Annotated in this window: 198 protein-coding genes, 1 tRNA gene, 1 other RNA gene, 6 pseudogenes and 2 riboswitches (2 of these 208 cut by a window edge); of the genes and pseudogenes, 102 read left to right on the top strand and 104 right to left on the bottom strand. The window is 70.3% G+C overall.

Annotated features, from left to right (window positions below):
- From BKE41_RS17455 to BKE41_RS32620, 3 genes and pseudogenes are all read right to left on the bottom strand, one after another.
- A protein-coding gene (locus tag BKE41_RS17455; RefSeq protein WP_024829407.1) for a PAS domain S-box protein crosses the window boundary here: on the bottom strand, positions 1 to 1161 show its 5' portion. The gene continues 393 nt to the left of window position 1, outside the view; only the first 1161 of its 1554 coding nucleotides appear in the window; its start codon is at positions 1159 to 1161; its stop codon lies beyond the left edge, outside the window.
- Between the two features lie 137 nt (positions 1162 to 1298).
- Complete coding sequence (gene hemN, locus BKE41_RS17450; RefSeq protein WP_070999911.1) at positions 1299 to 2645, bottom strand: oxygen-independent coproporphyrinogen III oxidase; 1347 nt, start codon at positions 2643 to 2645, stop codon at positions 1299 to 1301.
- 388 nt (positions 2646 to 3033) lie between these two features.
- Positions 3034 to 6371: pseudogene (locus BKE41_RS32620) on the bottom strand (PAS domain S-box protein).
- Positions 6372 to 6658: 287 nt separating this feature from the next.
- On the opposite strand from BKE41_RS32620, the gene BKE41_RS17440 reads away from it, so the two are divergent.
- The 3 genes from BKE41_RS17440 (at position 6659) to glpT (ending at position 10631) form a co-directional block, all read left to right on the top strand.
- Entirely contained in the window at positions 6659 to 7420 is a 762-nt protein-coding gene (locus tag BKE41_RS17440) for a DeoR/GlpR family DNA-binding transcription regulator (RefSeq protein WP_012320213.1), read from the top strand.
- Positions 7421 to 7517: 97 nt separating this feature from the next.
- On the top strand, positions 7518 to 9020 hold the full coding sequence (gene glpD / locus BKE41_RS17435; protein ID WP_070999910.1) for a glycerol-3-phosphate dehydrogenase: 1503 nt from the start codon (positions 7518 to 7520) through the stop codon (positions 9018 to 9020).
- Positions 9021 to 9290: 270 nt separating this feature from the next.
- A complete protein-coding gene (gene glpT, locus BKE41_RS17430) occupies positions 9291 to 10631 on the top strand; it encodes a glycerol-3-phosphate transporter (RefSeq protein WP_012320211.1) in 1341 nt (446 codons plus the stop codon).
- A 399-nt stretch (positions 10632 to 11030) separates the two neighbouring features.
- Here the strand turns inward: glpT and BKE41_RS32615 are convergent, their stop codons facing one another.
- The 9 genes from BKE41_RS32615 to BKE41_RS17390 all read right to left on the bottom strand — a co-directional run bounded on the left by BKE41_RS32615 (position 11031) and on the right by BKE41_RS17390 (position 19743).
- Positions 11031 to 11207: a hypothetical protein gene (locus BKE41_RS32615; RefSeq protein ID WP_312892750.1), complete on the bottom strand. Its 177-nt coding sequence runs from the start codon at positions 11205 to 11207 to the stop codon at positions 11031 to 11033.
- A gap of 104 nt (positions 11208 to 11311) precedes the next feature.
- Positions 11312 to 12595: a TRAP transporter large permease subunit gene (locus BKE41_RS17425; RefSeq protein ID WP_070999909.1), complete on the bottom strand. Its 1284-nt coding sequence runs from the start codon at positions 12593 to 12595 to the stop codon at positions 11312 to 11314.
- On the bottom strand, positions 12592 to 13179 hold the full coding sequence (locus tag BKE41_RS17420; RefSeq protein ID WP_053621018.1) for a TRAP transporter small permease: 588 nt from the start codon (positions 13177 to 13179) through the stop codon (positions 12592 to 12594). The genes BKE41_RS17425 and BKE41_RS17420 overlap by 4 nt, the downstream gene beginning before the upstream one ends.
- Positions 13180 to 13207: 28 nt before the next feature.
- Positions 13208 to 14209 carry a TRAP transporter substrate-binding protein gene (locus BKE41_RS17415; RefSeq protein ID WP_083374378.1) on the bottom strand — a complete coding sequence of 334 codons (1002 nt, stop codon included), beginning with the start codon at positions 14207 to 14209 and terminating at the stop codon, positions 13208 to 13210.
- 126 nt (positions 14210 to 14335) lie between these two features.
- Positions 14336 to 15139 (bottom strand): enoyl-CoA hydratase-related protein, encoded by an 804-nt coding sequence (locus BKE41_RS17410; RefSeq protein WP_070999908.1) that lies wholly within the window; start codon positions 15137 to 15139, stop codon positions 14336 to 14338.
- Complete coding sequence (locus BKE41_RS17405) at positions 15136 to 16392, bottom strand: CoA transferase (RefSeq protein ID WP_245295803.1); 1257 nt, start codon at positions 16390 to 16392, stop codon at positions 15136 to 15138. Before BKE41_RS17405 ends, BKE41_RS17410 begins: the two co-directional genes overlap by 4 nt.
- A gap of 16 nt (positions 16393 to 16408) precedes the next feature.
- Complete coding sequence (locus BKE41_RS17400) at positions 16409 to 17524, bottom strand: acyl-CoA dehydrogenase family protein (protein WP_070999907.1); 1116 nt, start codon at positions 17522 to 17524, stop codon at positions 16409 to 16411.
- A 5-nt stretch (positions 17525 to 17529) separates the two neighbouring features.
- Positions 17530 to 18681 carry an acyl-CoA dehydrogenase family protein gene (locus BKE41_RS17395; protein ID WP_070999906.1) on the bottom strand — a complete coding sequence of 384 codons (1152 nt, stop codon included), beginning with the start codon at positions 18679 to 18681 and terminating at the stop codon, positions 17530 to 17532.
- Between the two features lie 51 nt (positions 18682 to 18732).
- Positions 18733 to 19743, bottom strand: coding sequence for an ABC transporter substrate-binding protein (locus tag BKE41_RS17390; RefSeq protein ID WP_245295802.1), 1011 nt, complete (start codon positions 19741 to 19743; stop codon positions 18733 to 18735).
- A 323-nt stretch (positions 19744 to 20066) separates the two neighbouring features.
- On the opposite strand from BKE41_RS17390, the gene BKE41_RS17385 reads away from it, so the two are divergent.
- The 21 genes from BKE41_RS17385 (at position 20067) to BKE41_RS17285 (ending at position 42804) form a co-directional block, all read left to right on the top strand.
- Positions 20067 to 20981, top strand: coding sequence for a helix-turn-helix domain-containing protein (locus BKE41_RS17385; protein WP_245295801.1), 915 nt, complete (start codon positions 20067 to 20069; stop codon positions 20979 to 20981).
- A gap of 243 nt (positions 20982 to 21224) precedes the next feature.
- Positions 21225 to 22460: an MFS transporter gene (locus tag BKE41_RS17380; protein WP_070999904.1), complete on the top strand. Its 1236-nt coding sequence runs from the start codon at positions 21225 to 21227 to the stop codon at positions 22458 to 22460.
- 320 nt (positions 22461 to 22780) lie between these two features.
- Positions 22781 to 23590: an N-acyl homoserine lactonase family protein gene (locus BKE41_RS17375; RefSeq protein ID WP_070999903.1), complete on the top strand. Its 810-nt coding sequence runs from the start codon at positions 22781 to 22783 to the stop codon at positions 23588 to 23590.
- A 12-nt stretch (positions 23591 to 23602) separates the two neighbouring features.
- Positions 23603 to 23929, top strand: a complete 327-nt coding sequence (locus tag BKE41_RS17370; RefSeq protein ID WP_012320199.1) for an NIPSNAP family protein — start codon at positions 23603 to 23605, stop codon at positions 23927 to 23929.
- A 55-nt stretch (positions 23930 to 23984) separates the two neighbouring features.
- The gene (locus tag BKE41_RS17365) at positions 23985 to 24857 is read left to right on the top strand and encodes an NAD(P)-dependent oxidoreductase (RefSeq protein WP_070999902.1); all 873 of its coding nucleotides are present in this window, start codon (positions 23985 to 23987) and stop codon (positions 24855 to 24857) included.
- Positions 24858 to 24861: 4 nt separating this feature from the next.
- Entirely contained in the window at positions 24862 to 26298 is a 1437-nt protein-coding gene (locus BKE41_RS17360) for an aldehyde dehydrogenase family protein (protein WP_070999901.1), read from the top strand.
- A gap of 58 nt (positions 26299 to 26356) precedes the next feature.
- The gene (locus BKE41_RS17355; protein ID WP_059408311.1) at positions 26357 to 26758 is read left to right on the top strand and encodes a carboxymuconolactone decarboxylase family protein; all 402 of its coding nucleotides are present in this window, start codon (positions 26357 to 26359) and stop codon (positions 26756 to 26758) included.
- Between the two features lie 92 nt (positions 26759 to 26850).
- Positions 26851 to 28227: an MFS transporter gene (locus BKE41_RS17350; RefSeq protein ID WP_051252238.1), complete on the top strand. Its 1377-nt coding sequence runs from the start codon at positions 26851 to 26853 to the stop codon at positions 28225 to 28227.
- Positions 28228 to 28253: 26 nt separating this feature from the next.
- Positions 28254 to 29159, top strand: a complete 906-nt coding sequence (locus BKE41_RS17345) for an NAD(P)-dependent oxidoreductase (RefSeq protein WP_029358585.1) — start codon at positions 28254 to 28256, stop codon at positions 29157 to 29159.
- A 9-nt stretch (positions 29160 to 29168) separates the two neighbouring features.
- A complete protein-coding gene (locus tag BKE41_RS17340) occupies positions 29169 to 29558 on the top strand; it encodes a cupin domain-containing protein (RefSeq protein WP_070999900.1) in 390 nt (129 codons plus the stop codon).
- Positions 29555 to 30319: a carboxymuconolactone decarboxylase family protein gene (locus BKE41_RS17335; RefSeq protein WP_070999899.1), complete on the top strand. Its 765-nt coding sequence runs from the start codon at positions 29555 to 29557 to the stop codon at positions 30317 to 30319. Before BKE41_RS17340 ends, BKE41_RS17335 begins: the two co-directional genes overlap by 4 nt.
- Positions 30320 to 30404: 85 nt before the next feature.
- Positions 30405 to 31097, top strand: coding sequence for a GntR family transcriptional regulator (locus tag BKE41_RS17330; RefSeq protein WP_024829429.1), 693 nt, complete (start codon positions 30405 to 30407; stop codon positions 31095 to 31097).
- Positions 31098 to 31379: 282 nt separating this feature from the next.
- On the top strand, positions 31380 to 32318 hold the full coding sequence (locus tag BKE41_RS17325; RefSeq protein ID WP_043074080.1) for a MurR/RpiR family transcriptional regulator: 939 nt from the start codon (positions 31380 to 31382) through the stop codon (positions 32316 to 32318).
- Positions 32315 to 33292 (top strand): isoaspartyl peptidase/L-asparaginase, encoded by a 978-nt coding sequence (locus BKE41_RS17320; protein WP_070999898.1) that lies wholly within the window; start codon positions 32315 to 32317, stop codon positions 33290 to 33292. The genes BKE41_RS17325 and BKE41_RS17320 overlap by 4 nt, the downstream gene beginning before the upstream one ends.
- A gap of 8 nt (positions 33293 to 33300) precedes the next feature.
- Positions 33301 to 35214: a dipeptide ABC transporter ATP-binding protein gene (locus tag BKE41_RS17315; RefSeq protein WP_024829432.1), complete on the top strand. Its 1914-nt coding sequence runs from the start codon at positions 33301 to 33303 to the stop codon at positions 35212 to 35214.
- Positions 35215 to 35245: 31 nt separating this feature from the next.
- Entirely contained in the window at positions 35246 to 36793 is a 1548-nt protein-coding gene (gene gsiB, locus BKE41_RS17310; protein WP_245295800.1) for a glutathione ABC transporter substrate-binding protein GsiB, read from the top strand.
- Between the two features lie 106 nt (positions 36794 to 36899).
- Positions 36900 to 37820 carry a glutathione ABC transporter permease GsiC gene (gene gsiC / locus BKE41_RS17305; RefSeq protein ID WP_024829434.1) on the top strand — a complete coding sequence of 307 codons (921 nt, stop codon included), beginning with the start codon at positions 36900 to 36902 and terminating at the stop codon, positions 37818 to 37820.
- Between the two features lie 7 nt (positions 37821 to 37827).
- On the top strand, positions 37828 to 38730 hold the full coding sequence (gene gsiD / locus BKE41_RS17300; RefSeq protein WP_012320185.1) for a glutathione ABC transporter permease GsiD: 903 nt from the start codon (positions 37828 to 37830) through the stop codon (positions 38728 to 38730).
- Complete coding sequence (locus BKE41_RS17295; protein WP_070999896.1) at positions 38727 to 39803, top strand: P1 family peptidase; 1077 nt, start codon at positions 38727 to 38729, stop codon at positions 39801 to 39803. Before gsiD ends, BKE41_RS17295 begins: the two co-directional genes overlap by 4 nt.
- Positions 39804 to 39806: 3 nt before the next feature.
- Positions 39807 to 40622: a M55 family metallopeptidase gene (locus tag BKE41_RS17290; RefSeq protein WP_024829436.1), complete on the top strand. Its 816-nt coding sequence runs from the start codon at positions 39807 to 39809 to the stop codon at positions 40620 to 40622.
- Positions 40623 to 40764: 142 nt separating this feature from the next.
- Positions 40765 to 42804, top strand: coding sequence for a molybdopterin oxidoreductase family protein (locus BKE41_RS17285; protein ID WP_070999895.1), 2040 nt, complete (start codon positions 40765 to 40767; stop codon positions 42802 to 42804).
- A gap of 199 nt (positions 42805 to 43003) precedes the next feature.
- On the opposite strand, the gene BKE41_RS17280 is transcribed toward BKE41_RS17285, so the two are convergent.
- From BKE41_RS17280 to BKE41_RS17270, 3 genes are all read right to left on the bottom strand, one after another.
- A complete protein-coding gene (locus BKE41_RS17280) occupies positions 43004 to 44140 on the bottom strand; it encodes a M48 family metallopeptidase (RefSeq protein WP_070999894.1) in 1137 nt (378 codons plus the stop codon).
- Between the two features lie 3 nt (positions 44141 to 44143).
- The gene (locus BKE41_RS17275; protein WP_070999893.1) at positions 44144 to 45436 is read right to left on the bottom strand and encodes a YjgN family protein; all 1293 of its coding nucleotides are present in this window, start codon (positions 45434 to 45436) and stop codon (positions 44144 to 44146) included.
- A gap of 275 nt (positions 45437 to 45711) precedes the next feature.
- Positions 45712 to 47001, bottom strand: coding sequence for a cystathionine gamma-synthase family protein (locus BKE41_RS17270; RefSeq protein WP_070999892.1), 1290 nt, complete (start codon positions 46999 to 47001; stop codon positions 45712 to 45714).
- A gap of 628 nt (positions 47002 to 47629) precedes the next feature.
- Between BKE41_RS17270 and BKE41_RS31230 the strand changes: the two genes are divergently transcribed.
- From BKE41_RS31230 to BKE41_RS17215, 12 genes are all read left to right on the top strand, one after another.
- Entirely contained in the window at positions 47630 to 48268 is a 639-nt protein-coding gene (locus BKE41_RS31230) for a hypothetical protein (protein WP_139342574.1), read from the top strand.
- A 977-nt stretch (positions 48269 to 49245) separates the two neighbouring features.
- The gene (locus tag BKE41_RS17265; RefSeq protein WP_070999891.1) at positions 49246 to 51462 is read left to right on the top strand and encodes a TonB-dependent siderophore receptor; all 2217 of its coding nucleotides are present in this window, start codon (positions 49246 to 49248) and stop codon (positions 51460 to 51462) included.
- A gap of 821 nt (positions 51463 to 52283) precedes the next feature.
- Positions 52284 to 53315 carry a polyamine ABC transporter substrate-binding protein gene (locus BKE41_RS17260; protein ID WP_012320176.1) on the top strand — a complete coding sequence of 344 codons (1032 nt, stop codon included), beginning with the start codon at positions 52284 to 52286 and terminating at the stop codon, positions 53313 to 53315.
- A gap of 36 nt (positions 53316 to 53351) precedes the next feature.
- Positions 53352 to 54215, top strand: a complete 864-nt coding sequence (locus BKE41_RS17255) for an ABC transporter permease (protein WP_051475870.1) — start codon at positions 53352 to 53354, stop codon at positions 54213 to 54215.
- Positions 54215 to 55033, top strand: a complete 819-nt coding sequence (locus BKE41_RS17250) for an ABC transporter permease (RefSeq protein ID WP_012320174.1) — start codon at positions 54215 to 54217, stop codon at positions 55031 to 55033. The genes BKE41_RS17255 and BKE41_RS17250 overlap by 1 nt, the downstream gene beginning before the upstream one ends.
- A complete protein-coding gene (locus tag BKE41_RS17245; protein ID WP_070999890.1) occupies positions 55014 to 56219 on the top strand; it encodes an ABC transporter ATP-binding protein in 1206 nt (401 codons plus the stop codon). Before BKE41_RS17250 ends, BKE41_RS17245 begins: the two co-directional genes overlap by 20 nt.
- A gap of 17 nt (positions 56220 to 56236) precedes the next feature.
- Entirely contained in the window at positions 56237 to 56845 is a 609-nt protein-coding gene (locus BKE41_RS17240; protein WP_070999889.1) for a glutathione S-transferase N-terminal domain-containing protein, read from the top strand.
- Positions 56846 to 57125: 280 nt separating this feature from the next.
- Positions 57126 to 57548 carry a RidA family protein gene (locus BKE41_RS17235; protein ID WP_024829447.1) on the top strand — a complete coding sequence of 141 codons (423 nt, stop codon included), beginning with the start codon at positions 57126 to 57128 and terminating at the stop codon, positions 57546 to 57548.
- On the top strand, positions 57545 to 58219 hold the full coding sequence (locus BKE41_RS17230) for a DUF1028 domain-containing protein (protein ID WP_012320170.1): 675 nt from the start codon (positions 57545 to 57547) through the stop codon (positions 58217 to 58219). Before BKE41_RS17235 ends, BKE41_RS17230 begins: the two co-directional genes overlap by 4 nt.
- Before the next feature lie 59 nt (positions 58220 to 58278).
- On the top strand, positions 58279 to 59226 hold the full coding sequence (locus BKE41_RS17225; RefSeq protein WP_012320169.1) for a LysR family transcriptional regulator: 948 nt from the start codon (positions 58279 to 58281) through the stop codon (positions 59224 to 59226).
- Positions 59227 to 59288: 62 nt separating this feature from the next.
- Positions 59289 to 59744 carry a type II 3-dehydroquinate dehydratase gene (locus BKE41_RS17220; RefSeq protein WP_058607671.1) on the top strand — a complete coding sequence of 152 codons (456 nt, stop codon included), beginning with the start codon at positions 59289 to 59291 and terminating at the stop codon, positions 59742 to 59744.
- Entirely contained in the window at positions 59741 to 60673 is a 933-nt protein-coding gene (locus BKE41_RS17215; protein ID WP_083374376.1) for a glyoxylate/hydroxypyruvate reductase A, read from the top strand. Before BKE41_RS17220 ends, BKE41_RS17215 begins: the two co-directional genes overlap by 4 nt.
- 69 nt (positions 60674 to 60742) lie before the next feature.
- Here BKE41_RS17215 and BKE41_RS17210 read toward each other — a convergent pair whose 3' ends face one another.
- Positions 60743 to 61993 carry an NAD(P)/FAD-dependent oxidoreductase gene (locus BKE41_RS17210; RefSeq protein ID WP_043074072.1) on the bottom strand — a complete coding sequence of 417 codons (1251 nt, stop codon included), beginning with the start codon at positions 61991 to 61993 and terminating at the stop codon, positions 60743 to 60745.
- Positions 61994 to 63005: 1012 nt separating this feature from the next.
- Here BKE41_RS17210 and BKE41_RS17205 point away from each other — a divergent pair.
- The 10 genes from BKE41_RS17205 to BKE41_RS17160 all read left to right on the top strand — a co-directional run bounded on the left by BKE41_RS17205 (position 63006) and on the right by BKE41_RS17160 (position 75294).
- Positions 63006 to 64559 carry an ABC transporter substrate-binding protein gene (locus BKE41_RS17205; protein ID WP_012320165.1) on the top strand — a complete coding sequence of 518 codons (1554 nt, stop codon included), beginning with the start codon at positions 63006 to 63008 and terminating at the stop codon, positions 64557 to 64559.
- Positions 64560 to 64677: 118 nt separating this feature from the next.
- On the top strand, positions 64678 to 65649 hold the full coding sequence (locus BKE41_RS17200; RefSeq protein WP_024829453.1) for an ABC transporter permease: 972 nt from the start codon (positions 64678 to 64680) through the stop codon (positions 65647 to 65649).
- Positions 65646 to 66485: an ABC transporter permease gene (locus tag BKE41_RS17195; protein ID WP_012320163.1), complete on the top strand. Its 840-nt coding sequence runs from the start codon at positions 65646 to 65648 to the stop codon at positions 66483 to 66485. The genes BKE41_RS17200 and BKE41_RS17195 overlap by 4 nt, the downstream gene beginning before the upstream one ends.
- Before the next feature lie 11 nt (positions 66486 to 66496).
- A complete protein-coding gene (locus BKE41_RS17190; protein ID WP_070999888.1) occupies positions 66497 to 68254 on the top strand; it encodes an ABC transporter ATP-binding protein in 1758 nt (585 codons plus the stop codon).
- Positions 68254 to 69603 (top strand): aspartate aminotransferase family protein, encoded by a 1350-nt coding sequence (locus tag BKE41_RS17185; RefSeq protein ID WP_024829456.1) that lies wholly within the window; start codon positions 68254 to 68256, stop codon positions 69601 to 69603. The genes BKE41_RS17190 and BKE41_RS17185 overlap by 1 nt, the downstream gene beginning before the upstream one ends.
- Positions 69604 to 69608: 5 nt before the next feature.
- On the top strand, positions 69609 to 71045 hold the full coding sequence (locus BKE41_RS17180) for an amidase (protein ID WP_012320160.1): 1437 nt from the start codon (positions 69609 to 69611) through the stop codon (positions 71043 to 71045).
- 44 nt (positions 71046 to 71089) lie between these two features.
- Positions 71090 to 72157: a phosphotransferase gene (locus tag BKE41_RS17175; RefSeq protein WP_070999887.1), complete on the top strand. Its 1068-nt coding sequence runs from the start codon at positions 71090 to 71092 to the stop codon at positions 72155 to 72157.
- 9 nt (positions 72158 to 72166) lie between these two features.
- Entirely contained in the window at positions 72167 to 73468 is a 1302-nt protein-coding gene (locus BKE41_RS17170; protein ID WP_070999886.1) for an aminotransferase class III-fold pyridoxal phosphate-dependent enzyme, read from the top strand.
- Between the two features lie 34 nt (positions 73469 to 73502).
- The gene (locus tag BKE41_RS17165; RefSeq protein WP_063110912.1) at positions 73503 to 74357 is read left to right on the top strand and encodes a GntR family transcriptional regulator; all 855 of its coding nucleotides are present in this window, start codon (positions 73503 to 73505) and stop codon (positions 74355 to 74357) included.
- A gap of 4 nt (positions 74358 to 74361) precedes the next feature.
- Positions 74362 to 75294, top strand: coding sequence for a glyoxylate/hydroxypyruvate reductase A (locus BKE41_RS17160; protein ID WP_070999885.1), 933 nt, complete (start codon positions 74362 to 74364; stop codon positions 75292 to 75294).
- A 516-nt stretch (positions 75295 to 75810) separates the two neighbouring features.
- On the opposite strand, the gene BKE41_RS17155 is transcribed toward BKE41_RS17160, so the two are convergent.
- Together BKE41_RS17155 and BKE41_RS17150 are read right to left on the bottom strand one after the other, a co-directional pair.
- Positions 75811 to 77901 carry a response regulator gene (locus BKE41_RS17155; RefSeq protein WP_070999884.1) on the bottom strand — a complete coding sequence of 697 codons (2091 nt, stop codon included), beginning with the start codon at positions 77899 to 77901 and terminating at the stop codon, positions 75811 to 75813.
- Positions 77898 to 83708 (bottom strand): HAMP domain-containing protein, encoded by a 5811-nt coding sequence (locus BKE41_RS17150; protein WP_070999883.1) that lies wholly within the window; start codon positions 83706 to 83708, stop codon positions 77898 to 77900. The genes BKE41_RS17155 and BKE41_RS17150 overlap by 4 nt, the downstream gene beginning before the upstream one ends.
- Before the next feature lie 874 nt (positions 83709 to 84582).
- Between BKE41_RS17150 and BKE41_RS17145 the strand changes: the two genes are divergently transcribed.
- Positions 84583 to 85962: an HD-GYP domain-containing protein gene (locus tag BKE41_RS17145; RefSeq protein ID WP_063110381.1), complete on the top strand. Its 1380-nt coding sequence runs from the start codon at positions 84583 to 84585 to the stop codon at positions 85960 to 85962.
- A 633-nt stretch (positions 85963 to 86595) separates the two neighbouring features.
- On the opposite strand, the pseudogene BKE41_RS30370 reads toward BKE41_RS17145, so the two are convergent.
- The 4 genes and pseudogenes from BKE41_RS30370 to BKE41_RS17115 all read right to left on the bottom strand — a co-directional run.
- Positions 86596 to 87257 (bottom strand): annotated as a pseudogene (locus tag BKE41_RS30370) (IS5 family transposase); the annotation flags it as partial.
- Positions 87258 to 87419: 162 nt separating this feature from the next.
- On the bottom strand, positions 87420 to 88676 hold the full coding sequence (locus BKE41_RS17125) for a pilus assembly protein TadG-related protein (protein WP_070999881.1): 1257 nt from the start codon (positions 88674 to 88676) through the stop codon (positions 87420 to 87422).
- On the bottom strand, positions 88676 to 89074 hold the full coding sequence (locus BKE41_RS17120; protein ID WP_159392761.1) for a TadE/TadG family type IV pilus assembly protein: 399 nt from the start codon (positions 89072 to 89074) through the stop codon (positions 88676 to 88678). Before BKE41_RS17120 ends, BKE41_RS17125 begins: the two co-directional genes overlap by 1 nt.
- Positions 89075 to 89246: 172 nt before the next feature.
- Positions 89247 to 89465, bottom strand: a complete 219-nt coding sequence (locus tag BKE41_RS17115) for a hypothetical protein (protein WP_070999879.1) — start codon at positions 89463 to 89465, stop codon at positions 89247 to 89249.
- A gap of 160 nt (positions 89466 to 89625) precedes the next feature.
- Between BKE41_RS17115 and BKE41_RS17110 the strand changes: the two genes are divergently transcribed.
- The 5 genes and pseudogenes from BKE41_RS17110 to BKE41_RS30360 all read left to right on the top strand — a co-directional run.
- Positions 89626 to 89820 carry a hypothetical protein gene (locus BKE41_RS17110; protein ID WP_070999878.1) on the top strand — a complete coding sequence of 65 codons (195 nt, stop codon included), beginning with the start codon at positions 89626 to 89628 and terminating at the stop codon, positions 89818 to 89820.
- A gap of 898 nt (positions 89821 to 90718) precedes the next feature.
- Positions 90719 to 92179 (top strand): Tad domain-containing protein, encoded by a 1461-nt coding sequence (locus BKE41_RS17100; RefSeq protein WP_245295799.1) that lies wholly within the window; start codon positions 90719 to 90721, stop codon positions 92177 to 92179.
- A gap of 377 nt (positions 92180 to 92556) precedes the next feature.
- Positions 92557 to 94059, top strand: a pseudogene (locus BKE41_RS17095) (diguanylate cyclase).
- 269 nt (positions 94060 to 94328) lie between these two features.
- Positions 94329 to 94862, top strand: a complete 534-nt coding sequence (locus BKE41_RS30365; protein WP_083374374.1) for a hypothetical protein — start codon at positions 94329 to 94331, stop codon at positions 94860 to 94862.
- Positions 94863 to 95479: 617 nt separating this feature from the next.
- A pseudogene (locus BKE41_RS30360) lies at positions 95480 to 95706 on the top strand (IS5/IS1182 family transposase); the annotation flags it as partial.
- 104 nt (positions 95707 to 95810) lie between these two features.
- Here the strand turns inward: BKE41_RS30360 and BKE41_RS30355 are convergent.
- From BKE41_RS30355 to BKE41_RS17040, 12 genes are all read right to left on the bottom strand, one after another.
- The gene (locus BKE41_RS30355) at positions 95811 to 96365 is read right to left on the bottom strand and encodes a hypothetical protein (protein WP_083374373.1); all 555 of its coding nucleotides are present in this window, start codon (positions 96363 to 96365) and stop codon (positions 95811 to 95813) included.
- Between the two features lie 57 nt (positions 96366 to 96422).
- Entirely contained in the window at positions 96423 to 96662 is a 240-nt protein-coding gene (locus BKE41_RS17090) for a hypothetical protein (RefSeq protein WP_012320151.1), read from the bottom strand.
- Positions 96663 to 96725: 63 nt separating this feature from the next.
- The gene (locus BKE41_RS17085; protein WP_070999876.1) at positions 96726 to 97763 is read right to left on the bottom strand and encodes a formate dehydrogenase subunit gamma; all 1038 of its coding nucleotides are present in this window, start codon (positions 97761 to 97763) and stop codon (positions 96726 to 96728) included.
- 89 nt (positions 97764 to 97852) lie between these two features.
- Positions 97853 to 98449, bottom strand: coding sequence for a formate dehydrogenase FDH3 subunit beta (fdh3B, locus tag BKE41_RS17080; RefSeq protein ID WP_012320149.1), 597 nt, complete (start codon positions 98447 to 98449; stop codon positions 97853 to 97855).
- A 16-nt stretch (positions 98450 to 98465) separates the two neighbouring features.
- Positions 98466 to 101408 (bottom strand): formate dehydrogenase subunit alpha, encoded by a 2943-nt coding sequence (locus BKE41_RS17075; protein WP_070999875.1) that lies wholly within the window; start codon positions 101406 to 101408, stop codon positions 98466 to 98468.
- A gap of 7 nt (positions 101409 to 101415) precedes the next feature.
- Positions 101416 to 101658 carry a formate dehydrogenase gene (locus BKE41_RS17070; protein ID WP_059408429.1) on the bottom strand — a complete coding sequence of 81 codons (243 nt, stop codon included), beginning with the start codon at positions 101656 to 101658 and terminating at the stop codon, positions 101416 to 101418.
- 88 nt (positions 101659 to 101746) lie between these two features.
- Positions 101747 to 102319, bottom strand: a complete 573-nt coding sequence (locus BKE41_RS17065; protein ID WP_245295798.1) for a molecular chaperone TorD family protein — start codon at positions 102317 to 102319, stop codon at positions 101747 to 101749.
- Between the two features lie 139 nt (positions 102320 to 102458).
- Positions 102459 to 103208, bottom strand: a complete 750-nt coding sequence (locus BKE41_RS17060) for a DUF3306 domain-containing protein (protein WP_070999874.1) — start codon at positions 103206 to 103208, stop codon at positions 102459 to 102461.
- Entirely contained in the window at positions 103205 to 103717 is a 513-nt protein-coding gene (locus BKE41_RS17055) for a DUF3305 domain-containing protein (protein WP_053621055.1), read from the bottom strand. The genes BKE41_RS17060 and BKE41_RS17055 overlap by 4 nt, the downstream gene beginning before the upstream one ends.
- Before the next feature lies 1 nt (position 103718).
- Entirely contained in the window at positions 103719 to 104729 is a 1011-nt protein-coding gene (locus BKE41_RS17050) for a DUF6352 family protein (RefSeq protein ID WP_070999873.1), read from the bottom strand.
- A gap of 4 nt (positions 104730 to 104733) precedes the next feature.
- Positions 104734 to 105279, bottom strand: a complete 546-nt coding sequence (locus BKE41_RS17045; protein ID WP_070999872.1) for a DUF6505 family protein — start codon at positions 105277 to 105279, stop codon at positions 104734 to 104736.
- Positions 105276 to 106025: a biotin/lipoate--protein ligase family protein gene (locus BKE41_RS17040; RefSeq protein ID WP_070999871.1), complete on the bottom strand. Its 750-nt coding sequence runs from the start codon at positions 106023 to 106025 to the stop codon at positions 105276 to 105278. The genes BKE41_RS17045 and BKE41_RS17040 overlap by 4 nt, the downstream gene beginning before the upstream one ends.
- A 194-nt stretch (positions 106026 to 106219) precedes the next feature.
- On the opposite strand from BKE41_RS17040, the gene BKE41_RS17035 reads away from it, so the two are divergent.
- Entirely contained in the window at positions 106220 to 108205 is a 1986-nt protein-coding gene (locus BKE41_RS17035) for a 4Fe-4S binding protein (protein WP_071000706.1), read from the top strand.
- Between the two features lie 8 nt (positions 108206 to 108213).
- On the opposite strand, the gene BKE41_RS17030 is transcribed toward BKE41_RS17035, so the two are convergent.
- Positions 108214 to 109500 (bottom strand): c-type cytochrome, encoded by a 1287-nt coding sequence (locus tag BKE41_RS17030; protein ID WP_058607796.1) that lies wholly within the window; start codon positions 109498 to 109500, stop codon positions 108214 to 108216.
- A 501-nt stretch (positions 109501 to 110001) separates the two neighbouring features.
- The gene (locus BKE41_RS17025) at positions 110002 to 110640 is read right to left on the bottom strand and encodes a PRC-barrel domain-containing protein (protein ID WP_059408380.1); all 639 of its coding nucleotides are present in this window, start codon (positions 110638 to 110640) and stop codon (positions 110002 to 110004) included.
- A gap of 646 nt (positions 110641 to 111286) precedes the next feature.
- Between BKE41_RS17025 and BKE41_RS17020 the strand changes: the two genes are divergently transcribed.
- The gene (locus tag BKE41_RS17020; protein WP_024829477.1) at positions 111287 to 111541 is read left to right on the top strand and encodes a hypothetical protein; all 255 of its coding nucleotides are present in this window, start codon (positions 111287 to 111289) and stop codon (positions 111539 to 111541) included.
- 507 nt (positions 111542 to 112048) lie between these two features.
- On the opposite strand, the gene map is transcribed toward BKE41_RS17020, so the two are convergent.
- Positions 112049 to 112801 (bottom strand): type I methionyl aminopeptidase, encoded by a 753-nt coding sequence (gene map / locus BKE41_RS17015; protein WP_029357720.1) that lies wholly within the window; start codon positions 112799 to 112801, stop codon positions 112049 to 112051.
- Between the two features lie 1136 nt (positions 112802 to 113937).
- The gene (locus BKE41_RS17005) at positions 113938 to 114825 is read right to left on the bottom strand and encodes a LysR family transcriptional regulator (protein WP_159392759.1); all 888 of its coding nucleotides are present in this window, start codon (positions 114823 to 114825) and stop codon (positions 113938 to 113940) included.
- A 157-nt stretch (positions 114826 to 114982) separates the two neighbouring features.
- Here BKE41_RS17005 and BKE41_RS17000 point away from each other — a divergent pair, with 157 nt between their 5' ends.
- From BKE41_RS17000 to solA, 7 genes are all read left to right on the top strand, one after another.
- Complete coding sequence (locus BKE41_RS17000; RefSeq protein ID WP_058607807.1) at positions 114983 to 115687, top strand: isochorismatase family protein; 705 nt, start codon at positions 114983 to 114985, stop codon at positions 115685 to 115687.
- A gap of 65 nt (positions 115688 to 115752) precedes the next feature.
- Positions 115753 to 116817 (top strand): extracellular solute-binding protein, encoded by a 1065-nt coding sequence (locus BKE41_RS16995; protein WP_058607806.1) that lies wholly within the window; start codon positions 115753 to 115755, stop codon positions 116815 to 116817.
- A gap of 4 nt (positions 116818 to 116821) precedes the next feature.
- Positions 116822 to 117727: an ABC transporter permease gene (locus BKE41_RS16990; protein ID WP_083374370.1), complete on the top strand. Its 906-nt coding sequence runs from the start codon at positions 116822 to 116824 to the stop codon at positions 117725 to 117727.
- 4 nt (positions 117728 to 117731) lie between these two features.
- The gene (locus tag BKE41_RS16985; protein ID WP_058607805.1) at positions 117732 to 118538 is read left to right on the top strand and encodes an ABC transporter permease; all 807 of its coding nucleotides are present in this window, start codon (positions 117732 to 117734) and stop codon (positions 118536 to 118538) included.
- A 57-nt stretch (positions 118539 to 118595) separates the two neighbouring features.
- Positions 118596 to 119669, top strand: coding sequence for an ABC transporter ATP-binding protein (locus tag BKE41_RS16980; protein WP_058607804.1), 1074 nt, complete (start codon positions 118596 to 118598; stop codon positions 119667 to 119669).
- A gap of 11 nt (positions 119670 to 119680) precedes the next feature.
- On the top strand, positions 119681 to 120652 hold the full coding sequence (locus tag BKE41_RS16975; protein ID WP_063110379.1) for a dipeptidase: 972 nt from the start codon (positions 119681 to 119683) through the stop codon (positions 120650 to 120652).
- Positions 120653 to 120683: 31 nt separating this feature from the next.
- Positions 120684 to 121853 (top strand): N-methyl-L-tryptophan oxidase, encoded by a 1170-nt coding sequence (gene solA, locus BKE41_RS16970; protein WP_063110378.1) that lies wholly within the window; start codon positions 120684 to 120686, stop codon positions 121851 to 121853.
- A gap of 507 nt (positions 121854 to 122360) precedes the next feature.
- On the opposite strand, the gene tehA is transcribed toward solA, so the two are convergent.
- Entirely contained in the window at positions 122361 to 123389 is a 1029-nt protein-coding gene (gene tehA, locus BKE41_RS16965) for a dicarboxylate transporter/tellurite-resistance protein TehA (protein ID WP_083374369.1), read from the bottom strand.
- A gap of 195 nt (positions 123390 to 123584) precedes the next feature.
- Here tehA and BKE41_RS16960 point away from each other — a divergent pair, with 195 nt between their 5' ends.
- Complete coding sequence (locus BKE41_RS16960) at positions 123585 to 124415, top strand: oxidoreductase (protein ID WP_029357874.1); 831 nt, start codon at positions 123585 to 123587, stop codon at positions 124413 to 124415.
- A gap of 127 nt (positions 124416 to 124542) precedes the next feature.
- Here BKE41_RS16960 and BKE41_RS16955 read toward each other — a convergent pair whose 3' ends face one another.
- The 8 genes from BKE41_RS16955 to BKE41_RS16920 form a co-directional block, all read right to left on the bottom strand.
- Positions 124543 to 125508 (bottom strand): alpha/beta hydrolase, encoded by a 966-nt coding sequence (locus BKE41_RS16955; RefSeq protein ID WP_070999870.1) that lies wholly within the window; start codon positions 125506 to 125508, stop codon positions 124543 to 124545.
- Positions 125509 to 125706: 198 nt separating this feature from the next.
- Complete coding sequence (locus tag BKE41_RS16950) at positions 125707 to 126597, bottom strand: LysR family transcriptional regulator (protein ID WP_029357877.1); 891 nt, start codon at positions 126595 to 126597, stop codon at positions 125707 to 125709.
- A 118-nt stretch (positions 126598 to 126715) separates the two neighbouring features.
- The gene (locus BKE41_RS16945) at positions 126716 to 127078 is read right to left on the bottom strand and encodes a hypothetical protein (RefSeq protein ID WP_051252211.1); all 363 of its coding nucleotides are present in this window, start codon (positions 127076 to 127078) and stop codon (positions 126716 to 126718) included.
- A 29-nt stretch (positions 127079 to 127107) separates the two neighbouring features.
- The gene (locus BKE41_RS16940) at positions 127108 to 127572 is read right to left on the bottom strand and encodes a DUF1348 family protein (protein WP_029357881.1); all 465 of its coding nucleotides are present in this window, start codon (positions 127570 to 127572) and stop codon (positions 127108 to 127110) included.
- Positions 127573 to 127660: 88 nt separating this feature from the next.
- Positions 127661 to 129724 (bottom strand): pyridoxamine 5'-phosphate oxidase family protein, encoded by a 2064-nt coding sequence (locus tag BKE41_RS16935; protein ID WP_070999869.1) that lies wholly within the window; start codon positions 129722 to 129724, stop codon positions 127661 to 127663.
- A 58-nt stretch (positions 129725 to 129782) separates the two neighbouring features.
- A complete protein-coding gene (locus tag BKE41_RS16930; RefSeq protein WP_063110925.1) occupies positions 129783 to 130400 on the bottom strand; it encodes a glutathione S-transferase in 618 nt (205 codons plus the stop codon).
- A 174-nt stretch (positions 130401 to 130574) separates the two neighbouring features.
- Positions 130575 to 131198: an isochorismatase family protein gene (locus BKE41_RS16925; protein WP_012321606.1), complete on the bottom strand. Its 624-nt coding sequence runs from the start codon at positions 131196 to 131198 to the stop codon at positions 130575 to 130577.
- A gap of 167 nt (positions 131199 to 131365) precedes the next feature.
- Complete coding sequence (locus tag BKE41_RS16920) at positions 131366 to 132232, bottom strand: LysR family transcriptional regulator (RefSeq protein ID WP_029357887.1); 867 nt, start codon at positions 132230 to 132232, stop codon at positions 131366 to 131368.
- A gap of 109 nt (positions 132233 to 132341) precedes the next feature.
- On the opposite strand from BKE41_RS16920, the gene BKE41_RS16915 reads away from it, so the two are divergent.
- From BKE41_RS16915 to selB, 4 genes and pseudogenes are all read left to right on the top strand, one after another.
- Positions 132342 to 133088, top strand: coding sequence for a pirin family protein (locus BKE41_RS16915; protein WP_029357889.1), 747 nt, complete (start codon positions 132342 to 132344; stop codon positions 133086 to 133088).
- A 613-nt stretch (positions 133089 to 133701) separates the two neighbouring features.
- A complete protein-coding gene (locus tag BKE41_RS16910) occupies positions 133702 to 134172 on the top strand; it encodes a MarR family transcriptional regulator (RefSeq protein ID WP_070999868.1) in 471 nt (156 codons plus the stop codon).
- A gap of 198 nt (positions 134173 to 134370) precedes the next feature.
- Positions 134371 to 135858 (top strand): annotated as a pseudogene (locus BKE41_RS32610) (ABC transporter substrate-binding protein).
- A gap of 82 nt (positions 135859 to 135940) precedes the next feature.
- Positions 135941 to 137926: a selenocysteine-specific translation elongation factor gene (gene selB / locus BKE41_RS16895; RefSeq protein WP_070999865.1), complete on the top strand. Its 1986-nt coding sequence runs from the start codon at positions 135941 to 135943 to the stop codon at positions 137924 to 137926.
- A 503-nt stretch (positions 137927 to 138429) separates the two neighbouring features.
- On the opposite strand, the gene BKE41_RS16890 is transcribed toward selB, so the two are convergent.
- Positions 138430 to 138504, bottom strand: a tRNA-Gly gene (locus tag BKE41_RS16890).
- Between the two features lie 253 nt (positions 138505 to 138757).
- Between BKE41_RS16890 and BKE41_RS16885 the strand changes: the two genes are divergently transcribed.
- Positions 138758 to 140527, top strand: coding sequence for an N-acetylglutaminylglutamine amidotransferase (locus BKE41_RS16885; RefSeq protein WP_053621063.1), 1770 nt, complete (start codon positions 138758 to 138760; stop codon positions 140525 to 140527).
- Between the two features lie 118 nt (positions 140528 to 140645).
- Complete coding sequence (locus BKE41_RS16880; RefSeq protein WP_012320133.1) at positions 140646 to 141470, top strand: class II glutamine amidotransferase; 825 nt, start codon at positions 140646 to 140648, stop codon at positions 141468 to 141470.
- A 10-nt stretch (positions 141471 to 141480) separates the two neighbouring features.
- Here BKE41_RS16880 and BKE41_RS16875 read toward each other — a convergent pair whose 3' ends face one another.
- Positions 141481 to 141819, bottom strand: a complete 339-nt coding sequence (locus BKE41_RS16875) for a flagellar protein FlaG (RefSeq protein ID WP_012320132.1) — start codon at positions 141817 to 141819, stop codon at positions 141481 to 141483.
- A 620-nt stretch (positions 141820 to 142439) separates the two neighbouring features.
- A complete protein-coding gene (gene thiC / locus BKE41_RS16865; protein ID WP_012320131.1) occupies positions 142440 to 144326 on the bottom strand; it encodes a phosphomethylpyrimidine synthase ThiC in 1887 nt (628 codons plus the stop codon).
- A 71-nt stretch (positions 144327 to 144397) separates the two neighbouring features.
- Positions 144398 to 144503, bottom strand: a riboswitch (TPP riboswitch).
- Between the two features lie 102 nt (positions 144504 to 144605).
- On the opposite strand from thiC, the gene BKE41_RS16860 reads away from it, so the two are divergent.
- The 3 genes from BKE41_RS16860 (at position 144606) to BKE41_RS16850 (ending at position 147006) form a co-directional block, all read left to right on the top strand.
- Positions 144606 to 145436 carry an alpha/beta hydrolase gene (locus tag BKE41_RS16860; RefSeq protein ID WP_070999863.1) on the top strand — a complete coding sequence of 277 codons (831 nt, stop codon included), beginning with the start codon at positions 144606 to 144608 and terminating at the stop codon, positions 145434 to 145436.
- A gap of 15 nt (positions 145437 to 145451) precedes the next feature.
- Positions 145452 to 145826: a restriction endonuclease gene (locus BKE41_RS16855; RefSeq protein WP_029357731.1), complete on the top strand. Its 375-nt coding sequence runs from the start codon at positions 145452 to 145454 to the stop codon at positions 145824 to 145826.
- 109 nt (positions 145827 to 145935) lie between these two features.
- The gene (locus BKE41_RS16850; protein ID WP_070999862.1) at positions 145936 to 147006 is read left to right on the top strand and encodes an acyltransferase family protein; all 1071 of its coding nucleotides are present in this window, start codon (positions 145936 to 145938) and stop codon (positions 147004 to 147006) included.
- Between the two features lie 7 nt (positions 147007 to 147013).
- On the opposite strand, the gene BKE41_RS16845 is transcribed toward BKE41_RS16850, so the two are convergent.
- Complete coding sequence (locus BKE41_RS16845) at positions 147014 to 147259, bottom strand: pilus assembly protein PilZ (RefSeq protein ID WP_070999861.1); 246 nt, start codon at positions 147257 to 147259, stop codon at positions 147014 to 147016.
- Between the two features lie 114 nt (positions 147260 to 147373).
- The gene (locus tag BKE41_RS16840) at positions 147374 to 147925 is read right to left on the bottom strand and encodes a hypothetical protein (RefSeq protein ID WP_070999860.1); all 552 of its coding nucleotides are present in this window, start codon (positions 147923 to 147925) and stop codon (positions 147374 to 147376) included.
- A gap of 184 nt (positions 147926 to 148109) precedes the next feature.
- Here BKE41_RS16840 and BKE41_RS16835 point away from each other — a divergent pair, with 184 nt between their 5' ends.
- Positions 148110 to 148493 (top strand): hypothetical protein, encoded by a 384-nt coding sequence (locus BKE41_RS16835; RefSeq protein ID WP_012320125.1) that lies wholly within the window; start codon positions 148110 to 148112, stop codon positions 148491 to 148493.
- Positions 148494 to 148530: 37 nt separating this feature from the next.
- On the opposite strand, the gene BKE41_RS16830 is transcribed toward BKE41_RS16835, so the two are convergent.
- Both BKE41_RS16830 and BKE41_RS16825 read right to left on the bottom strand, forming a co-directional pair.
- Positions 148531 to 149247, bottom strand: coding sequence for a DUF1275 family protein (locus BKE41_RS16830; RefSeq protein WP_070999859.1), 717 nt, complete (start codon positions 149245 to 149247; stop codon positions 148531 to 148533).
- 4 nt (positions 149248 to 149251) lie between these two features.
- Positions 149252 to 149470, bottom strand: a complete 219-nt coding sequence (locus BKE41_RS16825) for a hypothetical protein (RefSeq protein WP_012320123.1) — start codon at positions 149468 to 149470, stop codon at positions 149252 to 149254.
- Positions 149471 to 149566: 96 nt separating this feature from the next.
- Here BKE41_RS16825 and BKE41_RS16820 point away from each other — a divergent pair, with 96 nt between their 5' ends.
- The 3 genes and pseudogenes from BKE41_RS16820 (at position 149567) to BKE41_RS16810 (ending at position 154706) form a co-directional block, all read left to right on the top strand.
- Positions 149567 to 150436, top strand: coding sequence for a LysR substrate-binding domain-containing protein (locus tag BKE41_RS16820; RefSeq protein ID WP_199825796.1), 870 nt, complete (start codon positions 149567 to 149569; stop codon positions 150434 to 150436).
- Between the two features lie 253 nt (positions 150437 to 150689).
- Positions 150690 to 152870, top strand: a pseudogene (locus BKE41_RS16815) (transglycosylase domain-containing protein); the annotation flags it as partial.
- A gap of 243 nt (positions 152871 to 153113) precedes the next feature.
- Positions 153114 to 154706, top strand: coding sequence for a sensor domain-containing diguanylate cyclase (locus BKE41_RS16810; protein WP_245295796.1), 1593 nt, complete (start codon positions 153114 to 153116; stop codon positions 154704 to 154706).
- Positions 154707 to 154718: 12 nt separating this feature from the next.
- Here the strand turns inward: BKE41_RS16810 and BKE41_RS16805 are convergent, their stop codons facing one another.
- Positions 154719 to 155558 carry an aldo/keto reductase gene (locus BKE41_RS16805; RefSeq protein WP_070999858.1) on the bottom strand — a complete coding sequence of 280 codons (840 nt, stop codon included), beginning with the start codon at positions 155556 to 155558 and terminating at the stop codon, positions 154719 to 154721.
- Positions 155559 to 155854: 296 nt separating this feature from the next.
- Here BKE41_RS16805 and BKE41_RS16800 point away from each other — a divergent pair, with 296 nt between their 5' ends.
- From BKE41_RS16800 to BKE41_RS16790, 3 genes are read left to right on the top strand one after another with little or no spacing between them, the layout of a single operon-like run.
- The gene (locus tag BKE41_RS16800; RefSeq protein WP_024829488.1) at positions 155855 to 156928 is read left to right on the top strand and encodes an adenylate/guanylate cyclase domain-containing protein; all 1074 of its coding nucleotides are present in this window, start codon (positions 155855 to 155857) and stop codon (positions 156926 to 156928) included.
- Positions 156928 to 157131, top strand: coding sequence for a hypothetical protein (locus BKE41_RS16795; RefSeq protein ID WP_012320117.1), 204 nt, complete (start codon positions 156928 to 156930; stop codon positions 157129 to 157131). Before BKE41_RS16800 ends, BKE41_RS16795 begins: the two co-directional genes overlap by 1 nt.
- A complete protein-coding gene (locus BKE41_RS16790; RefSeq protein ID WP_012320116.1) occupies positions 157128 to 157607 on the top strand; it encodes a YaiI/YqxD family protein in 480 nt (159 codons plus the stop codon). Before BKE41_RS16795 ends, BKE41_RS16790 begins: the two co-directional genes overlap by 4 nt.
- Before the next feature lie 41 nt (positions 157608 to 157648).
- On the opposite strand, the gene BKE41_RS16785 is transcribed toward BKE41_RS16790, so the two are convergent.
- The 7 genes from BKE41_RS16785 to BKE41_RS16755 form a co-directional block, all read right to left on the bottom strand.
- Positions 157649 to 157909 carry a BrnA antitoxin family protein gene (locus BKE41_RS16785; RefSeq protein ID WP_012320115.1) on the bottom strand — a complete coding sequence of 87 codons (261 nt, stop codon included), beginning with the start codon at positions 157907 to 157909 and terminating at the stop codon, positions 157649 to 157651.
- A 6-nt stretch (positions 157910 to 157915) separates the two neighbouring features.
- On the bottom strand, positions 157916 to 158233 hold the full coding sequence (locus BKE41_RS16780) for a hypothetical protein (RefSeq protein WP_012320114.1): 318 nt from the start codon (positions 158231 to 158233) through the stop codon (positions 157916 to 157918).
- Positions 158234 to 158531: 298 nt separating this feature from the next.
- Entirely contained in the window at positions 158532 to 159524 is a 993-nt protein-coding gene (locus BKE41_RS16775; RefSeq protein ID WP_070999857.1) for an energy transducer TonB, read from the bottom strand.
- Between the two features lie 4 nt (positions 159525 to 159528).
- Positions 159529 to 160005: an ExbD/TolR family protein gene (locus tag BKE41_RS16770; protein WP_012320112.1), complete on the bottom strand. Its 477-nt coding sequence runs from the start codon at positions 160003 to 160005 to the stop codon at positions 159529 to 159531.
- 54 nt (positions 160006 to 160059) lie between these two features.
- Entirely contained in the window at positions 160060 to 160749 is a 690-nt protein-coding gene (locus tag BKE41_RS16765) for a MotA/TolQ/ExbB proton channel family protein (protein WP_012320111.1), read from the bottom strand.
- Positions 160750 to 160881: 132 nt separating this feature from the next.
- Entirely contained in the window at positions 160882 to 161352 is a 471-nt protein-coding gene (locus BKE41_RS16760) for a hypothetical protein (protein WP_029357739.1), read from the bottom strand.
- A 74-nt stretch (positions 161353 to 161426) separates the two neighbouring features.
- Positions 161427 to 161906 (bottom strand): hypothetical protein, encoded by a 480-nt coding sequence (locus tag BKE41_RS16755; RefSeq protein ID WP_012320109.1) that lies wholly within the window; start codon positions 161904 to 161906, stop codon positions 161427 to 161429.
- 419 nt (positions 161907 to 162325) lie between these two features.
- On the opposite strand from BKE41_RS16755, the gene BKE41_RS16750 reads away from it, so the two are divergent.
- Both BKE41_RS16750 and BKE41_RS16745 read left to right on the top strand, forming a co-directional pair.
- On the top strand, positions 162326 to 162754 hold the full coding sequence (locus tag BKE41_RS16750; protein WP_012320108.1) for an Hsp20 family protein: 429 nt from the start codon (positions 162326 to 162328) through the stop codon (positions 162752 to 162754).
- 101 nt (positions 162755 to 162855) lie between these two features.
- The gene (locus BKE41_RS16745) at positions 162856 to 163140 is read left to right on the top strand and encodes a DUF1150 domain-containing protein (RefSeq protein WP_024829492.1); all 285 of its coding nucleotides are present in this window, start codon (positions 162856 to 162858) and stop codon (positions 163138 to 163140) included.
- A gap of 21 nt (positions 163141 to 163161) precedes the next feature.
- On the opposite strand, the gene BKE41_RS16740 is transcribed toward BKE41_RS16745, so the two are convergent.
- Positions 163162 to 163929: an alpha/beta hydrolase gene (locus tag BKE41_RS16740; RefSeq protein WP_029357740.1), complete on the bottom strand. Its 768-nt coding sequence runs from the start codon at positions 163927 to 163929 to the stop codon at positions 163162 to 163164.
- A 107-nt stretch (positions 163930 to 164036) separates the two neighbouring features.
- Between BKE41_RS16740 and BKE41_RS16735 the strand changes: the two genes are divergently transcribed.
- The 3 genes from BKE41_RS16735 (at position 164037) to moeB (ending at position 166943) form a co-directional block, all read left to right on the top strand.
- Entirely contained in the window at positions 164037 to 165323 is a 1287-nt protein-coding gene (locus BKE41_RS16735; protein ID WP_012320105.1) for a glycosyltransferase family 4 protein, read from the top strand.
- 209 nt (positions 165324 to 165532) lie between these two features.
- Positions 165533 to 166054 (top strand): translation initiation factor IF-3, encoded by a 522-nt coding sequence (gene infC / locus BKE41_RS16730; RefSeq protein WP_012320104.1) that lies wholly within the window; start codon positions 165533 to 165535, stop codon positions 166052 to 166054.
- Between the two features lie 103 nt (positions 166055 to 166157).
- Complete coding sequence (moeB, locus tag BKE41_RS16725) at positions 166158 to 166943, top strand: molybdopterin-synthase adenylyltransferase MoeB (RefSeq protein ID WP_012320103.1); 786 nt, start codon at positions 166158 to 166160, stop codon at positions 166941 to 166943.
- Here moeB and BKE41_RS16720 read toward each other — a convergent pair.
- From BKE41_RS16720 to rpmI, 5 genes are all read right to left on the bottom strand, one after another.
- Positions 166932 to 167813 carry a DUF1186 domain-containing protein gene (locus BKE41_RS16720; RefSeq protein WP_070999856.1) on the bottom strand — a complete coding sequence of 294 codons (882 nt, stop codon included), beginning with the start codon at positions 167811 to 167813 and terminating at the stop codon, positions 166932 to 166934. The genes moeB and BKE41_RS16720 overlap by 12 nt on opposite strands.
- Before the next feature lie 9 nt (positions 167814 to 167822).
- Positions 167823 to 170243 (bottom strand): phenylalanine--tRNA ligase subunit beta, encoded by a 2421-nt coding sequence (gene pheT, locus BKE41_RS16715; RefSeq protein ID WP_070999855.1) that lies wholly within the window; start codon positions 170241 to 170243, stop codon positions 167823 to 167825.
- A 98-nt stretch (positions 170244 to 170341) separates the two neighbouring features.
- Positions 170342 to 171424: a phenylalanine--tRNA ligase subunit alpha gene (pheS, locus tag BKE41_RS16710; protein ID WP_043074041.1), complete on the bottom strand. Its 1083-nt coding sequence runs from the start codon at positions 171422 to 171424 to the stop codon at positions 170342 to 170344.
- A gap of 157 nt (positions 171425 to 171581) precedes the next feature.
- Positions 171582 to 171959, bottom strand: coding sequence for a 50S ribosomal protein L20 (rplT, locus tag BKE41_RS16705; RefSeq protein WP_012320099.1), 378 nt, complete (start codon positions 171957 to 171959; stop codon positions 171582 to 171584).
- 51 nt (positions 171960 to 172010) lie between these two features.
- Complete coding sequence (gene rpmI, locus BKE41_RS16700) at positions 172011 to 172214, bottom strand: 50S ribosomal protein L35 (RefSeq protein ID WP_007561407.1); 204 nt, start codon at positions 172212 to 172214, stop codon at positions 172011 to 172013.
- A 466-nt stretch (positions 172215 to 172680) separates the two neighbouring features.
- Here rpmI and BKE41_RS16695 point away from each other — a divergent pair, with 466 nt between their 5' ends.
- From BKE41_RS16695 to dapE, 3 genes are all read left to right on the top strand, one after another.
- A complete protein-coding gene (locus BKE41_RS16695; protein WP_070999854.1) occupies positions 172681 to 173811 on the top strand; it encodes a glycosyltransferase family 4 protein in 1131 nt (376 codons plus the stop codon).
- Positions 173812 to 173959: 148 nt separating this feature from the next.
- Positions 173960 to 176305: an amylo-alpha-1,6-glucosidase gene (locus BKE41_RS16690; RefSeq protein ID WP_070999853.1), complete on the top strand. Its 2346-nt coding sequence runs from the start codon at positions 173960 to 173962 to the stop codon at positions 176303 to 176305.
- An 80-nt stretch (positions 176306 to 176385) separates the two neighbouring features.
- Positions 176386 to 177564 carry a succinyl-diaminopimelate desuccinylase gene (gene dapE, locus BKE41_RS16685; protein WP_012320096.1) on the top strand — a complete coding sequence of 393 codons (1179 nt, stop codon included), beginning with the start codon at positions 176386 to 176388 and terminating at the stop codon, positions 177562 to 177564.
- On the opposite strand, the gene truA is transcribed toward dapE, so the two are convergent.
- The 4 genes from truA to recR form a co-directional block, all read right to left on the bottom strand.
- Positions 177546 to 178307 carry a tRNA pseudouridine(38-40) synthase TruA gene (gene truA, locus BKE41_RS16680; protein WP_024829498.1) on the bottom strand — a complete coding sequence of 254 codons (762 nt, stop codon included), beginning with the start codon at positions 178305 to 178307 and terminating at the stop codon, positions 177546 to 177548. The genes dapE and truA overlap by 19 nt on opposite strands.
- A complete protein-coding gene (fmt, locus tag BKE41_RS16675) occupies positions 178307 to 179248 on the bottom strand; it encodes a methionyl-tRNA formyltransferase (protein WP_053621077.1) in 942 nt (313 codons plus the stop codon). Before fmt ends, truA begins: the two co-directional genes overlap by 1 nt.
- Before the next feature lie 7 nt (positions 179249 to 179255).
- Positions 179256 to 179771 carry a peptide deformylase gene (gene def, locus BKE41_RS16670; RefSeq protein WP_012320093.1) on the bottom strand — a complete coding sequence of 172 codons (516 nt, stop codon included), beginning with the start codon at positions 179769 to 179771 and terminating at the stop codon, positions 179256 to 179258.
- A gap of 104 nt (positions 179772 to 179875) precedes the next feature.
- Positions 179876 to 180481: a recombination mediator RecR gene (gene recR, locus BKE41_RS16665; RefSeq protein WP_012320092.1), complete on the bottom strand. Its 606-nt coding sequence runs from the start codon at positions 180479 to 180481 to the stop codon at positions 179876 to 179878.
- 415 nt (positions 180482 to 180896) lie between these two features.
- Here recR and BKE41_RS16660 point away from each other — a divergent pair, with 415 nt between their 5' ends.
- Entirely contained in the window at positions 180897 to 182516 is a 1620-nt protein-coding gene (locus BKE41_RS16660) for a phosphoenolpyruvate carboxykinase (protein ID WP_012320091.1), read from the top strand.
- Between the two features lie 160 nt (positions 182517 to 182676).
- On the opposite strand, the gene BKE41_RS16655 is transcribed toward BKE41_RS16660, so the two are convergent.
- From BKE41_RS16655 to BKE41_RS16640, 4 genes are all read right to left on the bottom strand, one after another.
- On the bottom strand, positions 182677 to 183000 hold the full coding sequence (locus BKE41_RS16655; RefSeq protein WP_012320090.1) for a YbaB/EbfC family nucleoid-associated protein: 324 nt from the start codon (positions 182998 to 183000) through the stop codon (positions 182677 to 182679).
- Between the two features lie 67 nt (positions 183001 to 183067).
- The gene (locus BKE41_RS16650) at positions 183068 to 184981 is read right to left on the bottom strand and encodes a DNA polymerase III subunit gamma/tau (RefSeq protein ID WP_070999852.1); all 1914 of its coding nucleotides are present in this window, start codon (positions 184979 to 184981) and stop codon (positions 183068 to 183070) included.
- Positions 184982 to 185018: 37 nt separating this feature from the next.
- An RNA gene (ffs, locus tag BKE41_RS16645) (signal recognition particle sRNA small type) lies at positions 185019 to 185117 on the bottom strand.
- A gap of 54 nt (positions 185118 to 185171) precedes the next feature.
- Positions 185172 to 185432: a PepSY domain-containing protein gene (locus tag BKE41_RS16640; RefSeq protein WP_012320088.1), complete on the bottom strand. Its 261-nt coding sequence runs from the start codon at positions 185430 to 185432 to the stop codon at positions 185172 to 185174.
- Positions 185433 to 185575: 143 nt separating this feature from the next.
- Between BKE41_RS16640 and BKE41_RS16635 the strand changes: the two genes are divergently transcribed.
- On the top strand, positions 185576 to 187114 hold the full coding sequence (locus BKE41_RS16635; protein ID WP_070999851.1) for a YifB family Mg chelatase-like AAA ATPase: 1539 nt from the start codon (positions 185576 to 185578) through the stop codon (positions 187112 to 187114).
- The gene (locus BKE41_RS16630) at positions 187111 to 188868 is read left to right on the top strand and encodes a bifunctional protein-serine/threonine kinase/phosphatase (RefSeq protein ID WP_070999850.1); all 1758 of its coding nucleotides are present in this window, start codon (positions 187111 to 187113) and stop codon (positions 188866 to 188868) included. The genes BKE41_RS16635 and BKE41_RS16630 overlap by 4 nt, the downstream gene beginning before the upstream one ends.
- Positions 188869 to 188883: 15 nt before the next feature.
- On the opposite strand, the gene BKE41_RS16625 is transcribed toward BKE41_RS16630, so the two are convergent.
- The 5 genes from BKE41_RS16625 to BKE41_RS16605 all read right to left on the bottom strand — a co-directional run bounded on the left by BKE41_RS16625 (position 188884) and on the right by BKE41_RS16605 (position 193583).
- A complete protein-coding gene (locus tag BKE41_RS16625; protein ID WP_053621081.1) occupies positions 188884 to 189603 on the bottom strand; it encodes a glutathione S-transferase in 720 nt (239 codons plus the stop codon).
- 48 nt (positions 189604 to 189651) lie between these two features.
- Positions 189652 to 190101 (bottom strand): hypothetical protein, encoded by a 450-nt coding sequence (locus tag BKE41_RS16620; RefSeq protein ID WP_012320084.1) that lies wholly within the window; start codon positions 190099 to 190101, stop codon positions 189652 to 189654.
- Positions 190102 to 190236: 135 nt separating this feature from the next.
- Positions 190237 to 190611, bottom strand: a complete 375-nt coding sequence (locus tag BKE41_RS16615; RefSeq protein ID WP_070999849.1) for a large exoprotein involved in heme utilization or adhesion — start codon at positions 190609 to 190611, stop codon at positions 190237 to 190239.
- Between the two features lie 43 nt (positions 190612 to 190654).
- Entirely contained in the window at positions 190655 to 192544 is a 1890-nt protein-coding gene (locus tag BKE41_RS16610; protein ID WP_070999848.1) for a methylmalonyl-CoA mutase family protein, read from the bottom strand.
- 235 nt (positions 192545 to 192779) lie between these two features.
- A complete protein-coding gene (locus BKE41_RS16605; protein WP_012320081.1) occupies positions 192780 to 193583 on the bottom strand; it encodes an undecaprenyl-diphosphate phosphatase in 804 nt (267 codons plus the stop codon).
- Between the two features lie 254 nt (positions 193584 to 193837).
- On the opposite strand from BKE41_RS16605, the gene BKE41_RS16600 reads away from it, so the two are divergent.
- From BKE41_RS16600 to BKE41_RS16590, 3 genes are all read left to right on the top strand, one after another.
- A complete protein-coding gene (locus tag BKE41_RS16600; protein WP_012320080.1) occupies positions 193838 to 194530 on the top strand; it encodes a glutathione S-transferase family protein in 693 nt (230 codons plus the stop codon).
- Between the two features lie 83 nt (positions 194531 to 194613).
- Positions 194614 to 195705, top strand: a complete 1092-nt coding sequence (queG, locus tag BKE41_RS16595) for a tRNA epoxyqueuosine(34) reductase QueG (RefSeq protein ID WP_063111280.1) — start codon at positions 194614 to 194616, stop codon at positions 195703 to 195705.
- Positions 195702 to 196565, top strand: coding sequence for an SDR family oxidoreductase (locus tag BKE41_RS16590; protein WP_063111281.1), 864 nt, complete (start codon positions 195702 to 195704; stop codon positions 196563 to 196565). The genes queG and BKE41_RS16590 overlap by 4 nt, the downstream gene beginning before the upstream one ends.
- On the opposite strand, the gene BKE41_RS16585 is transcribed toward BKE41_RS16590, so the two are convergent.
- Genes BKE41_RS16585 through BKE41_RS32445 form a run of 3 tightly spaced genes read right to left on the bottom strand, consistent with a single transcriptional unit; the run spans position 196566 to position 198369 of the window.
- A complete protein-coding gene (locus BKE41_RS16585) occupies positions 196566 to 197390 on the bottom strand; it encodes a metal ABC transporter permease (protein WP_043074057.1) in 825 nt (274 codons plus the stop codon).
- 47 nt (positions 197391 to 197437) lie between these two features.
- Positions 197438 to 198238, bottom strand: a complete 801-nt coding sequence (locus BKE41_RS16580) for an ABC transporter ATP-binding protein (protein WP_070999847.1) — start codon at positions 198236 to 198238, stop codon at positions 197438 to 197440.
- Positions 198235 to 198369, bottom strand: coding sequence for a hypothetical protein (locus BKE41_RS32445; RefSeq protein WP_020094646.1), 135 nt, complete (start codon positions 198367 to 198369; stop codon positions 198235 to 198237). The genes BKE41_RS16580 and BKE41_RS32445 overlap by 4 nt, the downstream gene beginning before the upstream one ends.
- Positions 198370 to 198493: 124 nt before the next feature.
- On the opposite strand from BKE41_RS32445, the gene BKE41_RS16575 reads away from it, so the two are divergent.
- On the top strand, positions 198494 to 198979 hold the full coding sequence (locus tag BKE41_RS16575) for a transcriptional repressor (RefSeq protein WP_012320075.1): 486 nt from the start codon (positions 198494 to 198496) through the stop codon (positions 198977 to 198979).
- A 76-nt stretch (positions 198980 to 199055) separates the two neighbouring features.
- On the opposite strand, the gene BKE41_RS16570 is transcribed toward BKE41_RS16575, so the two are convergent.
- On the bottom strand, positions 199056 to 200561 hold the full coding sequence (locus BKE41_RS16570) for an undecaprenyl-phosphate glucose phosphotransferase (RefSeq protein WP_070999846.1): 1506 nt from the start codon (positions 200559 to 200561) through the stop codon (positions 199056 to 199058).
- Positions 200562 to 200897: 336 nt separating this feature from the next.
- Entirely contained in the window at positions 200898 to 201245 is a 348-nt protein-coding gene (locus BKE41_RS16565) for an antibiotic biosynthesis monooxygenase (RefSeq protein ID WP_012320073.1), read from the bottom strand.
- A gap of 356 nt (positions 201246 to 201601) precedes the next feature.
- On the opposite strand from BKE41_RS16565, the gene BKE41_RS16560 reads away from it, so the two are divergent.
- Positions 201602 to 202030, top strand: coding sequence for a helix-turn-helix transcriptional regulator (locus tag BKE41_RS16560; protein ID WP_081437813.1), 429 nt, complete (start codon positions 201602 to 201604; stop codon positions 202028 to 202030).
- Positions 202031 to 202049: 19 nt separating this feature from the next.
- On the opposite strand, the gene BKE41_RS16555 is transcribed toward BKE41_RS16560, so the two are convergent.
- From BKE41_RS16555 to cbiE, 4 genes are read right to left on the bottom strand one after another with little or no spacing between them, the layout of a single operon-like run.
- On the bottom strand, positions 202050 to 203366 hold the full coding sequence (locus BKE41_RS16555; protein WP_070999845.1) for a cobyrinate a,c-diamide synthase: 1317 nt from the start codon (positions 203364 to 203366) through the stop codon (positions 202050 to 202052).
- The gene (gene cobM / locus BKE41_RS16550; RefSeq protein ID WP_012320070.1) at positions 203363 to 204139 is read right to left on the bottom strand and encodes a precorrin-4 C(11)-methyltransferase; all 777 of its coding nucleotides are present in this window, start codon (positions 204137 to 204139) and stop codon (positions 203363 to 203365) included. The genes BKE41_RS16555 and cobM overlap by 4 nt, the downstream gene beginning before the upstream one ends.
- Entirely contained in the window at positions 204136 to 204540 is a 405-nt protein-coding gene (locus BKE41_RS16545) for a cobalamin biosynthesis protein (RefSeq protein WP_245295795.1), read from the bottom strand. Before BKE41_RS16545 ends, cobM begins: the two co-directional genes overlap by 4 nt.
- Complete coding sequence (gene cbiE, locus BKE41_RS16540; RefSeq protein ID WP_070999844.1) at positions 204537 to 205757, bottom strand: precorrin-6y C5,15-methyltransferase (decarboxylating) subunit CbiE; 1221 nt, start codon at positions 205755 to 205757, stop codon at positions 204537 to 204539. The genes BKE41_RS16545 and cbiE overlap by 4 nt, the downstream gene beginning before the upstream one ends.
- Here cbiE and BKE41_RS16535 point away from each other — a divergent pair.
- Entirely contained in the window at positions 205756 to 206568 is an 813-nt protein-coding gene (locus BKE41_RS16535) for a cobalt-precorrin-6A reductase (RefSeq protein ID WP_058606745.1), read from the top strand. The two genes, cbiE and BKE41_RS16535, sit on opposite strands and share 2 nt — an antisense overlap.
- Here the strand turns inward: BKE41_RS16535 and cobJ are convergent.
- The 9 genes from cobJ to BKE41_RS16490 form a co-directional block, all read right to left on the bottom strand.
- The gene (cobJ, locus tag BKE41_RS16530) at positions 206535 to 207296 is read right to left on the bottom strand and encodes a precorrin-3B C(17)-methyltransferase (RefSeq protein WP_024829515.1); all 762 of its coding nucleotides are present in this window, start codon (positions 207294 to 207296) and stop codon (positions 206535 to 206537) included. The two genes, BKE41_RS16535 and cobJ, sit on opposite strands and share 34 nt — an antisense overlap.
- Positions 207293 to 208072 (bottom strand): precorrin-2 C(20)-methyltransferase, encoded by a 780-nt coding sequence (locus BKE41_RS16525; RefSeq protein ID WP_012320065.1) that lies wholly within the window; start codon positions 208070 to 208072, stop codon positions 207293 to 207295. The genes cobJ and BKE41_RS16525 overlap by 4 nt, the downstream gene beginning before the upstream one ends.
- Complete coding sequence (locus tag BKE41_RS16520; protein WP_043074056.1) at positions 208072 to 208644, bottom strand: precorrin-8X methylmutase; 573 nt, start codon at positions 208642 to 208644, stop codon at positions 208072 to 208074. Before BKE41_RS16520 ends, BKE41_RS16525 begins: the two co-directional genes overlap by 1 nt.
- A 116-nt stretch (positions 208645 to 208760) precedes the next feature.
- On the bottom strand, positions 208761 to 210032 hold the full coding sequence (locus BKE41_RS16515) for a precorrin-3B synthase (protein WP_245295977.1): 1272 nt from the start codon (positions 210030 to 210032) through the stop codon (positions 208761 to 208763).
- Between the two features lie 74 nt (positions 210033 to 210106).
- On the bottom strand, positions 210107 to 213436 hold the full coding sequence (gene cobN, locus BKE41_RS16510) for a cobaltochelatase subunit CobN (protein WP_070999842.1): 3330 nt from the start codon (positions 213434 to 213436) through the stop codon (positions 210107 to 210109).
- A 46-nt stretch (positions 213437 to 213482) separates the two neighbouring features.
- A complete protein-coding gene (gene cobW, locus BKE41_RS16505; RefSeq protein ID WP_012320061.1) occupies positions 213483 to 214517 on the bottom strand; it encodes a cobalamin biosynthesis protein CobW in 1035 nt (344 codons plus the stop codon).
- Entirely contained in the window at positions 214514 to 214915 is a 402-nt protein-coding gene (locus BKE41_RS16500) for a DUF1636 domain-containing protein (RefSeq protein ID WP_012320060.1), read from the bottom strand. The genes cobW and BKE41_RS16500 overlap by 4 nt, the downstream gene beginning before the upstream one ends.
- Positions 214908 to 215660 carry a CbtA family protein gene (locus BKE41_RS16495; RefSeq protein WP_012320059.1) on the bottom strand — a complete coding sequence of 251 codons (753 nt, stop codon included), beginning with the start codon at positions 215658 to 215660 and terminating at the stop codon, positions 214908 to 214910. Before BKE41_RS16495 ends, BKE41_RS16500 begins: the two co-directional genes overlap by 8 nt.
- Positions 215661 to 215676: 16 nt before the next feature.
- Positions 215677 to 215859, bottom strand: a complete 183-nt coding sequence (locus BKE41_RS16490) for a CbtB domain-containing protein (protein WP_024829520.1) — start codon at positions 215857 to 215859, stop codon at positions 215677 to 215679.
- 34 nt (positions 215860 to 215893) lie between these two features.
- A riboswitch (cobalamin riboswitch) is annotated at positions 215894 to 216089 on the bottom strand.
- A 154-nt stretch (positions 216090 to 216243) separates the two neighbouring features.
- Here BKE41_RS16490 and BKE41_RS16485 point away from each other — a divergent pair.
- Positions 216244 to 217602, top strand: a complete 1359-nt coding sequence (locus BKE41_RS16485; protein ID WP_012320057.1) for a hypothetical protein — start codon at positions 216244 to 216246, stop codon at positions 217600 to 217602.
- Between the two features lie 22 nt (positions 217603 to 217624).
- Here the strand turns inward: BKE41_RS16485 and BKE41_RS16480 are convergent, their stop codons facing one another.
- The 4 genes from BKE41_RS16480 to secG form a co-directional block, all read right to left on the bottom strand.
- Entirely contained in the window at positions 217625 to 219217 is a 1593-nt protein-coding gene (locus BKE41_RS16480; protein ID WP_070999841.1) for a peptidase S10, read from the bottom strand.
- On the bottom strand, positions 219217 to 219669 hold the full coding sequence (locus BKE41_RS16475) for a DNA polymerase III subunit chi (protein WP_012320055.1): 453 nt from the start codon (positions 219667 to 219669) through the stop codon (positions 219217 to 219219). The genes BKE41_RS16480 and BKE41_RS16475 overlap by 1 nt, the downstream gene beginning before the upstream one ends.
- A gap of 58 nt (positions 219670 to 219727) precedes the next feature.
- A complete protein-coding gene (locus tag BKE41_RS16470; protein ID WP_012320054.1) occupies positions 219728 to 221356 on the bottom strand; it encodes a CTP synthase in 1629 nt (542 codons plus the stop codon).
- 156 nt (positions 221357 to 221512) lie between these two features.
- Complete coding sequence (gene secG / locus BKE41_RS16465; RefSeq protein ID WP_012320053.1) at positions 221513 to 221935, bottom strand: preprotein translocase subunit SecG; 423 nt, start codon at positions 221933 to 221935, stop codon at positions 221513 to 221515.
- 307 nt (positions 221936 to 222242) lie between these two features.
- Here secG and BKE41_RS16460 point away from each other — a divergent pair, with 307 nt between their 5' ends.
- Complete coding sequence (locus tag BKE41_RS16460) at positions 222243 to 222701, top strand: nuclear transport factor 2 family protein (protein ID WP_070999840.1); 459 nt, start codon at positions 222243 to 222245, stop codon at positions 222699 to 222701.
- Between the two features lie 49 nt (positions 222702 to 222750).
- Here the strand turns inward: BKE41_RS16460 and tpiA are convergent, their stop codons facing one another.
- Entirely contained in the window at positions 222751 to 223512 is a 762-nt protein-coding gene (tpiA, locus tag BKE41_RS16455) for a triose-phosphate isomerase (protein ID WP_012320051.1), read from the bottom strand.
- 186 nt (positions 223513 to 223698) lie between these two features.
- Between tpiA and BKE41_RS16450 the strand changes: the two genes are divergently transcribed.
- The 5 genes from BKE41_RS16450 to trpC all read left to right on the top strand — a co-directional run.
- Positions 223699 to 225600 carry a peptidylprolyl isomerase gene (locus BKE41_RS16450; RefSeq protein ID WP_070999839.1) on the top strand — a complete coding sequence of 634 codons (1902 nt, stop codon included), beginning with the start codon at positions 223699 to 223701 and terminating at the stop codon, positions 225598 to 225600.
- 3 nt (positions 225601 to 225603) lie between these two features.
- Positions 225604 to 227124 (top strand): anthranilate synthase component I, encoded by a 1521-nt coding sequence (trpE, locus tag BKE41_RS16445; RefSeq protein ID WP_024829524.1) that lies wholly within the window; start codon positions 225604 to 225606, stop codon positions 227122 to 227124.
- 103 nt (positions 227125 to 227227) lie between these two features.
- Positions 227228 to 227842, top strand: a complete 615-nt coding sequence (locus BKE41_RS16440; protein ID WP_012320048.1) for an aminodeoxychorismate/anthranilate synthase component II — start codon at positions 227228 to 227230, stop codon at positions 227840 to 227842.
- A gap of 34 nt (positions 227843 to 227876) precedes the next feature.
- Positions 227877 to 228914 carry an anthranilate phosphoribosyltransferase gene (gene trpD / locus BKE41_RS16435; RefSeq protein ID WP_024829525.1) on the top strand — a complete coding sequence of 346 codons (1038 nt, stop codon included), beginning with the start codon at positions 227877 to 227879 and terminating at the stop codon, positions 228912 to 228914.
- Positions 228911 to 229265 carry the 5' portion of an indole-3-glycerol phosphate synthase TrpC gene (trpC, locus tag BKE41_RS16430; RefSeq protein WP_043074027.1) on the top strand. The gene runs 533 nt beyond the window's last position, so only the first 355 of its 888 coding nucleotides appear in the window; its start codon is at positions 228911 to 228913; its stop codon lies off the right edge, out of view. Before trpD ends, trpC begins: the two co-directional genes overlap by 4 nt.

Here is a 229265-nt window from a genome sequence, read left to right as displayed (position 1 = left end):
GCGGACGCGCACGCCCTTCTCCTTGGCGCCGACGAGGGCGAGGGCGCTCGCTTCCTCGATCAGCTTGGGCAAGCCCTCGATGTGCCGCTCGCTCTCGCCGCGCGACACGAAATCCCGCAGGTGCCGGATCACCTGCCCGGCTCGCAGGGCCTGATCGGCAGCCTGGTTCACCGCGTCGGCGAGCAGGGGCACCTCGGGACCTTCCATGCGCCCGAGGAGGCGGCGGCAGCCTTTCAGGTAGCTCGCGATCGCCGTCAGCGGCTGGTTGATCTCGTGGGCCAGGGTCGATGCCATCTCGCCGAGGGCGGTGAAGCGCGACATGTGCACCAGCTCGGACTGCAGCTCCTGCAGGCGGGTCTCGGTCTGGTTCCGCTCGGTGAGGTCGCGGATGAAGCCGGTGAAGTAGCGCTCGCCGCCCGAGCGCATCTCGCCGACCGACAATTCCATCGGGAAGGTCGAGCCGTCCTTGCGCTGCCCGACCACGACTCGGCCGATGCCGATGATCCGGCGCTCACCCGTCACGAGGTAGCGGGACATGTAGGCGTCGTGCTGGCTGCGGTACGGTTCCGGCATCAGCAGGCTGACGTTCCGGCCGACCACCTCGTCCGAGCCGTAGCCGAACTGGCGCACGGCGGCCGCGCTGAACGATTTGATCTGCGCCTGCTCGTCGATGACGATCATCGCATCGGGCACCGTGTCGAGGATCGAGCGCAGGTGGGCCTCGCGCGCCCGCAACTCCTCGTCGGCCTGCTTCTGCTCGTGGATGCTGAAGACCACGCCGCGGTGCCGGCACGGCCGACCGTCGGCACCGACCTGCACGCGCCCGCGCGAGCGCAGCCAGTGAACGCGTCCGTCGGGATGCACGGTGCGGAAGTCGATCTCGTAGCTCCCGCCGTCCGTCAGCGCCCGCCCGATCGCCGCCGCCCTGGCGGCGCGATCGTCCGGATGCACGAAGGCCTGCGTCTCGGCAAAGGTGGTGAGACGCTCCGGCGGCACGCCGAACAGGCGGATGCAGGACGGGAGGATCGTGACGCGCCCGGTCGGGATGTCGAGGGCCCAGCCGCAGATGCCGGCTTCGTCGAGCGTCAGCCGCAGGCCGTCCGCGTCGAACGGGTCGCCGTTGCCCGCGGCGGGCACGTATGGGGGTTCAGGCGTCGTCATGTCGGCCGCGCAGGGGGACGGCACCGTCATCCGTCCAGGTCGTCGGCGCCCGTCTTACACCGCCGGTTGCATCGGAAAACAGCCGGCGCGCGGGGATGTCCGCGGTCCGGCGTCATCACCGCGCGCGGCGCTGCCGGCTAGGCCGCGCGGCTGTGCATCGCGGCAGAGGTGCCGAGATGCGCGTCGAAGGCGGCGGCGACGCTTCTCACGAAGGCCCTCGCGTCGTCGGGGACGTGGAGGGTGGCGCCTTCCCGGCGGACCAGCCCGTCGGCCAGGAGCCGCGGCAGGCGAGGCAGCGCGGCGAGGAGCGCGTCCGGATCGCGCCGATGCGCGCGGCACACGGCACCGACGTCGACTCGGAACTCGCACATGACCCGCTCGATCAGGTCGGCCCGGAGACGGTCGTCCGGCGTGAGGGCGTAGCCCTTCAGCGTCGCGAGCGCCCCCCGGGCGACCCGGTCCGCGTAGCCGCGCAGGGCCGGGTCGTTCTGGGCGTAGCCCTGCGGCAGCCGCCCGATCGCCGATGCCCCGAAGCCGATCAGCAGGTCGCTCGGATCCGTCGTGTAGCCCTGGAAATTCCGGCGGACCGCACGTCCCGCCCGCGCCAGCGCATCCCCCGGCAGCGCGAAGTGGTCGAGCCCGATCCGCGCGTAGCCGGCCTCACCGAGCAGGGCGGCGATGGCCTCGGCTTGGGCCTGCCGGACGCGGCCATCCGGCAACGTCGCGTCCTCGATATGGCGCTGATGCTTCTTGAACGTCGGGACGTGGGCGTAGCCGAACACGGCCAGGCGATCGGGCCGCAACCGCAGGGATTGCCGGACCGTCTCGACGCAGGACGCCACCGACTGATGCGGGAGGCCGTAGATCAGATCGAGATTGATCCCGTCGACGCCAGCGGCCCGGAGACCCGCGACGGCCGCCGCGGTCTCCGCGAAGCTCTGGCGGCGCCGGATCGCGTCCTGGACCACCGGGTCGAAGCTCTGGACACCGAGGCTGGCCCGCGAGACGCCCGCGGCGCCGAGCGCCCGCGTCATCGCGGGGGTCAGGGTGCGCGGATCGATCTCGACGGCGATCTCGGCGTCCGGGTCGACGGGGAAATGGTCGCGGAGGAGCGCGACGAGCTCGCGGAAGCCGTCCGGCGTCACGATGGTGGGCGTACCGCCCCCGAAATGCACGTGGCGGACGCGCGGAGCCCGGTCGAGGTGGCGCGCGACGAGCACCGTCTCGGCCCGCAGGGTGGCGAGGTAGGCGGCGATGGGCGCGTCGTGCTGGGTGATGGTCGTGTGGCACCCGCAGTACCAGCACATCGACCGGCAGAAGGGGACGTGCAGGTAGAGCGACGCGGTCGCGTCCGCGGGTATCCCGCGCAGCCAGTCCCCGTAAGTTCCGGCATCGACCGCGTCGGTGAAATGGGGACTCGCCGGGTAGCTCGTGTAGCGAGGCAACCGCTCCGCGCCGTAGTGCGTCCGCAAGACCTCGCGCATGCGCGTTTCCTCATCGTCCGCGCCGGGACCCGCACGGGCCCGCGCTGTCGAAGCAGCCGTATCGTCTGGCTGCCTGCGCGACCTTGATCTGACGCAATCGCCCTGACGGCAGGACGTGCGGTGGCGCGCGCCTCCGGGTTGGCAGACTGAACCGCTCCGGATGCCGCGGCCGCGTGACGTCGGCCGTCGTGCAGGACGCGGGACTCCGCGCCTCGGCGATTTTCGCCAGCGCGGTCGCCATCGGGCGCCGGCCGGAGAGGGCGATCCGGTGAGGGCCTCTGGCTGTCCGCTTCAGCGGAGTCCTACCGAGGGACCACGGTTGCGCATCTGATTAGGGACATCAGGCCGAGGGTCTGAAATTCTCCTGTCCTGTGCCGAACAAGGCCCGTCATCGCGTCGACAGGGCGTCCCGCTTCGGCGCGGTGACCTGCCGGAGCAGGCGTCCGAGCTGCTCGGCCGAGTACGGCTTGTGCAGGACGGAGAACCCGTGCGTGCCGTCCTGTGCGAGGACGTGGCTGTAGCCCGAGGCCAGGAGCACCGGCAGTCGCGGCATCCGGCGCCTGAGCTCCTGCGCGAGGGCCAACCCGCCCATCCCCGGCATGACCACGTCCGAGAACACGACGTCGAAATCCGCCCCCTCGGATCCGAGCCGGTCCAGAGCCTCCTCGGCATTCGCCGCCCAGCTGGTCTCGTAACCGAGATCCTCCAGGATCTGGGTGGCGAAGGTGCCGACCTCGACATTGTCCTCGACCACGAGAACGCGCTGTCCGGAACCGATGGGAGAGGCCGGCTCCGCGGCGGCGACGGCCACGTGCGGCAGGGTCTCGGCCGCGACTTCGGGCAGGTAGAGCGTGAAGGTCGTCCCCGCGCCGAGCACGCTCTCGACCGCGACATCGCCGCCCGATTGCTTCGCGAAGCCGAACACCTGGCTCAGGCCCAGGCCCGTCCCCTTGCCGACCTCCTTGGTGGTGAAGAAGGGCTCGAAGATCCGGTCCAGCACCTCCGGGGCGATGCCGGAGCCGGTATCGGTCAGCGCGATCGCGGCGAAGGGCTGGGCGCTGGCCGCGTGGCCCCGGATCGCCGGCAGCGGGCAGGTGCAGGTCAACCGCAATGTGAGGGTGCCTTCGCCGTCCATCGCGTCGCGCGCGTTGACGGCGATGTTCACCAGCGCCGTCTCGAACTGGCTCAGGTCGGCGCGCACGGCGCAGGAGATTTCTGGGACCTCGGTGACGACGCGGATCCGCGCACCGGTCACCGTGTCGAGCAGCTCGGCCACGGCCCGCAACCGGTCACCGAGGTCGAAGACCTGCGGGGCCAGGGTCTGGCGGCGGGCGAAGGCGAGAAGCTGGCCGGTCAGCTTGGCGGCGCGATCGACCGTGTCGGACACCGCGTCGAGGTAGCGGGCCTTGCGCGCCTCGGGCAGTTCGGGCCGGCGCAGGAAGTCGACGGACGAGCGGATGATGGTGAGCAGGTTGTTGAAGTCGTGCGCGACGCCGCCCGTGAGCTGACCCACCGCCTCCATCTTCTGCGACTGGCGCAGCGCTTCCTCGGTCTTGAGCAGCTCCCCGGTGCGTTCCGCGACACGGCTCTCGAGCGTCTCGTTCAGCTCGCGCAGACCGTCTTCGGCGAGCTTGCGGTCGTGGATGTCGGTCGACGTCCCGAACCAGGCGGTGATGGTCCCGCCGGGATCGCGCAGCGGCTCGGCCCGGGCCATGTACCAGCGATACGCCCCGTCGTGCCGGCGGTAGCGGACCTCGATCTCGTAGGTGACGCCGCGCTCGCGCGCGTCCGACCAGACCGCCGCCGTCCGCGCGCGGTCGTCCGGAGAACCGCCTCGATCCAGCCATCGGGCAGCGACGCCCGCGTGTCGAGGCCGGTATACGCGCACCAGCGGTCGTTCAGGAAATGCAGCTGGCCGTCCGGCGAGGCGAACCAGACGAAGGCTGGCACGACGTCGGTCAGCGTACGCAGCCGTGCCTCGGCCTCGCGGCGCTCGTCGATGTCGATCACCGACCCGAAGTAGCCGAGAAACGCGCCGTCGGCGTCGAATCGCGGCGAGGCGGCGTCGAGCGCCCAGCGGTAACGTCCGTCCCTGTTCCGGAGGCGGTATTCGAGGCGGAACGACGTCCGGTCCGCGTTCGCCGCCAGGAACGCCTGTTCGGACCGGATGCGGTCGTCGGGATGGATCGCGTCGAGCCAACCGAGCCCGAGTGCCTCGGCCTCGGCCTGCCCCGTGAACTCGTACCAGCGGCGGTTCAGGTAGATGCACGCGCCGCTCTCGTCGGTGATCCAGGTCATCACCGGGGCGTCGTCCGCCATGGCGCGGAACCGCGCCTCGCTCTCCCTGAGCCGCGCGTCGGCCTCGTGCCGGAACGTGACGTCGCTCGCCATCCCGAACCACTCGGTCACGGTCCCGTGCCGATCGATCACCGGCACCGCGCGCGACAGCGTCCAGCCGACGCGGCCGTCGGCGCGCCGGACCCGGTGCTCGAGCTCGAACAGGCCCTTGCGGCGGACCGCGTCGTTGACCGCAGCCTTGACCGCCGGCCTGTCGGCCGGATCGACGTAGTGATCGAGCCAGCGCACGCTCGGCTCCGCCAGGTCGGACAGGAAGCCGCGGCCGTCGAGCTGGCGCATCTCCTGCCAGTCCGAACTCATGTGGTAGACCACGTCGGAGGTGGCGTGGACCAGGGCCCGGAGCCGCGCCTCGCTGACCCGCAGGCTCGCCTCGACCCCGACACGCTCGATATGCGCCCAGCAGCGCTCGGTGACTTCGCGGATGAGCGCGAGCTCGGCGTGCGACCAGCGGTGGGGGTGCGCGTGGTGGATGGCCATCAGGGCCGCGAGCCGGCCGTCCTTCACCAGCGGCATGCAGATGGTGGCCGCGATCCCGATCGCCCGGAAGGTCTCGGCCTCGTGCGGGGCGAGCTCGGCGACGTTGTCGTTGACGATGAGGGGCCGACCGGCATTCAGCTCCCGGACGGCCAGCGCGCCGAAATCGGCGAGGCTGTAATGCCCCAGGATCGAGGGCGATGTCGGGGCGTGCCAGTTGCCGCGGATGGTGAAGCCGTCGCCGTCCGGATCCATGTCGGCGTAGGCGCAGTTCGACAGGTTCAGGTGCGCGCCCACGCAACGCGTGGTGATCTCCAGGATCGCGCCGGCGTCGCGAGCATTCGCGGTTGCCTGACCCAGCTGGTCGAGGAAGCGGAAGCGGCTCTCGTTCTCGGCGATCCGGCGCGCGCTGAGGACGCGTTCGGTGATGTCGAGCGCCGTGGCGAGCGTGCCGATCGGCGTGCCCCGATCGTCCAGGACAGGGGTGTATTCCAGGTCCATCCAGGCCGTCTCGGCGCGCCCGTGCCGCCAGAGCTCGAGTTCGTGGGCGCGGAAGCTGAGCGGGCGACCGGACAGGCCGCTCGCGATCACGTGCGCGTTGAAGGCGCGGGCTTCCGGCCAGAGCTCCAGGAGGCGCCCGCCGAGGGCCTCCGGATGATGGGGGCCGCAGATCTCCGCGTAGCCCTGATTGTAGACCAGGATGCCGTCCCGGCCCCAGATCGCCACAGTCGGGACCGGCGAGAGCAGCAGGGTCTGGACGATGGTGCGGACGGGCGCGGGCCAGGTGCCGATGGCTCCGAGCGGTGTCGCCGCCCAGTCGTGGCTGCGGATCAGGTCGCCGAGCGCCCCGCCTCCGACCGGAGACCAGTTCTGCGGGACGGCCGCGCCCGTCATCGATGTGAATACGGAAACCAATGCATCGCGGTGCTTGTCGACGCGCGGGCGCGCGTCGTCAACGGGGCGGGCGCCTCGGGGCAGGCGGCGCCCTGATGGCGCGCCGCGCGAGTCCCGCCTTCGCACCCAGCGGGGCGACCGGTCGGCCTCGGGCGTCCCGACGTTCCCTCCCGGGGGCGAATCCGCTAGGCGTGGTCGCCGGTCCAGAACGCGCTTTCGCTTTCCCACGACGCTGGCGCGCTCGCACCGAAAAGGGTTTCGTTTTCGTCGCGCGGAGGTCTGCCGGTATGCTCTCGGAGCGTCAGAACGCGATCATGGACATCGCGCGGACCGAAGGGCGCGTCTCGGTCGACGCCCTGTCCGGTCGGTTCGCGGTCAGCGTGCAGACCATTCGGAAGGATCTCAACGACCTGTGCGACGCGCGTCTGCTTTCGCGCATCCACGGCGGGGCTGTGCTCGGCGCGGGGGCCGAGAACCTCGACTACGAGGCCCGCAACGCGCTGGCGGCGCCCGAGAAGGCGGCGATCGCGCGCGCGGCCGCCGACCTGATCCCGGACCGCTCCTCGCTGTTCATCAATATCGGTACCACCACCGAGGCCGTCGCCCGGGCGCTCCTCGGCCATTCCGGGCTCATGGTGATCACCAACAACCTCAACGTCGCGCTCGCCCTGCGGCCGAGCCCCGAGATCGAGTGCATCGTGGCGGGCGGCCTGATCCGTCGCTCGGACGGCGGGATCGTCGGGGAGGCGGCGGTGGACTTCATCCGCCAGTTCAAGGTCGATTTCGCGGTGATCGGAGCCTCGGCGATCGACGAGGACGGGGCGCTCCTCGATTTCGATTATCGCGAGGTCCGGGTCGCCCAGGCGATCATCGCCAACGCCCGCCACGTCGTGCTGGTCGCGGATTCCACCAAGTTCGAGCGGAGCGCCCCGGTCCGGCTCGCCCAGCTCGGCCAGATCGGAACCTTCGTCACCGATCGCTGCCCCAGCGAGACGCTGCGCGACCTCTGTCGCGCGTCCGGCGTCCGCCTCGTCGAAACCGGTCGTTGAGCGTATCGCTTTCGATTGACTTTCCTTTGGTTTCGTATTCAATTCCTCTGCTTTCGCAGTCGCGCGCCGGACGCCGCGACACGAAAGGGGGAGGATCATGCGCACGTTCGACGTTGCCGTCATCGGCGGGGGGATCAACGGCTGCGGGATCGCGCGGGACGCGGCCGGCCGCGGATACTCGGTCTCGCTGACCGAGCAGAACGACCTCGGCAGCGGCACCTCGTCATGGTCGACCAAACTGATCCACGGCGGCCTGCGCTACCTGGAGCACTACGAGTTTCGCCTCGTGCGCGAGGCGCTGGCCGAGCGCGAGGTGCTCTGGGGCATCGCGCCCCACATCGTGCGCCCGCTGCGCTTCGTCCTGCCGCTGCATACCGGCCTGCGTCCGGCCTGGCTGCTGCGGATCGGGCTGTTCCTCTACGACCATCTCGGCGGCCGCAAGCGCCTGCCCGGCACGCGCCCCGTGGACCTCTCCGGCCCGATCGGCGCCCCGCTCAAATCCGAGTTCCGGCGCGGCTTCGAGTATTCGGACGCGCGCGTCGACGACACGCGGCTCGTGGTGCTCAACGCGCGCGATGCCGAGGCGCGGGGCGCCGAGATCGCGGTGGGAACCCGCGTCGTCTCGGTCCGCCGCGAGGGCGATCTGTGGCGCATCGTCCGGCGCGAGCTGCAGACCGGCCGCGAGGACGAGATCGCCGCGCGCTTCCTCGTGAACGCGGCCGGACCCTGGGTCGACCGGGTGATCCAGGGGCCGCTCGGCCGGAGCGAGGCGAAGCACGTGCGCCTCGTGCAGGGCTCGCACATCGTGACGCGCAAGCTCTACGACCACGACCGGGCCTTCATCTTCCAGAACGCGGACGGGCGCATCATCTTCGCGATCCCCTACGCGAACGACACGACCCTGGTCGGCACGACGGACCGTGATTTCTCCGGCGATCCCGCCGACGCGGCGATCACCGAGGAGGAGACCGCGTATCTGCTGAGCGCCGCCAGCGAATACTTCGCGACGCCGCTGCGCCGCGACGACATCGTCTGGTCCTTCTCGGGCGTGCGCCCCCTCTACGACGATCACGCCTCCGCGGCGCAGGAGGCGACGCGCGACTACGTGCTGAAGACGGACGGCGCGGCCGGCGAGGCGGCGGTGCTCAACATCTTCGGCGGAAAGATCACGACCTACCGCAAGCTGGCCGAGGATGCCCTGAAGGAGATCGGTCAGCGCCTCGGCGCGCGCGGCCGCTCTTGGACCGGAAGCGCCGCGCTGCCGGGCGGCGATTTCCCGGTGGACGGGGTGGCCGAGCTCGAGGCGCGCCTCGCCCGCGCCGCGCCCCAGCTCGCGGCCGCCACGGTCCAGCGCCTGGTGGCCGCCTACGGGACGGACGCGCTGCGCATCGCCGCGAATCTCGGGCCCGACCTCGGGCACGGCCTCCACGAAGGCGAGCTGCGCTGGATGATGGACCGGGAATGGGCCCGCACCGCCGAGGACGTGCTCTGGCGTCGGTCCAAGCTCGGCCTCGCCTTCTCGGCCGACGAGGTCGCGGCGCTGCGGGCGCGGATCGCGACCATGACCGGCCGGCACGCCGGCGCGATGGCCGCCGGCTGAGCCGGCCGCCCCGCGCGGGCGGCAGGGGAACCGCACGACGGCGACCCGGCCGAGCCGGAGATGCGCCGCACCACAAGGAGGAAACGATGCCGCGACCGGACAACGCCGTCCACCATCGCCAAAGGTCGAGACCGGACGCGCGGATCGCGCGTCGGCACGCCGCGGGATCCGCTTCGGCGCGACGCTGAGCGCGGCACGTCACCACCCCGTCCAATCCGAGATGCGCCCGGGATGAGCCCGGGCCCGTCCGCGATCTCACGAAGGCGCGCCATGATCGGCTTCCTCGCTCCCGCGGCCCATCGGCCACCCATTCAGACGGATCGCGTCGATCCGACCTACCGCAAGCTGCGTTGGCAGATCTTCGCGGGAATCTTCCTGGGCTACGCGGGCTATTACCTGCTGCGCAAGAACTTCTCGCTGGCCATGCCCTACTTGGTCGAGCAGGGCTACAGCCGCGGTGAGCTCGGCACCGCGCTCTCCGCGGTGGCGATCGCGTACGGCCTGTCCAAGTTCCTGATGGGCATGGTCTCGGACCGCTCCAACCCGCGCTACTTCCTGCCGATCGGCCTCGTGCTCTCGGCGCTGGTGATGTTCCTGTTCGGCTTCGTGCCCTGGGCGACGTCCAGCGTCGGCATCATGTTCGTGCTGCTCTTCCTCAACGGCTGGTTCCAGGGCATGGGCTGGCCGCCGAGCGGTCGCACGATGGTGCACTGGTGGTCGCAGAAGGAGCGCGGCGGCGTCGTCTCGGTCTGGAACGTGGCGCACAACGTCGGCGGTGGCCTGATCGGGCCGCTCTTCCTGCTCGGCCTGGCCTGGTTCAACGACTGGCACGCGGCCTTCTACGTGCCCGCCGCCGTGGCGCTCGGCGTCGCGGTCTTCGCCTTCCTGACCATGCGGGACACGCCGCAATCCTGCGGGCTGCCGTCCGTGGAGACCTGGAAGAACGATTATCCGGAGGGCTACGACGCCAACCACGAGCGCGAGTTCTCCACGCGCGAGATCTTCGTCGAGCACGTGCTGAAGAACCGGATGCTCTGGTACATCGCCTTCGCCAACGTGTTCGTCTACCTGCTCCGCTACGGTGTGCTGGACTGGGCGCCGACCTACCTGAAGGAGGCCAAGCACTTCTCGGTGGACAAGACCTCCTGGGCCTACTTCCTCTACGAGTGGGCCGGCATCCCCGGCACCCTGCTCTGCGGCTGGCTGTCCGACAAACTGTTCCGCGGCAATCGCGGCGCGACGGGCGTGGTGTTCATGTTCGGCGTCATGGCGGCGACGCTGGTCTACTGGCTCAACCCCGAGGGCAACCCGGGCGTCGATCTCGCGGCCCTGATCTGCATCGGCTTCCTGATCTACGGGCCGGTGATGCTGATCGGTCTCCAGGCCCTCGAGCTCGTGCCCAAGAAGGCGGCCGGGACGGCGGCGGGCTTCACGGGCCTGTTCGGGTATCTGGGGGGCTCCGTCGCGGCGAGCGCGCTGGTCGGCTACACGACCGACCATTACGGCTGGAACGGCTGCTTCATCCTCCTGCTGGCGGCCTGCGTGCTCGCGATCGTCTGCCTGGCCCTGACCCTGCGGCACACCGGCACGGCGGCCCCGCAATTCGCCTGACCGCCGGTCCTGTCGGCGCGGCAGGGAGGCTGAAGCCCCCCTGCCGATCCCGTGCCGGCGGATCAGGCCGGAGCGCCCAGAGCGGCCGACTGGCCCGCGCGGCGGTCGATCAGGCGCGTGGTGACGGGGCCGCAGGTGCCCCTGATCGCCGTCCACAGGCCGCGCGGTTGCCGTCGGCTTCGGTGAGCCACGTCGTGACCGGGGGCGTGAAGCCGCCGGGCAGGGCGGTCGCCAGCGGGTCGGCGAGGACGAAGCCGGCCGTGCGCACCCTCGCCGGGACCACCTCGGTCGGCGCCACCACCATCGCGCCGTTGCCGCTGCCGTACAGGAAGGACAGCCGAGGAGCGCGATCAGCACGTTGCCGACGCTCGCGTTGGCCGCGGGCCAGCCCAGCACCGGTTAGGCGGTGCGCAGGGTGGGCGCCGAGATGACGAGCAGGATCGGCTTGCGCCCGATCCGGCCGGACAGCGCCCCCATGACCGGCAGCCAGAACAGGTTCGACAGGGCGGTGCAGAACGGCAGCAGCAGGCTGTCGGTCTCGGACAGCTCGGATCGGCGGAGCGGTCGCGCTCGCATCTGCTGCCGAGCGGGCGGGGCCGGTGGCGCGCGTCGATCTGCGCGTGCCCCGGGCGCCGCAACGCCGGCCGAGCCCGGGGCTGCACCCGCGCGGCGCGCGCCCGTCACATCGCCCCGAGCGCCCGGGGAAGCCACAGGGACAGGGCGGGCCAGTAGGTCACCAGGACCAGAAAGGCCAGCATCGTCAGGAGCCAGGGCAGCACCGCGACCGTCAGCTCGGAGATGCCCATATGGGCGATGCCGCTGGCGACGTAGAGGTTGAGCCCGACCGGCGGATGGCACAGGCCGACCTCCATGTTGACCGCCATGATGATCCCGAAATGGATCGGGTCGATCCCGAGCTTGACGGCGATCGGGAACAGGATCGGCGCCATGATCAGCAGGATCGAGGACGGCTCCATCACGTTGCCGGCGATCAGCAGGATGATGTTGACCACGAGCAGGAAGATCAGCGGGCTGAAATTCATGGCGATCAGCCACGCCGCCATCGCCTGCGGGATGTTCTCCGAGGTCATCAGGAACGAGAACAGCACCGCGTTGGTGATGATGTAGAGCAGCATCGCGCTCATGTTGGCGGAGGCGAGGAGCACGCGCGGCACGTCCGACAGCTTCAGGTCGCGGTAGACGAACACCGCGATGACGAAGGCGTAGACGGCGGCGGTCGCGGCCGCCTCGGTCGGCGTGAAGATGCCCGCGTAGATGCCGCCGATCACCATCACCACGAGGAACAGGCCCCACGCGCTCTCGCGGAAGGCGCGCAGGCGCTCGGCCCAGGAGGCCTTCGGCATGCGCGGATAGCCGCGGCGCTTGGCGATGACGAAGGTGACGGTCGCCAGCATCGCCGACAGGACGATGCCGGGCATCACCCCGGCGAGGAACAGGTTGCCGATCGAGGAATTCGTCGACACGCCGTAGAGCACGAGGATGATCGAGGGCGGCACGAGGATCCCGAGCGCCCCCGACGTGGTGATCACCCCGGCGCCGAAGCGCTTTGGGTAGCCCTCGGCCACCATGGCCGGCAGGATGATGGAGCCGATCGCCACGACCGTCGCCACGCTCGATCCCGACACGGCGGCGAACAGCGCGCAGGCGACCACGCCGGCGAGGCCGAGGCCGCCCGGCCAGTGCCCGACGAGCGAGGTCGTGAAGGCGATCATCCGCCGTGCCACGCCGCCATGGGCCAGGAAGTTGCCGGCGAGGATGAAGAACGGGATCGCCATGATCGAGAAGTTCTCGATCCCGGTGAACAGCTTGAGCGCGACGCTCTCGATCGGCACCTGCGTCAGGGTGAACAGGAAGGTCAGCACCGTCAGGCCGAGCGCGATCGAGATCGGCATGCCGGTGAGCATCAGGGCGATGAGCAGCCCGAAGATGATCAGGCCGCTCATGCGGGGCCTCCCTCGCGGCCGAGCTGGACCGGGTCGACGCCCTCGACGGTCGGGACGCCGTCGACATGGGCGTGGTCGCGGGCGGGCAGGTGCCCGGTCGTCCAGTAGCCCCACGCGACCTGCAGGAAGCGGAAGCACATCAGGTAGGAGCCGAGCGGGATCGCGAGGTAGACGATCCAGACCGGGATCTCCATGTCGGGCGTCGTCTGGTCGGTGTGACCGATGCGCCAGACGAAATTAGCGCCGAGCGTGCCGACGATCCCGGTGAACAGCGCGCCCGCCGCGAGGCTGACCAGGACCATGATCCGACGCGCGCCCGGCGGCAGCCGGTTGACCAGCACGTCGACGCCGACATGGATGCCGGTGCGCACGCCGTAGGCCGCGCCGAACTTCGCGACCCAGATGAACATGTAGATGCACAGTTCCTGCGACCAGCCGAAGTCGATCCGGTCGGTGTAGTCCTGGAGCGCGGGGATGCCGGAGAGGAACCGGTGCACCACCGTGGCGAAGGTGATGACGGTCGCGGCCGCCATCAGCGTTCCGATCAGCACCTCTTCGAGCCGATCGAGAAGTTTCAGCAACATGGTCGGTCCGGGCGGCGCGGCGGCAGGATCAGTTGTTCGGCGCCGCCTCGGCTTCCTTGTTGAGCGCCGTGACGAGATCCTTGCCGACGCGGGAGGCCATCTCGCGCTGGACCGGTGCGAGCGCCTTGCGCCACGCGGCGTTCTCGGCCTCGGTCGGGGTGTAGACCTCGGTCTTGCCCGTGGCGCGGATGTCGGCGAGCGCCTTCTCGTTCTGCTTGTCGGCGATCTCGTGCTCGTAGGCGGTCGCATCCTTCATCGCGCCCTCGAGCGTCGTGCGGATGTCGGCGGGCAGGCCGTCCCAGAAGCCCTTGTTCACGATCACCGCGTAGCCGATGTAGCCGTGATAGGTCAGCGTGGCGTGCTTCTGCACCTCGTTGATCTTCTGGGTCGTGACGTTCGACGGCGGGTTCTCCTGGCCGTCGACCACACCGGTCTGCAGCGCCTGGTAGAGCTCGGAGAAGGCCAGGACCTGCGGTAGCGCGCCGAGCTGCTTGAACTGCGCCTCCAGCACCTTCGAGGACTGGATGCGGAACTTCAGGCCCTTCACGTCCTCGGGGGCGTGCATGGGCTTGTTGGCGGTGAGGATCTTGAAGCCGTTGTCCCAGTAGCCGAGGCCCTTGATCCCCTTGGATTCGAGCTTCTTGAACAGGCCCTGGCCGATCGGCCCGTCCTGGACGCGGCGGAGCACCTGCTCGTTGGGGAAGATGAAGGGCAGGTCGAAAGCCTCGAATTCCTTCACGCCGAGGGGGCCGAACTTGCTCGTGGACGGCGCCAGCATCTGCACGGCGCCGAGCTGGAGCATCTCCACCTCTTCCTTGTCCTTGTAGAGCGTGCTGTTCGGATAGATCTCGACCTTGACCCCGCCCTTGGTGCGCTCCTCGGCGAGCTGCTTGAACCGCTCGGCGCCCTGACCCTTGGGCGTGTCCGTGGTGACGACGTGGCTGAACTTGATGACGATCGGACTCTGCGCCGCGGCCGGCGCCGCGAGGGCGAGCGCACACACGAGCGCACCGAGAATCCGAGCCATCATCGCGTCCTCCCAGACTGATTCCGCGTCGTTGCGCGGATTGAATTTTGGATAGACTTGCAGGTAGTCGCGGTGGCGACAAGCATGAAAGCGTGATGCCCGGGGGGAGATGTTGTTCGCGCCGGTGGTTCAGCCCCTGTCGCGCTGGCCGATAAAGGCCTGCACCGCCTCCCGATGCTCGAGGGTCGCGGTGACGACGGCGTAGTGCGAGGAGATCAGGTCGAGGTTGGTGCGCAGGTCGTTGCGCAAGCCCTGATAGACCGCGCGCTTGATCAGGCTCAGCGTCAGCGGCGGCGCCTGGGCAATCTTCCGCGCCAGCGCCGCGACGGCCGGCATCAGGTCGGCGTCGGCGTGAACGCCGTTGACCAGACCGATCCGCAGGGCCTCGTCGGCATCGACGAAATCGCCGGTGAAGAACAGCTCCAGCGCCTTCGCGGTCCCGACGAGCCGGGGCAAGAAATGGGCGCCGCCCGCGCCCGGGACCAGGCCGACCCGCACGTAGGTCTCGGCGAAGCGGGCGCTCTGCGCGGCGTAGCGCAGGTCGCACATCAGGGCGAGGTCGAGGCCCGCGCCGGTGGCCACGCCGTTCAGCGCGGCGATCACCGGCTTGTCGAGATCCTCCAACGTCAGCGGGATGCGCTGGATCCGCCCGTGGAGCTCGTCCTTGCGCCGGGCGGGCGGCTGGTCGAGGCGCTCGCCCATCTCGACGATGTCGCCGCCGCTGCAGAAGGCCGAGCCCGCTCCGGTCACGACCACGACGCGGATCGCCGCGTCGGTGCGGCAGCGCTGCAGGGCCGCCGTCCAGGCCTCGATCATCGGGAAGGTGAAGGCGTTCTTCCGCTCGGGCCGGTTCAGCGTGATGGTCGCGACCCCCTCGGCGACGGAGAACAGCAGGTCCTCGCCCGCGTCGCGGGTCCTAGTCTCGGCACTCATCGGGCGGCCTCCAGGGGCGCGGGGTGGGTTTCGCCCGGCGCGTCGATCAGGGCCGCGATCTCGGCCGGGTCGAGCCCGGCCTCGGCCAGGACCTCGGCGGTGTGCTCGCCGTGCCGCGGGGCGTGGCGGCGGATCGCGAACCGGCTGCCGCTGAACGAGACCGGCCGGCGCATGGTCCGGTAGGCCCCCTCGCTCGGGTGCTCGGCGGTGCCGAAGAAGCCCACCGCCCTCAGGTGTTCGTCCTCCGGCAGGTCCTCCAGCCCGAGGACCGGCATGCACGGGATGCTCACCGAGTCGCAGAACGCGACCCACTCGGCGGTGGTCCTGCGCGGCGCCTCCTCCTCGACCAGCGCGTAGAGGATCTCGATGTTCTCCACCCGCACGGCGAGCGGCGCGAAGCGCGGATCGTCCACGAATTCGAGCCGGCCGGTATGGATGAAGAAGTCGCGCCAGTTCCGGTCCGAGTAGGGCAGGATGCAGGCGTAGCCGTCCCGGGTGCGGTAGGGCTTGCGCTTCGGGCTCAGCACCCGGTTGAAGCCCGGCGGCCCCAGCGGCGGCTCGAAGGCGTAGCCGACCATGTGCTCGACGAAGTTGAACTCGACCATGGTCTCGAACATCGGCACCTCGACCGCCTGCCCGCCACCGCCGGCCCGGCGCTCGTAGAGGGCGGCGAGGATCGCGCAGGCGATGGCTTGGCCGGCGATCTTGTCGCACAGCACGGTGGGCAGGTAGCCGGGCCGGCCGGTGGCGGCCGTCTGGAGCGCCGCGAGGCCCGAGCCCGCCTGAATCAGGTCGTCGTAGGCCGCCTTGTGGGCGTAGGGGCCGTCGGCCCCGAACCCGTAGGCGCCGCAGAAGACGATGTCGGGCTTGAGCGCGCGCACGCGCTCGTAGCCGTAGCCCAGGCGCAGGATCGCGTCCGGCCGCATCGAGTGGACGAACACGTCTGCGGTGGCGATCAGCTGGTCCAGGGCGGCCCGCGCCGCGGCCCGCTTCAGGTCGAGGCGCACGCTGCGCTTGTTGCGGTTGAGGTGCAGGAAGTTGCCGCCCATCCCGGCGCCCCGGGCGGGCCGGTAGTGCCGGAAGGAATCACCCTCCGGCGTCTCGATCTTGATCACGTCGGCGCCGAGATCGGCGAGGATATGCGTCGCCGAGGGGCCCATGATCACGCTGGTCAGATCGACGACCCGCACGCCCGCGAGCGGCCCGGCCTTGTTCGTCTCGGCAGAGTGAGTCTCGGCGGAGTGATCCGGCACGCAAAGGTCTCCCATCTCAGCCGGCACCGCCCCGGAGCCGGACCAGCATCGGCCAGAGGGCCGCGCCGCCGCACGCGCAGACCGCGCGCCCGATCCGCTCCTGCCAGAGGGCGTCGGATCCGAACTCGTCGCGCCAGGACCACAGCCGCCGCGTCGCGCGGTGGAGCGGGTGCTCCTGAGTGAAGCCCATGGCCCCGTGGATCTGATGGCCGATCGCCGCGACGTGGCCCGCCGCCTCGCCGCAGCGCGCCTTCGCGATGGCGGTGGCGAGGACGAAACGCGGGTCGCCCCAGCAGGCGGCCGCGAGGTCGGCGGCCGCACTCGCCGCCGCGACGTGGCCCGCGGCCTCGGCCAGCATGTGCTGGATCGCCTGGAACTTGGCGAGCGGCCGGCCGAATTGCTGCCGCTCCTGCGCATGATCGAGGGCGGAGCCGAGACAGCTCTCCAGGGCACCCACCATCTGCTGCGCCCGGACCCAGGCACCGACCGCCTCGACGGCCGGCACACCCGCTCCGGTGGCCCAGCCCGGCGCAGCCCGGACTTCGTCGGTGGAGACGGTGCAGCCGGTCAGGTCGAGCGTGTCGCGCGGCTCGCCGGCGAGGTTGTGGTGCGTGTCTCGGATCGTGCCGGGCGCGGCGATCCGCACGAGGTGCGGCTCGCCCGTCGCGTCGACGGCATCGAGGAGCAGGGACGCGACTGAACCGCCCCAGGGCACCTGCGCGACCCGGCCGTCCAAGACGAAGCCGTCCGTGTGGGGTGCGATCCGCACGGGGCCGCCCGGGACAAGCGACAGGGCGTCCGCGTTCGCGTCCCCGCCTGCCGCGCTCCAGAGCGCCGCGCCCACGACGGTCTCCGGCAGCGGCAGGGGCAGGGCGGCCCAACCGCAGCGCCGGATCAGCCGGGCGGCCGTCGTCGCGGCGAGGCCGATCCCGTCCTCCGCCTCGGGCACCAGCGCCAGCGGCAGGCCGCTCTCGGCGAGCGCCGTCCAGAGATCCGCCGGCCAGGCTGTCGCGTCCACGGCCCCATCGCACGCCGCCAGCAGCGCCGGCGTGAGGTGCTGGGCGAGCAGCCGCTCGACCTGATCGAGGACGATCCCGTCGACCATGTCGCCGGCCTCCACTGCGTGGTCCATCCGGCTCATCGCAGCCCCAGCCCCCGGGCGATGACGCCGCGCAGGACCTCGCGGGTCCCGCCGCGCAGGGTGAAGGACGGCGCCCGCAGGGTCACGCCGCCGAGCGCCTCGCGGAAGGCGTCGCCCTGCGCCGACAGGCTCGGCTCGACCGGCACGAGCCGCCGGGCGATCTCCGGCACCGCGCGCTCGAAGCCGTTGCCGACGTCCTTGACCAGGGCCGCCTCGACGCCCGGCACGATGCCCTGGTCGAGGAGGCGGGCCACCGAGGCCGACATGCCCAGCAGCGCGGTGAGCTGCGCCACCATCCGCCCGGTCTCGACCGCCTGGAAACGGTCCGGTTCCGGCCCGATCCGGTCGACGAGTTCGACGAGCAGGCGGTAATCCGACAGGAACCGGTCGGGTCCCGAGCGCTCGAAGGCGAGCTCCTCCGTGACGAGATTCCAGCCATCGCCCTCCGCGCCGACCCGCATCGCGTCGGGAACGCGGTAGTCGGTGAAGAACACCTCGTTGAACTCGTGATGGCCCGACAGGTCGAGGATCGGGCGCACCGTCACCCCGGGGGCGGCCATGTCGACGATGAACTGGGTCAGCCCGCCGTGCCGGTCCGGCCCGGGCTCGCCCGTCCGAACCAGGGCCAGCAGATAGTCGACCTGATGGGCGTTCGTCGTCCAGATCTTGGAGCCGTTGATGACCCAATCGTCGCCGTCGCGCACCGCGCGAGTCCGCACGGCGGCGAGGTCCGAGCCGGAATTCGGCTCGCTCATGCCGATGCCGAAGGCGCACTCGCCCCGGCAGATGCGCGGCAGGATCGCCCGCTTGGCCGCCTCGGTGCCGTGCCGCAGGATCTGCGGGCCGGATTGGCGGTCGGCGATCCAGTGGGCGCCGCAGGGCGCGCCGGCCGCCAGCATCTCCTCGGTGACGACGAAGCGGACGAGGCCGGAACGGGCGTGGCCGCCATAGGCCTCCGGCACGGTCAGGCCGATGAACCCGGCCGCCCCGGCGCGCCGGCTGAAGGCGGCGTCGAAGGTCGTCCACGAGGTCCGGTGCGGCACGAAATGCCCGGCCTCCCGTTCCGCGTCGAGGAAGGCGCGGATGGACGCGCGGGCGGCCTCGACCTCGGGCGGGAGCGGCTCGGCGCTGAAGCGGAAGCTGTGCATCCGAGGTTCCATGAGCGATGGGACGTGTGGGCGGCGCCGGATCCGCGTCGCTCAGCTCCCGTCGCGGCCCTGGAGGCCGGGGAAGAAGATCTCCTGCCAGTCGCCCGGCACCTTCCGCAGGAAGCCCTGCGTCGCCATCGCCTTGGCGAGGTTCACCATCCCCTTCGGCGCCACGTCGTAGACGATGGAGCCGTCGGTCAGGATCGTCTCGACCTGCGCGCGGTCGATCTGCACCTGCTCGGAGGCGAGGTAGATCGTCGCCGCGCGCTTGGGGTCGCTCCGGATCAGCGCCACCGCGTCCTCCATCCCGGCGCGGATCGCCTGCGCGACCTTCGGGTTCGCGTCGACGAAGCCCTGCTTGGCGTTCAGAGTGGCGGCGGTGATGTCGCCGCTGCCGATCAGGCCGGTCGAGGTCATGATCGCCCGGATCTTGGGGTCCGCCTGCAGGACCTGCGTGAAGGGCGGCGTCGCGAAGTAGCCGGCGATGCCCTGTCCGGCGCGCATCGCCGCGGTGGCGTCCGGATGGGGCAGGCTCACCATCAGCGCGTCGGCCTTGGCCGATCCGCCGAGCTGCTGGGCCGCCGCGACCCGCAGCAGGATCGCCTGGGGCGAGTTGAAGGCCGGGACCGCGATCTTGTCGCCGAAGGTGAAGTCCTTCAGCGCGGCGACGCCGGGCTTGCCGGTGAACAGCGTGTAGACGACCGAGCTCAGGGCGGTGAGGCTCTTGATCTGCTGGCTTCCGCGCGTCTTGTCCCAGGCGATCAGGGCGCCGGCCGAGCCGAGGGTGCCGAGCTCGACGCTGTCGGAGAGCAGCGCGTCGTTCATCGCCGTCGAGCCGCTGAAGCGGGTCAGCGTCACGGTCAGCCCTTCGAGCCCGGCTTCCTTGGCGCGCTTGTCGAACAGCCCCTCGCTCTGCGCGATCATCACCGGCAGGTAGACGAGGCCGTATTGCAGGCCGATGCGGACGGAGGCCGTCTCGGCCCGCGCCGCCCCGGCGAGGGCCGGAAGCGTCAGCGCGGCGACGAGGAGGCGCGCGGCGACGGCCGCGTGGCGGATCGACATCGGCATTCCTCCCGGACAGGGCCGCGCTTGCCGCGCGGTCTCCCGGTGCCGGTCGGTCAGACCAAGCCGACACCGCGGACGAATAGGGCAGAGCGCGGGCCCGGCTTCAATCGCCATCGCCCATCTGCTGAAGAATATCACATCCGTGATGGTGGCCGCCGATCGTGCCGGCGCTATACTGCCGATAGACGGCGATCCGGGGTCGCGTCGCAGCAACGGGGACGCGCCGGCGATGCGCCGCGATCACCACGGCTTCGGGCAGGGACGCGCAGGGGCGTCTCGCGCCGTGCGGCTTCCGGGGACCCCGTTCCGCGGGTCCCGGCATGGGTGAGCGCATTGACGAGCGGGGGGCAGCGTCCACGGACCTGACGGTGGGGGCCGATCCCGCCGGCTCGGATCCGGCCCTGGTGAAGTCCGCCGGACGGGTGCTCCAGATCCTGGAGATGTTCGACGAGATCCAGCGCGAGGCCCGGGTCTCCGAGATCGCCGAGCGGCTGAAGGTCCCGCAATCGTCGACGTCGGTGCTCCTGAAGAGCCTCGTCCGGCTCGGCTACCTCGACTACGACCCGGCGAGCCGCAGCTTCCTGCCGTCGCCCCGTGTGGCGCTCCTCGGGGCGTGGCTCGACAAGGGGCCGGTGCGCGACGGCAGCCTCGTGCGCATGCTCGAGCACCTGTCGGAGCGCACGGGCGGCACGGTGATCCTCGCCGCGCGCAACGCGATCTTCTCGCAATACGTCCACGTCCTGCAGGCGCGCACCGCCATGCGCTTCCACGTCCCGCCCGGGACGCGCCGCCTCGTCGTCTGGTCGGCGACCGGCACCGCGCTGCTCGCCGACAGCCCGGAGGCCGAGATCGGGCCGCTGGTCCGCCGCACGAACGCCGAGGCGCCGGCCGGGCAGCCGCGGATCGCGCTGGCGGCCGTCCTGGCCAATCTGGCCCGACTGCGGCGGGACGGGCACTTCTTCTCCCGCGGCCTCGTCACGCCGGGCGCCGGCTCGATCGCGGTCCCGCTGCCCAGGCGCATCGACAGCCGGGGCCGCCCGCTGGCGGTCGCGGTGTCCGGCCTGCTCGATGAATTCGAGCGTCGGGAAGCGGAGTTCGCCGCGGCGATCCATGACGCGGTCGCGCGGTTCCTGCCGGAGGACACGGTCCACGACGGCCGTGCCGACGGCTCCGACGGTCGTGACAGGCCCCCGCTCCCGCGCGGGAAAGGGGGCCGGCGCCTCATTCTGCGATGACGGCGTCGCTGTCGTGCAGCGTGGCCGGAGGATCCGTCGCGGCCCCCGACCCTCTGTTGTGACGCGGTTCCGCGCCGAACCTGGCGCCGCTGCGGCGGAGAGCGCCGTGAGGCCGGCCGGCATGGCCTCCGAGACCCGTGCACGGCTGCAGATCAAGGATTGCGGGGCTGGGGGGCTCGGCGGCGCGCTAGGGATGCTCAAGCCCAGCAGCTTCGGATCCCACCAAGCGGAGACATCATCATCGTGCCCGGCGCCCCATCCGCGCGCAGTCCCGAGCGGCCCGAGACGCCGCGTCCGACCATCGCCGGCAACACAGCCCTCGGCGTGACGCAGATCGTCCTGTGGGGCGGCACCTTCTTCCTCACCGCGGTCGTCTCGGACCCGGTCGTCGCCGAGACCGGCTGGCCGCAGGCCATGGTGGTGGGCGCGCTGTCGCTGGCGATCTTCGTGTCGGGTCTGCCGGCGCCGTTCGTCGGCCGCATGATCCGGCGTCACGGCGGGCGGCCGGTCCTGGTCGTCGGCGCCACGATCATCGCGGCCGGCCTGGTGCTGATGGCGGCCGCGCAGACTCTGCCGGTCTTCCTGCTCGCCTGGGTGATCGCCGGTCTCGGCATGTCGGCCGCGCTCTACGACCCGCTCTTCGCGGCGATCGGCCAGGCCTACGGCGCCGCCGCGCGCGGGGCGATGACCCAGATCGCGATCTCGTCGGGCTTCGCGGTCTCGCTATGCTGGCCGGCGACGCGGTTCCTGGTCGATCAGGTCGGCTGGCGCGGGGCCTGCCTCACCTACGCGATCCTGTCCGTCGCCCTCGTGGTCCCGCTCTTCGCCTGGGCCCTGCCGGCGCGGAGCCGGGCCGCGGTCGAGCCGGCGGCAGTGCCCCGGCCCTGCGAGCCGGCCGGCTCAAGCGAAGCCGGGCGCCTGCCGGCCGAGCGCCTCCTCGCGGTGACCTTCACGATGGCGGCGATGATCATGACCGCCGCCTCGGTGCAGCTGCTCAACCTGCTCCAGACCCTGGGCGTCGGCGGCACCGCCGCCGTGGCCCTGACCGGCCTGATCGGTCCGGCCCAGGTCGGCGTGCGCGTCGTCGAACTCGCCTTCGGCCGCCGCGCCCATCCGGCCTGGTCCCTGCTCCTGTCGAGCGCCAGCGTCGGGCTCGGCCTCCTGCTGCTGGCGACTTTGCCGTCGCTGGCGTGGCTCGCCATGCTGCTCTACGGCGCCGGCAACGGCATGCGCACCGTCGTGCGGGGCACGCTGCCGCTGGCGCTTTACGGACAGCGCGAATACGCGGCCGCGATGGGTCGGCTCGCCCGCCTGCCGCTCCTCGGTCAGGCGGTCACCCCGCTGGCCTGCGGCTACATCGCCGAACGGTTCGGCCTCATGCCGCTGCTGGACGTCATGCTGGCCGTGGCGGCGATCAATCTCGGCCTGTCCCTCTGGGTCTTCGGCTTCGCGATGCGCCGTCCGAACGAGCAGGCGTGATCGGCTCCGCGGGCCGGTCACGGAAGCGAGGCAGCGTTCCGCGGGGGCTCGCCCGGGCCGTCCGTCGCGATTCCTGATGCCGAGTCCGGGCGTGCCCGCGGGGTGCTGACAGCCGCCATCCTCGTCGAGCTACCCGGTTCCACCCCACGCGAACGATATGATGGCGCCTGGCATCGCTGAGCGGGGCGATCGATTGGGGCTGTCAAAATCGGTATCGCCTGATTGACAGATTGTCGGACGATATGCTCAATTCGAGTCGCGGATGAGATGCACCCGCGAGGAAGAGCCGGTTCAACCGGCCGCCTGAAGGAAACGCCCGCATGGACGCAGAGATCTACAAGATCTACGCGATCAAGTACGCGCATCATCACCGTATGGCCCGCGAGAACTTCATCGGCGGGGACATCCACGATGGGCCAATGCCGATCGACTACTTCGTGTGGGTCGTCGCGGGCGCTGGCCGAACGATCGTCGTCGACACGGGCTTCGACCGGGCGATGGCGACGAAGCGGGGCCGCGACATCGTCCGGCCGGTCGAGGAGGGGCTGGCGCGGATCGGGGTCGACCCGCTTCAGGTCGAGGACGTCGTCCTGACCCACCTGCACTACGACCATGCCGGCAACCACGACCTGTTCCCGAAGGCCCGCTTCCATGTCCAGGAGCGCGAGATGGCCTTCTGCACCGGCCGCTGCATGTGCCACCCGGAGGTCCGCCACCCCTTCGCCGCCGAGGACGTGAAGGCGATGGTGGACCGGCTGTTCGAGGACCGCGTCCGCTTCCGCGAGACGACCGACACGCTGTATCCGGGGATCACCCTCCACCGGGTCGGCGGGCACTCGGATGGCCTGCAGATCGTCCGGGTCCGCACGGCGCGCGGCTGGGTCGTTCTGGCCTCCGACGCCGCGCACTTCTTCGCCAATATCGGCCGCCGGCTCGCCTATCCGATCGTCTTCAACGTCGTCGACATGTTCGAGGGCTACCGGATCGTCAGGCGCCTGGCCGAATCCGAGGATCACATTGTCCCGGGCCACGATCCGCAGGTTCTCGCGATCTACCCGCCGGCGGCCGAGGATGTCGCCGGATGGATCGCGCGCGTCGACCTGCCCCCGACCGCTTCACCGACCTACTGACTGGAGGATTCCATGATCGTCGAGATGCGTGTCTACTACTGCGCCCCGACACGTCTGCCGGCCCTGCTGGAGCGGTTCCGCTCCACGACGCTCGGCTTCTTCCAGAAATACGGCATCGAGCAGATCGGTTTCTGGACCACGCTCGTCGGTCCCGACAACCACGCGCTCACCTACCTGCTCAAGTGGGACGACATGGCCCAGCGCGAGGCGCGCTGGAACGCCTTCCAAGCCGATCCGGACTGGATCGCCGCCCGCGCCGAGACTGAGAAGGACCGGCCGATCGTCGCCCGGATCGAGAACACCTTCCTCACCCCCACGGACTTCTCCGCCCTGCGCTGACGGGGACACGCGGCGTCGGGCCGCTCCGGCTGTCGCCCAGAGGGACATTCACGGCATGGAACAGAGAACCATCGGCGTCATCGGTCTCGGCATGATGGGCGATCCCATGAGCCGGTGCCTCGCCAAGGCGGGGCACGTGCTCCGCCTGCTCGACGCGGACGCGGGCCGGACCGACGCGCTCGCCCGGGACCTCGGTGCGACGACGCTGACGCGGGAGAACGCCGCCGGGCTCGATCTCCTGATCACGATGCTGCCGAACTCCGCCATCGTCGAGGCGGTGCTGCTCGATGACGGCTGGGCCGACGCGCTTCCGGCCGGCGCCACCGTGATCGACATGAGCTCGTCGGAGCCGGTTCGATCCCGCGCGCTCGGCGAGACGCTCGCCGGGAAGGGGCTCGGCTACCTGGACGCGCCGGTCTCGGGCGGCGTGAAGCGGGCGGTCAACGGCACGCTCGCGATCCTCGTCGGCGGCACGGAGGACCTCCTCGCCCGCTGGCGGCCGGTGCTGGAGGCGATGGGCACCTCCGTCCTGCATATTGGCCCGGCGGGATCGGGCCACGCCGCCAAGGCGCTGAACAACTTCGTCTCCGCCGCGGGTCTGCTCGCTACCGTCGAGGCGCTCCACGTGGCGCAGCGCTTCGGCATCGCGCCGGAGGCCATGACCGACGTGCTCAACGCCTCGTCCGGGCGCAGCAACACCTCCGAGAACAAGGTCAAGCAGTTCATGCTCAGCGGCAGCTTCGCCTCGGGCTTCTCGCTGAAGCTGATGGACAAGGATCTCGGCATCGCCGGGGCGCTGGCCGAGTCGGTTGACTACCCGCTCGACTTCGGCCGCCACTGCATCGAGACCTGGCACGCGATCGCCGGGGAGGTCGGGCCCGCGGCCGACCACACCGAGATGTACCGCCTTCTGGCGAAGGGAGCCTGAGACCATGGCGCTCCCGGACCTGAGCCGCTTCTACATCGACGGCGCCTGGGTCGAGCCGGTCGCGGCCCGGCCGTTCCCGCTGATCGATCCCGCCACCGAGACCGCGTTCGGCACCCTCGCGCTCGGCAGTGCCGAGGATGTCGACCGGGCCGTCCGCGCGGCCCGCGCCGCCTTCCCGGCCTTCTCGGAGACGGCGCCCGCCGCCCGTGTCGCGCTGCTGCGCCGGATCCTCGCGCTGTTCGAGGAGCGGTTCGAGACCTTCGCCGAGACGATCCGGAAGGAGATGGGCTCGCCCATCGGCTTCGCGCGCAAGGGGCAGGCGGCGCGGGGGCCGGCGCACCTCAACGCGCTCATCGAGGTGATGGAGCGCTTCGCCTTCGAGGAGGATCGCGGCACCACCCGGATCCGGCGCGAGCCGATCGGCGTCTGCGGTCTGATCACCCCCTGGAACTGGCCGATCAACCAGATCGTCGTGAAGATCGCCCCCGCGCTCGCGGCCGGCTGCACGATGGTGCTGAAACCCAGCGAGTACTCGGCCGTCAGCGCGATGCTGTTCGCGCAGGTCCTGCACGACGCGGGTGTTCCGCCGGGCGTGTTCAACCTCGTCAACGGGGACGGCCCCGGCGTCGGCGCGGCGATCGCCGCGCATCCGGGGATCGACATGGTCTCGTTCACTGGGTCGACGCGCGCCGGGATCGAGATCGCCCGGGCGGCGGCCCCGACCATCAAGCGCGTCGCGCAGGAGCTCGGCGGCAAGTCCGCCAACATCCTGCTCGAGGACGTCGACTTCGATCAGGCGGTCCGGCGCGGCGTCGCGGCCTGCTGCACCAATTCCGGCCAGTCCTGCTCCATCCCGACGCGGATGCTCGTGCCCCGAGCCCGAATGGACGAGACGGCCGCCATCGCGGCCGAGGCGGCCTCCGGCTTCCGGCTCGGCCCGACCGCGGATCCTGAGACGGATCTCGGCCCGGTGGTCAACCGCACCCAGTACGAGCGCGTCGTCGGGCTGATCCGCACTGGCATCGCGGAGGGCGCGCGGCTCGTCGCCGGCGGCCCGGAGCGGCCGGACCACCTGGACCGCGGCTTCTACGTCCGTCCGACGGTCTTCGCCGACGTGACCCCCGACATGACCATCGCGCAGGAGGAGATCTTCGGCCCGGTCCTGTCGATCCTCGCCTACGACAGCGAGGACGAGGCGATCGCGATCGCCAACGGGTCGCGCTACGGGCTCGCCGCCTACGTGCAGGGGCGAGACCGCGACCGGGCGCGCGCCGCGGCGCGGCGGCTGGTCGGCGGCCAGGTCCACATCAACTACCCGCCCCCGGACGTCCACGCGCCGTTCGGCGGCTACCGCCAGTCCGGCAACGGCCGGGAATGGGGCGAGGCCGGTCTCCAGGAATACCTCGAGACGAAGGCGATGATCGGCTTCGGCCTCGACTGATCCGTCCCGCGCGATGCGGCCGGCGTCTTCGCGCATCGGCCCCGACCAGGAGAACCAGATGTCCGACGAGAGCGAGCTGTTCGGCAAGGGCTTCGAGAACCGCAAGACCGTCCTCGGCGCCGCCCATGTCGAGAAGTCCTGGGCCAATGCCGACGCGTTCAACCGTCCGGTCCAGCGGCTCGTCACCGAGTATTGCTGGGGCGCGGTCTGGGGCGACGAGACGCTGCCGTTCAAGACCCGCAGCATGCTCAACATCGCGATGCTGACCGCGATGAACCAGCACCACGAGCTCGGCGTCCACGTCAAAGGCGCGCTCAACAACGGCGTGACCAAGGACGAGATCCAAGCCGTGCTGATGCAGGCCCTCGTCTATTGCGGCGCCCCGGCGGCCCTGGCCGCCTTCCGCACCGCCTCCGCGGCGATCGCCGCGTGGGACGCGGAGCAGGCCGGCGGGCGCTGATCCCGCGGACGACCGCGCGGGCTCGGCGCCCGCGCCCACGCTCCGACGCAGTCAAAAAAGTTGCGCGGCAGTACAACAGGGAGGGAGACGCCATGTCGGTCACGTCGGCGGCCTTGGCAACGGACGCAGCGGGCGCGCGCCCGGCCTCGTCCCAGTCGATCGAGGAGAAGCGTAGGAGCGCCATCCGCGGCGCGTTCTTCTCCGAATACATCGACATGTTCGACATCTACCTGCCGGTGGTCGCGCTGGCGCCGGTGATGTTCATGTTCCAGCCGAAGAACCTGTCACCCCAGATGGAGACGGTGCTGGCGTCGCTGGTGTTCATCACCACGCTGCTCGGCCGCCCGATCGGCGCGCTGATCTTCGGGCTGATCGCCGACAAGGTCGGGCGCCGCGCCGCGTCGATCTACTCGGTGGCGGGCTTCGGCGTGATCACGCTGCTGATCGGGCTGCTGCCGGGCTACGAGACACTCGGCCTCGCCTCGTACATCCTGCTGGTCCTGCTGCGCTTCCTCGACGGGATCTTCCTCGGCGGCGGCTACACCGGGGCGATGCCGCTCGCCATCGAGTACTCGAAGAAGGACAAGCGCGGCTTCGTCGGCGGCCTGATCATCGCGGGCTTCCCGGCCGCCTATGTCAGCATCAACCTCATCACGATGCTGATGTTCTACCTGTTCCCGCTGGACGGGCCGGGATCGCCCTACACGGTCTGGGGCTGGCGCATCCCCTTCATCGTCGGCGCGGCGCTCGCCGGCCTGCTCGCCCTCTACTACGTCCACAAGGTCTCGGAATCGGAGGTCTGGAAGAAGGAGGCGGCCGGCGGCGCGGTCCAGGCCGAGACATCACCCATGGCGGGCCTGCTTTCCGGGAAGGGCGGGCGCGATCTCCTGCAGGTCCTGCTTCTGATGACCGGCTTCTGGACGACGCAGAACATCATCACGATCTACATGCCGACCGGTCTGCTGGTGAAGACCCTGCACCTCGACGGCTTCGCGCTGACCGCGACGCTGATGATCTGCTACACGATCCTGTTCTTCAGCTACATCGGCTCCGGACTGCTGGGACAGCTCATCGGCCGCCGGCGCTTCTTCCTGGTCGTCGGCCCGCTGATCGCGACCGTCGGCGCGTACATCCTCTACACGCTGACCGTCACGCCCGGGATGGCCTTCGGCACCCGCGTGCTGCTGGTCAGCCTCCTGGCGGTGATCGTGACCTCGCCCTGGGGCGTCATCGTCACCTACATCAACGAGCGCTTCGCCACGGATGTCCGCGCCACCGGCTTCGGCATCGGCTTCAGCCTCTCGGTGGTGATCCCGTCCTTCTACGCCTTCTACATGGACTGGCTGAGCGCGCTGATGCCGCTCGCGCTGACGCCCGTGGCCCTGCTGATCGTCGGCGGGCTGATCGGCACCGTGGGCGCGCTCATCGGGCCGGAGACCAGGGACGTCGATTTCGGCACCGGGCACTGAGACGGACGCCGCGCGGAGGTTGCAGCATGAACGGGAACCGGATCGGCTTCATCGGGCTCGGCAACATGGGCGGCCGCATGACGCGCCGCCTGACCGGGGCGGAGATCGACGTCGTCGGCTTCGACACCGACCCGGAGGCCGCGGCGCGCTGGGGCGCGACGGAAGCGGCCTCGATCGCCGCGGTCGTCGAGGCGGCGGACGTGGTCCTGATGTCCCTGCCCGACAGCAAGGTGGTCGAGCGCGTCGTGCTCGGCAAGGGCGGCGTCCTCGCGGGCTGCCGGCACGGGCAGATCGTCGTCGACCTCAGCACGGCCTCGGCCAGCTCGACGCGCCGCATCGCCGCGGCGCTGGCCGAGCGCGGCGTCGCCTACGTCGACGCGGGCATCTCCGGCGGCGCCGCGGCCGCCGAGAAAGGGACGCTGACCCTGATGGTCGGCGGCGATCCGGCCGTGATCGACCGGCTGGGCTGGGTCTTCGCGCCGATCGCCCGGAAGGTCGTCGTGATGGGCGGCTCCGGCGCCGGCCACACGACCAAGCTGCTCAACAACTTCCTGAACGCGGTCAGCCTCGCCGCCACCGCGGAGGTCATGGTGGCGGGCCGGAAGGCCGGGCTCGACCTGCACCGGCTCCTGGAGGTGCTGAACGCCTCCAGCGGCGTCAACTTCGCGACGCTGAACCGTTTCCCGAAGATCGTGGACGGCGACTACCTGGAAGGCGGCCTGACCGGCAAGCTGATGACCAAGGACGTCGTCCTCTACACCGACCTCCTGCACGAGCTCGGCGTCGCCTCCCTGAACGCGTCGGGCCCGATGGCGAGCTTCGGGCTCGCCACGGCGCTCGGCTACGGCGACGTCATCTCCAACCGCGTCGTCGACGCCATCGGCGACGTCTCCGGCGGCGTCCGGCTCCACGGCAACCGACACGAGAACTGAGAGGATACGATGCAGATCTTCCACGGTCGCGAGAACAGCGCGAGATCCGAGAGCCGCGGGCCGACCTTCACCGGGCAGGTCTGGGCCGATCCGGTGATGCCGTCGATGGGCGGCGTGATGATCAACAACGTCTTCTTCACGCCCGGCGCGCGGACCTTCTGGCACGCGCACGCGCAGGGCCAGATCCTGCAGGTGACCGCCGGCAAGGGCTGGATCTGCGTCGCGGGCCAGCAGGCGCAGCCGATCCGGGCGGGCGACACCGTCTGGATCCCCGCGGACGAGCGGCACTGGCACGGCGCGGCCGCCGACAGCTACCTGCTCCATACGGCGATCTCGCTCGGGAAGACCGACTGGCAGGACGAGGTGGTCGAGGCCGATTACGCCGGAGCCACGGCATGACCGGGACCGCTCCGAACCCGGAGAGCCTCCGGCACACCGTAAAGGGCGAGCTCGGCTACTGGGATCCCGAGCAGGCGGCTCTGGCCGAGCTGGCCCCGGGCTTCCTCGACGCCTGGGCGCGGCTGGCGACGGTCCCGGTGCGCAAGAACCATCTCGGCGCCAAGGACCGCGCCCTGATCGCGCTCTCGGCCGCGACGGCCGCGACCCATCTCTACGCGCCCGGAACCCGCCGCCAGATCCGCAACGCCCTCGATGCGGGTGCGACGGCCGACGAGATCACGGAGGTGCTCGCGCTCACGGCGACGCTCGGCATCCACGCCTGCAACATCGGCGTGCCGCTGCTGCTGGAGGTGCTGGAGGAGGCCGGCCAGCGGAGCGGCCCCGAGCCGCTGACGCCGCGCCAGGAGCAGCTGAAATCCGACTTCACCCGCGACCGGGGCTACTGGCACAGCTTCTGGGATGGTCTTCTCGAACTCGATCCGGACCTGTTCGAAGGTTATCTCGATTTCTCGGCCTGGCCCTGGCGCCACGGCGTCCTCACGCCGAAGATGAAGGAGTTCATCTACTGCGCCTTCGACGCCGCGGCGACCCATCTCTACGTTCCGGGACTGAAGATGCACATGAAGAACGCCCTCGGCTACGGCGCGACCAAGGAGGAGATCATGGAGGTTCTGGAGATCGTCAGCCTCATCGGCATGCACGGCGCGGAACTGGCCGCGCCGATCCTGCGGGACGAGCTGGAGGCTCGGGGCCGGGGCTGACGGGCGCGCTGCGGGGCATGCCTTGCCACCCGAGGCCGCGCCATGTCACCCGTGCGGCCCAGCCGCGATCCCCGAACACCCAGCGATGAACAAGATCAGCGCCATCCAGCCGGACACGCTCCGTCGCAAGGTCGAGGACGCCGTCCGCGAGGCGATCACCTCGGGCGTCTACGCCCCCGGCGAGCGGCTGATCGAGCGCGAATTGTGCGAGGGGCTCGGCGTCAGCCGCGCCTCCGTGCGCGAGGCCCTGCGCCGGCTCGAGGCCGAGAAGCTCGTCCACACGGTGCCGCATCGCGGCCCGGTCGTGGCCTCGATCTCGGTGGAGGAGGCGCGTCAGCTCTACGCACTGCGCGCCGTCCTCGAGGGCTACGCGGCGCACGAATTCGCCACGCAGGCCGCGGATGCCGCCATCCTGCAGTTCGGGCGGGCCGCGGCGGATCTGCGCGAGGCCGCCGGCAGCGGCGACACGGACCGCGTCCTGCGCGCCAAGGGCATCCTGTACGACGTCATGCTCAGCCATTGCGGCAACGATCTCGTCCGCGAGATCCTCCGCGGCTTCTACTCCCGGATCAACCTGCTGCGGGCGACATCCCTGATGCATCCGGAGCGGCTGCCGCACAGCCTCGCCGAGATCGACGCCCTCGTGGCCGCTTTCCAGAAGCGGGACGCCGCGCAGGCGGAGCAGCTGGCCCGCCTCCACGTCACCAACGCGTGCGCGGTCGCCCTGAAGCAGCTCGCGTCTCGGACCGCGCAGACGCCGCTCGACGCGGTGAGCTGAGCCGAAGCCCCTCGGCCGCGAGCCCGCCCGTCCTTCGGCCGACCCGCTGACAGGATCCGGTGCCAGTCGCCGGCGATGGCCGACCAGCCATGCCGCCAGGCCGGGGAGAGGCGGCGGGGCGCGCCGCAGCGCGCCTTCGCCGCCGATGCGCCTCCCGGCGACCCATGGAACGCGATGATTTGTGCAGGGGATGCCACCGGAGGCGGCAGGTCTCGGCTTGCAAATGATCTAAAAGTTTCTCAATCTCGGCTCAGTTGAGAATTTTCGATCGGGCCTGGCGCCGTGGCACTGCAACCTGGGGAAGCATCTGTCGCCCAGCGCATCGCGCAGGCGTACCCGTCCCTCAGCGCCGCCCATCGGCAGGTTGCCCGCTTCGTGCTCGATCACCCGCTCCGCGCCGCGACGCTCCCGGTGAATGAGCTGGCGGATCTCGTCGGCGTCTCCGTCGCCACCGCCAACCGGTTCGCCCGCGCCGTCGGCTACGCGGGCTACGCGAAGTTCCGCGCGGCCCTCGTCCTGGGCTACGAGAAGGCGCTCGCCCCGGTCGAGAAGCTGCGCGGTGGCCGGGAAGAGCCCGCGACCGTGTCCGGCATCCTCGACGGGGCCCTGGCCGACATCGTCCGCAACATCGAGGCGACGCGGCGCGGGCTCGACGGCGAGACGTGCGGGCGCGCGGTCGAGGCGATCCGGCAGGCCCGGCGGGTCTACGTCGTGGGCCTGGGCAGCAGCAGCTGGCCGGCCGGCATCCTCGCGCGCAACCTCGACGTGAACCGCGAGGACGTGCACCTGCTGGCGACGCTGGAGGGACCGGGCTTCGCCGCGCGGACCCTGCGCCGGCTGACGGCCGACGACCTCGTCATCGCCCTCGCCACCCCGCGCTACTTCGCCGACACGGTGCGGCTGGCCGAGATCGCCCGGAAGCACGGCGCCGCGGTGCTGGCGCTGACCGACGGCCCGCACTCGCCCCTCGTGGCGACCGCCACCCTCGCGCTCTACGCCCAGACGGACTGCCACTACTTCGCGGCCTCGGATGCCAGCCTGACGGCCCTCGTCGAGGCCCTCGCGAGCGCCTTCGCCCACGCGACCGTGGATCTCGTCCCGGCCGCGACGCGGGTGACGGAAGCGGTGCTGCCCTGGCTCGACCGCGACTACGCCGCCTGGCCGCCGCAGGGCGGAGCCGACGACCTGCCCGACACCCCGCCTCCGGGAACCGTTCCATGAGCGACCACCGCCCCGTTCTCGTGATCCACGGCGGCGCCGGGACGATCGCGTCGGGCCAAGCCGATCCCGGCGAGGCGCGCTATCACGCGGCCCTCGCCGACATCCTGGCGGCCGGAGCGGCCTGCCTCGCCGCCGGCGGCAGCGCCCTCGACGCCGTGGGTGTCGCCGTCGACCTCCTCGAGGAGTGCCCGCTCTTCAACGCCGGCCACGGCGCCGTCTTCACCAGCGCCGAGACCCACGAGCTCGACGCCGCGATCATGGACGGTGCCACCCTGCGGGCCGGCGCCGTCGCGGGCGTCGCGCGGGTCCGCCGGCCCGGCCGCGCGGCCCGCGCGGTGATGGAGGCGGGCGAGCACGTCCTGATGGCCGGGGCCGGCGCCGAGGCCTTCGCGCGGCAGCACGGCCTGGAGATGGTCGAGCCGGACTTCTTCTCGACGGAAGCCCGCCGCGACCAGCTCCGCCGGGCCCGGGCCGCCGGGCAGGTGGCCCTCGACCACGACGCGGCGTCGGGCCCCCTCGACGAGACCCGCAAGTTCGGCACGGTGGGCGCCGTCGCCCTCGACCGGGACGGCCATCTCGCCGCCCTGACCTCGACCGGCGGCATGACCAACAAGCGTCCCGGCCGGATCGGCGACTCGCCGCTGATCGGCGCGGGCACCTACGCGGACGACCGGACCGCCGCAATCTCCTGCACCGGCACGGGGGAAGCCTTCATCCGCGTCGCGGCGGCGCACGATGTCTGCGCGCGCATGGCCTACGGGGGCCAGGACCTCGCGGCGGCGGCTCGGGCGGTGGTCGAGGATGCTCTCCCGGCGGTCGGGGGCCGCGGCGGATTGATCGCCGTCGACGCGCGCGGCCGGGTCGCGATGCCGTTCAACACCGAGGGCATGTATCGCGGTGTCGTCCGCCCCGGCGAGGTGCCAACCACCGCGATCTTCGGCGAATCCCGCCGCGTCCCGGCTCCCGCGCGCTGAGATCCGCCATGCCGACCATCGCAGCCGGAACCGGCTCTCCCACCGCGATGCCCGACGGGCGGGTCGTCTCCGTCAGCGGCCTCACCGTCCGCTTCGCGACCTCCGAGCGGGTCGTGGAGGCGGTCCGCGACCTGTCGTTCCACGTCGATGCCGGCGAGACCCTGGCGATCGTCGGCGAGTCCGGGTCGGGCAAGTCCGTGACCTCGCTGAGCCTGATGCGCCTCGTGGAGCACGGCGGCGGCCGGATCGCGGCCGGGCAGATGCTGTTCCGGCGCGGCTCGGGCGAGGTCCTCGACCTCGCCGCCGCCCCGAACGCCAAGATGCGGGCGATCCGCGGCGCCGATATCGCGATGATCTTCCAGGAGCCGATGACCTCCCTGAACCCGGTCTTCACCGCCGGTGACCAGATCGCGGAATCGATCCGCGTCCATCAGGGAAAGAGCGCCTCCGCCGCCCGGGCCGAGGCCCTGCGGATGCTCGACCTCGTGCGCATCCCCGAGGCGCGCAATGTCCTCACGCGCTACCCGCACCAGCTCTCCGGCGGCATGCGCCAGCGCGTGATGATCGCCATGGCCCTGTCCTGCAAGCCGCAGCTGCTCATCGCCGACGAGCCGACCACGGCCCTCGACGTCACGATCCAGGCCCAGATCCTCGAACTGATCCGCAGCCTCCAGGCCGAGATGAAGATGGGCGTCGTCTTCATCACCCACGACATGGGGGTCGTGGCCGAGATCGCCGACCGCGTGCTGGTCATGTACCGCGGCGACAAGGTCGAGGAGGGGGCGGCGCCCGCGCTCTTCGCCGCGCCGCGCCATGCCTACACCCGGGCGCTGCTCGCGGCCGTGCCCCGGCTCGGCGCGATGGCGGGCAGCGACCTGCCGCGGAAGTTCGACCTGCTGCGGGCCGGGGCCCGGGAACAGACGGCAGGGCAGGGGGCGGCCGCCGCGGTCGACGCGCCCCACGACACAGTCCGCGCCGGCGCCGGTCCGATCCTGCGTGTGCGCGACCTCGTCACCCGGTTCGACATCCGCGGCGGCCTGCTCAACCGCGTGCGCCGCCGCGTCCACGCGGTGGAGCGGGTCAGCTTCGATCTCCATCCCGGCGAGACCCTGGCCCTCGTCGGCGAATCCGGTTGCGGCAAGTCCACGACGGGCCGCTCGCTCCTGCGCCTCGTGGAGAGCGAGAGCGGCCTGATCGAGTTCGACGGCGGCAACGTCCGCGACCTGCCTCCCGGGCAGCTCCGCGGCCTGCGGCGCAACATCCAGTTCATCTTCCAAGACCCGTACGCGTCCCTCGATCCCCGCCTAACCGTGGGCTTCTCGATCATGGAGCCGCTGCTGGTCCACGGGATCGCGACGCGCCGGGAGGCGGAGGCGCGGGTGGCGTGGCTGCTCGAGCGCGTCGGGCTGACGCCCGACCAGGCGCAGCGCTACCCGCACGAGTTCTCGGGCGGGCAGCGGCAGCGCATCGCCATCGCCCGGGCCCTCGCCCTGAACCCGAAGGTCATCGTCGCCGACGAGGCGGTCTCGGCCCTCGACGTCTCCATCCAGGCGCAGATCGTGAACCTGATGCTCGACCTCCAGCGGGAGTTCGGCCTCGCCTACCTGTTCATCAGCCACGACATGGCGGTGGTCGAGCGGATCAGCCACCGGGTGGCGGTGATGTATCTCGGCCAGATCGTCGAGATCGGCCCGCGCCGGGCGATCTTCGAGAACCCGCAGCACCCCTACACCCGCAAGCTGATGGCGGCAGTGCCGGTCGCCGACCCGGCCCGCCGGCACCTGCGCGCCCGCCGGCTCCTGACCGACGAGATCCCGAGCCCGGTCCGGGCCATCGGCGACGAGCCGCAGGTCGCGCCCCTCGTCGAGATCGGCCCCGGCCATCTCGTCGCCCGCCACACCGTCGGCGGCCTCGCCGCCTGACATTGCCTATCCCCGCCAGCAGGATCGTCCCATGCCCCGAGGTCTGACCATGTTCGAGCGCTTCCTCCTCGCCGCCGGCCTGCTCGCCGTGGCGGCCGCGCCCGCCGCCGCGGCGGGCGACCCGATCCTGGCGATCAGCGGCCAGCCCGAGACTCTCGACCCGTACAACACGAACACGACGCTCACGACCGCCGTCACCAAGTCGTTCTACGAGGGCCTCTTCGGCTTCGACAAGGACCTGAAGGTCCGCAACGTCCTGGCCGAGGGCTACGAGACCTCGCCCGACGGCCTGGTCTACACGTTCAAGCTGCGCGAGGGCGTCAAATTCCACGACGGCACGACGTTCGACGCCGCTGCGGTGAAGGCCAATCTCGACCGCGTCCTCGACCCGGAGAACCACCTCGCGCGGTACAACCAGTTCAACCGCATCAAGACGATCGAGGTGCTCTCGCCCACGAGCCTGCGCATCACCCTGAAGGAGCCCTTCGGGCCGTTCATCAACTCGCTGGCCCACGCCTCGGCGGCGATCATCTCGCCCACGGCCCTCAAGAAGTACGGCAAGGACATCGCCTTCCACCCGGTCGGCACCGGGCCGTTCACCTTCGTCGACTGGAAGCAGACCGACTACGTCAAGGGCGCGAAGTTCGCCGATTACTGGCAGGCCGGCTTGCCCAAGGTCGACACCATCACGTGGAAGCCGGTGCCCGAGAACGGCACCCGCGCCGCCATGCTGCAGACCGGCGAGGCCGACTTCGCCTTCCCGCTGCCCTACGAGCAGGCCAAGATGCTCGAAGCCAGCAAGAAGCTGAAGATCGAGGTCCACGCCTCGATCATCGAGCGGTATCTCAGCATGAACGTGCTGCAGAAGCCGTTCGACGACCTGCGCGTCCGCCAGGCGATCAACTACGCGATCAACAAGGAGGCGTTGGCCAAGGTCGCCTTCTCGGGCTACGCCTTCCCCGCCCAGGGCATCATCCCGCAGGGCGTGCGCTACGCCCACAAGATGGATCCCTGGCCCTACGACCCGGCCAAGGCGCGCCAGCTCCTGAAGGAGGCCGGCTACGCCAACGGCTTCGAGGCGACCCTCTGGAGCGCTTACACCACCACCACGGCCCAGAAGGCGATCCAGTTCCTCCAGCAGCAGCTCGGCCAGGTCGGCATCAAGGTGCAGACCCTGGCGCTGGAGCCCGGCCAGCGCACCGAGTGGGTGCAGACCGCCCCCGATCCGAAGACCGCCCGCGTCCGCCTCTACTATGCCGGCTGGTCGTCCTCGACCGGCGAGGCCGATTGGGGCCTGCGGCCGCTGCTGGCGACGGAGGCGTGGCCGCCGAAGCTCAACAACACCGCCTATTACAGCAACGCCGAGTTCGACGCCCTCCTCGCCAAGGCGCTGGTCTCGACCAACGACGCGGAGCGGGCCGAGCTCTACGCCAAGGCCCAGGAGATCGTCATGAAGGACGCCCCCTGGGCGCCGCTGGTCACCGAGCAGAACCTCTACGCGACCTCCGCGCGGCTCTCCGGCGTGTACGTCATGCCCGACGGCAACATCGATTCCGGCGCGATCGCCGTCGCTCAGTAGCCGCCGACAGCGGACCTCCGCGCCCGGCGGCCCGGACGATGGCCGTCCCGGCGCGGAGGTCCCGCGCGATCGTTTCACGAAAATCCCGGATCGCGGGCGCGAGCCTATGCTGACCTTCCTGCTCAAGCGGCTCCTCGGGCTGCTGCCGACGCTGCTGATCGTCTCGGTGCTGGTCTTCCTGTTCGTCCACCTGCTGCCCGGCGATCCGGCGCGGCTGGCGGCCGGGCAGGATGCCGACGCCCAGACGGTGGCGCTGGTGCGCACCGAACTCGGCCTCGACCGGTCCCTGCCGGAACAGTTCGTGCGCTACTTCGCCAACCTCGCCCGCGGCGATCTCGGCGTCTCGATCCGCACCCGCCGCCCGGTCTCGACCGAGATCGGCGAGCGCTTCCTGCCGACCCTTCTGCTCACGCTCACCAGCATGGCCTGGGCGGTCGCCTTCGGGCTGATCATCGGCATCGTCTCGGCGGTCTACCGCAACGAATGGCCCGACCGGGTCGGGATGACGCTCGCCGTGTCCGGCATCTCGTTCCCCGCCTTCGCGCTGGGCATCCTCCTGATGCAGATCTTCTCGGTCGAGCTCGGCTGGCTGCCGACCGTCGGCGCCGACACGTGGCGGCACTACGTGCTGCCGTCGCTGACGCTGGGCGCGGCCGTGGCCGCCGTGATGGCCCGCTTCACCCGCGCGGCCTTCGTGGAGGTCATCGGCGAGGATTTCGTCCGCACCGCGCGCGCCAAGGGGCTCAAGGAGCGCGTCGTCATCGCCAAGCACTGCCTGCGCAACGCCCTGATCCCGGTCGTGACCATGATGGGCCTGCAGTTCGGCTTCCTGCTCGGCGGCTCGATCGTCGTGGAGGCGGTGTTCAACTGGCCCGGCATGGGCCGCCTGCTCGTCGATGCCGTGAACCAGCGCGACTACCCGGTGATCCAGGCCCTGGTCCTGCTGTTCTCCCTGGAGTTCATCCTGATCAACCTGATCGTGGACGTGCTCTACGGCCTCATCAACCCGACCATCCGCTACAGGTGAGCCGGCCGTGACCGACATCCTCGTCCCCGCCGCCCCCACCGTCGCGCCCGTTCCCACCGGCATCCGGACGCCGTGGTCGGAATTCTGGCGCAAGTTCCGGCGCCAGCGCGTCGCCGTCGTTGCCCTGGGCTTCATCGGCCTGCTGGTCGTGGTCGCCGTGCTGGCCCCGTGGATCGTGCCCTACGACCCGGTCAACGACTTCGACTACGACCGGATCAACGAGGGCCCCTCGCTCGCGCACTGGCTCGGCGTCGATCCCCTCGGGCGCGACATCCTGAGCCGCATCGTCGAGGGGGCGCGGATCTCCCTCGCGACCGGCTTCCTGTCGGTCGCCGTCGGCGGCCTCGTCGGGACCGTGCTCGGTCTCCTCGCGGGCTATTACGGCGGCTGGTGGGACCGGATCGTCATGCGCATGTCCGACGTGCTGTTCGCCTTCCCGGGCATCCTCCTGGCGCTCGGCGTCGTCGCCATCCTGGGCTCCGGGCTCGTCAACGTCGTCGTGGCGGTCTCGGTCTTCAGCGTCCCGGCCTTCGCGCGCCTCGTGCGCGGCACGACCCTGGTCCTGAAGAACAGCACCTACATCGAGGCCGCGCGGAGCATCGGCGCCCCCGACCGGACGATCCTCCTGCGCCACATCCTGCCGGGCACGATCTCGGGCATCGTGGTCTACTTCACCATGCGGCTGGGCACCTCGATCATCACGGCCGCGAGCCTGTCGTTCCTCGGCATGGGCGCGCAGCCGCCGACGCCCGAATGGGGCGCCATGCTGAACGAGGCGCGCGCCGACATGGTCTCGGCGCCGCACGTCGCGCTGTTCCCGAGCCTCGCGATCTTCTTCACGGTGCTGGCCTTCAACCTCCTCGGGGACGGCCTGCGGGACGCCCTCGATCCGAAGATCGATCGCCTGTGACGCCGACCGCCCCTCCGCGCCCGGCGCCCCGCGTCGGCCGCCTGCCGCGGGGCCCGCGCGATGCCATCACGGACGTCCCGGGCGTGACGGTCGGCCATTGCACGCTGGCCGAGGGCGACGTGCAGACGGGGGTGACGGTCGTGCGCCCGCACGGCGGCGATCCCTACCGCGACCGCGTTCCGGCGGCCGGCGTCGTGCTCAACGGCTTCGGCAAGTCCGTCGGCCTGATGCAGGTCGAGGAGCTCGGCGTGCTCGAGACGCCGATCGCCCTGACCAACACCTTCTCGGTGCCGGCGGTGGCCGCCGCCCAGATCCGCGCCGCGATCGCCGACAATCCGGAGATCGGGCGCGCGCTGCCGACGCTCAACCCGCTCGTGTTCGAGTGCAACGACGGTTACCTCAACGACATCCAGCGCATGGCGGTGTCGGCGTGCCACTACCGCGACGCCCTTGACGCGGCCGGTTCCGCCGTCGCGGAAGGGTCGGTCGGGGCCGGTCGCGGCATGTCGAGCTTCGGCCTCAAGGGCGGCATCGGCACCGCCTCGCGTCGGGTCCGCACGCGCGCGCGCGGCCGGTTCACGCTGGGCACCCTCGTCCTGTCCAATTTCGGCAAGCCGTCCCAGATCCGGGTGTGCGGCACGCCGCTCGCCGCCCACCTCCGGGCGACCGCCGGGGAACCGGAATCCGGCGCGGAGCCGCCGGAGAAGGGCTCCATCATCATGATCGTCGCCACCGACGCGCCCCTCGACGCGCGCCAGCTCCGCCGCCTCGCCCTGCGGGCCGGGGCCGGCCTCGCCCGGACCGGCTCGGTGTTCGGCCACGGCAGCGGCGACATCGCGCTGGCCTTCACGACCGCCTACACGGTGCCGCAGGATCCCGCCCGCCCGATGCCGGCGCCCGCCCTGCTGCACGACGCGGAGCTCGATCCATTGTTCGAGGCCGCCGCGGACGGGGTCGAGCAGGCGATCATCCACGCCCTCTGGCGGGCCCAGGCGGTGACGGGCCGCGACGGCCACCGGCGGGACGCGCTGACGGATCTCCTGCCCGGCTGGGCCGAAATTCTCGGAGCCTGAGCGATGCGCGTCCTGATCTCGACGGATATCGAGGGCGTCGCCGGGATCTATCACCGCGTCCAGACGACGCCGGGGAATCCCGAGTACGAGCGCGCGCGGGTGCTGATGACGCGGGAGGCCAATGCCGCCGTCGCGGGCGCCTTCGACGGCGGCGCGCGGGCGGTGCTGGTCAACGACTCGCACGGCGACTTCCGCAACATGCCCCCGGACCTCCTCGACCCCAGGGCGCAGGCCGTGCAGGGCAAGCCGCGGCCCCTCGGGATGATGGCCGGGATCGATCAGGACATCGATGCGGTCTGCCTCGTCGGCTACCACGCGCGGGCGAGCGGCCGGGGCATCCTGGCTCACACGGTCAACAGCTTCGCCTTCGCGCGGATCGCGATCAACGGCCAGGAACTCGGCGAGGCCGGCCTCTACGGCGCGCTGGCCGGCGCCTACGGCGTGCCTGTGGCGATGGCGAGCGGCGACGACGTGTTCGTCGCGGAGAACCGCGCGCTGCTCCCGGGCACGCGCTTCGTCGAGACCAAGCGCGCGACGGGGCAGAACAGCGGCATCAGCCTCTCGCCGGCGCAGAGCTGCGCGGCGATCGGCGAGGCCGTCGCAGCGGCCCTCCGGGAGTCGAGCGCGCGGCCCTTCCGCCTCGAGGGTCCGCTGGAGGTCCGCGTGCGCGCGCAGACACCGGCCCTGGCGGACCTGTTCTGCCTGTGGCCGAGCCTGCGGCGGGGGGAGGGCAGCGAGGTCGTGTTCGCGGCGGCGCACGTCGCGGAGGCGGTCCAGGTGATCAACGCCCTCTCGGCGATGTCGAGCGCGCTGCGCTGAGCCCTCGCGGCCGGCGCGACGGCGACGATCCGCCCGGCGTCGCCCGAGAGGCGGCGGCATGCGCGCCTTGCGGTCTTCCGGCCGAAGGCCCAGAACCGCACGGTCCTTGCTTCCCCATGCTGGCGCCACGGGAGTTCGTCGCTTGGTCCGGACCGTCTGCCCGCACGATTGTCCCTCTGCCTGCAGCCTCGACGTGCAGGTCGTGGACGGGCGCGTCGTGTCGGTCCGGGGCGGCGACAATCCCTACACGGCCAGGGTGATCTGCGCGAAGGTCAGCCGCTACGGCGAGCGCGTCCACCACCCGGACCGGATCCTCCACCCGCTGGAGCGCGTCGGGCCGAAGGGCAGCGGGGCGTGGCGCCGGATCTCCTGGGACGCGGCGCTCGACCGGCTGGCGGCGGCCTTCTCGGAGACGGCGGACCGTTGGGGGGCGGAGGCGGTCTGGCCGTACAATTCGGGCGGGACCATGGGCCTCGTCCAGCGCGACGGTATCCACCGGCTCACCCACGTGATGGGCTACTCGCGGCGCAAGCGCACCATCTGCACGGCGGTCGCGATCGCGGGCTGGAGCGCCGGGGTCGGCCGGATCGCCGGCCCGGATCCCCGCGAGATGGCGCTCTCCGACCTGATCGTTGTCTGGGGCGGCAACCCGGTGAGCACCCAGGTCAACGCGATGACCCACATCAGCCGCGCCCGCAAGACGCGGGGCGCCAAGCTGGTGGTGATCGATCCGTACCGCACCGGGACCGCGGCGGCGGCCGACCTCCACCTCGCGCTCCGGCCCGGCACCGACGGGGCGCTCGCCTGCGCGGTGCTCCACGTCCTGTTCCGCGACGGCCACGCGGACCGGGCCTACCTCGCCGCCCAGGCCGAGGACACGGCGGCGCTGGAGGCGCATCTGGCGTCGCGCACCCCCGAATGGGCGGCGGCGATCACCGGCCTGGAGCCCGCCGCGATCGAGGCCTTCGCGGCCCTCTACGGGCGCACGCCGCGCAGCTACATCCGCTGCGGCTTCGGCTTCACCCGCAGCCGCAACGGCGCGGTGAACCTGCACGCGGTGACCTGCCTGCCGACCGTCACCGGCGCCTGGCAGCACGAGGGCGGCGGCGCCCTCTGGCAGCACGCCGCGATCTTCAACTGGGACAAGACCCTGACGGAGGGGCTCGACGCCAGGGCGCCCGGCGTGCGCGAGCTCGACATGAGCCGGATCGGCGCCGTGCTCACCGACGATCCCGACGCCCTGCTGGGCGGCCCGCCGGTCCGCGCCATGCTGATCCAGTCGGCCAATCCCGCGGTCTCCGCGCCCGACAGCGCCCGGGTGCGCGCGGGGCTGACGCGGCCGGACGTGTTCGTGGCCGTGCACGAGCAGTTCATGACCGAGACGGCCGCGCTCGCCGACCTCGTGCTGCCGGCCACCACCTTCCTGGAACACGACGACATCTACGGCGCCGGCGGCCACAGCCACATCCAGGCCGGGCCGGCGATCCTGGAGCCGCCGGGCGAGTGCCGCTCGAACCACGCGCTCCTGTCGGGGCTCGCCGCCCGGCTCGGCGCGGACCACGCGGGCTTCCGCCTGACCGCCCGGGACCTCGCCGACGCCACCCTCGCGCGCTCCGGCTGGGGCGGTCTCGACAGACTGGAGGCGGAGGGCTGGATCGACGCGCAGCCGGATTTCGCCGAGAGCCACTTCCTGACCGGGTTCGGCCATCCCGACGGGCGCTTCCGCTTCGCCCCCGACTGGGCGGCGCTGGGTCCGCGCGCGGCCGGCATGCCGGCCCTCCCGGATCACTGGCCGGAGGCCGAGCCCGCCGACGCGGAGCACCCGTTCCGGATGATCGCCCCGCCGGCCCGTCAGTTCCTCAACGCGACCTTCACCAACGTGCCCGAGTCGCTCCGTCGCGAGGGGCGGCCGACCTGCCTGATCCACCCGGCGGACGGCGTGCGGCTCGGGATCGGTACGGGCGACGCCGTCGAGGTCGGCAATGCCCGCGGTCGGGTCCGGTTGCACGCGCGGCTCGCCGAGGGGCAGCAGCCGGGCGTCGTGGTGGTCGAGAGCCTGTGGCCGAGCGCGGCCTTCGCGGGCGGGGACGGGGGCATCAACACGCTGATCGGGTCGGCGCCGGCCGCGCCCAACGACGGTGCCGCCTTCCACGACACTGCGGTCTGGGTTCGAGCGGCCTGAGCCGGGCGCTCGGGCCGTCGAAACTCACGCTCCTTTTCCGGTGCCCCCCTCGCAGAAGCCGGGGACGGACAATCGACAGCAATCCGTTGCCCGGAATCCCGGTCAGGCGCACGGCCGGTCGGGGTCGACGGGGTCGGGCGGCGCTCTCCCGCGCCCGCGCTTTCCCGCCCGCGGGCGGTGATCGTGACCGCGGGCCGGGCTAAGGCTCGGCCCTCGTCGACCCCGCCCCGCAGATGCCCTGGAGCGCGGTCCACGCGGCGCCCGACAGGATCTGCCGTTCGGGCGCCGCGGGTCCCGCCTGGGCGCGGATCGCGGCCGCGCGCTCGCGCGTGAAGGGATGGCTGCGCAGCAGGTCCAGCACGTCGCTCTTGCCGTCGTGCTTGTCCTTGGCGATGCGCTCGAGGATGTCGGCGAGCGCCGCGCCGTTGCCGCCCGCGCGCGTCATCAGGTCGACCGCGAAGGCGTCCGCCGCCCGCTCGGCGTCGCGGCTGTAGCCGGCCGAGAGCACCGCGTCGCCCAGCGCGATGATGATGGTCGAGCCGGTCAGATCCCCGAGGACGAGGCTCAGGAGGAACGAGGTGCCCGATGCCCGGATGAGGGAGCGGGTCGGATCGCGTCTGCGGACATGGCCGAGCTCGTGCGCCAGAACCGCCGCGGCCTCGTCGGCCGATCGCGCCCGCGCGATGAGGCTCGAGAGCACGATCACGCGGGCGCCCGGCAGGGCGAAGGCGTTGGCCATCCCGTGCCGGCGCACGCTCACGGCGAGAGCCGGCGGCAGCGAGCCCTCAGCCTGCCCGGCCGCGACGAGGCGACCGACGAGCTTGTCGAGGGCCTCGCGCCCGGCGGGCTCCGCACAGGCCGGCGGGTCGCCGAGGAAGCGCAGGACTTGCGGCTCCGCCACCGCCCCGAGCCGCGACTCGGCCGCGTCCGGCACGAGCGGGGCGAGCAGGCCGGCGATCTGCGGGACGCCGAAGACCGCCACGAGCAGGACCGAGAGACCCGCCGCCAGAGACCAGAGCACGAGCCGCACCGTGCCGCCCGAACCCTCCCGAAGGTGCAGGTCCGGGCAGCGCGCGGCGAGCGCCGCGGCGAGCGTCGCGTCCGAGAATTCCACGCGGGCCGGCTCGTCGGCCGGACCGATCCGCATCAGCGGCGGCACCGAGACGGCGGCGCGCAGGTCGAGCAGGTTCCAGTCCCGGGCGACGTCCGGCCCGGAGACGCGGAAGCGGTCGTCGAGGCGCAGGGTGACGGGATGAGCCCGCGCGCTGACGCCGTCGAAGTAGCGGCCTTCGACCTCGATCGGCGCCCCGGCGGTCGCTTCGGAAGGGCGGATCAAGTCTCAGAAGCCGATCTGGAGGGCGCCCCCGACGTCGAGCGCGTCGGCGAGACCCTCCTGCAGGCCGCTGCCGGCGCCGCGGGACGAGGCGAGGACACTGTCCAGGGCTCGCGGATCCACGACCTTCGTGCTCGTCGCCACCGCCGCCCACAACCGGGCCTGCACCACGCGCACGTACAGCACCGCGAAGAGCGGCGCGCCGACGAGGTAGATGAGGACGACGAGCCCGTGGAGCATCCCGAGATCGCCCGCCGCCCGCGCGGCGAAGATCAGCAGCGCGGCGACGAGGCCCAGCACGACGAGGAAGCCGAGAAGCGACAGCATGTAGACGATGTAGGGCCAGTAGAATTGGCGCGCCTTGAGGCTCGAGGCGAGGCGGGCGTGACCGAGGCCGGCGGCGGCCATGAAGGCCCGCGTCTCCCGGGCGCGGTAATAGGGGATCAGAAGCAGCGCCGCGGGCACGCAGATCGCGGCCGCGAAACCCATCGTCCGGAGGAGGACGCCGATATGCGAGGCCGCGTAAGCGGGATTGAGGATCGTCTCGCCGGCCTTGCCGCCGGGCTTCGGCACCAGCAGGTCGCTGGGCAGCGAGAAATCCGCCGCCGCCAGGAGGGCGATGCCGAGCCCGATCAGCGGCCCGAGCCCCACCACGTAGAGCAGAAGCCAGGGGCCGAGCACGCTGCGTCCCCGCGCCGTCGAGTGCATCCGGCTGGTGCCGACCAGGGTGTGACCGATGCGGTAGCGCTCCAGGCTCGCCCGCATGAACGGGACGGCCAGGCCGACGGTGACGAGTGTGAGCAGCCACCAAGCGCCCGCGCGTGCCGCGTAGGCGAGCCCGGAGCCGTCCTGTCCGAGGCGTATGCCGCGCCACAGGGTCCGCATCGCCCGGTAGCGGCGTCCGCGGTAGATCGCGAACTGGCTCAGGAGGAACAGGAACACGAAGGAAATCACCACCGAGAACGGGGCGAGCGCGGGCGCGACGAGCGAGACCGCGAACAGCGCGACGTAGATCGGCACCAGGATCGCGAGCGCGACGAGGAAGCCCAGAAACAGTTCCTTGCCGGTTCCGGTGTACTCGGCGGGCGAGCCGTCGAGCGCGGTGCGCTCCCAGAAGAAGCGGCGCAGATTGGTGACGTACCAGAACCGGTAGATGCCGAAGGTCACCACCGAGAGCAGAAAGCCCTTCAACGCGAGCCACGTGAGTCCTTTGACCCGCGGATCGAAGGTTACGGCGGCCACGCGCGTGGCCGGAGCGCCGCTCCGCGCGTCGAACTCGGTGCCGGTTGCGGGATCCATGGATTCGTCGATCGTCCCGTCGCGTTTCGCGGCGGGACACTACGAAGTGAGACCCGCGGTGACCAGTTCCGCGCGGACGCAATTCAATTCCGTCCCCGCACTGTCGTGCGGCGACCGCACGAGACCTGCGGCGTCGTTAACGAGCGACTTCCGGGTTCGAGGCGGTCATCGCAGGGTGTCGCGGCCGAGCCGGCCCGGTGAGGGAGGCGTCGCGCTCGGCCGGAGCGGCTCGACGGCGGCGCAGAACCGGCGCGACCGCCACGGCCTGAGCGCCGTCAGCCCAGGACAGCGAGGGCCGCGGCCAGATCGGCGACGAGATCGTCCGGGTGCTCGATCCCGATCGACACCCGGATCGTCGCGTCCGTGATCCCGAGCCGGTCGCGCACCGCCTTCGGCACGCCGGAATGGGTCGTGGAGGCCGGGTGGCTGGCGAGCGACTCCGTCCCGCCGAGGCTGACGGCGAGCTTGAACAACTGGAGGTGGTTGAGGACCTGGAACGCCTCGGCCTCGCCGCCGACGATGTCGAACGAGAATGTCGAGCCCGGTGCCGCGCACTGCCTGGCGTAGACCTGCGCCTGATGCGATCCGGGCTCGAGATGCGCGAGATGGTGAAGGCGCGCCACCTTCGGGTGCTCCGCCAGCATCCGGCCGACGATCTCGCCGTTGCGGTTCGCGGCGCTCATGCGCAGCGACAGGGTCTCGAGCGAGCGCCCGAGCATCCAGCAGGAATGCGGGTCGAGACCGGTCCCGATCGCCGAGCGCAGCAGCCGCACCGGCTTCATCCGCGCCGCCGAGCCGAGGGCGGCGCCGGCGATCAGGTCCGAGTGGCCGCCGACATACTTGGTCAGGGAGTAGACCGAGATGTCGGCGCCTTCGCGCAGCGGGTGCTGGAAGAGGGGCCCGAGCAGGGTGTTGTCGCAGACCACCATCGGCGCCGCGCCGCCCTGCCGGGCACCGATCTCCTCGGCGACCGCGCGGACAAGGCTGAGGTCGACGAGGGTGTTGAGCGGGTTCGAGGGGGTCTCGACCATGACGACGCTGACCCGTCCCGCGTCGGCCGCCCGGTGGGCCGCGGCGCGCACGCTCGCCGGGTCGGTCCCGTCCGAGAACCCGAGCGGCGCGATGCCGAACCCGGCCAGGGTCTTGGCGATCAGCGTCTCGGTGCCGCCGTAGAGGGGCTGCGAGTGCAGGATCGCGTCGCCGGGCCGGGCGAACGCCAGGATCGTGGTGGCGATCGCCGACATGCCGGAGGAGAAGACCAGCGCCGCCTCGGCTTCCTCGAAGACGGCCAGCCGATCCTCGACGATCTCGCTGTTCGGATGATTGAAGCGCGAGTAGACCAGCCCCGCCGCCTCGCCGACCGGCGGTTCGCGCCGCCCGGAGACGTAGTCGAAGAAGGCTTTGCCGTGCTCGGCGGAGGTGAAGACGAACGTCGATGTCAGGAAAACCGGCGGCTTCACCGCACCCTCGGACAGGGCCGGATCGTAGCCGTAGCCGAGCATCAGCGTCTCGGGATGGAGCGGGCGGTTGCCGAGTTCCTTCTTGTGGTAGCGGTCGTCCGACATGCTGACCTCGCTCCGACAGGACGCCAGCGCGGAGCTGGACAGCCCGGATGCGCTCCGGGTGCGGGAGCACGGCACAGCCGTGCCGATCTTCCCGTACGGGCGCAGGGGCAGTTTAATGCGTGCCCGCGAGCCCGATCAATCTCGACTCCGGTCTTGAGCCGATCTGGAAATGTTCCGACCGATTGCTTGGTCTGCAGAGTGATATTAAATTTCACGATGATTTACATTCAAAGTGTTCGGCACACGTTCCGGAGCACGGACCGGTTCTCGACCGCGTCGCGGAGTTCGTTCCGATAGGCTGCCGGGCCGAGATACTGCCCGAGGGGCAGGTCGGGCGCCTCCTGAATCGCCCGCGCCTGGATGCCGTGCCGTCGACACCCGCTTCAGCGAGGATCCCGCTAACGTCCCGGCAAGCGTCGAGCTCGCGGCGGTCCGGGCCTCGCCGCGAGCTCCATGAGTTCGCGACCGCGGCTCATCGCAGCCTTTCACGACCTTCGATAGCGACCCGCTGACCCCCTATCGCGCTTCAGCCCCGTCCTTTCACCCGCGGTCACGTTGTCGCTGCCCGATCAGGTATGATCCAAGTGATGGAATTTTACCGCGAGAGACGCGAGCATGTGATCTTTCCGTGCGGCAGAAGACCATGTTTTTCGACCAAAAGGCGCTGATAGGTCGCCATATTCTAGTCGTGGAAGATGATTATTTTGCCGCAGCACACGTCAAAGACTGCCTGCGCACACATGGTGCAACCATCGAGGGGCCCTGGTCGAACGTCGAACATGCCATGTCATCGCTCGATCGGAGTATCGATCGCATCGACTCGGCCGTTCTCGACATCGACCTTCAGGACGGGAAGAGAAGCTATCCGATCGCCAAACGCCTCGATTGGGCCGGAATACCTTATATATTCGCGAGCGCCCATCCGCTATCGCAGATCCCGGAAGAATATCGAGACTGCCTCAACATCGGAAAGCCCCATTCAGATCACAGGCTGATCTGCGGCCTCAGCCAGCTTCTAGAGGGCACCTTCGAGAGCAAGCTCTATCGGGCGCTGACAAGGCTGGGGGCGGTGAGCCGACATATCCAAGCAGGAGAGCGGCGCGTCGCTCAACAGCGAGAGCGGGTTGCTCGATTCCGAGGCATGCGGCACAGCCTCAATCTTGCCGAAGAATTGCTGGAGGAGCTGTTGAATAGTCTATCCGCCCTGGAAGACACCCGTGCAAAATTTCTTGACGAACTTCGCCTGATACAAGCTGGTGCGCTTTGATCCCGGGCGGGTAGCGTCGAATTCTATTCAGCGCGAGGAGCAGGCGTCACGCTGCTCGTGGCGTCGCCTTCAGGATTCGGGGAATTCACGTCGTCGTCGCTGAGCTCGGAACAATTGATCGACGGCGGAGGGTCGGGGCGACGAACGAGATGCTCCGTCTGATCCAGCAACGTCCGTGAGCGTCGGATCGCCTGCAACGAGGTCTCCAGGAGCCACTGATCGTATCCAGCCGACAGTCGAGCTTTGGGGGACGAGTTTGCCAAGAGGCTGCTCCGCGTCATGCAGGCGGGAGCACACGTATCTCTCAGCCACCAGCGCCCACGGGTTCGAGAACCGGCTGGTGATCGCGACATCCTACGCCGGTCTGGCTGGAGCGCCTAATCGCAGGCGGTCCCGACGCTCGGCGCGCATCAGCCAATGGGCGTGCTCTCGACGCTGGTCGTCAGCCCCGATGCGAAGTCGCGCGGCGGCCGACGGATCGACGCTCTCGGGAAGCGTCGAGGGCGTCCCCTGCGGCCGCCCTGCCGCGACCCGGACCGGCCGCTAGCGGCCGGACCGGGCCGATCGCCGGGCATGCGCTGTCGTCGGACCTGCGCCCGAGACCCTTGCACCACCGGCCGCTGGTCAGGGGGGCGGATCTCGAAAGCAGCCACCACCGGCCGTTCGGCAACCTCGGCTCGGGGCGGTGAACGGACGTTTGTTCGACGCCGGGGATCGGAGATCCTGCTGCGCGCCGCTCGCGATCCTACGCAATATGCCGTCTCGCGTGTCGAAAGGTGCGCGCTGCGCGCAGCACATCCGAGCACAACTCGGTTCCGGCGCTGTAAAACCTCGGCCGGTAATCCATACCTTAGAATAAATTCACTTTTGAATCGTTGTAAGTGTGTGATCTATAACACGTTTTCGGCTTGATCAACGATCCGTGAACGGCGAACACGTGGGCACTGCGCCGCCGGAGGCGCTCGTCAGCGTGATCTATGTCGTATCGCTCGCTCCTCACCCTCCTCCTCGCCACCACTGCTCTCGCCGGGCCCGCGAGGGCGCAGGACGGCTCCGTTCAGCTCAACGAGATCTCGGTCGAAGCGGCGTCGCCCGGCAATTCCGCCCCCGGCCTGACGGGCTCGGGCGGCCTCAACGTGAGCGGGGGCGACGGCGGTACGGCAAGCACCAGCGGCGGCGGTGGCGGTCCGTCCGGGATCACCGGTTACACCGCCCGGGTCGCCACGACCGCAACGAAAACCAACACGCCGCTGATCGAGGTCCCCCAGTCCGTGTCGGTGGTCACCCGCGAGCAGCTGAACGACCGCAACGTTCAGACCTTCACCGACGCGGTCAACTACGTCCCCGGCGCCGTATCCGCCCGGTCCGGCTTCGATCCGCGGTTCGATCAGATCTTCATCCGCGGCTTCGACGTGCTGACCAATCAGGGAATCTACCGAGACGGGTTGCGCGTGATCGGGACCGGCTTCGCCTACCCGAAAAGCGAGCCCTACGGCGCGGAGGCGCTCACCATCCTGCGCGGGCCCGCCTCCGGCCTCTACGGCCTCGGCTCGCCCGGCGGCATCCTCGACATCACGACCAAGCGTCCCGTCTTCGCGCCGTTCGGCGAGGTGCAGTTCCAAGCCGGCAGCTTCGACCGCTTCCAGGGCAACTTCGACGTCGGGGGGCCGATCGAGGGTTCGGGCGGCACCATGGCCTACCGTCTCACCGGCGTGCGCCGCGAGGCGGGCACCTTCATCGGTCTGGGCACGACCGACGACCAGCTCTATCTCGCTCCCGCGTTCACCTGGAAACCGTCGGCCGATACCACATTCACGTTCCTCAGCGAGTTTCAGGTCACGAATACGCCGGCGGCGACGTTCTTTTACAATGACCCGGGCTTTCGGGTGTCCAAGTTCTACCAGGGCGACCCGCGCTTCATCGGCCTCGACCAGACGCAGTACCGGGTCGGCTACGCCTTCGAGCACTTCATCACGCCGGACCTCATTTTTCGCCAGAATTTCCGGCACTACGGGCTCTTCCTGAGCGCCAAGTACGTCGACATCAACAACATCAACGAAGCACGCACGATCGGCACGCGCGATACGGGCTACATTCGCGAGGGCCTGGTGCAGCAGACGCTGGACAACCAGCTGGAAGCCCGCTTCGCTACAGGCCCGGTCGCGCACACCGTGGTCGGCGGCGTCGACTACGCCCGGTACAGCCTGAGCGCACGCTTCGGGTTCGGGCTGGCTCCGGACCTCAACCTCGTCACGCGGAATTACGGCCAGCAGTTCATCCCGACGCCCCCCCTGGCGCCCGCGTCGCGCCAGAGCCAGGACCAGATCGGTGTCTACCTGCAGGATCAAGCCAAGTTCGGAAACTTCATCCTGACGCTGAACGGGCGGCACGACTGGGTCTTCCAGAACAACTACGCGACGCCGGACAGCGCGGTCTCACGTCAGGACAACAGCGCCTTCACGGGCCGGGTCGGCCTGGGCTACGTCCTGGCACCGGGGCTGGTGCCCTACGCCAGCTACGCCACGACCTTCACGCCGCAGGTGGGCATCGACCGGAACGGGCAGGCGTTCAAGCCCGCCACGGGCGACCAGATCGAGGCCGGGGTCAAGTACCTGATCCCCGGCACCAATATCCAGACGGCGTTCGCCGGCTTCGACATCAACCAGTCGAACATCCTGATCCCCGACGCGGGCAACCTCGCATTCCAGACCGCCGGCGGCGCCGTGCGCTCGACGGGCTTCGAGGCCGAGGCCACGGCCAACCTCGCGCCGGGCACGAACCTGACGATCGCCTACACACACGTCGACATCCGGTTCGTGAACTCGGTCTCGGCCACCGGTCAGTCGATCGCCGGGAACCGCGTGTCCGGCATCCCCAGCGACACCTACGCGTCGTTCCTGACCTACGCCTTCCCGCCTTCCTCGGCCCTGCGCGGTCTGCAGATCGGCGGCGGCATCCGCTTCATCGGATCCAGCTTCGCCGACGACCAGAACACGGTGCGCAACACCGCGGTCACCCTCTACGACGCGCTGGTCGCCTACGACTTCGCGGCGCTGGATCCGAAGTACAAGGGCTTCCGGGCGCAGATCAACGCCTACAATATCTTCGACCGTAACTACACGACCTGCTCGTTCGGGTTCTGCAACTTCAACCAGCCGGCACGAGTCATCGGTAGCCTGATCTATCGCTGGTGAGAGCGTCCATCTCCGGCGCCTGCGTGTTCCGAGGCAGGGCCTCCAGGAGGACACGACGATCGTGGCCCGCCGCGCGGCGGGCCACGATCGCGATGGCGGGGGCGCGGATCGACGTCCGCCCGGGCGATCTGCGACCGCTGGATCACTCATCGACGGCGCAGGTCTTGAGGCGCTCCGATACGCCGGAGGGCGCGGGCCCCGGCGATGGGGCTCCGATCTACACGCGCCGAATGACCGACCCGGCCTTCCTGGCGGGTCGGGCGCCTACGCTCAGGCGGGTGTCGCCAAGTCGCCGGCGATAGGCCGCCCGGCGTTCGGCACCACAAGGGCGCTGTGCGGCCACCGCGACATTCGCGCCGTCGACCGACGGTTCTCCACATCCTGACCGCGGCCTCGAGCGCGATCCGAACCCGATCGTCGTCTGCCTCAGGATTTCCGATCCAGACGCTTCCGGAAATCGTGCTTGATGAGCGGGTGCGGCCATTTAGCCTTTCCTATCGAGATCTGCTCGGGTTGAGGACGAACAGCTCTCCACGTGACGTCGGCAGGACGTCCTGAGCGGGCGTGACGCAGAAGCTCGAGGCAGACGCAGCGCCCGCGTCCGGAGAGACATGTCCGGGATAGGCGCCGATAGTCCGTGCGGCCGTTTCCGGGAGGGGGCGCTTGGATGATCGATCGGCGTGAAATGATCGAAAATCGAGACCGCGCTCTGACGGGGCGAATCTCGATCGAAACCGGAACAGTTTCTCCAGGATAAAATACATCTCTGGCATTCGATTTGCTCGGCGCGCGGTACTGCAGAGAAAGGAACTGTCGACGTGATGCGTCTTCTGACCCCGCTCCTCGCGGCCTCCGCCCTGGTCGCATCCATCATCCCGGTGCAGGCGGCCGAGAAGCTCGTCGTCAGCACCTGGGGCGGCAGCTTCCGCGATCTGATCGACGAGGCCATCGCCACGAAGTTCAAGGCGGAGACCGGCGCCGAGGTCGAGTACATCACCGGCGGTACCATCGACCGGCTCAACAAGGCCAAGCTCGCCAAGGACGCGCCCGAGAGCGATGTGACCTTCACGACCGCCCATGTCGGCTGGCTCTACGTCAATGACGGCCTGTTCGAGACGCTCGACATGGCCAAGATCCCGAACGCGGCGAACCTCGTCGAGCAGGCCCGGGTCAGCCCGGCGCATCTCGGCACTTGGGGCTACGTCTACACGATCGGCTACCGCGCGGACCTGACGCCCAAGGGCATGACCTTCGGCTCCTGGGCCGATCTCTGGGACCCGAAGCTCAAGAACAGCCTGGCCGCGCCCGATTTCGACCCGAGCCACATCATCGCCGTCTCGGCGCTGCTCTCGGGCGGCGACCCGGCGACCTGGGAAAAGGGGCAGGCCAAGCTGGAGGCGCTGAAGCCGAACTTCCGGGCCTTCTACACCAACGACGCCAACAGCCAGCAGCTGATCGCCACCGGCGAGACGCCCGTTCAGGTCGTGCTGACCATGAACGCCTACTACATGAAGGGCCAGGACGTGCCGGTCACCGTGGTGATCCCCAAGGAGGGTGGGGTTCTCGGCATCGACACGGTCGCGATCAACAAGGGGTCCAAGAAGGCAGAGCTCGCCTACAAGTTCATCAACATCGCTCTCGATCCCGAAGTACAGGCCAAGATCGCGCAGCTGAAGAAGGGCAGCCCGACCGTCACCAACGCCAAGGTCGATCCCGAGATCGCCAAGCTGCCGGGTGTGTTCACCACCGCCGAGCAGTGGAAGACCCAGGCGATCAACATCGACCCGAAGCTCCGGGCCGAGAAGACCGCGCTCTGGCGCAAGTGGTTCGCCGAGAACATCATGGCGCGCTAGGGCCCGCGCCATGCGCCTCGCTCGACGGGAAGCCTCATGACACCCGCGATCCGCCGCCGGCCCTTCCTGCCGCTGTTCGTGACGCCGGCGGTGCTGGTCGCCGCCGCCATCGTGGCCGCCATGGCGGCGATCCTGCGCTACAGCCTGCACGCCTACGTGCCGGGATCCCTCGACGTCGGCGGTCTCACGCTGGAGAACTTCTCCGATCTCGGCCGCCCGATCGTGCTCCGGGCGCTGCGCGACACGGTGCTGATCTGCTTCGAGACGGCGCTGATCACCCTGGTCGTCGGCTACCCCGTCGCCTACGCCCTGGTGCGCACCCGCTCGCTGCTGCTGAAGTCCGTCATCCTGATCGTCGCGGTGACCCCGCTCTTCCTCGGCGAGGTGGTGCGCACCTATGCCTGGACGGTGGTGCTCGGCAATTCCGGCTTCGTGAACGCCACCTTGCGCCAGCTCGGCCTGATCGAGCGGCCGATCCAGCTCATGTTCACCGAGCTCGGGGTGATCGTCGCCCTCGTGCACGTCACGCTGCCGGTGATGGTCATCATGCTGGCCGCGGCCCTCGCGCATATCGACCGCGACTACGAGCGCGCGGCCCAGAGCCTCGGCGCCGGGCCGGTGCGCACGTTCCTCACCGTGACGCTGCCGCTCTCGATGCCCGGCGTGGTGGCGGGCTTCACCACCGCCTTCGCCTGGACGTTCAGCGCCTTCGCGACGCCCCAGGTGATCGGCGGCGGAAAGGTCGGGGTCGTCTCGACCCTGGTCTACCAGCTCGGCCTGTCCTCCTTCAATTTCCCGGTCGCGGCGTCCCTGAGCCTCGCCGGCCTCGTCCTGGCGCTCGGAACGATGTGGCTCGTGCGCCGCTGCGCCCGCCCGCTCGAAGCGTTCGGAGGCCACTGATGCGCCGCGGCCTCCGCACCCGGCTTCTCGGGATCTCCGGCAGGGTCCTCGTCGGGCTGATCCTCGCCTTCATCGTGCTGCCGGCCTTCGTGGTGACGCTCGCCGCGTTCAACGACCGGGCGATCCTGAGCTTCCCGCCGGCCAAGTACTCGACGCGCTGGTTCACCCGGGCCCTGACCTACCGGGATTTCCAGACGGGCCTGTGGAACAGCCTCGTCGTCACCGCCTGGGCCTCCACGCTCGCGCTCGCCGTGGGCACCGGCTTCGCGATCGCCCTGAAGCGATACGCTTTCCGCTTCAAGGCGGCGCTGGAGGGCGTGCTGCTCTCGCCGCTGATCGTGCCGCACTTCACCATCGGCCTCGGCCTCCTGGTCCTGGCCACCGGCATCGGTGCGGCGCGGGGCTTCTCCGTCGTGGTCCTCACCCACGTCGTGGTGGTGCTGCCCTTCGTGATCCGCTCGGTCTACATCTCGCTGCAGAACATCGACGAGCGGCTGGAGCTGGCCGCCGCGAGCCTCGGCGCCCGGCCGGGCCGCGTGCTCACCACCGTGACCCTGCCGCTCCTCGCGCCCGGCCTCGCCAGCGGCTGGCTGTTCGCGGCGATCCTGTCCTTCAACGAGTTCACCGCCTCGCTCTTCGTGACGGGGCAGGCGACCCAGACCCTGCCGGTGGCGATGTACGGCTACGTCCGCGAGTTCGCGGACCCGACGCTCGCGGCCGTCTCGGTGATCTACATCGCGGTCACGGCCCTCGCCCTGATTGTCGCCAACACGTTCCTCGGGCTCGGCAAGGTTCTGAATGTTGAGCAAGGCTCTTGATCTCACCGCGCCGGCGACCCTCCCCGGCACAGCCGCGGCCCCCCGGGCAAGACCGGCGGTCCGCCTCGACGGCGTGGTCAAGCGCTTCGGCGCGGTCACCGCGCTGGAGGAGAGCTGGCTGCAGGTGGAGCAGGGCGAGTTCCTGACGCTGCTCGGACCCTCGGGCTGCGGCAAGACCACCCTGCTCAACCTGATGGCGGGCTTCCTGGAGGCGGATGCGGGCGAGATCTTCATCGGGGACGACCTCGTGACCGCCACTCCGCCCTACGAGCGCGAGGTCGGCATCGTCTTCCAGAACTACGCCCTGTTCCCGCACATGAGCGTCGCGAAGAACGTCGGCTACGGTCTGCGCGTGCGCGGCGTGCCGAAACGGGAGATCGCCGCGCGCGTGGAGGAGGTTCTCGCCCTCGTGAAGCTCTCGGGCTTCGCGGACCGCTCGCCCCGGCAACTCTCCGGCGGCCAGCAGCAGCGCGTCGCGCTCGCCCGCGCCCTCGTCATCCGCCCGAAGGTCCTGCTCCTCGACGAGCCGTTCTCGGCGCTCGACAAGAACTTGCGCGGGGCGATGCAGGTCGAGCTGAAGGAGATCCAGCGCCGGCTCGGCGTGACGACGGTCTTCGTCACGCACGACCAGGGCGAGGCACTGAGCATGTCGGACCGGATCATCGTGATGTCGGCCGGTCGCGTCCGGCAGATCGGCACGCCGGATCAGGTGTACCGTCACCCGCAGGACCGCTTCGTGGCGGGCTTCATCGGCGACGTGAACCTCCTGCCCGGCCGCCTCGAAGCGCGGGCGGGCGAGCGCGCGACGGTCGCGGTCGGTGACCTGCGCCGCGAGGTCGAGGCCGACACCCTGCGGGACTGTGCGACCGGCGCCGCGGTCGACGTGTTCGTGCGGCCGGATCACCTCGGCGTGCGCCCGGCGGGCGAGAGCGGCACCCTGCCGGCCCAGGTCGCGGCCCTCGTCTACCAGGGCTCGCACATCGACCTGCATATCGACCTGCACGCCGACCTCCGTTCCGGTCCCATGAGCGGCGGGCGGGTGGTGGTGCGGATGCCGGGGCACGGGGCGCTCGCCACCTACGCCCCCGGATCGCCGGTGGCCCTGCTCGTGCCGCAGGCAGGCCTCGTCGCCTTCCCGGCCGAGCCGGGTAGCCCGAATGGACAAGCGGGCCGGACGGGCTCGTGACAGGACGATCCGGTCCGATGAAGCTCCTCTACGCGCGAACCTCGCCCTATGTCCGCAAGGTCCTGGTCCTGGCCCACGAGACCGGTCAGGCCGAGGCGATCGAGATCGTTCCGGTCACGGCCACGCCGACAGAACGGAATCCCGAGACGGTGGGCCACAACCCGCTCGGCAAGATCCCGGCCCTGGTGCTGGCCGATGGAACCGCGCTGTTCGACAGCCGGGTGATCTGCGAGTACCTCGACGCGCGCTCCGTCGGTCCTCGCCTCTTCCCGGAGGGCGAGGCCCGTTGGGACGCGCTCGCCCGCCAAGCCCTCGCCGATGGGCTGCTCGATGCCGCGCTGCTGCTCCGCTACGAGCGCGTGATGCGGCCGGCCTCGTCGCGCTGGGATGCCTGGGAGGTGGGGCAGATCGCGAAGGTCGCCGGCGCCCTCGACCGGATCGAGGCGACCCACGTCGGGCCTGCGGGCGCGCTCGACATCGGCACGGTCGCCACGGCCTGCGCCCTCGGCTACCTCGATTTCCGCTTCTCCGACCTCGGCTGGCGCACCGGACGGCCCGCTGCGGCCGCGTGGTACGAGGCGTTCGCGCGGCGTCCGTCGATGCAGCGCACGAAGCCCGAGGATTGATGCGCGACCTCGAACGCGGCGCTCGCGCCCGCCTCCGGGCCCTCGGCGGCTTCGGATTTTCCGAACTACGACCCCAGCAAGTGCTTGTTGTTGAGACCGACCGGATTGCTATCCTCACTGCGCTCAAGCCTGAAGGCGGGCGCCACCGTTCGATCCCGGCGCGTCGCGCGGCCGGGTGCGTGCCCTCTGCCTGCCATGGCGGGCCGCCCTGTTCTCGGGGCGCCCCTCGGCGCCGCAGCGACAGGCAGCCTGCGCTCTTGCCCGAGGTAGGAACGACCCGATGACCGTCCACAAGCGGATCCGTCCCTTCAACACCCGCGACACCTATCCGGAGCAGCAGCTCGACAACGATCTCTGCCAGACCGTGGTGGCCCGGGGCCAGATGGTCTTCGTGCGCGGCCAGATCGGTCAGGACCTCGACAGCTCCGAGAGCGTCGCGATCGGCGACGCCGCCGGTCAGGCCGAGAAGGCGATGGCCAATATCGCGATGCTGCTGGAAGAGGCCGGATCGCGGCTCGAGCACATCTGCAAGATCACGATCTACCTCGTCGACCCGCGCTACCGCGAGCCGGTCTACCGCACGGTCGGCCGCTGGTTGAAGGGCGTCCATCCGGTCTCGACCGGGATCGTGGTCTCCGCGCTCGCACGGCCCGAGTGGCTGGTCGAGATCGACGCCATCGCGGTGATTCCGGAGGCGGCATGACGTTCTCGATCGTGGCGCGCTGCGCGTCGACCGGCATGTTCGGCGTCGCGGTCTCGTCCTCCTCACCCGCCGTCGCGGCGCGGTGCGCCCATGCCCGTGCGGGGATCGGCGCGGTCGCGAGCCAGAACGTGACCGACCCGCGGCTCGGCCGGCGCGCCCTGGACCTGATGGCGCTCGGCGCCGACGCCGAGGAGACCGTCGCCGTCCTGCGGCGGACCGGCGGCCCGATGGCGTACCGCCAAGTGCTCGTCGTGGACGCGGCTGGCGGCACGGCGATCCATTCCGGGCCCAAGGCGCTCGGGACCTGGGCCGAGGCGCGCGCCGAGAACGTCGCCTGCGGCGGCAACCTGCTGGCCGACGCGCGCGTGCCCGCCGCCATGGTCGAGGCTTTCCTCGGCACGTCCGGCCATCTCGGCGATCGTCTGCTCGTCGCGATGCGGGCGGCCCTCGCCGCCGGCGGGGAGGCCGGCCCGGTGCGGTCGGCCGGCCTGATGCTCGTGCGCGAGGTCGCGTGGCCCGTCGCGGACCTGCGCGTCGACTGGACGGAGGATTGCCCGATCGCCGGCCTCGCCGCGCTGTGGGACCTCTACCGGCCGCAGCTGGACGCCTACGTCACCCGCGCCCTCGACCCGGTCTCGGCCCCGAGCTACGGAGTCCCGGGCGACCTATGATCGAGGACGGGACGCGAGGCGGCATCGAGGTCGGGCCGGCCGCTCGCTGAAGGCAGCGAATGCGGTTCACCCTGCGCCAGCTCGAATACTTCATCGCCGCCGGCCAGACCGGCAGCATCACGCTCGCTTCCGAGCGCATCCACATCTCGCAGCCCTCGATCTCGACGGCCATCGCGCATCTGGAGCGGGAACTCTCCGTGCAGCTCTTCGTCCGTCACCACGCGCAGGGGCTCACGCTGACGCCGATCGGCCGCGAGGTGCTGCGCGAAGCCAAGGCCCTCGTGGAGCAGGCCGAGGGGCTCTACACCCTGGCGTCCGAGGCGGGGGGACAGGTGCGGGGGCCCCTCTCGCTCGGCTGCATGGTGACGCTCGCGCCGATGCTCGTGCCCGAACTCGCCCACGCCTTCACCACCGCCTTCCCGGCCACGCAGATCCGCTACGTCGAGGGCGACCAGGAACAGCTCATCGTCGGCCTGCGCCGCTCCGAGACCGAGGTCGTGCTGACCTACGACCTGCACGTGCCGGACGACATCCACTTCACCCCGCTCGTCGACCTGCCGCCGCACGTCCTGGTGGCGGAGGGGCACCCGCTGGCGGAGCAGGCCGCCGTCGCGATGACCGACATCGTGGACGAGCCGATGATCCTCCTCGACCTGCCGCTGAGCCGCGAATACTTCCTCGCCCTGTTCATGGCCGAGGGTCTGCAGCCGAAGATCGCCGCGCGCTCCGCCCACCAGGAGGTGGTGCGCACCATGGTGGCCAACGGCCACGGCTACACCCTGTTCAACGTGCGCCCGCGCTCCGACCTCGCGCTCGACGGGAAGCGGCTCCGGCGGGTGCGGCTCGCCGGCACGCACCGTCCGATGCGCATCGGCCTCGCGCGCCTGAAGCAGCTCAACCGCTCGCGCCTCGTGGAGGCCTTCGAGACCCACTGCCGGGCCTTCATCTCGGACGCCTACATCCCCGGCATGGTCGCGCCCGCCATCGAGCGGCGGGTACCGCGCTGAAGCCGTGCCCGGCGCGGCGAGCCCCCGAGGAACGTCCCGAGGAAATCCCCGAGGAAAGCCCGATGACCGCGCCGATCCCGATCCTGTTCCTGAACGGTCCGAACGCCAACCTGTACGGCCTCGACCCGAGCGGCACCTACGGCACGGAGAGCTTCCCCGTGCTCAAGGCGCGCTGCGAGCGGCACGCCGAGAGCGTCGGGGTCGGCCTCGATTTCCGTCAGTCGAACCACGAGGGCGTGCTCGTGGATTGGATCCAGGAGGCGCGGGGCACGGCCGCGGGCCTCGTCATCAACGCGGCCGGGCTCACCTACACCTCCGTTGCGATCCTCGACGCGCTGCTGGCCTTTCCCGGACCCATCGTCGAGGCTCACATGAGCAACATCTGGAAGCGGGAGCCTTTCCGTCACCATTCCTACGTCTCGCGGGCGGCGACCGGCGTGGTCGCGGGGCTCGGCGGCCTCGGCTACGAGCTCGCCATCACCGCCCTCGCCACCCTGGTGCGGGAGGCCCGCGCGTGACCGAGACCCTGGTCTTCGCGAGCGCCGTCGACCCGATCGAGCCCTGGCGCGCGGCGCTGGAGGCGCTGCTGCCGGACGTGCGCGTCAGGACGCCGGACGAGATCGGTCCGGGGGACGATGTCCGCTACGCGCTGGTCTGGAAGCCGCCGGCCGGCTTCTTCGCGCGGCATCCCGGCCTGCGGCTCGTCACCATCCTGGGCGCGGGCGCCGACGCGCTCGTCGGCCGGGACGACCTGCCCGACGTGCCGATCACCCGCCTGTCCGACCCCGAGATGGCACGGATGATGACCCACTACGTGCTGTTCGCGGTGCTGCGCTACGCCCGCGACATCCCGGCCTTCGAGGCGGCTCAGCGGGCCGGCCGCTGGCACTACGTCCATCCGCGCGAGGCCCGGGAAATCCGGGTCGGCGTGCTGGGCCTCGGCGAGCTCGGCGGCGCGGCGGCGCTCGAACTTGCGCGGCAGGGGTTCTCCGTCGCCGGCTGGTCGCGCACGCCGAAGGCGCTTCCCGGAGTCGACTGCCACGCGGGACCGGACGCGCTGATCCCGTTTCTCGCGCGGAGCCAGATCCTGGTGGTGATGCTGCCGCTGACCCCTGAGACCCGGCGCCTGGTCGGAGCGGCCGAGATCGCTGCGCTGCCGCGGGGCGCCGCGCTCATCAACGTGTCGCGCGGGGCCGTGATCGACGAGGCGGCGCTGGTTGCGGCTCTGGCGGCCGGCCACCTCGGCGGGGCGACGCTCGACGTGTTCGAGACCGAGCCGCTCGCGGCGGGACACCCGCTCTGGGGGATGGAGAGCGTCCTCGTCACGCCTCACCTCGCCTCGGTGGCGATCCCCGCCTCCGCGGCCCGGCAGATCGCCGAGAACATCCACCGGGTGCGCGCGGGCCGCGCGCCCGAGCACCGCGTGGACCTGACGCGGGGCTACTGAAAGGCTGGCACGGGCGATCTCACGGCCGACGGCCGTTTCCTGCGGCGGCTCCGGCCCGGTTCCGGCCCGTCAGGCCCGGGTATAGGCGTCGTAGTTGCGCTGGATGACGATGTGATCGGCGATGTGCTTCGCGTCCTGCCAGCAGCCGTAGATGAAGGCGGAGGCGCGGTTGGTCAGGTCGGGCAGGCCGAGGAAGTAGATGCCGTTCTCCGCGGAGACGCCGCGCTTGTGCAGGGGCATGCCCTGCTCGTCGAACGCGTCGACGTCGAGCCAGCTGAAATCGTACCGGAAGCCGGTCGCCCACAGGATGGTGCCGATGCCGGCTCTGCCCAAGTCGAGGCTGAGGATCGGCTCCTTGAGGCAGTCCGGGTCCTCGTAGCGCTGCCACGCCTCGGGCTCGGGCGGCAGGTCCATGCCCTTGCGCGCGATATAGGCGTCGGCGTCCCGGAGGACCTCGAAATAGGCCTCGTCGCCCTCGGCGATGTTCCGCACGAGGTCGTCCGCGAAGTGGAGCGTGCCGTTCTCGTAAGCCTGGGTCACGCCGACCAACGTGACGCCCATATGCGCCAGGCGCCGGAAATCGACGGTCCGGCCGCCCTCGTAGCCGCTCACCGCGAAGGCGACGTGGCGCTTCTTGCGCTTCGACTTGACTTCGTCCCAGAGGCCGAGCGCACCCAGCCACCAGCAGTAATCCCGCTGGCGATAGGCGCGGGGCGGCCGGTAGTGCTCGCCGACGGACAAGTAGACACGCCGTCCAGCCTTGCAGAGCTCCTCCGCGATCTGCGAGCCGGACGCGCCGCATCCGACGACCAGCACGGCGCCGTCCGCCAGCTGGCCCGGATTCTTGTACGCTGAGGAGTGTAACTGATGGACGGCCGCGTCCCCGGGAACGATGTCCGGGAACGAGGGCACTTGGAACGGCCCGGTCGCGGCAACGACGCGCCGCGCCTCGAAGATGCCGTCCGACGTCGTCACGGTGTAGCCGGGGCGACCCTGGCTGTGCCTGACGAGCCTGACCTCCACGCCGGTCCGTATGGGAGCCTCGATCATCGCGGCGTAATCGTTGAAGTATCTCGCGACGCGATCTTTGCCCGGAAAAGCGTCCGGATGCACATCCTCGAACTCTAGGTTCGGGAAGCGGTCGTGCCACGCCGGCCCGTTCGCCACGAGCGAGTCCCAGCGCATGGAGCTCCAGTTCTCCGCGATACGGCTCCGCTCCAGCACGATGTGCGGGATCTTCAATGCGCTGAGATGCTCGCTCATCGCGATCCCCGACTGGCCCGCTCCCACGACCAGGGTGTCGGTGGTTTCGACTGCCATGTCAGCTCCCGAAAGCTCGCAGACTCTTCAATCACGAGATCCGCCGGCGGCGTCGGAACCGGCAGGATTGGACCTGCTGTACGCGGGGTCGGCGACGGTGATTGGTGAGTCGGGTCTGCTGGAACGGGCCGCAGATGAGAAGTACGATTATCGTATGGTGTGCTTCGGAAAATGCGAATTGCTCATCCGAGCTGACGTCTGCGGTGCGCGGTCGTCCTGCCGGCGCGGGCGCGCGCGCTGAGATCCCGAGGCAACCGACCCCGACCGGTCGCCGAAAGCGGATGATCGCACGGCAACGTCCGAGCGCCCTCATCTCACCGCGTCCGCTCGCGAGCACCCAGGACGGCGACGGCCTCTGCCGATCCGCCGCGCCCCATTCGATCCTAGAGACGGCATGCGGTTCTTCCGAAGATCCCCTCTCGGGCACTCTCCGACTCGCGCCTGGGCCAAGCGAGCATCCACTCGCTCACGGTCGGGCGTCGCAGCGAACAGACCGGTATCGGCCAGGATCAGCCGGTTGCTCCGCGCCCGTCGGGAGGTTCGCCGGTCGCCCCCGGCAGCTCCCAAGCAGACCTCAGCCCGGCACGCGTTGCCGGATGCGAATGTCCCTTCCTGTCGATTCCGGATGCTGTGAGGGACGGATCCGTCCCCGACAGGGGTGCGGGCCCGAACCGAGCAAGTGTCGCTGGTCTCCCGCGCGATTCAGAGTGAATAGATCCCGCCTGAACACACCAGCCTGCGGGCTCAATATTTGAGCGACCGTGACGCACAATGAGGCGCCGCGTGACGTCTTTTTCCGCCGCCTCGGTTTGACAAATCACTGATTCGGAAATGATATACCGATATATCGCTAAGCGCCGCCGGGGGCGGGACAGCCTCGCCCACCCGTTCGGGTCAGGCCGCCGGCCTTCGGGCGGCGAAGAGTAGATCTCGAGCACGACAAGATCAGAGCGAATAGGGTTTTCACGGGTTCGATTTTTCCGCGCATGTCGTGGCAGTGTACGGAGCTTTCATGTCGAACATTCTTCGAGCCTTGCTCACGATATCGGTTCTCGCCCTGCCATCTGTCGGACAGGCGCAGCCCGTCTCGGGCGGTCGCGCCAACCTGATCGTTCAGCCGGAACCACCCAGCCTGATGCTCGGTCTCGTGACCAACGCGCCGACGCAGCTCGTGGCCGGGCAGATCTACGAAGGATTGCTGCGCTACGACGACAAGCTCAAGCCGTTGCCGTCCCTCGCGAAGAGCTGGGATATCTCCCCTGACGGACTGCGTTACACGTTCCACCTCAATCAAGGCGTGACGTGGCACGATGGAAAGCCATTCAGCTCCGCGGATGTCCTGTTCTCGGTCAACGAATTCCTGATGAAGACGCAGCCGCGTCACAGGAACACGATGACGCGTGTGGCCGATGTCGGTGCGCCGGACGATCACACGGTGGTCTTCACCCTCAAGGAGCCCTTCGAGCCCTTCATCCGCAGCTTCGCCTTCTGGGTGATGCCGATGGTGCCCAAACATATCTACGCGGGTACCGACTACGCCTCCAACCCGGCGAACGACAGGCCGATCGGCACCGGGCCGTTCAAGTTCGAGAGCTGGCGGAAGGGGAGCGCGATCCACCTCGTGAAGAACGAGGCTTACTATCTAGCGGGCAAGCCGTATCTTCAGGACATCTACTATCACGTCATCCCGGACGGCGCCTCGCGCGCCGTTGCCTACGAGACCGGCAAGGTCGACGTGCTGCCGGGCGGGTCGGTCGAGAATTTCGACGTGCCGCGGCTGACGGCCCTGAAGAACACCTGCGTCTCGCAGAAGGGTCAGGAGTTCGACTCGCCCCTGTCGTTTCTCTGGCTCAACAACCGGAAGCCGCCGATGAACGACGTGCGGTTCCGCCAGGCGGTCATGTACGCCATGGACCGGCAGTTCGCCCTCGACGTCCTGTGGAACGGGATCGGCAAGGTCGCCACCGGTCCGATCGCCGGGACGACGCCGTTCTACAAGTCCGTCCAGCCGCAGTATCCGCACGATCCGAAGAAGGCGAAGGCGCTGCTCGCCGAGATGCACTACGACGGCAAGCCGCTGAAGCTGCTGCCGCTTCCCTACGGCGAGACGTGGCAGCGCTGGGCGGAGGCGGTGAAGCAGAATCTCGGCGAGGTCGGCATCCCCGTCGAGATCCAGGCCACCGACGTGGCGGGCTGGAACCAGCGCGTGTCCCAATGGGACTACGACATGGCCTTCACCTTCCTGTTCCAGAACGGCGACCCGGCCCTCGGCGTCGAGCGGAACTACATCACCTCGCAGATCTCCAAGGGCAATCCCTGGAACAACGTCGAGGGTTACTCGAACCCGACCGTGGACGCGCTGTTCGCCAAGGCGGCGCTGGCGACGCCGGCCGAGAAGCGCCAGGATCTCTACGACGAGGTCCAGAAGGCGGTTCAGGCCGACGTGCCCGTGGCGTGGCTGCTCGATCTGCGCTTCCCGGTCATCTACCGGTGCAACGTCCAGGACCTGATCACCACCGCCAACGGTCTCAACGACTCGCTGCGCGACACGTGGATCAAGCGCTGACGGCGCCGGACCGGCCCGCACGACGCCTCATCCAGCGGCCCCGATCGCGGGGCCCCGTCCGACCCCGAGCCGCCGGCCGTTCCGGCGGGGCTCCCGCGCGCGGAGGACCACACCCGTCATGCCCCGCTTCATCGCCTCGCGCCTGGGCAAGATGGCGCTCATCCTGGTCGGGATCGTCATCCTCAACTTCGCGCTCATCCACGCGGCGCCGGGGGATCCGGCCTCGGTGATGGCGGGCGAGGCCGGCGATGCCGACGCCGCCTTCCTGCAGCAGTTGCGCGAGCGCTTCGGCCTCGATCGGCCGCTCCCGATCCAGCTCCTGACCTACCTCGCGAACGTCCTGCGGCTCGACTTCGGCTATTCCTACCGCCAGGGCATGCCGGTGATCGACCTGATCGCCGACCGGCTGCCCGCCACCCTGCTCCTGTCGGGCTCGGCCTTCCTGATCTCCCTCGTCCTCGGCGTGGCGGCCGGGGCGCTGGCGGCCTCGCGCCAGGGCAAGATCTCCGACTCCGTCATCTCGACCCTCGCCCTTCTCTTCTACGCCACGCCGCTGTTCTGGCTGGCGCTGATGGCGGTGCTGCTGTTCTCGGTGCAGCTCGGGTGGTTTCCCGGCTTCGGCTACGAGAGCGTCGGCTCCGGCTATAGCGGCCTCGAACGGGCGGCCGATATCCTTCATCACCTCGTGCTGCCGGCCCTGACGCTCGGCCTGTTCTTCATGGCGGTCTACGCCCGCATGACCCGGGCCTCCGTGCTGGAGGTGAGCCGGCTGGACTTCGTGCGGACCGCCCGCGCGAAGGGACTGCGTCCCCGCGTCGTGCTGGTCCGCCACATCCTGCGCAACGCCATCCTCCCGGTCGTGACACTGGCGGGCCTCCAGGCGGGGCAACTCGTCGGCGGCGCCGTGCTGATCGAGACCGTCTTCGCGTGGCCGGGCATCGGCCGGCTGATGTTCGAGGCCCTCGAGCAGCGCGACTACAACCTCCTCCTCGGTATCTTCGTCGTCTCCGCCGCGATGGTGCTGGCCTTCAACCTCATCACCGACATCCTCTACCGGCTGGTGGATCCCCGTATCGGAGCTGCGGCATGACGGCGTTCTGGGCCCGATACGCCCGCAACCGCGGCGCGGTGGTGGGAATCGTCATCCTCGTCCTGGTGCTCGTCCTGGCGATCGCGGCGCCGGCGCTCTACCCGCGCTCCCCCTGGGCGATGGTGCAGCGCCCGTTCCTGCCGCCCTTCACCAACGGCGGCTACCCGCTGGGCACCGACACGATGGGCCGGGATATCGCCTCCGCGGTGGCCCACGGGGCCGGGGTGTCGCTGCTGGTCGGCTTCGTCTCGACCCTCGCGGCCCTGCTGATCGGCATCCCGATCGGGGCCGTCGCGGGCTACTTCGGTGGCCGGGTCGACGACCTGCTGATGCGCTTCACCGAGTTCTTCCAGAGCGTGCCGAACTTCGCCCTCGCGGTGGTGCTGGTGGCGATCTTCCGGCCGAGCCTCGTCTCGATCGTCACGGCCATCGCGATTGTGAGCTGGCCGCCGGTGGCCCGGCTCCTGCGCGGCGAGGTGATGGCGCTGCGCGGGCGGGAATTCGTGCAGGCCGCGGTGCTGTCGGGCCAGCGCAGCGGCCCGATCATCCTGCGGCAGATCCTGCCCAACACGCTCTCGCCGGTCATCGTCCTCGGCACCATGATGGTGGCGGCCGCCATCCTGCTGGAGAGCGCCCTGTCGTTCATGGGGCTCGGCGACCCCAACATCATGTCGTGGGGCTACGTCATCGGCGCCGGGCGCACGGTGATCCGGCAGGCGTGGTGGGTGAGCCTCTTTCCCGGCGTCGCGATCCTCCTGACGGTGCTCGCCCTGAACCTCGTCGGCGAGGGGCTGAACGACGCCCTCAACCCGCGCCTGTCGCGCAGGACGCGATGAGGGGCGCAGCCATGACCGTCGCCCCCCGAAACCACGCGCCCCAAAACCACGCCCCCGGCGAGCCGGTCCTCGTCGTCGAGAAGCTCGCCGTCGCCCTGCCGTCCGGCGCGGACCGCCCCTACGCCGTCGACCGGGTCAGCCTCACGCTGAGGGCCGGCGAGATCCTCTGCATCGTCGGCGAGAGCGGCTCGGGCAAGTCGATGTCGGCCAACGCCGCGATGGGCCTTCTGCCGGAGACGGTGCGGCTGGTCGGCGGCCGGATCCTCCTCGGCGGGACCGACCTGCTCACCCTCGACGAGGCGGAGCTCTACGCGATGCGCGGGCGGCGCATCGCGATGATCTTCCAGGAGCCGATGACGGCCCTCAACCCGCTGATGCGGATCGAGGCGCAGATCGCCGAGGTCTTCGCCGCGCACGGCCTGCTGACGCCCCGGACGCGCCGGAGCCGGGCCCTCGAACTGCTGGCCGAGGTCGGCCTGCCCGACCCGGCGCGCGCCGCCGCCGCGTACCCGTTCCAGCTTTCGGGCGGCCAGCGGCAGCGCGTGATGATCGCTATGGCGCTGGCCCTCGAACCGCAGGTGCTGATCGCCGACGAGCCGACCACGGCCCTCGACGTCACCACGCAGGCGCAGATCCTGCGCCTGATCCGCGATCTCCAGGCCCGGCGCGGCATGGCGGTGATGTTCATCACCCACGATTTCGGCGTGGTCGCCGAGATCGCCGACCGGGTGGCGGTGATGCAGCACGGCCGGATCGTCGAGGAGGGCCGCGCCGCGGACGTCCTCGAGCGGCCGCAGCACCCCTATACCGCCAAGCTGATCGCCGCGATCCCCGACATGGAGGCCGGGGCCGGCCGGGCGGCGCGGGCGGCGCCCCGGGACTCGGTCCTCGACGTCGAGGGTCTGACCAAGAGCTACACGCTCGGCGGCGGCCTGTTCCGGGCGCCCCGGACGGTCGCGGCGGTGCGCGACGTCACGTTCACCCTCGTCCGCGGCGAGACCCTGGGCATCGTCGGCGAGAGCGGATCGGGCAAGTCCTCGGTGGGGCGGTGCCTCGTGCGGCTCCAGGACCCGGACGGGGGACGGGTGCGCCTCGGCGGCATCGACATGGCCGGCCTGTCGGGCGAGGCCCTGCGGCAGGCGCGGCGGCGGATCCAGATGGTCTTCCAGGATCCCTACGGCTCGCTGAACCCGCGGGTGCGCGTCGGGCGGGCCATCGCCGACGGCCCGATCGCCTACGGCGAGGATGTCGGGACCGCCCTGAAGGCCGCGTCCGCGCTCCTCGAGCGCGTCGGCCTCGATGCCTCGGCGGCGGACCGCTACCCCCACGAGTTCTCCGGGGGGCAGCGCCAGCGCATCGGCATCGCCCGGGCCCTGGCGCTCAAGCCCGAGATCATCGTGGCCGACGAGGCGGTCAGCGCCCTCGACGTCTCGATCCAGGCCCAGATCCTCGACCTCCTCGACGAATTGAAGCGGGAGCTGCACCTCTCGCTCCTGTTCATCACCCACGACCTGCGGGTGGCGGCCAAGATCTGCGACCGCGTGATGGTGATGGAGAAGGGCGCCGTCGTGGAGATCGGGCCGGGGCCCGAGATCTTCTCGAACCCGCGCGAGCCCTACACGCGCAGCCTCGTGGCGGCGATCCCCGGCCGCAGACCGCGCACGACGCCGCTGGAGGCGCCCGCTTCCGCGCCCTCTGCCTCCGTCTCCCTCGCCTCCGTTTCCCTTGCCCCCGTTCCCCTTCCGGCCGCGATCAGGACACCCGTCTGATGACCTTCATGCCCAACTCCGTCGAGGCGCGCGACATCGCCTACCAGCTCCATCCGCTGGTCGACCTGCGCAACTACGACAAGACCGGTGCGCTCGTGATCGAGCGGGGGGAGGGGATCTACGTCTACGACAATGCCGGCCGACGCTACATCGAGGGGCTGGCGGGTCTCTGGTCGGTCGCCGTGGGCTTCGGCGAGCGGCGCCTGTCGGACGCCGCCAAGCGGCAGATGGACCAGCTCTCGTACTACCACATCTTCGCGCACAAGACGCACGGCCCCTCGGTCGACCTCGCCGAGAAGCTGATCAGCCTGGCGCCGGTCCCGATGTCGAAGGTGCACTTCACCTCCTCCGGGTCCGAGGCCAACGACCTCGTCGTCAAGCTGGCGTGGTACCGCTCGAACGCGCTGGGCAAGCCGGAGAAGAAGAAGATCATCGGCCGCCTGAAGGGCTATCACGGCGTCACCATCGCGGCGGGCTCGATCACCGGCCTTCCGCGCAACCACGAGAGCTTCGACCTGCCGCTCGACCGGATGCGGCACGTCTCCTGCCCCGACTACGCGGGGTCGGCCCTGCCGGGCGAGAGCGAGGCCGCGTTCTCCCGACGCATGGCGGACGAGCTCGAGAAGCTGATCCTGGCCGAGGGGCCGGACACCGTGGCGGCCTTCTTCGGCGAGCCGGTGATGGCCTCGGGCGGGGTCTACGTCCCGCCGGAGAACTACTGGGCGGAGATCCAGGCGGTGCTGCGCCGCTACGACGTGCTGCTGGTGGCCGATGAGGTGATCTGCGGCTTCGGGCGCACGGGGGCGATGTTCGGCTGCGAGACCTTCGGCATCGAGCCGGACGTGATGGTGCTCTCGAAGCAGATCTCCTCCTCGTACATGCCCCTCTCGGCGATCCTGATGAACGCGAACTTCTACGAGCCGATCGCCGACGAATCCGCCCGGCTCGGCGTGCTCGGCCACGGCTACACGGCCTCGGGCCATCCCGTCGCCAGCGCGGTGGGCCTGGAGAACATCCGGATCATCGAGGAGCGCGACCTCGTGGGGAATTGCCGGCGCCTGAGCCCGCTCTTCCTCGAGCGGCTGGCGGGGCTCGCCGAGCATCCCCTGGTGAAGACGTGGCGCGGCGTCGGCCTGATCGGGGCCCTCGAGCTGAAGCCCGCGACGGCACCCGGCGCGAAGCCCGGCGCGGCCGGTGCCGCGATCCAGGCCGCCGCCCTCGAACAGGGGGTGATCGCCCGCGCCATCGGCGATTCCCTGTGCTTCTGCCCGCCGCTGATCATCACGGCGGAGCAGATCGGCGCGATGTTCGACGCCGTCGGCCGTGCCCTCGACACGATCGCCGCGTGAGCCCGATGGACCAGATCCGCACGACCCGGACCGATCTCGGCGAGATGGACGCGGTGGAGCTCGGGGCGCTGTTCGCGTCCGGCCGGGTCTCGCCGGTGGAGGCCGCGCAGGCGGCGCTGGCACGCATCGAGCGGTTCAACCCGCAGGTGAATGCCTTCGCGTATGTCGCGCCCGAACCGGCGCTCGAGGCCGCGCGGGCCTCGGAGGCGCGCTGGGCGAAGGGCGAGGCGCTGAGCCCGATCGACGGGGTGCCGACGACGATCAAGGAACTGACCGCCGTCAAGGGCATCCCGTGGCGGCGGGGCTCGAAGCTCACCGGCGAGGCCCCGGCCACCGACGAGATCCTGGTGATGCGGCGCCTGCGCGCCGCCGGGGCGGTCATCCTCGGCACGACCACGTCGCCGGAATTCGGCTGGAAGGGCGTGACCCACGGCCCGGCCTTCGGCAACACCGTCAATCCCTGGGGCACCGATCGGGCCTCGGGGGGCTCCTCGGGCGGGGCCGGCGTCGCCGCCGCCCTGAACATGGGCGTGCTGCACGAGGGATCCGACGGGGCGGGCTCGATCCGCATCCCGTCGTCGTTCTGCGGCGTCTTCGGGATCAAGCCGACCTTCGGCTGGCTGGCCACCGACGCGCCGACGCCGCTGCGGGACATGGCCCATCGCGGCCCGCTCACCCGGACGGTGGCGGATTCCGCCCTGTTCCTGAACGCCGTCACGGGCCCGTCCCCGGACGGCCTGTACGGCGACTGCCCGAGCCCCGTCCCGGACTGGACGGAGGCCGCCCGCGGCGGCGTCGCGGGCCTGCGCATCGGCTACAGCCGGACCTTCGGCTACGCCCGCGTCGATCCCGAGGTCGCCGCCGCGGTGGACCGGGCCGCCGCCCGCCTCGCCGCGATGGGCGCCGTCGTCGAGGAGGCCGATCCCGGCTTCGCCTCGCCCCTGGAGGCGCTGCGGGTGATCTGGTTCTCCGCCATGGCGGTCCTCGTGGATCGCTTCGCCCCCACCGAGACGGATCGCGCGCGCATGGATCCCGGATTCGTCGCCGTCGCCGAGATCGGGCGCCGCACCAGCGCGGCGGACCTCCTGGCGGCGGAGCAGGTCCGGGCCGAGCTGAAGGTCACGATGGCGCGCTTCCACGCGCGCTACGACCTGCTCCTCTCCCCGACCATGCCGGTCACCGCGATCCCGGCGGGCATCGACTTCCCCGAGGGGCAGGGCATGACCGACTGGACCGACTGGAGCCCCTTCACCTACCCGTTCAACATGACCGGCCAGGCCGCACTCTCGGTGCCCTGCGGCTTCGATTCGGGCGGCCTGCCGATCGGGCTGCAGATGGTCGCCGCCCGGTTCCGGGACGACCTCGTCCTGCGGGCCGCCGCGGCCTACCAAGCCGCCTACCCGGAGGCGTTCCCGGACGCCCCTGTGGTCCGGCCCGCCTGAGGGCGCAGGGCGCGCCGGTCTCGAAGCACCTGTCTGGATCCCCGATGTCCCATCCCACGATCGACGCCCCCGAGAGCGGCATCGGCGCCGGCCTGTCGGTCGTGGCCGAGCCGGTCGATGCCCGCACCGCCGAGGGCATCGCCGCCGCGCATTACGGCATCGCCGGCGCGGCGTCGTGGCTCGCGGGGGAGAAAGATTCAAACTTTCGCCTCGATGCGGGGGCGGGGATCGCCTACTTCCTGAAGATCCTGAGCCCCGGCGAGGATCCCGCGGTGTCCCGCCTGCACAGCAACGCCCTGATCCACGTCGCGCGGGCCGCGCCGGACCTGCCGCTGCCGCGCATCGTGCCGACCCGCGCGGGCGAGCCCGACGCGCGCATCACCGTCGCGCCGGAGGATCTCCGCACCGTGCGGCTCACCACCTTCACCCCGGGGCGCTCGCAGGCCGCCGGCCCCCGGACCGACGGGCAGCGCCGGGCGGCCGGGGCGCTGCTGGCCCGCCTCCAGGGTGCGCTTGAGGGCTTCACGGACCCGGCGGCGGACCACGTCTCCTCCTGGGACCTGCGACATGCCGGGCGGCTGCGCGCCGTGCTCGACGTCTTCCCCGAGGGCGGGCAGCGCGACCGCCTCGCCGGCATCCTCGACGCGTTCGCCGCGCGGATCGTGCCCGCCCTGCCGGACCTGCCGCATCAGGTGGTCCACAACGACCTCGGCGGCGACAACATCCTCGTCGATCCCGACGATCCGGACCGGATCACCGGGGTGATCGATTTCGGCGACACGGTCCGCACGGCCCGGATGTTCGACGTGGCGATCGCGGCGGCCTACCAGCTCGGCCTCGATGCCCATCCCCTCGGGCCGGCCCTGGCCTTCCTGCGGGGCTACGCCTCGGTCGCGAGGTTGTCGGAGGCCGAGGTCGCGCTGCTGCCGACGGCGATCCGGACGCGGATGGCCCTGCGCCTCCTGATCCCGGAATGGCGCGCCCGCCGCTTCCCCGAGCGCCGGGACTACCTCACCCGCAACAGCGCCGGCGTCTGGGAGCAGTTCCGGCACCTCGACGACCTGGCGCCGGAGGCGATGGATGCGGCGATCGCCGAGGCCTGTCGTTCCTGAGGCCACGCCATGACCGCGTCTTCCACGTCCGCCCCGGCCGCTTCCGCCGAGGCCCTGATCGCCCGGCGCCGCGACCTCCTCGGCGCCTCGTACCGGCTCTTCTACGAGCGGCCGGTCCACATCGTGCGCGGCGAGGATGTCTGGCTGTACGACGCCGACGGGCGCCGCTACCTCGACGCCTACAACAACGTGCCCTGCGTCGGCCATTGCCACCCGCGGGTGGTGGAGGCGGTGACGCGCCAGATGGCCACCCTCAACACCCACACCCGCTACCTGCACGAGGCGGTGCTCGACTACTCCGAGCGGCTGCTGTCCACCTATCCGGCCGCCTTCGGCCACGTCATGTACACCTGCACGGGGTCCGAGGCGGTGGACCTCGCCCTGCGGATCGCGCGCTACCAGACCGGCGGCACCGGTCTGGTGATCACGCGGAACGCCTATCACGGGACCACCGAGGCCACGGCGGGGATCTCCCCGTCGCTCGGCCCGGCCGTCCCCCTCGGCCGCGATGTCTGGACGGTGCCGGCGCCGGACGCCTACCGGAATCCCGGCGTCGACGTCGGCGCGCGGCTGGCCGAGGACGTTCGGGCGGCCTTCGCCGACATGCGCCGCCACGGCGTGCGGCCCGCGGCGTTCATCGCCGACGGCATCTTCTCGACGGACGGGACCCTGGCCGAGCCCGCCGGCTTCCTCCGGCCGGCCCGGGAGGCGGTCTCGGAGGCCGGCGCGCTCTACATCGCCGACGAGGTGCAGCCGGGCTTCGGCCGGACCGGGGCAGGCATGTGGGGCTTCGCCCGCCACGGCATCGTTCCCGACATGGCCGTGATGGGCAAGCCGATGGGCAACGGCCTGCCCATCGCGGGGGTCGCGATGCAGCCCGAGGTGGCGGAACGGTTCGGCCGGGACGTGCGCTACTTCAACACTTTCGGCGCCAACACCGTCTCGATCGCGGCGGCCGGCGCGGTGCTCGACATCCTGGCGGATCAGGACCTGGTGGCGAAGGCCGCCGCCACCGGCGGCCTGATGCTGGAGGGGATGCGGGCGCTGATGGCGCGGACCCCGGCGATCGGCGACGTGCGGGGGGCGGGCCTGTTCCTCGGCCTCGACCTCGTCGCCTGCCGCGAGAGCCGCGCCCCCGATACGGCGCTGGCGAAGCGGGTCGTCAACGCGTTGCGCGAGGAGGGCGTCCTGATCAGCGCGTCCGGCCCCCACGACAACGTGCTGAAAATCCGCCCGCCGCTGACGTTCTCCGCCGAGCACGCCGCGCTCTTCCTTGAGGTCCTGGGAAAAACCCTGGACGGTGCGGCCTGACAAGAAGAACGACAGATCTGGCAGGAGACGACCCATGCATCCGGCGGAAGCCCTGGATCCGAGTCCGACGGCGGGATCGGCCCTGCGCGCCGATCTGCCGAAGGCGGCGCGGGTCTACGCGACCCTGCGCGAGGCCATCATCGCCATGCAGCTGAAGCCGGGCACGCGCCTCGTGGAGAAGGATCTCTGCGACGAGCTCGGCGTGTCGCGCACGCCCCTGCGCGACGCGATCCTGAGGCTCGCGCAGCAGCGGCTGGTGACGGTGGTCCCGAGCGACGCCACCTTCGTCAACAAGATCATCCTGGACGAGGTGATCGAGGGCCAGCTCGTGCGCGAGAGCTTGGAGCTGCGGATGGTGGCCCTGGCGGCCGAGCGCTTCGAACCCGCCCGCCAATCCGCCTTCGAACTCGTCCTCTTCCGCGAGGCGGACGCGGCGCGGCGCGGCGACAACGCCGAGTCGTTCGCCCTCGACAACGATTTCCACCGGCTCCTGTGCGCCTGCGCGGGCTTTCCCCGCGTCTGGGACACGATACACCTCGCCACCGGCCAGCTGGACCGGGTGCGGCGCAACGCCTTCCCGCTGCAGAACTATCACGTGGAGGTGCTCGACGAGCACCGGGCGATCTTCGAGGCGCTCTGCCGGCGGGACGCGGAGCATGCGGTCTCGCTCCTGCGCACACATCTGGGCGGGACGCTGAACTCGTTGCGGATCCTGCTCGCCCGGGAGCCCGATTTCGTCGCGTTCGACCCCGCCTCGCCGGCCTTCGCGCTGCTGAGGCGATCCGAGCAGGCCGGGGACGCTGCGCCGCCCGGAGGGGCCGAAGGATCGCCGAGGCGGCGCGCCCGGCGCAGCGTCGCGGACCGCCGAACTGCGCCGGGAGCCGTGTAGGGCGATGGTGATCCCCGTCGTTCTCAAGACCGTTCCGGAGCACGCCCGCGTCTGGCACCGCGTGTTCGCCCAGGAGGCGCCGGAGCTGAGCCTGATCGACTGGGCGCACGGCACGCGGTTTCCCGGCGCGAGCGCCTTCGCCGGTTGGCAGCCGCCCGCGGACTTGGCCGCGCAGATGCCCGACCTGCGCCTCGTGTTCTCCGTCGGCGCCGGGATCGATCACCTGCCGCTCGATGCCCTGCCGGAGCCCGTGCACATCGTCCGCATGGTCGCCCCCGACGTGACGCGCTCCATGGTCGAGTATGTCACGCTCGGCGTGCTGGCTCTGCACCGGGACCTCGTTCCTTACGCGAGCGAGACCCGTCGGGGCATCTGGAAGCCGCGGGCGATCCGCACGGCCCGGACCACCCAGGTCGGAATCCTCGGCCTGGGCGTGCTCGGGAGCGCGGCGGCCGCGGCCCTGGCCGGGATCGGCTTCCAAGTTCGCGGCTGGGCGAGAAGCCCCAAGACGCTGGACGGCGTCACGTGCTTCGCCGGCCGTGCGGCGCTCCCGGATTTCCTGTCCGGCTGCAACATCCTCGTGTGCCTGCTGCCCCTGACGCCGGAAACGCGCGGACTGCTCGACCGGGACCTGTTCCGGCATCTGCCGGCCGGGGCCGCGCTCCTGAATGCAGGGCGCGGTGCTCATGTCGTCGAGCGCGACCTGATCGCGGCGTTGGACACGGGCCAGCTCGGGGCTGCCATTCTCGACGTGCTGTCGGAGGAACCGCCGCCCGCGGATCATCCGCTCCTCGGCCACCCGCGGATCCTCGTGACTCCTCACAGCGCCAGCGCGAGCCAGCCGGACGATGCGGCGCGTCAGATGATTGCGGCGGTTCGAGCCCTTCGCGACGGGCAGCCGCTGCTCAACCGCGTTGACCGTCGCCGCGGTTTCTGAGCGCCGTCGACGATTTCCGGATCAAACCGGTCCGGCCGACGTCCGCACCGTGCGGCGCGGAGAATCGGGCGGCGGGGTGCGGCGGCCCGAGTTCCTGTAACGTTGTCGTCCTCTGGGGCACGTTCGGGAACGGGCACGTTCGGTGCTATTTGCGGCTTACCCGGGGGGCGCGTCGTCGACGAGGTCTCGCGCGCAACTTCTATCCCAGCGCGCTGCATTGACGATCACAGGACTCGGAGAGTCTCCGGTTCAGTCCGGCTCACAGCCTACGCCAGCGAAGAACTTGGCGCGAGGTTCTAGCGGCGGCTTTCACTCCCCCCGCTCGCGCAGATCCCGACTGCAGGGCCGTCCCATCGGTCGTTCCTCACCCGGAGCGTCCGATGAATCAGCCCGTGACCTCTGTGTGGACCCAGCCGTAGCGACCCAGCGCAGACCGAAAACGCTCGTGCGCCTCGTTTAGCCGAAAAGCTCGCATCTGCGAGCACGCTTCAACGCGATCGTCGCTGTCGGATCTCTCTACCGGTCTGAGCTCACGACCTCATCCGTCTCGCCGATGAGTCCCCTCAATATTTCAATCAAATCCGCCGCTCGATATGGCTTCTGCAGCAGAGCGAAGCCGTTCGTGTCCTGGTTTTCTTTCAGATAGCCTGACGACAGCAGGATCTGTATCTTTGGCCACCGCTGGCGAACCAAGTGTCCGAGGTCTATTCCGGTCATCGCCCCGGGCATGTTCACGTCGCTGAAGACGAGCGCGATATCCGGAACATTCTGCAGCATGTCGACGGCCTCGGCTCCGTCAGTCGCGCTCAAAACCTTGAAGGCAAGCGCCTCGAGCGTCGAGACAACAGTGGAGCGAACGTCGGCGTCGTCCTCGACGACGAGCACGGCCCTGCCAGCGCCGTCTAGCGGGTCCGGCACTCCCCTGGTCGCGTGCGGGTGCGCATGCTCCGGCGTGAAGTTACCTTTGACGATTTCAGGTAACGTGATGACGAACCGCGTGCCCTGGTCCGGATTGCTATTGACGGTGATGGTTCCGCCGCTCTGCTGCACGAAGCCGTAGACCATGCTCAGACCCAGGCCGGTGCCTTTGCCGGTCTCCTTCGTCGTGAAGAAGGGTTCGAACACGCGGGCCAGGACGCCCGGCGACATCCCCGTTCCCGTGTCGGTGACCGTGATCTCCACGCAGCGGACCGGCTCGATTCCGTCCTGTACACCGGGCTCGCCACGCCTGATGGAAATGCTCAACGTACCTCCGTTCGGCATCGCGTCCCGCGCATTGACAGCGAGATTGATGAGAGCGGCTTCGAACTGGGCATGATCGACGCAGACTTCCGGCAGGTTCTCCTCCAGCTTCGCCGAGATCGTGATCTGCTCGCCGAGCGTGCGCTCGAGCAGCTTGACCAGGCCAGGGATGAAGCTCGTGAAGTCCAGCGCTCTCGGCTGGAGCGGAGAGCGCCGGGAGAAGGCCAGCAGCCGGCTGGTGAGCTCTGCGCAGCGATGCGCTCCCTCGATGGCACTCTCGACGCGGCGGAGCGCCTTCTCGTTCCCCTGGAGCGAGCCCTTCATCAGGTCGAGATTGCCGATCACGATGCTCAACATGTTGTTGAAGTCGTGGGCGATCCCGCCGGTCAGACGGCCGACGGCCTCGAGCTTCGAGGCGTGCTGCAAGCTGAGCTCGAGCTCCTTGCGCTCGGTCACGTCGAACCACATGCCGAAGAGCTCGACCCCCGTGCCGCTCTCATCGCGGTTGACCGCGATCTGGTCGAGGATGTGCCGCTCCGTGCCGTCCGCGTTGCGCCAGCGATATTCCAGAGCCACGGCACCGACCTCGGAGACGGTGCGCAGATCCGCCAGCACGCGGTTCCGGTCTTCCGCTTCGAGGCGGGACTCCCAGAGGCTGGATCCGGCAAAAGCCTCGCGCGAGAAGCCGGTGATGCGCTCGATGCTGTCGTTGGTGAAGTGGAGCCGCCGGTCTTCCACGCCGAGCGGTGAGGTGTAGAGCGCGATGGGAAGGCCGCGCAGCACGGCGGCCTGATGCTCCGCCTGCCTGCGCAGCGCCTGCTCGGCCTCGAGCTTCTCGCCGCGCACGCGCAGGTTCTCCAGGAGCAGCTGCTTCTCAGCCGCCGCCTTGCGCTTGATCTCTTCGGTCTTGCGGTACAGGTCGACGAAGACGTCGACCTTCGACTTCAAGACGAGAGGTTGGATGGGCTTGAACACATAGTCCACCGCTCCCGCCGAGTAGCCGCGGAAGATGTGCATGTCGTCCTTGTTGTGCGCCGTGAGGAACAGGATCGGGACGCGCGACGTGCGCGAGCGGCTGCGGATGAGCGCGGCCACCTCGTAGCCATCCATGCGCGGCATCTGCACGTCGAGCAGGATCACGGCGAAATCCTCCCGGAGGGCCCGGCGCAGGGCTTCCTCCGGGGAGTTTGCCAGGACCATGTCGATTGCCGGATCAGCGAGGATCTCCGAAGCGGCGAGCAGATTGCGCTGATCGTCGTCGACGATCAGGATTTTCGCTCGGACTGCATCCGGAGTAGCGAGCCCGGCAAGCTGTTCGGCGGCGGCAGCGGCACCAGTCGGACGGAACTCCAGCCGGTCCGTCATTGTGTTTGCCGTTCAAGGCCCTGTGCGCCGCTCACCGGCGCGGCGCTGTCTACGACCTCACCACGCCTCGCCAATTGCACGCGCAGCACGGCGAGGAGTTGGTCCATGTCGATCGGCTTCGAGACGTAATCGGACGCGCCCGCGTCGAGGCATTTCTCGCGGTCGCCTTTCATGGCCTTCGCGGTCACCGCGATGAGCGGCAGGCTTCGGAAGGCAGACTGAGCCCGGATCGCCCGCATCGTCTCGTAGCCGTCCATCCCGGGCATCATGATGTCGATCAACATCGCGTCGATGTTCGGGTTGGTCTGGAGCAGCGCGATGCCGTCCTGGCCGTTCTCCGCAAACAGGACCTCCAGCCCGTGCTGCTCGAGGGCGCTCGTCAGCGAGAAGATGTTGCGCAGGTCGTCGTCGACCAGGATGACGCGACATCCCTGGAGAGACTCCGCGTCTTTCCGCTCGACGCGGATCTGCTCGTCGGGCGGAACGCTGGCGATGGCGCGATGCAGGAACAGGGCGGTCTCGTCGAGGAGCCGCTCGGACGAGCGCGTGTCCTTGAGGATGATCGTCGAGGCGGAATGCTTGAGCTGCTGCTCCTCGGGAGCCGTGAGTTCCCGGCCGGTATAGACGATGATCGGCAGCTCCTCGCCCTCCTGCGTGGCCCTGATCCGCTCGATCAGCTCGGAACCGCCGATATCGGGCAGGCCGAGATCGATGATCGCGCAGTCGAACCGGCCGCCGGTCAGGGCTTCCAGCGCGGCCGTGGCCGTACCGACCCCGAAGATCTTGACGTCCTCCTCGTCGAGCAACGCCGTGATGCTGGCGCGCTGGTTCTCGTCGTCCTCGACCAGCAGGAGGCTGCGCACCGGCCGCGTGATGAACTCCTTCGAGCGCTCCAGGGCCCGCATCAGTCCCTCGCGCTCGACGGGCTTCTCCAGGAAGCCGAAGGCGCCCGCGCGCAGCCCGCGCTTCTTCTCGTCGTTGACCGAGATGACGTGGATCGGGATGTGCCGGGTGCGCGCATCGTTCTTCAGGAGGTCGAGCAGGGCCCAGCCGTCCATGTCGGGCAGGCCGATATCGAGGGTGATGGCATGCGGCTTGAAGCGGTGGGCGAGGCTCAGCGCGCCGGCGCCATCCTGCGCGATCAGACCCTTGAACCCGCGCTCGCGCGCCAGTTCCAGCAGCACCGAGGCGAACATCGCGTCGTCCTCCACGATGAGCACGATATGGTCGCCCGGATGGATGGCATGACGGTCATCCGCCGAGGCCGAGAGCGCCATCGCGGCGTTCGGCTGCCGGCCCATCAGCGCCGACGTTCCGTTGCCCTCGGATGTCTCCGCCCCGCGCGTCGTGACCGCCTGCACAGGCGGTTCGAAGGGCAGGAACAGGGTGAAGGTGCTGCCCGAACCGACGCGGCTCTCGACCACGATCTCGCCGCCCAGCAGACGGGCGATCTCGCGGCTGATCGCCAAGCCGAGGCCGGTGCCACCGTATTTGCGGCTCGTGGTCCCGTCGGCCTGCTGGAAGGCCTCGAAGATGATGCGCTGCTTGTCCTCGGCGATGCCGATGCCGGTATCGGTCACCGACAGGGCCAGCCACTGGCTCCCGGCGCGCAGCGGTGACCCCTCCGCGGAGCCGATCCTCAGGGAAACGCTGCCCTTCTCGGTGAACTTGAAGGCGTTGGAGAGGAGGTTCCGGAGAACCTGCTGCAGGCGCTTGGAGTCCGTGCGCACCGCGCGCGGCAGGCCCGGCTCGACGTCGATCACGAAGGCGAGGTGGCGCTCCTCGGCGAGCTGCCGGAAGGTCCTGTTGAGGTTCTCGACGAGGTCCTGCAGCGTCACGTCGCCGATCTCGAGCGACACGGTCCCGGACTCGATCTTGGAGAGGTCGAGGATGTCGTTGATGAGCGACAGGAGATCGGTCCCGGCCGCGTTGATGGTCTTGGCGAATTCCCGCTGCTTCTCGGTGAGGTTCCCGTCCCGGTTCTCGGAGAGAAGCTTCGAGAGGATCAGCAGGCTGTTGAGCGGCGTGCGCAGCTCGTGGCTCATATTGGCCAGGAACTGCGACTTGTAGCGCGAGGTCAGGCTCAGCTGCTCGGCCTTCTCCTCCAGGGCCGTCTTGGCGATGGAGACCTCGCGGTTCTTGCCTTCGACCTCGCGCTTCTGGATCTCGAGGAGGCGGGCCTTCTCCTCCAGCTCCTCGTTGGTCTGCTGCAGGCGCTCGCGCTGGCTCTTCAGAAGATCCTCGGATTGCTGCAGCGAGGCGGCCTGGAGTTCCAGGCGATCGTTCGTCTTCTTGAGTTCCTCCTGCCGGCTCTGCAACTCGCCGGTCAGGAGCTGCGACTGCTTGAGCAGCCCCTCCGTCCGCATGTTGGCGGCGATCGTGTTGAGCACGATGCCGATCGACTCGGTCAGCTGGTCGAGGAAGGATTGATGCGTCTCGCTGAACCGGTTGAACGAGGCCAGCTCGATCACCGCCCGGACCTCCTGCTCGAACAGGACCGGCAGCACGATGATGTTAAGCGGCGGCGCCTCGCCGAGGGCCGAGCCGATGGTGATGTAGTCGCCGGGCACGTGGGTGAGGAGGATGCGCTTCTTCTCGAAGGCGCATTGGCCCACGAGGCCCTGGCGGAGGCGGTACCGGTTCGAGAGGTTCTTGCGCTCCGTGAAGGCGTAGCTCGCCATCAGATCGAGGACGGGCTCCCCGCCCTCGTCCTCCACCATGTAGAACACGCCGCGCTGGGCGTTCACGAGCGACGCGATCTCGGACAGGATCAGGTTCGACACGGTGGCGAGGTCGCGCTCGCCCTGCAGCATGCGGGTGAACTTGGCGAGGTTCGTCTTCAGCCAATCCTGCTCGGCGTTCTTGAGCGTCGTGTCCCGCAGGTTGCGGATCATCTCATTGATGTTGTCCTTCAGCGAGGCGACCTCGCCGGAGGCCTCGACCGAGATCGAGCGAGCGAGGTCGCCCTTCGTCACGGCGGTCGCGACTTCGGCGATGGCGCGGACCTGGGTCGTCAGGTTCGCCGCGAGCTGGTTCACGTTGTCGGTGAGATCGCGCCACAGGCCCGCGGCACCCGGCACCCGGGCCTGACCGCCGAGCTTGCCCTCGACACCCACCTCGCGGGCCACATTGGTGACCTGATCGGCGAAGGTGGCGAGCGTCTCGATCATCTCGTTGACCGTGTCGGCCAGGGCGGCGATCTCGCCCTTGGCATCCACCGACAGCTTCCGCTTGAGGTCGCCCTGCGCCACGGCCGTGACGACGTCCGCGATGCCCCGCACCTGTCCGGTGAGGTTGGCGGCCATCATGTTCACGTTGTCGGTCAGGTCTTTCCAGGTCCCGCCGACGCCGCGGACCTGGGCCTGACCACCCAGTTTGCCCTCCGAACCGACCTCGCGGGCGACGCGCGTCACCTCGGAGGCGAAGGAGTTCAGCTGATCCACCATCGTGTTGATGGTGGATTTGAGCTCCAGGATCTCGCCCTTCACGTCGACGGTGATCTTCTTGGACAGGTCGCCGTTGGCCACAGCGGTGGTCACGTCGGCGATGTTGCGGACCTGACCCGTCAGGTTGGCCGCCATCATGTTCACGTTGTCGGTCAGGTCCTTCCAGGTCCCGCCGACGCCGCGCACCTGCGCCTGACCGCCGAGCTTGCCCTCGATGCCGACTTCGCGGGCGACGCGGACCACCTCGGAGGCGAAGGAGTTCAGCTGGTCCACCATCGTGTTGATGGTGGATTTGAGCTCCAGGATCTCGCCCTCGACGGCGACGGTGATCTTCTTGGACAGGTCGCCGTTGGCCACCGCGGTGGTGACCTCGGCGATGTTGCGCACCTGACCGGTGAGGTTGGCGGCCATCATGTTCACGTTGTCGGTCAGGCCCTTCCACACGCCGCCGACGCCCTTCACCTGCGCCTGTCCGCCGAGCTTGCCCTCGGTGCCGACCTCGCGGGCGACGCGCGTCACCTCCGAGGCGAAGGAGTTCAGCTGATCCACCATCGTGTTGATGGTCGACTTGAGCTCCAGGATCTCGCCCTTCACGTCGACGGTGATCTTCTTGGACAGGTCGCCGTTGGCCACCGCGGTGGTCACGTCGGCGATGTTGCGCACCTGACCGGTCAGGTTGGCCGCCATCAGGTTGACGTTGTCGGTCAGGTCGGCCCAGGTGCCCGCCACGCCTTCGACGCGGGCCTGACCGCCGAGCTTGCCCTCCGAGCCGACCTCGCGGGCGACGCGTGTCACCTCGGAGGCGAAGGAGTTCAGCTGATCCACCATCGTGTTGATGGTGTTCTTGAGCTCCAGGATCTCGCCCTTCACGTCGACGGTGATCTTCTTGGACAGGTCGCCGTTGGCCACCGCGGTGGTCACGTCGGCGATGTTGCGCACCTGACCGGTCAGGTTGGCCGCCATCAGGTTGACGTTGTCGGTCAGGTCGGCCCAGGTGCCGGCGACGCCGCGCACCTGCGCCTGACCGCCGAGCTTGCCCTCCGAGCCGACCTCGCGCGCGACGCGCGTCACCTCCGAGGCAAAGGAGTTCAGCTGATCCACCATCGTGTTGATGGTGTTCTTGAGCTCCAGGATCTCGCCGCGCACGTCGACGGTGATTTTTTTCGACAGGTCGCCGTTGGCCACCGCGGTGGTCACGTCGGCGATGTTGCGGACCTGACCGGTGAGGTTGGCCGCCATCATGTTCACGTTGTCGGTCAGGTCCTTCCACGTCCCGCCGACGCCTTCGACCTGCGCCTGACCGCCGAGCTTGCCCTCGGTGCCGACCTCGCGGGCGACGCGCGTCACCTCGGAGGCGAAGGAGTTCAGCTGGTCCACCATCGTGTTGATGGTCAGCTTCAGAGCCAGGATCTCGCCTTTGACGTCGACGGTGATCTTCTTGGACAGGTCACCCCGCGCCACCGCGGTGGTGACCTCCGCGATGTTGCGGACCTGCCCGGTCAGGTTCTCGGCCATCATGTTGACGTTGTCGGTCAGGTCCTTCCAGACGCCGCCGACGCCCTTGACCTGCGCCTGCCCGCCGAGCTTGCCCTCGGAGCCCACCTCCTTGGCGACGCGGGTCACCTCGGAGGCGAAGGAGTTGAGCTGATCCACCATCGTGTTGATGGTCGATTTCAGATCGAGGATCTCGCCCTTCACGTCGACGGTGATCTTCTTGGACAGATCGCCGTTGGCCACGGCTGTCGTGACCTCGGCGATGTTGCGGACCTGACCGGTGAGGTTGGCCGCCATCAGGTTCACGTTATCCGTGAGATCCTTCCAGGTGCCGCCGACGCCCTTGACCTGGGCCTGGCCGCCGAGCTTGCCTTCCGAGCCGACCTCGCGCGCGACGCGTGTCACTTCGGACGCGAAGGAATTCAGCTGGTCGACCATCGTGTTGACCACTTTGCCGATGCGCAGGAACTCGCCCCTCAGCGGGCGGCCGTCGATCTCGAGCTGCATGGTCTGACCGAGATCACCCTTGGCTACCGCCCCGATGACCCGCGCGACTTCGGTGGTCGGTTGCACGAGATCTCCGATCATCGTGTTGACCGAGTCCACGCAGTCGTTCCAGCCGCCGGTTGCCGCCGGCAGCTTGCCGCGCTCATTGATGCGCCCGTCCTTGCCGACCGCGCGCGCGACCCTGTCGAGTTCCCGCGCGAGTCCTTGGTTCAGCTCGACGATGTCGTTGAACGCTTCCGCGATCTCGCCATCGATGCCCGTCAGATCGAGCGGCAGGCGGGCCGAGAAATCGCCCTTCCGGAACGCGCGGAGGCTCTTCAAGAGGAGCTTCGGCTCCAACTGCGACGTGGTCGGCGTCATTCGGATACACCTTCAGGGTAGATGCACAGGCCCGATGAGGCCGCCGTTCGGATCGCGGGCGCAGCGAGGAAGCACCGACGGCGAAGAACAGCAATAGGGCTCAATGTAGATGGTTGCCCTTTCGTTCGATCCGCGCACCGGGCCAGCACGTTGCAATTCCTGATGGACAGCAATTGGACCGAAAATGGAGCGACGGGTCGCCGAGCGTTGCTGCTTAGCTTCCTCCGCGCGCTCCCGAATTAATGCATGTTAGGAGCGTTCAACTTTGGTTCTGAGCTCCTCCCGTGGCGTGCGGGACTGAGATCGCATCGGCTTGTATTCGCGGCTCTGACGCTACTTCAGCGAGCGCTCACGGAGATCGACGGTGGGCCATATGATGGCGTTGTCGGCCGAGGGGCGCCGCCGCGGGCTGTCGTTCGTCAGTGGAAGGCCGCGTCGCGACGTAGGTATCCGCTGCTGCTCCTGCCTGAGCGTGTCACACCAGGCTGTATGTCCAGCCTGGTCGAAGGCAGCGCGTCTGCCTCTGTTGCGAGCCTGCTCCGAAACGGGGCGGCAGCTTCTAGCCAGCGTCTGCCGGCACGAATCGTTCGCCTGAAGGTCTCAGATGGGTGGTTTTCCGCCGGTCCGCTTCCGAGAGGCGTATGCATGGAAGCGGACGTCGACATAGCTGGAGTCCCAGCCGAGACGCGGAGGCACCTGCCGCGTCAAACGTCTCGTTCCCTCGGTGTGAAACTCCGGGCCAACGCTCGTGCTGCCGCACCGTGGCCCGCGTTTCAGGCGAGTACGATAGGACCACGCGCAACGTTTTGGTCAGGCTATGCTGGCAGTGTCGCCGCCTATAGAGGCCTATAAGACAAGTGACTGGACGAGAACGATGCGGATCGTGTCAGGCGGCGAAGTGGAAGCCACGACGATCCAGCTCTCAGAAATTCTAGGCGCCCTAAGCCACGCCCTTGATCTTACGGAGGGTCAGCCCGTTGGCCATTGCGTCCGCGCGACTTGGATCGGCTTCCACATCGGTCGTGAGCTAGGCCTTCCAGATCTGCAGCTCTGGGAACTCTACCATACGGTGATGTTGAAGGACCTCGGGTGCTCCAGCAATGCCGCGCGCATCTGCGAGCTCTATCTCTCTGACGACCTCAGCTTCAAGCGCGACTTCAAGACGGTGAGCGACAGCCTGCCCAAGGTGCTCGGCTTCGTCTTTTCTCACACCGGTCTCAAGGCAGGCCTCGCCGAACGCTTCCGCGCTGTGCTCAACATCCTGCAGAACGGCGGCACGATCGTCGACGACCTCATCCAGACGCGCTGCCAGCGCGGCGCGCAGATTGCCCGTCAGCTTCGCTTCCCGGCAAGCGTCTGCGAAGCCATCCACGCGCTGGACGAGCATTGGAACGGCAGTGGTCGGCCGGACCGCCTCGCCGGCCCCGCGATCCCGCTCTACGCACGCGTGGCGCTACTTGCCCAGGTCGTGGACGTGTTCCACACCGCAGCCGGTCCCGCGGCCGCGATAGCCGAGGTCCGGGCGCGCTCGGGCACATGGTTCGATCCTCAGGTCGTCGCCTGCTTCGAGAAAATCGCCTCCGAAACCGGGTTCTGGGATACCCTGGCCTCGGAAGAGGTCGAGGAAGCAGTGGTCGCGTTGGCGCCGGCCAGCCCGATCGTGGTGGACGAGGATTACCTCGACGATATCGCCCGTGCCTTCGCACAGATCATCGACGCCAAAAGTCCGTTCACTTCTGGCCACTCTGAGCGCGTCGCGGTCTACGCCGACATGATCGCGGCTGAACTCGGCTACTCGCCGGAACGACGCCGGTGGCTCAAGCGAGCTGCGCTCCTTCACGATGTCGGCAAGCTCGGGGTATCGAACGCGATCCTCGACAAGAACGGCAAGCTGGACGAGGCGGAGTGGCGCGATATGCGCAACCACGCATCTCTGTCCGAGACCATCTTGGCCCGCGTCGCGGTGTTTCATGAGATGGCCAGCATAGGTGGTGGTCATCATGAGCGGTTGGACGGCAGGGGCTATCCACGCGGGCTCGCTGGCGATGCGATCGCGCCCGAGACCCGCATTGTCTCAGTAGCCGATGTGTTCGATGCGCTGACCGCCAACCGGCCTTACCGCGCAGCTATGTCGCTTGAGAAAGCGCTCGGCATCATGCGCGCGGACCTTGGAGCGGCGTTCGATCCAGTCTGCTTCGCGGCGCTGGAGCGGGCGCTCGTCGCCATCGAGGGTGATCTCGCCCGCGCGGCTTGAATGACGCTCGGCCGACCAATTGCCTACCGGACTGGGACCATCTTGCCAGCGCCGCCGTGGGCGGCCTTGCCACGGGGTGACGCTTCTCTAGACGCCCAGATAATCATCGTCCGCACCACCCATCCGCAGACTGGCGAGCGCAAGGCCAGGAGGCAGAGCGAGGTGAGGAGGCGGGAGAACATGTTCTGAGCGTCCTAGACTTCTGTTGAGCGGCGAGCTTAGATCGCTGGTGGAGCTATCAGCGGCGCCTTGCGAAAGAGTGCACCGTCCAACAATACATGCTGATAGCAATTTCGATCGCATTTGATACAACCTGAATTGCACCTTCTAGATGTACAGATCTTCCGGTGACTCCAGCGAGACAGCGCCTCCGTCGGCTTTTTAAGACCGCCCAAATTGAGATCGATGGCGGAGTCAGGTCCGGCCTAGAAAGGCCGCTCGGGGTGGTTTTCCGCCGGTCCGCTTGCGGGCTGCAATGCATGAGAGCAGACGCCGCCGCCGCTCAGACGCACGGTCCATCTGAGCTGCCAGCCGGCCTTCTTGCTCAGGTTGACGGCGACGGCGGAGGCATCCCATCGAACGACGGGTGGCCAGTGCCAACCGTCAGATTTTCTCCACTAGGTCGCGGACTCATTAAGCTCGCAGCCAGACCCGCAGGGCTGCGAGCTTGACGCTGGCTAGGAAGTTGTCGGGATCCTTGTCGTAACGGGTGGCGACGGCCCGGAAGTGCTTGATCTTGCTGAAGAAGCGCTCGACCAAGTTGCGGTACTTGTACAGGAACGGGCTGAACGCCGGCACTCGCTTGCGGTTGGGCATCGGCTTCACGTTCGCCCACGCGCCCTGCTCCGCCATCCGAGTGCGAAGCGCGTCGCTGTCATAGGCTCGATCCCCCAGCAGGATCTGGCCCGTGCCCAGACCGCCCAGCATGTCGGCCGCCGCGCGCCCATCGTGCGCTTGACCCTCGGTGATCTTGAGCGCCACCGGACGGCCGTCGGCATCTACTAGCGCGTGGATCTTGCTCGTCAGGCCGCCGCGCGAGCGACCCATGCCACTGGATCGGCCGTCTTTTTTTGGGCGCAGGCGGCATGCTGGTGCACCCGCACGCTGGTGGCGTCGATCATCTGCAGGTCGCCGTCGTAAGCCTTTGACACCGCATCCAGAAGCCGATCCCAGATGCCACGCTTGCGCCAGCGCCGAAAGCGGTTGCCGCAGGTCGTGTGCGGGCCGTAGCGCGCCGGAATGTCGGCCCAGGGCGCGCCCGTGCGCAGCCGCCAGAAGATCCCGTTGAGCACCCGCCGATCATCCACGCGCTCCTTGCCGCGCACGTCCGTCGGCAACAGCGGCTCGATCACCGCCTACTCCGCATCCGTCAGATCAAACCGCGCCATCAAGGCCCTCCTGCTCAGAGGGCTAACGACGCCGCGGTTCAACCGTGCCAGCCGTTATGGGTTCGCGACCTAGTTCACGAGTACAGAATGGCCGCCTGATGTCGCGCTTGGCAACGTCGAGCCGAACGTGAAGGCCGAGTTGCCGGTGAAGTGCACCTGCGAGGCAATCACCGACCCGAAGCGAGCAGGGTTCGTGGTCGTCCCATTGCCTGTGAACGTAACCGACGTGGCCGGCGCATACAAAATCCCGTCTAGGAACACGGTGGAATTGCCGCTGATCGAGAGTGAGGCGCCGGTCGCGGAGCGCGACTGGAATAGCACAACGCCTTGGAGAGCACCGTTATTCGGAGCCGTCAGGCTGATCGACGGTGTGCCGACGATGTCGAGTGAGGAGGTCGCATCGAGAAACAGAGTCACGCCCGATCCTGATATAGTGGAATTACTGTTTATCTTGATCGAGGCGCCTTTGAAATAGTAGGTCCCCGCCGCTAGTGTGACACTCCCCCTGAACGTTGTCGCACCTGTGAAGCAGCCTGCCGTCACAGTGCCGTTCAACGTGCCGCCTGCCTTGCAATTGACGGGGGTGGGTTCGGCGACATTTGCGAGCGGGTCTGCCGTAGGGGAGCCGCACTTCGTGATGGCTGGGCTGTAGCCGCGCGGGCTCTGCGACGGCGACGTCGTCTGGCAGATCGACGTCGCTGTCATCTGCGCAGCGTTGCCGTTCGACGAGATTGCAGTTGCTGCGGAAGACTTTGCGCGCGCCGCGCAGTTCAGCTTAACCGTCGTGCTGCCGACAATCGTAAGTGTATCTGAGTTCGTGGGGTCAAGCGCGTACAGGCAGGCCGTACCAGCGCCACCATCCCCGTCGGTGGCCATGATCGCGATTGAGTGGGCCGACAAGCTGAATGGGCCGGCAGAGCCGGCAAAGCGCGAGAAGAAGCCGAGCACCCGGTTTTGATGCGCCTCGTCCCTGGACGCGGTCACCCGCACGGCGTTCGCGGGTGCATTGGCATCTGCCGTCCGGTACGTCTTGGTCGAGGCGTCGTAGACGACCAATTCGACGTCGCTGGCGAGCGTGACCTGCCCGGCATTGGGAGGGGCATTCAGATTTGCCAGCGAGACTGCGGTCTGAGTGGCCTTTGCCGTGTCTGGCAGCTGGCGCACGCCTGCCACCGCTCCTGCGTCGGCGGCGATCTGCAGGCGCATGGCGTTGTAGCGCAGCACACCCAGATCCACGGCGAAGGCGCCGACGCCGAGCATGACCGGCATGGTCAGTGCGGAAAGGAGCGTTATGCCTCCCTCTTCATCGCGCCAGAACCCCCGCATCACTGCGTTTCCTGGGGCAGGGTTGCGGAGGCGGTCATCGATCGGGTGCCGTAGAGGCTCGCGAAGAAGTTCGTCGGCGCCGCGCTGGTGAGGGGTATCGCGGCTGTGACCAGATAGCGGGTGGCGTCAGCGGGATCCTTGTCGGCTGTTACCGTCGCTCGGCCCTGCGCCCAGCGTGGGAGGGCCGCCACGACGGCATCATGGGCGGTGGTCGTTGTGACGCGACCGAGCGCGAGCTGGCGCGCTTCCGTCCATACCGCTTGCTGCGCGGAGGTCAGCGTGAAGAAGGCGAACGAGAACTCGCAGATGGCCATCATCAGGCCGACGAAGAGGGGCGCTACGAGGCTGAACTCGACAGCGGACGCACCCGAACGGTCAGTGCGCAGTTTCCAGAGCAAACGCGATACCATTGTCAGTGTCTGAACCGTAATGCCTGGAATGCTATACGAGCTCGGATACAGCGTCGGCCTTGTTGGACTGGTTATACGCAGCCAAATTGACTCAATAATTAACAGGCTATGACCAGCATGACGTTTACTGATGGCTGGTTCGCGCGGCCTGGCGACGCCATTATGCTGCACTTGCCGCCCTCTGAAGGTCGCGGTCCCGCTGGTCGCGCAGCCGGAAGAGCCGCTTCAGCTTCGTCACCAAAAGACCTGCGGCCTCCGATTTGTCCCGCCCCTCCCGGTGCAACACTCGCAGCCGATGCAGCAGTGCAGCGACTTCCTGATCAGCCGCTATGATCTCCGCATTCTGTAGCAGCAACTGATGGATCAAGGTCTCCGGCATGCTCCCTCCAAAGCTACTCCTGGCGCTCGTCGCCTAGTGCCTCCGGAACCCGCGACGATCACCCTGGTCAATCTGCGTCGAACCACCGGCGGACCTCACGCCATCGCGAGATATGGATTTTGCTGTACATGATATCTGCTAGGCACGAGGGAAGTCTACCATGCTCGAAAAGACGCCGGCTGCGATGGCTATATCCGTCCGCACCCTACTCGATTGCGCCTATATCGACGGCGGTGATACTGTCGCAGTCCGCTTCGAAGCGGCTGACGGCCAGATCATCGGCGTGCTGATCCCGCGAAGGGTGTTTGCCGCGCTGCAGTCGGCTACTGCTAGCGGCTCGGGGCAAGAACAATGAGCCCTCCGAAGCGGCACCAACGTCACCAGAGAGAAACGAGGCGCGGTACGTTCGTTCTGGGACGGAGAAACAACTTCCGGCAGTCGGGCCGAGCAGCACTCCACAGAGGCTCACAAACGGCTGCTCAGGAGAAGCGACGACGGCGGTCGAAGCAACTGGGTCAGGTCGGTAGCAGGCCGTCCGCTCAGGGTGGTTTCGCGACGGTCCGCTTCTGGTCGCCAATGCATTGAAGCGGACGTCACCGCTGCGTCCACTTTCGACCTTTGGGGGGCTTGTAAAGAACTGCCTTCCAGTGCGTTCATGGCTGAAACAAGTTGGGCTGTTAATGAGAAATTTAGTCTGTTCCTCCTGCCCGCGAATGCAAATTCCACGCAGCAGCCTAGACGTCTAGGTCGCTAACTACCTTGAGACAGCCTGTTTCTAACGGCCGCTTGGCCGCAGCTCTGATCGCTTCGGTGCTCCTCGCCGGTCCCGCACATAGCTTGCCCATCGGCGAGGCGACCGAGGACATCATTGGTGGGTGCAACCAGTTCATCAAGTTAGCACGCAAGGGGCGCTCGCGTCAGGACCCAGACTCTATGCGCCAGCTCGGTGAGTGTGTCGGCGCGGTTCGCACCATGCTCGCGACGGAGATTGCCGCTGATGCCATTTGCCCGACTGAGAGTACTAAGCTGATCGACGCCGTGACCGCGTTCTCCCTATACGTAATCCAGAACCCGGCCGAGATGAAGACCCCCTACGTGGTGCCTCTACGCCGAGCTCTTCGCGCCGCATACCCGTGCTCAGCTGTACGTCAGTAGCCCGCAGCAAGCAAAGGTGCTGTCGGCGTTAAGCATAGTGGCGCTATGCCTCAGATGCCACGGGCGTATCAATCGCTATTAACTAGTGCATCATAACCATGTGCGAAGACCCGGCACGCTATGAGGCTGAGGTCAATCAGATGTTTGGGTCCGAGAACGCTGCTTATCTTCGGCTGCGTGTCTCACTGCGGCAGCTGAATAAACTAGCGGTTGCGCTTCGTACCGAAAAGCACGGCGGGGTTGCGCTCATTTTTGCTTTAGGTTCGACGGCCTTGCTCGGCCTTGCCGGTGGCGGCATCGACTACGCGCATATCGCCTCAAGGCGTAGCCAGCTCCAAAACGCCGTCGATGTAGGTGTGCTGTCTGGTGGAAACGCTATGAAGCTCGCCTCATCCAGTATCGATGCGGTGAAAGGTGTGACTGAAGAGTCGATCCGCACCAGCGCGTCGCCATCGCCCGACCGGCCATTCACAGTGACGGTAGAGGTGGCTAGCGACAAAACCAGCGTGTCGGCGCACGTTCAGGAAACGATGAAGCTCACCTTTGGTGCCTTTGTTGGTATTCGCGCCCAAACCATATCGGTGCAAGCCAAAGCCAGTGTTGTTGGTAAGATGCGGCTTTGCATGCTCACCCTAGACCCCTTATCGCCGGGCGCCTTTAATCTGCGGAAGAGCGCCCAGGTCACCGCTAACGGCTGCTCGCTCTACTCCAACTCGACCAATCCGATCGGCATGGTCGGAGGCGATAGCTCGATAGCGCGCGCCGACACGATCTGCTCGGCCGGCGGCTATCTCGGCGTCCGCGCGAACTTTGCGCCGCCGCCGCAGACGGGATGCCCGGTTATCACGGATCCGCTTAAAGGACGTGCTAATCCGCAGATCGGCGCCTGCGCGAACCTGCCGTTCCCTTTCAACTTGCTGCCGCTCACAAAGATACAGACCATTGACCAGAACCTGACCCTCGATCCTGGCACCTATTGCTACGGCCTTCAGATCAAAAAAAACGCCGTGGTGACTATGAAGCCCGGAGTCTATATTTTCAACAATGGCCCGCTGATCGTGAAGGACAAGGCTACACTCAACGGTACGAATGTTGGATTGTATTTCGCCGGAGACAAAGCAGGTCTTCTGTTCGACAAAGATACGACTGTCAGCCTTACTGCGCCAACCACGGGAGAGATGGCGGGCCTGCTAATGGCCGAGCAGACAACAGTTTCAGATCCGCTTGATCCGGCGCTCCTCGCCAACGCCATTGATCTGGGCGTCACGATACCCCCAACGCCTGCCCCACTCGGTCAGTCGAAACCAATGCGGATCTACCGGATCATCAGCAATAATGCCCGCACGATGCTGGGCACGATCTATTTGCCCGCTGGACGTCTTGTAATTGACGCCGACAAGCCAGTGGCTGACCAGTCCGCTTACACCGTCGTGGTGGCCCAGCAGGTGAACCTCTACGAGGGTCCAAACCTTTACCTCAACGCCAACTACGATGCGACGAGCGTGCCGGTTCCAAAGGGAGTGGGGCCAATCGGTGGCAAGCTGCTGATCACGAAGTAGCATGGCCCCCGTCCACGGGTTCCGAAGCTTCGCCATCGGCTACGTTGGCCTTTAGAATTCCGCGTCCCGACGGTACGTGAAGATCCGGTCACCGCCCTTAGCCGATCTTGTCGGTCGGCCGACAAATGTCGGCTTTCGGGAAATTCCGACAGCGGTCCGAATGCCTGGGTTCGGTCACGAGCCGAATGGCAGCTCCCGGCACAAGCTTGTTACTCTGTTCTCTGCGGGGAACCGGTGAATACGGCACCTTTCACAAGCCAAACGGTGGCGGTCTAGCCGGTACGCTCTGGCTCGATGACCCGTCAGGCCACCTCACGCTCGATTAAACCTTCTCGTTGTACCCCCTGGCAGCCTCAAGGCTTGAGCGGGGTCGCGTCGTGTTGCAGGGGAACGGGTCGAACACGCAGCGCGAGGCACTCCGCCAACAGGCGCTGATCGAGATCGCTCTGCTCGACACGCCGCCAGAGCGAGAGTTCGACGCACTCGCCAAGCTCGCACAACGCATGCTCGGCACCGGCATGTCCTCGATCACTCTGATCGACCCGGAGCGCCAGTGGTTCAAGGCGCGTTGCGGCCCCTTGGCGGCCGAGACCCCGCGTGCCCAGGCGTTCTGCCCCGTCGTGTTCGAGACTGAGGCTCCGCTGATCGTGGCAGATGCCAAACTCGACCGTCGCTTCGCGGCCAGCCCTTTCGTCACAGGTGCCCCGAACATCCGCTACTACGCGGGCGTGCCGGTTCGCGTCCGGCGAGCAGACGGCGACACAATCACGATCGGCACGCTCTGTGTCCTCGATGAACGACCCCGCGAGCCAACGGCGGCAGACTTGGAGGTGCTCACAGAACTGGCCTGTCTTGCAGAGGCCCTGATCGAGGCTCGCGCCGTAGCCCTTCGAGCTACCGAGACCGCCGAAGAGCGCCGTGTCGCCGTTGAGGGTCTGGAGCGTGAGCGCCGCCAGTTCAAGCAAGCGGAGCGCATGGCCGACATGGGATCGTACCGCTACGATATCGAGAAGCAGACAACCTCCTAATCGGATGGGGTCTTCGCCATTCATGAATTGCCCGTCAGCGGCGGCGTGCCGACAGGTGAGATCATGAACTTCTTTCCTGAGACTGATCGCGCCCTCTTCCGCGCGGCAGTCGAGCGCGTGCTAGACACGGGCGAGCCCTTCGAGATGGACGCCGACTTCGTGACAGCCAAAGGCAACGCCCGGCGCGTGCGATGCTCCTGCGAGATCGAGCTGGCCAAGGGTAAGCCTGTCGCACTCGTCGGCTTGATCCAGGACATCACCGAACGGCATGGCCTGGAGGAGCGTCTTCGCCATCGGGCCCGCACCGATGACCTGACACAGCTGGCCAACCGAGCCGAGTTCCACCGTGTTCTCGACGCGCGGCTGCGCGAGGCCCGCGCTTCGGATGTCGACGTGGCCGTTCTCCTGATCGACCTCGACGGCTTCAAGGGCGTGAACGATCGCCTCGGGCATGCGGCTGGCGACGACGTTCTGCGTCGCGTCGCCGAACGGTTGCGCGCATCCAGCTACACCGGGTGCTTACCGGCGCGATTGGGCGGCGACGAGTTTGCGATCCTGGCACCTGCCGCGTGCGACGGCGCGCGCCTGAGCTCGATAGTGCAACGCCTCTTGCACGACCTTGAGATCATCGTGGACGGACAGGGTCAGATCGCGCGCGTGACGGGAACGATCGGCCTCGCGTGGTCCCGTGAGGCCGGACAGGATCGTGACGTTCTCCTGCGCCACGCTGATGCGGCACTCTACGCCGCGAAGCGTGCGCAGAAGGGAACGGCTCAAAGCTACTCGGTTCAAGCGGGCCAGGCGGCCGTGCAAGGCCGCCGCGTGTCCGCTTCCAAGTTCGCCCCAAAATGACGCCTATGACTGACGTGGGTCGATAGAAGGCAGTCCGCTTCTCAAATCGACCTTCCGAAGCGTCGTTCCGCTAACGGCCAGACTTGAACACGTGGATAACACGGCTAATCATACGCCGGTCGTTCACGCGCCCCTTGTTCAGGGCGTCGTTCGACACATGCGGTGCCTCATGGGCACGGGTGCTGTCGGTAGCGTAACGTCACTGAATGAAACTCCGAATAATCCTAATTGCAACGATCGTATCCTTAGTGGCAATTATAGTATTTTTCATGACGTATAAAAGCCCTAAACATCCCGCGAGAAACCCGCTTTCCGTCAAGCGCTATGATGTCATCGCCACGTCAAACGCTCCCGAGCCGTGGGATTCTATCGAGGGATACATTGGATATGAGATTGTAAACAGAGAGTGTCTGCCGATTAGTTCGTTCCTGGGTCAGCAAGACGTGCCGAACTTTGGAATCTCCATTGAAATGAAACGCGTAGATGACCATACTTGGAAAGGATATTTCTTCCGTGATGCGTGGCAGGATGCGGATCTATACAACCTCGGCATCTGTCATTGGGACGTCACAAGCGTAGGCATTTCTGCGATTGCCAGGAAAGTGAGGTTCAACTGGAGCCACACGTTAAATACCCTTCTGCGCGACGGTCTTAAAACGAGCTACTTCAAGAAAAGTCTATACGGAGATGCTGGTGCCGTGCGTTATGGTGCGCAGACCTTAACCGTCGAAGACCCCGAAGTACTGCAAAGCCCTAGTGCGTATTTTCCTGTCACTATCGCGGTCAAAACAGGCGTCCATTGAGACGCGCCAATCAAAATATTCACCCAACATTGTGACGCGGCAATATGTTCAAATATGAAGCAATGACTTCATATTTGTTGTAATAGTTAGCCGATCTTAATTGCATACTATACTGAGCATTTCTCTAATATCGATCGGTACTTCGATCATCATGCGTTTTGGAAGTCAAGCTTCCAGAAATTGGTCCGGGCGGCATACAGCTGAATGTCGGCTTTGAAGGACGTCGCGATCCGCGTTGAGCGTCAAAATTGGGTCGGTAGCTGCCGGTCCGCTTTTCCGCTGAACCCTCTCCGAAGCGGACGGGCCGCTTACGGCTGGAGCACGTCACGCCGAACCATCAGTGTACGAAAAACCGGACATTCGGCTTCACGCCCATTGCCGCCGTCCAGCCAAATCCGGCAGCACCCCGCAAGCGGACGCGGGCTGCTCGTCCGGGCGGCTGTCTGGACCGATCCGTGAAACGGGGCTTGAGAAAAGCTGCTGAGCGTCAGGGCGTGCTCCGCGGCTGGACTTGGTGGTATCGCGTCGCACGCGACGTTCGGAGACCACGCCCTTCGGCGGCCGTGAAACGTACGAATTGAAGACCGCCAACCTCTCGCCATTGTCCTTCGAGGTGCATCCACAATCAGGGCTACAAGGGCGAGAAGCGGGCCGCGGCAGCACGCTCGCACGGCATTGCCTTGGAGGGGGCAAGCTGCCAGAGGCCAAGCGCGACTTCGTGCTGCTTCCCCGCCGGTGGGTGGTCGAGCGCTCCTTTGTCGAGGCCAGGTGCTTCCGCCGCCTCGTCAAAGACTATGAGCGCTGTGCCAGACCCCTGGCAGACCTGCACCTCGTCGCCTTCGTCCGCGTCACGCCCAGACAGTTCGCTCGACACGCCACGGGTCTAAAACAGAGTCTAGCTCTGTCAGCAGTTACCTTAACTCAGCATCGGTTGGCGAAGACCGCATACTACTGGGCATAAAATTTCGGATCGAGCGCGGCCAATGCAAGGAGTGGTGGCGGGAGGGCCACACCGTGCGTCCGCATCGTCCGCGCGGCCGAACGGCATCCGAGCTGGTCGTCGGCTGCGGCAGCGGCCTCGACCGTCGCGATGGTGGCCGCGTCCGGGTGAGGTGATGAGGCCGGTTTGGCGGCACTCGGCGCATCCTTCGCCGCCTGGTTCCCCTGCCCGCGCTGGGCATCGGTGCCCGCCTGATTTGGCGAGCCTCCCGGGGTCGGCCCGCTCAAGCCGGATTTCTGCTGGACGTCGCCGCCGGCGGCCGATGGCGTGCCCTGGCTCGCTCCCGAAGGATTCGAGACGGCGGTCGCCTGTTGCGGAGGCGTCGCGGCGGCCTCCTTCGCTGGATTCGGCTGCTTCACGAAGGCCAGAAGCTCCTGGCAGAGATTGGCTGGACGCCCGGTGGGAACGGCTGTGCCGCTCTCCTGCGCGAGGGCGTTGTCCGCTGCGAGCAGGGCCCCTGCCAGGCCGATTGCCTGGGCGAAAGTGCTCAGTCGTCGCTTCATCGGATGCGCTCCTCCTGAAAGCCTGGTCACGTCGCAGTGGTGCTCGAAGGCTGGGCCTCAGGAACGCTTCGGCTGCGAGGCGGCACCCTCGGCTTTTCCATGTGGCTCGCCGGCAAACTCATCGGGAGCGGGGTCGCCGTTCCAACGCGGGCCGACCAAGTTGGTGCCCGGCTCGGAGACCCGCGCACCGGAGGTGGCGAACGCTTGGTAGGCGAACTTCTGATTGCTCGTGAGCGCCAGCATGGCCGCGACGCCCAGGAGAACGGCGGCAAGGACGGCGGCGATGAAAGCTTTCATGTCAGTGGTCCCTGATAGGAGTCCGGAGCATCCGGTGTGACGCTGGGAGGCCAACCCGGCCCGTCACTCGGCCGGTGCCGGGCGGGATCCGAGCTGCGGGCCGCTGGCGGTGCGGGCCTGCTCCTGCTCGACCCAGAGGTCGTGGTGCGCGCGCGCCCAGGCCAGATCGACCTGACCGCTGCCCATCGCGTCGTAGGCGCCCTTCATCCCGAGCGTGCCAATGTAGATGTGGGCCAGGATACCGGCGATGAAGACGATGCCGATCAGGGAATGGATCACCTGCATGATCTGCATCCCGTTGACGTCGACGAGCGCGAACGGGAAGAGCATCATCAGGCCGGTGGCGCCCATGGCGGCGCCGAAGCCGGCCACCATCCAGAACACGCCCTTCTGGCCCGCGTTGAAGCGGCCCGCATGCGGGTGCTTGCTGCCGATGAAGCCGCCCCCCGCCTTGAGCCACTCCCAGTCGATCCGGTTCGGGATGTTGTCCCGGATCCAGACGACGATCATGAAGGCGACACCCAGCATGAAGGGCCAGGCGAGATAGACGTGGCTGTACTTCGCGTACTGGGCCAGCGCGCCGAAGGCCTCCGGTCCGATCACGGGCATCAGCAGCCGTTTGCCGAAGATGTAGTTCAGGCCGGACAGCGACAGGATGATGAAGCACACGGCCGTCATCCAGTGCGTGAACCGCTCGAACGCGTTGAAGCGGAGGATCTTCTTGCCGGATTCCTGGCTGTGATCCGTGATGATGCGGCCGCGCCACAGGAAGAACAGCGCCAGGGCCCCGAGCATGCCGAGGATCACGAGGGCCCCGATCCAGGGCAGCCAGCCCTCGCGGAACATCTGGTACGTGCGGCCCTGCGGCTGGATCAGGTTGGCGGCCTTGCCGTCCGGGATGCTGATGCGCCCGCTGATCTTGGGGGCCTGCCGGAACAGAAGCTCCTCATTGATCGAATCCGCCGTGGGGTTCGCCCCCGTCGGGTTCCGGCCATCGGCCTGGATCGGGTTCTGCGCCTGCGCGGCCCCGCAGACACCCGGTGCCGTCCAGAGCGCCGTTGCCAGGACGAGAGTGCTGAGAATCGTCCATGCCCGCCGCATCGGCGTTCCTTTCAGATCGGTCGAGCGGTCCGCGGACGCTGCCGCGGTCCCTGTTCCGGCGCGCCCCTCAGCCGAGGAGCAGCCCCACATCAGATCGCGATCGTCTCGCGATAGGCCGTCTTCCAGCCCCAGGCCCCCGAGCCGTACCCGCGCTTGATCACCCGCTGCTTGTAGATCTCGGCGATCATCTCGCCGTCGCCCGCGAGCAGGGCCTTGGTCGAGCACATCTCGGCGCAGAGCGGCAGCTTGCCCTCCGCGAGCCGGTTCGAACCGTACTTCTCGTACTCGGCGGTCGAGAGATCGGGCTCGGGGCCACCCGAGCAGTAGGTGCACTTGTCCATCTTGCCTCGGGACCCGAAGTTCCCGACGCGCGGGTACTGCGGTGCGCCGAACGGGCAGGCATAGAAGCAGTAGCCGCAGCCGATGCAGATGTCCTTGGAGTGCAGCACCACCGCGTCGGCGGTGGTGTAGAAGCAGTTGACCGGGCACACGGCCGCGCAGGGCGCGTCGGTGCAGTGCATGCAGGCCATCGAGACCGAGCGCTCGCCGGGCTTGCCGTCGTTGAGCGTCACCACCCGCCGCCGGTTGATGCCCCACGGCACTTCGTGCTCGTTCTTGCAGGCGGTGACGCAGGCGTTGCACTCGATGCAACGATCCGCGTCGCAGAGAAACTTCATGCGCGCCATGATCAGGTCGCTCCTCTCAGGCCGCTCGGATCTGACACAGGGTGGCTTTCGTCTCCTGCATGCCGGTGACGGGATCGAAGCCGTAGGTCGTGACGGTGTTGACGCTCTCGCCGAGCACGACCGGGTCGGTGCCCTTCGGGTAGTAGTCGCGCATGTCCTTGCCCTGGTACCAGCCGGAGAAATGGAACGGCATGAACGCGACGCCTTTCCCGACGCGGTCGGTCACGAGGGCCTTCACCTTCGTCTTGGAGTTGTTCTCCGCGCCCGTGACCCAGACCCACTGACCATCCTTGATGCCGCGCTCGGCCGCGTCACCGGTGTTGATCTCGACGAACATGTCCTGCTGCAGCTCGGCGAGCCACGGGTTGGAGCGGGTCTCCTCGCCGCCGCCCTCGTACTCGACGAGGCGGCCCGAGGTGAGGATGATCGGGAAGTCCCGGGCGACGTTGCGCTCGACCGCGGATTTCTGCACCGAGAACCCGATATTGGGCATGCGGAACTGCCGCTCGTCGGGCCGGGTCGGGTACTTGGCGACCAGATCGGGGCGCGGTGAGTAGATCGGCTCGCGGTGGACCGGCACCGGGTCGGGCAGGTTCCAGGCATTCGCGCGCGCCTTGCCGTTGCCGAACGGCGAGACGCCGTGCTCGAGACAGACGCGCTGGATGCCGCCGGAGAGGTCGGTCGCCCAGCTCACCGTGTCGGGCTTGTCGCCGCCGATCTTCAGGATCGTCGCCAGTTCGTCCGCCGTGAGATCCTTGTCCCACCCGAGCTTCTTGAACACGCCGAGGGTGAATTCCGGATAGCCGTCGGTCAGGTCGGAGCCGTTGGAGTAGGAATCCTCGGCCAGCAGGGTCTCGCCGTTGCGTTCGGTGCCGAAGCGCGCGCGGAACGTGCCGCCGCCCTCCTTCACGTGCAGAGCCGTGTTGTACAGGATGGCCGAGCCGGGATGGCGGATCTCGGGCTTGCCCCAGCAGGGCCAGGGCAGGCCGTAATAATCCCCGCCGACCTCCGGATCGTCCTTCGGCGCCCGCAGGGTGACGAGATCGAACTTCTGCTGGTTGCGCATATGCGCCTTCAGGCGCTCGGGCGACTGCCCGCAATAGCCCGTCGACCAGCCGCCGCGGTTGATCTCCCTCAGGATGTCCTCGGCCAAGGGGACGTTGTTCTCGACCTTGATGTTCTTGAACATCGGGTCGGCGAAGCCGAGCTTCTTCGAGAGCAGGTAGAGGAACTCGTAGTCGTTCTTGGACTCGAAGGCGGGCTTCACGATCTGCTCGCCCCATTGCAGCGACCGGTTGGACGCCGTGCGGCAGCCGTCCATCTCCAGCGAGGTGCAGATCGGCAGCAGGTAGGTGTTGTCCTGCCGGGCATCGAGCGCCGCGAAGGTGGTCGGATGCGGGTCCGCGACGACCATCAGGTCGAGCTTGTTCAGGCCCTCGAGGGCCTCCGGCAGCCGCGTGACGGTGTTGCCGCCATGGCCCGAGATCATCATCGCCCGCGTGGGGCTGCGCTGATCGATCTGTTCGGGCGGGAGGTTCACGGAGTCGAACCAGCGGGTCGAGGTGATGCCCGGGGTCTCCATGTTCTCCTTGCGGGACCGCGCCTTGCGGCCGGCGACCGCGGGAACCTCATCGAAGCGCGACTGCAGCCACGCGTAGTCCACCTCCCAGACGCGGGCCCAGTGCCGCCAGCCACCCTCGACCAGCCCGTAGTAGAGCGGCAGGGTCGTCACATCGAGGCCGAGGTCGGTCGCGCCCTGCACGTTCGTGTGCCCGCGGAAGATGTTGGCGCCCGTGCCCGGCTTGCCGACATTGCCCGTGGCCAAGCACAGGATGCACAGCGCGCGCACATTGGCGGTGCCGACCGTGTGCTGCGTGTTGCCCATGCACCAGATCATGGTGGCGGGCTTCTCCTTGGCGAACTTCTCCGCGATGCGGCGGAGCTGCTCGCCCGGCACGCCGGACACGCGCTCCACTTCCTCGGGCGTCCATTTGGCGACCTCCTTGCGGACGTCGTCCATCGCGTAGACGCGCTGGCGGATGAAGTCCTTGTCCTCCCAGCCGTTCTGGAAGATGTGCCAGAGCATGCCCCACGCGACCGGGATGTCGGTCCCCGAGCGGATGCGCACGTAGTCGGTGGCGTGCGCCGCCGTGCGGGTGAAACGGGGGTCGATGACGATCAGGTTGGCGCGGTTGATCTCCTTCCCGGACAGCACGTGCTGCATCGAGATCGGGTGCGCCTCGGCGGGATTGCCGCCCATGATGATCATGGTCTTGGCGTTGCGGATGTCGTTGTACGAGTTGGTCTGGGCGCCGTAGCCCCAGGTATTCGCCACGCCCGCCACGGTGGTCGAGTGGCAGATGCGCGCCTGGTGGTCGACGTTGTTGGTGCCCCAGAACGCCCCGAATTTCCGCAACAGGTACGCGGCCTCGTTCGTGTACTTGGCCGAGCCGAGCCAGTAGACGGAATCGGAGCCCCACTTCTCGCGGATCTGCAGCAGCTTGTCGCCGATCTCGTCGATCGCCTGATCCCAGGAGATCCGCTGCCACTGGCCGCCGACGAGCTTCATCGGATATTTCAGGCGGCGGTCCGACGAGACCAGTTCGCGGATGGCGGCCCCCTTGGCGCAATGGGTTCCGCGGTTGATGGGACTCGCCCAGGACGGCTCCTGGCCGACCCACACGCCGTTCACGACCTCGGCGGTCACCGTGCAGCCGACCGAGCAGTGCGTGCAGATGTTCTTCTTGATGACCGTCCCCGGCCCGACCGCCGACGAGCCGGCCGCCTCGGCCCTGCGGACGGCGCCGAGCTGAATCGAGCCCGCGGCGGCGAGCGCGCCGGCGGTGAGCCCGGACTTGCGCAGGAACGCACGTCGATCGAGCACGCCGGCCGCGAGACCGGCCGCGACCGCCTGATGCTTGCTGCGGCTGGCCTCGCCGCTCTTCCGCTTCGTCAGCATGGCAGCCTCACTTCGTTCCCGGAGCGGGATCGGGATTCTTCAGGAGCGTCTCGTAGCCGTTGGTCCGGTAGAACGCCTTCACGTGGTCGCTCAGGCGGTACCGGCTGCGCGTCTCGTCCTGGCCCGGGTCAAAGGCCTGGGCCTCCGTCGCAGCCATCGGCGACCCGACCGCCGCGGCGGCCGCCACGGTGCTGCCGCCGAGCGCCCGGAAGAACTGGCGACGACCGAGCGTCTTTGGATCCTGCCGCATCATCCAACTCCCTGAGCGACACCCGCTTGATGAGAAACCCACGTCAGGCGTTTCGGTCACGCTCCGACCGCCACGACCTGCATCCCCGTCACGCATCCATCGCGAAGGCTTCCGCCTCCACCTCCATGAAGGTGCGGCCGAGGCCCCCCACCGCCCGGTAGAAGCGCGCGTTCTTCGCCCGCTCGAGATCCCCGAAGAAGCGCTCGACCCAGGGGGCGAGATGCCGGCCGAAGAAGCGCGCCTGTGCCGCCGGCTCGGCCGCGAACCGCCCGCCGGCGAGCCCCGCCATCACGTCCAGCAGGAAGGCCAAATGGTCCTCCGGCTCGCTCATGGCCTCGTCCCGCGAGAGGCCGAGGGCCGCGAGATCCTCTCGGACCAGCGCGAGCGGGCGCTCGTTGAGGAAGCCGGTGAGATAGTAGGAGGCGTAGGGGAGAAGCTCGCCCCGGCCTACGCCGATGAACAGCGCGAAGAACTCGCGCTCGACCCCCGCGCCCGTCGCCTCTGCCGCCGCGCGGCTCAGATCCGCGACGTGCTGGCCGAGGATCCCGTCGCCGCCCGGGAGGCCGGCGAGCGTATCGAGCAGGTCCTGGCCGGGCGGGCGTCCGAGCAGGACGGCCAGGAGGTCGTAGTGCCGCGCGCGGAGCCCATCGACGTCGTCCACGCGGCCGCCGCCGAGCGTCTCCGATTCCACAGGTCCGAACGCCGACGCCACTGGAGTTTTCTACTCGCCCGAGATCGTACCGATCTCACTCTCTGGAACAAGATTAAGAAGGGTTCTTATCTCCCGCAATCCAAATCTCCTAGCTCGAATTGGGCATCGCGCCGCCGTGGCGCCGCAGGCGCGGCCCCGGACTCGGCTCCTGTTGCTCGGCCGCAGGCACGGCATCGCGCCCGCGCTCCGGATCGGGGGAGGCCGGAGCGGCCTGCTGGACCGTGGCCGCCGGGGCGGAGAGGGCCGGCGCTTGCTCCTGCGGATCGGGTCCGGGCGTACCGCGATCGGCTGCCGGGGGACATTCCGGCGTCTGGCCGGGCTCCGGCGAACCGTCGGGCTCACTGTCACGGGTCTCACCCGGCACCGGCGTCGCTTTGGCGGCCCCGCCCAGCAAACGCCCGAGCATCGCCTGGACTTCGTCGCTCGGCAGGAGCGGGCCGAGGCCGGGGACGCCGCCTGGGCTGTTCCAGTCGTAGGCGTATTCCCGCGCCTCGCTGACGAAGTCGCGGATGGCGGGGTCGAGCGACCACATCCGGCGCAGGGCCGCGTTGCGCAGGGCCACCGGAACGCCGGCCCGCAGGAACGGGGCGAGGTCGGTCTCCGCGGTCAGGGCTTCGAGGGAGGGGAGATCCAGCACGGGATCGTCCGCCGGCTCCGGTTCCGGCGGCCGCGCCTCGGGGCCGGTCTGCGGCGCGATGAGATCCGCCTCGGCGCCTTCCGCGTCCGGCTCCGGGAGAGGCGCCCTGGCGGAGACGGCCGGCGCGGCCCGTTCCGCCAGGGCGGCCGCGCGCACGGCGCGCTTGCGCCGGGTCCACCGCGAGAGGAAATTCTCGCTCATTCGCGCCGCTCCCGAGTCCCCTGCGCCCGGTGGGCCAGCGCCTCGGGATCGGCGCGGTCGCGCTTGCGCTTCTCGAACTTGCGCTCGACGTGGAAGGCCTCGAAGAAGGCCAGCAGCTTCGCCTGCACCTCAGGCGGCATCGGCACCGGCTCGACGATCTCGCCGACCCCTTCGGCCATGGATTCCCCCTCATAGGGGTCGGCCGTGACGCTCGCGACCGCGTAGGTCTCGTCGCCGTTGTTGCGCAGGGCGACCCAGAGGGAAGGGCGCCCGGAGACGAGATTGTCGCGGTAGTGCCCGGTCTCGCCCGGATGCAGCGCGACTTCGTACGAGCCGGCATAGAAGGTCGCCTCGTCCTCGGTCTCGGAGAGCTTCGTCCAGGGCGAGGCGGCCGCCGCCGCCGGCAGGGCCCCGACCGGGAGCCAGGCATGGCTCGCCCAGGGCCCGGTCAGGCGCCGCCGCGCGACGATGATGCCGACCTCGAAACGATGCTCGGGCGTCGTGGACATGTCAGGCGGCCTCCCGGCCTTCGGCGAGGGGCAACCCGACGACGAGATTGTGCGGCTTGAGCTGCACGCTGCGATCCGGCGCCGCCGCGAGCAGGAGGTAGACCGGGCGATCCCCCACTGTCGGCAGGACCTGCGCGGGGTCGTCGAAGGTCAGGCTGAACACGGCGAGCACCCGCTCGCGCGTTCCGGCATCGAGCGTGTCGCCGCGCCAGAGCGCGTTGCCGATGCGGGTCGCCTCCTGGTCGAGACCGACGAACCAGCGCCAGTCGGGGTCCTCCAGCCGGTCGAGGGGCGTCACGCGCACCGCGACGTTCAGCAGGTGGCCCACGAAGGTCTCGATCACCCGGGCCAATCCCGCGCGGCTGCGGGGATCGGAGCCGAGATTGAGCGCCATCGTGAAGGCGTCCGACCGGCTCCAGTACGTCCAGGCATTCTCGGCCGTCAGCACGTCCAGCTCGTTCGCCGCCTCCTTGCCCAGCATCGTCAGCAGGGGCGAGAGCGGCGCACTGCCTTCGCGGGCGGCGATCACCTCGGCATCGGCCAGGAGCACGGCGCCTTCGTGAAAGCTCACGCGCTGGGGGCGGAAGAACAGCTCGGCCGCGCGCAGGACGAAGGGATCGTCGCAGCCGTCGAGGGCGTTGCGCAGGATCAGGTGGACGAGCTGGTTCAGGAACAGGGACGGCACGCCCTGGAGGTCGCCGCGCACGAGCGACAGATATCCGGCCTCCACGGAGCGGGCCGCGAGCAGTCGATCGCGGAAGGCGAGGATCACCGTCCAGTTCTCCCGAGCGTCGGAGTCGGCGATGGCGGCGATCTCGGCGGGCTCCACGCGCCGCCGGGGCGCGTCCAGGAGGGCGGCATGGAGGGCGATCTCGGACGCGCAGGCGTCGTCCGGCGGCACGAGTTCGGGCCGCGCCAGATACGCGAGGATCAGTTCGTCCGTGACCGCGAGGCCGCCGCCGGCCGTACGCTGCGTGAGGTGGTGGCCGCTTGAGACCCAGAACTCGGTCATCCGCTTAACGTCCCGCCGTCGTATCACGCAGAAGGCCGACGAGGTCGGCCTGTTCCTCCGGCTCGTCGTCCTCGACGAAGAGAAACGCGCGTCCGTGGGACCGGTCGAGGCCGGGCCGGTGGTGCAGCGTCCGGAAATCCTCCCGGATCGCCCCGTCCGTCGCGACGCGGCGCAGCGCGACGACGCTGCCGACCGGCAGATCGCAGAGGGATGCGGCGACGTCGAGTTCCTCGCGGGCAGCCGCACGGGCGGCCTCCCGGTCGGGCGCGCCGAAGCGCTCGTGGATGTGGCGGGCGAGCAGCTCCTCGGCCCCCGCGCGCTCCTCTTCGCTCGCCGCGCTCACCACCACCAGGGTGGAGAAGCCGAGCGAGCTTACGCCGACGAACCCCGAGCGGAAGGCCGTCAGGGCCTTGCCGGTCAGATGCGACGGATCCCCGTCGAGGAACAGGAAGGTCCCGGTGACGGCCCATTCTCCGGGTTCGGCGGCCTGCGCGAACACGAAGGTGTCGGAGGGATCGAGCCGCAGGGTTCGGGGGAGCTTGAGCGTCACAGCCGGACCCCGCCGGTCTTCGGATCACGCCAGTCCGGCGCCTCCAGCTTCGCGCGCAGCGGGAGGTGCTCGACCCGCCCATCGGGCCAGGTCAGCCGTCCGTCGCCGCCCGGCTCGATCGCGGCCCGCACACCGGATTCCCGCGGCAGATGGGCGAGGTAAAGCGCCGCGACACGGTCGAAGCCGTCCTCGCGCCAGATCTCGAAGGTCTTGGTCAGGTGGCGCGCGAAGCTCTCGACCAGGGGCACGCGCAGGTTCGCGCCAAAACCTTCCTCCTCCAGGGCGGTGGAATCGGGCGTGTGTCCGGGGTCGCCCGCCGCCAATTTCGAGGTGAGCAGCATGCCCGAGAAGACCAGCCAGTCCGGCTCCTCATCCTCGCGGCACGCTTCAGGCCAGCTGAGGCGCCCGCCACCCAGGCGCGCGCCGTTGAACAGCAGCGTCCCGGGCCACGTGAACGTCACCGGGATCTCCGGCGGCCCGAAAGCGCCGACGGCATTCGCCAGGGCGACCATTCCGGCGAAGTGGGCGCGGCGCGCGGTGGCGAGCGGCTCGGCCGGGGCGAGCACCACGGCGAAGTCGATCAGGTCGTCGCGCCGGCCCAGGACGAGCGTCGCCGCGTCCGCCTCGCCCGACGCGGCGAGCCGGCAGGCTTCCGCGTGCGCGTCGGATGGCGGCTCCGCTGCGCGCGCGCTGAAGCCGGGGGGCAGGACCAGCCTCGACGGGCCGGCATCGACAGGGACAGTCATGGAGCGGCTTTGGCGGGGGGCCGATGAGAGTGCGGGACAGGGTTGCGACCTGCGCCCGCATGCCGGATCGTTGTTTCGAATGGTTCGAGTATAAGGGACGGGCCCCGCCGCGCGAAGGGGCCATCCATTTGCACTTGTACCCGGGTCCGATCTTGTCCGACCGCCTCGTATTCGCCTGCTCCTGCGAGCGGACGATGTCCCTCGATACCGCCGCCCTGGGCCAGGCCTGCGGCGGCGAGCTTCGCACCGCCGACCAGCTCTGCGGCCGCGAGCTTGATCGCTTCCGGGAGGCCCTGGCGACCGGGCGGCCCGTCACCGTGTCCTGCACGCTCCAGGCGCCGCTGTTCGACGAGGTCGCCGAGGAGGCAGGGGCGGAGGACCGGGTGGTCTACGCCAAGATCCGGGAAACCGCCGGCTGGTCGTCCGACGCCGCGGCGGCCGGACCGAAGATGGCCGCTCTGCTCGCCGCGGCGGCCGAGCCGCTCCCCGACGCCGCTACCGTCTCCCTGGAGAGCCGCGGCGTCGCCCTGATCTATGGGCAGGACGAGGTGGCGGTCGAGGCCGGCCGGCGGCTCGCCGAGCATCTGGACATCACCGTCCTGCTGACGCGCCCCGGCGAGATCTCGCCGCTGCACCGCAACGCCTTCCCGGTCCTGCAGGGCACGATCCGAACCGCCAAGGGGTACCTCGGTGCGTTCGAGCTCGGCATCGACGATTATGCCCTCCCGGCCCCGTCCTCGCGCACGCATCTCGTCTTCGGCGCGCCGCGCAACGGGGCCGTGTCGACCTGCGACCTCGTCATCGACCTCTCGGCCGGCGCGCCGCTGTTTCCGGCACACGCGGTGCGCAGCGGTTATCTGCGCGCGGATCCCGGCGACCCGGCCGCCGTCGAGCGCGTGCTGGCGGAGGCGTCCCATCTGGTCGGCACGTTCGACAAGCCGCGCTTCATCGACTTCCACGGCGACTTGTGCGCGCACAGCCGCTCCCGCATCACGGGCTGCACGCGTTGCCTCGATGTCTGCCCGACCGGCGCGATCGCGCCCGCGGGCGACACCGTGCACATCGACCCATACGTCTGCGCGGGATGCGGCTCCTGTGCCGCACTCTGCCCGACCGGGGCCGCCGCCTACGCGCTGCCGACCTCCGACGCGCTGATGCGCCGGCTGCGCAGCCTGATGCGCGCCTACCGGACGGCGGGCGGGCAGAACGCCCTCGTCCTGCTCCACGATGGCGACCACGGCGAGCCGCTGATCGACGCGCTCGGCCGCTACGGCGACGGCCTCCCCGCCCACGTGCTGCCGGTGCAGGTCAACGAGGTCACGCAGATCGGACCGGAGGTGATCGCGGCCCTGTTCGCCTACGGCGCGGCCGGAATCCGGGTCCTGGTCCGGGCTCGTGCCAAGCACGACCTCGAACCCCTGTACCGGACCCTGACCCTCGGGGAGACGCTGGCGCAGGCGCTGGGCTACGGTGCGGAGGACGGCGGGCGCGTGGTCGAGACCATCGAGACCGATGACCCGGATCTGCTGGGCGCCGCCCTCCGGCAGGCCAGGCTGGGGCGGCCAGCCGCGGTGCCGGCCGGTCTGCTGTTTCTGGGGAACAAGCGTGAGGTGCTGCGCCATGCCTTCCGCGGCCTGCACAGTGCCGCCCCGGCACCCGTCGACCGGGTTCCGCTCGCGGCCGGCGCCCCCTTCGGCGGCCTCGATTTCCGGGTCGCGGACTGCACCCTGTGCCTCGCCTGCGTCAGCGCCTGCCCGACCCACGCCCTCTCCGACAGTGCCGAGCAGCCGCTTCTCGGCTTCGAGGAGAGCCTCTGCGTGCAGTGCGGCCTCTGCGCGGCGACCTGTCCCGAGGACGTCATCGCCCTGCGTCCGCAGGTGGATTTCGCGGCCTGGGCGGCGCCCCGCCGGGTCGTCAAGGAGGAAGAGCCCTTCTGCTGCACGCAATGCGCCAAGCCCTTCGGCACGCGCTCGACGATCGAGCGCATCGTCGAGCGGCTGCGCGAGCGGCACTGGATGTTCAGCGGGGCGGGCGGCGAGGCGCGCCTGCAAGCGCTGTCGATGTGCGAGGATTGCCGCGTCGAGGTCGCGGTGAACCAGGGCTTCGATCCGCACGCGGCGCCGGAACGCGACAAGCCCCGGACGACCGAGGATTACCTGCGCGCGCGCGCGGGCGGCTGACGGGCGCCTCAGCGAAGCGCGGTGGCGCGTTCGAGGAATTCGATCAGCGCCGCGCGGTCCGCGTCGTTGCCGATCGTCTGCTCGGGCATCTTCGTCCCGGGCGTGTAGCGGGCGGGGCCAACCTCGAAGAGCCGTGAGACGGTCTCGGGCGTCCAGACGATGTCCAGCCGCTTCAGCGCGTTCGAGTACCGGTAGCCGGGCACGCTGGCGATGCGGCGGCCGAACAGGCCGGCGAGCGTCGGCCCGGCCCGCTCGCCCGCGTCGGATGTCAGGGTGTGGCAGGCGACGCAGGCCCCGAACACCTCGGCGCCCCGGCCGCCCTGCCGGACCGCGAGGGGATCGGCCGGGCGCCGCATGATCAGCGCGCCGATCGGTTCGCCGCTCTTCGCGTCCCAGCGCCGGACGAGGCGGTCGCCGCCACCCGTGAGGAGCTCGGCCCCGTCCGGACGCCACGCGAGCGACCAGACCGGAAGGCCGGGCCCCACGAGCCGCAGCTGGACCTGACCCGTCGCCCGGTCGACCACCGCGATGGTCCCGCCCGCCGTCGCGGCAGCCACCCTGGTCCCGTCCGGAGACAGGGCCAGGGCGATCACCGGGTTCGGGCCGAGCTCGGCGGCGGCCCGGACCGAGCCGTCGGCTCGAACGAAGCGGAGGATCGCATCGGCCCCGGCGGCCGCGATCTCGCTGTCCGAAGCGACCGCGACGGCGTTGAGGCCCGTGGGTGCGGTGGCGATGACCTGGGATGTGCCCTCGGCCGCCCAGATCCGCACCGCCCCATCGGCGCCGGCCGTGACCGGCGCGCCGCCCGGCAGGAAGGCCACCGCGTTCACCGGGCCGCGGTGCGGATCGAGCAGCCGGCTGTCCCCTCCGGCGAGCGGCCAGATCCGGGCCGTGCCGTCCCAGGAGGCGGAGGCGAGCGACAGGCCGTCCGGCGAGACCGCGAGGGCGACGATCGGGCCGGTATGGCCCTCCAGCACCCGTTCCGGCTCCGCGCGCCCCAGGCGCCACAGGGCGATCCGCCCGTCCTCGGAGGCCGTGGCGAAACGGCCGTCCGGCAGTGCGGCGACCGCGTTCACCGCACCGTCGTGGAAGCGCAGCACGCCGAGCGCGGCACCGGTCTCGATGGCCCACACGATGGCGGATTGGTCGAAGCCGCCCGAGATTGCGAGGCGCCCGTCGGCGGTCACGGCGAGCGCCCGGACCGGACCACCGTGGCCGCGCATCTGCGCGCGTGCCGGCGCGCCGCAGAGCAGCAGGACGGCGATCACGCCTAGGATCCGCGCAAAGCTGGTCATCGGGGCTCCGCTTCAAATGGATCGCCCCGCTATAGCACAGTCCCCACCGCCAGCCGCGGCGGTTCTAGCTGCGATCGGTTTGGCTTTTGGGCGTCGGATACAAGATGGTGAGCCATAGTCGGGGCGGCGCACGCGTCTAATATTGATCATCAACACAGGTTTGGGCATTGTTCCAGGACGACGGCGAGCCGCTGTTCTTCCCGAGTGCCGCGTCCGTAACACGCTAACTCGACATCAGCGGGTTGGAGGGCCGGATTGGCGTCGACGCGCGATGTACCAGAGACCCAGGACCACGACGGCCACGAGCAGGCTCAGCCAAACCCAGTTGAAGTCTATCGCCGCGGCCGTGGCTGCTCCCGAGCTGGATTGCGAAGGGCCCGTTTCCGAAATTGGCGGGGCTGGGTTGGTCTGCTGAGCCACGGACCCCTGAAGGCCCGAAGTCCATAATAACCCGGTGAGGATGGCGCTTCTCATAGAATTCCTTTGGTCAAACATGGACGGCTAAGGGCGAGATTTTCCGGAGCGGAAGGCCGGAGCCGCTTGCAGCTGCGCCCGGGTGAGGCGGACCTCGGCGCGCCACGGCTTGTCGCCAACGAGGACCGTGGCCGTCGTGCTGCTGGGCCGCTGTGCCTCCACTGAGCCGGTCGCGCCAGTCACGCGACCGCTATGCTGATTTTGAACTGCGCCGAGCGTGTCGCGGGTTGTCCGTGCACCCGGCATGGTATCCGGCCCCACCTGCGCGGCTGCCTCAGCGCTGGGCGCCGTCTTGGGCGTCACGACCGAACTCGGTCCGTCCATCAGCGGCACATCGCTGAAGTTCCAGCCGAGCTGGTCGAAAGGAAGCGCCACATATTTCTCGCCCACGCCCAGGAAACCGCCGACGCCGATGATCACGGCGCGGACCTGCCCGCTTCCGTCGACCAAAACGTCCTCGATCTTGCCGATCTCGACATGATCCATTCCGATGACCGGAACCCCGATCATCTCGGAGGCACGTATAGTTCCCGGCTCGGGTCCCTCGATGAACGGTGTCGCGGGTGCATCCGACTGCACCGCCGACGAGGCCGCCGCTAGGGGTAGCGAGGCGCCGGTGACGAGAAGGACAGCCAGCGTCGCGATTTTGAGCGGGGCACCGCGCATTCAAGGCTCTCCAGACTCAGGCAAAAACACTTGAATCGAGAACAAGGGCCGCGCGTTCGGGTTCATCGCAGGCGCAAATGGGCCGGAACGGGCATCCCTCTGGCGCGGGACGTCCCTTTTGTCGGTGCCCGCGGGTTGAGGGCCGCGACCCTCAAGCACGCCCATCACGAGTCTGACAATGACCGGCCCGTTAAGGTCTCCTACAATCATCTCGGGGCATGGGCAAGTGAGGTCTTGATCAAGCCGGGCCGACGGTCAGACCAAGGATGATCTCCATGGGTCTAGCGGCAGTCGTAGCCCTGACTACATCCAGGCATTCAGGCGCGTTTTCAGGCCAGGTGAGTAGAACCGGTCGCACGCGACCATGAAGGTTCACATCATCGAATCGGTCTCAGACTATAGGCTGCCTCGTCGTGCCGAAAAGCAGTTCGGCGTCAGCCGGAGTGCCTCTGCCAACCTGCTCGAATGGTTACCTGAATTCGCGGGGCCGAGGGGAAGGCGCCCTTGTTTTCCACGATCATCTTCATCGTGGCTGCGCTGAACCCCGATCATGAACATGACTGCCGCACCGGGGGTTGAACCCTGAAAGAAGCCGCGGGTCCGGGAGAGTCCGGGATCCGGTGTCGGAAGCGAAAGGAAACGCGAGATGGCTGCTCGCCGAATTACGCTGAGCTCGCGGGACCGTTACAAGCTCCGGCTCTCAGTGAGTGAGAACCGCTTCTACATGGCCGACCTGAGCCTGCTCAGCTTGGCGCGGCGTGGGTTCGTTGTGCCGACCGGGCGCATTGATGCATGGGACCGAGCGGAGTGGACGATTACCGCGACAGGCCAGGACGCGCTCTCGGCAGCCGAAAGCCACCTCACCGATGCCATAGATCTCGGCGCGCGGCTCCAGGCGTAGAAGAAGTAGGCGATGCGCCGGAAAACCGGGTACTGACGACGTTATCGCCGCGATAAACCGCGCGTCGGAGCTAAATTGCGAATCTGCGTACCGACCAGACGATGCGAATCCCTATGTTATATTTTAACCGGTGCGTCCGGGCACAGGCGGGCCTGTTCGTCGACGAGGCAGAGTCAAAGATTATGGCGGCGTGGGAACAGCTGAGTGCTCACCACCGCTGCAGCCAGAGCGTCTGCTTCCAGGATCGGTGGCAAGATTGTCTCTGCAACGTGATTGAAGTGGTAAGAGCGTCCGCTTTCCCGCGAACCTCCTCCAAATCGGAATAGCGGCTTTCGCCAATACCGGTCTCATCGGTAGGTGCCGCTGAACGGCTGGGATGGGTGGTTTTGCGACCGTCCGCTTACGAGGAGCGCGAGCTCGAAAGCCGACGCTGCTAACGAACTCGCGGCCCGCCAAGCCATAATTGTGCGGACATGCCCGATCGGCAGGCTTGGGCTGCTGCCGATGCTAGGGCGACGGGACCGTCAGAACCAATGGACCGTTGCGGGTTGCGACAACCGTGTGCTCGTATTGCACGGTTGGTGCTCTCGGCTGGCTATACAGGGTCCATCCGTCGTCACCATCCTCGGCGAAGTTCGCGCCGAGAGACAAGAATGGCTCGACGGTGAAGACGAGCCCGTCCGTCATGACCCGCCGCTCGGAGGCGTCGGGCCAAGTCGCGATCTCAGTCGGTTCCTCATGCAGCGACAGACCGACCCCATGGCTGGCGAGGTTGCGCACGAGCGTGTAGCCGTTCTGCCGAGCGAAGGTGCCGACCGCTCGACCGATGCCAGCGAACGGCATGCCGGTGCCAACCTGACGCAACCCGGTCCACATCGCCCGACGCCCGTCTCGGCAGAGCCTTTCAACCGCACGCGCCACCGGAGGCACAGCGAACGACGCGCCCGTATCCGCGAAGTAGCCGTCCTTCTCAGCGGAGACGTCGATGTTGACGAGGTCGCCCGCCCGGACACGACGATCGCCGGGTATGCCATGCGCGATCTTGTCGTTGACGCTGATGCAGGTCGCGCCCGGGAAGCCGTAGACCAGTTCGGGAGCCGGACGAGCACCGGCTGCGCTCAGGTAGTCCCGGCCGATTTGATCCAGTTCTCGTTCAGTGATCCCGGGCTCGATGGCTCGGCCCATCACCTCGAGCGTGTCGGCGACGATGCGTCCGATCGTCTTGAGCCCCACGAGGTCATCGTCACTCGATACGGTCATGCGGTATCTCTGGCCAGGCCCAAAGACGCTGTAGCGGAGTGAACCTCGAGAGTCCGCGATTTTCACGCCGATGCTGCGCGACCACGGCGCAGAGCGTCCAGCGAGCGCTCCCCCAAAATGACCGCTTCGGGACGTATGGGATGACTTGCCGCAAGGCCGACACGGGCCGAGATCGGACGCTCGCCTAGCTTCGAGTGAATGTCCGGGTCCGGGCGGTGCGTCGAAGTCCGCTGATGGCGCAGAGCCGAACGCTCGCCAAAGCGCCTCGAGAGCGGCAGCTGAAGCCCTGCTCGTGCCGGCCTGTTCGTCTGAGCAAATTTTCTGGTTCAGTCTCGCCTGCGGCCCGATGAGTCCGCCCGCAGCAGATCGGCACTCCTACCGCCAAGCTCGATCCCGCAGGCAGGCCTCGGCCGAGCCGAAGGGGCTTCTCAACGCTATGGGGAACGGCGGGGAACACCATGAGGAACATGGGGAACACCTCGGCCGGTCAGGGCACGAGAAATCTCAAAAGCTACAATGAGTTAGGTGGAGCGGGCGATCGGGATCGAACCGACGACATTCAGCTTGGGAAGCTGAAGCAGACCGTTGAATTCATTCGCATGTGTTCCTCGAGGGAATATGTTTTCCTTCGCGGTCTGCCGTCTACGGTCGTCTGCTATCGACAGCGTCCGTCGTTCCACGAGGCCGGTAGAAGGTCGTCATTGCCGCCCTCGAGGGCATGCTGACCTCACCCCTGGATCGCTCATCCGAGGCTCGTCGGATGTTGCCACCGCACCGTGAGAGTTCATCGGATTTCCGGTCGGGAGAGGGCTCTATCGAAGGGTTGAGTAATTCAAGCTTGGCGTTCTCGGGATATCTGAAGCGGCGTATCATGTGCCGGCCTCGGTACGGGAAGCCTTGAGGTCCGAAGCGGCTCTTCCGCTTTGCGCCCATCCCAGTCATGCGGCACAGTTTGAACATATCTCCGAAGCGGACATCACGGGAGCTGGATCGATAGGTTGAAGTTAACAACGCTATGAGATATTCGACAAAACGGCTCGGGCTTACATCTTATCCTTTGAATGTGACTCTTGACCGGCGTCCGGCGTTGCCCTGTGCCGCAGGAGAGCAGAGGCAACCCACCTCCGTTTGTGTTCTCAAAACTTCGACCGCGTATTGGAACGCGCCGGCGCCGAGCCCCACACCGTCGCCAGGAAGGTGGTGAAGGCTTCAAGGCTGGTGGATCGGGCCGGCTTCATCCAAGTGGCGTAGGTTGCGATGGTATCAGGCACGTCGTCGAGGGAGCGGATTACGATCCCGCGCCGCTGCACGTTGCGCACACAGCTCGCATAGGTGCTCACACCAGTTCCCGCCGCGACGAGGCCGAAGATACCCTCGCTCGACGAGGCCTCCTGGCTGATGGTCGGGTGAAAGCCGCGCCGATGGCAAATCGCGAAGAAGGCTTCGCGATAGGCGCTCCAGCTCCCGCCAGACCCCAGCACGAACGGCTCGCCGGCGAGATCCTTGAGGGTCAGGCTGCGCGCGTTCGAGAGTGGATGGGTCACCGGCAGCAGGGCCACATAGGAGTCGCGGTCGAACAGCAGGCTCTCGAAGTGCTCGTTCTCGACCGCGCTGAGCGTGAAGCCGACGTCGATGCGGTCGTTAAGCAGGGCCTCGCGCTGGGATTGCGAGGGCACGTGCGACAGCTCCAGCCGGATCGCCGGTCGAAATTCGCTGAACGCTCGGACCAGCTCCGGCAACCGGCCGTTGATCGCGAAATCCATGTAGCCGACGCGCAGGACGCCGGCCATGCCGGTCGCCGTGCGCCGCGCCAGCGTCACGGCCCGCTCCAGATGGTCGATACCGATCCTACACTCGGCCAAGAAGGCACGCCCGGCCTCCGTCACCTCGACCGTTCGAGTCGTACGGCGGAACAGCTTCACGCCGACCTCGGCCTCCAGTTCCGCAACGAGCCGGCTGAGACCCGGCTGCGTCGTCGCGAGGCGCTGCGCAGCCCGCCCGAAATGAAGCTCCTGCGCCAGCACAAGGCAGCTCGAGATGTGCCTGACGTCAAACCGCATTGATGTCCAAATCCGTATCAATCACGCCAAACTCATCATTTCACACCGGAGGCCGTCTGCAACATCCTCTCTCCATCCCCGCTGCGGCGGGCTGGAACGAACGATGCAAGGGACGAGGCAGATGGCTTTCAACACCGAACTCGACAGCGCTCTCGAAGCGGCCTTCGCGGAGGCGCGCGCTCTGTACAAGGAGCGCGGTTTCCAGCGCCGCGTCGGGTTCGGACGGCGTCCCGCCCTAATCAATGTCGACCTCGCCAACGCCTGGACGCGGCCGGGCAATCCCTTCACCTGCGAGAACATCGACGAGCAGATCATCCCCGGAGTTCAGGCGCTCTTGGCCGCCTGCCGCCGCAACAACCACCCGGTCGTGCACGTCACCACCTGCTACCAGGTCACCGACGTCGACAGCCCCAAGACCGACATGGGCCTGTGGCACCGCAAGATCCCGGTCGAGGTCGTGGATCAGAACAAGCCCGAGCTCTGGGCGATCGACAGCCGCATCGAGCCGGTGCCGGGCGAGCAGGTCCTGGTGAAGAAGCGGGCGAGCGCCTTTCACGGGACCTACCTTGCCGGGTTCCTGCGCGCCAACAACGTCGACACGATCCTGGTCACGGGCGTGACCGCCTCGGCTTGCGTGCGCACCACGCTCTGCGACGGTCTCGCCGAGGGCTTCCGGACCATCGCGGTGCGCGAGTGCATCGGCGACCGCGTGCCGGGCGCCGTCGCCTGGAACCTCTTCGATATCGACGCGAAGTTCGCCGACGTCGAGCCGCTGGAGCGCTGCGTCGCCTACCTCGACGAGGTCGGGCTGCGCAACGCCGCCTGACGACCCGGGCCATCGTCCGACGCGATCCGATCCTCGACCCGCCGCCCATGCAGGAGTGTGAGCCGATGCGTGCTGACTTGTCTCTCGATCGATTCTCGCCGACGCGCCGGCAGGCGCTCCTCGGCGGCGCGGCGGCCATCCTCACGGCGGGGGCGGGACGCGAGGCGCGCGCGGCGGCCGGAACGGTCGTCGTCTCCAACTGGGGCGGCGACTGGAACCAGCGCACGGTGCGCTTCGTCGAGACGCCCCTGGTGGAGGCGCAGGGACTGACCGTCGTGCGCGATCTCGGCATGGAACCGGAGCGCAAGGCCAAGCTCCTCGCCGAGCGCCGCCTGCGCCGGGGCAGCATCGACGTGATTCATCTGAACGACTCGGACGGGTTCGAGATGATGAAGCAGGACGTGCTGGCCGACCTCGACCGGTCGCGCATCCCGAACTACGGCGACGTGGTACCGGCCCTGCGCAAAGATTATTTCGTCCCGTGGCTCTACAGTGGCGTGGTGCTTATCTATAACAAGGACAAGATCAAGGATCCGCCGAAATCTTACGCGGAACTCTGGGACAAGAGGTGGGCCGGCCGCCTCGGTCTGACCAATCAGCTCTACTTCAACTACATGATGATGTCCGGCCTGATCCAGGGCGGCAACCTGACGAGCGTCGAGACCGGCCGCGAGCGGCTCGTCGCGCTGAAGGAATTGGTCCAGCCCCGGCTCTACGCCGCGCATCAGCAGCTCGGCGCGGCGCTGGCCACCGGCGAGGTCGACATCGCCCTGAACTACAAGGCCCGCGGCCTGCAATGGATTGGCGAGGGCTCGCCGCTGGCCATCCAGTATCCGAAGGAGGGCGCGATCGCGATCACCTTCGGCGCCGGGATGCCGAAGCGCGCGCCGAACCCAGACGGAGCCTACGTCTACCTGAACGCGATGCTCGACCGGAAGGCGATGGCCGAGCTCGCCGCGGCGAGCTTCTACGCGCCGGCCAACGGCGCGGCCGAGCTGAGCCCCGAGCTGCGCGCCCGGATCGACTTCTCCCCCGAGGAGCGCGAGCACCTCAACTTCCCGGATTATGCCTACGTCTCGAAGAACACCGCCGAGTGGCTCGAGTGGTGGAACAAGACGATGGCGCGCTGATCCGATGGCCACCCTCGCACGCTCGGAGGTCCTGGCGCTCGATCGCGCAGCGCGGGCCCGGCCGCGCATCCCCTCGGGGGTCGGCGGCGTCCTGCCGGGCACGCTGCTGGTCGTCCTGGCGCTTCTCGGGCCGCTCGCCCTGATGCTCCGCTACAGCTTCAACCGGTTCGTCCCCGGTGAGCTGATGGTCGAGGGGCTCACCCTCGCCAACTACGCCAAGTTTCTGCACGACAGCTTCTATCGGGACGTCTTGCTGACGACCCTCTGGGTGGCGGCCCTCTCAACGCTGATCTGCCTCGTGCTCGGCTTCCCGGTCGCCTATGCCCTGGTGCGGCAGGTCGGGCCACGCTGGAAGTCGAAGCTCCTGATCCTCATCATCCTGCCGCTCCTCATGGGCAACGCGGTCCGCACCGCCGCCTGGATGGTCATTCTCGGCGACAAGGGCCTTCTCGCCGCCCTGCTCTCCGGGATGGGGCTCACGCCGCCCCGGTTGATGTACACCCCCAGCGCCGTGGTGATCGGCCTCGTCTCGGTGACGCTGCCCTTCATGATCGTGACGCTGCAGAGCGTGCTCGAGCGGATCGATCCGGTCCTGGAAGAGGCGGCCGAGAGTCTGGGCGCCGGGCACCTCACGATCCTGCGGCGGGTCGTGCTGCCCCTCGCGCTGCCCGGGCTGCTCGCTGGCACGATGCTGTGCTTCATCCTGTCGATGAACGCCTACGCCACGCCGGTGCTGATCGGCGGACCGCAATTCCACATGATGGCGCCCGAGGTCTACCAGCAGGTCGCCAAGGCGATGAACTGGCCGTTCGGTGCGGCCCTCGCCTTCGTGCTGATGACGGTCACCCTCGTGCTGACCACCACCGCCAACGTCCTCGTACAGCGCCGCTACCGGCGCTGGTCGGAGTAGGGCCATGTCGCGCGCAGGCATCCGCCGGACCTACGGCGCCATCTCGGGCGCGGTCCTCGTCTTCATCGTGCTGCCGCTGGTGGTCATCGTCTGGGTGTCATTCTTCGCCAACCGCATCCTCGCCTTCCCGGCGAGCGGCTACACCCTCGACTGGTACGCGCGCGCCCTCGACACGGACGCCTTTCGCGATGGCTTCGTCACCAGTGTGGAGACGGCGCTGTTCGCCACGGCGGCGAGCCTCACCCTCGGCGTGCCGGCGAGCCTCGGCCTGGTGCGCGGCCGCTTCCCCGGCCGCGACGCCGTGCAGGCCCTGCTGCTTGCACCGATGGTCGTACCCGGCATCGTCGGCGGCGCCGCCCTGTTCATAGCCTTCATCGAGGTCGAGGCGCTGCTCGACATCCAGGTGGCCGGCACGCTCGGCGGTCTGCTCGTGGCGCACACGCTGATCGCGCTGCCCTGGACCATCCGTCTGGTCAGCGCGTCCCTCGCGTCGGCCGATCGGGCGATCGAGGAGGCCGCGGCGAGCCTCGGAGCCGACCCGCTCACCGTGCTGCGGCGCGTGACCCTTCCGGCGATCCGGCCCGCGATCGTCGCGGCCGCCCTGTTCTCCTTCGTGATCTCGTTCATCGATCTGGAGAAGTCGATCTTCCTCGTCGGCCCGGGACGCACGACGCTGCAGATCGCCCTGGTCAACTACCTCGAATGGAACCTCGACGGGACGGTCGCGGCCGTCGCCGCCGTCCAGATCCTGATCGTCGGGACGGCGCTCCTCGTCAGCGACCGCTACGCGCGTCTCGCCCAAGCCTTCTGAGACTGCATTCTGAGCCTGCCTGCTGAGACTGCTACCTGACAGCCCGGAGATCGGACCATGTCGACAACGGTCGCCCTTCGCTCCCTGATCAAGCGCTACGGCAGCTTCACGGCCGTGGACGACATCACCCTCGATGTGCCCGAAGGCCAGCTCGTCGCCCTGCTCGGCCCCTCGGGCTGCGGCAAGACCACGACGCTGCGGATGATCGGCGGGTTCGTCGAGGCGGATGCCGGCAGCATCCTGATCGGCGGCCGCGACGTGACCCGTCTGCCGCCGGCCAAGCGCAACATCGGCTTCGGCTTCCAGAGCTACGCCCTGTTCCCGCACATGAGCATCGCCCAGAACGTCGCCTTCGGCCTGGAGATGCGTCGCCTTCCCCGGGCCGAGATCGCGTCGCGCGTCGCTCGGGCGCTCGACCGGGTGCGCCTGTCGGCGATGGCGGATCGGCTGCCCAAGCAGCTGTCCGGCGGCCAGCAGCAGCGGGTCTCGCTCGCCCGCGCCCTGGTGATCGAGCCCTCGGTGCTGCTCCTAGACGAGCCGCTCTCCAACCTCGACGCGCAGCTGCGCGGGGAGATGAAGCTCGAGATCCGCCAGATCCAGAAGGCAATGGGCATCACCACGATCTTCGTCACGCACGATCAGGACGAGGCGCTCTCGATCGCCGACCGTATCGTCGTGATGCGCGCCGGGCGGATCGAGCAGGACGGCAGCCCGGAGGCGGTGTTCGGTGCGCCACGCTCGCGTTTCGTGGCGGAATTCATGGGCGTGACGAACCTCCTGCCGGGGACGGTGGAGGGACCGGGCACGTTCCGGCTCGCCGACGGCAACGCGATCCGCGTTCCGGTCGCTGGCGCCGGCCGCGGGGCGACGGTCCTGGCGATCCGGCCCGAGCGCGTCCGGATCACGCCCTCCGGCGCGGACACCGCGCCCGACACGCTGGATGCCGAGATCGAGGCGGCGACCTACCGGGGTCTTGCCGTCGAGTACAGGCTGCGGACCCCGTCCGGCCTGTGCCTGACGGCGCGCCGGGCGACCCCTGCAACCGGCGGCCCGGCCATGCTCGAACCCGGCGCGCGCGTTCACGTCGCCGTCCCGCCGGACGCCTGCCACTTCGTCCCTGTCGAACTCTGAGAGGACGCCCCATGGCCATCCGGCACGACGACCTGATCGTGATCGACGGGCTGATCGTCTCCGACTTCGGGCCCGAGGTCTTCGCCGACATGCGACGTGGCGGCGTCACGGCGGCCAACTGCACCTGCTCCGTCTGGGAGGATTTCGCCACGACCATGCGGACGATGGCCCGCTGGCGGCGCTGGTTCCGCGAGCACGCCGACCTGATCACCCCGGTCCACGACGTCGCCGATATCCACCGCGCGAAGGCGGAGCGCCGCACCGGCATCATCCACGGCTGGCAGAACACCAGCGCGATCGAGGACCGCATCGAGTACCTGGAGCTGTTCCACGCGCTCGGCCTACGGATCGTCCAGCTGACCTACAACACCCAGAACCTCGTCGGCTCGGGCTGCTACGAGTCCCGCGACAGCGGGTTGTCCGATTTCGGCCGCGACGTGCTGGCCGAGATGAACCGCCTCGGCATCCTGTGCGACCTTTCGCATGTCGGACCGAAGACCAGCGAAGACGCGATCCGCGCCTCGCAGCGACGCGTCGCCTACTCCCACTGCCTGCCCGCCGCCCTGAAGGATCATCCGCGCAACAAGACGGACGCGCAGCTGCGCTTCATCGCCGAGCGGGGCGGCTTCGTGGGCGTGACCATGTTCCCGCCGTTCCTGGCCCGGGGCGCGGCCGCGACGATCGAGGACTATCTCGACGCCATCGCGTACGTGATCGACCTGGTCGGCGAAGAGAACACCGGCATCGGCACTGACTTCACCCAGGGCTACGGACAGGCCTTCTTCGACTACATCACCCACGACAAGGGTGACGGTCGCAAGCTCACGGATTTCGGTGAGGTCCTGAACCCCGAAGGCATCCGCGTCATCGGCGACTTCCCGAACCTCACCGCCGCGATGGAGCGGCGCGGCTGGCCCGCCGCCCGCATCGAGCGCGTCATGGGCGGCAACTGGCTCGCCCTGCTCGGCGACGTCTGGGCCTGAGCGCGTCTCGCCCAACTTCGGAGATCTAACGATGTCAGCGAACACCTACGACGTCATCGTGCTCGGCGTCGGCGGCATGGGATCGGCCGCCTGCTGGCATCTGGCCCGCCGGGGCGTCCGGGTTCTGGGCCTCGAGCGCTTCGACATCCCGCACGCCATGGGGTCCTCGCATGGCTTCAACAGGATCATCCGCCTCGCCTACTTCGAGGACCCCTCCTACGTGCCGCTGCTGCGCCGCGCCTACGAGAACTGGCGGGAACTGGAGGGACGCTTCGGCGAGCAACTCCTCTTCATCACCGGGTCGATCGATGCGGGGCCGGAGGGCAGCGCCATGGTCGAGGGCTCGCTCGCGGCCTGCCGGATGCACGACCTCCCGCACCGTCTGCTCGACGGCGCCGAGCTGCGGCGCGTGGCGCCGGGCTACAACCTGCCCGACACGCACCGGGCCGTTCTCCAGCCGGACGGCGGCTTCGTCTCGGCCGAGCGCGCGATCGTCGCGCACGTCACGCAGGCGCAGGCGGCCGGCGCCGAGATCCGGGCGCGGGAGCCGGCGCTGAGCTGGGAGCCGACAGCCTCGGGCGTGCGCGTCCGGACGGAGCGAGGCACCTACGAGGCGGGGCACCTGATCCTCTCGGCGGGTTCGTGGATGGGCAAATTCGTGCCGCAGCTGAAAGCCGTCGCTGTGCCCGAGCGGCAGGTGCTCGGGTGGTTCCAGCCACGGGAGCCGGCCCTGTTCGCGCCGGACCGCTTCCCGGTGTTCAACATGGAGGTCGAAGAGGGCAAGTTTTACGGCTTCCCGGTCTGGCACGTGCCGGGCTTCAAGATTGGCCGTTGGCACCATCTCGGCGAGACGGGCGGTGCCGATACCTTGTCGCGGGAGTGCGGAGCCGAGGACGAGGCAGTGCTGCGCCCCTGCGTCAGCCGCTACTTCCCCCAAGCGAACGGTCCGACCATGGCGATGCGGGCCTGCTTCTTCACCAATACGCCGGACGAGCACTTCGTGATCGACACGCTGCCGGACCTGCCGCAGGTCGTCGTCGCCTCACCCTGCTCAGGCCACGGTTACAAGTTTTGCAGCGTCGTGGGCGAAGTTCTTGCCGACCTCGCCACGGGCGGAAGGCCGGGCTTTGACCTCAGCCTGCATGCGCTCGACCGCTTCGCACCACGTTCGTATGCGAGCACTGTCCAAAGCTCCGTATGATCTGAGGCTTGGACCCGTTCAGCCCCAGCTCTGTTCGCCCTGGCTTGCCAGCCCATAAGATGATGGGTTGGCCCTCGCTGGCGCTTTACGTCTGTTCTTTCAATATGCGGGCCTATGAATAGACCGGCGGGTTTTGGCCAGACTATGCCGCGCCGGATCACCGCGATCCGCAACACCAGACGGTCGGCTTCGCGCCCATTTCAGCCGCTCAGCCGAGTCTGGCGGATTCTCCAAAGCGGACGCTGTAGGAGCTCAGCTTCTAGGTCTCAGTTGCGCCATCAGCTGACCTCCGACCGAAGACATTGGAATAGCCGCTTGGAGGCCAACAGCTGTTGTTGAGATGGAATGGTTGCTCCGACCACCATAACGTCCTCGGCAACGAACCGCTGCCGAAGCAACACGAACAAGAACGCTCCACCGTGATCGGTGGCTGGTCCAACAGCAAGGCACTCAACAACCCTTCGAAAGCAGTCGTCGGGTTACTTGGCGGGATGACCGGGGGCGCGGTCACGCCCGTGCTTGGCTGGCTGCCGTCGGTGCAGCAAACATCTTGCCCTGGAGCAGTAAAGCCACGGTCAGGATGGTAAGGCCGACGACGAGGCCGTTCGCTGCCAGGAAAAGCACCGGGGCGAGGACGGCGACCGCTCCGGCATCGCCATGGTCTACCAGGCGAACCGGGGCCATTGCCATGGCAGTCGCGCCGAAGCTGAAGGCCCAGAGCCCGGGGACAGCGCCGGCCTTCGCGATCCACGGCGAGAGCCGGGCCAGAACCAGAACCTGGAGCAGACCATAGCCGATCAGGGCATGCGCGAAGAGGTCCGGCGCTCCGCCCCCGACCGAGAGGTAGGCCACCGCCCCCACCGGCGCGGGCGCCAGCTGGATGCCCAGGGTCGGGCGCAACGCGACGGGCTTCTCAGGCCCGGTCAGCAGTCGGTGGAGCAGAACCGATTCCATCGCAAGCCAGGAGAACAGGCCGGCGCCGAAGGCGAGCTGACCCCAATCCTGGTAGCCCAGGGCCGACGCCCCGGTCGCCGAGACGAAGCTTCCGGCCACGGTCGGCAGGTACAGCACCGCGGTGGTGGTGCCGTGGTCCCGGCCGCCTTGCCAGAGGCCGCCCGTCCGCCAGACCGCGAAGCCGAGCGTGAACAGGAAGCCGAGGCCGAACAGGACGGTTGCGGCTCCGGCCGAGTAAGGGATGAGCCCGCTCGCGACGAGCATGGTCGCCACGCCGGCGAGGCCGATGAAGCAGCACTGGACCGCATGGGCCGCCTCGACCGCCAGCTTGTCCGGGGCGAGGAGGGCCTTGAGGGCATAGAGGACGACGAGCACGGCCCAGACTGCGCCGGCGAGTACGTAGACCGCCTCCCCGACGACCGTGGGCAGGTGCCAGGCGAGCGCGGCCGCGCGCCAGGCCCCGCCCAGGCCGGATAGCCCCAGGACGATGCCGAAGTAGGCGGCCGGCGTGTTCGCGGCGACTTCCCTAATGCGCTGCGCGAGGTGGAGGCGTGGGCTGGCGACGATAGAGACCGTGGTCATGACCGTTCTCCTGTGAGGTCGGGATGTTGTCGGGCGGGCGCTGCGCCCACCGCTTCTCGACAAGGATGATAATGGACGACGGCCCCGATCTTTATTCCTCTCTCGGCAATGGAGAGGTTCGCGACGCGATGCTTGAGGGCAGCCGCTCAGCCACCGATCTCGGCGTCTTCGAAACATGAAGAAGCGGTGGTGAAGATGGATAGGACCTGGTTCGTCACGGGCTCGTCACGTGGCCTCGGCCGGGCCTTGGCCCAGGCCGTCGTCGCGGCGGGCGAGCGGCTCTGCGCGACGGCGCGCGACCCTGCCGCGCTCGTGGACCTCGTCGAGGCCGGCGGCGAGCGCGTGCTCGCGTTGCCCCTCGACGTCACCGACGAGGAGGCGGCGCGTCGGGTAGTCGAGGCTGCCGTAGAGCGGTTCGGACGCGTCGACGTCGTCGTCAACAACGCCGGGTACGGCGACGTCGCGCCCATCGAGGACACCGACCTCGCCTCGTTCCGGGCGCAGGTCGAGACGAACCTGTTCGGGGTCGTCAACGTGACCAAGGCGGCCATTCCCCTCTTTCGGACGCAGCGCCGTGGCCACTTTCTGCAGGTCTCCTCCATCGGGGGGCGAACCGGCGCGACCGGTCGCGGCCCGTACTCGGCCGCGAAGTTCGGCGTGGAGGGGTTCTCCGAGGTTCTCGCCATCGAGATGAAGCCCTTCGGCGTGCACGTCACCATCGTGGAGCCCGGCGGCTTCCGGACGGACTTCGCGGGATCGTCGACGCGCATCGCGGAAGGCAGTCCGGCTTACGCCGAGACCGTCGGCCAGGTCGCCGCCATGCAGCGGGCCTACGACGGCAAACAGCCCGGCGACCCAGAGCGCGCCGCCCGGGCGATGATGACCGTGGTCTCGGCGAAGGCCCCACCGCTGCGTCTGGTGCTGGGTAGCGACGCCTACGCGCGGGCCGAGGCCGGCGACGAGGCGCGGCTGGCCGAGTTGCGTGCGTGGCGCGAGCTCAGCCTCTCGACCGACTTCCAACCTTGACGCCAGGTCTCCCCCGCAGATGCCCCGCTCTCACGGTCACCGAAACGCGGCGGGAATGCCAAGGACCGCACCCCCATGTAAGGGGCGCGGTCCGCGTCGCGCCTGCCAGCCAGGCCCGTCGAAAGGGTCAGCGCTTCGCCACCTGCTTGTCGAGGAAGCCGCGGATGAGGGGCGCCATCTCGTCCAGCTTGTCCTCCAGCGCGAAGTGGCCAGTGTCGAGGATGTGCAGCTCCGCGTCCGGCAGGTCCCTCAGGTAGGGGTGCGCCCCTTCCTCGGGGAAGATCTTGTCGTTCTTGCCCCAGACGATCAGCGTCGGCGGCTTGCGCTCGCGGAAGAATGCCTTGAATTGCGGGTAGAGCGGCACGTTCGTCCGGTAGTCGTAGAACAGGTCGAGCTGGACATCCTTGTTGCCGGGCCGGTCGAGCAGGGCTTGGTCGTGGACCCAGTTGTCCGGGCTGATCCTGGAGACGTCCCGCACGCCGTCCGTGTACTGGAAGATCGTCGTGGGGAGGGTCACGAGACCCGACAGCGCCTCGCGGCTCTTGGCCGAGCCGTCGGCCCAGTACGCCTTGATCGGATCCCAGAACTCGCGCAACCCCTCGTCGTAGGCGTTGCCGTTCTGGACGATCAGGCCGGTCACCCGGTCGGGGTGCTTGAGGGCGAGGCGGTAGCCGACCGGCGCGCCGTAATCCATCACGTACATCGCGTAGGAGGTGGCGCCGAGTTGGCCGAGCAGGCCGTCCACCAGGTCGGCGTAGTGGCCGAAGGTGTAGGCGAACTGGGTGTGGTCAGGCGCGTCGCTCTGGCCGAAGCCGGGGTAGTCGGGCGCGATGACGCGGTAGCGGTCCGCGAGCGTCGGGATCAGGTTGCGGAACATGTGCGAGGAGGTCGGGAAGCCGTGCAGGAGCAGCACGACCGGGCCGTCGGCCGGGCCGGCCTCGCGATAGAAGACCTTCACGCCGTCGACCGTCGCGGAACGGTAGTGGACCGTCGCCGGTGTCTGGGCGGCGACCGGGGCCTGCTCCGCCTTGGCATGAGGGGGAAGGACGATGCCGGCCGTCGTGAGCATCAGGGCAAGCAGAACGTGTTTCATCGGTGTCTCCTTTCGTGGGGGCGTCGAGGAGCTCGCCGCCTCATGGAGACATCATCGGTCTTCAGCTTGCAGGCGTTAATCGGCTTCGTGTGGAAGGCATTGTTGTCGCCTGCGGAATAGATAGGACCGCTTGGTGCCTTTAACCTCGGCTAGGTCGAACTGACCCCGACCGACGCCTCGCATCGACCTTGCGCCCGCTCAGTTGAGCAGGCGGTTGGCCCGCAGCCGCGCTACGGCCAGGTCGACGAAGGTCCTTACCTTGGCCGGCGCCTGCCGCCCCTCGGGGTAGACCACATGGATGGGCAGCGGCTCCTCCTCGTAGTCGGCGAGCACGACCTGCAGGCGGCCTTCCAGCAAGGCGGAGCCGATCTGGTAGTGCAGCACCCGGGTCAGGCCCCAGCCCGCGAGCGCCGCGGCGATGCCGGCCTCGTTCGTGTTGCTCATCAAGGCGGGATGGACCGTCACGCGCTGATCCTGCGCGAACCGCCACTCCGTCGAGGCCCAGGCGCCCGTGGACATGGCGACGCGGTGGTCCCTCAGGTCCTGCGGTGTCTGCGGGACGCCGTGCCGCTCGAAGTAAGCCGGCGAGCCGCAGACGACGCGGCGCACCGACCCGACCCGCGCGGCCGTGAAGCCGGAATCCGAGAGGTGGCCGATGCGCACGGCGACGTCGATGCCTTCCTCGACGATGTTCACCTGCCGGTCGACGAACAGCGTCCGTGCCGCCATGGTCGGGTAGGCGTCGAGGTAATTGGTCACGATGGGCAGCACGTGCATGTGGCCGAACAGGACAGATGCCGTCACCGCGAGCGTGCCGGACGGCGTCGCGTAGGAACCGGCGGCGGCGGCCTCGGCCTCGACGATGTCGGCCAGGATGCGCCGGCAATCCTCGTAGTAGCGCCCCCCCGCCTCGGTCAGCTTCACAGAACGGGTAGTGCGCACGAACAGCCGGGCGCCGATGGTCTCTTCCAACGCGGCGACGGCCCGCGTCACGGCCGGCGGGCTCATGTGCATCAGGCGCGCGGTCTCCGCGAAGCTCGCCGTCTCCGCGACCTTCGCGAAGATCCGCATGGCCTGCCAGCGGTCCATGTCCCTGCTCCCCCGTCCCCAGCGGCCCGGCCATCCTGGCCTTGACGAATACAGCTGTTCGAGCAGGAGCGCCGCCAAGCCGTCGCGCCATGGTGAACGGCATGCCGGGCCTGGCCGTCTAGCCTTCGCGGGCGACAGTGGGTTCGGGGTCCGGCGCCGCTCCGGCGCCAGCGAGCTCTACGGCGAGGCTCTCGATCTCGCGGCAGACCTCGGCGGGGATGCCTGACCACACCGCCCGCGCACGCGCCTCGTGAAGGCACTCGCCGTCCCGGGAGGCCGCCGCCAGGGCCAGGACCAGCGCCCGCGACGTGCGCGCGTCGAAGCTCCGGCCGCGACGCGCGGCGTCGACCTCGGCGCCGCACAGCCCGAGCCCGCGGGCCTCCGCTTCCCGCCCTGGAGAAACGGGCGGGTCGCGGCCGTCGTCGGCCAGGGCGAGCGTGACGGACAGGCGCACGCGCCCGTCCAGGGTGAAGGAAGACATGGCCGCATTCCCACGCTTCGAAGGTCGGTTCAGAAGCCGAAGTGGTTGAGACCCGGATGATCGTCGGGCCGGCGCCCCAGCGGCCAGCGGAACCGGCGCTCGGCCTCGCTGATCGGGTGTTCGTTGATGCTGGCGTGGCGGGCCCGCATCAGCCCGTCCTCGGCGAACTCCCAGTTCTCGTTGCCGTAGGCCCGGAACCACTGGCCGCTGTCGTCGCGGTACTCGTAGGCGTAACGCACCGCGATGCGGTTGCCGGTGAAGGCCCAGAGCTCCTTGATCAGGCGGTAGTCGAGTTCGCGGTTCCACTTGCGGGTGAGGAAGGCCTGGGCCTCCTCCCGGTTCGTGACGAACTCTGCCCTGTTCCGCCAGCGGGTGTCGGTCGTGTAGGCCAGGGCGACCTTGGCCGGATCGCGGCTGTTCCAGCCGTCCTCGGCGAGGCGGACCTTTTCGACGGCGCTCTCCTCGGTGAACGGCGGCAGCGGGGGACGGGACATCGGCTTCTCCTCGGGGTTTCGGGGTGGACGCGTGTTGGGAGGTCGGTCGGCAGGCCGGCGGGACGTGACCCTCGGCCATCGCCGCCGGTCAGAGGGCGAGGTGCACGGGGTCAGTACCCGCGGCCGGGGTGGCCGAGCAGATCAGCACCTCATCGGCCGCGTGAGGCGCGGTGGGCGCCTTCGCGTAGGTGACCGCACCTTTCAGGAGCTTCGTCCGACAGGTGCCGCAGGTCCCGGTACGGCAGCTGAATTCCGGGCTGAGGCCGCGGGCCTCGGCGAGTTCGAGCAGCGTTCCGGCGTCCGGCGTCCAGCGCGCCTCCTTCGACGAGTTCAGGAAGGCGACCGGAACCGGCTCCGTCGACGCCGGCGGCAGCGCGGCCGCCCCGGCATCCGCCGGCATGCTCCGGACCAGGGACGAGGGACCGAAGGTCTCGGCGTGGATACGGTCGTCGGAGACGTTCAGGCCCCGCAGCCCGTCGTAGAGCGCCTGCGTGAAGGCCGCCGGACCGCAGAGGTAGAAGTCGTAATCGCCGAACGGCAGCACGCGGGCGAGCAGCGCCATGTCGATCCTGCCAGCGACGTCGTAGTCGACGCCCTCCACGGCATCCCCGGGCGCGCTCAGCACCCGCACCACTCGGACCGCGCCATGGGCCGCGTCCGCAAGCTCCGCCACCTCCCGGTCGAAGGGACGCTCGTCCTTGGAGCGGGCCGCCTGGACCAGGGTTGTCGGCCGGATGCCCCGGGTGCGCAGGCCCTCGTAGACGACGTGGCGCAGCATCGCGAGGAGCGGTGTGATGCAGATGCCGCCGGCGAGCAGCACGGCCGGCCGCCTGGCGTGGGCATCGATGACGAAGCCGCCGGCCGGTGCCCGCGCCTCGACCACGTCGCCGACCCGAAGCGTGTCGTGCAGGTGGCGCGACACCATCCCGTCGCGCTTGACGCTGATGCGGTACATCGCGTCCGAGGGCGCAACCGAGAGGGTGTAGGTGCGGATGATCGGTTTGTCCGCGCCGGGAAGGGTCAGGCGGATGGGTAGGTGCTGCCCGGCCTGGTGCGGGATCAGCCCGGCACCGTCGGCCGGCAATAGGTGGAAGGAGCGGATCGTGCGGCTCTCGTCCACGATCTTGGTGACCGTGAGCGGGCGCCAGCGCGTCGCGAGGTCGGCGGCACGGAGCCGGTCGCCGGCCTCGCGCCAGTCGCCGGTCATCAGGGAGTTCGGCGACCAGCCGTCCTTCCGGAAGGTCCAGCGCAGGGGCAGCGCGCCCCGCCGCCGCACGACGCGGCGCGGCTGGAAGGTCCAGAGCCGCTCGGCACCCTGGAAGGCCGCGATCTCGGGCGAGGACAGGATGACCTCGGCGTCGCCGGTCATCTGCAGGAGGTCGCCCGTCTCGAAGTCTGCGAAGACCAGGCCGGCCTTGCCGTTCAGGAGGATGTTGCCGAGCGTCGCGAAGAACAGGTTGCCGGCGAAGTCGGGGACCGTGAGCGTGCCGTCGGCTGCGACTCGGACGAAGCCGGCCTTGCCGCCCCGGTGGGAGACGTCGACCTGGCGTCGGTCGTCGCGCTCGGCGTAGGAGGCGACGAAGAAGGTGTCGGCGGCCTCGATCATGGCGCGCGCATCGGCGTCGAGCACGGCGCTCTCTTCGACGGAGCCCGAGAAGGGCAGCTGCGGGTCGTGGACGAAGGTGAGATCGCGCAGCTGGATGTACTGCGGGCAGTTGCCGAAGCTCTGGTCAACGGCGACGTGCAGGATGCCGTCCGCCGCAGCGCGGATGAGGCCGTTCACGCGGTTGCGTCGGCGGGTGTGAAGCTCGATCCCGAGGAGGCCGAGCGCGTCGCCGTCGCGCAGGCCCGCGCTCGCCGGGTCGCTCGGGTCGGGGCGGGCCGCGATTTCCAGGGCCGTCGGGCTGGGGGAGCCGATGAAGCCGGGAGCCCCCGCGATCAGGGTCGCCCAGGCGTCGCCCTGCGGGTCGACGGTGCCGGCCACGATGAAGGGGATCTGCTCGTAGAAGGCGCGGTGCTGGTCGGGCATGAAGTCCCGCACCACGCGGCGACCCACGTCCTCCATGCGCTCGGCGACGCCAACCTGCTGCTGGATGGCCGTCTCGCCCGGGTGCCAGGTCGAGAGCTTCGTCATCGTCGTACCATCGCTCATGGTGCTCTCCCATCCATTCCGGTCGGGCGCACCAAGAGGTGCGCCCGTACCCGCGAGGTCACGCGGCGGCGGTGAGGCCTGCCGGCGTCTGGACGAACGGGACGAAGCCCGGCAGGGCCTCGATCCGGCGAAGGTACGCGTTGACGGTAGGGTAGCCGGACAGGTCGACGTTGCCTTCCGGCGCGCGCGCCAGGTAGCTGTAGAGCGCGACGTCCGCGATGGTGGGGCGCTCGCCGACCAGCCAATCACGCCCGGTGAGATGGGCCTCCAGGCGACCGAGCAGCGTGTGCGCCCGGCCGATCACCTCCTCGGGCCGGAAATTGGCACCGAAAACGGTGACGAGGCGCGCGGCGGCCGGGCCGTAGGCCAGTTCGCCGGCCGCCACCGACAGCCAACGCTGCACGGCGGCCTCACCCTCGGCATCCTCCGGCAGCCAATCGGTCCGCCCCAGCTTGCGCGCCACGTAGACGAGGATGGCGTTCGAGTCGGAGACGACGGTTCCGTCGTCGTCGAGGACCGGCACCTGGCCGAACGGATTGAGGGCAAGGAACTCGGGCCGCTTGTGGGCGCCTGCCTTGAGGTCGACCTCGATCGCCTCGTGCGGCACGCCGAGCAACGAGAGGAACAGCCGCGCCCGATGCGCGTGGCCCGAGAGGGGGTGGTGGTAGAGCTTCATGACCGCGTTCCCTGCTTTCTGTCCGGGTGAAGCCCGAACCACATTGGCAAGGTGACGCGATCAGGGGGTCGGGAGAATGCTCGACCTCCGCAGTTCATTGTTGTCGCGAGCGGAACAATCCATTCTGACGGGCCCGGCCGGTGCGGGATGCACGGCCGGGTCCCTCGAAACGGGTCACGCCTGACCTTTGGCGGCCAGGAAGCTCGCGTAGATGTTGCCGGCGAAGGGCAGGTGGTCGCCCATCAGCCTGGCGTGCGCCTCGCCGGTGGCCGATTGCCAATGGCCGAGAAGCTCGGCGCCGACCGCGACCCAGGTGATCGGCACGACGCCTGCCTGCACCATGCGGGCGACGGCCGCTTCCTCGACGAGCTTGCTCCAGGTGCCCGATGCATCCAGCACCGCGTAGACGTCGTAGCCCGCCTCGCGGGCCGCGAGTGCGGCGAAGGCCACGCAAACCTCCGTCGAGATGCCGGCGATCAGGAGCTTCTTCCGGCCCGTCGCCTTCACGGCGGCGGCGAAGTCGGCGTTATCGAAGGCGTTGATCTCGCCCGGCCGGTGCACGACGGTCGCGTCGGGCAGGCCCTGGGCGACGACCGGCAAGACCGGCCCGTTCGGGCCGTCGGCCGCGCTGGTGGTGACGATGGCCGGCAGCTTATAGATCTGGGCGATGGTGACGAGCGCCTTCACGTTGTTCAGGAAGTCCGCGGGCGTCTGGGTCTGCACGCCGTTGGCGAGACCGGTCTGGTGGTCGACGAACAGGACGGCGGCGTTCTCTGCGGTCAATCTCTCGTAGGACATGGTGCTCTCCTTCGGTGGGGATGGTCCCGCTTCGGAGCCACCCGGCACGATGAAGATGCCGTTCCATGAGAAGGGCCACTAGCCGCCACTTCCGGCACTCTGCGTCCCTGAAACCGGAACGCCGCCGGAACGCTTGCCAGGGCGGCACCTGTCGCTGCAAGGGGGCCTTACCGGCCGAACCGCTCGATCAGCAGGTCGGTGAGCGCCTGAACCTTGCGCGAGGAGTGCTGCCCCGGTGGGCGCACGACGAACATCCCGATGGAGGGAAGCGCATAGCGCGGCATGACCGGTATCAGGGTCCCGGCCGCGACGTAGGGTTCCGCGATGACATCGGGCAGGGCGGCGATACCCGCACCCGCGGCTGTGGCCTCCGCGATGGCGATGGCGCTGTCGGCCTTGAAGCGACCCGTCGGGCGGACCGGGTACGGCTTGCCCCCGGCGCTGAACGTCCAGGTTTCCGTCGCGATCATCACGGCGGGATGGCGGGGCACGTCCTCGGGCGTCTCGGGGGCGCCGTGCGTGGCGACATAGTCCGGGCTCGCGAACAGCCGCACGGAGAAGGACCCGATGCGGCGCGCGACCAAGTTCGAATCCGGCAGGTACCCGACCCGGATGCCGCAATCGAAGCCTTCCGTGACGAGATCCACGTAGCGGTCGCTGTAGCGGCAGTTGATCTGCAGTTGGGGATGGCGACGGGTCAGCTCCGCGATGGCCGGCGCGAAGTGCGTCGGGCCGAACGTGGAGGGTACGGCAACCCGCAGGAGGCCGCGGAGCTCGCCGCCAACCGCAACCGCCTCCAGCGCGGCGTCTACCTCCGTGCAGATCCGTGCCGCATGTTCCCGGAACGTCGTGCCCGCCTCGGTCAGGGCCGCGCCCCGGGTGGTACGGGCGAGGAGTTGTGTTCCGAGCTCGGCCTCCAGCCGCAGAAGCCGCCGGCTGACAATCGACTTCGCCAAGTTGAGGCGGCGTGAGGCGGCCGAGACCCCTCCCGCGTCGGCGACTTCCACGAAGGTCCTCAGGTCGTCCACGTCCATTGCGTTCCGCTTCCCGGGACGGAGCTTGCCCGGATTGGACGATACCGTCCCTCACACGACGACGCTACGTTCCTCGGCGAAGGCGGCCTACCGAGAGGCGAAGACGACCATGAACGCGACCAAGCTCAAGCGCGGCGACCGGAAGGGCGATCCGGCCCGCGGCTTCGCCGTCGAGATCATCCACCCTGGGCTGAGCCTCGGAGGCTCGGACAGCGGCCTGGGAGCCATCGGGCGGATCGACCGCGCCACCGTGGCGCCCGGGCACGTCATCGGGATGCACCCGCACCGCGACGACGAGATCCTGACCTACGTCCGGGCCGGGCGGATGCTTCACCGGGACACGGTCGGCAACGCGGAGGAGATCACGGCGACGCGGCTCATGATGATGAACGCCGGCCACACCTTCCAGCACGAGGAGCGCATGCTGGACCACGGCCCGGTCGAGGCACTGCAGATCTTCCTGCGGCCGCGGGCGGCCGACCTCGGACCCAAGGTCCAGTTCCACGACTTCGGGGAGGTGTTGAGCCACGGCAAGTGGCGCCTCATCGCGGGGCCCGAGGGCGCGCCGCTGGAGGTCCGAGCCCAGGCATGGGTCTCCGACGCGCATGTTGCGGCCGGGGCAGCGTTGTCCCTGCCGCCGCTTCCGGCGCCCGATGCGGTTCGCCTGCTCCACGTCTTCGGCGGCGACGTCGAGGTCGGCGGCTTGACGCTGCGGGCGGGTGATACGGCGTACCTCAAGGGGGACGGCGGGAGGGTGCTGGCCGGCTCCGACGCCGACCTCGTCCTCTTCGTGACCGATCAGGGCGCACCGGTCTTCCGCGGTGGCATGTTCAGCGGGAACGTACTCGCTGATTAATCGCGCGTTCCGCGCGCCGGTCGTGTCCCTCGATGGAATTATCGAACTCGACTGGCGCGCGCAGCGGAAGGTGCAACGGTGGAGGTCGGTTGCGAGGCCGGTGCGCGTCGAGAGCCGGACCCATAGCCTTCCACCATGTAGTGAACCGCACTGACATGCCTGCTACCCGTCGGTCGCTAATGTGCCCGTAGCTGCTGATGTCGTGGCCGCCGTTCATAGGTCCGCTTCTTCCTACCAAGCGGAGTTCTGGGCTCGCAGGCTTGAAGGTCTGCAAGGGGTCAGAAGCTCGGGTACATCAAGGACACGCCTAAAGTCCGAGTGGGGTCGCTTTGACGCCTTCTCCTGAACCGCACCGAATGTCTGCTCTCCCACTTCTCAAGCCTCAAAGCGGACGAGCCGCTTACGGCCAGCTCCAGTCGCGCCGGCCGACGCCTTCGAATGACAAGGATGGGTGGAAAGGCGCCCGTCTGCTTTCGGCCGATCCCTCGCGAATGCGGACGCTCTCAGAGCAGAAAGAGCAGGCCCGTCGGACGCGTGTCCCCGTGCACACCGGGCAGCCCGTTGACAACGTCGTTCACGCGTGAATGATTAACGTCTGAACGGAGGGCCGTCAGTGGCGACATCGACCGGGCAACGCGGGCTACGGCTGGACGACCAGCTCTGCTTCGCCCTCTACGCCGCGACGAACTCGGTCGTGCGCGCCTATCGACCGCTCTTGGGCGAACTCGGGCTGACCTATCCGCAGTACCTCGTGATGCTGGCGCTCTGGCAGGACGGCGTGACGGCGGTGCACGACCTTGCCGCCCGTCTGCAACTCACGTCCAGCGCGATCACGCCCCTGGTCGACCGGCTGGAGGGGGCGGGCTTCGTCACCCGGGCCCGCGCCTCGGACCGGCGCGTCGTCCTCATCGCTCTGACGGAGGCGGGCCGGCTGCTGGAGGAGCGGGTCGCCACGGCGCAGCAGGCCGTGGTCTGCCGCACCGGCCTCGGCGACCGCGACCTCGCCGACCTGCGCCAGGAACTGAGGGATCTCGCCGACCGCGTCGCCGCGACGGGCACGGCCCGTGGTGACGTGACGGGTTGAGGATGCACCGCGCGCAGGCGTGCGGGTGAGGCTCCCCACGGGGGCGAACTGAAACCGCGAGGGTTCGAGGCCGGCGTGGCTGACGACCCTGGCGGACCGATCGAGGGCCTGCGCGCACGCACGCGCCCTCCAACCTGTCGGCTCGCGAAGGGCCGGACGGTGCCCGCACGCCATGCGGGTCGAACACGAGGAGGAGACATGGACGCGCAAGCGACCGGGGACCCAGGGGGCGGACAGCCCTGGGGGTCCCACAACACGGTGACGGTGGTCGATCCGTCGCCGGTGAACTGGCTCTCCATCACCTGGAACACGATGGAGGAGGCCAACCGCGTCGATCACGACGGCATCGGCCAGCCGAGCCTCGCCGAGAGCTGGCGCTGGCTCGACGGGGAAACCCTCGAACTCACGATGCGGGACGCCGTCTATCAGGACGGCGAGCCGTTCAACACGGCGATGTTCAAGCTCGGCTTCGACAAGGTCCAGGAATGGACCAACCCGCACCCGCCGGGCGCCTTCCTGAACTTCGCTCGGGACGTGACCTGCGAGGCAGTGGACGAGCGCACCATCCGCATGCGCTTCCCAGGCGGGGACTCCGCGGCTCTGATGAAGCTGCGCGGCATGCACCTGCCGTCGACACGCTTCTGGAACGAGTGGGGTTTCGTCGATCCGAAGACGGGGTCGGCCGAAGGTCATTGGTGAGTCATCGACGCGCCTGGTCCGTGGGGGACTGGCCCGTTCGTGCTCACCGAGGGCGTCTCGCTCATCGATAGCCGCTCCGACCGCGTGGTCATGGAGCCCAACTCGACGTACTGGAACCCGGCCCGGAGGCCGACGGTCCGGATCGTCTACGACAACGTGATCGGCAAGGCCGAGGGCATCCGGTCGGTGGCGGCCGGTGACGGCCGCGTCGACGTGGTGTTCGACCTGACGCCGGAGGAGGCGCACGCCTTCCCGGCCAGTGAGCACGGCAAGATCCAGACGAAGACCGCGAAGACGATCCTGACGGGCGTCTTCAACGAGACCCGTCCGGATTCGCCCTGGCGGCACGCCGAGGCCCGGCGGGCCCTCAACCTCGCCATCGACCGGCAGTTCGTGCTCGCTCACGGCGCGCACGGCTACGGCACGGTGATCCCGGCCTTCATCCAGCCCGGCCGCTACGGCGCCGATCCTGGCATGAGCCCGTTCCCGCACGACCCCGAGGCCGCGAAGGCGGCGCTCGAAGCGGCGGGGGTGAGTGGGCGGGACATCGTGATCGTCTCGTCCCCCGCCTGGAAGGGTGTGGTCGAGGCGATTGGCCAGTGCCTCGCCAAGGTCGGCCTGGGCTGCCGCTTCGTCAGTGACCGGGGCGACCTGCCGGAAGAGTTCGACGTCAAGCTCGAATGGTACTTCGACTGGACGCCGCAATATCCGGTGGCGTGCGTGCACCGGGAGTTCTTCGGGAAGGACGCGACCCTGCGCCAGGGTCCGGAAGATCCGAAGTTCGACGCCCTCTACGAGAAGCTCCTGCATACGCCGGAGACCGAGACCGAGGGGGTGGTGCGCGAGGTGGAGCGCTACCTGCAGGACGAGGCCAAGGCCCTGTTCCTGTACTCTCCCTTCACCCTGTTCGCGGTGTCGGACCGGGTGGCGTTCACACCCTACGACACCTGCATGTCCGAACTCGCCGAGACCCGGATCAAGGGTTGATGCCTCCGGACTGACGGGAATGCCGGCGCGGGGTGACCTGCGCCGGCCCTCCGCCTCCAACGCCGCTCGGTCGAGGGACAGCATGATCGTCGCGACCGCCGGGCACATCGACCACGGCAAGACGGCCCTGGTGAAGGCGTTGACGGGCGTCGACGCCGACCGGCTCCCGGAGGAGAAGGCCAGGGGCATCACCCTCGATCTCGGCTTCGCCTACGCGCCGGCGAACGGTCGCCTGCGGGTCCCGCTCGGCTTCGTCGACGTGCCGGGCCACGAGCGCCTGGTGCGCACCATGGTCGCGGGCGCCACCGGCGTGTCCTGCGCGCTCCTGGCGGTCGCCGCCGACGACGGGGTGATGCCGCAGACGCGCGAGCACGCCGCCATCCTCGACCTTCTCGGCGTCGACCGCGGCGTCGTCGCGGTGACGAAGGCCGACCGCGCCGATCCCGACCGTATCGCGGCGGTGACCGGGGAAATCCACGCCCTCCTCGCTGGAACGGGGCTCGCGGCGGCGCCGGTCGTCGCCTGCTCGGCGTTGACGGGCGGGGGCATCGACGACCTCGCCCGCCTGCTGGAGGCCGCGACCGGCTCCCCCGTCCCGGCAGATGCGGAGCGCGGCTTTCGGCTTGCCGTCGACCGACGCTTCACCGTGCCCGGTGCCGGCTTGGTCGTGACCGGGGCGGTGCATGCGGGCACGGTGCGCGTGGGCGACCGGCTCCTCGTCTCGCCCGGGGCACGCGAGGTCCGGGTGCGCGGCGTGCGGGTCCACGACGCAGTGGCCGAGACCGCGCGCGCCGGGGAGCGCTGCGCCCTGAACCTGGCCGGTCCTCGCCTGTCCCTCGACGACGTGGGCCGGGGCACGTGGGTCCTGGCGCCGGATCTGCACGGGCCGGCGACCCGCCTCGACGTCTCCGTGCGCGTGCTGCCGCACGAAGCTCTGCCCCTGCGCCACCGGACCCCGGTGCATCTCCATCTTGGCGCGGCGGCGGTGACGGGACGGTTGCTCCTCCCCGGGGCCGGGTCCGTCGAGCCCGGCGCGTCCGCCCGGGCGGTGATCGCCCTCGACCGCGAGGTCGGCGCCCTCGCCGGGGACCGCTTCATCCTGCGCGACGTCTCGGCCGCTCGCACGCTCGGGGGCGGTCGGGTGATCGACGTGGACGGACCGCGTCGGGGTGCCTGGACGCCGGCACGCCGGGCGGTCGTCGCCGCCCTCGACACCGCGGATGACGGTCGCGCGCTCCGGGGACTTCTCGCCACCTCCAAGCCCGGGGTCGACCTCGCCCACCTCGCCCGCCTGCGCAACTTGCCCCCGGCCGCCCTCGATGCACTCGTCGCGGCTGCGGGGGCGGTCGTCGCGGAGGATGGCCCGCGGCTCGCGTTCCAGGGGGCGCGGGTCGCGGCGCTGGCCGCGGGGGCGGTGTCCGACCTCGCCCGGACGCACATGGCGCAGCCCGACAACCCCGGCCTGACCCGCGACGAGATCGCGTCGGCGGTCGAGGCCGGGGAGCGTCCGGCCCTCAAGGCCGCCCTCGATGGCCTCGTGCGGACGGGTCAGGTCATGCGGCGCGGCCCGCTCCTGCACCTGCCCGGCCACACGGCGCGCCTGCGTCCGGCCGACGCCGTCGTCTACGAGGCCGTTCGGGCCGTCTTGGAGGAGGCTGGCCTGGATCAGCCCCGCCTCGCCGTCCTCGCCGACCGCCTGGGCCGCGAGCCGGACGATCTCCGCCGCCTCCTCGACAAGGTGGGTCGCCTCGGATGGCTCCAGCGCATCTCGAAGAACTACTACGTGCTGCCCGACGTGGTCGCCGAACTGGCGCGGATCGCGGACGTGGTGGCGCGGGAACATCCCGACGGCCTGCTGACGGTTGGGCGCTTCCGCGACACGGCCGGCATCGGGCGTAACATGACCATGCCGCTTCTGGAGTTCTTCGACGAGAGGGGCTTCACGGTGCGGATCGCGGAAGGACGGCGCATCCGGGCCGACTGGCGCGTCCTGGCCCCCGCGAACCTGCATGCCTCGCCATTGGAGGCTCCGGGTTCGGCTCCGACGGACCTGCGGGTGTCAGCATGAAGGTGGGGGCGCTTCTCGTGTTTCCGGCTTAAGCGTCCCGGAACGCGCCCTCGTACAGAGCAGCGTGCATCAATTTATCCCACGTCCCGCGTTGACGACTGCTTTTGGGTTTCGTTCGACACAAGTCTGACGGCCGGGTTGGGTCGACACCGGACGGACGGTCGCCTGAAACTAAATGTCTGCTACCGGGCGGTCAGCAGATGTCCGCTCATGGCGCAGAGCCGAACGCCCACTCCGGGAGGCTTGAGCGCGGCAGTTTAATCCTATGGGCGTGCCGGCCAGTTCGTCACGGCACACCGTCTGGTCCAGTTTGCCCTGCTGTCCATGAGTAAGCCGACATCAAACGGCACTCATACCGCTAAGCTGAATCCCGCTAGTAGACCGCGGACGAGCCGAAGCAGCTTCTCGGCAGCATGGGGAACGGCGAGGAACGCCATAGGGAACATGGGGAACACCTCGACCGCTCAGGGCACGAGAAACCGTAGCATGAGCAAGAGGTTAGTTGGAGCGGGCGATCGGGATCGAACCGACGACATTCAGCTTGGGAAGCTGACGTTCTACCACTGAACTACGCCCGCCGACATGGTCTGCACGGAAACGGTCTGTCGCGGAGCGCGAACTCCGAACGGCGCCGTGCGCCCATGTACGGCCATGGTCTAGCAGTTCGACGGCGACGGCGTCAAACGGGTCCGTCGTCCCCGGCCCCGATCCGCGGACGGTCGGACCGGGACCTGGCGCAGCGCCGTGGCCGGATCGGCGGAACGCCGCGGCGCGCGGGCCGTTTCGCTCGACGGAGCGTGCGTCGCGCCCGACCGAGACCCTGCTGACATCATGTGTGGAATCTGCGGCGAGATCTGTTTCGACAGGCCGGCGGACCCCGCCGCCGTCGACGCGATGATGGGATGCCTGCAACCGCGCGGGCCGGACGCCGCGGGGCTTCTCGGTTCCGGCCGGGTCGTCTTCGGCCATCGCAGGCTCAAGATCATCGACCTGTCCGAGGCCGGCCAGCAACCCATGGTCGATCCGGCGCTCGGGCTCGCGATCGTGTTCAACGGCTGCATCTACAATTTCCGCGCGCTGCGCGCCGAACTCGAGGCGGCGGGCTACAGCTTCTTCTCGGCCAGCGACACAGAGGTGGTGCTCAAGGCCTATCATGCCTGGGGCCGTGCCTGCGTCGAGCGCTTCGCCGGCATGTTCGCGTTCGCCATCCTGGAGCGGGAATCCGGGCGGGTCGTGCTGGCGCGCGACCGGCTGGGCGTGAAGCCGCTCTACTACAGCGAGACGAAAACCCGGTTCCGCTTCGCCTCGTCGCTCCCGGCCCTGCTCGCGGCCGGCGACGTCGATACCGCGATCGATCCGGTCGCCCTCCACCATTACATGAGCTGGCACGCGGGCGTGCCGGCCCCGCTCACCATTCTCAAGGGTGTGCGCAAGCTGGCACCGGCGACGATCCTGACGATCGAGCAGGACGGGACGCAGCACGCGTCGACCTACTGGACACTCGCGATCGGACCCCGCGAGGCCGACCGCGGCCGGACCGAGGCGGACTGGCGCGAGGCCGTTCTCGATGCCCTGGGCACCGCCGTCGAGCGCAGGCAGGTCGCCGACGTCCCGACGGGCGTCCTGCTCTCGGGTGGCCTGGACAGCTCGCTGCTCGTGGCCCTGCTCGCGCGGAGCGGGCAGCAGGGCCTGAAGACCTTCTCGGTAGGCTTCGACGCGGTGAACGGCGTCGAGGGCGACGAGTTCAAGTACTCGGATATCGTCGCCGAGACCTTCGCCACGGACCACACGAAGCTGGCGGTCGACGGCTCCCGGACGCTGGAAGCGCTGCCCGCGGCGATCGCGGCGATGTCGGAACCGCAGATGAGCCACGACGCGGTGGCCTTCCTCCTGCTCTCGCAGGAGGTCGCCAAGCACGTGACGGTGATCCAGAGCGGGCAGGGCGCCGACGAGGTGTTCGGCGGCTATCACTGGTACCCCAAGCTGATGGGCTCGACCGACCCGGTCGCCGATTACGCGAAAGCGTATTTCGACCGCGACCACGCCGAGATGCGCGAGGCTCTGACGCCCGACATGCTGGGGGGCGATCACAGCACCGACTACATCGCCGCCTTCTTCGCGAAGTCGCGGAGCGCCAGCGCCATCGACAAGACCCTGCAGCTCGACCAGGAGGTCATGATGGTCGACGACCCGGTCAAGCGGGTCGACAACATGACGATGGCCTGCGGCCTCGAGGCGCGGGTGCCGTTCCTCGACCACGACCTCGTCGAGCTGGCGGCCCGCATCCCGGCGGAGCTCAAGGTCCGGGACGGCGGCAAGTACATCCTGAAGGAAGCCGCGCGGGCGGTTGTCCCGGCCGAGGTGATCGACCGCAAGAAGGGGTATTTCCCCGTGCCCGCCCTGAAGCACATCCGCGGCCCGTTCCTCGACTACGTCCGCGAGATCCTCGACCGGCCCGAGGCGCGCGCGCGCGGCATCTTCAACCGCGCCTACGTCGATCACCTGCTCGCCGATCCCGACGGCACGCTGACGCCCAAGGGCAACTCGAAGCTCTGGCAGGTGGCCCTTCTGGAGAGCTGGCTCCAGACCCACGGCGTCTGAGACGGGCCGCGGCACGGCTTTCGCGACAGATCGTGATCGACCGCGCGCTCAAGGTGCCGCGCTTTGTCCACGATCGTCCCGGATCAGCCGGCCGACAGACACCCGGAGAAGCCCGTCGATGTGCCGCTGGATCGCCTATGCGGGACGCACCATCCCGCTGGAGCACTACGTCACCGAGCCGTCCCACAGCCTCGTCTCGCAGAGCATCGCGGCGCTCGAATCGACCGCGGCGACCAACGGCGACGGGTTCGGCCTCGGCTGGTACGGCGATCACCCGGAGCCGGGCCGGTACCGCGAGGTCCAGCCCGCCTGGTCGGACGACAACCTCCGCTACCTGTGCCGGCACCTGCGTTCGCACCTGTTCTTCGCGCACGTGCGCGCCGCGACCGGGACGCCGATCACCCGGCCGAACTGTCATCCCTTCGCTTGCGGCCCGTGGCTGTTCATGCACAACGGCTATATCGGCGACTGGAGCCGCCTGCGGCGGCCGGTCGAGGCGCTGATCCCCGACGAGCTCTACCCGTCGCGCGCCGGCACCACCGATTCCGAGGCGATCTTCCTGGGATTGCTGGGCTGCGGCCTGATGGGCCCGGGGTCGCGCCGCGATCCGGTCGACGCGACGGCGCGCGCGCTCGCGCGGCTCACGGACCTCGCCGGAGCGCATCCGTTCCGGTTCACGGCGGCGCTGGCGGACGGCCGCGATCTCTACGCGTTCCGGTTCGCCGCGAACGACAAGGCGAACTCGCTCTATTACCGCGCCTCGGAGGACGGCGTGGTGGTCGCCTCGGAGCCGCTCGACCGGGACCACGGCGCCTGGACGACGGTCGCCGAGAACAGCGTCCTCGTCGCGCGGCGGGACGCGCCGGTGGAGATCCTGTCGCTGGCGCAGTTCGGCCTGGCCGCGCCGCCGGTCGAAGACTCGGTCCGCCGGCTGCGCGCCTGAGCGACGGCCCTCAGGCGACGCGGGAGAGGCTGCTGCTCTGCGAACCCTCCGCGCTGCGGGCGGAATCGTAGGCACGATTGCGCAGGGCGGTCTCGCTCGGGAGCTGGTCGATCACGTTGCCGGACGACGGATCGACCACCTGGAACACGATCGAGCTCGTGTCCGGGTCCTGGATGTAGCGCGCCTTGCCGCCGTTCGTGCCGATGTCGAGCTTCACCGCGGGCTCGAGCGGCTTGGCGGGGGTCTTGGGCTCGGGCGCCTGCTGGGTCACGGCGGCGGCGGCCGTCGCTCCGAGCGCGTCGAGGCCCTGCGGCCCCGGCGTCGTGGATGTCAGCGTTCGGATCTCCATCGCCGGTCTCCTGCGATCCTGTGATCGAAGGATTGAGGCGCGGTCCTGCCTAATCGTTCCTTAATGGCGCCTGCCGGTCCACCGGATGCTGGCGCGCGATCGGAGACGCGATGAACATCGCGTTACCGCCGCGACACAAATCCGTGCTGCTTTTTCACTGACGCCGACTCGGCCGCTGTCCCGCTCGTCTTCCGGGGACGGGGCCGCGATCCGAACAGCGCTACGTGGAGCACGCCCTGTCCAGGATGCCGGCGATGCTCGTCCTGGCGGGGACGGCGGCGCTCGGCGCGCCGGGCGATCCGGGAACGCCCGCGCAGTTCATCCGCGCGCACCGCTGCGCGATCGCGGCGCGGCTCGTCGCGATCCACGGACGCGGGCCGATCAAGGTCTCCCGCGACCGCTTCATCGTCGTCGCGCTGCGCGGGCAGTCGCAGCGCCCGGTCCAGTGCATCGTCCAGGATCGGGATACGCGGATGCTGTGCGAGGCCGCGTCGACCGCCTACTGGCCGCCCGAGGGGAGCCACTTGAGGCTGGATGCGCCCGCCCGGGCGACATGCTCGGTATCGAGGTCCCGTACGGCGGCACGCCCGGGTCCTGAGTGGACCGGGCGTGCCGTCACCTCACTCGGCGGCGTCGACGTAGAGCTTGCCGCCCTCGGCCAGGAACTCCTGCGACTTCGCCCGCATGCCGGCTTCGGCCTCGGCCTTCGACATCGCGGGCGCCGCGCCCACGACCTCGCCGGCCTCCTCCATCGCCAGCACCTCGGCGCGCAGGTCCTGCGTGATCTTCATCGAGCAGAATTTCGGCCCGCACATCGAGCAGAAATGCGCGACCTTGTGGGCATCCTTCGGCAGGGTCTCGTCGTGGAAGCGCCGCGCCGTATCCGGGTCGAGGCCCAGGTTGAACTGGTCCTCCCAGCGGAAGTCGAACCGGGCGCGGCTGAGCGCGTCGTCCCGGAGCTGCGCGGCGGGATGCCCCTTGGCGAGGTCGGCGGCGTGGGCGGCGATCTTGTAGGTGATGACGCCGGTCTTCACGTCGTCCCGGTCGGGCAGGCCGAGATGCTCCTTCGGCGTGACGTAGCAGAGCATCGCGGTGCCGAACCAGCCGATCATCGCGGCGCCGATGCCCGAGGTGATGTGGTCGTAGCCGGGCGCGATGTCGGTGGTCAGCGGGCCGAGGGTGTAGAACGGCGCCTCGCCGCACTCCTTCAGCTGCTTCTCCATGTTGACCTTGATCTTGTGCATCGGCACGTGGCCGGGGCCCTCGATCATCACCTGGCAGCCCTTGTCCCAGGCGACTTTGGTCAGCTCGCCCAGCGTCTCCAGCTCGCCGAACTGGGCGGCGTCGTTGGCGTCGGCGATCGAGCCCGGGCGCAGGCCGTCGCCCAGCGAGAACGAGACGTCGTAGGCCCGCATGATGTCGCAGATCTCGTCGAACCGCTCGTAGAGGAACGATTCCCGGTGCCCGGCGAGGCACCAGCGGGCCATGATCGAGCCGCCGCGCGAGACGATGCCGGTGACGCGCCGGGCGGTCAGCGGCACGTGGGCGAGCCGCACGCCGGCATGGATGGTGAAGTAGTCGATGCCCTGCTCGGCCTGCTCGATCAGCGTGTCCTTGAAGACCTCCCAGTCGAGCTTCAGCGGGTCGCCGCCGACCTTCTCCAGCGCCTGGTAGATCGGCACCGTGCCGATCGGAACCGGGCTGTTGCGGATGATCCACGAGCGGATATTGTGGATGTTGCGGCCGGTGGACAGGTCCATGACCGTGTCGGCGCCCCAGCGGATCGACCAGACGAGCTTCTCGACCTCGTCGGCCGCCGAGGAGGTCACGGCCGAGTTGCCGATATTGGCGTTGATCTTGACCAGGAAGTTCCGGCCGATCGCCATCGGCTCCAGCTCGGTGTGGTTGATGTTGGCCGGGATGATCGCCCGGCCGCGGGCGATCTCGTCGCGCACGAATTCCGGGGTGATGAAGGGCGGGACCGAGGCCCCGAAGCTCTGGCCGTCGGCGAGCGCGGCCTCGGCGCCCGCGAGCATCGCCTCGCGGCAGACGTTCTCGCGATGGGCGACGTAGATCATCTCCTCGGTGATGATCCCCGCGCGGGCGAACTCGTACTGGGTCACCATCTGGCCCGGGGCCGCCTTGCGGACGGTCCGCTCGGCCGGGCAGGGGGCCACGAGCTTGTCGCCCGCGAAACCGTTATCCTCGGGCTTCACCGCGCGCGGGGCGACGGACGCGTAGCCGCGCGCCGCGATCCAGGGCTCGCGCACGCCGGGGAGGCCGGCATTGAGGTCGATGCGGGCATCGGTCTCCGTGTAGGGGCCCGACGGGTCGTAGACCCGCACCGGTTCCTCCTTCGGATCGGAGAGGACGATCTCGCGGTAGGGTACGCGGATGTCCGGCCGCCCGGCCGGGCTCGCGTAGGCCTTGCGCGATCCGGTCACCGGACCCGTGGTCACGGTCTCGGGGCTGCCTTTCACGTCCTTCGGGAGAACGGGTGCGTTCATCGTGGGCCTCTCCTCGTGCTGGAGCGGTCCGGTCCACGCGATGGCCGAGATGAGATGAGGTCGCGCGAGAGGCGACCGCAGGTTCCCGTCCCTCCGCCGGTATGAGCCGGATCAGGTTCAAGGGTCAGGGCAGCGTGCCCAATCTCAGCCCTCTGCAGGGCCCCCCTCGGAACGGTTCCAGACTCGGGCTCGCGGACGGCTTTGTCAATGCTGACCCGTCGCCCTAGAAAACACATCCCGGAAACCGTTCGTCCGAACGCCCTCGCTCTCCCAGACCGCATGCGCCTCCTCGCCGGCCTCCTGCTCGCCGCGCTCCTGCTCTGCGGCCTGGCCTGCGCCGCGCTCGCGCTCGGGCAGCGGCGGTTCCTCTACCCGGGCGCCTTCGGTCCGCAGAACCCGTGGACGATCCCGCCCGGCCTCGCGACGATCACGGTCGCGACCCCCGACGGCGAGAGCCTGCACGGTCTGTGGCGGCCGCCGCGGCCGGGCTGCGGCGTCGTCGTCAGCTTCCACGGCAACGGGTCGCGCCCCGAGCCGCACGCGGCGCGATTCGCCGCGGGGCCCTGGCGGGCGGGCGGCTGGGGTGTGCTCTCCGTGGCCTATCGCGGCTATCCCGGCTCGACCGGGAGTCCGAGCGAGGACGGGCTGATCCGCGACGGGCTGGCGGCCGTCGAGGCCGCGCGGGCGCGGGCGCCCGGCGCGCCGATCCTGCTCCACGGCCATTCCCTCGGGGCCGCCGTGGCCGTGGCCGTCGCCGAGCGGGTGCCGGCGATCGGGCTGTACCTGGAGGCGCCCTTCGACTCGATGACCCACACCGTGCGGCTGCATGTCCCGCTAGCCCCGATCTGGCTCCTGCGCGACACGTACCGCTCGGACCTGCGCATCCGCGGTGGGACGGCGCCCGTGTTGATCGTGCAGGGCCGCGACGACACGGTCGTGCCGGCCAAGCTGGCGCGGAACCTCGCCGAGGCGGCCGGCCCCCGGGCCCAAATCGACGTGGTCCCGGGGGACCACGTCTCCATCCTCGGGATCCGGGATCGCGAGGCCGAGGCGCTGTTCGGGTCGCGCGTCGGTCCGGCCTGCCCGCAGCCGGCGGACCAGCAGGGGTAGGAGAGGGAGGCTCGCGTGGTCGGACGGCGCTCGCAGCGCTGGAGCGCCGAGGATCCGGACGCGCCGGGCGTTCCGGGCCCGCCGGACCCGGTCTGTCCCCTCTGCGAGCGCCCGATCCCGCGCCGCGCCCGCTCCAGCCTCCATCACCTCACGCCGAAGCTCAAGGGCGGGACCCATCGCGGAACGGTCCGGCTGCACCAGATCTGCCACTCGGCGATCCACGCCCGCTACAGCGAGGCGGAGATCGCCAAGCGCCTCGCGGACGTCGAGGCGCTGCGCGCCGATCCGGAGATCGCGCGCTTCCTCGTCTGGGTCCGCGGCAAGCCCGACGATTTCCACGCGGCGACGCGCATGACCCGCGCGCGGCGGTCGGCGCGGCGCAGCAACTGACCGGCCGGCGTTTACCGCGCGTTCGTCCTATCCGCAGGTGGCCGCCGCCCCGTTCCTTGCCGTCAACCCGAACCGGTCCAGGATCACCCCGATCGCGAGGGGTGGGTCGATGGCCGGGGTCGGTGATACGGGAGATCGGCTCGCCTGGGTCGATATCGCCAAGGGGATCTGCATCCTCCTGGTCGTCATGATGCATTCGGTCGTCGGCACCGGCGAGGCCATGGGCGGCGAGGGCTTCCTCCACCCGGTCGTCGCCTTCGCGAAGCCGTTCCGGATCCCGGACTTCTTCCTGCTCTCCGGCCTGTTCGTCGGACGGGTGATCGACCGCGACTGGCGGCTGTTCTCCGACCGCCGGGTCGTCCACTTCGCCTATTTCTACCTGCTCTGGCTGGTGATCCAGTCGGTTGCCAGATGCGGCAAGATCGTCGGGGATGCCGGGCCCGCGGCCTTCGCGGCGCACCTCGCCCACGCGCTGATCGAGCCCTATTCCAGCCTCTGGTTCATCTACCTGCTGGCGGTGTTCTCGGTGGTCACCAAGGCCCTGCGTCGCGTGCCCGGCGGCGTGCTCCTCGCCGGCGCCGCCCTGCTGCAGATCGCCGACATCCGCAGCGAGTCGACCCTGATCGAGGAATTCTGCGCCCGTTACGTCTTCTTCGTCGCGGGTTACCTGTTCGCCGGCCGGATCTTCGCGCTCGCCGACGCGGCGCGCCGCCGCGTCCCGCTCGCCCTGTGCGGACTCGCCGCCTGGGCATTCCTCGAGGGCTGGCTCGCGCTGACCCCGTCGGGCCTGCCGGACCATCCGACCCTCGCCAGCCTGCCGCTGGTGAGCCTCGCCCTCGGCGCCGCCGGTGCCCTCGCGATCGTGGTGGCGGCCTCCCTGATCGGCCGCGCCGGCGGCCCGGTCGCGGAGGCTGTCCGGACCTGCGGCCAGCGCTCGATCGTGATCTACCTCGCCTTCTCGCTGCCCATGGCCGCGACCCGGGAGGTCCTCGTGCGCACCGGCGCGATCGGCGATATCGGCCTCGCGAGCCTCGCGGTCATGACGATGGCGGTCGTTCTGCCCTTGGCACTGGAGCGGCTGGTCCGCGGGACGGCGCTCGACCTGCTGTTCGTGCGGCCGCGCCGGTTCCGGCTGGTGGCGTCCGGACCCCGCCCGCGCCCGGCCCTGCAGGCGACCTGAGAGGGGCTCAGCCGTCGAAGGCGATGCCGATCCGCCGGCTGCGTCGCCACGCCACGGTGGCCGGGCGCGGTTCGGCGCCGGCGCTGACCCGCAGTGGGAAGCGGTCCGGCACGGCCTGATCGTCCTCGACCTCGATCTGCGCACCCACGTTCGTGGCGTCCCAGACCAGGCAGCTCACCTCGCCGCCGTCGAGCAGCACCGCGCCGAAGGTGAAAGCGTTCTTCCGGAAAGCGCCGCGGCGATTCTCCGTCATCAGCTCCTCCGTCCGGTCCCGCGGCTCCGCGGATAGGGCTCCGCGGAGTCGGACGATGCCGGATGGCGGTTAACAGGGCAAATACGTTCCCGCGTCTGCCCTGCTCGACCGAGATCAATACTCGTCCGGATCGCCGCGGTAGCGGCGCGGGCCCGGACCGTAATCGTCGTCGTAGGGGCGGCGCACCGGCGGGCGGTCGTAGTCGCGGCGGTCGCGGTAGGCGTCGCGTCGGTCATCGTACCCGTCGTTGCGGTAGCCGCCGCCGTAGCCCCCGCCGCCGTAGCCCCCGCCGCCGTAGCCCCCGCCGCCGTAGCCCCCGCCGCCGTAGCCCCCGCCGCCGTAGCCTCCGCCGCCGCCGTAGCCGCCACCGCCGCCCGCGTTGATGCGCGGGGCGTACCAGCAGCTCTTCGCCTGGCCCGGTGCCGGATCGCCGAAGGTCTGGGTGTTGCAAGGCACGACGCCGCCCTGCGGGAAGGGCCGGCCGTTCGTCCGGCCGGGCACGCCGTAATAGACATTGGTGGGGTAGGGCATCCGGCAGACGCCGCCCTCCTGCGCACAACCGACCAGGTTCACCGTGTCGAGCTGATAGGCCTGGGCCGGGGCGGGCGCGAGCGCGCCGCCTCCCAGGGTGATGGCCCCGAAGGCCAGAGCGATCCGAATCTGCACGTCCCCGATTCCCCCCGTGGTTCGCGGTCCGCGTGCCGAATAATCCGGTCGGCGGCTTCCGGCCAGCGGCCGCGCTCGCTATGGCGTCGCACGAGGACGCGCGCGGGCCGGTCCGCGGCCGGCGCGTCGGTGATCGGGCGGAACGCCCCGTCTCGGACGGGAGAGGGCGCCCCGGGAGGCCTTGATGAGGGATGCGTCCGCGCAGGAGCTTCTGCTGCTCAGCGCGTTGCAGGAATGCCGGATCCAGCTCGACGCGGCGCGCAGGGACGAGGCGGCCCGCGCCGCCGTCCGGGACGAGCTCCAGGCCGCGCTCAGCCGCGAGGCCGCTCTCGCGGCGGCGATCGTGGAGGAGCGCGAGCGGACGGAGGCCGTCCGCCTCGTGCTTCAGGCGCTGCTGATGAGCGTCCGACGGTTCGGCCTGCGCCGGCGCCTGTTCCGGGCGCGCATCGCGCGGCTCGGCCGCGAGACGCCGGATGCCGGTCCGCAGGCTGCCCGCCACCCCGTGTTGCTCGCCGAGGCCCGCCGGGTGCTCGGCAAGCCGGCCGCCGAGCCCTCGGCCGAGCCGTGACGCCGGTCGCCGCCTGACCGCCGCGCGGGGCGGCTCCTCACGGGACGGCGCCCGCGTCGGCGGGCGCCGCGGACGCGACGATCAGGACTACGAGAACGCCGAGTGGCAGGACGATGCTGCCGAAGGCGAGATGCGCGATCCCGTAGGCTCCGCAGAGCGCGCCCGCGGCGAAGGCCGCGATCGCCGGGAGCACGCGCAGGAACCGCTTCCGGGTCTGCTCGCGCTGTTCGCCGCTGCCCAGGGCGAGGTCCGTCGCGTCGATGACGGCCTGGCTGACGCTGACGGTCATGACCGTCGTGGGCGCGAGATGGCCGAGGGACAGGCGTCCGACGGCGTTCTGCAGGCCCATGGCCGCGACCGCGAGCATGCCGACGGTGATGGAGGCGGCGCCGTCCGCCGCGCCGAGGGGTGACCAAACGGTGCCGCACAGGCCGAACCCCGCGAGCAGGGCCACCTCGACGGCGAGGAGCCAGGGCAGGGGATCGACTCCCCGCCGCTCCAGCACCAGGGCCAGAACCCGGGCTCCCGCCACCGCCCCGACGAAGACGGGCAGCGCCAGGAGCTTGGCCACCACGCCGCTCGAGCTCGCGACGAGCTCGGCGCCGATCAGGACGAAGTTACCGGTGACGTGGGCGGTGAACAGGCCGGTCAGGGCGATGAAGGCGGCCGCGTCGACGAAGCCTGCGACGAACGCCAGGGCGGCGCCCGCCGTGGGTCCGCTCCCCGGATTCTGCGACCGCGCGGGACGGGTCATCGTCTCAGTCGGCGAAGGGTGCCGCCATCGTGCCTACCGGCATCCGCGGGTTGGCGAAGTAGTCCGGCCAGCGGTCGCAGAGGTACAGGATCACGACCAGCACGGTGGCGGTCGCCAGCAGGGAGGCGAGCACCTCCGTGACCTGTACGGCCCACCGTCCGAGTGTCGGAATCGCCACGAGGCCGCCGACGAAGAGTGTGGTCACGATCACGGGTGCGGACATCGAACGAGGCTCCGCGGCGCGGCCCGGGGACGGGTCCATCTCGAACCCTAACGCCGCGCGAGCCCGCGGCGTTACCGATATCGGTTATCGTGAACCATGATAGGCAACCTGAACATCGAGCTGCTGCGCTCGTTCCTGGCGGTCGTCGAGAGCAGCAGCTTCACGGCCGCGGCCCAGGCGCTCGGCCTCCGGCAATCCACCGTGAGCGGGCACATCACGCGGCTGGAGCAGGCTCTCGGTCGGCCGCTCCTGACGCGGGACACGCACCGGGTCGCTCCGACGCCGGACGGCCAGGCCATGATCGGCTTCGCCCGCGAGGTGGTGGACGCGCAGGACCGGCTGCGCGCCTTCTTCTCGCCGGGCGGCCTGCGCGGCCGCATCCGTCTCGGCGTCTCCGAGGACTACACCCTGTCGACCCTGGCGCAGGTGCTGGCCCGCTTCGCCGGTCGGCACGACGCGGTCGATCTCCAGATCACGGTCGGGCTGAGCCGCACCCTCTACCAGGGCTACGACGCGGGCGAGCTCGACGTGATCTTCTGCAAGCGCCGGCGCGGCGATCCGCGCGGAACCTTGGCCTGGACCGAGGACCTGATCTGGACGGGCCGGCCCGGCTTCGTCCCGGATCCGGCCAAGCCCTTGCCCCTTGTGCTCTACCCGCCGCCCTCGATGACCCGCACGCTGGCGCTCGACGCCCTCGAGACGGTGGGCCGGTCCTGGCGGGTGGTATGCACGAGCGGCAGCCTGATGGGCTTGCGGGCCGCCGTCGAGGCCGGCCTGGGCATCGCGCCGCACTCGGCCAAGGTCATGCCGCCAGGTCTCGCGGCGATCCCCGAGGCGGTCGGCCTGCCTCCGCTCGGCGCGGTCGAGTTCGTCGTATTGGGCCCGGGGCGCCAGCACGCGGCGGCGACCGCGCTGCAGGAGACGATCCTGGCGAGCACGGGCGAGCTTCAGGGCGCCGCGCACTAGCTGCGCGCCGCGGCGCGGCGCGGCGTCCGGCTTCGATCCGGCCGGTCCGGCGCGGTCCTTAACGGAATGGCCAGCCTTTTTCCGCACCGTACCGCGAAGCGGTCACAAACGGTTTCGACAAGGACGGCCGGCGGCGCCGGCCTCCGTGTCGTTTCCGGACGGGGCGCGAAACCGCCGCATTTGGCGTGCGGAGACCGTCCTGCGGTGCGCCGGACAGACGCGCGTCGTCGCGGAACATTCGAAGACGGGATGCATGGCCAAGGGTCGGGGCAGGATTGAGCCGAACTTCGACGTGCCCGAGGGGCGCGCGCGGGATCGCGGCGAACTCGACCTGCGCCTGACTCGGGAAGACCGGCCGGGAGCAGGAGACGGCGTGGCGAAGCGATCGGGCGGCGGAGCGCGGCAGCCGAACAAGGCGCCGGCGCGGACCACGGGGCGGGCGAAGGCCTCGGGTCGCGGACGACGTCGGCGTTCCTGGCTCGGCCGCATCGTCTACGGCACCGTCGTCCTCGGCCTCTGGGGGGTGATCGGGCTCGCCGGGCTCATCGCCTACCACGCGTCGCAACTGCCGCCGATCGACCAGCTCGCGGTGCCGAAGCGGCCGCCCAACATCGCCATCCTGGCGAGCGACGGCTCGCTGCTCGCCAATCGCGGCGAGACCGGCGGCCGTGTGGTGTCGATCAAGGAGCTGCCGCCCTACCTGCCGCGCGCCTTCGTGGCGATCGAGGATCGGCGCTTCTACCAGCATTTCGGCGTGGATCCCGTCGGCATCGTCCGGGCCATCGGCCAGAACCTGACCCGTCGCGGCGTGGCGCAGGGCGGCTCGACCCTGACCCAGCAGCTCGCCAAGAACCTGTTCCTGACCCCGGAGCGCTCGGCCTCGCGCAAGATCCAGGAGGCGATCCTCGCGCTCTGGCTCGAGCACAAGTACACCAAGGACGAGATCCTCGAACTCTACCTGAACCGCGTCTATTTCGGCGCCGGCGCCTACGGCGTCGAGGCGGCGGCGCAGCGCTATTTCGGCAAGCCCGCCAAGGAGGTGAGCCTCGCGCAGGCCGCGATGCTCGGCGGGCTCGTGCAGGCGCCCTCGCGCCTCGCCCCGAACCGCAACCTGCCGGCCGCCCAGGCCCGCGCCGCCCAGGTCCTCGCCGCCATGCAGGAGCTGGGCTTCGCGTCGGCGCAGGACGTCAAGGTGGCGCTCGCCCAGCCGGCGAAGCCCGCCAACGCCCGCGGCGGCGGGTCGGCCAACTACGTCGCCGACCTCGTGATGGACGTGCTCGACGATTACGTCGGCAAGTTCGACACCGACATCACGGTCCAGACCACCGTCGATCCCAGCCTCCAGGCGGCGGCCGAGAAGGCGCTGACCGACGAGCTCAACGCGAAGGGGACGCGCTACAACGTCAGCCAGGGCGCCCTGGTCTCGATGCGGCCCGACGGCGCCATCCGCGCCCTGATCGGCGGCCGCGACTACGCGCAGAGCCAGTTCAACCGGGCCACGACCGCCAAGCGTCAGCCCGGCTCCTCGTTCAAGCCGTTCGTCTACCTCGCGGCCGTGGAGCACGGCGCCACGCCCGACACGGTCCGGGAGGACGCGCCGATCCGGATCGGCAACTGGGCGCCGGAGAACTACTCCCACCGCTACGAGGGCCCCGTCACGCTGCGGACGGCGCTCGCCCAGTCGCTCAACACGGTCGCGGTGCGCCTCGGCCAGGAGGTCGGGCCGAAGACCGTGGTCCAGACCGCCCAGCGCCTCGGCATCACCTCGCCGCTCCAGGCCAACGGGTCCATCGCCCTCGGTACGTCCGAGGTCACGCTCCTGGAGATGGTCGGCGCCTACGGGGCCTTCGCCAACGGCGGCATCGGCGTGATCCCGTACGTCGTCACCGCCGTGAAGAGCCAGGACGGGAAGGTGCTCTACAAGCGCTCCGACAACGGTCTGGGCCGGGTCATCGACGCCAACGCCGACGGCATGATGAACGCCATGATGCACGAGACCTTCGTGAGCGGCACCGGCAAGAAGGCCGACATCCCCGGCTGGGACCTCGCGGGGAAGAGCGGCACCACGCAGGATTACCGCGACGCGTGGTTCATGGGCTTCTCGGGCAGCCTCGTGACCGGGGTCTGGCTCGGCAACGACGACGGCGAGCTCACCAAGAAGGTCACCGGCGGCAACCTGCCGGCGGAGATCTGGAAGACCTACATGACCCAGGCGCTGAAGGGGCAGACGCCGGTCCCGCTCCCGGGCCTGAATCGCTGGCGCCGGCAGCCGGAGACGACCGCCTCGGTGGCGAGCGCCGCCCCGGCCGGCCCGGGCGGGCTCCTCGGTCAGATCCTCGGCGAGCCGGAGGCGCCGGCGCCGCGCCAGGCCGCGCCGGCACGGCGCGCCCAGAAGGATGACCGCAACTTCATCGAGAAGCTGTTCGGCATCGGGACTGACGCGCCGCGCCTGCCAGGATCGCGCAAGGGCGCGCGTCGCGGGCGGTGGCCGCCCGCGACGCGCGCCGTCCTGTATCGACCCGACGACCGCGAGTTCCGAACCGCGGCGCGCGCCCGCGCCGGCACTGACAGGGGTACGGGCCTCTATTTGTATAGGCAGCGATTTGGCGCTTCTTAATGCTGCTAATAACCGCTTTTTCAATCTTCGCGGACGTAAGATCGGGTCAACAGTAAGTCCGTGAACCGCAATGGCGCGGCCGGCGGCAGCCCGAACGAGTCCATGCTCCTGCGCGCGACCGCCACAGCGATCCGAGCCCATCTCGACGATCGCGCCTCGCGCCTGATCGCGGTGGGCGGCACGTGCCTGCTGGTCTGCCTGGCCCTGCTCGGCGTCTATCTCTGCCTCGATCTGCGCGACGTCGCCTGGCACAACGCGCGCCGCAACGCGTCGAACCTGCTGGCGGTCATCGAGGAGGGCGTCGGCCACAGCCTGCGGGTCTACGATCTCTCCCTGCAGAACTCCGCGCGCCTCGCGAGCCGCACCGACATCGGGGCCCTGGAGCCGGAGATCCGGCGCTTGGCGCTGTTCGACACGGCGGTGGCGGGGTCCGGGCTCGGTCCGATCGCCGTCACGGACGCGGCCGGCGATGTCCGTCTGACCAGTGATCCGTCCGTTCACGCCCGGCCCAACCTGCGCGCGCTGCCGGAATTCGAGTTCCACCGGTCGAACCCCGATGGCGGCCTGATCCTGTCCGGCCCGACCGTGTCGCGGCTGACCGGGGAGCCGATCATCCGCATGACCCGCCGGATCCGGACGCCGGACGGTTCGTTCGCCGGGATCGTCTCGGGATCGATCAAGCTCGCGCATTTCCAGGCCTTGTTCGAGCGTCTGCACTTCGACGACGGCATCGCCCTGAACGTCTTCCACCGGGACGGAACGCTCCTGATCCGGGCGCCGGCCCTCCCGCAGGCGCTCGGCCTGAGCATCAGCGCGAGCACGGGCTACAAGATGTACCGGGCCACGCCGCGCGGCGAGTTCCAGGGGCGCTCGTTCCTGGACGGCGTCGAGCGGGTCTACAGCTTCGCCGACCTCGGCGACCTGCCGCTGATCGTGACCGTGGCGACGGATGTCGACAGCATCCGCGGCGTCTGGATCTACAAGGCCGCGATCGTCGGCGTCCTGATCCTGTGCCTCTGCGGCCTGTCCTTCGGCCTGACGGTCCTGCTGCACCGGGAGGTGGGGCGCCATGTGGCCGCCGAGGCCTCCACCCGCGAGGCGAACGCCGCGCTCGCCGTGCTCGCGCGGACCGACGGCCTGACCGGCCTGCCGAACCGGCGCAGCTACGACGAGCACTTCGCCGTGGAGTGGAAGCGGGCCGTCCAGCTCCGGACACCCCTGGCGCTGATGATCGTCGATGCCGACCACTTCAAGCAGTTCAACGACCGCTTCGGCCACCAGCGCGGCGACGAGGTGCTGAGGGCGGTGGCGGACTGCCTGCAGCGGACCCTCGATACCGCCGGGCTCAGCTTCCGGATCGGCGGCGAGGAGTTCGTCGCCCTGCTGCCGGGCCTCGACGCGACGGCCGCCAGCGTCGCGGCGGAGCGCATCCGCCGCGCCGTGGTGAACCTCCGCATCCCCCACGCCCCGGAGGTCGGGGGCAGCGCCACGGTGAGCATCGGCGTCGCCAGCGCAGATCCCGGCGGCGGCGATCCGCCCGAGGGCCTGTTCCCGGCGGCGGACGCGGCCCTCTACGCGGCCAAGAAGGCCGGCCGCGACCGCGTCCGGGCCGCCGCGCCGGCCGATCCCGTGACCCTGGCGCTGCGGGCCTGAGCCGGCCCGCTCTCAGAGCATCGGCAGCATCCGGGGGCGCGGACCCCGTGGGAAATGCGCGTCGATCAGGGCGATCTCGGCCGCGCCGAGGTGCAGGTCCGCCGCGCCGGCATTCGCAACGGCCCGGTCCGGGCGACCGGTCTTGGGGATCGTGAACGTGCCCGGCAGCCGGGTCAGGTAGGCGAGGGCCACCGCGTAGGGCGTCGTGCCGTGGTTCTGCGCGATGCCCGCCAGCACGCGGCCGCCGGCGCTGGCCGGATCGGGGAAATCGCCGCTGCCGAAGGGCGAGTAGCCCACCATCGCGACGCCGTGCTTCTCGCACCAGGGATGCACGGCGTGCTCGATGGCCCGCTCGTTCAGGTGGTAGAGGACCTGATTGCACGCGATCCGGTCCGGCCCCGCGATGGCGAGGGCGCGGTCGAGATCCTCGACGTCGAAGTTGCTGACGCCCCAGGACAGGATCTTGCCCGCCCGGCGCAGGTCCTCGAAGCCGGCGATCGTCTCCTCGAGCGGGTGCTGGCCCGGCCAGTGCAGCAGGTAGCAGTCCAGCCGGTCCGTCCGCAGGCGCCGGAGCGACGCCTCGCAGGCCCGCGCGACGCCCCGGCGCGTCGCGTTGCCCGGCACCACCTTCGAGACGAGGAACACCTCCTCGCGGCAATCCGCGACGGCGGCGGCGACGATCGCCTCCGCGTCGCCGTACATCTCCGCGGTGTCGATATGGGTCATGCCGGCGTCGATCCCGGCCCGCAGTGCCCGGATCGCGTCCGCGCGATCCGAACTGTCGATGTGCCACGTGCCCTGGCCGATGACCGGCACAGAGACGCGCGTCGCGCCGAAGCTCCTGGCGTACATGGCAGCGCTCCCTCTTCGCTGTCACAGGGGTTGCAGGCGGCGGTCCGGTCGTGTCCCGGGCCGCCGGCGTATCACGGCTCGGCCGTGCAACAACCCGGCACGCCTTACTCGCGCCATCTTGGGGCGTTGAGCAATGGCATGCGGCCTCCCGCGGCGCTAAACTTTGGGCCCATACCCGAAGTCCGGCGGCGCGGGCTTGCCGAGCCTGCGCTGCCCCGCGCAGCGCCGCCGCGCAGGGCCACGCGACACCCGGACCCGCGCACGGTCCGTCGGCTGGCCCTGCTGGAGATGCGTCGATGCTGCCGGCCCACCGGATATTCTGGGGTCTGATCCTGCTGGCGGCGGCCGGCGCGGGGTTGCTCTACAACATCATCTTCGCGGCCGGAGCCTCGCCGCTCGCCGGATTCACCTACGGCCTCTGCATGGGCGCCACGGTGCTGGCCTTCGACCGCGGGCTGATCCTGGCCGGGCTGCAGGCGCGGATCCGCCGGCTGCCGGCCTGGCTCTACGTGCTGGCCGCGGAACTCGCCTACGTGCTGATGATCATGGCGGGCAACGCGCTGGGCGGCCTGGTCGTCTGGGCGTTCGCCCTGACACCGGACGACCTCACGACCGCGACCCGCATGACGGCGCGGGTCCTGGCCTACGCCCTGGCGGTGTCGGGCCTGCTGGTCTTCGTCATCCGGATGCGCGACCTGATCGGCGGCGAGGTGTTCGTGAACTTCATGATCGGCCGCTACCACAAGCCGGTGGCGGAGGAGCGGGTCTTCCTGTTCCTCGACGTCGTCGGCTCCACGGCCTTCGCGGAGACTCACGGCGACCTCCGCGCGCAGGAATATCTCAGCGCGGTGTTCGCGACGCTCGCCGAGCCGGTGCGGCGCAACGGCGGCTCGGTGGACGACTACGTCGGCGATCTCGCCATGGTGACGTGGCCGATGGCCCGCGGCCTGAAGGACGCGCGCTGCGTGACCTGCGTGTTCGAGGTGCTCGACCGGATCGAGGCGGACGCCGCGGCCTGGCAAGCCCGGTTCGGCACGGTGCCGCGGCTGCGGGCGGCCCTGCACGGCGGCTCGGTGGTCACGGCCGAAGTCGGGGTCGACCGCCACAAGATCGCGTATTTCGGCGACGCCGTGAACGTGACCTCGCGCATCGAGGCCCTGTGCCGCCCCCTCGGCGTCGGCATCCTGATCTCGCAGGATCTCCTCAACCGCCTGCCGCGCCTGCCGGCCGGGGTGCGGGCGCGGTCCCTCGGCGCCCACGCGCTCCGCGGCCGCGGTGCGCCGCTGTCCGTCGCGACGCTGGAGCGCGGGCCCGCCGAGACCGCACCGGTGGCGGACCTGCCGCCCCGGCGCGCCGCGGTCGCCCGCTGATGTCCGGGTCGAGCACCGCGCGGGCGAACGCCCTGATCGCCGTGAAGATGGCGCTGCGCTTCGGGCTGCCGCTGATCGGACTCGTCGTCTTCGGCCGCGCCATCGTGCTGTCGGTGGGCGGCGATATCGAGCACGGGCAGTTCGCCCTGGGCGTGCTCCTCATCCTGGCAGGCTTCACCTCGAAGCTGGTACCCCGCCCATGAGTGTCGCACCGCGCCCGCCGATCTACCTCGACGCCGACGCCTGCCCGGTCAAGGACGAGACCTACCGGGTCGCCGAACGCTACGGCCTGACCGTCCACGTCGTCGCCAACAGCGTGCTGAACCTTCCGCGCGAGCCCTGGATCGAGCGGGTGGTCGTCGGCCCGGAACTCGATGCCGCCGACGACTGGATCGCCGCGCGGGCCGGGCCCGGGAGCATCGTGCTCACCGCCGACGTCCCGCTGGCCGCGCGCTGCGTGAAGGCCGGGGCCACGGTCCTGGCGTTCACCGGCAAGCCGTTCAGCGAGGCCGGGATCGGTCTCGCCCTCGCCACCCGCGACTTGATGCAATCGTTGCGCGAAGCCGGCACCATCACGGGCGGGCCGAAGCCCTTCTCGCGCGCCGATCGGTCGGCCTTCCTGTCAGCCCTCGACCGGGCGGTGAACCGGATCCTTCGCGAGCGGCCGAAGCCGGTCTGAGCGCCTGTTCCGGGATCGAGGGCTTCCTGGCCCGACGGCCTTCAGGCCTCGGCCGCCGGGACGAGGGCCTTGAGCGCCTCGTTGATGCGGTCCTGCCAGCCCGGCCCGTCCTTCTGGAAATGGGCGAGCACGGCGCTGTCGAGGCGCAGGCTCACCACTTCCCGCGAGCCCGGGATCGCAGCCGGCCGCGGCGCCGCCTGCGGCGGCGGGGCGGCGGGCTTCGGACTGGTGGCGGCCCGGAACGCCGCCTCGGCTGCCGCGCGCGGGTCGCTGAAGCGGCGGCGATTGCGGTCTTCGGCCATCGACCTCTAGCCCTTCGCGGTCGTCTTCTTCGGCGCGGCCTTCTTCGCGCTGCCCTTGGCGGCCGCCTTGGCTTCCTTCTCGGCCGCCTTGGCCTGCGCGTCCGCGGCCTCCTTGGCGAGCCGGAGCGAGCGCAGCCGCACGGTCCGCTCGTCCATCGCCTTGATGGCCGCGTGGTGCTCCGCCATCGCCTGGGCGCCCTCACGAGCCATGCGCTCCGCCCGTTCCGCGCGCTCGGCGCGGTTCTCGGCGCGGGTCTTGGCTTCCGCCTCCGCGTCGCGGGTGGCATTCACCTCGTCGAGGTCGTACTCAGTGTCGTCGCTCATCCTGTCCCTTTCACCCCGGCTCGACGGATCCGACCCGGCGCAGCCTGCGCGGGACGGGGTCTGAGCGGGTCCGGCCTGTTCGAGGGGCGGAGGGCAAGGCCGGATCGGCGCCCTCCCGCATCGCCGTCAGGCGCGCGGGGAGGGCAGGTTGACGAAGGCTTTAGCATGCCCGCGCGGCCGATGGCGAATCCGGATCGCCGGCCGGGACGGACGGCGCACACTATTCGTACGCGTCCGCTGGACGATCCGGACCGCGCCCATGTTCAGCCGAGTGGAATCGGGCCCGATCGTCGCCCGATCAACGCACGCGGAAGTTGAGCGGAATGGAGATCGAGAGGCTCGACTGCGTCACGCCCGCGGGTGCGGCCGGCATGGAGCCGCGCACCGCCGCGAGGGCGGCGCTGTCGATCTGGCCGATCCCGCTGGAGCGGGCCACGCCCGCTCCCGTCACCTGACCCGAGCGCATCACGGTGAACCGCACCACCGCGGTCCCGCCGCCGGTGCCGACGGCCGCGTTCACGTTCATCCGGCTGTGGATCGTCGCGCTGATCGCGCCCTGCCACTGCCGCATGGCGCTCGGATCGTTGCCCGCGGCGGCCCGGCCGGCCGCGTTCTCGCGCGAGGCCGACGCCGAACTCCGCTCGGCGCCCGCCCGGGCCTTGGCCTCGCGGGCCTTGGCCTCGCGCGCGGCCTTGGCCTTCGCCTCGCGGATCTCCTCCAGGCGCTCCTGCCGGGCCTCCTCGCGCTTCTGCTCGCGGAGCTTCTCCTCCCGGATCTTGCGCAGCTTGGCTTCCCGTTCCGCCTTCAGCTTGGCCGGATCGGGCGTCGGCTTCGGCGGCTCCACGGACTTCGCGACCTCCGTGGGCGGCGGTGCCAGCGGCTCGGCGGCCTCGGACGCGGAGGTGATGACCTGGCTCTGCGCCTCGACGGGCTGAGCCTCCTGCGGCATCTCGACCGCCTGGGTGTCCTCCGGCTTCACCTCGGTCATCTCGGTCGGCGGCGGCTGGACGGCCTCGTCCGGCGGCGCGTCCACCGGCTTCGTCTCCGGAGGGGCCTCCTGGCTCATCTGCTGCTCCGCCGGCGCCTCGGTGGCCGCGTCGGTCATGAGCGGCGCGAGGTCGACGGTGATCTGCTGCTCGCCGGGCGGTGCGGGCGGGGAGAGCCGCAGGAACATCACCGCGGCGAGCACGCAGGCGTGCAGGCCCAGGGCAACCAGGAAGGCGGCGAGCAGCCCGGACGGGCGGCGCTCGCCGAGACCGGCCGGCATATCCGTCGACGTGTAGGTGCTCATCGGGTCAGCGCGCGGTCCCTGCGGGGGCGGCGGCGGGCGAGGCCGGAGCGGCGCCGCCGGGCGACTGCGCGATCAGCGACACCTTGGTGAAGCCGGCCTGCCCGACGAGGCCCATGACCTCCATGACCTTGCCGTAGGGCACGTCGCGGTCGCCGCGCACGAGGATGACCTGGTCCTTGTCGGCGGCGGCCATCTCGCGCAGGCGCGGCACGATGCTCTCCATCGTGAACACCTCCTTGGCGATGGACGGGTTGCCGTCCTTGTCGACCGTCACCTCGGCGGGCTTCTTCGACTGCGCGACCTTGGGGGCCGCGGTCTTCGGCAGCTGGACCGGAACGCCGGTGGTCATCAGCGGCGCGGCGACCATGAAGATGATCAGCAGCACGAGCATCACGTCGACCATCGGGGTGACGTTGATGTCGGACATCGGCACGTCGTCGAGGTCGTCGTCGTCGTTCGCGCGAATGGATCCCATCGCCATGGGGCGTCTCCGGTACCTTTACGTTCGGCTCTCTGGGGGCGGGCGCCGGTCGCTCTACTCGGCGGCCGCGCGGTGGGCGCCGGCGCGGTCGCGCGCGAGGCGGTTGCCCAGGACCGAGATGTAGGACGAGAAGGTGCTCTGGATGCCGCTCACGTCGCTCGCGAGCTTGTTGTAGGCCATCACCGCCGGGATCGCGACGACGAGACCGATCGCGGTCGCGAACAGGGCTTCCGCGATGCCCGGCGCCACCACGGCGAGCGAGGTGTCCTGGCTGCGGGCGATGGACGAGAACGAGTTCATGATGCCCCAGACGGTGCCGAACAGCCCGACGAACGGGGCCGTGGAGCCCGAGGTCGCCAGCAGCGACAGGCCGGTGCGCAGGCGCTTCACCTCGATGGTGAGGGCGCCCTTCATCGCCCGCTCGATGCGGTCGCGGCGCTCGGCCCGGGTCTCGGAGGAATCCTGATCGCGCCACGCGTCGATCGCCGCCTTCACCACGTGGCCGGCGATGCCGCGATGCTCGCCGTCGAGGCTGCCGCCGGAGCGGACCAAGTTCGCGAAGGCCTTGGCCTGGCGCCGCGCGGCGGCGAGCCGGATCACCTTCTCGAACACCACCGTCCAGCAGGCGATCGAGGCGATCACCAGCAGGATCATCACGCCCTTCACGATCGGGTCGGCCTGCAGGAACAGGCCGAGGAACGAGAAGTCGTGGGCCGCCTCGATCGGGGCTTGTGTCGGGTCCATCGCGGGCTCCTGGCGTCCTGGTCTCACGCGGCCTTGCGCCGCCATCGTCTCGGGGTGCGGCGAAAGCCGCAGGCCGCCCGGCGGCCCTCGCCGCCGGGCGGTTTGGTCTCGTCGACCGTCACACCACCTGCATCAGCGGTCGAACGGGAGGCCGGCCTTGCTGTCGGTCTCGGTCCGCTCGAGGCAGGCCTCGCGGCCGGCGTCGCCGCCGTCGCAGGTCAGAACGTCGTTCAGGAGGACGCGACCGACCTTGTTGCAGGCGATGCCGGGGAAATCGAAGATCTTCACGGTGGTCTTCTTCGGCGGCAGCGGACCGAGCTCGACGGCCACCCGCTTCTGCGCGACGCCCTCGGGGTCGAACGCGAAGAGATCCACCTTGTAGGACTTGAGGCCGGACCCCTTGTTGTCGATCACCATGGTGATCCGGCAGGCCTCGCCCGCGGTCTCGACCTTGTTGAGCTGCAGCTTGATCGGCGCCTTCTCGGACGCGTCCTGCGCCAGGGCCGACACGACGAAGAGCGCCGAGAGCGCGAAGCAGGCCGCCGTGTCGAGGGCGATGCGCCCGATCCGACGGCGGTACAGGGGAGCGCGCAGGGCAAGCACCGTGACCAAATCCTCTTCGAGTTTGCGCCGGCCGCCGGCTTTCGCCGCGCGGACCGGGTTGGCGGGGAGCGGGATCAGTGCAGCACCGTTCCGGCGGGGCAGGTGGCCGGGGCGAGGCGCTCGGCCGCCGCGTCCAGCGGCCCGACCGCGGCGCGGACCGCCGCCACGAGGCGCGGCGCCGCGTCCTGGCCGGTGATCTCGGCCGCGGCCGCCTCGAGATCCGCCCAGAGTCGCTGGCGGCCCCGGTTGATCAGCTTCACCAGCGCGCATTCGTGGCCGGTCACGCGGCAGCAGCTCGCCGGCATGAATGACCAGTCGCCGTCGCGCTCCGCGCGCAGCGCCCGGATGATCGCGACCACGCAGGCGACGAAGCGGCAGCCCTCCGTCGGGCCGAGCAGCTGCTCGGCACCGTCGAAGGCCGCATTCCAGCAGGCGACGTCGCTGGTCATGTAGCCGGCCGCCACGAAACGGGCCACCGACAGGGCCAGGATATCGGCCTCGTCGCCGCACACGTCGGCGACGCGCCGCATCGCCGCATGGTCCGACGGGGTCATGGGCGTGCTCACGGCTCCGGTGCCTCGCGTCGCGTAAAAAGATCGCGGCGATCAATCTCGGAAGCCGGATCGTCGCCTGTCGCGGCAGTATCCAGGCCCGCTGTCCGGATCAAGGCCCGAAGAGAAAATCAGAGCAGTTCCAAACTGTTAGAAGAAAGCGTGGCTGTTCGGGCCTTTGCCTATCGATCCCGCAAATTTTTGCCTAAACATCCCGGATATACGCGCTGCACAGGCGTCCGGCGAAACCGGCCTCCTCCCTTGATGGCCCGGAAGGCCTTGGCCATATCTCCGTGTTGCCGGCGTCGTCGCGTCCGGCGGAGCGCTGCCTCGAGCGGGCTCCTGTCGACGAGGTGCTCAGGCATCCCGGGATTGCGGCAGATCCCGGGGTCGGAGGCTTCGCTTTCTGGATGATGGCCGCGATGACCCGATCCTCGCCCTTCGGGCACCCGTTCCTGCTCGGCTTCGACGAGATCGAGCAGGCCCTCGACCGGGTCTCCAAGGCCGCCAACGACGGCTACCCGCCCTACAACATCGAGCGTCTGCCCCGCACCGAGAGCGAGCCCGAGCGCCTCCGGATCACCCTGGCGGTGGCCGGCTTCACCCGCGATCAGCTGGACGTGATGCTGGAGGAGAGCCAGCTCGTCGTGCGCGGCCGGCAGGTGGACGAGCGCGAGCGGCACTTCCTCCACCGCGGCATCGCGGCGCGCCAGTTCCAGCGGGCCTTCCTGCTCGCGGACGGCATGGAGGTCCTCGGCGCCGACCTCGCCAACGGCCTCCTGTCGATCGACCTGGTCCGGCCGGAGCCGGACCGCATCGTGCGCAAGATCGATATCGGGGCCCGCGGCTGAGGCCGACCGATTGATTGGCCGGCGCGGATCCCCACATCAGGGTCGAGCCGCCGGTGCCTTCAGGATCGGCGGTGGACGCTCTGCCACCCCAGGAGGGCTTGATGACCGTTCTGAACCCGTCTCCCCTGACCCCCGCCGATCTCGACCCGGCGGAGTTCCAGCCCGCCGATCTCGCGGCGCTGGGCGAGGGGCACATCGCCTACGTCCGGCCGATCCGGTCCGACGAGGTCCGCCGCTTCTTCCCGCAGGCTCCCGAGCTGACGCCCGGCCTCGACCTGTTCGCCCTGCTGTCGGCGAGCGGCGCCCCGATCATGCTCGCCGATTCGCGGGATGTCGTCCTGGCCAACGCCGCGGCGCACGACCTGCAGCCCGTCAGCCTGCACTGACCGGCCCGACCCGGGGCCCGGTCAGGCGATCTCGGCCACCGCCGCCACGAGCCGCGCGATATCCCGCGGCCGCGACAGGCGGTGGTCGCCGTCGGCGATCAGCGTCAGCACCGTCCCCTCGGCCGGCAGGCGGTCGACTGTCTTCAAGGCGTGGGTGTAGGGGACGTCGGTGTCCCGCATGCCCTGGAGGATATGCACCGGGCAGGCCGGGTCCACCGGGCCGCCCAGCATGCAGTGACGGCGGCCGTCGTCGATGAGGGCCCGCGTGATCGGGTCCGGCTCCGGCGCGTAGTCGCTGGGCTTCCTGAGGACGCCGTCCCGGATCAGCATCGCGCGGGCCGCCGCGCTGAGACGGTTCCAGATCAGCTCCTCCGTGAAGTCCAGGGCCGGCGCGATCAGCACCAGCCCCGCCGTCGCCTGCCCGCGGGCAACACGGTCGCGGGCCGCCAGGCAGGCGATCCAGCCGCCCATCGACGAGCCGACGAGGACCGGTGCCTCCGTCACGTAGGCCGCGAGGACGGCCTGCGCGTCCTCGAGCCAGGACGAGATGGTGCAGTCCGTGAAGGTCCCACCCGAGGCGCCGTGCGCGGCGTAGTCGAACCGGATGAGCGTCCGGCCCGTCCGCGCCGCCCAGGCATCCAGGGCCGTCGCCTTGGTGGCGGTCATGTCGGAGCGAAACCCGCCGAGCCAGACCACGGGCGGCCCGCCGCCCGCGCGCACCCGCACGGCGATGCGGCGGGCCGCGTCGCCCGTGCCGACGGTGAGGAACTCGGGGGCGGTATCCGTCATCGATCTCTCCGATATCCCTGTCTGAACGTGGAAGAAGTCCGGTCCTGAACGGTTCGGCTTCAACTCTCGTTTACCGGACCGTAAAGCCCGGCGGCGATGCTGGATCAATGGCAGCGAGCATTTGGCAGATACCGGTCGGGGGCCTTCGCGTCCTCGCCGAGGGCCCGCGAACGGGCGACGGAACCCACGCCCTGTCGGGCTTCCCGGCGGAAGTCGGGGCGCTGGCGGGGGCACGCATCCTGCAGATCATCCCCGAACTCGACGCGGGGGGCGCGGAGCGCACCGCGGTCGATGTCGCGGGCGGCCTCGCCGCCGTGGGCGCTCGCGCCCTGGTGGCGACGGAGGGCGGACGTCTCGTCGGCGAGTTGCAAGCCAAGGGTGGGCACTGGCTGCGCTTCCCGGCCGCGTCGAAGAATCCGGCCTCGATGGCGGTGAACGTCCTGCGGCTGATGGCGCTCTGCCGCCGCGAGAAGGTGCAGATCATCCACGCTCGCTCCCGCGCGCCCGCCTGGGTCGCCCTCGGGGCGGCGCGCCGGCTCGGGCTGCCATTCGTGACCACCTATCACGGCAGCTATTCCGGCCGGACCGGCGTGAAGGTGCTCTACAACTCGGTGATGGCCCGCGGCGACGTGGTCATCGCGAACTCGCACTACACCGCGGACCTGATCCACCGGCTGCATGCCGAGCAGGCCGGCGACCGCGTGCGGGTCATCCACCGGGGCACGGACCTCGCGGTGTTCAACCCGGTGGCGGTCGGCGCCGCCCGGGTGGAGGCGCTGCGCCGGAGCTGGGGCGTCGCGCCCCACGAGCGCGTGATCCTGCTGGCCGCCCGCCTCACGGCCTGGAAGGGCCATCGCGTGCTGATCGAGGCCGCCGCGCAGATGCGCGACCGCGGCGTTCCCGACCTGGCCGTGGTGCTGGCGGGGGATCCGCAGGGCCGCGCCGCCTACGAGCGCGAGCTCGACGCGCTGATCGCCGCGCGCGGCCTCGGGGGCATCGTCCGCCGGGTCGGGCACTGCACCGACATGCCGGCGGCCTTCCGCGCGGCCTCGGTGGTGGCGGTGCCGTCCGTGGAGCCCGAGGCCTTCGGGCGCTCGGCCGTGGAGGCGCAGGCGCTCGGCGCCCCGGTGGTCGTCTCGGACCTCGGCGCCGTGCCGGAAACGGTGCTGGCACCGCCCGAGACCCCCGCGGGCCAGCGCACCGGATGGCGCGTGCCGCCCGGCGACGCGGCCGCGCTCGCCGCCGCCCTCACCGAGGCGCTCTCCCTCGGCGCGAGCGCCCGCGACGCCCTCGGGCGGCGGAGCCGCGCGCATGTCGAGGCGCACTTCTCCCTCGAGCGGATGGTCGGCGACACGCTGGCGGTCTATGCCGGGCTGCTCGGTCGGTCGGCCTGACGGCGGCACCGGTCCCGGCCTCGAATCGCGACGCGGCGGCCGAATATTTGCGCCGCCGCGCGGCTGGGCGGTTGACTCTGGGCGCTGTTCCACCAACGTTGTATGTCCGGATGAAACCGGGACGGCAGGCGGTCAGGAGATCCTCCTGGGGATCCGCCGTTTCGCCGTTGCAGCAGGAGACCTAAGCCATTCGTAGACCGATGAGAGCCATGCCGGCCCCGCAGAAGGACGGGCCGCGCGCGAACCGCGACATTCGCGGTGTGCGGGAAGTGCAGCTGATCGACGATACCGGGCAGAACCGCGGCGTCGTCCCCTTCTTCGACGCCCTGAACCTGGCCGAGGAAGTCGGTCTCGATCTCGTGGAGATCGCGCCGAATTCCGTGCCGCCCGTCTGCAAGCTGCTCGATTACGGGCGCTTCCGCTTCAACGAGCAGAAGAAGCAGAACGAGGCCCGCAAGCGGCAGAAGACCGTCGAGGTGAAGGAGATCAAGCTCCGTCCCGGCATCGACAAGCACGACTACGACACCAAGATGAAGTCGGTTCACCGCTTCTTCGAGGAGGGCGACAAGGTCAAGGTGACCCTGCGCTTCCGCGGTCGTGAGATGGCTCACCAGGATATCGGTCTGCGCCTCCTGGAGCGCGTGAAGAGCGAGACCGCCGAGATCGCCAAGGTCGAGAGCGAGCCGATGCTCGAAGGCCGGCAGATGATCATGATCCTCGCGCCGCGCTGAGCGGCCCGGATCCAGGGACGCGAGACTTGCGCCGCCTCCTCACAGGGGCGGCGTTGTCTTTTCAGCGCTTCCGATCGGCGCCGCCGCGGATTATGGGCAGGTTATGGCCCTCGCCCCCGACGAGATCGAACGCTACGCCCGCCACCTCGTCCTGGCCGAGGTCGGCGGTCCCGGTCAGGCCCGGATCAAGGCCGCCCGGATCCTCGTCGTCGGGGCGGGCGGGCTCGGCGCGCCGCTGATCCAGTACCTCGCCGCCGCGGGGATCGGCACGATCGGCCTCGTCGACGACGACACGGTCTCCCTGTCGAACCTGCAGCGGCAGGTGATCCACGGGACGCCGGATCTCGGCCGGCCGAAGGTCGAGAGCGCGGCCGACGCGGTGGCGCGCCTCAACCCGCACGTGACGGTCGTCCGGCACCCGTTCCGGATCGACGCGGGCAACGCCGTCGACCTCATCGCCGGCTACGACCTCGTGGCCGACGGATCCGACAACTTCGCCACGCGCTACGCGGTGTCGGACGCCTGCTTCCGGGCGGGGCGCCCGCTGGTGACGGCGGCGCTGGGCCGCTTCGACGGCACGCTGACCACGATCCGCGCGCACGAGACCGGGGCCGACGGGACTCCGAACCCGACCTATCGCTGCCTCTTCCCGAACCCGCCTCCGCCCGGCAGCGTGCCCGCCTGTGCGGAGGCCGGCGTGCTCGGCGCGCTCGCCGGCGTCATGGGCTCGCTGATGGCCATGGAGGTGATCCGCGCCGTGGCGGGCTTCGGCGAGCCGCTGGTCGGGCGCCTCCTCATGGTCGACGCCCGCGCGATGCGGTTCGAGACCCTGACCTACGGCTGGGATCCCGAGAACCCGCTCAGCGGCAGCGGCGCCTCAGCCGCCTAGCGGCTCCGGCGGCATCCACGGTCCCTCCGCCTCCGCCTTGCCGAGGCAGCACTTCTTGAACTTCTTCCCCGAGCCGCACGGGCAGGGGTCGTTGCGGCCGACATCCTTGAACGGGTTGCGCTGCGGCTCGCCCGCACCCTCCTCGGCCCAGTCGAGCGCTTCGACCGGATCGTCGAGGTAGCCGTACTGGTAGGGGCCGAGCCGGTCGCGGTCGTCCGGCTTGGTCTCCGCCTTGCGCAGGGCCTCCTTGAACCACCCGGCGTCGCTGACCTCGTCGGTGAGCCGTCCGTCGGCGCGGGCCGCGGCCGCGCGCGGCGCGAGGTCCCGGAAGCCGAGATGCGCGATCGTCTCTTCCCAGCCGACCCAGGCGGGACCGTCCTCCACGGCGGCCTGCGCGTCGTCGAACCGGACCAGCAGGTCGTGCATCGCCGTCCGGTCGATCCGCCCCTCCAGGGTCAGGAAGGTGCAGGCGCACATCAGCGCCATGCGCGCGTAATCGTCGACCGTGCTGTCCAGGATCAGCCGGAACAGCGGCTGCGGATCGCCGTCGAACAGGCTCGCCACGACACGGGCGAGGGTGGCCGTGACGGCATCGCCCAGCACGGCGTCGAGGGTCTCCTCGTCGTGCCGGAGCAGCCTGAGGAGCGGCGCCAGGGCGCGCGTGTCCCGGGCATGGGCCATGACGTGCAGGCCCCAGAACAGGAGGTTCGTCTCCTCCGGCGCCAGCTCGCGCCCGTCGGCGGCCGCCTCCAGCAGCGGCAGGGTCGCCTCCGCGACGGCGGCCGGGTAGTTGAGGGCCTCCCGCAGCGCCGCCTTCGGCCGGTACTCGGCCGCCGCGAGGTCGTCGATGAGCATCGCGATCCGGTCCATGGCGGCGCCTCAGGCCCGGAGGGTCGCGCCCGTCTTGCGGGAGACCTCGGCGACGATCCTGGCGCTCACCGCCTCGATCTCCGCGTCGGTCAGGGTCCGCTCGACGGGCTGGAGGCGCACCGCGATCGCCACCGACTTGGCGCCGTCCGGCACGCCCGGCCCCTCGTAGAGGTCGAACACGTCGACGCCGGTCACGAGCTTGCGCTCGGCGTTCTGGGCGGCCTTGACGATGTCGCCCGCCGGGACGTCGCGGCCGACCACGAAGGCGAAGTCCCGCGACAGCGGCTGGAATTCCGACAGCGCCAGGGCGGCCTTGGCCTTGGTCGGCTTGAGCTTGGGCAGGGGCAGGGCGTCGAGGACGATCTCGAAGGCGACGAGGGTCCCCTTCAGGTCCAGCGCCTGCAGCGTCCGCGGATGCACCTCGCCGAACCAGCCGATCTCGGTCTTCGGGCCGAAGCGCAGCGTGCCCGAGCGGCCGGGATGCAGCCAGGACGGGCCGCCCGCCGTGATCTGGAGGCCGCCCGTCGGCACGCCGAGGCTGCCGAGCAGGGCGAGGGCGTCCGCCTTGGCGTCGAAGGCGTCGACGGTCGCGGCCTTGCCGTCCCAGTGCCGCCCGGCGCCGGCCAGGGTCGCCCCGCCGCGGCGGACCGCCGCCGCGCGGATGGTCTGGCCCTCCGGCTCGTCCGAGGCGAAGCACTGGCCGACCTCGAACAGGGCGGCGTCCGGGTAGCCGCGGTCGGCGTTGCGCTGGGCCGCGCGCAGGAGGCCCGGCACCAGGCTCGGCCGCATGTCGGACAGCTCCGAGGCGATCGGGTTGGCCAGGATCAGGTCGGCGCCGCCGCCGCCGAACAGGACGGCGTCGTCGTGCGGGACAAACGACCACGTGACCGCCTCCATGAGGCCGCGGCTCGCCAGGGCGCGCTTGGCCAGGCGGGTCCGCTTCTGCATGACGGTGAGCAGAGGCCGGCCCATCCCGGCGAGGGGCGGCAGGGGCTCGGCCTCGATCCGGTCGAGCCCGGCGATGCGGACGACCTCCTCGACGAGGTCGGCCTTGCCCTCGACGTCGGGCCGCCAGGACGGCGGCCGCACTGTCACCCGGTCCCCGGCGCCGGAGACGTGGAAGCCCAGCGTCTCGAGGATCTGCTGCATCTCGGCGCGCGGGACGTCGAGGCCGGCGAGGCGGCGGACCTCGGTCCAGGGGAAGTCGATGACGTGCTCGGATTCGGGCGGCGCCCCGGCGACCCGCGCCTCGGTCGGCGTGCCGCCGCAGAGATCGACCACGAGCCGGGTCGCGAGGTCGAGGCCGGGGAGCGTGAAGGCCGGATCGACGCCCCGCTCGAAGCGGTAGCGCGCGTCGGTGATGATGCCGAGGCGGCGGCCCGACTGGGCGATGTTGGTCGGGTCCCACAGGGCCGACTCGATCAGCACGTCCGTGGTGCCGGCGTCGCAGCCCGACGCCTCGCCGCCCATGATGCCGGCGATGGATTCGACGCCGTTCGCGTCGGCGATCACCACCGTATCGTCGGTGAGGGCGTGGGTCCGGCCGTCCAGGGCGCGCAGGCTCTCGCCCTCCCGCGCCCGCCGGACGGTCAGCGCGCCGGCGACCTTGGCGGCGTCGAAGACATGGAGCGGCCGGCCGCGGTCGAACGTGACGTAGTTGGTGATGTCGACGAGGCTGTTGATCGGCCGCAGGCCGATAGCGCGCAGGCGCGCCTGCATCCAGGCCGGCGACGGGCCGTTCCTGACGCCGCGCACCAGCCGCAGGGCGAACAGCGGGGCGAGGTGGCGGTCGGCCGGATCGAGGGCCAGCGCGACCTCGACCGGGCAGGGGCCCTCGCCGCGCACGCCCGGCAGGGTCTCGCGCTTGAGCGTGCCGATGCCGGCGGCGGCGAGGTCGCGGGCGATGCCGTGGACCGAGGCGCAGTCCGGCCGGTTCGGCGTCAGGTTGATCTCGATGACCGGATCGTCGAGCCCGGCATAGAGCGCGTAGGCCTGTCCGACCGGCGCGTCAGTCGGGAGCTCCATGATGCCGTCGTGGTCGTCGCCGAGGCCGAGCTCGGCGCCCGAGCACAGCATCCCGCGGCTCTCGACGCCGCGGATCGTGCCCACCGACAGGGTGATGTTCTTGCCCGGGACGTAGGTGCCCGGCGGCGCGAAGACCGAGACGAGGTCGGCCCGGGCGTTCGGGGCGCCGCAGACCACCTGCACAGGCGCGCCCGCGCCGGTATCGACGGTGCAGACCCGGAGCCGGTCGGCGTTCGGGTGCTGCTCGGCCTTCAGGATCCGGGCGATCACGTAGGGCTTGAGCGCGGCGGCCTTGTCCTCGATGCCCTCCACCTCCAGGCCGATCCGCGTGAGCGTCTCGGCGACGGTGTCGAGGGAAGCCTCGGTGTCGAGGTGGTCCTTGAGCCAGGCGAGGGTGAATTTCATGATGGACCTTCGAGAGCCCGGTATCGGCTCGACCGTCGGAGGAACAGGATCGCGGGGCCGTCACCGGGGCCGGAGGGCCGCGGCTCGGCCGGGGCGGCTCAGGCCGTGAGGCCGCCCACGAGGCTCGGCACGTCGAGCGGGCGGAAGCCGTAATGGTCGAGCCAGCGGACGTCGGCCTCGAAGAACGGCCGCAGGTCCGGCATGCCGTATTTGAGCATGGCGATTCGGTCGATCCCGACGCCGAAGGCGAAGCCCTGCACGGCGTCCGGGTCGAGCCCGCAATTGCGCAGCACGTTCGGGTGGACCATCCCGCAGCCCAGGATCTCCAGCCAGTCGTCGCCCTCGCCGAAGCGGATCTCGCCGCCCTTGCGCGAGCACTGGATGTCGACCTCCGCGGAGGGCTCGGTGAAGGGGAAGAAGGACGGGCGGAAGCGCATCTTCACGCCGTCCACCTCGAAGAACGCCTTGCAGAACTCCTCCAGCACCCATTTCAGGTTGGCGATGTTGGCGCTCGTGTCGATCACCAGCCCCTCGACCTGATGGAACATCGGCGTGTGGGTCTGGTCGGAATCGTGCCGGTAGGTCCGGCCCGGGATGATCACGCGGATCGGCGGCGTCTGCGCCCGCATGGTCCGCACCTGCACGGGCGAGGTGTGGGTGCGCAGCACCTTGCGCTTCCCGTCGCGGTCCGGCGCCAGGAAGAAGGTGTCGTGCATCTCGCGGGCCGGGTGGCCGGGCGGAAAGTTGAGCGCCGTGAAGTTCAGCTCGTCCGTCTCGATGTCCGGACCCTCGGCGACCGCGAAGCCCATGTCGGCGAAGATCGCGGTGATCTCGTCGATCACCTGGGAGATCGGGTGGATCCGGCCGCGCACCTCGGGGGCCTCGCGGACCGGCAGGGTCACGTCGACCCGCTCGGAGGCGAGCCGGGCCTCCAGGGCGGCCTCAGCCAGCTCGGTCTTGCGCGCGGTGACGGCGCCCTGGACCCGGTCGCGCAGGCCGTTGATCAGGGGCCCGCGCTCCTTCCGCTCCTCCGGCGTCATCGCGCCGAGCGTCTTCAGCAGGTCCGAGACGCTGCCCTTCTTGCCCAACGCGGCGACGCGGACCGCGTCGAGGGCCGCCTCGTCGGACGCCGCGCCCACCTGGGCCAGGAGATCGCGTTCGAGGGTGTCGAGATCGGTCATCGCTGTCTTCGAGCAGGGTTGGCGGAGTCGGCCGTCGGGCCGTGCTCTCGCGCGTTGCGGGCGCCGGCGCAAGCGCGGGGCGCGGGACCTCGTAAACGACGAAGGCGCGGCTCCTCAGGGGAACCGCGCCTTCCGTCCGTCTCGCCTCAGGCCTGGATCAGGCGGCCTTGGCGGTGTTCTGCGGCAGCGCGGCCTTCGCCTTCTCGACGACGGCGGCGAAGCTCGCCGGCTCGTGGATCGCCAGCTCCGACAGCGCCTTGCGGTCGACGACGATGCCGGACTTGGCCAGGCCGTCGATGAAGCGCGAGTAGGTCAGGCCGTGCTCGCGGACCGCCGCGTTGAGGCGCTGGATCCAGAGGGCGCGGAACGTGCGCTTCTTGTTCTTGCGGTCGCGGTAGGCATACTGCATGCCCTTCTCGACCGCCTGCTTGGCGATGCGGATCGTATTCTTGCGCCGGCCGTAGTAGCCCTTGGCGGCCTTCAGAACCTTCTTGTGCTTCGCGTGACTGGTCACGCCGCGCTTGACGCGGGCCATCGGTTATCTCCTGGATTCGACGAAAGACAGTGGCAACGGGTGTTGAAGGACTTACCGCGCGTTCGGCAGGAAGTACTTCTTCACGTTGGCGGCATCGCCCTCGAACAGGGTCGTGGTGCCGCGCAGGTTGCGGATCTGCTTGGTCGTCCGCTTGATCATCCCGTGGCGCTTGCCGGCCTGGGCGTACATCACCTTGCCGGTGCCGGTGATCTTGAAGCGCTTCTTCGCGCCCGATTTCGTCTTCAACTTGGGCATTTGGCTCTCCGTTGCGCGAAATGATCTCGGACCGATCCGGGAGGATCGGATGAGGTTCGCGCGCTGATGCTTCTGGTGGAGCAGCACGAGCCGCCACGGCAGCCCTATCGGCCGGGCGGTTCGACGCGGGGCGGCTTATGACAGAAAGCTGACGCGGCGGCAACGCCCGCGGATCGGAGCACGAGATCGAGATCAGACGGAACGCGTCGCCGGGCTTCGGCGTATCGAGCCCGGAGACCGAGCTTCTCTGCAGGACACCCGCTCCGGCGAATCGGCGACGGCGGGGCAGCGGCCGTTTCACCCGTGCTGATTCGGGGGAATTCGGGGACGGCTTGCGCGCCGCACAAAACGGCGGGGGACAGCAGGTGCGCCAGGAACCATAACCTTAGCCGTCGGTTTCATTCATGTCCCGCTCAGGCCGGCAGGGTTAGACCCCCCGTCAAATTGGCCAACCAGGAGACACTTCGTGCGCATTGCCCAGATCGCTCCGTTGTCGGAGGCCGTCCCTCCGAAGTTCTACGGCGGCACCGAGCGCGTCGTCAGCTGGATTACAGAGGAACTGGTTCGCCAGGGCCACGAAGTCACGCTGTTCGCGAGCGGTGACTCCGAGACGACTGCCAAGCTCGCGGCCTGCACGCCCGAGGGCCTGCGCCTTCTCGGCTACCGGGATCACACGGCCAGCCACCTGGCGATGCTGCATCAGGTGCACCGCCGCGCGCACGAGTTCGACATCCTGCACTTCCACATCGACCTGCTTCAGTACCCGATGTTCGAGGATCTGAACCACAAGTGCATCACCACGATGCACGGTCGCCTCGACGTGCCGGACTTCATGCCGGTCTACCGCACCTTCACGGGCATGCCGCTGGTCTCGATCTCCGACAACCAGCGCCTGCCCATGCCGCCGACCTCCAACTGGCTGGCGACGATCCATCACGGCCTGCCGGCCGAGAACTGCCCGTACTACCCGGAGGCCAAGGGCGGCTACCTCGCCTTCCTCGGCCGGATCTCGCCCGAGAAGCGGCCCGACCGCGCGATCGAGATGGCGATCCGCTCCGGCACGCCCCTCAAGATCGCCGCCAAGGTCGACAAGGCCGATCAGGATTACTGGGACGAGGTCATCGAGCCGATGATCCACCACCCGCTGATCGAGTACATCGGCGAGATCAACGAGGAGCAGAAGAAGGACTTCCTCGGCAACGCCCTGGCTCTCGCCTTCCCGATCGACTGGCCGGAGCCCTTCGGCCTCGTGATGATCGAGGCGATGTCGGCCGGCACCCCGGTGATCGCGTTCCGGAACGGCTCCGTGCCGGAGGTCATCAAGGACGGCGTCGGCGGCGTGCTCTGCGATAACATGGACGACGCCGTGGCCGCTGTCGCCAAGGTGAAGGCGATGAGCCGCGCCGGCGTGCGCCGCCACTTTGAGAGCGCCTTCACCGCCGAGTGCATGGTCAAGAAGTACGTGGCCGCCTACGAGGAGCTGCTCGCCCACGGCGCGGACGTGATCAAGCTGCCGAAGTCCGGGTTCATGCCGCAGTACGGCGAGGTCAACGGTTCCGCGCGGCCGGCGATCCCGGTCGCCGCCATGCCGGCCTGAAAACCGGCACCGGGCTTGCGAGGCGGGTCCGGCTCGGCCTAGCGTCTTAAAGGCGACTCATCCGTAGGGTGAACAAGGGCTGCTGCATCGAAGGGATGCAGCAGCCCTCTCGATTCGCACCCCTCACTTGCACCCGGAGATGCCCTGCATGGCGGCGGACAACACGGCAGCGGCCCACGATGCGAAGGCCCGGACCGCGGCGAGCGCCGGAAGCGTGGCGCACGGATTCCAAGACGCGGACGACGTCCTCCCGACCTACCACATCGAGGCGCAGACCTCCCTGGTCGAGCGGCCGCTGCGCTCGCTGAAGTTCGGCGAGGCCTTCGGCGTCCTCGATTCCTACGGCGACATCGGCGTCCAGCCCGGGCCGGAAGGCCTCTATTTCCAAGACACGCGCTACCTCTCGCGCCTGGAGGTGACGGTCGAGGGCCAGCGCCCGCTGATGCTCTCCTCAGTGATGCAGGACGATAACGGCGCGCTCAGCGTCGACATGACGACGCCCGACATCCGCATCGACGCCCACGACGAGACCTCGATCCCCCGCGAGACGATCGCGATCGAGCGCACCAAGTTCCTGTTCCGCGGCGCTTGCTACGACCGGATCGGCCTGCGCTCGTACGATTCGAAGCACCGGCGCCTGCGCATCGCCGTCACCTTCGACGCAGATTTCCGCGACCTCTTCGAGGTCCGCGGGACCGACCGTCAGGAGCGCGGCAAGCGCGGCGTCCTGGTGGCGAGCGACCGCGAGGTGCAGTTCCGCTACGTCGGCCTGGACGAGATCGTCCGGACGACGTCCCTGCATTTCGGCCCGAAGCCCGATTCGATCGAGCCCGGCAAGGTGGCGTTCGACGTGTCACTCCCGCCGGGCGGCCGGACCTCCCTTTTCATCCGGGTGACCTTCGAGGCGCACCGGGCCTTCACCAAGCCGCCGACCGACACGATGGTCGGCGAGGACGCGGCCGCCCGGCTCACGCTGGCGGCCAATGCCGGCGGCGCCCGGCGCGAGCCGAAGGATCTCGGTGAGGGGACGATCTTCGCGCGCGCCTACCGCGATTCGCGGCGCGACCTGCGCGCGCTGACCGCCGGCATCACCACAATCATCTCGTCGAACGACCAGTTCAACGAGGGCCTGTGCCGGGCAACCGCCGACCTCTACATGCTCGCGAGCCGCACCCCGGAGGGCATCTACCCGTTCGCCGGCATCCCCTGGTACTCCACGGTGTTCGGGCGCGACGGCATCATCACCGCGATGATGGCCCTGTGGATCGACCCGAAATTCGCCCGGGGGGTCCTGCGCTACCTCGCCTCGACGCAGGCCAAGGCGGTCGATCCGGCCGCCGACGCCCAGCCCGGCAAGGTCCTGCACGAGACCCGCCGCGGCGAGATGGCGATGCTCGGCGAGGTGCCGTTCCGGCACTATTACGGCACCATCGACGGCACGCCGCTCTTCGTGATGCTGGCCTGGGAGTACTACGCGGTCACGGGCGACCTCGAGACCGTGCGGGCGATCTGGCCGGCCCTCGAACTGGCGCTCGAATGGATGGACCGCTACGGCGACCGCGACGGTGATGGGTTCGTCGAGTACGCCCGCGACACCGACAAGGGCCTCGAGAACCAGGGCTGGAAGGACAGCCACGACTCGATCTTCCACGCCGACGGCCACCTGGCCAAGGGCCCGATCGCTCTCTGCGAGGTACAGGGCTACGTCTACGCGGCCAAGAACGGCATGGCGAAGCTCGCGGCGCTCCTCGGCCACGACCCGATGGCCCAGCGGCTCACCCAGGAGGCCGCGAGCCTGCGCGAGCGGTTCGACGCGGCTTTCTGGAACGAGGAGATCGGCACCTACGCGCTGGCGCTCGACGGCGCGAAGAAGCAGTGCGCGGTCCGCTCCTCCAATGCCGGCCACGCCCTGTTCACCGGCATCGCCAAGCCGGAGCGGGCGGCGCGGGTCGCCGAGACGCTGCTGTGCAAGGACGGCTTCAACGGCTGGGGCGTGCGCACGATCGCCAAGGGCGAGGCGCGCTACAACCCGATGTCCTACCACAACGGCTCGATCTGGCCGCACGACAACGCGCTGATCGCGATGGGTCTCGCGCGCTACGACCGCAAGCACGAGGCCGCGCGCATCTTCCAGGGGATGTTCGACACCTCGCTCTACCAGGACCAGAAGCGGCTGCCGGAGCTGTTCTGCGGCTTCATGCGCCGCAAGCAGCGCGGCCCGGTCTCGTACCCGGTCGCCTGCAGCCCGCAGGCCTGGGCGGCGGCGGCGCCGTTCGCGTTCCTGGCGGCCTGCCTCGGCCTCGAACTGGACCACGAGCGCAACCGCGTCCGGCTCAAGAACCCGATCCTGCCGGGCTTCCTCGACGGGGTGACGCTCTACAACGTGAAGCTCGGCGGCTCGCGCCTGGACATCCGCTTCCAGCGCTACGACGACGACGTCACCGTCTCGGTGCAGCGCCGCCACGGCGACGTGCAGGTCGTGGTCACCAAGTAGGGCCCGGGTCGGGAGTTCCGGGGCGGCCCGCTTCGGGTTAAGCGGGCCGCGCGGCACCTCGCGCCGCCGAGGACGGGTTCATGCCGGCTGACCATCACGCCCCCGACGCGGCCCTGCGCCTCGCGCAGGACCTGATCCGCTGCCCGTCCGTGACACCGGAAGATCGGGGCGCCCTCGACGTGGTCGCCGACGCGCTCCGGCCGGCCGGCTTCGCGATCGAGCGGCCGGTCTTCGCGGAGCCCGGCTATCCCGATACGCCGAACCTCTACGCCCGCATCGGGCAGAACGGTCCGTGCCTCGTCTTTGCCGGCCACACCGACGTCGTGCCGGAGGGCGAGGGCGCCTGGCGCCACGATCCCTTCGCGGGCGCCGTGGCCGACGGGATGCTGTACGGCCGGGGCGCGGCCGACATGAAGGGCGGCGTCGCCTGCATGCTCGCGGCGACCCTCGCCTTCCTCGACCGGCGCGGGGCCGATTTCGGCGGCTCCATCGCGTTCCTGATCACCGGCGACGAGGAGGGACCCGCGGTCAACGGCACCGTGAAGCTCCTCGACTGGGCGCGGCGCCGGGGCGAGCGGTTCGACCACTGCGTCCTCGGGGAGCCGACCAACCCAGGCCGGCTCGGCGAGATGATCAAGATCGGCCGGCGCGGGTCGCTGACCGGCAAGCTCACTGTGCTCGGACGGCAGGGCCACGTCGCCTACCCGCACAAGGCCGAGAACCCGATTCCCGGCCTGCTGCGCCTCGCCTCGGCGCTGATCGCCGAGCCTCTGGATCGTGGGACCGCGCATTTCGACGCCTCGAACCTCGAATTCACCACGGTCGACGTCGGCAATCCAGCCACCAACGTGATCCCGTCGACCGCCCGGGCAACCTTCAACGTCCGCTTCAACGACGACTGGACGGCCGAGAGCCTGGGCGCCGAGATCCGCCGGCGCCTGGAGCAGGCGGCCGGGAACGCGGTCCGCTTCACCCTCGACCTCCAGCCCTCGAACGCGCCGGCCTTCCTGACGCGGCCGGACGCCTTCGTGACGCTCGTCGCCGAGGCGATCCGGGCCGAGACCGGTCTGACGCCGACGCTCTCCACCACCGGCGGCACGTCGGACGCGCGCTTCATCAAGGATGCCTGCCCGGTGATCGAGTTCGGCCTCGTCGGCGAGACGATGCACCAGGTCGACGAATGCGTGGCGGTCGCCGACCTCGAGCGGCTGACCGCGATCTACGGGCGCGTGCTCGACGCCTATTTCCCGGGATCGTAGTCGACGCCCACGAAGGTCAGCCCCGCGGCCGGGGCCAGCGGCCCGCAGCGGCTTTTGTCGCCCGAGGCGAGGATCTCGGCCACGTCGTCCGCGGCGAGGCGACGGCAGCCGGCGAGCATCAGCGTGCCGACCATCGCCCGCACCTGATGGTGCAGGAAGGAGCGCGCCGCGGTCGCCACCACGATCTCGTCGTGGAGCGCCATCGGCGCGCGGGCGACGTCGAGCTGCTCCAGCGTGCGGATCGGGCTGTTCGCCTGGCATTCAGCGGCCCGGAAGGCCGAGAAGTCGTGGCGGCCGACGAGGCGCTGGGCGGCGTCGTGCATCAGGTCCGCGTCGAGGGGCCACGGCACGTGCCAGACATGGGCCCGCGTCAGCGCCGCGGGGCTGCGCCGGTTGAGGATGCGGTAGCGATAGTGCCGGCGGATCGCCGAGTGGCGGGCGTCGAAGCTGTCCGGCACGGTCTCGGCGGACAGGATCGCCACCGGCTGCGGCCGCAGATGGGCGTTCAGGGCGTCCCGGACCGTGTCGGTCCGCCAGTCCTTGGCGAGGTCGAGATGGGCGACCTGATGGATCGCGTGCACGCCGGCATCGGTCCGGCCCGCGCAGGTGAGCCGGACATTCTCGCCGGAGAAGCGCGTGACGGCCGCCTCGATCGCGCCCTGAACCGTGGGATCGTCGGCCTGCCGCTGCCAGCCGCAGAAGGGGCCGCCGTCGTACTCGATGACGAGCTTGTAGCGGGGCATCAGCCGAGGCGGGCGCCGGGCGTCAGCCGGGCGCCGCGGACGAACTCGGCCCCCGTCGCGCTGCCGCCCTTGCCGGCGCGGCGCAGCTCCATGAGGCGCACCGCGCCGCTGCCGCAGGCGACTGTGCCCTCGGTATCGCGCAGCGTGCCCGGCGCGCCCGCGCCCGAACCTGCGCTCTCGGCGAGGGCGGCGCGCAGCACTTTCACCCGCTCGGGTCCCTTGCCGAGATCGATCTCGCAGAACGCTCCGGGGAAGGGCGACAGCCCGTTGATCCGGTTCGCGACCTCAGCCGCCGGTCGGGACCAGTCGATCCGCGCCTCGTCGTTGGTAATCTTGTGCGCGTAGACGACGCCGTCCTCCGGCTGCGGCGTGAAGGTCAGCGTGCCCGCGTCGAGCGCCGCGAGGGCCCGCGCCATCAGGTCGGCGCCGAGCGGCATCAGGGCGTCGTGCAGCGCGCCCGCCGTCATGCCCGGCGCGATCGGCAGCCGGGCCTCCAGCGCCACCGGGCCGGTGTCGAGGCCCGCCTCCATCCGCATCACGCCGACGCCGCTCTCGGCATCGCCCGCCATCACGGCGCGCTGGATCGGCGCCGCCCCGCGCCAGCGCGGCAGCAGGGAGCCGTGCAGGTTGAGGCAGCCGTGCTTCGGCGCGTCGAGGATCGCCTGCGGCAGCAGCATCCCGTAGGCCACCACCACGGCGACGTCGGCCCGGTGCGCCGCGAAGGTCTCGGCGGCTTCGGGCGTGCGGAGCGTCGCGGGTGTCAGGACCGGAGCGCCGAGCGTGTCGGCCAGCGCGTGGACCGGCGAGGGGCGCAGGCTCATGCCGCGGCCGGCCCGGGCGGGCGCGCGGGTATAGACCGCCGCGATGTCGTGCCCGTCCTGCGCGAGCCGGGCGAGCGTCGGCACCGCGAAGTCCGGCGTGCCCATGAAGACGACGCGCATGGCCGGATCAGGCCGCGTCGCGCTTGGCCGCCTTGGTGAACTTCTTGATCACCCGGTCGCGCTTCAGCTTCGACAGGTGGTCGATGAACAGCACGCCGTTCAGGTGGTCGATCTCGTGCTGGATGCAGGTCGAGAGCAGGCCGTCGGCCTCGATCTCCCGCTCCGTGCCGTCGAGGTCGCGGAACTTCACCCGCACCCGGTCCGGCCGCTCGACCTCGGCGTAGTAGTCCGGGATCGACAGGCAGCCCTCGTCGTAGACCCGCTTCTCCTCCGAGGACCAGACGATCTCGGGGTTGATGAACACCCGCGCGTCGCGGACGCCTTCCTCCTTCGACGTGTCGATCGTGACGACGCGCTTCGGCACGCCGATCTGGATCGCCGCGAGCCCGACGCCGGGGGCGTCGTACATCGTCTCGAACATGTCGGCGACGAGGGTGCGGATCTCGGCGGTGATCGGCCCGACCGGCTCGGAGCCCAGGCGCAGGACAGGATCGGGAAGGATGACGAGCGGGCGGATGGTCATGGCAGGAACCGGCAGGGAAGGCGCCGGGACGGGTCCGGGCTCTCCGTCGAATAGGATGCGGCCGTGGACCGGTCAAATACCGGTTGGTGCCCCGTCGCCGACCCTCAGAACGCCGTCCGGCTGCGGATCGCCGCCGACAGCGTGCCCTCGTCGAGGTAGTCGAGCTCGCCGCCGACCGGCACGCCGTGGGCGAGGCGCGTGACCTTCACGTCGCAGTGCCGGATCGACTCCGTGACGTAGTGGGCGGTGGTCTGGCCGTCGACCGTGGCGTTGAGCGCCAAGATGACCTCGGTGACCTCGGGCCGGGCCACGCGCTCCACGAGACTCGCGAGGTTCAGGTGCTCCGGCCGGACGCCGTCCAGCGCCGAGAGGACGCCGCCGAGCACGTGGTAGCGCGCCTTCACGGCCCCGGAGCGCTCCAGGGCCCAGAGGTCGGACACGTCCTCCACCACCACGAGCGTCGTCGGATCGCGCTCGGCGTCGCGGCAGATCGTGCACGGGTCCGAGGTGTCGACGTTCCCGCAGCTCGTGCACACGACGATGCGGTCGGCCGCCACCCGCATCGCGTCGGCGAGGGGCCCGAGCAAAGTGTCGCGCTTCTTGATGAGCTGGAGGGCGGCCCGCCGCGCCGAGCGCGGTCCGAGGCCCGGCATGCGGGCGAGGAGCTGGATCAGGCGCTCGATCTCGGGGCCGGCGACGGCTTGGGGCATCGTGCCTCTGGGGCGAGGAAGGGGCTTCGGATCCGGACGGGCATAGACGGCGGCGGGCGCCGCGCAAGGGTCCGGGGACGGGTGAGTACCCGCTTGTGTGGTATATGGGTATTCCGAAGCCGCTCCGCCGGTGGCATTATGCTGCCCGACGAACGGAACTGCTTACAGACTTGGGTTCCTGAGTCCACGACTGTGGTCTAACCTGTTTGTACACGTTGCGGGCTCCCGGCGGGGCCCCTTATGACAGCGAAGCTTCGCCACCTACTCGAGAGTGGGGAGGCGAGCGGCCGGGAACGGAGATCCTGCGTGCGGCGGTCCTGTACGACCGCACGGACGTCTCCCGGGCAAGCCCGGACGGCGGTGCCGTCCGGTTCAGTCGCGTCGACGGTCGAACAGGGGCCCGGGAGATACGATCTTGACCAACATCGGTGATCACAACGCGGCCCACGGCGCCGAGGCGGCCGGCTTCCGCGACCTCAAGGCCGTCCACTGGAACTTCGAGGCCCCGCGCCTCTACGAGGAGGCCCTGTCCCGCAAGGAGGCGCAGCTCGCCCGCGGGGGCGCGATCGTCGCCACCACCGGCAGCCATACCGGCCGCTCGCCCAAGGACAAGTTCGTGGTCCGCGACGCCGGCACCGAGAACGAGGTCTGGTGGGACAACAACGGCGCCATCACGCCCGAGCAGTTCGAGACCCTGCGCCAGGACTTCCTGAAGCACGCCGAGGGCAGGGAGCTGTTCGCCCAGGACCTCTACGGCGGTGCCGATCCGGCCTACCGGGTGAAGGCGCGGGTGTTCACCGAGTTCGCGTGGCACTCGCTGTTCATCCGCAACCTGCTCATCCGGCCGGACCGCTCCGAGATCGCGTCCTACGTGCCGGACATGACGATCATCGACCTGCCGAGCTTCCAGGCGGATCCCGCCCGGCACGGCTGCCGGTCGAAGACCGTGATCGCCATCGACTTCTCGAAGAAGCTCGTGCTGATCGGCGGCTCCGCCTACGCGGGCGAGATGAAGAAGTCGGTCTTCACCTACCTGAACTACATCCTGCCGGGGCAGGGCGTGATGCCGATGCACTGCTCGGCCAACGCGGCGCTCGACGCCGAGGGCGGCTCGGCGATCTTCTTCGGCCTGTCCGGGACCGGCAAGACGACGCTGTCGAACGATTCCTCCCGCCAGCTGCTCGGCGACGACGAGCACGGCTGGTCGAATTCCGGGATCTTCAACTTCGAGGGCGGCTGCTACGCCAAGACGATCCGTCTCTCGCGCAACGCCGAGCCGGAGATCTACGCCACCACCGAGCGCTTCGGCACGGTGATGGAGAACGTGATCATCGACCCGGTCACCCGCGTGCCGGACTTCGACGACGCGTCGCTCACCGAGAACACACGCTGCGCCTACCCGCTGGACTTCATCGCCAACGCGAGCGCCACGGGCCGGGCCGGGCATCCGAAGAACATCGTGATGCTGACCTGCGACGCCTTCGGGGTGATGCCGCCGATCGCCAAGCTCACCGGCGCCGAGGCGATGTACCACTTCCTCTCGGGCTACACCGCCAAGGTGGCCGGCACCGAGCGCGGCCTGACCGGGCCGGAGGCGACCTTCTCGACCTGCTTCGGCGCGCCGTTCATGCCGCGGCACCCGAGCACCTACGGCAACCTGCTGCGCGACCTCATCGCCAAGCACAGCGTCGATTGCTGGCTGGTCAACACCGGCTGGACCGGCGGCGGCGTCGGCACCGGCCGGCGGATGCCGATCCGCGTGACGCGCCGCCTGCTGAGCGCCGCCCTCGACGGCTCGCTGGCGCAGGCCGAGTTCCGGCGTGACCCGTATTTCGGCTTCGCAGTGCCGGTCTCGGTTCCGGGCGTCGAGCCGCACATCCTGACCCCGGTGAAGACCTGGGCCAACAAGGGTGCCTTCGTGGAGACGGCCGCGCGGCTGGTGAAGATGTTCGACGACAACTTCAAGCGGTTCGAGGACCATGTCGACGCCGACGTGCGCTCTGCCGGGCCGACCGCGCAGGCGATCGCGGCCTGAAGATCGGACGGGCGGCTCGCAGGGCCGCCCGTTCTTCCCCGTCCTCGCGAGCGCGACGAAGCAGTCCAGGGCAGTGCGTCCTCGACGAGCGCGGCGCTGCCGGATCGCTCCGCCGCACTCGCGAAGACGACGGTTTCGATCGTTCCGTCGGACCTGCAGATTAGAAGGGCAGCTTCATGCCCGGCGGCAGCGGCAGGCCCTTCGTCAGCTCGGCCATGCGCTCCTGCATGGTCGCCTCGGCCTTGCCGCGGGCGTCGTTGCAGGCGGCCACGATCAGGTCCTCCAGGATCTCGCGCTCGTCCGCCACCATCAGCGACGGGTCGATGCTGACGCCCTTCATCTGGCCCTTGGCGGTCATGGTGACCCGGACGGAGCCGCCGCCGGAGGCGCCGCTCACCTCGATCTCATCCATCTCGGACTGCAGGTTGGCCATCTTCTCCTGCATGGCCTGAGCCTGCTTCATGATGCCCATCAGGTCGCGCATGCGGCTCTCTTTCCGTTTCCTCGTCTGATCTGGGTATGGCCCGGCCCGGGCGCCACCGTGCGCCGCGTCAGGCGTCGTCGTCCTCGACCTCGCCGACCCGCGCGGCATCGCCTTCCCCGAGGATCTCCTGCTCGGCGGAGGGCAGGGCCTCGGGCGCGGTCTCGCGCACGTCGACGATCTCGGCCCCGGGGAAGCGCGTCAGCACCTCGCGCACGAAGGGGTCGGCGGCGGCATTCTCCCGGCGGGTCTCGGTGGCGGCCCGGGCCGCCGCGTCGAGGGTCGGGGCGCCCTCGTCCTTCGACAGGGCCACCACCCAGCGCCGCCCGGTCCACCGCTCGATGGCGGCGGCGATGTCGTTGGCGAGGCTCGACCGGCCGCCGGAGGCGAGGCGGAACTCCATCCGCCCCTCCTCGAAGTGCACCAGGTGGACGTCGCGCTCGAGGGCGGTCCGCAGCAGGATGTCCCGGTTGGCGTCCGCCAGCGCGATCAGGTCCTCGAACCGTCCGAGGCGCGGCGTCGGCGGTGCCACGGGCGCCGGTCTCGGCGCCGGCGCAGCGACGGGCGCGCTCATGGCGACGCTCGCGGTCGCGTTCACGGCGACGGGCGCGGCCACGGGTGCCGTGACCGGGGCGGTGTCCGCGGCTGCCGTGCGGGGTGCCGCGGCGAGCGCGGCGGAGCCGCCGCCGCGCAGGTCGGGGATCGGCGGAAGCGGCGGCCGGGCCGACACGGCCGGGGCCTCGTCCGCGGGGGCCGCGGCCGCCTCGGCCCTGAGCTGGCGCAGCGCCTCGTCGGGGGTCGGCAGATCGGCCGCGTAGGCGAGGCGCACGATCGCCATCTCGGCCGCCGCGAGCGGCCGGGGCGCGGCCTGGACCTCGGGAATCGCCTTCAGCAGGATCTGCCACGCCCGCGACAGGGCGCGGATCGAGAGCTTGTCGGCGAACGCGGCCCCGCGGACGCGCTCCGTCTCGCTGAGCGTCGGGTCCGCGGCCGCCTCCGGCACCACCTTGAGCCGGGTGACGAGATGCGTGAAGGCCGCTAGATCCGAGAGCACCACCGACGGGTCCGCGCCGGAATCGTACTGCGCCCGCAGTTCCGCGAAGGCGGCCGGGACCGACCCGCGCATCACCGCCTCGAACAGGTCGAGGATCCGGGCGCGATCGGCGAGGCCCAGCATGTCGCGGACGCTCTGCGCGGTGATCGTGCCGGCGCCGTGGGCGATCGCCTGGTCGAGCAACGAGAGCGCGTCGCGCACGGACCCTTCCGCGGCCCGCACGATGGCCCCCAGCGCCTCGTCCTCGACGATGACCCCCTCGGCCGCGCAGACCTTCGCGAGATGGGCGTGCAGGGTCGGCGCCTCGACGCGGCGCAGGTCGAATCGCTGGCAGCGGGACAGGATCGTCACCGGGACCTTGCGGATCTCCGTGGTGGCGAACACGAACTTCGCGTGCGGCGGCGGCTCCTCCAGCGTCTTCAGGAAGGCGTTGAACGCCTTCTCGGAGAGCATGTGGACCTCGTCGACGATGTAGACCTTGTAGCGCGCCGAGACCGGCCCGTAGCGGATGCCGTCGATGATCGCCCGGACGTCGTCGATACCGGTATGCGAGGCGGCGTCCATCTCCAGCACGTCCATGTGCCGGGATTCCATGATCGCCGCGCAGTGGAGGCCGAGTTCCGGCATCGACACGGTCGGGCCGGTGTCGGGCTGTCCGGCGCGGGCGTAGTTGAGGCCGCGGGCCAGGATGCGCGCCGTCGTGGTCTTGCCGACGCCGCGAACGCCGGTGAGCATCCAGGCCTGCGGGATGCGGTTGGCCGCGAACCCGTTGGCGAGGGTCCGCACCATCGCGTCCTGGCCGATCAGGTCGCCGAAATTGGTCGGGCGATACTTTCGGGCGAGCACCCGGTAGGGCGTCGCCGCGGCGGGGGGCGCTGGAAACCCGGGCAGGCCCGGCTCGTCGTCAGGCGTGCCGGTCGTAGCGTCCATGCCGTGTCTGGGTCTGGCTGCCGCGCGCCGTGGAATGAGGTGGGAGGCTGGACGAAGACCCGCTCGGTCTCGTTAGGGCTGCTTCCTTCCGGACCTGACCCGGTTGGCGAGTGAAACGTCCCTCGCCAACCCCCCGCCGGCTATATGGCCGGGCCTCGCTCTGAACGCAAGCGCTGCCTCTCGGCGCCGCCTACTCGGCCTTGCGCTTGACGATCGCCAGGGTCTTCGGATCGAGCTTCAGGTCGAACTGCTTGCCGCTCGCGTCGATCGCGTCGTCGACCTCGATCATGCCGTCGTCGAGCTCGATCTCCTTCCACTTGGTGAAGCCCTCCTGCTTGAGCATGGCTTCGACCTTCGCCTGCTGGTCCGGCGGGAGCTTCTCGTCGGCGCGGGCGGCGAGGCTGCTGCCGGCGATCAGGGTCAGGGCGAGAAGGGTCGTGGTCAGGCGCATGGCTGTCTCCGATCCGGCCATTGTGTCCGGCTGTGAACAGGCCGGCGGCAGCGGAGTTCCATGGCGGCGATGCCCTTGAGCCGCTCCCGGATCTGCCGCACATCTGGGCCGTACCGGAACGCGGCGGCGAGGACTTGGCACCGATGGTCACCCGCGTCGCCACCGTGGCCTTCGAGGGCATCGAGGCGCGGGCGGTGGACGTGCAGGTCCAGATCGTCCCGGGCTCTGTGGTCTTCACCGTCGTCGGTCTGCCCGACAAGGCGGTGGCGGAATCGCGCGAGCGGGTCCGCGGCGCGCTGATCGCCTCCGGACTGGCACTGCCCGCCAAGCGCATCACGGTGAATCTCGCTCCGGCGGATCTTCCCAAGGAAGGCTCGCACTTCGACCTGCCGATCGCGCTGGGCGTCATGGCGGCGATCGGCGCGATCCCGGCCGACGCGCTCGCCGGCTACTGCGTCCTCGGCGAACTCGCCCTCGACGGCAGCATCACGGCGGTCAGCGGCGTGCTGCCGGCCGCCGTGGCGGCCGGTGCCCGGGGGCTCGGGCTCATCTGCCCGGCCGCCACCGGGCCGGAGGCGGCCTGGGCCGGGGGCGACCTCGACGTGCTCGCGCCGCGCTCGCTGATCCAGCTCGCCAACCACTTCAAGGGCAGCCAGGTCATGGCGCGGCCGGAGCCCGCCGTCGCCGCGCCGACCGGGCCGCTTCCGGACCTCGCCGACATCCGGGGGCAGGAGGGTGCCAAGCGCGCCCTCGAGATCGCGGCGGCCGGCGGCCACAACCTGCTGATGAACGGTCCGCCGGGCTCGGGCAAATCCATGCTCGCGGCCCGTCTGCCGTCGATCCTGCCGCCGCTCACGCCGCGCGAGCTGCTCGACATCTCCATGATCCAGTCGGTGGCGGGCGCGCTGAAGGGCGGCGCCCTCTCCAGCCGCCGCCCGTTCCGGCAGCCGCACCATTCCGCCTCGATGGCGGCGCTCGTGGGTGGCGGGCTCGGCGCCCGGCCCGGGGAGGTCTCCCTCGCCCATGGCGGGGTGCTGTTCCTGGACGAGCTGCCCGAATTCGCCCCGCAGGTGCTCGACAGCCTGCGCCAGCCGATGGAATCCGGGGCGGTGATGATCGCCCGGGCCAACCACCGGGTCACCTACCCGGCGCGCTTCCAGCTGGTCGCGGCGATGAACCCGTGCCGCTGCGGCCAGGGACTCGAACCGGGCTACGCCTGCCGGCGCGGGCCGAACGCGCGCTGCATGGCGCAGTACCAGTCGCGGATCTCCGGACCGTTGCTCGACCGCATCGACCTGCGCGTCGAGGTGCCGGCGGTCACGGCCGCCGACCTAATCCTGCCGGCGCCGGCCGAGGGCTCCCGCGAGGCGGCCGCGCGCGTGTCGGCCGCCCGCGCCCTCCAGGGCGCGCGCTACGCCGCGCGCGGTCTGCCGGATTCCACCACCAACGCGACCTGTCCGGCGACGCTGATCTCGGACGTCGCGAGCCCCGACGCCGACGGGACGGCGCTGATCCGTCAGGCGGCCGAGAGCATGCGCCTCTCCGCCCGCGGCTTCCACCGGACGCTGCGCGTCGCCCGGACCCTCGCCGATCTCGACGGCGAGGCCCAGGTCCGCCGGCTCCACCTCGCGGAGGCCCTGTCGTACCGGGGCCGCGGCGACGGCGCGGCGGCCGCCGCGTGAGTGCCGTCTCGGACGGTCCGGCCGACCTGACGGTCACGATCGGCCAGCACAGCAGCGCCGGCCGCAAGGCGGCCAACCAGGACTTCAACGGCGCCCTGGTCCCGGTCCAGCCGGCCCTCGGCCTGAAGGGCATCGCGGTGGCCCTCGCCGACGGGATCAGCAGCAGCGCCGCCGGGGCCGCGGCGAGCGAGACCGCGGTCAAGAGCTTCCTCAGCGACTACTACGCCACGCCCGACACGTGGTCGGTGAAGACCTCGGCGCAGCGCGTGATCGCGGCGACCAATTCCTGGCTCTTCGCCGAGACCCGGCGCGGCGCCGACCCGAACGACCTCGACCGGGGTCACGTCACGACCTTCGACGCCCTCGTGCTGAAATCGCGCGCGGCCCACCTCTTCCACGTCGGTGATGGCCGGATCTGGCGCGTCTCCGGCAGGTCCCTCGAGCAGCTCACCGAGGACCACCGCGTGGTGGTCTCCCCCGCGGAATCCTATCTCGGCCGGGCGCTCGGGGCGCAGGCCCGCCTGGAGATCGACTACCACGCCGTCGGCATCGCGGCGGGCGACACCTTCGTGCTGACGACCGACGGCGTGCACGAGCATGTCCGGCCCCGCGACATCGTGGCGGCGATCGCGGCGGCCGAGACCCTGGACGCCGCCGCGCGGACGATCGTGGAGATGGCCCTGGCGGCCGGCAGCCCGGACAACCTGACGATCCAGATCGTGCGGGTCGAGACGGTGCCGGCCGGCGAGCCGGCGGACCTGCTCGGCGAGGCCGAGGGGCTGGACCCGGCGCCGCTGCTCGATCCGCCCGCGGAGCTCGACGGCTTCCGGCTGCTGCGGATCCTGCACTCCGGTCCGCGCAGCCGCGTCTACCTCGCGGTGGACGCCGAGACCGGCGCCCAGGTCGCCCTGAAGGTGCTGTCCCTCGACCTGCGGGACGACCCGGCGCATCGGAAGCGCTTCGTGATGGAGGAGTGGATCGCGCGCCGGATCGACAGTCCTCACGTGCTCAAGGCCCATTCCCGGGCCGGCCAGCGCAGCCACCTCTACACGGTGATGCGCTACGTCGAGGGCCAGACGCTGACCCAGTGGATGCGCGACCACGCGGCGCCAGAACTGGAGGCGGTGCGGGCGCTCGTCGAGCAGCTCGCCCGGGGCGTGCAGGCCTTACACCGGCGGGAGATGGTCCATCAGGACCTGCGGCCCGACAACGTCCTGATCGACGCGGCGGGGACCGTCCAGGTCATCGATTTCGGCGCGACGCAGGTCGCCGGCGTGGTCGAGGGCGACCCGCGGATCGACCCGTCGGAGATCCTGGGCACGGTGCAGTACACGGCGCCCGAGTGCTTCCTCGGCGCCCCGGCGACCGTCCGGTCGGACGTCTTCGCGGTCGGCGTGATCACCTACCAGATGCTGACGGGGCGGCTGCCCTACGGCGACGCGGTGCCCCGGGCGCGGACGCGCGCGGCGCAGCGGCGGCTGCGCTACGCGTCGGCGCTCACCGTACGCCCGCTGCTGCCCGTCTGGGTCGACGAAGCGCTGCGCAGGGCCGTTCATCCCGATCCGGAACGGCGCTACACGGCCCTGTCGGCCTTCGTCCACGACCTGCGCCACCCCAACCCGGCCTTCACGGACGGCCGGCGGGCGTCGCTTCTGGAGCGCGACCCGCTGCTGTTCTGGCGCCTGCTGTCGCTGGTGCTCGGGCTCATCGCGCTGGCGCTCGCGGCGATCCTGGTCGCCGGCCCGCGTCGGTGAGCCCCGGCGCGCGCCTCAGGGATCCAGTTCGGGATAGCGGCGGAAGATGCCGTCCTCGTTGAACGGGATCCGGCGCTCGCTGGCGAGGTAGGCGGCGAGCCGCGGGCGGCGCGCCACGGTCTCGTGGAGCGCCGCCACCTGCGGCGTCCTCCGAAGGGCCGCGGCGGTGGCCCTGGGGAAGGCGTAGAGCAGGCCGTCGACGAGCTGGAACAGCGACAGGTCGGCGTAGCAGAGATTCGCGCCGACGAGCCGGCCGCCGCCGTTCGCCGCCAGCACGCGCTCGAAATAGCCGAGGTATTTCGGGATGCGCTCGTCCCGGAACTCGGCCGCCCGGCGCAGCGCCTCGGGCTTCTGATCCGCGTAGTACAGGCCGACGCCGACGGGATGGTGGGTGTCGTGCGCCTCGTCGACCGCGTCCGCGACGGTGAGCTGGAGCTGGTGGGTCCAGATCCGGTCGCTCTCCGAAGCGCCCACGAGGCCGAGGCGCGGCCCCAGATAGAGCAGGATCGCGGCGCTCTGCCCGACGACGACGTCGCCGTCGCGCAGGAAGGGCGGAGCCAGGGGCGGCCGCGGATCGGCCGGGTCGGACAGGCGGTCGAGCATCGGTCCGATGCCGCCCGAATCGTCGTCCTGGCGGGCCACGTCGACGTAGTCGGCGCCGGCTTCCTCGAGCGCGAGGCGGACGAACTCGCCGCGCCCCTGGATCATCGGCCAGTAATGGAGTTCGTAGGGCATCGCCGCCTCCGGGTCGGGGAAGGCGCGGCGGGCCCGGTCGGTTCCCGCTCAGTTGTTCTCGGCCGGCTCCTCGGCCGAGGCCTTCTCGACCGGCGGCTCGGCGCTGGCGACGGCCTTGCGCGCGAACATCGGCTGGAGGCGCTCGGCGAGCTGCTGGTCCAGGTGCTTGACGTAGGCACCCTTGAAGTAGCGCTCGCCGGTCTTCGCCCCGTAGAGGCTGTCGTGGGCCTGGATCATCGCGGCGACCTCCGGGCGGCAGAGGAAGCCGGTGATGCCGACGGCCTCGTACCAGCGGCCGGCGCGCGCCTCGGCGGTGGCCTTCGGGTTCGACAGCACCGTCTCGGCGAAGCACGCGGTGGCGGCCTGCCGCAGCGGCCCCAGCACCTTCTCGGCCTCGGCGGCGTTCACCTTCGGGGCGGCCGGGTGCCGGTGAGGCCGCGCCTCGGCAGCCGAGACGAGCGCGAGGACGGCGAAGGTGGCGAGGATCGAAGTCTTCATACGGGCGGCCTCGTCGGGTGTCCGAACCGTGTTCAGCTCTCGCTCATGATTGCGTCGGGATCGGGGCTGGCGGCTCGGTCCGGACGCCCGATTCCGGGCAAGATCCGGGCTGTTTCGCGACGGCCACAGCCGGGCTCAGCCGCGCCGCTCCGCGTTCCAGTGTCCCCGGCAGGCGAGGGCTCCGGACGCGACCCAGGTTCCGGCACCGAACCCGTCCGAGCCCAGCCGCCCCCGCACGTCGGCGGTCGCGGCGCCGTTCGAGATCGTGCCGCGGATCGCGCCGTTCCGGGCGACGCCGCCCTCGACCGTGAAGGCGGTCCCGATGAAGCGGGCCCGCCCGCGCTCGATCCGCACCGGGTAGCGATAGGCGCGGTCGCAGGTCCCCGCCTCGGTGATGATCTCGACGCTCCACGTGCCGTCGAACCGGTCGGGCTGGGCGGCCGGGCGCGGGGTGGCCGCGGCGGGCAGCGTGCCGACGAGGAGCAGGGCGACGGCGAGGCGGGGCGTCATGCGAGTCCGGGGGGCCGAGGGCTTCGGAGGGACCGGCGCCCCGTCAGCGCGACGTCTGCGGCGCCGGTGTCCGCATGGCCGCGCGGAGCGCCGCGTTGAGGAGGGCGAGCAGGTCGCAGCCGACATGCAGGAAGGCGGCCACGCCCGCCTGCTTCAGCGGCTCGGCCAGGTCCGTCGGCTTCCCGGCGAGGTAGACCGGTCCGGCGCCGGCCTCGGCGAGCGCCTTCGCCGTCTCGACCGCGCGCTCGGCGTAGATCCCGTCGGTGGAGCAGATGCAGGCGAGGCTGGCGCCGGACTCCCGGAACGCCGCCGCCGCCGACTCGGCGTCGGGGAAGCCCTCGTTCGAGAGGGACTCGAGTCCGCCGGCCGCGAAGGCGTTGGCCGCGAAGGTCGCCCGGGCGTTGAAGGCCGCCACCGGGCCGAGATTGGCCAGGAACACGACCGGTCTGCGCCCGGTCTTGGCGAGGAAGGCGTCCGAGGCGTCCCGGAGGGCCTCGTAGGGCTCCGCGAGGCGCTGGGACGGCAGCGCGTCGCAGGCGACCGCGGAACCCGCACCGAAGTTGGAGCCGCGCCCCGCCGCCACGGGCGGCACGTCGAGAACCGTGACCTGCTTCTCGGGGAGGTTCGGGAACTCGCTCGCACCCGTGAGCGGCTCGCGGCGGGTCGCCACCGCCTTGGCGCGGGCCTCGCGGGTCACCTCGATTCGCCGTTGGAGCTTGCCGACGCTGAGCGAGGCCACGATGCCGCCCTCGGCCTCGATCGCCTGGAACGCCGCCCAGCCCGCGTCGGCGAGCTCGGCCGTCAGGGCCTCGAAACCGCCGGCGCCCGCGGCGGGGTCGCTGACGCGCGCGAGATGCGACTCCTCGATGAGCACGATCTGGCTGTTGCGCGCCACGCGCCGGGCGAAGGCGTCGGGTAGGCCGAGCGCCTGCGTGTAGGGCAGGACCGCGACGCTGTCGGCGCCGCCCATGCCGGCCGAGGCCGCCGCCATGCCGGTGCGGAGGATGTTCACGAACTGGTCGCGCTTGGTCATCATTCGCCACGCCGTCTCGGCGTGGAGCCGCAGCGGCTTCGGGTCCAGGCCGCAGGCCTGCTCCACCCGCGCCCAGAGGCGCCGCACGGCGCGGAACTTGGCGACGGTGACGAACTCGTCGGCATCGGCCGCCAGCAGCATCGCGACGCGGTCGCGGGCGCTCGCGAGATCGTGACCGGAGGCCTCCAGGGCGCGCAGGTAGGCGACGGCGGTGGCGAGCACAGCACCGAGCTCCGCCGCTTCGCCCGCGCCGCCCTCGTGGTAGGGCCGGCCGTCGGCCAGGAAGGCTCGGCCGCGGAAACCCGCGGCCTCCAGCTCGGCCACGGTCTCGGCGAGGCGGGGGGCGATGTCCGTCCAGACGGCCCCGAGGCTGCCGGTGGCCGCCAGGACGCCCACGGGATCGAGCCCGAGATCCAGATCGTAGGTCGAGAGATCCTCGCCGCGGCGCTCCGCCAGCGCCTTGACCAGCCGGGCCACCTCCAGGCCGCGGCCCCCGGCGTCGATCCGCAGGGCGATCAGCGGCAGCATCACGCCCTTCAGCGCGGCGTCGAGCTCCTCGACGCTCGCCGCCGTCAGACCGTAGCCGCGGGCGCCCGGCGCGCCCGCGAAGGCGAGCACGAGGGCATCGGCCCCGCCTTCGAGGTCGGTGAGCGCCTGCGCGTTGGCGGTGTTGAGGTCGGGATGGTCGACCCGCTGGGCGATCCGCCAGGGCCCGGGCTCGCGCACCGGCTGCGCCGCCGGCTCGGCCAGTCCGTAGAGGGGTTCGATCCGCAGGCCGTCGGCCGTGCGCGACACCAGCCGCTTCTCGAAATCGGCCCCCTTCAGGACGCCTTCGACGAGGCCGAGCCAGCGGGCTCGGTCCGCGGGCTCGAAGAGGTCGGCGAGCGGTCTGTCTTCCATCGGTACGTCCCAGGGCGCGGCGTCTTCTGCACCGCTTTCATGCGTTTGCCTCGCACGCCGCCCCGCCGCTGGCAATCGCCCGATGGTTGAGGAAAGCTCAAGCCGCCGATCACCGATTTTTGAGGGCGGCGGCCGAGGCGAAGCGAGGAGCGCCCGTCAATCCGGATCGTCGCGCCGGGGCGCCGCCGGCGAGGCGGATGGGCCGTCGGGTGTACCGGGGCGCGGCGCCCTCGCGTCAGCCGAGGATGATCAGGCCGGCGAAGCCGAGGGCGCCGACGATGATCCGCCACCACGCGAACAGCCAGAAGCCGTGGCGGGAGACGTAGTCGAGGAGAAACCGCACCACGAACAGCGCCGAGACGAACGACACGATGAAGCCGATCACGATCAGGCCGACATCGTTGCCCGAAAGGTACTTGTAGTTGTCGAGCAGGTCCTTGGCGAAGGCGCCCGCCATGGTCGGCATCGCGAGGTAGAACGAGAACTCGGTAGCCGAGCGCTTGTCGGCGCCCATCAGCATCGCGCCCACGATCGTGGCGCCCGAGCGCGAGACGCCGGGGATCATCGCCAGGCACTGGAAGATGCCGATCTTCAGGTCCATCGGCAGCGTGAAGTCGTAGACGTCGGTCTTCTTCACCTCGAGGTCGGTGTCGTCGATGACGAGGAGAACCAGGCCGCCGGCCACGAGGGTCGCGCAGACGATCCACGGGTTGAACAGGTAGGCCTTGATCAGCTTCGAGAAGAGACCGCCGATGATCGCCGCCGGCAGGAACGCCACCAGGATGCCGAGCACGAAGCGACGGGCCTTCGGATCGGACGGGAGGGCGGTGGCGATCCCGAGGAGGCGGCGGAAATACACCAGCAGGATCGCCAGGATGGCGCCGAGCTGGATCAGCACCTCGAAGGTGTTGTTGGGCGAGTGGAAGCCGATGAAGTGCCCCACCAGCAGCTGGTGGCCGGTGGAGGAGACCGGGATGAACTCGGTCGCCCCCTCCACCAGGGCGAGCAGCACTGCCTTGCCGATGCTTGCGGGATCCATCGCGACGCCTTGATGCCGCGCGCGCGGCGGCCCCCGTCGGGCCGCCGCCTGCCACGCGAAATGGTTGTACCCGAGGCTTCGCCGATCAGGGTTGACGGGCAGTTACCGGGCCGGGCCGCGCGTGTTAAGGGCTCGGCAACGGTCGGGCAATAACGCTCGGTCCGAAGTCCTGCGCGCCGAAGACCTGCGCATCAGGACCCTCGACGAGCGCGGGACCGGCCGCGCTGGCAGACCGAACGTCCCGCACGGCCTCGATGGCGACCCTCTACCATTTCCCCTTCTGCGCGAATTCCCGGTTCATCCGTCTCGTGCTCGCCGAGATGGGCATGGAGCCGACGCTGTTCGAAGAACGGCCCTGGGAACGGCGCGACGACTTTCTGCTGATCAACCCGGCGGGCGTCACGCCCGTGCTGCTGGAGCAGAACGGGCTCGTGGTCCCCGGTGCGGGCGTCATCGCCGAGTACCTCGACGAGACCCGCGGCCTCGGCCTCTCCGGCCGGCGGATGCTGCCGGAGGACACGGTCGAGCGCGTCGAGGTCCGGCGGCTGCTCGACTGGTTCCTGGTGAAGTTCGAGTCCGAGGTGACCGCCTACCTCGTGAACGAGAAGATCTCGAAGCGCTTCATGTCGGCCAACGAGGGCGGCGGCCCGCCCGACATGAACGCGATCCGCGCGGCGCGCTCCAACGTGCGCTACCACCTCAAATACATCGGCTACCTGATCGCGCGGCGGCGCTGGATCGCCGGCGACAACCTGACCTATGCGGATCTCGCGGCGGCGGCCCATCTCTCCTGCGTCGACTACCTGGGCGACGTGCCCTGGGACGAGGACGAGATGGCGCGAAACTGGTACGCCCGGGTCAAGTCGCGGCCCTCGTTCCGCGCCCTGCTCGCCGACCGTGTGCCCGGCATGGCGCCGGCAGCCCACTACGCGGATCTGGATTTCTGAACGCGCGACGGACTTATCACGGCGCCGACCTGCGCCGCCTCGTCGAGGCCCGGGCCCGGACGCTCGGGTTCTGCGGCCTGCGCGTGACCCGTCCCGACCGGCTCCCCGACCTGCCGGGCCGCCTGTCCGCCTGGCTCGCCGAGGGCGCGCAGGGCACCATGGACTGGATGGCGGAGCGGGCCGACCAGCGGGCCAGCCCGATCGCGCTCTGGCCGGGGGTGCGCAGCATCCTGGTCCTGGCGATGAGCTACCGGCCGGAGCACGATCCCCTCGACCTCGTGGGACGCCGCGACCGCGGTGCCGTCGCCGCCTACGCGCAGCGGCGGGATTATCACGAGGTTTTGAAGGGGCGCCTGAAAGAGTTGGGCGGGTACCTGTCGGCCAAGGGCGACGTGCGGGTGAAGGTGTTCTGCGACACCGCCCCCGTCATGGAGAAGACCCTCGCGGAGGCGGCCGGCCTCGGCTGGCAGGGCAAGCACACGGTGCTGATCTCCCGCGGGCACGGCAACTGGCTGCTCCTCGGCGCGATCTACACGAGCGCGGAGTTCGAGCCCGATGCGCCGGAGCGCGACCATTGCGGTTCCTGCCGCGCCTGCCTGGACGTCTGCCCCACCGACGCCTTCCCGGCGCCCTACCGGCTCGATGCCCGCCGCTGCATCTCGTACCTCACGATCGAGCATGCCGGGCCGATCCCGGCGGCGTTCCGGGCGGCGATCGGCAACCGGGTCTTCGGCTGCGACGATTGCCTGGCCGTCTGCCCCTGGAACAAGTTCGCCCGCACGGCGGCGGAGAGCCGGCTCGCCGCGCGCGCGGAGTTGGCGGCCCCGTCGCTCGCGGATCTCGCGGAACTCGACGACGCGGCGTTCCGCGCCTTCTTCGCCGGCACGCCGGTGAAGCGTACGGGGCGCGACCGCTTCCTGCGCAACGTCATGATCGCGATCGGCAATTCGGGTGACCCGTCGCTGGCGGAGGCGGCCGTCGCGCGGCTGCGCGACCCGTCCCCGCTGGTGCGCGGCATGGCGGTCTGGGCCTGCGGCCGGCTGCTGGAGCCGGAGACCGTGCGCGCGCTCCGTCGGCAGCAGGGCGAGCGCGAGACGGACGCCCACGTGCGCGACGAGTGGCGGGCCGCGACCGGCTTGACGGGATCGCGGACGGACGAGACATCCGCCGCATGAATCTCTTCGTCTTCGGGCTCGGTTTCACGGGCCGCCACTTCGCCGCGCGGGCACGGGCGCGCTTCGAGACCGTCCGCGCGACCGTCACCGACCCCGCGGCCGCCGACCGCATCGCGGCGGAGACGTCCTTCGCCATGCGCGCCTTCGGGCCGGAGGCCGACGATCCCCGGATCGCCGCGGACCTCGCCGACACGGACGTGCTCCTGGTCTCGGCGCCCCCCGGCGAGGCCGGCGACCCGGTGCTCGCCCGCTACGCCGACGCCGTCGCGGCGAGCCGGATCCGCTGGATCGGGTACCTGTCGACCATCGGCGTCTACGGCGACCAGGGCGGCGCCTGGACCGACGAGGCCACGCCGGCGACCCCGCGCAGCGCCCGGTCCAAGGTGCGCCTCGACGCTGAGGCGGCGTGGCTGGCGCTCGGCGCCGCGACCGGCAAGGCCGTCCAGATCTTCCGGCTCTCGGGCATCTACGGACCCGGGCGCAACCCGATCGTGAAGCTGCGCGAGGGTCGCTCGCAGCGCATCGTGAAGGCCGGGCAGGTCTTCAACCGCATCCACGTCGACGACATCGCCACGACGCTGCTCGCCTCGATCGACCGGCCGCGGCCGGGAGCGATCTACAACGTCACCGACGACGAGCCGGCCGCGCCCCAGACCGTGACCGAGCACGCCGCGGCCCTCACCGGCCTGCCGCTCCCGCCCGCCATCGATTTCGAGACCGCCGACCTGTCGCCGATGGCGCGCAGCTTCTACGGCGAGAACAAGCGCGTCCGGAATCGGCTGATCCGCGACGAGCTCGGCGTCGCGCTCGCCTACCCGACCTACCGCGAGGGTCTCGCCGCCCTCAAGGACCAGCCCTGATCAGGCTTCGAGGTGGCGCGGCCGGACGAGGCGGCGGAGCAGGCCGTCGCGGGGGCCGACCATCATCGAGGCCACGTAGAGCGCGCCGGCCGCCAGCACGATGGCCGGCCCGCTCGGCACGTCGTACCGGTACGACAGGCTGAGCCCCGACACGCTGGCCAGGGCGGCGATCAGCATCGAGACAGGGATCAGCCCGGCCAGGTCGCGCGCCCAGAACCGGGCCGCCACCGCCGGCAGCAGCATCAGCCCCACGGCCAGCAGCGTGCCGAGAGCCTGGAAGCCGCCCACGAGGTTGACCACCACCAGCGCCAGAAAGGCGAGGTGGACCGGGCCGCCGCTGCGGCTGACGCTCCGCAGGAACAGCGGGTCGACGCATTCCATCACGAGCGGTCGGTAGATCAGGGCGAGGGCCAGCAGGGTCAGCGTGCTGATGCCGCCGAGCAGCCAGAGGGCGGCGTCGTCCAGCGCCAGGACCGAGCCGAACAGGAAGTGCATGAGGTCGATCTGCGAGCCGCGCAGGGAGACCAGCAGCACGCCGGCCGCGAGCGAGATGAGGTAGAAGGCCGCGAGGTTCGCGTCCTCCCGCACGACCGTCGCCCGAGTGACGGCGCCGGCGAGCAGGGCGACCGCGAGCCCGGCGACGAGGCCGCCCAGCGTCATCGCCGGAAGGGACAGGCCGGCGACCAGGAAGCCGATAGCGGCCCCGGGCAGGATCGCGTGGCTCATGGCGTCGCTCATCAGGCTCATGCGGCGCAGCGTCAGGAACACGCCGATGGGCGGCGCCGACACCGACAGCGCGAGACAGCCCGCCAGGGCCCGACGCATGAAGCCGAACTCCACAAACGGCGCGAACAGGGATCCGAGCGGATCGATCACGCGGCATCCTCGTGGTGATGATGGTTCGCGCTGCCGTGCGCGTGCGCCGGGGCCGCGACCGCCCGCGGCCCGGCGCAGATCGCCGCGCCCTCGTCCCAGGCCTCGGACAGGTTGCGGGCACGGGCGAGGTTCTCGGCCGTCAGGACCCGCGCGGTCGGACCCCAGGCGACCGGCTCTCGGGCGAGGAGCAGCGTCGTCGGGAAATGCGCGCGGACCTGCTGGAGGTCGTGGAGGGCGGCGACCACGGTCCGCCCCTCGGAATGCCACGCGCGGATGAGCGCCAGGAGGTCGTCCACCGTCCGCGCGTCGATGCCGGTGAACGGCTCGTCGAGGAGCACGACCGGGCAGTCCTGCAGGATCAGCCGGGCGAACAGCGCGCGCCGGAACTGCCCGCCCGACAGGGTGCCGATCGGCCGCGCCGCGAAGCCGTCGAGGCCGACCGTGGCCAGCGCCGCCTGAATGGCCGGGCGACTCCGGGTGAGGCTGCGCCACGCCCCCGCGCGGCGCCAGAGGCCCATGCCGGCGAGATCCATCACCGTGAGCGGGAAGCTCCGGTCGATCTCGTCGACCTGCGGCATGTAGGCGAGGGCGCCCGCGCGCTCGATGCGGCCGTCCAGGCAGCGGATCTCGCCGGCCATGCCCTTGAGGAGCGTCGACTTGCCGGCCCCGTTCGGCCCGACGAGGGCGAGCAGGTCACCGGCCCGCACGGATCCGTCGAGGTGGTGGACCGCGGGATGCCGGTCGTAACCGAGGGTGAGACCGACGAGGCGGATCGGATCCGGTATCGGGCCGCTCATGTGGCGAGCGCCCAGGCGATGGTCAGCCAGACCAGCGCGGAGAGCAGCGCGGCGAGCGCCAGCCGCAGGCCGATCCCGCTCTGGAACAGCGATCGCCGCGCCGCGTGTCTCGGGCTGGGAATGGTCGGCACGGAGTCCTCGTCGCGCGCTCACGCCGGCGCGGGCACCGCGCGGGGCTACTGGTGCGGTGCTGGGCGGCGGTGATACACTGTAACAAACCCGTGGGACAACCTGCGGATCACGTCTGGAGCAATCATGCACCGTCACGAGGGTCACGACGCGTGCCACGCCGGCACCGGTGACATGCTCGCGCGGGCCGAGGCCCTGTGTCGCGAGCGCGGTCTTCAGTTCACGCCCCTGCGCCGGGAGGTGCTGGAGGCCGTGGCCGAGGCCGGGAAGGCTCAGGGCGCCTACGACATCGCCGAGCGACTGAGCGCGCCGGGCAAGCGCGTTGCGCCGGTCTCGGTCTACCGCGCCCTCGACTTCCTCATGGAGCAGGGGCTGGTCCATCGGATCGCGAGCCGCAACGCCTTCATCCCGTGCGCGCACGGCCACGCGCCCGGTGAGGGCGTCATCTTCCTGATCTGCCGCATCTGCGGGGGCGTCGACGAGGCCTCGTCGGAGGAGGTCGAGGGCAGTCTCGGGCGCACGCTCGAGCGTGCCGGGTTCACGCCGAGCCACAGCATCTTGGAGGTCGAGGGCGATTGCGGCGCCTGCCGGGAGCGGAAGCAGGCCCTCTGAGGCGCACCGCCCGGGCTGCGAGGCCCGGCCGGCCGCGCCGTGTACACCGGCGCGCCGGACGATCGCCGGCTGCCGGTCAGAAGGCGTTCTGGTAGGCGCGGCGCGAGACGACCGTCTGCATCATGATCTGGATGTCGAACCAGATCGACCAGTTGTCGATGTAGTGCAGGTCGCAGGCGACGCGCCGCTCCATGGCCAAGTCGGTCTGCGTCTCGCCGCGGTAGCCGTTGACCTGGGCCCAGCCGGTGATGCCGGGCTTCACGTTGTGTCGGCGGGCGTAGAGGGCGATCCGGCGCTCGAAGCTGCGGTCATGCGCCAGCGCGTGCGGGCGCGGACCGACCAGCGACATCTCCCCGCGCAGGACGTTGATGAGCTGGGGCAGCTCGTCGAGATTCGTCCGCCGCAGGATGGCGCCGATCCGGGTGATCCGGCTGTCGTTGCGGGTCGCCTGCCGGAAGGCGGCGTTCGGGTCCGCCCGCATCGACCGGAACTTGAACACGCCGAACGGCTGCTGATTGAATCCGTAGCGCTTCTGCCGGAAGAAGACCGGGCCGGGGCTGTCGAGCTTGATCGCCACCGCGATCGCGGCGAGCAGCGGCGACAGCGACACGAGGGCGATGGTCGCCACCGTCAGGTCGAGGGCGCGCTTGAGCATGACCTCACCCACGTTGAGCGGCCGGCGGCCGATGTTGATCCCCGAGACGCCGCCGACTCGGGCGACCTGCAGGTCGGGGAACCGGTCGAGGACCGCGCCGGGACGCAGGTGCAGGGCCGAGGGCACCCGCAGGAACGCGTCGATGCAGCGCTCGACCTCCGCGGTGTCGGCCCACGGCACCAGGACGAAGACGTCGTCCGGCCGCAGGAAGCGGACGACGGAGACGGCGAGGTCGAGGTCTTCCTGCAGCTGGTCGTGGCGCGTGGCCGCGTCCGCGCCGGGATCGACCCGCCGCAGGTAGCTCGTCCCGATGATCCGCGAGCCGAGCTGGTCGACCTCCTTGCCGGCGTAGAAGCGCGCGATGTCCTCCTCGTAGCCTACGAGGTGGATCCGGCTGGCGGTGGCCGAGCCGGCGCTCAGCCGCTCGCGCACGAGCCGCCGCACCGCGGCCCGCGCTCCGATCAGGACCGGCAGGCCGGCGGCGAAGATCCCGAGCGAGACGAGCCGCGAGTAATCGTTGGTCGTCTTCGTCATGAAGCTGACGACGAGCACGGCGGCCCAGGCGATCAGCCAGAGGGAGGCCACGCGCTGGATGCCGGGCTTCTGCGCCATCACGTTTTCGAGGCTGTACTCCTCGCGGAGCACGTTTGTGGCGACGATCACCAAGGCGAGCAGCGCCGACAGCCGCAGGCCGCGGACGAGACCCGCCCAGACCGTGCTGTCCTGCGCGATGGCGTGGTAGGCGCATTCGAGGCCCAGCGTCACCGCCACGATCGCCGCCATGTCGGTGACCGCGAGCCCCGCGGAGAGGGCGATGCGCGCCAGCGCACGACCGCGGCGCGGCAGCAGGGCCGACCACACGTTGCGGCGGCGCTCCGCCGAGGTCGGCAGCGCCTGAAACGTCTCCGGAAGCCGATCGTGAAACATCTGACCCGCAACGTCCCGTCTTAGTCGGACTCTGTACCAGTCTGAGACACGAAAGGTTTCAGCGCCGCCTGGTGACGGTGACGGAGCAAGCCGCGGGCCCCGCGGGTTCACGATCGCAGTCACGAAGGAAGGCTGCGACCTAGGGCGAGCCTCCGGACGTTGCAATACATGATTAATGCTGAGTGACTGTTCGGCGCATCCGGCAGGGGCCAGACTTGGTAGGGAACCATTTTCGCCGGAGCTATTTCAATTCACGCGGGTTTCTTAACTCACGGTTTCAACCGCGTCGGTGCCCGCGTGCGACCCCGGCCACGGGAGGGCCGGGGTCGGTCTCGCTCAGACGGCGTCGGCGTCCTGGCGGGCGTCGGCGGAGCCGCCGACCGTCTGGATCGTCTCGAAACCTTCGAATTGCGGGTGGCCGAGATACAGGGGCTTGGTCGACGGGACGCGACCGTGCGCCTTGCGGAATTGCTCGGACCGGGTCCAGGCCTCGAAATCCGCGCGCGATCGCCAGATCGTGTGGGAGGCGTACAGCACGTGATCCTCGTGCTCGGGCCCGCGCAGCAGGTGGAATTCCACGAAGCCGGGCATCTCGCCGAGGTGGCTGTCGCGTCCGAGCCAGACGGCCTCGAAATCCGCCGTCGCGTCCTTAACGACCTTGAAGCGATTCATCGCGATGAACATGCGTGTCTCCTGCGCGGTACCGAACCTACATGCCTCGGTGCTCGTAAGGGGAACGCCCGCGCGGCGACAAGGCGCACCCATAAAAGCAGCCGAGACCTCAGCGTCGACATTTGAGCAACAATGTTGCAAAGATGTGTGGGCTTAAACTAGAAGATGTAATCTTCGACTTGCGAAGCTTGACAACTTGGTGTCCTACTGCGCCGCGGTTCAGCTGTGTCGGGATCAGGGCTATAGCCGGATAGCGGCACGGAGTACCGGTAGCCTGGCGTGCAGGACATGCGACGAAGGGGCGGACGGTGAAGCGGCGCGACGGCGAGGCGAAGACACCGCGTCTGCAGGAGGATGCAGCCCACGCCATGGAGAAAGAGACCTCCGGCCAGACGATGCCGAAGCAGACGACCGACGTCGATCGCCTGGTCGGCATCCGGATCACCGCCCTGCGCAAGGCCCGCGGCATGAGTCAGACCGCTCTGGGCAACGCGGTCGGCGTGACCTTCCAGCAGGTGCAGAAATACGAGAAGGGCCAGAATCGCGTCGGTGCCGGCCGGTTGCGCGAGATCGCGCGCCTCCTCGAGGTTCCGGTCTCCGCGTTCTTCGAGGAGAGCGAGCCGCGCGAGAACGCCCAGGAGGACGTGTTCGGCTTCCTCAGCGCCCACGGCGCCATCGAGCTGCTGCGCGCCTACGCTCAGATCGAGGACGAGCAGATGCGCCGCGACGTGCTCGCGCTGGTCCGCAGCGCCGCCCGCCTCGCGCAGAACCGCGCGCCGACGACGGACCCGGCCTGACAGGCCCGGCAGGCCGGCGTCACGGCGGATCGGTCGCGATCAGGTGGAAGAAGCTGCCGGTGACGGGTCCGACCCGGTGCCCGGCCAGTCCCAGATCGACACCTTCGGCATCCGTCACGCGGGCGAGCGCCGCTGCCTCCGGCGCGATCGGCGACAGTTCGCTGGCATAGTGGAACTCGTGTCCGACGAGGCGCGTGCCCGCGCCGCCGAGCACGCCGGACCCGCACAGCCGCGCGACGCGGTAGCCGAGATGCAGCTTGCGCCGGTGATACGAGGTCGCGACCGGCAGCAGGCCCGCCATGGGATGGGTGGCGCCGTCGGCATCCTGGAGCGTCTGCCCGAGGACCATGTAGCCACCGCACTCGCCGTGGACGGGCCGGGTCCGCGCGAAGCGGCGCAGCCCGTCCAGGAAGCGGGTCGCGCCGGCGATCGGGCCCGCGTGCAGTTCCGGATAGCCGCCCGGCAGCCAGCAGACGTCGCACTCCTCGGGCGGTCCCTCGTCGGCCAAGGGCGAGAACGGCACGAGCTCGGCGCCGGCCATCCGCCAGCCGGTCTCGAGATGCGGGTAGAGGAAGCTGAACGCCGCGTCCCGGGCGACCGCCACGCGCTGCCCGGGCGGCCGGGGCAGCTGGCCGCCGGAGGCCGGCACGGCGCCGCCCGCGCAGGCCGTGACGGCGTCGAGGTCGATGCCGGCCTCGGCGAGGTCGGCGAGCCGGTCCAGACGGGCGGCGAGATCCGCGGTCTCGCCGGCCTGCACGAGCCCCAGGTGGCGTTCGGGCAGGACCAGCTGCGCGTCGCGCATCAGCGCGCCGAGCACCGGCAGCCCGGCACGCTCCATGCCGGCCTCCACGAGGCGCCGGTGCCGGGCGCTCGCCACCTTGTTGAGGATCACGCCGGCGATCCGGATGCGGGGATCGTAGAGGGAGCAGCCGAGCGCCACGGCGGCGGCCGACTGGGCCGCACCCGACACGTCCACCACGAGCAGCACCGGCCAGCCGTAGCGCGCGGCGATATCGGCGTTCGCCCCGGTGCGGTTCTCGGCCGCCCGGACACCGTCGAACAGGCCCATCGACCCCTCGGCGATCACCAGATCGGCCGCCGCCGTCGCGCCCGCCAGGGCGTCGAGGAGGGGTGGCGCCATCGCGAAGCTGTCGAGGTTGAAGCTCGGATGGCCGGTCGCGGCCTGGTGAAAGGCCGGATCGATGTAGTCGGGACCGCACTTCGCGCCGCGCACCCGCAGGCCGCGCCGGGTGAGGGCGCGCATCAGCGCGAGGGTGACGGTCGTCTTGCCGGAACTGGAGCGCGGCGCCGCGACGAGGAGGCCGGGGGCGCTCACGAGCGGCTCCCCACCGTGCCGCCGGGTCGGTAGCGCCGGTCGTAGTCGGGCGCGTAGAGCGCGCTCTCGCGAAAATCCGCGGCGCCGAGCGCCGGTCCGACCAGGATCAGGGCTGTGCGCTCCAGGCCGGCCGCCGCGACCAGCCCGGGCAGCCCGGCGAGATCGCCGACGAGGGCCCGCTCGTCCGGCCAGGACGCCCGGAACACCGCCGCCGCCGGGCAGGACGGGCCGTAGAAGGGGATCAACTCGGCGGCGACCGCCTCGACCACGTGGATCGACAGGTGGATCGCCAGGGTCGCGCCGGTGGCCGCGTAGGCCGCGAGGGTCTCCCGCTCGGGCATGGCGCTCGCCCGACCGGAGGTGCGGGTCAGGACCACGCTCTGCGCCACGCCCGGGACGGTCAGTTCCCGGCGCAGCAGCGCGGCCGCGGCCGCGAAGGCGGGGACGCCGGGCGTCACCGTGTAGGGAATGGCGAGCGCGTCGAGCCGGCGCATCTGCTCGGCCAGGGCGCTCCAGATCGACAGGTCGCCGGAATGCAGGCGCGCCACGTCCTGGCCGGCCGCGTGCGCCGTCCGGATCTCCGCCACGATGGCGTCGAGGTCGAGGGGGGCCGTGTCGACGATCCGGGCGCCGGGGGGGCACCAGCTCAGGATCTCGGGGGCGACGAGCGACCCGGCGTAGAGGCAGACCGGGCAGGCCGCGATGCGGTCGCGCCCGCGCACCGTGATCAGGTCGGCCGCGCCGGGGCCGGCGCCGATGAAATGGACGGTCATGGTTCCCGTGTCGTGTCGTATCGGACGGCCAGGGCGCAAGTGGCGCCGCGGCTCGCGATTCGGGGCAGGGCGAGCCGGCTCCTGTCCCCCGCCCCGGCGAGGGCCGCCGCCTCGGCGAGCGAGCCGACGCCACGCAGGTGCTCGATCCGCGCCGAGCGGGTGACGATCTCGGCGTCGCGCGCCTCCAGCGCGGCGGCGGGGACGGGATGCGGTGCCAGGCCGAACCGGGCCGCCGCCGCGCGGATCGCCGGGTCCGAGGCCCGATCGGCCGCGGTGGCCACGGCCGCGAGGCTCGAGCGCGCGGCTCCGGCCAGGGCGAGGGCGCGCTCGATCAGTCCCGCGATTTCCTCAGCATCGGTTTCCCGGCGGAAGCCGATGCCGGCGACCAGGGCTCCGGTCACGGCTTGGTCCAGGCCCACTGGGTCACCGGCATGGCGGGGCGCCAGCCGTGCATCCCCCCGACCGGGCTCGCCCGCTCCACGCCGTAGCGGCGCAGCGTTCCGCCGTGCGCCGCGAAGGCGGCGAGCAGCGCGGCCTCGCCCTCGAGGGTCACGGCGTTGGCCACGCAGCGACCGCCGCTCCGCAGCGCCGCCAGCGCCGTCGGCAGGATTCCGGGCTCCGAGACCCCGCCGCCGATGAACACCGCGTCCGGCGCGGGCAGGCCGGCGAGCGCGCCGGGGGCCGTGCCGGTGATGACGGCGAGGTCCGGCGCGCCGAGCGCGGCGGCGTTGCGCCGGATCCGCTCGGCGCGGTCCGGTCTCCCCTCGATCGCCGTGGCGCGCAGGGTCGCGTGGCGCAGCATCCACTCGATCGCGATCGAGCCGGCGCCCGCACCGACATCCCAGAGATGCTGTCCCGGATGCGGGCGCAGGGCCGAGAGGGTCAGAGCCCGGATCTCGGCCTTGGTGAGCTGTCCGTCATTCTCGAACAGGTCGTCGTCGAGGCCCGGCGCGAGGGGCAGGGCGCGGCCGGCACCCGCCACCGCGAGCGCGACGGTGTTCAGCGGGTCGACGCCGGCGCCGTCGAACGCGTCGGCGCGGGCCGTGCGGACGCGCTCGCGCGGGCCGCCCATCGCCTCCAGCACCGTCAGCGTCGACGCGCCGAAGCCGCGGTCGCGCAGCAGGGCGGCGAGCGCGCCGGGCGTCGTGCCGTCCCACGACAGGACGAGCAGCCGCGCCCCCGGCTGGATATGCGGGACGATCCGTGTCAGCGCCCGACCGTGAAGCGTGACCAGCGCGCACTCGGCGAGCGGCCAGCCGAGCCGGGCGCAGGCGAGGCTGAAGGCGGACGGCTGCGGGAAGGCGCGGATCTCGTCCGCCGGCACCAGCCGGGCGATTTCGGCGCCGATGCCGTAATGGAACGGGTCGCCCGTGGCGAGGATGCAGGTCGGCCGGCCGCGCCGCGCGACGATCTCCGGATAGGCCTCGTGGATCGGGCTCGGCCAGGGCCGCGTCTCCGCGTCGAGCGGCCCCGCGAGGGCGAGGTGGCGCCGGCCGCCATAGACCACTCGAGCGGCGCCGAGCGCGGCGGCGGCGGACGGCGTCAGCCCGGCCCGCCCGTCCTCGCCGATCCCGACGATCGACAGCCACGGGACGCTCGACAGGCGATCAGCGCTCATGGACAAGACGCCCATGAACACGCCGCCCTCCACCGCCGGCACGCTGCGGGTCCTGATCCTCGGCGGGACCGGCGAGGCGAGCGCCCTGGTCCGGTCGCTCGCCGGCCGGGCGGATCGCGCCGTGACGCTCTCGCTGGCAGGCCGGACCGCGGCGCCGAAGCCCGAGCCGGTGCCGACCCGGATCGGCGGGTTCGGCGGCGCCGAGGGTCTCGCCCGCTACCTGCGGACCGAGGCGATCACCCGCCTGATCGACGCGACCCACCCGTTCGCCGCGCAGATGTCGACCAACGCCGCGCGCGCGGCGGCCCTGACGGGGGTGCCGCTCCTCGCGATCCGCCGGCCCGCCTGGAGCCGCGAGCGCGGCGACGACTGGATCGAGGTCGACGGGATGGCGGAGGCGGTCGCCGCCCTCGGCGCGGAACCCCGGCGCGTGTTCCTGACGATCGGTCGGCAGGAGGCCGGGGCCTTCGCGGCGGCGCCCCAGCACAGCTATCTGGCCCGGACGGTCGAGCCGCTGGCCGGGATCCTGCCGGTGCCGCATCTCACCGCCCTGGAGGCGCGCGGGCCCTTCGACGCCGCGTCCGAGGCGGCCCTGATGCGGGCGAACCGGATCGAGATCGTGGTCAGCAAGAACGCCGGCGGCGCGGCGACCTACGGCAAGATCGCGGCGGCGCGGAGCCTCGGCCTCCCGGTCGTGATGGTGCGCCGGCCGGCCAAGCCCGACGTGCCCCGCGTCGCGGACGAAGCGGACGCGCGCCGCTGGCTGGACGCAAGCGATCACGCCGGTCCCTCGACCTTGCGGGCGGTGTAGACGAACGGCGCCCGGCCGGCGCGCGGGATCAGCCGCGTCGTCGAGGCGCCCAGGATCACCATCGTGGCCATGTCGGCCGCCACCGCGGGCGCCTCCGCGAGGGTCGCGACCCGGATCGCCTCGTCCGGCCGGCTGACGGCGCGGGCGAACATGACGGGCGTGTCGGGCGCCCGGATCCCGGCCGCGATCTCCAGCGCCGCCCCGAGCTGCCAGGGCCGGGCGGTGGAGATCGGGTTGTAGAGCGCGACCACGAAATCCGCGCGCAGCACCGCCTCCAGCCGCGCGGTCACCACCGGCCAGGGCTTCAGGTTGTCCGAGAGCGAGAGCGCGCAGAAATCCCCGCCGAGCGGCGCGCCGAGCCGGGCCGCGGCGGCGAGCATCGCGGTGATGCCGGGCTCCACCGTGATGGCGAGGTCGCGCCAGCCGGGCTCGCCGTACTCGACCGCCTCGAACACCGCCGCCGCCATGGCGAAGACGCCGGGATCGCCGCCGGAGACGACCGCGACCCGGCGCCCGGACGCTGCGAGCTGCAGCGCGTGGCGCGCCCGGTCGACCTCCACCCGGTTGTCGCTGGCGTGCCGGACGAGGCCGGGGCGCTCGGGCACGCGGGCCACGTAGGGGAAGTAGCCGACGACGTCCTCCGCCGCGTCCAGCGCCCGGCGGGCCGACTCGGTCAGCAGGGCCGCGTCGCCCGGCCCGAGGCCGACGACGGTGAGGCTCCCGCTCACGGCCGGCGGCCCTCTCCGGGCAGGAGCACCATCGAGAAGTAGGGCGCGTCGTCGTCGGCCTTGTCGGCCAGCATCACGACCCGCTCGCCCGCCATCGTTCCGCGCTCCACGTAGACCGCGCGCGCGAGCAGCCCGGCGGCCGACAGGGCGGCCCGCACCTTCGGAAGGTGGCGCCCGAGCTTCATCACCACGGCCGCGTCCGTGCCGCGCAGGCGCTCGGTCAGCGCGTCGAGCGACAGGGTCGCCGGCAGGACGGTGAGGACGTCGTCGCCCCAGGTGATCGGCGTGCCGGCCCGGGTCCAGCAGCCCGACATGCCGGTGACGCCCGGAACGACCTCCACGGGGAAGCGGTCCTTCAGGCGCCGCCACAGGTGCATGAACGAGCCGTAGAAGAAGGGGTCGCCCTCCGACAGGATCGCGACGTCCCGCCCGGCACCCAGGTGATCGGCGAGCTGCCCGGCCGCGTCGTCGTAGAAGCCGGCCAGCGCCGCCACGTAGTCCGGGTGCTCGGGGTGGATCTCGGTCGTGTAGGGATAGGCGAGGGCCATCTCGCGGGCGGGATCGCGCAGGATCGCGTCCGCGATCGTGCGGGCGTTGCCGCGCCGGCCGCGCTTGCAGAAATGCACCAGCACCGGCGCGCGCATCAGGATGCGCTGCGCCTTCACGGTCAGCAGCTCCGGATCGCCCGGGCCCATCCCGACGCCGTAGAGCGTGCCCGTCACGGCGGCCGCGGGGATTTCCTCGGTCGGGCCGTCGAGGCGTTCGAAACCGTCCATCACTCGACCTCGCTGGCGAGCGCGTTGACCGCCGCGGCCGTCATGGCGCTGCCGCCGCGCCGCCCGTGCACGACCACGAACGGCACGCGGCCGTCCCGCGCCAGGGCCTCCTTCGACTCCGCCGCGCCGACGAAGCCCACCGGGATGCCGATCACCGCGGCGGGCGGCGCCACGCCGGCATCGAGCAGTTCCAAAAGGCGGAACAGGGCGGTCGGGGCGTTGCCCACCGCCACGACGCTGCCCGGGAGATGCTCCCGCCACAGCTCCATGGCGGCCGCGGAGCGGGTCGTGCCGAGGCTCTTGGCGAGATCGGGCACGCGCGGGTCACCGAGCGTGCAGATCACCCTGTTGTCGGCGGGCAGGCGAGCCCGGGTGACGCCGTCGGCGACCATGCGGACGTCGCACAGGATCGGCGCGCCGGCCTTCAGAGCCGCGACCCCGGCCTCGGCGAAATCGGGCGCCATCTCCACGTCGGTCGGCAGGTCGGTCATGCCGCAGGCGTGGATCATGCGCACGACGACGCGCTCGGCGGCGCCCGACCAACGCCCGAGATCCGCCTCGGCGCGGATCATCGCGAAGGAGCGCGCGTAGATCGCGCCGCCGTCGCGGATGTAGTCGTAGCGGGACGGGGACTCGTGGGCCGCGGCCGGCTCCGATCCTGTCTGGCGCAGGGCGTTCTGGCTCGCGCTCATGCCGGTCTCCTGGTCCTCCCGCATGCCGAAGGGGTGATCTCCGGCGCGAAGGCGGCGGAAAGCCCGTCGATCTCGGCCCTTCCTAGCCGCTCCAGCACGGCCTCGATAGGGAGATCCATCGCCGGCTCATCGCCGGGCGCCCCCCCGATCACCACGCCGTAGCGCCCGTCCCGGCCGACGAGGGTCAGGTCGGCCGGGCCCGGCCGCGCGCAGCCCTTGGCGCAGCCCGAGACGTGCGCGGCGCGGCCCGCGCCCGCCAGCGGGCCGAACGCCGCCGCGAGGCGCGCCGCGTCCGTCAGCGTGGGGGTCGATCCGGAGGCGCAGCCCGGAGCCCCCGTGCAGGCCGCGATCGCGCGCCGCGGATCGTCCGGGACGACGATGAACTCCGACGCGAGCGCCGCCGTCGCGGCCGCCGCCGCGTCGAAGGCGGTGGCCGGCACCAGCAGCACGAAGCCGCGCGTGGGGGAGAGGCGGATCGCGTCCGTGCCGACCGCCGTCGCCGCGGCGGCGACCCGGTCGAGGGCATCGGCGGTGCAGCGCCCGAACGGCGCGTCGATGGCGACGCCCCGGAGATCCGATCCGCGCGCCGGACGTGCCGGCTCCCGTTCCGGTGCGAAGCCGCGGCGCGTGTAAGCCGGTCCGATCGGGGGCGCCGGCCTGCCCGAGCGAAGAGCCTCGGTCAGCGCGGCCAGCTCGTCGTCCGCCAGGTCGCGCATCCGGCGCCGGCCCGTCCCCGCGAAGGCGCCGAGCAGGGCCGCCACGTGGCCAGGCGCCGCGTCCTCCGTGCAGGTCAGGAGCGTCCGCGAGGTCTCACCGCGCGCGACCGCGATCGCGACGACGCCCGGCCCCTCGGCGACGGCGCAGAGATCCGCCTCCGGCACCGCCCGGCCGGGGCGGCCCTCGACGACGACGAGGGTCTTGGCCGGAAGTCCGGGTGTCGCGAGCCCGGCAGCCTCGATGGCGGCGGCCAGGGCCGGCACGTCGATCGTCTCGTCCGGATCGTGACCCGCCAGCGGGCTCGTGAGCGTCAGGCGCTGGGGGCCGCCGTCGGCGCGCGCGTCGCCGAGGCCCCGGGCCGCGAGCCAGGCGGCGAGCGGAACGCGCGTCGCCTCGGAGACCCCGCGGATCTGGAGATTGGCCCGCGCGGTGAGATCCAGATGGCCGTTCCCGAAGCGCCGCGCCCCGTCCGCCACCGCGCGGGCCTGATCCAGGGTCAGGATTCCGAGCGGCGGGTGCACGCGCGCGAGCAGGCCGTCGCCCGTCGGCATGGGCTTGGCCAGGCCCGGGCACCAGCCCCGGCGGGCGGGCGCCTCGGGCGGGACGCGCCGATGCGGGGCGGCGCTCACTCGGCGGCCTCGCGCATCAGGGCGTCGGCCGGGAGGGCGTTGCGACGGCTGTGCCAGAGGCCGCGATCCCGCGCCTCGTCGAACCGTTCGAGGATCGCCCTGGCCGCGGCGGGATTGGCGGCGCGCAGGCGCTCGAACACCTCGGCATCGGCGACCCAGGCCGCGTAGAGCGCCTCGAAGCCGGCATCCGTCACCGCGTCGCTCGCGGCGGCCAGGACGAAGACCGCGTCGAGCCCCTGGGCGAGCTCCTGCGCCCCCCTGTAGCCGTGGCGCAGCTGGGCCGCGATCCAGCGGGGATCCGCGAGGCGCCCGCGAATCAGGCGGGCGGCGTCCTCCCGGGCCGTCCGCGCCTTCGGCCGCTCCGGCACCGACACGTCGAGGCTGTAGAGCGCGGGATTCGCGCCCTCCAGGGCCGCGGCCGCCGCGAAACCGCCCATCGCGTCGACCGCGGCGTCGCCGTCGAACAGGTCGCGCTCGGCCACGTCGAAGGCGTGAAGATAGGCGTCGGCCGCCGCGACGCGGGCGGCGAAATCGGCGTCCGGGCCGTCGCGGTCGCCGTAGGCGTGACCGCTGGCGGCCAGATAGGCGCGGCCGAGGTCGGCGCGGCCCTCCCAGGCGCCGTCGAGGGCGGTGGCGGCGGTGCCGGCGCCGTAGCGGCCGGGCGCGGCCCCGTAGACGCGCGCGGCGCCGTCGCCCCGCCGCCGCGCCGCCGCCAGGGGATTCTCGTCGTCGGCCTCGTCCCGCTCAGCCACGGCGCGGGCGGCGCGGTCGAGGAGCGCCAGCGTGTCGGGGAAGGTGTCGCGGAACGCGCCGGAAACCCGGACGGTGACGTCGATCCGCGGCCGGTCCAGCATCGCGAGGGGCAGGATCTCGAAGCCGGTGACGCGGGTGCTGGCGTGGTCCCAGACCGGCCGCACGCCCATCAGGGCGAGGGCGTGGGCCACGTCCTCGCCGCCGGTGCGCAGGGTCGGCGAGGCCCAGAGATCCATGACGATCCGGGCCGGATAGGCGCCCTCGTCCTGAAGGTAGCGGGTCACCACGGCGGCGGCGGCCTTCTCGCCGAGGAGCGCGGCGGCGCGGCTCGGGATGGCCCGCGGGTCGAGGGTCGCGAGGTTGCGCCCGGTCGGGATCACGTCGGCCCGCCCGCGGGACGGCGAGCCGGAGGGGCCCGGACGGACGAACCGCCCGTCGAGGGCGGCGAGAAGGCCGGCGCGCTCGGAGTCCGCGCTCGCCGCGACGGGCTCCGCAGCCCCGTGCGGCGCGCGGGCGAAGACGTGCAGGCCGTCGCGGAACACGGTCTCGCCGAGATCGCAGAGATGCGCGTCGAGCCGCGTCAGCGCCTCGTCCATCGGCGTGTCCGCGCCGATCCCGGCACCGTCCAGCAGACCGGCCGCCCCGGCCTCCTCCAGGATGGCCCGGGCGATGAGGTCGGCGCGGCGGGGGTCGAGCACGCTGGCCGCCGAATACTCCTCCACCAGCTCGCGGAGCCGGGCCGCCTCGGGTGTCAGCGCGTGGACGGCGGTGTCGGGCGTCAGGTGCCCGAGCGCGACCCCGCCGAGACGGCGCTTGAGCGGCGCGGCCTCGCCCGGGTCGTCGACGATGAACGGGTAGATCACCGGCAGCCCGCCCACGCAGAGCGCCGGGAAGCAGTCGGGCGACAGGGCCACGGCCTTGCCCGGCAGCCACTCCGCGGTGCCGTGCGTGCCGAGCTGCACCAGGGCGTCGAAACCCTGCCGCAGGCCGAGATGGAACGCCAGGTAGGCGTGGGTCGGCGCCCGCTCGAGGTCGTGGTAGCCGGTCTTGCGATCGGGATCGCGGCCGCGGTCGGGCTGGAGGAGGACCGCGAGGTTGCCGTCCCGGACGATCCGGAAGCGGAAGGCGCCGTCGACGCAGGCCGGGTCCGCCTCGGCCTCGCCCCAGCTGGCGGTGACGGCGGCGCGGACGTCCTCGGTGAGCGAGCGCCACCACGCCGCGTAGGCCGCGAGCGGCACCCGGAACTGGGCCGCGCCCTCCGTGAGTGCCGCCATCAGCGCTCCCGCCTCCGGCAGCGCGCCCGCCGCGTAGCCGGCGGCCGCGAGGTCGGCGCTGATCGCGCGGGCGCTCGCGGGCGTGTCGAGGCCGACCGCGAACCCGGCCCGGCCGCCGCGGGCGGGATAGTCGGACAGGACCAGGGCGACGCGCCGCGCCGCGCGCGGCAGGGCGGCCAGCCGCAGCCATCCCGCGGCCCGGTCGGCGAGCGCGGCGATGCCGGCCTCGTAGGGCACGGCGCGGCGCTCGGCGAAGCCGGCGATCTCGGCGCTCTCCTCCTTGAACGAGATCGGGAAGCCCGAGAGCCGGCCGTCGAATTCCGGCAGCGCGACCTGCATGGCGAGATCGGCCGCGCCCAGTCCGCGGGCGGAGGCCGCCCAGGCCGCGCGCGGCGAGCCCACCGTGAAGGCCTGGAGGACCGGGCAGTCGGCGGCGTCGAGGACGAAGTCGGTCTCGTCCTCGCGGGCCGAGAAGGCGGTGGCGGCGATCACGAGGTCGGGCCGGCGCGCGCGCACGGCCGCGGCGACCGCGGCGGCGGCCTGCGGCTCCTTCAGGCTGGACACCGCCATCGGCAGCACGCCGATCCCGCGGGCCCGCAGGGCGGCGGCGAGGGCGGCGAACGGGCCGGTATCGCCGCCGAGCACGGCGGAGCGGTAGATCAGGAGGAGCGCGACGGGCTCGGCGGCGATCCGCGCACCGGCGAGCGGGACCGCGGTCCCGGCCGCGGCGAGGGCCGTCTCGAGGGGCAGGACCCCGCAGCCGGGGCACCACGGAAAGCCGCGCGGGAGCGGCTGCGGCGGCTCGACCCGGCCGTCGCCGCCGAGGCGGATCGCCAAGCTCCGCAGCATCCGCCGCAGGTTGTCGGGCCCGCCGGCGCGGAAATAGGCGTCGAGCTGCCCGGCGAGGTCGGGATCAGTGGAGAACGCCGCGAGGCGCGGATCCGGCCGGTCGTCGCCCGGCAGGACCGCCAGCACGACGCCGTGCGCCCGCGCGGCCTCGGCGCAACGCTCGATCCCGTAGCGCCAGTAGTCGAGCCCGCCCAGGCAGCGGATCACCACGACCTTGGCGCGCGCCACGACCCGCTCGACGTAGAGGTCGACCGAGAGCGGATGCCGCAGCTTGGCGAGCTTCGCGAGCCGAAGGCTCGGCAGCCCGGGCTCCGCGGCGTGGGCCTGCCCGACCGAAGCGAGGTCGCTGTCGGTGAACGACAGCACCACGAGGTCGCCGGGCTCCTGCCCGAGATCCACGGCCGCCTCGCCCTCGTCGAGGGACACGGCATCGATGCGCACGAGATGCACCGCGGCGGCCCCTAGAGCGAGTCCGGGCGGGCGTGCGCGACCGGCCTCATCCCGCGAGGGCCGCCGCGACGGCGTCCTTGTCGAAGCCCTTCAGGCCGATCACCACCAGCGTCCCGTCGCGGGCTTCCCCGGCCCGCCAGGGGCGGTCGAAATGATGGGTGACGCGCCGGCCGACACCCTGCACCACGAGGCGCATGGGCTTGCCCTCGACCTCGGCGAAGCCCTTGATGCGCAGGACGCCGGCGGCTTCGGCCGCCGCCTCGACCCGGGCCGCGAGATCTCCCGCGGTCACCGCCGGGCGGACCGGCAGCGCCACCGTCTCGAAATCGTCGTGGTCGTGGTCCTCGCCCTCGCCGTGATGCGAGGGGCGGGCGTCGAGATCGTCCTCGGCGGCCGCGCCGAGGCCGAGCAGCACCCGCGGGTCGATGGCGCCATTCTCGGTCTCGACGACCTTCACGGCGCGGGGCAGGTGCCCCTCGACCTCGGCGCGGACCCGCGCCCGGGTCGCGGCGTCGATCAGGTCGGCCTTGTTGACCACCACGAGGTCGGCGCAGAGGAGCTGGTCCTCGAAAACCTCCTCCAGGGGATTGTCGTGGTCGACCGACTGGTCGGCGGCCCGCTGGGCCGCCAGGGCCTCCGGATCCTCTGCGAAGGCGCCCGAGGCCACCGCCGGGCCGTCGACCACGGCGACCACGCCGTCGACGGTCACCCGCGAGCGGATCGCCGGCCACTGGAACGCCTGGACGAGCGGCTTCGGCAGCGCGAGACCCGAGGTCTCGATCAGGATGTGCTCCGGCGGCTCGGCGCGGCCGAGCAGGGTCTCCAGCGCGGGAACGAAATCGTCCGCGACCGTGCAGCAGATGCAGCCGTTCGGCAGCTCGACGATGGCGTCCTCGGTGCAGCCCTCGACGCCGCAGGCCGCCAGGAACGACTTGTCGAAGCCGATGTCGCCGAACTCGTTCACCAGGATGGCGAGGCGGCGCCCCTTGGCGTTCTCGACCACGTGGCGGACGAGGGTCGTCTTGCCGGCCCCGAGGAAGCCGGTGACGATGGTGCAGGGGATCTTGTTCACGAGGGTCATTCCGCGGCCTCCAGGGTGCCGGCGGGGACCGGGCGGGGTTCTGGGAAAGGGGGGATGCGGGCGATCACGCCCTTGCGGAACGCCTCCGGACGCTCGCGCCAGGGCACGATGCCGTCCGGGGTCGCCGCGTAGGCCGCGAGCCCGCCGAGGATGATCTCGGCCGAGGCGGCCGGATCCATGTCGCCGTAGACGTAGGTCCAGCGGTCGGGCGCGGCGACCGCCACGGTGCAGGGCCGCTTGCAGACCGACAGGCACTCCACCGCCTCGACCCGCAGATCCGGCGTGCCGCCGCTCCGCGCCCGGAGCGCCTCCAGCAGGCGGGCCCCGGCGCGGGGGCCGTCCGGGTCGTCGTCCGAGCGGCGGCAGGTGGTGCAGACGTAGAGAATGGTCTCAGGCACGGGCCGCTCCCCGATCCGCGCCGCGGGCGAAGGCCTGCCACGCCCAGCCGAGTCCCAGCCCGATCAGGATCCAGAACACGAAGCTGATGGCCAGCGACCGCGCGGCGAACTGCGCGGCCAGCGCGGCCGGAAGCTCCGACGCGGCCTCCGGCGCCTGCGGGGCGCCGACCGCGTGCGGGGCGATGATCAGGACGAGCCCCCCGAGGATGGTGATCAGCGCGCGGCGGATCGTGATCAGGTAGAGCCCCATCCCGGTCGCCGCGGCGGTCATCACCCACCACGCCTGGCGTGTCGCGAGCGGGGCCGCCGCGCTGCCGGGCAGTTCCGGCGGCAGGCCGAGGCCCGGCGCGAGGGCGACGCTGGCGAAGCCCGCCACCGCGAAGGCGAGCCCGACCTGTGGCGTGGGTTCGCGGCCGCAGGCGAGCATCACCGCGCCGAGCAGCAGCGCGTAGCCGACGCCGCCGACGAGGGTCGCGAGCCCGGTGAAGGCCATCCGCGGCAGGCCGGGGCCGGGCTGCCATTCCGGCGCGGCGTCGGGCGCGGCGTGGTCGTGCCCGGCATGGGCCAGCACGATCGGGAGCGCCCTGATCGGGAGCGTCTCGGCGGCCTGACGCGGCGCCTCCTGCTGCTCGTAGCGCTCGGCCGCGACGATCAGCGGCGAGGTCAGCGTGAGTTCGAGGCCCGTCACGACGGCAGCCGCGAAGAAGCCGGCGGCGAGGGCCGCCGACAGGAGCCGGATGATCATCCCTGTTCCGGGGACGTCAGTGGCAGGGGAAGTTCTGGGTGTGTCGGAAATCGTGCGCCGCGTTGTGGAGCGCGATCGCCGGCGAGAAGCCCGCCATGAACAGCAGGCCGAGGCCCAGCACGGCCGCGAGCGCGACGGCGATCGGGCGCTCCGACGCGCGGGTGCCGGCGGCGACGGGGGCGAGGGTTTGGGTCGTCATCAGCAGTGTCTCCAGCCGCCCCACCGGCGGCATTGCGGGATCCTGTCGTGACGGCAGGTCTCCTGGCTCGCGGCTCGGCGCGCCCGCCGCCTTCCCGGATCGCTCCGGTGGCGCTTGGCGGGCGCTCGCCGCTCACAGTTGCGGGGGCAGCCGCGGAATCGGGGCCTCGGACCCCTCACCGCATTCCCTTTTCACCCCGTCGCCGGGGCACCGTCACCCGGTCGTTGTAGACGCATGACCGCCGGGACACAACGGAGCGACGCCGGATCGCGGCCGATTCCCGCGCCGCGCCGCGGCACGGACGGGCTTGACGGCCGCGCCCCGGAGCAGGCACCGCCGCACCCGACACCCGCCCGGCGCGGGCGGTAAGCTCCCGGAGACCCGATGGCCCTGACAGACGATCCGACCCCGGTCCTCGTCGATCTGGCGGCCGGCCGAGACCCGCGGATCGTATCGGACGCGGGTACGAGGTGGCTCGAAGTCGATCTCGGCGGCCGTTTCCCGATCCACTCCGTCGCCCTGCGACCGGGGGGAGGGGTGGTCCCTCCGGAACCCGGCGACGTCGCCGTGGCGGTCTCGCAGGACGGCGCGACGTGGATCGAGCCGGACCTCGCCGGCTGGAGCGCGACCCCGGACGCCCTCGTGGCCGCCATCGTCCCCGACGAGCGGGCCTGGGCGCGCGCGGTGCGGGTCGCCGCGCCGGAGCCGGCCCGGATCGTCCCCGTTGCCGTCCGCGCCGAAGAGGCCGCCGTCGACCTGATCGCCCTCCGGGCGATGCTCGGCCTCGACGTGACGCTCCTGAACGAGAAGCCCGGGGCCAACGTCTACGTCACCTACAATCTCCATTCGGCGCCCGACCGCGCGAGCCGCGCCCTCGTCGGCCTGTCGCTGTTCGAGAACGGCGCCTTCGGCAACTGCCTCGTCCAGTACATCATCGCGGTGTCGGTCGCGAAGGCGCTCAACCTGAAATACATCAAGGTCCCCAAGGTCGACCGCAGCAAGGTGATCTTCCTGACCGAGCGGCTGACCTGCGACGGCATCACCTTCATCCCGCCGGACGAACCGCTGCCGCCGGACGGCTACTTCCTGTCGGGTCTGTACTTCGACCCGACGCAGTTCGAGCGCGTGACCGCGCTGCGGGGACCGACGGATTCGCGCGCGATCGTGCAGAGCGTGATCCGGCCGCTGTTCAACGGCCTGCCCAGGACCTTCCCGGCCAAGCCCGACGACCAGCTCCTGATCCACATCCGCTCGGGCGACATCTTCAGCACCTGGGTCGATCCGCACTACCCGCAGCCGCCCCTCGCGTTCTACCGGATGGTCATCGACCGGCTGCTGGCCGAGGGCCGGATCCGCTCGGTCAAGCTCGTCTTCGAGAACAGGCTGAACCCGGTCATCGCCGAGGTGGAGGCCTACGCGGCGCGACGCGGCCTGCCGGTGGAGATCCAGAGCGAGTCGCTGATCTCCGACGTCGCGGCCCTGGTGAACGGCCGCTACCTCGTGTTCGGGCTGGGAACCTTCGGACCGGGGATCTGCCACCTCTCGGACCACGTCGAGCAGGTCTTCTATTTCGCGTCGAACTGGCCGCAGGGCTTCCAGTCGATCCCCACCATCGGGAAGGTGGTCGAGGTCCGCGATCTCGAGGGCCGCTACATGAAGGTCGGGGAGTGGCAGAATACCGACGCGCAGCGCCGGACGATGGTCGATTACCCGGCCGAGGCCCTCGCCTTCGACGACGCGTGAACGGCCAGGCGGGCGGGGGGCGTCACGGCGCGGTCCTGAGATGCTCGGCGGGGGCGCCGGCCGGACGGGTCGGGCCGGCGTCGCGCACCTTCAGGGCGTCCGTGTACATCCGCTCGACGTCCGCCCTGAACGCGGCGCGCGAGTCCGGGCGCGTGTAGAACATGTGCCCGCCCGGATAGACCGCGAGGCTCAGGCGTCCGGCCGCGTAGGCGGGGACCTGCGCGAGCAGGAGCTTCGAGGCGAAGTAGGGCGTCACCAGGTCGGTGTAGCCGTGCGCCACGAGGACGCGCAGGTGCCCGTCGAGCGCGAGGTCGCCCTTGAGGTTCGACAGGACCTCCGGGGCCTGCCGGCCCGAGCCCCAGCTCCAGCCGCGATTGACCGCGTTGTTCAGGAGCTCGTAGCGCATGTTGGTCACCGGCCACTTCAGCGCGCGCGCGTAGAGGTCGAGCATCGCGCTGGTCAGCGGCGCCTGGAGGGCCGTGAGCTGGGGGTCCTCGAAGCTCGACTGGGCGGCGTCCGGGTTCGGGTCCCAGCCGGTGATGCCGGTGTCGTAGGCGCTGGTCACGCGGCCCTCGGCGCGGTCGATCTCGCGCTGGACGCTGCGGGTGGAGAGGCGCGCCGCCTGCGCGCGCACCAGGGCTGGGTCGAGGCCGACCAGGGGCGCGACCTTCTCGGTCATCCGGGCGACGGCGGCCGTATCGCTCGGGCCCTTCAGCAGATCGCTCAGGTACGGACCCGTGGCGTACGCCTCCGCGTCGCCGAGAAGGGTGGGCGTCGGCACCGTGCCGGCCCGCTCCAGGGCGCCGGCCGCCAGCGAGGGCAGCTTTAGCACGTAGCCCCACGGGTTGGCCCGCGGCGTCTCCAGCCACGCGAAATCGAGCACCGGCGAGAGCAGCACCATGCCGGAGAGGCCAACGCCGATCTCCTCCTGGAGCTTCTCGGCGATCAGCGGGCCGCGGAATCCGCCGTAGCTCTCGCCGACGAAGAATTTCGGGCTCGCCATCCGGTCGTTGACGCGCAGGTAGCGGGCGATGGTCGCCGCCAGGGTCGAGGCGTCCGAATCGATCGACCAGTAGGCCTTGCCGTTCCCGTCCGCGGCCCGGCTGTAGCCGGTGCCCACGGGGTCCATGAAGACGAGGTCGGTGAAGCCCAGCCACGTCCCGTCGTTGGGCGTCAGCGTCACCGGCTGCGACGGGCTGATGCTGTCGCCGCCGACCGGCAGCCGCCAGGGCCCGATCGCCCCGATGTTGAGATAGGCCGACGCGGCGCCCGGGCCGCCGTTGACCGCGAAGGTGACGGGCCGCTCGCGGCCGGCCTGCGGCGCCATCGTGTAGGCGACGTAGGCGATCTCGGCCTGGAGCTTTCCCGCCTCGTCGACGAGGGGCAGGCTGCCGGCCGTGGCGGTGAAGTCGAGGGTCCGGCCGTCCGGCAGCGTGACGCTCTGCCTCGTCGTCGAATCGGGCGGGAGGCGGCGCCCCTCCGGGCCGCGCGGCGCCGGCTTGCTCTCCGCGGGATGCGGATGCGGCGCGTCCTGGGCCAGGGTGCCGGCGGGTGCGGCGACAGCCAGGGTGAGGGCGAGCGCGGCGCGCGCGAGACGTCCGTGGAGGGGCACCATCAAGCCTTCTTGTTCCAGCGTCCGGTATCGTCCTGCTGCCAGTAGGCCACCGCGTGGCCGGCGTCCTTGGCCTGTTTCCACTGCTCGCGGGCGCGCAGGAGGGCGTCCTGATCGGTCCCGTCGAACAGGATGCAGATCCGCTCGTACTGCCCGGCGTCGGGCGGCAGGTCGGCGCCCTCCACGAGGAAGCGGATCGAGGCCGTGTTGGGATTCACGTCCCGGAGCGTGAGCACCACCGGCTGACTCGCGGCGTCGGGCTCGCGGTCGGTGCCGTGCGGCAGGAAGCTCTCGTCGGAATAGGTCCAGAGGTGGTCGTCGAGCGCCTGCAGCCGTTCCTCGCTGGCCGCCTGGATCGCGGCCTGCCAGCCGCGGTCCAGCGAGCGCTCGACGAGGTTCGGCAGCACCTTCTCCAGGGGCTGCCGCTGCATGTGGTAGAAGAGGATCTCGGTCACGGCACCGAGGATATAGGGCCGCGGGGCGCCGCGCGAGCAGCGGCGCGCCGCCGCGGCCTCAGACCAGGCGGCTCTGCTCGATCGCGGCGCCGACGAACCCCTTGAACAGCGGGTGCGGCTCGAACGGGCGCGACTTCAGCTCCGGGTGGAACTGCACGCCGATGAACCACGGGTGCCCGACATGCTCCACGGTCTCGGGCAGCAGGCCGTCGGGCGAGACGCCGGAGAAGCGCAGGCCCTTGGCCTCCAGCCGCTCGCGATAGGCCATGTTGACCTCGTAGCGGTGGCGGTGCCGCTCCGAGATCTGCTCGGACCCGTAGATCTGGGCGATCTTCGACTCGGGGTCGAGCTTCGCCTCGTAGGCGCCGAGCCGCATCGTGCCGCCGAGGTCGCCGGCCGCGGCGCGCCGCTCCAGCTCGTTGCCGCGCAGCCACTCGGTGAGCAGGCCGACCACCGGCTCGGCGGTCTCGCCGAACTCCGTCGAATTCGCCTCCGGCATCCCGGCCAGCGAGCGGGCGGCCTCGATCACCGCCATCTGCATGCCGAAGCAGATGCCGAGGTAGGGGATGCGCTTCTCGCGGGCGTAGCGGGCCGCGCGGATCTTGCCCTCGGCCCCGCGCTGGCCGAAGCCGCCCGGGACCAGGATCCCGTTGAGACCCTCGAGGAAGGGCGCCGGATCCTCGCGCTCGAACACCTCGGCCTCGATCCACTCGAGGTTGACCTTCACCCGGTGGCTGATGCCGCCGTGGGTCAGCGCCTCGGTCAGCGACTTGTAGGCGTCCTTCAGCCCCGTGTACTTACCCACGATGGCGATCGAGACCTCGCCCTCGGGATTGCGCACGCGCTCCGCGATGGTCTGCCAGCGGCCGAGATCCGGCTCCTCGCCGTGCTCTAGGCCGAAATGGCCGAGCACCTCGCGGTCCAGGCCGGCGGTCCGGTAGGAGAGCGGCACCTCGTAGATCGAGGCCACGTCGAGCGCCTCGATCACCGCGGTCTGGCGGACGTTGCAGAACAGCGCGAGCTTGCGCCGCTCGTCCATCGGGATCGGCCGGTCGCAGCGGCAGAGCAGGATGTCGGGCTGGATGCCGATCGAGCGCAACTCCTTCACGGAGTGCTGCGTCGGCTTGGTCTTCAGCTCGCCGGCGGACGGGATGTAGGGCAGCAGCGTCAGGTGGACGTAGCAGCAGGTGCCCCGCGGCAGTTCCTGGCCGAGCTGCCGGATCGCCTCGAAGAACGGCAGGCCCTCGATGTCGCCGACCGTGCCGCCGATCTCCACCAGCACGAAATCGAAGCTGTCGTTGCCGTCGAGGACGAAGTCCTTGATCGCGTTGGTGACGTGCGGGATCACCTGAATCGTGGCGCCGAGGTAGTCGCCGCGCCGCTCCTTGGCGATGATGTCCTGGTAGATGCGGCCCGTGGTGATGTTGTCCGCCCGGCTCGCCGGGACGCCGGTGAAGCGCTCGTAATGCCCGAGGTCGAGGTCGGTCTCGGCGCCGTCGTCGGTGACGAACACCTCGCCGTGCTGCGTCGGGCTCATCGTGCCCGGATCGACGTTGAGGTAAGGGTCGAGCTTGCGCATCCGGACCCGGTAGCCGCGGGCCTGAAGGACCGCCGCCAGGGCCGCCGAGGCGAGGCCCTTGCCGAGAGAGGAAACCACGCCGCCGGTGATGAAAACGTACCGCGTCATGGGCCTCGGTCCATAAAGAAGCTGCTGGCATTTGCCAAACGGCGGAGGCCCCGGCCGGTGCATGGGCTGGGGATCGCGCGACGCATGGCGTGGACCGGCCGAGCGCCGGTCCGTCGGGACAAGGGTCGGACGCTGCGCCGCCCGCGGCGCGCGCCGTCAGCGCGACTGCGGCGCTTCCGGAACCGCCGGCTGCGCGGGGGCCGGGGCCGGCTGGGCCGGAGCGTTCGCGGGCGCCCGGTCCTGTTGCTGGCGCAGCGTGTCGAGCAGGTTGTCGGCACCGGTCGGCTGCTTGGCCGGCTGGCCGGACGTCTGCGGCGCGCCGGTGTCGAGGATCGACTTGGGCGCCGCCGAGCGATGCGACAGGATGGCGAGGACCATGCTGGTCGTGAAGAACAGGGCCGCCAGGATCGCGGTGGCCCGCGTCAGGGCGTTGGCCTGACCGCGGCCGGTCATGAATCCGCCGACGCCGCCACCGCCGCCACCGCCGAGCCCGAGGCCACCCTCGGAGCGCTGGAGCAGCACGACGCCGATCAGCGCGAGCACGATGATGAGGTGGACGACGATCAGGACGGTCTGCATCGGTGTTCCGGAGTCTTCTTCAGCGCCGCGCGCCGGCAGCGGGCACCGGAAGACGAACGCACGAGGGCCGGGGCCCGCGATCGTTCACGAACCTCCCGGGCACGGGGGCGTGCGGCGAGAGCTTCGGGGGCGACGCTTCGGGCGGACCGGCCGGAATTCGGCGACGACATACACCACCGGTCGCCCGTCGCCAACCTGACGCGAGCGGCCGGCTGTCCGCTTCGACCCTCGCCTTCGGCCGCGCATCGTGCTCTCTGTCGGGGAAGGGCGGCCTACCGAACGCGCCGCTCGGTCCGGGAGGCTAGCCATGTCCGTGTCCCGCCGCGCGGCGCTCGCCGCCGCCGCCATCGCCGTGCCCGTCCTGATTTGCTCGGGCCCGGGCTCCGCGGGCGGATCCGATGCCGCTCAGGGCGCCGCCGTGGAACAGGCGGTCGACGCCCTCACCAGGGCCCTTCTGTCGGCGGACGGGCCGGCCCTCGACGCCCTGGTCCTCGACGGGCTGAGCTACGGCCATTCCAGCGGTCAGGTGCAGGACAAGACGGCCTTCATCGAGACGCTGACCAGCAGGCGCTCGGCCTTCCCAAACATCACCCTGTCGGACCGGTCCGTCTCGGTGGTCGGCGACGACGCGATCGCGCGCCACATCTTCACCGGCGAGGTGGTCTCGGGCGGCAAGACGTCACCGGTGCATATCGGCGTGATGCAGGTCTGGCACAGCGACGGCGGCCGCTGGCGGCTGCTCGCCCGGCAGGCCTTCAAGATCTGACAACCCGGGCGCGCGAGCGCCGCACCCGGGCCTAACGGCGGCTGCGCGCTCAGGCGTAGGCGGCGCAGATCCCCAGGAAATCTTCCGCCACGAGGCTGGCGCCGCCCACGAGCGCGCCGTCGACGTTGTCCACCGACAGGAGTTCCTTGGCGTTCCCGGGCTTCACCGAGCCGCCGTAGAGGATGCGGATCTTCTGCGCCTCGTCGCCCACCAGCTTGTCGAGCATCTCCCGGAGGGAGGCGTGGACCTCGGCGATGTCGCGCGGCGTCGGCGTCCTCCCCGAGCCGATCGCCCAGACCGGCTCGTAGGCGATCACCGTGTCGGCCGCGGTCGCGCCCTTCGGCAGGCCGATGGCGAGCTGGGCGCGGACGATGTCGAGGGCGCGCCCCTGCTCGCGCTCCTCGATCGTCTCGCCGACGCAGATGATCCCGCACAGGCCCGCGCGCCGGGCGCCCAGCGCCTTCGCGTGGACCCCGTCGTCGGTCTCGTGGTGGTAGGCCCGGCGCTCGGAATGGCCGACGATCACGTACTTGGCGCCGAGGTCGGCGAGCATCTCGGCCGAGATCGAGCCCGTGAAGGCGCCGCTCGGGCGGGCATGCAGGTTCTGGCCGCCGATCGCGATCGGCGATCCGGCCGCTGCCGCCACGCAGGATCCGATCAGCGTCGCGGGCGGGCAGATCAGCACGTCGATGCGGGACGCGAGGTCCGGCGACAGCCCGTCGCGAATCGCTTCGACCACCTGGATGGATGACCGGGTCCCGTTCATCTTCCAGTTGCCGGCGACAAGCGGCCTGCGCCCAGACTGCGTCATTCCTGCCCTCGCTCCGTCGCGGCGTTTCCGAAGTTGCCGCGGCCTACCAGAGCGAGCTTGAGCGTGCAAACGGCCCGGCGTGCCCGAGCCTTTGCCTGTGGACGCGAATGGTCTATCGCGGTCGGCTCTCAGGGACAGCGCCGGCCCGGTGACGGGGCGGCTGCCGAAGGTACTCGATCACAGACCATGCTTCAGGGCATCCGCAACGCCAGCCAGCACTGGCTCGGCAAGATCGTCTTGACGATCATCTTCACGCTGCTGATCGCCGGTGTCGGCATCTTCGGGGTCGAGGAGTTCTTCCGCGGCGGCGCGAGCAACAAGGTGGCCACGGTCGGCAGCACGCCGATCACCGCCGAGCAGGTGCGCCAAGCCTACCAGAACCAGCTCCAGCGCTATCAGACGCAGCTGAAGCGTCCGCTCACGCCCGATCAGGCGCGGATGCTCGGTCTGGACCGGCAGGTGATGTCGCAGCTGATCACCGAGGCCGCCCTCGATCAGAAGACCCACGATCTCGGCCTCGCCGTGCCGGATGCCTCGGTGATCAAGGCGATCCACGAGGAGAAGAGCTTCCAGAACCAGCAGGGTCAGTTCGAGCCGCAGCTCTTCTACCAGACCCTGCAGCGCGCCGGCCTCAACGAGGGCCTGTTCGTGCGCGAGCAGCGCTCGGTGATCGCCCGCCTTCAGCTGGCCGAGGCCGTGTCGTCGGACCTGCACGTGCCGCTCGCCATGCGCGAAGCCGTTCACCGCTACACCACCGAGCGCCGCGCGGCCGCCTACCTGATGCTGACCCCTTCGGTGGCCGGCCAGATCCCCGATCCGACGGACGACGAGCTCAAGACTTGGTACGAGGCCAACAAGTCCGGCTTCCGGGCGCCGGAATTCCGGTCGGTCAACCTCCTCGTGGTCGAGCCCGAGGCGATGGCGAAGCCCGACGCGATCACGGAGGCCGACGCCCGCGCCGCCTACGCGCTGAACAAGGACCGCTACGGCACGCCCGAGAAGCGCACCATCCAGCAGATCGTGTTCCCCGACGCGGCCGCCGCCGAGGCGGCCCGCAAGGCGATTACGGACGGCTCCAAGACCTTCGACGCGGTGGCGGCCGAGCGCGGCACCGACGAGAAGGACCTGACCCTCGGCACGCTGACCAAGAGCGAGCTGTTCGACAAGGCCGTCGCCGACGCCGCCTTCGCGCTGCCGGAGGGCGGCGTGAGCCAGCCGGTCCAGGGCCGGTTCGGCACGGTGCTGCTGCGCGTGACCAAGATCGAGGCCGGGACGGTGAAGCCGTTCGAGGCGGTGGAGGGAGAGATCCGCAAGGCCCTCGCCCTGGCCCGTGCCCGCGACGCCATGGAGACCACCCGCGACGCGATTGAGGACCAGCGCGCCGGCGCCAAGCCCCTCGCCGACATCGCCGCGGAGCGCGGCCTCAAGATCGTCACCGTGAAGGCCGTGGACGCCAACGGCAAGGCACCGGACGGACAGCGGGTTACCGACATTCCCGATGCGGAGACCACCCTGCCGGCCCTGTTCCGCGCCGAGATCGGCGGCGACAACGAGCCCCTGCGGACCAAGACCGGCGGCTACGTCTGGTACGACGTGACCGGGATCGACGCCGCCCACGACAAGCCCCTCGATCAGGTCAAGGACGGCGTGAAGGCTGGCTGGACCGCGACAGAGATCGCCAAGCGCCTTCAGGCCAAGGGTCGCGAGCTCGTCGAGAAGATCAACAAGGGCGAGACCATGGAGGCGGCCGCCCAGGAGGTCGGCGTCAACCTGCAGGAGGCGCAGGATCTCGCGCGCAACCAGGCCAAGGACATGCTCACGGCGGACGTCGTGAACCTGATCTTCGCGACCCCGGTCGGCAAGGCCGGCACGGCGGCCGCGGGCGATTCGCGCGCGGTCTTCAAGGTCATGGCGGCGACGGTGCCCGCCTTCGTGGCCGATAGCCCGAGCGACAAGCAGATCACGCAGAGCTTCCAGGCGGCGCTCGCCGACGACGTGCTGTCCCAGTACATCAGCGAGGTCCAGAAGAACGCGGGCGTGAAGGTCGACCCGGCGGCCCTGCGGCGCGCCATCGGCGGCGAGTACTGAGGCATGGCCGAAGCGCCCGATTACGCGGCCTTCGCGGCGCGCTACGAGGCCGGGCAGCCGAGCCTCGTGGCGGTGAGCCTCGTCGCGGACCTCGAGACGCCGGTCGCGGCGTTCCTCAAGCTGCGCGCCGGCCATTCCGGACCGGCCTTCCTGCTCGAATCGGTCGAGGGCGGCGCCGTCCGCGGCCGGTACTCGATGATCGGCCTCGATCCGGACCTGATCTGGCGCTGCCGGGAGGGCGCGCCCGCGATCGCGCGCGGGGCAGACCTCACGCGGTTCGAGCCGGATTCCCGGGCGCCGCTCGCGAGCCTGCGGGCCCTGATCGCCGAGAGCGCCATCGGCGAGTCGGATGGCCAGGACCTGCCGCCGATGGCCGCCGGCCTGTTCGGCTATCTCGGCTACGACATGGTCCGCGCCATGGAGCGGCTGCCGGAGCCGAACCCGGACCCGCTCGGCGTGCCGGACGCGATCCTGGTGCGCCCCCGGGTGATGGTGGTCTTCGACTCCATCCGCGACGTCATCACCGTCGTGTCGCCGGTCCGGCCCGCCCCACGCGTCGCGGCCCGGGCCGCCTACGAGGACGCGCTGCAGCGCGTCGACCGGGTCGCCGCCGCCCTCGAGGGGCCGCTGCCGATCGAGGCGCGGGTCGACCTGTCGGCGGTCGCCCATCCCGAGCCGGTCTCGAACACGCCGCCGGACGACTTCTTCGCCATGGTGGCGCGCGCCAAGGAGTACATCGTCGCGGGCGACGTGTTCCAGGTGGTGCTGTCCCAGCGCTTCTCGGCGCCGTTCACGCTGCCGGCCTTCAGCCTGTACCGCTCGCTGCGGCGGACGAACCCGGCGCCGTTCCTGTGCTACCTCGATTTCGAGGATTTCCAGATCGTCTGCTCCTCGCCGGAGATCCTGGTGCGGGTGCGGGACGGGGTGGTCACGGTCCGCCCGATCGCCGGCACGCGCCGCCGCGGCGCGACCCCGGCCGAGGATGCCGCCCTGGCCGAGGAACTGCTCGCCGATCCGAAGGAGCGGGCCGAGCACCTGATGCTCCTCGATCTCGGCCGCAACGACGCCGGGCGGGTGTCGCGGATCGGCAGCGTCCGGGTGACCGACTCGTTCTTCATCGAGCGCTACAGCCAGGTCATGCACATCGTGTCGAACGTCGAGGGTGACCTCGACCCGCGCCACGACCCCCTGGAGGCTCTGGCCGCGGGATTTCCGGCCGGCACGGTCTCGGGTGCCCCGAAGGTGCGGGCCATGGAGATCATCGACGAGCTGGAGCGCGAGAAGCGCGGGCCGTACGCGGGCTGCATCGGCTACTTCGGCGCGCGTGGCGAGATGGACACCTGCATCGTCCTGCGCACCGCGGTGGTGAAGGACGGGACGATGCACGTCCAGGCCGGGGCGGGGATCGTCTACGATTCGGACTCGGCCTCCGAGCAGCAGGAATGCGTCAACAAGGCCAAGGCGCTGTTCCGAGCCGCCGAGGAGGCGGTACGGTTCGCCGCGCAGGCGAAGCGCGGGCAATAGGGAGGACGCGCGGCGGCGCCGGAGCCGCCGCCGTCCGACGCCGACGGTTGACCGCGCGGGTGCGAGCGGTCACATCGCCTGCATGCCCGAGCGTGCCGCCGCGATGCCCAACGTCCTCGTCATCGACAACTACGATTCCTTCACGTGGAATCTCGTGCACCTGATCGGGCCGCTCTGCGGCGCGGTCGAGGTCGCGCGCAACGACGCGCTCACGATCGCCGATATCCGCGCCAGGGCGCCCGACGCGATCGTGCTGTCGCCCGGGCCGTGCACGCCGACGGAGGCGGGGATCTGCCTCGACGTGGTCCGCGACCTGTCCGAGGAGATCCCGATCTTCGGCGTGTGCCTCGGCCTCCAGGCGATCGGCCAGGCCTTCGGCGGTGACGTCGTGCGGGCGCCCCTGCCGCTCCACGGCAAGGTCTCGACCATCCGGCACGGCGCGCGCGGCCTGTTCCGCGGCCTCAACGACAGCTTCGAGGCGACCCGCTACCACTCCCTGGTGGTCGACCGCGCGACCTGCCCGACGGCCCTGCGGGTCACCGCCGAGGCGGACGGCCTGATCATGGGCCTGGAGCACGCCGACCGGCCGCTCCACGGCGTCCAGTTCCACCCCGAGAGCATCCGGTCGCAGCACGGCGCGGAGATCGTGAAGAACTTCCTGGATCTCGCCGCCGCCTGGAACACGGCGCGTGACAGGACGCGCGCCGACGTGCATTGACGCCGGGGGCCGGGGCGGCCCTCCGTAAGAACCCATGGACAGCTTCAGACCCCATCTCGCGAAGGTCGCCGGGGGCCTCGCCCTCGACCGCGCCGAGGCCCGCGCCGCCTTCGACGACCTGCTGTCGGGCGAGGTCACGCCGGTCCAGGCCGGCGCCTTCCTGACCGCCCTCAAGGTGCGCGGCGAGAGCGTCGAGGAGATCGTCGGCGCGGCCGAGGCCATGCGGGCGCGCATGACGCGCGTCGCGGCGCCGGAGAACGCCGTCGACGTCGTCGGCACCGGCGGTGACCATTCCGGCAGCGTGAACGTCTCGACCCTGGCGGCGATCGTCGTGGCCGCCTGCGGCGTGCCGGTGGCGAAGCACGGGAACCGCGCGGCGACCTCGCGCTCCGGCGCCGCCGACGTGCTCGCGGCCCTGGGCGTCCGGCTCGGGCTCGACCCCGCCGCGCAGGCCCGCTGCCTCGACGAGGCCGGCCTCTGCTTCCTGTTCGCGCAGGCCCACCACCCGGCGATGCGCCACGTCGCGGCGGTCCGGTCCGAGCTGCCCGTGCGGACGATCTTCAACCTGCTCGGCCCGCTGAGCAACCCGGCCGGCGTGGGCTACCAGCTCTTCGGCGTCGCCCAGGCGGCCCTCGCGGAGCCGCTGACGCGGGTCCTGGCCGAACTCGGCAGCCGCCGGGTCTGGACCGTCCACGGATCCGATGGGCTCGACGAGATCACCGTCACCGGCCCGACGCAGGTCGTCGCCCTCGAGGAAGGCCGGTTGTCACACTTCACCATCGACCCGCGCGAATTCGGGCTGGCGCTGCGCGCGCCCGAGGAGCTGCGCGGCGGCGACCCGGCCGACAACGCGCGGTCCCTGGAGGCCGTCCTGGCGGGTGCGCGGAACGCCTATCGGGACATCGCGGTCCTCAACGCCGGGGCGGCGCTCGTGGTCGCGGGGGCCGCGCAGGCCCTGGCGGACGGCGTCGCGCAGGCGCAGGATGCCGTCGATTCCGGGGCCGCCCGGGCGACGCTCGCCCGCCTCGTCCGGGCCTCGAACGACCACTCCAACGGGCAGGAGGGCCGATGAGCTCGCTGACGCACGAGGCGACCCCGGAGACCGGCGCCGGGACCCCGACCGAGCGGCCGAACGTCCTCGCCCGCATCGAGGCCTACAAGCGCCGCGAGATCGCCGAGGCGAAGCTGCGCGTGCCGCTCGCCAAGCTGGAGCGGAAGGTCGCTCAGGCGGAGCCGGTGCGCGGATTCGCGGCGGCGATCCGGACCCATCTAGCCGCGGATCGCCCGGCGCTCATCGCCGAGGTGAAGAAGGCCTCGCCGTCGAAGGGCCTGATCCGCGCCGATTTCGATCCGGCGACCCTCGCCGCCGCCTACGAGGCCGGCGGCGCCACCTGCCTGTCGGTGCTGACCGACGAGCCCTCGT

The sequence above is a fragment of the Methylobacterium sp. C1 genome (assembly GCF_001854385.1).
GTDB lineage: Bacteria > Pseudomonadota > Alphaproteobacteria > Rhizobiales > Beijerinckiaceae > Methylobacterium > Methylobacterium radiotolerans.
The sequence above is the reverse complement of the archived record's forward strand: the minus strand, read 5'-3'. Positions and strand labels throughout refer to the sequence as shown.

Coding starts and splice junctions, on each gene's coding strand:
- BKE41_RS16515 (WP_245295977.1), bottom strand. CDS start 210,032: ATGCCGACGGGCGACGGCCTGCTCGCGCGCGTGCACCCGCCGCTCGGA.
- BKE41_RS16610 (WP_070999848.1), bottom strand. CDS start 192,544: ATGGAAGACAGACCGCTCGCCGACCTCTTCGAGCCCGCGGACCGAGCC.
- BKE41_RS16745 (WP_024829492.1), top strand. CDS start 162,856: ATGACCGTTCTGAACCCGTCTCCCCTGACCCCCGCCGATCTCGACCCG.
- BKE41_RS16625 (WP_053621081.1), bottom strand. CDS start 189,603: ATGCCCTACGAACTCCATTACTGGCCGATGATCCAGGGGCGCGGCGAG.
- BKE41_RS16575 (WP_012320075.1), top strand. CDS start 198,494: ATGCACCGTCACGAGGGTCACGACGCGTGCCACGCCGGCACCGGTGAC.
- BKE41_RS16600 (WP_012320080.1), top strand. CDS start 193,838: ATGGCGACCCTCTACCATTTCCCCTTCTGCGCGAATTCCCGGTTCATC.
- BKE41_RS16735 (WP_012320105.1), top strand. CDS start 164,037: ATGGCAGCGAGCATTTGGCAGATACCGGTCGGGGGCCTTCGCGTCCTC.
- BKE41_RS16915 (WP_029357889.1), top strand. CDS start 132,342: ATGAACGCGACCAAGCTCAAGCGCGGCGACCGGAAGGGCGATCCGGCC.
- def (WP_012320093.1), bottom strand. CDS start 179,771: ATGACCATCCGCCCGCTCGTCATCCTTCCCGATCCTGTCCTGCGCCTG.
- BKE41_RS17025 (WP_059408380.1), bottom strand. CDS start 110,640: ATGCGCGGTGCCCCGCTCAAAATCGCGACGCTGGCTGTCCTTCTCGTC.
- BKE41_RS16985 (WP_058607805.1), top strand. CDS start 117,732: ATGTCGCGCGCAGGCATCCGCCGGACCTACGGCGCCATCTCGGGCGCG.
- BKE41_RS16520 (WP_043074056.1), bottom strand. CDS start 208,644: ATGATCCGCGCCGAGGCGGATCTCGGGCGTTGGTCGGGCGCCGCCGAG.
- rplT (WP_012320099.1), bottom strand. CDS start 171,959: ATGGCCCGCGTCAAGCGCGGCGTGACCAGTCACGCGAAGCACAAGAAG.
- BKE41_RS17210 (WP_043074072.1), bottom strand. CDS start 61,993: ATGGCAGTCGAAACCACCGACACCCTGGTCGTGGGAGCGGGCCAGTCG.
- dapE (WP_012320096.1), top strand. CDS start 176,386: ATGCCGGCTGACCATCACGCCCCCGACGCGGCCCTGCGCCTCGCGCAG.
- BKE41_RS16780 (WP_012320114.1), bottom strand. CDS start 158,233: ATGAGCGACGACACTGAGTACGACCTCGACGAGGTGAATGCCACCCGC.
- BKE41_RS17160 (WP_070999885.1), top strand. CDS start 74,362: ATGGTGATCCCCGTCGTTCTCAAGACCGTTCCGGAGCACGCCCGCGTC.
- BKE41_RS16750 (WP_012320108.1), top strand. CDS start 162,326: ATGACCCGATCCTCGCCCTTCGGGCACCCGTTCCTGCTCGGCTTCGAC.
- BKE41_RS17060 (WP_070999874.1), bottom strand. CDS start 103,208: ATGAGCGAGAATTTCCTCTCGCGGTGGACCCGGCGCAAGCGCGCCGTG.
- BKE41_RS16960 (WP_029357874.1), top strand. CDS start 123,585: ATGGATAGGACCTGGTTCGTCACGGGCTCGTCACGTGGCCTCGGCCGG.
- BKE41_RS17170 (WP_070999886.1), top strand. CDS start 72,167: ATGACCGCGTCTTCCACGTCCGCCCCGGCCGCTTCCGCCGAGGCCCTG.
- BKE41_RS17195 (WP_012320163.1), top strand. CDS start 65,646: ATGACGGCGTTCTGGGCCCGATACGCCCGCAACCGCGGCGCGGTGGTG.
- BKE41_RS17145 (WP_063110381.1), top strand. CDS start 84,583: ATGCGGATCGTGTCAGGCGGCGAAGTGGAAGCCACGACGATCCAGCTC.
- BKE41_RS17270 (WP_070999892.1), bottom strand. CDS start 47,001: ATGTCGGACGACCGCTACCACAAGAAGGAACTCGGCAACCGCCCGCTC.
- gsiB (WP_245295800.1), top strand. CDS start 35,246: ATGCCCCGAGGTCTGACCATGTTCGAGCGCTTCCTCCTCGCCGCCGGC.
- glpT (WP_012320211.1), top strand. CDS start 9,291: ATGATCGGCTTCCTCGCTCCCGCGGCCCATCGGCCACCCATTCAGACG.
- BKE41_RS16830 (WP_070999859.1), bottom strand. CDS start 149,247: ATGACCCGTCCCGCGCGGTCGCAGAATCCGGGGAGCGGACCCACGGCG.
- BKE41_RS16980 (WP_058607804.1), top strand. CDS start 118,596: ATGTCGACAACGGTCGCCCTTCGCTCCCTGATCAAGCGCTACGGCAGC.
- BKE41_RS17265 (WP_070999891.1), top strand. CDS start 49,246: ATGTCGTATCGCTCGCTCCTCACCCTCCTCCTCGCCACCACTGCTCTC.
- BKE41_RS17115 (WP_070999879.1), bottom strand. CDS start 89,465: ATGCCGGAGACCTTGATCCATCAGTTGCTGCTACAGAATGCGGAGATC.
- BKE41_RS17350 (WP_051252238.1), top strand. CDS start 26,851: ATGTCGGTCACGTCGGCGGCCTTGGCAACGGACGCAGCGGGCGCGCGC.
- BKE41_RS17125 (WP_070999881.1), bottom strand. CDS start 88,676: ATGCGGGGGTTCTGGCGCGATGAAGAGGGAGGCATAACGCTCCTTTCC.
- BKE41_RS17185 (WP_024829456.1), top strand. CDS start 68,254: ATGACCTTCATGCCCAACTCCGTCGAGGCGCGCGACATCGCCTACCAG.
- BKE41_RS17390 (WP_245295802.1), bottom strand. CDS start 19,743: ATGTCGATCCGCCACGCGGCCGTCGCCGCGCGCCTCCTCGTCGCCGCG.
- pheT (WP_070999855.1), bottom strand. CDS start 170,243: ATGAAATTCACCCTCGCCTGGCTCAAGGACCACCTCGACACCGAGGCT.
- BKE41_RS16880 (WP_012320133.1), top strand. CDS start 140,646: ATGTGCCGCTGGATCGCCTATGCGGGACGCACCATCCCGCTGGAGCAC.
- map (WP_029357720.1), bottom strand. CDS start 112,801: ATGACCGTATCGAGTGACGATGACCTCGTGGGGCTCAAGACGATCGGA.
- BKE41_RS16570 (WP_070999846.1), bottom strand. CDS start 200,561: ATGTTTCACGATCGGCTTCCGGAGACGTTTCAGGCGCTGCCGACCTCG.
- BKE41_RS16560 (WP_081437813.1), top strand. CDS start 201,602: ATGGAGAAAGAGACCTCCGGCCAGACGATGCCGAAGCAGACGACCGAC.
- BKE41_RS17255 (WP_051475870.1), top strand. CDS start 53,352: ATGACACCCGCGATCCGCCGCCGGCCCTTCCTGCCGCTGTTCGTGACG.
- BKE41_RS17165 (WP_063110912.1), top strand. CDS start 73,503: ATGCATCCGGCGGAAGCCCTGGATCCGAGTCCGACGGCGGGATCGGCC.
- BKE41_RS17290 (WP_024829436.1), top strand. CDS start 39,807: ATGCGCGTCCTGATCTCGACGGATATCGAGGGCGTCGCCGGGATCTAT.
- BKE41_RS16975 (WP_063110379.1), top strand. CDS start 119,681: ATGGCCATCCGGCACGACGACCTGATCGTGATCGACGGGCTGATCGTC.
- BKE41_RS16470 (WP_012320054.1), bottom strand. CDS start 221,356: ATGACGCGGTACGTTTTCATCACCGGCGGCGTGGTTTCCTCTCTCGGC.
- BKE41_RS17365 (WP_070999902.1), top strand. CDS start 23,985: ATGGAACAGAGAACCATCGGCGTCATCGGTCTCGGCATGATGGGCGAT.
- BKE41_RS17245 (WP_070999890.1), top strand. CDS start 55,014: ATGTTGAGCAAGGCTCTTGATCTCACCGCGCCGGCGACCCTCCCCGGC.
- BKE41_RS16845 (WP_070999861.1), bottom strand. CDS start 147,259: ATGACGGAGAATCGCCGCGGCGCTTTCCGGAAGAACGCTTTCACCTTC.
- BKE41_RS16825 (WP_012320123.1), bottom strand. CDS start 149,470: ATGTCCGCACCCGTGATCGTGACCACACTCTTCGTCGGCGGCCTCGTG.
- BKE41_RS17440 (WP_012320213.1), top strand. CDS start 6,659: ATGCTCTCGGAGCGTCAGAACGCGATCATGGACATCGCGCGGACCGAA.
- BKE41_RS17315 (WP_024829432.1), top strand. CDS start 33,301: ATGCCGACCATCGCAGCCGGAACCGGCTCTCCCACCGCGATGCCCGAC.
- BKE41_RS17235 (WP_024829447.1), top strand. CDS start 57,126: ATGACCGTCCACAAGCGGATCCGTCCCTTCAACACCCGCGACACCTAT.
- BKE41_RS30365 (WP_083374374.1), top strand. CDS start 94,329: ATGACGTATAAAAGCCCTAAACATCCCGCGAGAAACCCGCTTTCCGTC.
- cobW (WP_012320061.1), bottom strand. CDS start 214,517: ATGACCCTCGTGAACAAGATCCCCTGCACCATCGTCACCGGCTTCCTC.
- BKE41_RS17175 (WP_070999887.1), top strand. CDS start 71,090: ATGTCCCATCCCACGATCGACGCCCCCGAGAGCGGCATCGGCGCCGGC.
- BKE41_RS17150 (WP_070999883.1), bottom strand. CDS start 83,708: ATGACGCCGACCACGTCGCAGTTGGAGCCGAAGCTCCTCTTGAAGAGC.
- BKE41_RS16955 (WP_070999870.1), bottom strand. CDS start 125,508: ATGAAACACGTTCTGCTTGCCCTGATGCTCACGACGGCCGGCATCGTC.
- BKE41_RS17070 (WP_059408429.1), bottom strand. CDS start 101,658: ATGCGGCAGGATCCAAAGACGCTCGGTCGTCGCCAGTTCTTCCGGGCG.
- BKE41_RS16650 (WP_070999852.1), bottom strand. CDS start 184,981: ATGGACGCTACGACCGGCACGCCTGACGACGAGCCGGGCCTGCCCGGG.
- BKE41_RS16740 (WP_029357740.1), bottom strand. CDS start 163,929: ATGACGGATACCGCCCCCGAGTTCCTCACCGTCGGCACGGGCGACGCG.
- BKE41_RS16480 (WP_070999841.1), bottom strand. CDS start 219,217: ATGGTGCCCCTCCACGGACGTCTCGCGCGCGCCGCGCTCGCCCTCACC.
- BKE41_RS16950 (WP_029357877.1), bottom strand. CDS start 126,597: ATGGACCGCTGGCAGGCCATGCGGATCTTCGCGAAGGTCGCGGAGACG.
- truA (WP_024829498.1), bottom strand. CDS start 178,307: ATGCCCCGCTACAAGCTCGTCATCGAGTACGACGGCGGCCCCTTCTGC.
- BKE41_RS17030 (WP_058607796.1), bottom strand. CDS start 109,500: ATGACCAGCTTTGCGCGGATCCTAGGCGTGATCGCCGTCCTGCTGCTC.
- BKE41_RS17220 (WP_058607671.1), top strand. CDS start 59,289: ATGACCGCGCCGATCCCGATCCTGTTCCTGAACGGTCCGAACGCCAAC.
- BKE41_RS17360 (WP_070999901.1), top strand. CDS start 24,862: ATGGCGCTCCCGGACCTGAGCCGCTTCTACATCGACGGCGCCTGGGTC.
- BKE41_RS17345 (WP_029358585.1), top strand. CDS start 28,254: ATGAACGGGAACCGGATCGGCTTCATCGGGCTCGGCAACATGGGCGGC.
- BKE41_RS16635 (WP_070999851.1), top strand. CDS start 185,576: ATGGTCACCCGCGTCGCCACCGTGGCCTTCGAGGGCATCGAGGCGCGG.
- BKE41_RS16720 (WP_070999856.1), bottom strand. CDS start 167,813: ATGGACCGGATCGCGATGCTCATCGACGACCTCGCGGCGGCCGAGTAC.
- BKE41_RS16805 (WP_070999858.1), bottom strand. CDS start 155,558: ATGTACGCCAGGAGCTTCGGCGCGACGCGCGTCTCTGTGCCGGTCATC.
- BKE41_RS17355 (WP_059408311.1), top strand. CDS start 26,357: ATGTCCGACGAGAGCGAGCTGTTCGGCAAGGGCTTCGAGAACCGCAAG.
- BKE41_RS16765 (WP_012320111.1), bottom strand. CDS start 160,749: ATGGACCCGACACAAGCCCCGATCGAGGCGGCCCACGACTTCTCGTTC.
- BKE41_RS17200 (WP_024829453.1), top strand. CDS start 64,678: ATGCCCCGCTTCATCGCCTCGCGCCTGGGCAAGATGGCGCTCATCCTG.
- BKE41_RS16850 (WP_070999862.1), top strand. CDS start 145,936: ATGGCCGGGGTCGGTGATACGGGAGATCGGCTCGCCTGGGTCGATATC.
- BKE41_RS17420 (WP_053621018.1), bottom strand. CDS start 13,179: ATGTTGCTGAAACTTCTCGATCGGCTCGAAGAGGTGCTGATCGGAACG.
- BKE41_RS16755 (WP_012320109.1), bottom strand. CDS start 161,906: ATGACCCCGTCGGACCATGCGGCGATGCGGCGCGTCGCCGACGTGTGC.
- BKE41_RS30355 (WP_083374373.1), bottom strand. CDS start 96,365: ATGAAGCGACGACTGAGCACTTTCGCCCAGGCAATCGGCCTGGCAGGG.
- BKE41_RS17400 (WP_070999907.1), bottom strand. CDS start 17,524: ATGGACCACGCAGTGGAGGCCGGCGACATGGTCGACGGGATCGTCCTC.
- BKE41_RS16565 (WP_012320073.1), bottom strand. CDS start 201,245: ATGTTCATCGCGATGAATCGCTTCAAGGTCGTTAAGGACGCGACGGCG.
- BKE41_RS17180 (WP_012320160.1), top strand. CDS start 69,609: ATGGACCAGATCCGCACGACCCGGACCGATCTCGGCGAGATGGACGCG.
- rpmI (WP_007561407.1), bottom strand. CDS start 172,214: ATGCCCAAGTTGAAGACGAAATCGGGCGCGAAGAAGCGCTTCAAGATC.
- BKE41_RS16585 (WP_043074057.1), bottom strand. CDS start 197,390: ATGCGTCGGGCCCTGGCGGGCTGTCTCGCGCTGTCGGTGTCGGCGCCG.
- BKE41_RS17055 (WP_053621055.1), bottom strand. CDS start 103,717: ATGTCCACGACGCCCGAGCATCGTTTCGAGGTCGGCATCATCGTCGCG.
- BKE41_RS17320 (WP_070999898.1), top strand. CDS start 32,315: ATGAGCGACCACCGCCCCGTTCTCGTGATCCACGGCGGCGCCGGGACG.
- BKE41_RS16690 (WP_070999853.1), top strand. CDS start 173,960: ATGGCGGCGGACAACACGGCAGCGGCCCACGATGCGAAGGCCCGGACC.
- BKE41_RS16885 (WP_053621063.1), top strand. CDS start 138,758: ATGTGTGGAATCTGCGGCGAGATCTGTTTCGACAGGCCGGCGGACCCC.
- BKE41_RS16790 (WP_012320116.1), top strand. CDS start 157,128: ATGAGTGTCGCACCGCGCCCGCCGATCTACCTCGACGCCGACGCCTGC.
- BKE41_RS17225 (WP_012320169.1), top strand. CDS start 58,279: ATGCGGTTCACCCTGCGCCAGCTCGAATACTTCATCGCCGCCGGCCAG.
- BKE41_RS17425 (WP_070999909.1), bottom strand. CDS start 12,595: ATGAGCGGCCTGATCATCTTCGGGCTGCTCATCGCCCTGATGCTCACC.
- BKE41_RS16860 (WP_070999863.1), top strand. CDS start 144,606: ATGCGCCTCCTCGCCGGCCTCCTGCTCGCCGCGCTCCTGCTCTGCGGC.
- BKE41_RS16995 (WP_058607806.1), top strand. CDS start 115,753: ATGCGTGCTGACTTGTCTCTCGATCGATTCTCGCCGACGCGCCGGCAG.
- BKE41_RS17370 (WP_012320199.1), top strand. CDS start 23,603: ATGATCGTCGAGATGCGTGTCTACTACTGCGCCCCGACACGTCTGCCG.
- BKE41_RS17205 (WP_012320165.1), top strand. CDS start 63,006: ATGTCGAACATTCTTCGAGCCTTGCTCACGATATCGGTTCTCGCCCTG.
- BKE41_RS17075 (WP_070999875.1), bottom strand. CDS start 101,408: ATGCTGACGAAGCGGAAGAGCGGCGAGGCCAGCCGCAGCAAGCATCAG.
- glpD (WP_070999910.1), top strand. CDS start 7,518: ATGCGCACGTTCGACGTTGCCGTCATCGGCGGGGGGATCAACGGCTGC.
- BKE41_RS16655 (WP_012320090.1), bottom strand. CDS start 183,000: ATGCGCGACCTGATGGGCATCATGAAGCAGGCTCAGGCCATGCAGGAG.
- solA (WP_063110378.1), top strand. CDS start 120,684: ATGTCAGCGAACACCTACGACGTCATCGTGCTCGGCGTCGGCGGCATG.
- hemN (WP_070999911.1), bottom strand. CDS start 2,645: ATGCGCGAGGTCTTGCGGACGCACTACGGCGCGGAGCGGTTGCCTCGC.
- BKE41_RS16490 (WP_024829520.1), bottom strand. CDS start 215,859: ATGACGACCCAAACCCTCGCCCCCGTCGCCGCCGGCACCCGCGCGTCG.
- BKE41_RS17340 (WP_070999900.1), top strand. CDS start 29,169: ATGCAGATCTTCCACGGTCGCGAGAACAGCGCGAGATCCGAGAGCCGC.
- BKE41_RS16795 (WP_012320117.1), top strand. CDS start 156,928: ATGTCCGGGTCGAGCACCGCGCGGGCGAACGCCCTGATCGCCGTGAAG.
- infC (WP_012320104.1), top strand. CDS start 165,533: ATGCCGGCCCCGCAGAAGGACGGGCCGCGCGCGAACCGCGACATTCGC.
- BKE41_RS16440 (WP_012320048.1), top strand. CDS start 227,228: ATGCCCAACGTCCTCGTCATCGACAACTACGATTCCTTCACGTGGAAT.
- cobM (WP_012320070.1), bottom strand. CDS start 204,139: ATGACCGTCCATTTCATCGGCGCCGGCCCCGGCGCGGCCGACCTGATC.
- BKE41_RS16940 (WP_029357881.1), bottom strand. CDS start 127,572: ATGTCCCGTCCCCCGCTGCCGCCGTTCACCGAGGAGAGCGCCGTCGAA.
- cbiE (WP_070999844.1), bottom strand. CDS start 205,757: ATGAGCGCTGATCGCCTGTCGAGCGTCCCGTGGCTGTCGATCGTCGGG.
- BKE41_RS16580 (WP_070999847.1), bottom strand. CDS start 198,238: ATGAGCGGCCCGATACCGGATCCGATCCGCCTCGTCGGTCTCACCCTC.
- BKE41_RS17385 (WP_245295801.1), top strand. CDS start 20,067: ATGGGTGAGCGCATTGACGAGCGGGGGGCAGCGTCCACGGACCTGACG.
- BKE41_RS17250 (WP_012320174.1), top strand. CDS start 54,215: ATGCGCCGCGGCCTCCGCACCCGGCTTCTCGGGATCTCCGGCAGGGTC.
- BKE41_RS17330 (WP_024829429.1), top strand. CDS start 30,405: ATGAACAAGATCAGCGCCATCCAGCCGGACACGCTCCGTCGCAAGGTC.
- BKE41_RS16990 (WP_083374370.1), top strand. CDS start 116,822: ATGGCCACCCTCGCACGCTCGGAGGTCCTGGCGCTCGATCGCGCAGCG.
- moeB (WP_012320103.1), top strand. CDS start 166,158: ATGGCCCTCGCCCCCGACGAGATCGAACGCTACGCCCGCCACCTCGTC.
- BKE41_RS16835 (WP_012320125.1), top strand. CDS start 148,110: ATGAGGGATGCGTCCGCGCAGGAGCTTCTGCTGCTCAGCGCGTTGCAG.
- gsiC (WP_024829434.1), top strand. CDS start 36,900: ATGCTGACCTTCCTGCTCAAGCGGCTCCTCGGGCTGCTGCCGACGCTG.
- BKE41_RS17000 (WP_058607807.1), top strand. CDS start 114,983: ATGGCTTTCAACACCGAACTCGACAGCGCTCTCGAAGCGGCCTTCGCG.
- BKE41_RS16525 (WP_012320065.1), bottom strand. CDS start 208,072: ATGGACGGTTTCGAACGCCTCGACGGCCCGACCGAGGAAATCCCCGCG.
- BKE41_RS16785 (WP_012320115.1), bottom strand. CDS start 157,909: ATGGCCGAAGACCGCAATCGCCGCCGCTTCAGCGACCCGCGCGCGGCA.
- BKE41_RS17375 (WP_070999903.1), top strand. CDS start 22,781: ATGGACGCAGAGATCTACAAGATCTACGCGATCAAGTACGCGCATCAT.
- BKE41_RS16820 (WP_199825796.1), top strand. CDS start 149,567: ATGATAGGCAACCTGAACATCGAGCTGCTGCGCTCGTTCCTGGCGGTC.
- trpD (WP_024829525.1), top strand. CDS start 227,877: ATGGACAGCTTCAGACCCCATCTCGCGAAGGTCGCCGGGGGCCTCGCC.
- BKE41_RS16590 (WP_063111281.1), top strand. CDS start 195,702: ATGAATCTCTTCGTCTTCGGGCTCGGTTTCACGGGCCGCCACTTCGCC.
- BKE41_RS16605 (WP_012320081.1), bottom strand. CDS start 193,583: ATGGATCCCGCAAGCATCGGCAAGGCAGTGCTGCTCGCCCTGGTGGAG.
- BKE41_RS16615 (WP_070999849.1), bottom strand. CDS start 190,611: ATGACGCCCCGCCTCGCCGTCGCCCTGCTCCTCGTCGGCACGCTGCCC.
- BKE41_RS17415 (WP_083374378.1), bottom strand. CDS start 14,209: ATGATGGCTCGGATTCTCGGTGCGCTCGTGTGTGCGCTCGCCCTCGCG.
- BKE41_RS17040 (WP_070999871.1), bottom strand. CDS start 106,025: ATGACTGTCCCTGTCGATGCCGGCCCGTCGAGGCTGGTCCTGCCCCCC.
- BKE41_RS16535 (WP_058606745.1), top strand. CDS start 205,756: ATGGACAAGACGCCCATGAACACGCCGCCCTCCACCGCCGGCACGCTG.
- fmt (WP_053621077.1), bottom strand. CDS start 179,248: ATGCGCGTCGTCTTCATGGGCACGCCGGACTTCGCGGTGCCGACGCTC.
- secG (WP_012320053.1), bottom strand. CDS start 221,935: ATGCAGACCGTCCTGATCGTCGTCCACCTCATCATCGTGCTCGCGCTG.
- BKE41_RS17020 (WP_024829477.1), top strand. CDS start 111,287: ATGGCTGCTCGCCGAATTACGCTGAGCTCGCGGGACCGTTACAAGCTC.
- tpiA (WP_012320051.1), bottom strand. CDS start 223,512: ATGACGCAGTCTGGGCGCAGGCCGCTTGTCGCCGGCAACTGGAAGATG.
- recR (WP_012320092.1), bottom strand. CDS start 180,481: ATGCCCCAAGCCGTCGCCGGCCCCGAGATCGAGCGCCTGATCCAGCTC.
- BKE41_RS17190 (WP_070999888.1), top strand. CDS start 66,497: ATGACCGTCGCCCCCCGAAACCACGCGCCCCAAAACCACGCCCCCGGC.
- BKE41_RS16875 (WP_012320132.1), bottom strand. CDS start 141,819: ATGGAGATCCGAACGCTGACATCCACGACGCCGGGGCCGCAGGGCCTC.
- trpE (WP_024829524.1), top strand. CDS start 225,604: ATGGCCGAAGCGCCCGATTACGCGGCCTTCGCGGCGCGCTACGAGGCC.
- BKE41_RS17240 (WP_070999889.1), top strand. CDS start 56,237: ATGAAGCTCCTCTACGCGCGAACCTCGCCCTATGTCCGCAAGGTCCTG.
- BKE41_RS17410 (WP_070999908.1), bottom strand. CDS start 15,139: ATGAGTGCCGAGACTAGGACCCGCGACGCGGGCGAGGACCTGCTGTTC.
- BKE41_RS16640 (WP_012320088.1), bottom strand. CDS start 185,432: ATGCGCCTGACCACGACCCTTCTCGCCCTGACCCTGATCGCCGGCAGC.
- BKE41_RS16935 (WP_070999869.1), bottom strand. CDS start 129,724: ATGAGCGATGGTACGACGATGACGAAGCTCTCGACCTGGCACCCGGGC.
- BKE41_RS16485 (WP_012320057.1), top strand. CDS start 216,244: ATGGCCCTGACAGACGATCCGACCCCGGTCCTCGTCGATCTGGCGGCC.
- BKE41_RS16460 (WP_070999840.1), top strand. CDS start 222,243: ATGTCCGTGTCCCGCCGCGCGGCGCTCGCCGCCGCCGCCATCGCCGTG.
- BKE41_RS16495 (WP_012320059.1), bottom strand. CDS start 215,660: ATGATCATCCGGCTCCTGTCGGCGGCCCTCGCCGCCGGCTTCTTCGCG.
- pheS (WP_043074041.1), bottom strand. CDS start 171,424: ATGACCGATCTCGACACCCTCGAACGCGATCTCCTGGCCCAGGTGGGC.
- BKE41_RS17050 (WP_070999873.1), bottom strand. CDS start 104,729: ATGACCGAGTTCTGGGTCTCAAGCGGCCACCACCTCACGCAGCGTACG.
- BKE41_RS17110 (WP_070999878.1), top strand. CDS start 89,626: ATGCTCGAAAAGACGCCGGCTGCGATGGCTATATCCGTCCGCACCCTA.
- BKE41_RS16620 (WP_012320084.1), bottom strand. CDS start 190,101: ATGAAGACTTCGATCCTCGCCACCTTCGCCGTCCTCGCGCTCGTCTCG.
- BKE41_RS16930 (WP_063110925.1), bottom strand. CDS start 130,400: ATGAAGCTCTACCACCACCCCCTCTCGGGCCACGCGCATCGGGCGCGG.
- BKE41_RS17335 (WP_070999899.1), top strand. CDS start 29,555: ATGACCGGGACCGCTCCGAACCCGGAGAGCCTCCGGCACACCGTAAAG.
- BKE41_RS16800 (WP_024829488.1), top strand. CDS start 155,855: ATGCTGCCGGCCCACCGGATATTCTGGGGTCTGATCCTGCTGGCGGCG.
- BKE41_RS17155 (WP_070999884.1), bottom strand. CDS start 77,901: ATGACGGACCGGCTGGAGTTCCGTCCGACTGGTGCCGCTGCCGCCGCC.
- BKE41_RS32615 (WP_312892750.1), bottom strand. CDS start 11,207: ATGCGAGCGCGACCGCTCCGCCGATCCGAGCTGTCCGAGACCGACAGC.
- fdh3B (WP_012320149.1), bottom strand. CDS start 98,449: ATGGCGCGCATGAAGTTTCTCTGCGACGCGGATCGTTGCATCGAGTGC.
- BKE41_RS17090 (WP_012320151.1), bottom strand. CDS start 96,662: ATGAAAGCTTTCATCGCCGCCGTCCTTGCCGCCGTTCTCCTGGGCGTC.
- BKE41_RS17395 (WP_070999906.1), bottom strand. CDS start 18,681: ATGCACAGCTTCCGCTTCAGCGCCGAGCCGCTCCCGCCCGAGGTCGAG.
- BKE41_RS17275 (WP_070999893.1), bottom strand. CDS start 45,436: ATGGATCCCGCAACCGGCACCGAGTTCGACGCGCGGAGCGGCGCTCCG.
- thiC (WP_012320131.1), bottom strand. CDS start 144,326: ATGAACGCACCCGTTCTCCCGAAGGACGTGAAAGGCAGCCCCGAGACC.
- BKE41_RS17085 (WP_070999876.1), bottom strand. CDS start 97,763: ATGCGGCGGGCATGGACGATTCTCAGCACTCTCGTCCTGGCAACGGCG.
- BKE41_RS16945 (WP_051252211.1), bottom strand. CDS start 127,078: ATGTCTTCCTTCACCCTGGACGGGCGCGTGCGCCTGTCCGTCACGCTC.
- BKE41_RS17260 (WP_012320176.1), top strand. CDS start 52,284: ATGCGTCTTCTGACCCCGCTCCTCGCGGCCTCCGCCCTGGTCGCATCC.
- BKE41_RS16770 (WP_012320112.1), bottom strand. CDS start 160,005: ATGGCGATGGGATCCATTCGCGCGAACGACGACGACGACCTCGACGAC.
- BKE41_RS16925 (WP_012321606.1), bottom strand. CDS start 131,198: ATGTCCTACGAGAGATTGACCGCAGAGAACGCCGCCGTCCTGTTCGTC.
- BKE41_RS17100 (WP_245295799.1), top strand. CDS start 90,719: ATGTGCGAAGACCCGGCACGCTATGAGGCTGAGGTCAATCAGATGTTT.
- BKE41_RS16920 (WP_029357887.1), bottom strand. CDS start 132,232: ATGGACGTGGACGACCTGAGGACCTTCGTGGAAGTCGCCGACGCGGGA.
- BKE41_RS16450 (WP_070999839.1), top strand. CDS start 223,699: ATGCTTCAGGGCATCCGCAACGCCAGCCAGCACTGGCTCGGCAAGATC.
- BKE41_RS17230 (WP_012320170.1), top strand. CDS start 57,545: ATGACGTTCTCGATCGTGGCGCGCTGCGCGTCGACCGGCATGTTCGGC.
- BKE41_RS17035 (WP_071000706.1), top strand. CDS start 106,220: ATGTCCCTCGATACCGCCGCCCTGGGCCAGGCCTGCGGCGGCGAGCTT.
- selB (WP_070999865.1), top strand. CDS start 135,941: ATGATCGTCGCGACCGCCGGGCACATCGACCACGGCAAGACGGCCCTG.
- tehA (WP_083374369.1), bottom strand. CDS start 123,389: ATGACCACGGTCTCTATCGTCGCCAGCCCACGCCTCCACCTCGCGCAG.
- BKE41_RS16775 (WP_070999857.1), bottom strand. CDS start 159,524: ATGAGCACCTACACGTCGACGGATATGCCGGCCGGTCTCGGCGAGCGC.